200 protein-coding genes, 2 tRNA genes, 1 rRNA gene, 2 pseudogenes and 1 riboswitch (2 of these 206 only partly in view) are annotated in these 230,686 nt (G+C 64.1%); of the genes and pseudogenes, 109 read left to right on the top strand and 96 right to left on the bottom strand.

Annotated features, from left to right (window positions below; translation table 11 throughout):
* From POS17_RS03615 to POS17_RS03605, 3 genes are all read right to left on the bottom strand, one after another.
* A 16S ribosomal RNA gene (locus POS17_RS03615) occupies positions 1 to 985 on the bottom strand (it extends 555 nt beyond the left edge of the window).
* 626 nt (positions 986 to 1,611) lie between these two features.
* Positions 1,612 to 3,105 (bottom strand): CoA-acylating methylmalonate-semialdehyde dehydrogenase, encoded by a 1,494-nt coding sequence (locus tag POS17_RS03610; protein WP_060837399.1) that lies wholly within the window; start codon positions 3,103 to 3,105, stop codon positions 1,612 to 1,614.
* A 74-nt stretch (positions 3,106 to 3,179) separates the two neighbouring features.
* Positions 3,180 to 4,529 (bottom strand): aspartate aminotransferase family protein, encoded by a 1,350-nt coding sequence (locus POS17_RS03605; protein ID WP_060837398.1) that lies wholly within the window; start codon positions 4,527 to 4,529, stop codon positions 3,180 to 3,182.
* A gap of 124 nt (positions 4,530 to 4,653) precedes the next feature.
* Here POS17_RS03605 and POS17_RS03600 point away from each other — a divergent pair, with 124 nt between their 5' ends.
* The 7 genes from POS17_RS03600 to POS17_RS03570 all read left to right on the top strand — a co-directional run bounded on the left by POS17_RS03600 (position 4,654) and on the right by POS17_RS03570 (position 12,583).
* On the top strand, positions 4,654 to 5,574 hold the full coding sequence (locus POS17_RS03600) for a LysR family transcriptional regulator (RefSeq protein ID WP_060837397.1): 921 nt from the start codon (positions 4,654 to 4,656) through the stop codon (positions 5,572 to 5,574).
* Positions 5,575 to 5,704: 130 nt separating this feature from the next.
* Positions 5,705 to 7,099, top strand: coding sequence for a uracil-xanthine permease family protein (locus tag POS17_RS03595; RefSeq protein WP_060837396.1), 1,395 nt, complete (start codon positions 5,705 to 5,707; stop codon positions 7,097 to 7,099).
* Positions 7,100 to 7,186: 87 nt separating this feature from the next.
* Complete coding sequence (locus tag POS17_RS03590; RefSeq protein WP_016966688.1) at positions 7,187 to 7,855, top strand: TetR/AcrR family transcriptional regulator; 669 nt, start codon at positions 7,187 to 7,189, stop codon at positions 7,853 to 7,855.
* Positions 7,856 to 7,860: 5 nt separating this feature from the next.
* Positions 7,861 to 8,442, top strand: a complete 582-nt coding sequence (locus POS17_RS03585; RefSeq protein ID WP_060837395.1) for an IMPACT family protein — start codon at positions 7,861 to 7,863, stop codon at positions 8,440 to 8,442.
* Positions 8,443 to 8,973: 531 nt separating this feature from the next.
* Complete coding sequence (locus tag POS17_RS03580; RefSeq protein WP_060837394.1) at positions 8,974 to 10,539, top strand: ABC transporter ATP-binding protein; 1,566 nt, start codon at positions 8,974 to 8,976, stop codon at positions 10,537 to 10,539.
* A gap of 11 nt (positions 10,540 to 10,550) precedes the next feature.
* The gene (locus tag POS17_RS03575; RefSeq protein ID WP_060837393.1) at positions 10,551 to 11,657 is read left to right on the top strand and encodes an ABC transporter permease; all 1,107 of its coding nucleotides are present in this window, start codon (positions 10,551 to 10,553) and stop codon (positions 11,655 to 11,657) included.
* A complete protein-coding gene (locus POS17_RS03570; protein WP_060837392.1) occupies positions 11,657 to 12,583 on the top strand; it encodes an ABC transporter permease in 927 nt (308 codons plus the stop codon). The genes POS17_RS03575 and POS17_RS03570 overlap by 1 nt, the downstream gene beginning before the upstream one ends.
* Here the strand turns inward: POS17_RS03570 and POS17_RS03565 are convergent.
* Complete coding sequence (locus POS17_RS03565) at positions 12,580 to 13,017, bottom strand: hypothetical protein (RefSeq protein ID WP_060837391.1); 438 nt, start codon at positions 13,015 to 13,017, stop codon at positions 12,580 to 12,582. The genes POS17_RS03570 and POS17_RS03565 overlap by 4 nt on opposite strands.
* A 334-nt stretch (positions 13,018 to 13,351) precedes the next feature.
* Here POS17_RS03565 and POS17_RS03560 point away from each other — a divergent pair, with 334 nt between their 5' ends.
* The 3 genes from POS17_RS03560 (at position 13,352) to POS17_RS03550 (ending at position 16,717) form a co-directional block, all read left to right on the top strand.
* Positions 13,352 to 14,035: an SDR family oxidoreductase gene (locus POS17_RS03560; RefSeq protein WP_060837390.1), complete on the top strand. Its 684-nt coding sequence runs from the start codon at positions 13,352 to 13,354 to the stop codon at positions 14,033 to 14,035.
* A 204-nt stretch (positions 14,036 to 14,239) separates the two neighbouring features.
* The gene (locus POS17_RS03555) at positions 14,240 to 15,598 is read left to right on the top strand and encodes an 8-oxoguanine deaminase (protein ID WP_060837389.1); all 1,359 of its coding nucleotides are present in this window, start codon (positions 14,240 to 14,242) and stop codon (positions 15,596 to 15,598) included.
* Positions 15,599 to 15,709: 111 nt separating this feature from the next.
* A complete protein-coding gene (locus POS17_RS03550) occupies positions 15,710 to 16,717 on the top strand; it encodes a formylglycine-generating enzyme family protein (RefSeq protein ID WP_060837388.1) in 1,008 nt (335 codons plus the stop codon).
* On the opposite strand, the gene POS17_RS03545 is transcribed toward POS17_RS03550, so the two are convergent.
* A complete protein-coding gene (locus POS17_RS03545) occupies positions 16,714 to 17,802 on the bottom strand; it encodes a calcium:proton antiporter (RefSeq protein WP_060837387.1) in 1,089 nt (362 codons plus the stop codon). The two genes, POS17_RS03550 and POS17_RS03545, sit on opposite strands and share 4 nt — an antisense overlap.
* A gap of 322 nt (positions 17,803 to 18,124) precedes the next feature.
* Here POS17_RS03545 and POS17_RS03540 point away from each other — a divergent pair, with 322 nt between their 5' ends.
* From POS17_RS03540 to POS17_RS03530, 3 genes are all read left to right on the top strand, one after another.
* Positions 18,125 to 19,207, top strand: coding sequence for a BMP family ABC transporter substrate-binding protein (locus tag POS17_RS03540; RefSeq protein WP_060837386.1), 1,083 nt, complete (start codon positions 18,125 to 18,127; stop codon positions 19,205 to 19,207).
* A gap of 65 nt (positions 19,208 to 19,272) precedes the next feature.
* Complete coding sequence (locus POS17_RS03535; protein ID WP_060837385.1) at positions 19,273 to 20,238, top strand: 2-oxoglutarate and iron-dependent oxygenase domain-containing protein; 966 nt, start codon at positions 19,273 to 19,275, stop codon at positions 20,236 to 20,238.
* Between the two features lie 178 nt (positions 20,239 to 20,416).
* The gene (locus tag POS17_RS03530) at positions 20,417 to 21,370 is read left to right on the top strand and encodes an adenosine deaminase (RefSeq protein WP_016966700.1); all 954 of its coding nucleotides are present in this window, start codon (positions 20,417 to 20,419) and stop codon (positions 21,368 to 21,370) included.
* A 75-nt stretch (positions 21,371 to 21,445) separates the two neighbouring features.
* Here POS17_RS03530 and POS17_RS03525 read toward each other — a convergent pair whose 3' ends face one another.
* The gene (locus tag POS17_RS03525; RefSeq protein WP_060837384.1) at positions 21,446 to 22,822 is read right to left on the bottom strand and encodes an MFS transporter; all 1,377 of its coding nucleotides are present in this window, start codon (positions 22,820 to 22,822) and stop codon (positions 21,446 to 21,448) included.
* Between the two features lie 124 nt (positions 22,823 to 22,946).
* Positions 22,947 to 23,855, bottom strand: coding sequence for a LysR family transcriptional regulator (locus POS17_RS03520; RefSeq protein WP_060837383.1), 909 nt, complete (start codon positions 23,853 to 23,855; stop codon positions 22,947 to 22,949).
* A 118-nt stretch (positions 23,856 to 23,973) separates the two neighbouring features.
* Between POS17_RS03520 and POS17_RS03515 the strand changes: the two genes are divergently transcribed.
* The 3 genes and pseudogenes from POS17_RS03515 to POS17_RS32115 all read left to right on the top strand — a co-directional run bounded on the left by POS17_RS03515 (position 23,974) and on the right by POS17_RS32115 (position 25,632).
* The gene (locus POS17_RS03515; protein WP_060837382.1) at positions 23,974 to 24,267 is read left to right on the top strand and encodes a putative quinol monooxygenase; all 294 of its coding nucleotides are present in this window, start codon (positions 23,974 to 23,976) and stop codon (positions 24,265 to 24,267) included.
* A 31-nt stretch (positions 24,268 to 24,298) separates the two neighbouring features.
* A pseudogene (locus tag POS17_RS03510) lies at positions 24,299 to 25,311 on the top strand (zinc-binding alcohol dehydrogenase family protein).
* A gap of 144 nt (positions 25,312 to 25,455) precedes the next feature.
* Complete coding sequence (locus tag POS17_RS32115; RefSeq protein WP_164990742.1) at positions 25,456 to 25,632, top strand: hypothetical protein; 177 nt, start codon at positions 25,456 to 25,458, stop codon at positions 25,630 to 25,632.
* Between the two features lies 1 nt (position 25,633).
* Here the strand turns inward: POS17_RS32115 and POS17_RS03505 are convergent, their stop codons facing one another.
* Positions 25,634 to 26,830: a multidrug effflux MFS transporter gene (locus tag POS17_RS03505; protein WP_060837381.1), complete on the bottom strand. Its 1,197-nt coding sequence runs from the start codon at positions 26,828 to 26,830 to the stop codon at positions 25,634 to 25,636.
* Between the two features lie 93 nt (positions 26,831 to 26,923).
* A complete protein-coding gene (locus POS17_RS03500) occupies positions 26,924 to 27,121 on the bottom strand; it encodes a heavy-metal-associated domain-containing protein (protein WP_060837380.1) in 198 nt (65 codons plus the stop codon).
* Between the two features lie 145 nt (positions 27,122 to 27,266).
* Between POS17_RS03500 and POS17_RS03495 the strand changes: the two genes are divergently transcribed.
* From POS17_RS03495 to cueR, 3 genes are all read left to right on the top strand, one after another.
* Positions 27,267 to 27,650 (top strand): hypothetical protein, encoded by a 384-nt coding sequence (locus POS17_RS03495; protein ID WP_016966707.1) that lies wholly within the window; start codon positions 27,267 to 27,269, stop codon positions 27,648 to 27,650.
* A gap of 152 nt (positions 27,651 to 27,802) precedes the next feature.
* Positions 27,803 to 30,199 (top strand): heavy metal translocating P-type ATPase, encoded by a 2,397-nt coding sequence (locus POS17_RS03490; protein WP_060837379.1) that lies wholly within the window; start codon positions 27,803 to 27,805, stop codon positions 30,197 to 30,199.
* Positions 30,196 to 30,600 (top strand): Cu(I)-responsive transcriptional regulator, encoded by a 405-nt coding sequence (gene cueR / locus POS17_RS03485; protein ID WP_060837378.1) that lies wholly within the window; start codon positions 30,196 to 30,198, stop codon positions 30,598 to 30,600. Before POS17_RS03490 ends, cueR begins: the two co-directional genes overlap by 4 nt.
* 215 nt (positions 30,601 to 30,815) lie before the next feature.
* Here the strand turns inward: cueR and POS17_RS03480 are convergent, their stop codons facing one another.
* Positions 30,816 to 31,712 (bottom strand): PA4780 family RIO1-like protein kinase, encoded by an 897-nt coding sequence (locus POS17_RS03480; RefSeq protein ID WP_060837377.1) that lies wholly within the window; start codon positions 31,710 to 31,712, stop codon positions 30,816 to 30,818.
* Positions 31,713 to 32,145: 433 nt separating this feature from the next.
* Between POS17_RS03480 and POS17_RS32590 the strand changes: the two are divergent.
* Both POS17_RS32590 and POS17_RS32585 read left to right on the top strand, forming a co-directional pair.
* Positions 32,146 to 33,234 (top strand): annotated as a pseudogene (locus POS17_RS32590) (cache domain-containing protein); the annotation flags it as partial.
* 90 nt (positions 33,235 to 33,324) lie between these two features.
* On the top strand, positions 33,325 to 34,092 hold the full coding sequence (locus tag POS17_RS32585; RefSeq protein ID WP_370059466.1) for a methyl-accepting chemotaxis protein: 768 nt from the start codon (positions 33,325 to 33,327) through the stop codon (positions 34,090 to 34,092).
* 74 nt (positions 34,093 to 34,166) lie between these two features.
* On the opposite strand, the gene POS17_RS03470 is transcribed toward POS17_RS32585, so the two are convergent.
* Complete coding sequence (locus POS17_RS03470) at positions 34,167 to 35,444, bottom strand: acetyl-CoA C-acetyltransferase (RefSeq protein WP_060837375.1); 1,278 nt, start codon at positions 35,442 to 35,444, stop codon at positions 34,167 to 34,169.
* A gap of 133 nt (positions 35,445 to 35,577) precedes the next feature.
* Here POS17_RS03470 and POS17_RS03465 point away from each other — a divergent pair, with 133 nt between their 5' ends.
* Both POS17_RS03465 and POS17_RS03460 read left to right on the top strand, forming a co-directional pair.
* Entirely contained in the window at positions 35,578 to 36,930 is a 1,353-nt protein-coding gene (locus POS17_RS03465; protein ID WP_060837374.1) for a 3-oxoacyl-ACP reductase, read from the top strand.
* Between the two features lie 2 nt (positions 36,931 to 36,932).
* A complete protein-coding gene (locus POS17_RS03460) occupies positions 36,933 to 37,787 on the top strand; it encodes a MaoC family dehydratase (RefSeq protein WP_060837373.1) in 855 nt (284 codons plus the stop codon).
* A gap of 7 nt (positions 37,788 to 37,794) precedes the next feature.
* Here POS17_RS03460 and POS17_RS03455 read toward each other — a convergent pair whose 3' ends face one another.
* The gene (locus POS17_RS03455) at positions 37,795 to 38,244 is read right to left on the bottom strand and encodes a DMT family transporter (protein WP_060837372.1); all 450 of its coding nucleotides are present in this window, start codon (positions 38,242 to 38,244) and stop codon (positions 37,795 to 37,797) included.
* 414 nt (positions 38,245 to 38,658) lie between these two features.
* Here POS17_RS03455 and POS17_RS03450 point away from each other — a divergent pair, with 414 nt between their 5' ends.
* Both POS17_RS03450 and POS17_RS03445 read left to right on the top strand, forming a co-directional pair.
* Positions 38,659 to 40,179 carry a collagen-like triple helix repeat-containing protein gene (locus POS17_RS03450; RefSeq protein ID WP_060837371.1) on the top strand — a complete coding sequence of 507 codons (1,521 nt, stop codon included), beginning with the start codon at positions 38,659 to 38,661 and terminating at the stop codon, positions 40,177 to 40,179.
* Between the two features lie 189 nt (positions 40,180 to 40,368).
* The gene (locus POS17_RS03445) at positions 40,369 to 42,045 is read left to right on the top strand and encodes a ShlB/FhaC/HecB family hemolysin secretion/activation protein (RefSeq protein WP_060837370.1); all 1,677 of its coding nucleotides are present in this window, start codon (positions 40,369 to 40,371) and stop codon (positions 42,043 to 42,045) included.
* A gap of 154 nt (positions 42,046 to 42,199) precedes the next feature.
* Here the strand turns inward: POS17_RS03445 and POS17_RS03440 are convergent, their stop codons facing one another.
* From POS17_RS03440 to POS17_RS03430, 3 genes are read right to left on the bottom strand one after another with little or no spacing between them, the layout of a single operon-like run.
* Positions 42,200 to 42,613 carry a response regulator gene (locus POS17_RS03440; protein ID WP_060837369.1) on the bottom strand — a complete coding sequence of 138 codons (414 nt, stop codon included), beginning with the start codon at positions 42,611 to 42,613 and terminating at the stop codon, positions 42,200 to 42,202.
* Positions 42,614 to 42,667: 54 nt separating this feature from the next.
* Positions 42,668 to 42,874 carry a Flp family type IVb pilin gene (locus tag POS17_RS03435; protein ID WP_060837368.1) on the bottom strand — a complete coding sequence of 69 codons (207 nt, stop codon included), beginning with the start codon at positions 42,872 to 42,874 and terminating at the stop codon, positions 42,668 to 42,670.
* A gap of 57 nt (positions 42,875 to 42,931) precedes the next feature.
* Positions 42,932 to 43,138, bottom strand: coding sequence for a Flp family type IVb pilin (locus POS17_RS03430; RefSeq protein ID WP_060837367.1), 207 nt, complete (start codon positions 43,136 to 43,138; stop codon positions 42,932 to 42,934).
* A 330-nt stretch (positions 43,139 to 43,468) separates the two neighbouring features.
* Here POS17_RS03430 and cpaB point away from each other — a divergent pair, with 330 nt between their 5' ends.
* Genes cpaB through POS17_RS03405 form a run of 5 tightly spaced genes read left to right on the top strand, consistent with a single transcriptional unit; the run spans position 43,469 to position 48,689 of the window.
* Positions 43,469 to 44,407, top strand: a complete 939-nt coding sequence (gene cpaB, locus POS17_RS03425) for a Flp pilus assembly protein CpaB (protein ID WP_060837366.1) — start codon at positions 43,469 to 43,471, stop codon at positions 44,405 to 44,407.
* A 39-nt stretch (positions 44,408 to 44,446) separates the two neighbouring features.
* Positions 44,447 to 45,634 (top strand): AAA family ATPase, encoded by a 1,188-nt coding sequence (locus POS17_RS03420; protein WP_060837365.1) that lies wholly within the window; start codon positions 44,447 to 44,449, stop codon positions 45,632 to 45,634.
* Positions 45,631 to 46,905: a CpaF family protein gene (locus POS17_RS03415; protein WP_060837364.1), complete on the top strand. Its 1,275-nt coding sequence runs from the start codon at positions 45,631 to 45,633 to the stop codon at positions 46,903 to 46,905. The genes POS17_RS03420 and POS17_RS03415 overlap by 4 nt, the downstream gene beginning before the upstream one ends.
* Before the next feature lie 16 nt (positions 46,906 to 46,921).
* Positions 46,922 to 47,803: a type II secretion system F family protein gene (locus POS17_RS03410; protein ID WP_060837363.1), complete on the top strand. Its 882-nt coding sequence runs from the start codon at positions 46,922 to 46,924 to the stop codon at positions 47,801 to 47,803.
* A gap of 1 nt (position 47,804) precedes the next feature.
* Positions 47,805 to 48,689 carry a type II secretion system F family protein gene (locus POS17_RS03405; RefSeq protein WP_060837362.1) on the top strand — a complete coding sequence of 295 codons (885 nt, stop codon included), beginning with the start codon at positions 47,805 to 47,807 and terminating at the stop codon, positions 48,687 to 48,689.
* 72 nt (positions 48,690 to 48,761) lie between these two features.
* Here POS17_RS03405 and POS17_RS03400 read toward each other — a convergent pair whose 3' ends face one another.
* Together POS17_RS03400 and POS17_RS03395 are read right to left on the bottom strand one after the other, a co-directional pair.
* Positions 48,762 to 49,553 (bottom strand): response regulator transcription factor, encoded by a 792-nt coding sequence (locus POS17_RS03400; protein WP_060837361.1) that lies wholly within the window; start codon positions 49,551 to 49,553, stop codon positions 48,762 to 48,764.
* A gap of 125 nt (positions 49,554 to 49,678) precedes the next feature.
* A complete protein-coding gene (locus tag POS17_RS03395) occupies positions 49,679 to 50,149 on the bottom strand; it encodes a prepilin peptidase (protein WP_060837360.1) in 471 nt (156 codons plus the stop codon).
* Positions 50,150 to 50,222: 73 nt separating this feature from the next.
* Between POS17_RS03395 and POS17_RS03390 the strand changes: the two genes are divergently transcribed.
* Together POS17_RS03390 and POS17_RS03385 are read left to right on the top strand one after the other, a co-directional pair.
* Positions 50,223 to 50,660, top strand: coding sequence for a TadE/TadG family type IV pilus assembly protein (locus POS17_RS03390; protein ID WP_060837359.1), 438 nt, complete (start codon positions 50,223 to 50,225; stop codon positions 50,658 to 50,660).
* Complete coding sequence (locus POS17_RS03385; RefSeq protein ID WP_060837358.1) at positions 50,657 to 53,422, top strand: PAS domain-containing sensor histidine kinase; 2,766 nt, start codon at positions 50,657 to 50,659, stop codon at positions 53,420 to 53,422. Before POS17_RS03390 ends, POS17_RS03385 begins: the two co-directional genes overlap by 4 nt.
* Here POS17_RS03385 and POS17_RS03380 read toward each other — a convergent pair.
* From POS17_RS03380 to POS17_RS03360, 5 genes are all read right to left on the bottom strand, one after another.
* Positions 53,407 to 55,425: a pilus assembly protein TadG-related protein gene (locus POS17_RS03380; RefSeq protein WP_060837357.1), complete on the bottom strand. Its 2,019-nt coding sequence runs from the start codon at positions 55,423 to 55,425 to the stop codon at positions 53,407 to 53,409. The two genes, POS17_RS03385 and POS17_RS03380, sit on opposite strands and share 16 nt — an antisense overlap.
* Before the next feature lie 167 nt (positions 55,426 to 55,592).
* Positions 55,593 to 56,150, bottom strand: a complete 558-nt coding sequence (locus POS17_RS03375) for a DUF4136 domain-containing protein (protein ID WP_060837356.1) — start codon at positions 56,148 to 56,150, stop codon at positions 55,593 to 55,595.
* Positions 56,151 to 56,186: 36 nt separating this feature from the next.
* On the bottom strand, positions 56,187 to 56,795 hold the full coding sequence (locus POS17_RS03370) for a DUF4136 domain-containing protein (RefSeq protein ID WP_060837355.1): 609 nt from the start codon (positions 56,793 to 56,795) through the stop codon (positions 56,187 to 56,189).
* A gap of 11 nt (positions 56,796 to 56,806) precedes the next feature.
* Positions 56,807 to 57,556 (bottom strand): methyltransferase, encoded by a 750-nt coding sequence (locus POS17_RS03365; protein WP_060837354.1) that lies wholly within the window; start codon positions 57,554 to 57,556, stop codon positions 56,807 to 56,809.
* On the bottom strand, positions 57,553 to 57,858 hold the full coding sequence (locus tag POS17_RS03360) for a MazG-like family protein (protein WP_016967051.1): 306 nt from the start codon (positions 57,856 to 57,858) through the stop codon (positions 57,553 to 57,555). Before POS17_RS03360 ends, POS17_RS03365 begins: the two co-directional genes overlap by 4 nt.
* Before the next feature lie 187 nt (positions 57,859 to 58,045).
* On the opposite strand from POS17_RS03360, the gene POS17_RS03355 reads away from it, so the two are divergent.
* Together POS17_RS03355 and POS17_RS03350 are read left to right on the top strand one after the other, a co-directional pair.
* Entirely contained in the window at positions 58,046 to 58,339 is a 294-nt protein-coding gene (locus POS17_RS03355) for a hypothetical protein (RefSeq protein WP_060837353.1), read from the top strand.
* Positions 58,340 to 58,406: 67 nt separating this feature from the next.
* Positions 58,407 to 59,753: an MATE family efflux transporter gene (locus POS17_RS03350; RefSeq protein ID WP_060837352.1), complete on the top strand. Its 1,347-nt coding sequence runs from the start codon at positions 58,407 to 58,409 to the stop codon at positions 59,751 to 59,753.
* Here the strand turns inward: POS17_RS03350 and POS17_RS03345 are convergent.
* The 5 genes from POS17_RS03345 to POS17_RS03325 all read right to left on the bottom strand — a co-directional run bounded on the left by POS17_RS03345 (position 59,747) and on the right by POS17_RS03325 (position 65,052).
* On the bottom strand, positions 59,747 to 60,622 hold the full coding sequence (locus POS17_RS03345; RefSeq protein WP_060837351.1) for an alpha/beta hydrolase: 876 nt from the start codon (positions 60,620 to 60,622) through the stop codon (positions 59,747 to 59,749). The two genes, POS17_RS03350 and POS17_RS03345, sit on opposite strands and share 7 nt — an antisense overlap.
* Before the next feature lie 115 nt (positions 60,623 to 60,737).
* Positions 60,738 to 62,651, bottom strand: a complete 1,914-nt coding sequence (gene speA, locus POS17_RS03340) for an arginine decarboxylase (RefSeq protein WP_060837350.1) — start codon at positions 62,649 to 62,651, stop codon at positions 60,738 to 60,740.
* Between the two features lie 223 nt (positions 62,652 to 62,874).
* Positions 62,875 to 63,246 (bottom strand): translation initiation factor Sui1, encoded by a 372-nt coding sequence (locus POS17_RS03335; RefSeq protein ID WP_015634001.1) that lies wholly within the window; start codon positions 63,244 to 63,246, stop codon positions 62,875 to 62,877.
* Between the two features lie 198 nt (positions 63,247 to 63,444).
* Positions 63,445 to 63,981, bottom strand: a complete 537-nt coding sequence (locus POS17_RS03330; protein WP_060837349.1) for an NUDIX hydrolase — start codon at positions 63,979 to 63,981, stop codon at positions 63,445 to 63,447.
* A gap of 3 nt (positions 63,982 to 63,984) precedes the next feature.
* The gene (locus tag POS17_RS03325; protein WP_060837348.1) at positions 63,985 to 65,052 is read right to left on the bottom strand and encodes a DUF2333 family protein; all 1,068 of its coding nucleotides are present in this window, start codon (positions 65,050 to 65,052) and stop codon (positions 63,985 to 63,987) included.
* Positions 65,053 to 65,340: 288 nt separating this feature from the next.
* On the opposite strand from POS17_RS03325, the gene gcbA reads away from it, so the two are divergent.
* The 16 genes from gcbA (at position 65,341) to POS17_RS03245 (ending at position 83,855) form a co-directional block, all read left to right on the top strand.
* The gene (gene gcbA, locus POS17_RS03320) at positions 65,341 to 67,011 is read left to right on the top strand and encodes a diguanylate cyclase GcbA (RefSeq protein ID WP_060837347.1); all 1,671 of its coding nucleotides are present in this window, start codon (positions 65,341 to 65,343) and stop codon (positions 67,009 to 67,011) included.
* Positions 67,012 to 67,064: 53 nt separating this feature from the next.
* A complete protein-coding gene (locus tag POS17_RS03315) occupies positions 67,065 to 69,026 on the top strand; it encodes a methyl-accepting chemotaxis protein (protein WP_060837346.1) in 1,962 nt (653 codons plus the stop codon).
* A gap of 313 nt (positions 69,027 to 69,339) precedes the next feature.
* Entirely contained in the window at positions 69,340 to 69,792 is a 453-nt protein-coding gene (aroQ, locus tag POS17_RS03310) for a type II 3-dehydroquinate dehydratase (protein WP_060837345.1), read from the top strand.
* 48 nt (positions 69,793 to 69,840) lie between these two features.
* Positions 69,841 to 70,302: an acetyl-CoA carboxylase biotin carboxyl carrier protein gene (gene accB / locus POS17_RS03305; RefSeq protein ID WP_060837344.1), complete on the top strand. Its 462-nt coding sequence runs from the start codon at positions 69,841 to 69,843 to the stop codon at positions 70,300 to 70,302.
* A 17-nt stretch (positions 70,303 to 70,319) separates the two neighbouring features.
* Positions 70,320 to 71,681, top strand: coding sequence for an acetyl-CoA carboxylase biotin carboxylase subunit (gene accC, locus POS17_RS03300; protein ID WP_060837343.1), 1,362 nt, complete (start codon positions 70,320 to 70,322; stop codon positions 71,679 to 71,681).
* Between the two features lie 232 nt (positions 71,682 to 71,913).
* Entirely contained in the window at positions 71,914 to 72,792 is an 879-nt protein-coding gene (gene prmA, locus POS17_RS03295; protein ID WP_060837342.1) for a 50S ribosomal protein L11 methyltransferase, read from the top strand.
* Positions 72,793 to 72,822: 30 nt separating this feature from the next.
* Positions 72,823 to 74,133, top strand: a complete 1,311-nt coding sequence (locus tag POS17_RS03290; protein WP_060837341.1) for a DUF3426 domain-containing protein — start codon at positions 72,823 to 72,825, stop codon at positions 74,131 to 74,133.
* 196 nt (positions 74,134 to 74,329) lie between these two features.
* Positions 74,330 to 75,343 (top strand): tRNA dihydrouridine synthase DusB, encoded by a 1,014-nt coding sequence (gene dusB, locus POS17_RS03285; protein WP_016968220.1) that lies wholly within the window; start codon positions 74,330 to 74,332, stop codon positions 75,341 to 75,343.
* Positions 75,340 to 75,660: a DNA-binding transcriptional regulator Fis gene (gene fis / locus POS17_RS03280; RefSeq protein ID WP_003186237.1), complete on the top strand. Its 321-nt coding sequence runs from the start codon at positions 75,340 to 75,342 to the stop codon at positions 75,658 to 75,660. The genes dusB and fis overlap by 4 nt, the downstream gene beginning before the upstream one ends.
* An 82-nt stretch (positions 75,661 to 75,742) precedes the next feature.
* Positions 75,743 to 77,350: a bifunctional phosphoribosylaminoimidazolecarboxamide formyltransferase/IMP cyclohydrolase gene (purH, locus tag POS17_RS03275; protein WP_060837340.1), complete on the top strand. Its 1,608-nt coding sequence runs from the start codon at positions 75,743 to 75,745 to the stop codon at positions 77,348 to 77,350.
* 170 nt (positions 77,351 to 77,520) lie between these two features.
* On the top strand, positions 77,521 to 78,810 hold the full coding sequence (gene purD / locus POS17_RS03270) for a phosphoribosylamine--glycine ligase (RefSeq protein WP_060837339.1): 1,290 nt from the start codon (positions 77,521 to 77,523) through the stop codon (positions 78,808 to 78,810).
* A 99-nt stretch (positions 78,811 to 78,909) separates the two neighbouring features.
* A complete protein-coding gene (locus POS17_RS03265; protein ID WP_060837338.1) occupies positions 78,910 to 81,696 on the top strand; it encodes a hybrid sensor histidine kinase/response regulator in 2,787 nt (928 codons plus the stop codon).
* A 63-nt stretch (positions 81,697 to 81,759) separates the two neighbouring features.
* Entirely contained in the window at positions 81,760 to 82,356 is a 597-nt protein-coding gene (locus tag POS17_RS03260) for a MarC family protein (RefSeq protein ID WP_060837337.1), read from the top strand.
* Positions 82,357 to 82,389: 33 nt separating this feature from the next.
* Positions 82,390 to 82,842, top strand: coding sequence for a hypothetical protein (locus tag POS17_RS03255; protein WP_060837336.1), 453 nt, complete (start codon positions 82,390 to 82,392; stop codon positions 82,840 to 82,842).
* A gap of 144 nt (positions 82,843 to 82,986) precedes the next feature.
* Positions 82,987 to 83,412 carry a CPCC family cysteine-rich protein gene (locus tag POS17_RS03250; protein ID WP_231978999.1) on the top strand — a complete coding sequence of 142 codons (426 nt, stop codon included), beginning with the start codon at positions 82,987 to 82,989 and terminating at the stop codon, positions 83,410 to 83,412.
* Positions 83,409 to 83,855 carry an SMI1/KNR4 family protein gene (locus POS17_RS03245; protein WP_060837335.1) on the top strand — a complete coding sequence of 149 codons (447 nt, stop codon included), beginning with the start codon at positions 83,409 to 83,411 and terminating at the stop codon, positions 83,853 to 83,855. The genes POS17_RS03250 and POS17_RS03245 overlap by 4 nt, the downstream gene beginning before the upstream one ends.
* Positions 83,856 to 83,922: 67 nt before the next feature.
* Here POS17_RS03245 and cobJ read toward each other — a convergent pair whose 3' ends face one another.
* The 4 genes from cobJ to cobG are packed head-to-tail and all read right to left on the bottom strand — an operon-like array spanning position 83,923 to position 88,292.
* Entirely contained in the window at positions 83,923 to 85,629 is a 1,707-nt protein-coding gene (gene cobJ / locus POS17_RS03240; protein WP_060837334.1) for a precorrin-3B C(17)-methyltransferase, read from the bottom strand.
* Positions 85,629 to 86,360: a precorrin-2 C(20)-methyltransferase gene (locus POS17_RS03235; protein WP_060837333.1), complete on the bottom strand. Its 732-nt coding sequence runs from the start codon at positions 86,358 to 86,360 to the stop codon at positions 85,629 to 85,631. The genes cobJ and POS17_RS03235 overlap by 1 nt, the downstream gene beginning before the upstream one ends.
* Positions 86,360 to 86,986: a precorrin-8X methylmutase gene (locus POS17_RS03230; RefSeq protein ID WP_060837332.1), complete on the bottom strand. Its 627-nt coding sequence runs from the start codon at positions 86,984 to 86,986 to the stop codon at positions 86,360 to 86,362. Before POS17_RS03230 ends, POS17_RS03235 begins: the two co-directional genes overlap by 1 nt.
* Positions 86,979 to 88,292: a precorrin-3B synthase gene (gene cobG / locus POS17_RS03225; protein WP_060837331.1), complete on the bottom strand. Its 1,314-nt coding sequence runs from the start codon at positions 88,290 to 88,292 to the stop codon at positions 86,979 to 86,981. Before cobG ends, POS17_RS03230 begins: the two co-directional genes overlap by 8 nt.
* 131 nt (positions 88,293 to 88,423) lie before the next feature.
* Here cobG and POS17_RS03220 point away from each other — a divergent pair, with 131 nt between their 5' ends.
* From POS17_RS03220 to POS17_RS03090, 27 genes are all read left to right on the top strand, one after another.
* Entirely contained in the window at positions 88,424 to 89,638 is a 1,215-nt protein-coding gene (locus POS17_RS03220; protein WP_060837330.1) for a bifunctional cobalt-precorrin-7 (C(5))-methyltransferase/cobalt-precorrin-6B (C(15))-methyltransferase, read from the top strand.
* A gap of 93 nt (positions 89,639 to 89,731) precedes the next feature.
* Complete coding sequence (locus POS17_RS03215) at positions 89,732 to 90,829, top strand: cobalt-precorrin-5B (C(1))-methyltransferase (protein WP_060837329.1); 1,098 nt, start codon at positions 89,732 to 89,734, stop codon at positions 90,827 to 90,829.
* Entirely contained in the window at positions 90,826 to 91,554 is a 729-nt protein-coding gene (locus POS17_RS03210) for a cobalt-precorrin-6A reductase (protein ID WP_060837328.1), read from the top strand. Before POS17_RS03215 ends, POS17_RS03210 begins: the two co-directional genes overlap by 4 nt.
* 173 nt (positions 91,555 to 91,727) lie before the next feature.
* Positions 91,728 to 92,030 carry a type II toxin-antitoxin system RelE/ParE family toxin gene (locus tag POS17_RS03205; protein ID WP_060837327.1) on the top strand — a complete coding sequence of 101 codons (303 nt, stop codon included), beginning with the start codon at positions 91,728 to 91,730 and terminating at the stop codon, positions 92,028 to 92,030.
* A gap of 3 nt (positions 92,031 to 92,033) precedes the next feature.
* Entirely contained in the window at positions 92,034 to 92,324 is a 291-nt protein-coding gene (locus POS17_RS03200) for an addiction module antidote protein (RefSeq protein WP_060837326.1), read from the top strand.
* A gap of 99 nt (positions 92,325 to 92,423) precedes the next feature.
* Entirely contained in the window at positions 92,424 to 92,822 is a 399-nt protein-coding gene (locus tag POS17_RS03195; protein WP_060837325.1) for a DUF2946 domain-containing protein, read from the top strand.
* A gap of 49 nt (positions 92,823 to 92,871) precedes the next feature.
* Positions 92,872 to 93,366 carry a copper chaperone PCu(A)C gene (locus POS17_RS03190; RefSeq protein ID WP_016968237.1) on the top strand — a complete coding sequence of 165 codons (495 nt, stop codon included), beginning with the start codon at positions 92,872 to 92,874 and terminating at the stop codon, positions 93,364 to 93,366.
* Between the two features lie 57 nt (positions 93,367 to 93,423).
* Positions 93,424 to 93,834: a DUF2946 domain-containing protein gene (locus tag POS17_RS03185; RefSeq protein WP_060837324.1), complete on the top strand. Its 411-nt coding sequence runs from the start codon at positions 93,424 to 93,426 to the stop codon at positions 93,832 to 93,834.
* A gap of 88 nt (positions 93,835 to 93,922) precedes the next feature.
* Positions 93,923 to 96,055: a TonB-dependent copper receptor gene (locus tag POS17_RS03180; protein WP_060837323.1), complete on the top strand. Its 2,133-nt coding sequence runs from the start codon at positions 93,923 to 93,925 to the stop codon at positions 96,053 to 96,055.
* A 99-nt stretch (positions 96,056 to 96,154) separates the two neighbouring features.
* A complete protein-coding gene (locus POS17_RS03175; RefSeq protein WP_060837322.1) occupies positions 96,155 to 97,537 on the top strand; it encodes a PepSY-associated TM helix domain-containing protein in 1,383 nt (460 codons plus the stop codon).
* Positions 97,538 to 97,691: 154 nt separating this feature from the next.
* Positions 97,692 to 99,827: a TonB-dependent receptor gene (locus POS17_RS03170; RefSeq protein ID WP_060837321.1), complete on the top strand. Its 2,136-nt coding sequence runs from the start codon at positions 97,692 to 97,694 to the stop codon at positions 99,825 to 99,827.
* A gap of 29 nt (positions 99,828 to 99,856) precedes the next feature.
* Positions 99,857 to 100,645, top strand: a complete 789-nt coding sequence (locus POS17_RS03165) for an ABC transporter ATP-binding protein (protein ID WP_060837320.1) — start codon at positions 99,857 to 99,859, stop codon at positions 100,643 to 100,645.
* Positions 100,642 to 101,601 (top strand): ABC transporter substrate-binding protein, encoded by a 960-nt coding sequence (locus POS17_RS03160; RefSeq protein ID WP_060837319.1) that lies wholly within the window; start codon positions 100,642 to 100,644, stop codon positions 101,599 to 101,601. The genes POS17_RS03165 and POS17_RS03160 overlap by 4 nt, the downstream gene beginning before the upstream one ends.
* Positions 101,598 to 102,608 carry a FecCD family ABC transporter permease gene (locus POS17_RS03155; RefSeq protein WP_060837318.1) on the top strand — a complete coding sequence of 337 codons (1,011 nt, stop codon included), beginning with the start codon at positions 101,598 to 101,600 and terminating at the stop codon, positions 102,606 to 102,608. The genes POS17_RS03160 and POS17_RS03155 overlap by 4 nt, the downstream gene beginning before the upstream one ends.
* 143 nt (positions 102,609 to 102,751) lie before the next feature.
* Complete coding sequence (locus tag POS17_RS03150; protein WP_060837317.1) at positions 102,752 to 103,051, top strand: hypothetical protein; 300 nt, start codon at positions 102,752 to 102,754, stop codon at positions 103,049 to 103,051.
* A gap of 278 nt (positions 103,052 to 103,329) precedes the next feature.
* Positions 103,330 to 104,595 (top strand): urea ABC transporter substrate-binding protein, encoded by a 1,266-nt coding sequence (urtA, locus tag POS17_RS03145; protein WP_060837316.1) that lies wholly within the window; start codon positions 103,330 to 103,332, stop codon positions 104,593 to 104,595.
* Between the two features lie 153 nt (positions 104,596 to 104,748).
* A complete protein-coding gene (gene urtB / locus POS17_RS03140) occupies positions 104,749 to 106,251 on the top strand; it encodes an urea ABC transporter permease subunit UrtB (RefSeq protein WP_060841869.1) in 1,503 nt (500 codons plus the stop codon).
* A complete protein-coding gene (gene urtC / locus POS17_RS03135) occupies positions 106,251 to 107,330 on the top strand; it encodes an urea ABC transporter permease subunit UrtC (protein ID WP_060837315.1) in 1,080 nt (359 codons plus the stop codon). The genes urtB and urtC overlap by 1 nt, the downstream gene beginning before the upstream one ends.
* Positions 107,327 to 108,187 carry an urea ABC transporter ATP-binding protein UrtD gene (gene urtD / locus POS17_RS03130; protein ID WP_060837314.1) on the top strand — a complete coding sequence of 287 codons (861 nt, stop codon included), beginning with the start codon at positions 107,327 to 107,329 and terminating at the stop codon, positions 108,185 to 108,187. Before urtC ends, urtD begins: the two co-directional genes overlap by 4 nt.
* 116 nt (positions 108,188 to 108,303) lie before the next feature.
* Positions 108,304 to 109,002: an urea ABC transporter ATP-binding subunit UrtE gene (urtE, locus tag POS17_RS03125; protein ID WP_060837313.1), complete on the top strand. Its 699-nt coding sequence runs from the start codon at positions 108,304 to 108,306 to the stop codon at positions 109,000 to 109,002.
* Positions 109,003 to 109,032: 30 nt separating this feature from the next.
* The gene (locus tag POS17_RS03120) at positions 109,033 to 109,872 is read left to right on the top strand and encodes an urease accessory protein UreD (protein ID WP_060837312.1); all 840 of its coding nucleotides are present in this window, start codon (positions 109,033 to 109,035) and stop codon (positions 109,870 to 109,872) included.
* 43 nt (positions 109,873 to 109,915) lie between these two features.
* A complete protein-coding gene (locus POS17_RS03115; protein WP_060837311.1) occupies positions 109,916 to 110,218 on the top strand; it encodes an urease subunit gamma in 303 nt (100 codons plus the stop codon).
* A 9-nt stretch (positions 110,219 to 110,227) separates the two neighbouring features.
* Complete coding sequence (locus POS17_RS03110; RefSeq protein WP_060837310.1) at positions 110,228 to 110,761, top strand: GNAT family N-acetyltransferase; 534 nt, start codon at positions 110,228 to 110,230, stop codon at positions 110,759 to 110,761.
* 7 nt (positions 110,762 to 110,768) lie between these two features.
* On the top strand, positions 110,769 to 111,302 hold the full coding sequence (locus POS17_RS03105; protein WP_060837309.1) for a GNAT family N-acetyltransferase: 534 nt from the start codon (positions 110,769 to 110,771) through the stop codon (positions 111,300 to 111,302).
* A complete protein-coding gene (locus POS17_RS03100; protein ID WP_060837308.1) occupies positions 111,299 to 111,604 on the top strand; it encodes an urease subunit beta in 306 nt (101 codons plus the stop codon). Before POS17_RS03105 ends, POS17_RS03100 begins: the two co-directional genes overlap by 4 nt.
* 123 nt (positions 111,605 to 111,727) lie before the next feature.
* Entirely contained in the window at positions 111,728 to 113,428 is a 1,701-nt protein-coding gene (gene ureC, locus POS17_RS03095) for an urease subunit alpha (protein ID WP_060837307.1), read from the top strand.
* 98 nt (positions 113,429 to 113,526) lie between these two features.
* A complete protein-coding gene (locus POS17_RS03090; RefSeq protein ID WP_060837306.1) occupies positions 113,527 to 114,654 on the top strand; it encodes a sensor histidine kinase in 1,128 nt (375 codons plus the stop codon).
* 174 nt (positions 114,655 to 114,828) lie between these two features.
* Here the strand turns inward: POS17_RS03090 and POS17_RS03085 are convergent, their stop codons facing one another.
* Together POS17_RS03085 and POS17_RS03080 are read right to left on the bottom strand one after the other, a co-directional pair.
* Positions 114,829 to 115,134, bottom strand: a complete 306-nt coding sequence (locus tag POS17_RS03085) for a chaperone modulator CbpM (RefSeq protein ID WP_173655925.1) — start codon at positions 115,132 to 115,134, stop codon at positions 114,829 to 114,831.
* A gap of 20 nt (positions 115,135 to 115,154) precedes the next feature.
* The gene (locus POS17_RS03080; protein WP_060841868.1) at positions 115,155 to 116,093 is read right to left on the bottom strand and encodes a DnaJ C-terminal domain-containing protein; all 939 of its coding nucleotides are present in this window, start codon (positions 116,091 to 116,093) and stop codon (positions 115,155 to 115,157) included.
* Between the two features lie 298 nt (positions 116,094 to 116,391).
* Here POS17_RS03080 and POS17_RS03075 point away from each other — a divergent pair, with 298 nt between their 5' ends.
* Positions 116,392 to 117,657, top strand: coding sequence for an Hsp70 family protein (locus POS17_RS03075; protein ID WP_060837304.1), 1,266 nt, complete (start codon positions 116,392 to 116,394; stop codon positions 117,655 to 117,657).
* An 81-nt stretch (positions 117,658 to 117,738) separates the two neighbouring features.
* Here POS17_RS03075 and POS17_RS03070 read toward each other — a convergent pair whose 3' ends face one another.
* From POS17_RS03070 to POS17_RS03045, 6 genes are all read right to left on the bottom strand, one after another.
* Positions 117,739 to 118,749, bottom strand: a complete 1,011-nt coding sequence (locus POS17_RS03070) for an AI-2E family transporter (protein ID WP_060837303.1) — start codon at positions 118,747 to 118,749, stop codon at positions 117,739 to 117,741.
* Between the two features lie 124 nt (positions 118,750 to 118,873).
* Positions 118,874 to 119,725 (bottom strand): hypothetical protein, encoded by an 852-nt coding sequence (locus tag POS17_RS03065; protein WP_173655884.1) that lies wholly within the window; start codon positions 119,723 to 119,725, stop codon positions 118,874 to 118,876.
* The gene (locus POS17_RS03060; RefSeq protein ID WP_060837302.1) at positions 119,722 to 129,345 is read right to left on the bottom strand and encodes a hemagglutinin repeat-containing protein; all 9,624 of its coding nucleotides are present in this window, start codon (positions 129,343 to 129,345) and stop codon (positions 119,722 to 119,724) included. Before POS17_RS03060 ends, POS17_RS03065 begins: the two co-directional genes overlap by 4 nt.
* Before the next feature lie 35 nt (positions 129,346 to 129,380).
* Entirely contained in the window at positions 129,381 to 131,084 is a 1,704-nt protein-coding gene (locus POS17_RS03055; RefSeq protein ID WP_060837301.1) for a ShlB/FhaC/HecB family hemolysin secretion/activation protein, read from the bottom strand.
* 246 nt (positions 131,085 to 131,330) lie between these two features.
* Positions 131,331 to 131,630: a PsiF family protein gene (locus POS17_RS03050; RefSeq protein WP_047301399.1), complete on the bottom strand. Its 300-nt coding sequence runs from the start codon at positions 131,628 to 131,630 to the stop codon at positions 131,331 to 131,333.
* Positions 131,631 to 131,701: 71 nt separating this feature from the next.
* Positions 131,702 to 132,490 carry an AraC family transcriptional regulator gene (locus POS17_RS03045; protein WP_060837300.1) on the bottom strand — a complete coding sequence of 263 codons (789 nt, stop codon included), beginning with the start codon at positions 132,488 to 132,490 and terminating at the stop codon, positions 131,702 to 131,704.
* Positions 132,491 to 132,586: 96 nt separating this feature from the next.
* Between POS17_RS03045 and POS17_RS03040 the strand changes: the two genes are divergently transcribed.
* Positions 132,587 to 133,492 (top strand): DMT family transporter, encoded by a 906-nt coding sequence (locus POS17_RS03040; protein WP_060837299.1) that lies wholly within the window; start codon positions 132,587 to 132,589, stop codon positions 133,490 to 133,492.
* Positions 133,493 to 133,495: 3 nt separating this feature from the next.
* Here the strand turns inward: POS17_RS03040 and POS17_RS03035 are convergent, their stop codons facing one another.
* The 3 genes from POS17_RS03035 to POS17_RS03025 all read right to left on the bottom strand — a co-directional run bounded on the left by POS17_RS03035 (position 133,496) and on the right by POS17_RS03025 (position 135,450).
* Positions 133,496 to 134,386 (bottom strand): esterase/lipase family protein, encoded by an 891-nt coding sequence (locus POS17_RS03035; protein ID WP_060837298.1) that lies wholly within the window; start codon positions 134,384 to 134,386, stop codon positions 133,496 to 133,498.
* Positions 134,387 to 134,496: 110 nt separating this feature from the next.
* A complete protein-coding gene (locus POS17_RS03030) occupies positions 134,497 to 134,802 on the bottom strand; it encodes a DMT family transporter (protein ID WP_060837297.1) in 306 nt (101 codons plus the stop codon).
* 9 nt (positions 134,803 to 134,811) lie between these two features.
* Positions 134,812 to 135,450 (bottom strand): FMN-dependent NADH-azoreductase, encoded by a 639-nt coding sequence (locus POS17_RS03025; RefSeq protein ID WP_060837296.1) that lies wholly within the window; start codon positions 135,448 to 135,450, stop codon positions 134,812 to 134,814.
* Positions 135,451 to 135,575: 125 nt separating this feature from the next.
* Between POS17_RS03025 and POS17_RS03020 the strand changes: the two genes are divergently transcribed.
* Complete coding sequence (locus POS17_RS03020; RefSeq protein WP_162492847.1) at positions 135,576 to 136,529, top strand: LysR substrate-binding domain-containing protein; 954 nt, start codon at positions 135,576 to 135,578, stop codon at positions 136,527 to 136,529.
* Between the two features lie 111 nt (positions 136,530 to 136,640).
* Complete coding sequence (locus tag POS17_RS03015; protein WP_060837294.1) at positions 136,641 to 137,171, top strand: ferritin-like domain-containing protein; 531 nt, start codon at positions 136,641 to 136,643, stop codon at positions 137,169 to 137,171.
* A gap of 64 nt (positions 137,172 to 137,235) precedes the next feature.
* Here POS17_RS03015 and POS17_RS03010 read toward each other — a convergent pair whose 3' ends face one another.
* Positions 137,236 to 139,311 carry an AsmA family protein gene (locus POS17_RS03010; protein WP_060837293.1) on the bottom strand — a complete coding sequence of 692 codons (2,076 nt, stop codon included), beginning with the start codon at positions 139,309 to 139,311 and terminating at the stop codon, positions 137,236 to 137,238.
* A 385-nt stretch (positions 139,312 to 139,696) separates the two neighbouring features.
* Here POS17_RS03010 and POS17_RS03005 point away from each other — a divergent pair, with 385 nt between their 5' ends.
* The 7 genes from POS17_RS03005 (at position 139,697) to POS17_RS02975 (ending at position 145,010) form a co-directional block, all read left to right on the top strand.
* The gene (locus POS17_RS03005; RefSeq protein ID WP_060837292.1) at positions 139,697 to 140,164 is read left to right on the top strand and encodes a hypothetical protein; all 468 of its coding nucleotides are present in this window, start codon (positions 139,697 to 139,699) and stop codon (positions 140,162 to 140,164) included.
* Positions 140,165 to 140,333: 169 nt separating this feature from the next.
* Positions 140,334 to 140,966, top strand: a complete 633-nt coding sequence (locus tag POS17_RS03000) for a TetR family transcriptional regulator (RefSeq protein ID WP_016967858.1) — start codon at positions 140,334 to 140,336, stop codon at positions 140,964 to 140,966.
* Positions 140,967 to 141,247: 281 nt separating this feature from the next.
* On the top strand, positions 141,248 to 141,748 hold the full coding sequence (gene ureE, locus POS17_RS02995) for an urease accessory protein UreE (RefSeq protein ID WP_060837291.1): 501 nt from the start codon (positions 141,248 to 141,250) through the stop codon (positions 141,746 to 141,748).
* The gene (locus POS17_RS02990; RefSeq protein ID WP_060837290.1) at positions 141,745 to 142,419 is read left to right on the top strand and encodes an urease accessory protein UreF; all 675 of its coding nucleotides are present in this window, start codon (positions 141,745 to 141,747) and stop codon (positions 142,417 to 142,419) included. Before ureE ends, POS17_RS02990 begins: the two co-directional genes overlap by 4 nt.
* 9 nt (positions 142,420 to 142,428) lie before the next feature.
* Positions 142,429 to 143,043 (top strand): urease accessory protein UreG, encoded by a 615-nt coding sequence (ureG, locus tag POS17_RS02985; RefSeq protein WP_060837289.1) that lies wholly within the window; start codon positions 142,429 to 142,431, stop codon positions 143,041 to 143,043.
* Between the two features lie 36 nt (positions 143,044 to 143,079).
* Complete coding sequence (locus POS17_RS02980) at positions 143,080 to 143,652, top strand: HupE/UreJ family protein (RefSeq protein ID WP_060837288.1); 573 nt, start codon at positions 143,080 to 143,082, stop codon at positions 143,650 to 143,652.
* A gap of 218 nt (positions 143,653 to 143,870) precedes the next feature.
* Positions 143,871 to 145,010, top strand: a complete 1,140-nt coding sequence (locus POS17_RS02975; RefSeq protein ID WP_060837287.1) for an AGE family epimerase/isomerase — start codon at positions 143,871 to 143,873, stop codon at positions 145,008 to 145,010.
* A 73-nt stretch (positions 145,011 to 145,083) separates the two neighbouring features.
* Here the strand turns inward: POS17_RS02975 and POS17_RS02970 are convergent, their stop codons facing one another.
* From POS17_RS02970 to amaB, 9 genes are all read right to left on the bottom strand, one after another.
* On the bottom strand, positions 145,084 to 145,989 hold the full coding sequence (locus POS17_RS02970) for a cation diffusion facilitator family transporter (protein ID WP_060837286.1): 906 nt from the start codon (positions 145,987 to 145,989) through the stop codon (positions 145,084 to 145,086).
* Positions 145,990 to 146,211: 222 nt separating this feature from the next.
* Complete coding sequence (locus POS17_RS02965; protein ID WP_060837285.1) at positions 146,212 to 146,973, bottom strand: SDR family oxidoreductase; 762 nt, start codon at positions 146,971 to 146,973, stop codon at positions 146,212 to 146,214.
* Between the two features lie 896 nt (positions 146,974 to 147,869).
* Positions 147,870 to 148,586: an ABC transporter ATP-binding protein gene (locus POS17_RS02960; protein WP_016967871.1), complete on the bottom strand. Its 717-nt coding sequence runs from the start codon at positions 148,584 to 148,586 to the stop codon at positions 147,870 to 147,872.
* Entirely contained in the window at positions 148,583 to 149,455 is an 873-nt protein-coding gene (locus POS17_RS02955; protein ID WP_060837284.1) for an ATP-binding cassette domain-containing protein, read from the bottom strand. Before POS17_RS02955 ends, POS17_RS02960 begins: the two co-directional genes overlap by 4 nt.
* On the bottom strand, positions 149,452 to 150,747 hold the full coding sequence (gene livM, locus POS17_RS02950) for a high-affinity branched-chain amino acid ABC transporter permease LivM (RefSeq protein ID WP_060837283.1): 1,296 nt from the start codon (positions 150,745 to 150,747) through the stop codon (positions 149,452 to 149,454). Before livM ends, POS17_RS02955 begins: the two co-directional genes overlap by 4 nt.
* Before the next feature lie 2 nt (positions 150,748 to 150,749).
* The gene (locus POS17_RS02945; protein ID WP_011058967.1) at positions 150,750 to 151,664 is read right to left on the bottom strand and encodes an ABC transporter permease subunit; all 915 of its coding nucleotides are present in this window, start codon (positions 151,662 to 151,664) and stop codon (positions 150,750 to 150,752) included.
* Positions 151,665 to 151,825: 161 nt separating this feature from the next.
* A complete protein-coding gene (locus POS17_RS02940) occupies positions 151,826 to 152,962 on the bottom strand; it encodes a branched-chain amino acid ABC transporter substrate-binding protein (RefSeq protein WP_016967874.1) in 1,137 nt (378 codons plus the stop codon).
* A gap of 364 nt (positions 152,963 to 153,326) precedes the next feature.
* Complete coding sequence (gene amaA / locus POS17_RS02935) at positions 153,327 to 154,610, bottom strand: L-pipecolate oxidase (protein ID WP_060837282.1); 1,284 nt, start codon at positions 154,608 to 154,610, stop codon at positions 153,327 to 153,329.
* A gap of 113 nt (positions 154,611 to 154,723) precedes the next feature.
* Entirely contained in the window at positions 154,724 to 156,214 is a 1,491-nt protein-coding gene (gene amaB / locus POS17_RS02930) for an L-piperidine-6-carboxylate dehydrogenase (protein ID WP_060837281.1), read from the bottom strand.
* A 171-nt stretch (positions 156,215 to 156,385) separates the two neighbouring features.
* On the opposite strand from amaB, the gene POS17_RS02925 reads away from it, so the two are divergent.
* From POS17_RS02925 to nadE, 3 genes are all read left to right on the top strand, one after another.
* A complete protein-coding gene (locus POS17_RS02925; RefSeq protein ID WP_060837280.1) occupies positions 156,386 to 157,288 on the top strand; it encodes a LysR family transcriptional regulator in 903 nt (300 codons plus the stop codon).
* A gap of 201 nt (positions 157,289 to 157,489) precedes the next feature.
* Positions 157,490 to 158,704: a nicotinate phosphoribosyltransferase gene (gene pncB / locus POS17_RS02920; protein WP_060837279.1), complete on the top strand. Its 1,215-nt coding sequence runs from the start codon at positions 157,490 to 157,492 to the stop codon at positions 158,702 to 158,704.
* Positions 158,705 to 158,707: 3 nt separating this feature from the next.
* Positions 158,708 to 159,535 carry an ammonia-dependent NAD(+) synthetase gene (gene nadE / locus POS17_RS02915; protein WP_060837278.1) on the top strand — a complete coding sequence of 276 codons (828 nt, stop codon included), beginning with the start codon at positions 158,708 to 158,710 and terminating at the stop codon, positions 159,533 to 159,535.
* Between the two features lie 156 nt (positions 159,536 to 159,691).
* Here the strand turns inward: nadE and azu are convergent, their stop codons facing one another.
* Positions 159,692 to 160,138, bottom strand: a complete 447-nt coding sequence (azu, locus tag POS17_RS02910; protein ID WP_047301366.1) for an azurin — start codon at positions 160,136 to 160,138, stop codon at positions 159,692 to 159,694.
* Positions 160,139 to 160,489: 351 nt separating this feature from the next.
* Here azu and POS17_RS02905 point away from each other — a divergent pair, with 351 nt between their 5' ends.
* A complete protein-coding gene (locus POS17_RS02905) occupies positions 160,490 to 161,077 on the top strand; it encodes a TIGR00730 family Rossman fold protein (protein WP_060837277.1) in 588 nt (195 codons plus the stop codon).
* 68 nt (positions 161,078 to 161,145) lie between these two features.
* Positions 161,146 to 161,316, top strand: coding sequence for a hypothetical protein (locus POS17_RS32110; protein ID WP_164990740.1), 171 nt, complete (start codon positions 161,146 to 161,148; stop codon positions 161,314 to 161,316).
* A gap of 109 nt (positions 161,317 to 161,425) precedes the next feature.
* Here the strand turns inward: POS17_RS32110 and POS17_RS02900 are convergent, their stop codons facing one another.
* The 13 genes from POS17_RS02900 to rnr all read right to left on the bottom strand — a co-directional run bounded on the left by POS17_RS02900 (position 161,426) and on the right by rnr (position 179,725).
* Positions 161,426 to 162,316 carry a transglutaminase family protein gene (locus POS17_RS02900; RefSeq protein ID WP_060837276.1) on the bottom strand — a complete coding sequence of 297 codons (891 nt, stop codon included), beginning with the start codon at positions 162,314 to 162,316 and terminating at the stop codon, positions 161,426 to 161,428.
* Positions 162,316 to 164,802 (bottom strand): circularly permuted type 2 ATP-grasp protein, encoded by a 2,487-nt coding sequence (locus tag POS17_RS02895; protein WP_060837275.1) that lies wholly within the window; start codon positions 164,800 to 164,802, stop codon positions 162,316 to 162,318. Before POS17_RS02895 ends, POS17_RS02900 begins: the two co-directional genes overlap by 1 nt.
* A gap of 87 nt (positions 164,803 to 164,889) precedes the next feature.
* Complete coding sequence (locus POS17_RS02890; RefSeq protein ID WP_060837274.1) at positions 164,890 to 168,165, bottom strand: transglutaminase family protein; 3,276 nt, start codon at positions 168,163 to 168,165, stop codon at positions 164,890 to 164,892.
* 171 nt (positions 168,166 to 168,336) lie between these two features.
* A complete protein-coding gene (locus tag POS17_RS02885) occupies positions 168,337 to 168,798 on the bottom strand; it encodes a hypothetical protein (RefSeq protein WP_060837273.1) in 462 nt (153 codons plus the stop codon).
* Positions 168,795 to 169,736, bottom strand: coding sequence for an NAD synthetase (locus POS17_RS02880; protein ID WP_129406305.1), 942 nt, complete (start codon positions 169,734 to 169,736; stop codon positions 168,795 to 168,797). The genes POS17_RS02885 and POS17_RS02880 overlap by 4 nt, the downstream gene beginning before the upstream one ends.
* Positions 169,737 to 169,907: 171 nt before the next feature.
* Entirely contained in the window at positions 169,908 to 172,205 is a 2,298-nt protein-coding gene (locus tag POS17_RS02875) for a YgiQ family radical SAM protein (protein WP_060837271.1), read from the bottom strand.
* 277 nt (positions 172,206 to 172,482) lie between these two features.
* The gene (gene dnaB, locus POS17_RS02870; protein ID WP_007921486.1) at positions 172,483 to 173,880 is read right to left on the bottom strand and encodes a replicative DNA helicase; all 1,398 of its coding nucleotides are present in this window, start codon (positions 173,878 to 173,880) and stop codon (positions 172,483 to 172,485) included.
* A gap of 123 nt (positions 173,881 to 174,003) precedes the next feature.
* The gene (gene rplI, locus POS17_RS02865; RefSeq protein ID WP_007921484.1) at positions 174,004 to 174,450 is read right to left on the bottom strand and encodes a 50S ribosomal protein L9; all 447 of its coding nucleotides are present in this window, start codon (positions 174,448 to 174,450) and stop codon (positions 174,004 to 174,006) included.
* Between the two features lie 21 nt (positions 174,451 to 174,471).
* Positions 174,472 to 175,371, bottom strand: a complete 900-nt coding sequence (locus POS17_RS02860) for a hypothetical protein (protein ID WP_060837270.1) — start codon at positions 175,369 to 175,371, stop codon at positions 174,472 to 174,474.
* Between the two features lie 36 nt (positions 175,372 to 175,407).
* A complete protein-coding gene (rpsR, locus tag POS17_RS02855; RefSeq protein ID WP_002551829.1) occupies positions 175,408 to 175,638 on the bottom strand; it encodes a 30S ribosomal protein S18 in 231 nt (76 codons plus the stop codon).
* Positions 175,639 to 175,666: 28 nt separating this feature from the next.
* Positions 175,667 to 176,092 carry a 30S ribosomal protein S6 gene (gene rpsF, locus POS17_RS02850; RefSeq protein ID WP_011058949.1) on the bottom strand — a complete coding sequence of 142 codons (426 nt, stop codon included), beginning with the start codon at positions 176,090 to 176,092 and terminating at the stop codon, positions 175,667 to 175,669.
* Between the two features lie 247 nt (positions 176,093 to 176,339).
* A complete protein-coding gene (gene rlmB, locus POS17_RS02845; RefSeq protein ID WP_060837269.1) occupies positions 176,340 to 177,101 on the bottom strand; it encodes a 23S rRNA (guanosine(2251)-2'-O)-methyltransferase RlmB in 762 nt (253 codons plus the stop codon).
* Positions 177,098 to 179,725, bottom strand: a complete 2,628-nt coding sequence (gene rnr, locus POS17_RS02840) for a ribonuclease R (protein WP_060837268.1) — start codon at positions 179,723 to 179,725, stop codon at positions 177,098 to 177,100. The genes rlmB and rnr overlap by 4 nt, the downstream gene beginning before the upstream one ends.
* A 226-nt stretch (positions 179,726 to 179,951) precedes the next feature.
* On the opposite strand from rnr, the gene POS17_RS02835 reads away from it, so the two are divergent.
* The 4 genes from POS17_RS02835 (at position 179,952) to POS17_RS02820 (ending at position 183,064) form a co-directional block, all read left to right on the top strand.
* Positions 179,952 to 180,038: transfer RNA gene (locus POS17_RS02835), tRNA-Leu, on the top strand.
* 165 nt (positions 180,039 to 180,203) lie between these two features.
* A tRNA-Leu gene (locus tag POS17_RS02830) sits at positions 180,204 to 180,290 on the top strand.
* Between the two features lie 183 nt (positions 180,291 to 180,473).
* Positions 180,474 to 181,499 carry an extracellular solute-binding protein gene (locus tag POS17_RS02825; protein WP_060837267.1) on the top strand — a complete coding sequence of 342 codons (1,026 nt, stop codon included), beginning with the start codon at positions 180,474 to 180,476 and terminating at the stop codon, positions 181,497 to 181,499.
* Entirely contained in the window at positions 181,499 to 183,064 is a 1,566-nt protein-coding gene (locus POS17_RS02820) for an ABC transporter permease (protein ID WP_060837266.1), read from the top strand. Before POS17_RS02825 ends, POS17_RS02820 begins: the two co-directional genes overlap by 1 nt.
* Positions 183,065 to 183,128: 64 nt before the next feature.
* Here POS17_RS02820 and POS17_RS02815 read toward each other — a convergent pair whose 3' ends face one another.
* The 12 genes from POS17_RS02815 to POS17_RS02760 all read right to left on the bottom strand — a co-directional run bounded on the left by POS17_RS02815 (position 183,129) and on the right by POS17_RS02760 (position 197,468).
* Positions 183,129 to 185,063 (bottom strand): methyl-accepting chemotaxis protein, encoded by a 1,935-nt coding sequence (locus POS17_RS02815; protein WP_060837265.1) that lies wholly within the window; start codon positions 185,061 to 185,063, stop codon positions 183,129 to 183,131.
* Positions 185,064 to 185,202: 139 nt separating this feature from the next.
* Positions 185,203 to 186,495, bottom strand: a complete 1,293-nt coding sequence (locus POS17_RS02810; RefSeq protein ID WP_047283686.1) for an adenylosuccinate synthase — start codon at positions 186,493 to 186,495, stop codon at positions 185,203 to 185,205.
* 54 nt (positions 186,496 to 186,549) lie between these two features.
* Entirely contained in the window at positions 186,550 to 187,737 is a 1,188-nt protein-coding gene (locus POS17_RS02805; RefSeq protein ID WP_016965258.1) for an ATP phosphoribosyltransferase regulatory subunit, read from the bottom strand.
* A gap of 292 nt (positions 187,738 to 188,029) precedes the next feature.
* On the bottom strand, positions 188,030 to 188,899 hold the full coding sequence (gene hflC / locus POS17_RS02800) for a protease modulator HflC (protein ID WP_016965257.1): 870 nt from the start codon (positions 188,897 to 188,899) through the stop codon (positions 188,030 to 188,032).
* Positions 188,899 to 190,077, bottom strand: a complete 1,179-nt coding sequence (gene hflK / locus POS17_RS02795; RefSeq protein ID WP_047283685.1) for an FtsH protease activity modulator HflK — start codon at positions 190,075 to 190,077, stop codon at positions 188,899 to 188,901. The genes hflC and hflK overlap by 1 nt, the downstream gene beginning before the upstream one ends.
* A gap of 96 nt (positions 190,078 to 190,173) precedes the next feature.
* On the bottom strand, positions 190,174 to 191,475 hold the full coding sequence (gene hflX, locus POS17_RS02790; protein WP_060837264.1) for a ribosome rescue GTPase HflX: 1,302 nt from the start codon (positions 191,473 to 191,475) through the stop codon (positions 190,174 to 190,176).
* Positions 191,476 to 191,487: 12 nt separating this feature from the next.
* Complete coding sequence (gene hfq, locus POS17_RS02785; protein WP_007921378.1) at positions 191,488 to 191,748, bottom strand: RNA chaperone Hfq; 261 nt, start codon at positions 191,746 to 191,748, stop codon at positions 191,488 to 191,490.
* A gap of 92 nt (positions 191,749 to 191,840) precedes the next feature.
* On the bottom strand, positions 191,841 to 192,812 hold the full coding sequence (gene miaA / locus POS17_RS02780) for a tRNA (adenosine(37)-N6)-dimethylallyltransferase MiaA (protein WP_060837263.1): 972 nt from the start codon (positions 192,810 to 192,812) through the stop codon (positions 191,841 to 191,843).
* Positions 192,812 to 194,722 carry a DNA mismatch repair endonuclease MutL gene (gene mutL / locus POS17_RS02775; RefSeq protein WP_060837262.1) on the bottom strand — a complete coding sequence of 637 codons (1,911 nt, stop codon included), beginning with the start codon at positions 194,720 to 194,722 and terminating at the stop codon, positions 192,812 to 192,814. The genes miaA and mutL overlap by 1 nt, the downstream gene beginning before the upstream one ends.
* Positions 194,719 to 196,146 (bottom strand): N-acetylmuramoyl-L-alanine amidase, encoded by a 1,428-nt coding sequence (locus POS17_RS02770; protein ID WP_197662855.1) that lies wholly within the window; start codon positions 196,144 to 196,146, stop codon positions 194,719 to 194,721. Before POS17_RS02770 ends, mutL begins: the two co-directional genes overlap by 4 nt.
* 3 nt (positions 196,147 to 196,149) lie before the next feature.
* Positions 196,150 to 196,620 (bottom strand): tRNA (adenosine(37)-N6)-threonylcarbamoyltransferase complex ATPase subunit type 1 TsaE, encoded by a 471-nt coding sequence (tsaE, locus tag POS17_RS02765; RefSeq protein WP_060837261.1) that lies wholly within the window; start codon positions 196,618 to 196,620, stop codon positions 196,150 to 196,152.
* On the bottom strand, positions 196,608 to 197,468 hold the full coding sequence (locus tag POS17_RS02760; protein WP_060837260.1) for an NAD(P)H-hydrate dehydratase: 861 nt from the start codon (positions 197,466 to 197,468) through the stop codon (positions 196,608 to 196,610). The genes tsaE and POS17_RS02760 overlap by 13 nt, the downstream gene beginning before the upstream one ends.
* A gap of 63 nt (positions 197,469 to 197,531) precedes the next feature.
* Between POS17_RS02760 and queG the strand changes: the two genes are divergently transcribed.
* Entirely contained in the window at positions 197,532 to 198,611 is a 1,080-nt protein-coding gene (gene queG / locus POS17_RS02755) for a tRNA epoxyqueuosine(34) reductase QueG (RefSeq protein ID WP_060837259.1), read from the top strand.
* On the opposite strand, the gene POS17_RS02750 is transcribed toward queG, so the two are convergent.
* Both POS17_RS02750 and orn read right to left on the bottom strand, forming a co-directional pair.
* A complete protein-coding gene (locus POS17_RS02750) occupies positions 198,593 to 199,207 on the bottom strand; it encodes a trimeric intracellular cation channel family protein (RefSeq protein WP_173655924.1) in 615 nt (204 codons plus the stop codon). The genes queG and POS17_RS02750 overlap by 19 nt on opposite strands.
* 117 nt (positions 199,208 to 199,324) lie before the next feature.
* The gene (orn, locus tag POS17_RS02745) at positions 199,325 to 199,867 is read right to left on the bottom strand and encodes an oligoribonuclease (protein WP_011058931.1); all 543 of its coding nucleotides are present in this window, start codon (positions 199,865 to 199,867) and stop codon (positions 199,325 to 199,327) included.
* Between the two features lie 108 nt (positions 199,868 to 199,975).
* Here orn and rsgA point away from each other — a divergent pair, with 108 nt between their 5' ends.
* A complete protein-coding gene (gene rsgA, locus POS17_RS02740) occupies positions 199,976 to 201,007 on the top strand; it encodes a small ribosomal subunit biogenesis GTPase RsgA (RefSeq protein WP_016965247.1) in 1,032 nt (343 codons plus the stop codon).
* 52 nt (positions 201,008 to 201,059) lie between these two features.
* Here the strand turns inward: rsgA and motB are convergent, their stop codons facing one another.
* On the bottom strand, positions 201,060 to 202,157 hold the full coding sequence (motB, locus tag POS17_RS02735; RefSeq protein WP_060837258.1) for a flagellar motor protein MotB: 1,098 nt from the start codon (positions 202,155 to 202,157) through the stop codon (positions 201,060 to 201,062).
* 3 nt (positions 202,158 to 202,160) lie between these two features.
* Positions 202,161 to 203,012 (bottom strand): flagellar motor stator protein MotA, encoded by an 852-nt coding sequence (motA, locus tag POS17_RS02730; RefSeq protein ID WP_060837257.1) that lies wholly within the window; start codon positions 203,010 to 203,012, stop codon positions 202,161 to 202,163.
* A gap of 166 nt (positions 203,013 to 203,178) precedes the next feature.
* On the opposite strand from motA, the gene POS17_RS02725 reads away from it, so the two are divergent.
* The 3 genes from POS17_RS02725 to asd are packed head-to-tail and all read left to right on the top strand — an operon-like array spanning position 203,179 to position 206,455.
* On the top strand, positions 203,179 to 204,717 hold the full coding sequence (locus POS17_RS02725) for an HDOD domain-containing protein (RefSeq protein WP_060837256.1): 1,539 nt from the start codon (positions 203,179 to 203,181) through the stop codon (positions 204,715 to 204,717).
* A gap of 43 nt (positions 204,718 to 204,760) precedes the next feature.
* The gene (gene rhdA / locus POS17_RS02720; RefSeq protein WP_060837255.1) at positions 204,761 to 205,576 is read left to right on the top strand and encodes a thiosulfate sulfurtransferase; all 816 of its coding nucleotides are present in this window, start codon (positions 204,761 to 204,763) and stop codon (positions 205,574 to 205,576) included.
* A gap of 18 nt (positions 205,577 to 205,594) precedes the next feature.
* Complete coding sequence (gene asd / locus POS17_RS02715; protein WP_060837254.1) at positions 205,595 to 206,455, top strand: archaetidylserine decarboxylase; 861 nt, start codon at positions 205,595 to 205,597, stop codon at positions 206,453 to 206,455.
* A 72-nt stretch (positions 206,456 to 206,527) separates the two neighbouring features.
* On the opposite strand, the gene serB is transcribed toward asd, so the two are convergent.
* Complete coding sequence (serB, locus tag POS17_RS02710) at positions 206,528 to 207,742, bottom strand: phosphoserine phosphatase SerB (protein ID WP_016964907.1); 1,215 nt, start codon at positions 207,740 to 207,742, stop codon at positions 206,528 to 206,530.
* A 133-nt stretch (positions 207,743 to 207,875) separates the two neighbouring features.
* On the opposite strand from serB, the gene POS17_RS02705 reads away from it, so the two are divergent.
* Positions 207,876 to 209,402, top strand: a complete 1,527-nt coding sequence (locus tag POS17_RS02705) for an AhpA/YtjB family protein (protein ID WP_060837253.1) — start codon at positions 207,876 to 207,878, stop codon at positions 209,400 to 209,402.
* 219 nt (positions 209,403 to 209,621) lie between these two features.
* Here the strand turns inward: POS17_RS02705 and POS17_RS02700 are convergent, their stop codons facing one another.
* The 9 genes from POS17_RS02700 to POS17_RS02660 form a co-directional block, all read right to left on the bottom strand.
* Positions 209,622 to 210,332, bottom strand: a complete 711-nt coding sequence (locus POS17_RS02700; RefSeq protein ID WP_060837252.1) for a PqiC family protein — start codon at positions 210,330 to 210,332, stop codon at positions 209,622 to 209,624.
* A gap of 178 nt (positions 210,333 to 210,510) precedes the next feature.
* On the bottom strand, positions 210,511 to 212,769 hold the full coding sequence (gene parC / locus POS17_RS02695) for a DNA topoisomerase IV subunit A (RefSeq protein WP_060837251.1): 2,259 nt from the start codon (positions 212,767 to 212,769) through the stop codon (positions 210,511 to 210,513).
* A gap of 7 nt (positions 212,770 to 212,776) precedes the next feature.
* Positions 212,777 to 213,298: a retropepsin-like aspartic protease family protein gene (locus POS17_RS02690; RefSeq protein ID WP_060837250.1), complete on the bottom strand. Its 522-nt coding sequence runs from the start codon at positions 213,296 to 213,298 to the stop codon at positions 212,777 to 212,779.
* Positions 213,295 to 214,278, bottom strand: a complete 984-nt coding sequence (locus POS17_RS02685; RefSeq protein ID WP_060837249.1) for an esterase-like activity of phytase family protein — start codon at positions 214,276 to 214,278, stop codon at positions 213,295 to 213,297. Before POS17_RS02685 ends, POS17_RS02690 begins: the two co-directional genes overlap by 4 nt.
* Positions 214,278 to 216,182: a DNA topoisomerase IV subunit B gene (gene parE / locus POS17_RS02680; protein WP_060837248.1), complete on the bottom strand. Its 1,905-nt coding sequence runs from the start codon at positions 216,180 to 216,182 to the stop codon at positions 214,278 to 214,280. Before parE ends, POS17_RS02685 begins: the two co-directional genes overlap by 1 nt.
* Before the next feature lie 42 nt (positions 216,183 to 216,224).
* Positions 216,225 to 216,833 (bottom strand): YqiA/YcfP family alpha/beta fold hydrolase, encoded by a 609-nt coding sequence (locus POS17_RS02675; RefSeq protein ID WP_060837247.1) that lies wholly within the window; start codon positions 216,831 to 216,833, stop codon positions 216,225 to 216,227.
* 67 nt (positions 216,834 to 216,900) lie between these two features.
* The gene (cpdA, locus tag POS17_RS02670; protein WP_060837246.1) at positions 216,901 to 217,716 is read right to left on the bottom strand and encodes a 3',5'-cyclic-AMP phosphodiesterase; all 816 of its coding nucleotides are present in this window, start codon (positions 217,714 to 217,716) and stop codon (positions 216,901 to 216,903) included.
* Positions 217,717 to 217,815: 99 nt separating this feature from the next.
* Positions 217,816 to 218,268, bottom strand: coding sequence for a DUF1249 domain-containing protein (locus POS17_RS02665; protein ID WP_060837245.1), 453 nt, complete (start codon positions 218,266 to 218,268; stop codon positions 217,816 to 217,818).
* Positions 218,259 to 218,876 carry an NUDIX domain-containing protein gene (locus POS17_RS02660; protein WP_060837244.1) on the bottom strand — a complete coding sequence of 206 codons (618 nt, stop codon included), beginning with the start codon at positions 218,874 to 218,876 and terminating at the stop codon, positions 218,259 to 218,261. Before POS17_RS02660 ends, POS17_RS02665 begins: the two co-directional genes overlap by 10 nt.
* 224 nt (positions 218,877 to 219,100) lie before the next feature.
* Here POS17_RS02660 and POS17_RS02655 point away from each other — a divergent pair, with 224 nt between their 5' ends.
* Entirely contained in the window at positions 219,101 to 219,844 is a 744-nt protein-coding gene (locus POS17_RS02655; RefSeq protein WP_060837243.1) for an RsiV family protein, read from the top strand.
* Here POS17_RS02655 and cytX read toward each other — a convergent pair.
* Together cytX and thiC are read right to left on the bottom strand one after the other, a co-directional pair.
* Entirely contained in the window at positions 219,816 to 221,102 is a 1,287-nt protein-coding gene (gene cytX / locus POS17_RS02650) for a putative hydroxymethylpyrimidine transporter CytX (RefSeq protein ID WP_060837242.1), read from the bottom strand. The genes POS17_RS02655 and cytX overlap by 29 nt on opposite strands.
* Positions 221,103 to 221,202: 100 nt before the next feature.
* Positions 221,203 to 223,092, bottom strand: a complete 1,890-nt coding sequence (gene thiC, locus POS17_RS02645; protein WP_060837241.1) for a phosphomethylpyrimidine synthase ThiC — start codon at positions 223,090 to 223,092, stop codon at positions 221,203 to 221,205.
* 163 nt (positions 223,093 to 223,255) lie between these two features.
* Positions 223,256 to 223,360: riboswitch (TPP riboswitch) on the bottom strand.
* Between the two features lie 196 nt (positions 223,361 to 223,556).
* Between thiC and POS17_RS02640 the strand changes: the two genes are divergently transcribed.
* Positions 223,557 to 224,987 (top strand): TolC family outer membrane protein, encoded by a 1,431-nt coding sequence (locus tag POS17_RS02640; protein WP_060837240.1) that lies wholly within the window; start codon positions 223,557 to 223,559, stop codon positions 224,985 to 224,987.
* Positions 224,988 to 225,085: 98 nt separating this feature from the next.
* Here POS17_RS02640 and waaA read toward each other — a convergent pair whose 3' ends face one another.
* A complete protein-coding gene (gene waaA / locus POS17_RS02635; protein ID WP_060837239.1) occupies positions 225,086 to 226,366 on the bottom strand; it encodes a lipid IV(A) 3-deoxy-D-manno-octulosonic acid transferase in 1,281 nt (426 codons plus the stop codon).
* 22 nt (positions 226,367 to 226,388) lie between these two features.
* Positions 226,389 to 227,273 carry a LysR family transcriptional regulator gene (locus POS17_RS02630; protein ID WP_162492853.1) on the bottom strand — a complete coding sequence of 295 codons (885 nt, stop codon included), beginning with the start codon at positions 227,271 to 227,273 and terminating at the stop codon, positions 226,389 to 226,391.
* 110 nt (positions 227,274 to 227,383) lie between these two features.
* Here POS17_RS02630 and POS17_RS02625 point away from each other — a divergent pair, with 110 nt between their 5' ends.
* The 4 genes from POS17_RS02625 to POS17_RS02610 all read left to right on the top strand — a co-directional run.
* Positions 227,384 to 227,716, top strand: coding sequence for a DMT family transporter (locus POS17_RS02625; protein WP_011058907.1), 333 nt, complete (start codon positions 227,384 to 227,386; stop codon positions 227,714 to 227,716).
* Between the two features lie 110 nt (positions 227,717 to 227,826).
* A complete protein-coding gene (locus tag POS17_RS02620; protein ID WP_060837237.1) occupies positions 227,827 to 229,002 on the top strand; it encodes an NAD(P)/FAD-dependent oxidoreductase in 1,176 nt (391 codons plus the stop codon).
* Positions 228,999 to 229,820, top strand: a complete 822-nt coding sequence (locus POS17_RS02615) for an aldo/keto reductase (protein ID WP_060837236.1) — start codon at positions 228,999 to 229,001, stop codon at positions 229,818 to 229,820. Before POS17_RS02620 ends, POS17_RS02615 begins: the two co-directional genes overlap by 4 nt.
* Positions 229,821 to 229,882: 62 nt before the next feature.
* Positions 229,883 to 230,686 carry the 5' portion of a hypothetical protein gene (locus POS17_RS02610; protein ID WP_060837235.1) on the top strand. Its footprint extends 168 nt past the window's final position, so 804 of the gene's 972 nt are visible here — the first part of the coding sequence; its start codon is at positions 229,883 to 229,885; the stop codon falls past the right edge of the window.

Raw genomic sequence — 230,686 nt, 5'->3', positions numbered from 1 at the left:
GCCTGGTAAGGTTCTTCGCGTTGCTTCGAATTAAACCACATGCTCCACCGCTTGTGCGGGCCCCCGTCAATTCATTTGAGTTTTAACCTTGCGGCCGTACTCCCCAGGCGGTCAACTTAATGCGTTAGCTGCGCCACTAAGAGCTCAAGGCTCCCAACGGCTAGTTGACATCGTTTACGGCGTGGACTACCAGGGTATCTAATCCTGTTTGCTCCCCACGCTTTCGCACCTCAGTGTCAGTATCAGTCCAGGTGGTCGCCTTCGCCACTGGTGTTCCTTCCTATATCTACGCATTTCACCGCTACACAGGAAATTCCACCACCCTCTACCATACTCTAGCTTGCCAGTTTTGGATGCAGTTCCCAGGTTGAGCCCGGGGCTTTCACATCCAACTTAACAAACCACCTACGCGCGCTTTACGCCCAGTAATTCCGATTAACGCTTGCACCCTCTGTATTACCGCGGCTGCTGGCACAGAGTTAGCCGGTGCTTATTCTGTCGGTAACGTCAAAATACTCACGTATTAGGTAAGTACCCTTCCTCCCAACTTAAAGTGCTTTACAATCCGAAGACCTTCTTCACACACGCGGCATGGCTGGATCAGGCTTTCGCCCATTGTCCAATATTCCCCACTGCTGCCTCCCGTAGGAGTCTGGACCGTGTCTCAGTTCCAGTGTGACTGATCATCCTCTCAGACCAGTTACGGATCGTAGCCTTGGTGAGCCATTACCTCACCAACTAGCTAATCCGACCTAGGCTCATCTGATAGCGTGAGGTCCGAAGATCCCCCACTTTCTCCCGTAGGACGTATGCGGTATTAGCGCCCGTTTCCGGACGTTATCCCCCACTACCAGGCAGATTCCTAGGCATTACTCACCCGTCCGCCGCTCGCCACCAGGTACAAGTACCCGTGCTGCCGCTCGACTTGCATGTGTTAGGCCTGCCGCCAGCGTTCAATCTGAGCCATGATCAAACTCTTCAGTTCAAACATCTTTGGGTTTTGAGAAAACCCTAAACTTGGCTCAGCAATCGTTGGTTACATCTTTGATTTCTCGCGGAGTAACTTGTGATGCTGATAATCTTTTTGACTATCAGTCTGACTCCACAAGCACCCACACGAATTGCTTGATTCAGTTGTTAAAGAGCGGTTGGTTAAGATCTTTCGTCTCAACCGAGGCGCGCATTCTACAGCAGCCTCATTTACTGTCAAGCGATTTTTTAAGAAGTTTTTGAAGATTTCCTCAACAACTTCAACCACTTGCGCTTTCGATCTCTCGTTAGCGGGAGGCGAATTCTACAGCGTTACACGCTGCTGTCAACACCTCTTTTCAACCGCTTTCGACCGAGACGATCGAATCGTTAATAAGGCGAAAACACACTGCCTTACTAACTGCTTCTGGCTTCGATGAACTGAAGCGTAACCGCCGCCGAAAACTGCGTAACTCGTTGAATATCAAGGAGTTTTCCGTTTCGACTGCGCCGGAAGTGGGGCGAATTATAGACCTGTAGAATCTGCCGTCAACACATATTTTCATAAATCTGTCATATCGGTCAGAAAGCCCATAAAAGCAAAGGCCGGCCCATGAGGGCCGGCCTTTGTTGCTTCACAACTTACAGGCTAGGGAAGGCGAACTGCGAGGCTTCATGGCTGGCACGTTGCGGCCAACGCTGGGTGATGGCCTTGCGGCGCGTGTAGAAACGCACCCCATCAGGACCATAAGCATGCAGGTCACCAAACAACGAGCGCTTCCAACCACCGAAGCTGTGATAGGCCACCGGCACCGGCAGCGGTACGTTGACGCCCACCATGCCCACTTCGATTTCGTCGCAGAACAGGCGCGCCGCTTCACCGTCACGGGTAAAGATGCAGGTGCCGTTGCCGTACTCATGATCGTTGATCAGTTGCATGGCCTCTTCCAGGCTGTTGACCCGGACGACGCACAGCACCGGCCCAAAGATCTCTTCCTTATAGATGCGCATTTCTGGGGTGACACGGTCGAACAGGCAGCCACCGAGGAAGAAACCGTCTTCGTGACCGGCCACGCTCAGGCCACGACCATCCACCACCAGTTGCGCGCCCGCGGCAACACCGTCTTCTACATAGCCACTGACCTTGTCACGCGCTTGCGCGGTAACCAGCGGTCCCATGTCCAGACCGCAGGAAGTGCCGGCACCAATCTTCAGCGCCTTGATCTGAGGCACCAGCTTGGCAACCAGAGCATCGGCCACTTGATCCCCTACGCACACGGCTACCGAAATCGCCATGCAACGCTCACCACAGGAACCATAGGCTGCGCCCATCAAAGCACTGACGGCGTTATCCAGATCGGCATCGGGCATCAGGACCGCGTGGTTCTTCGCCCCACCCAGCGCCTGAACGCGTTTGCCGCGCTTGGTGCCTTCGGCGTAGATGTACTCGGCAATCGGCGTCGACCCTACAAAACTCAGCGCCTTGACTTCCGGCGCCTCGATCAGCGCATCCACTGCGGTCTTGTCACCGTGCACCACGTTCAGCACGCCCTTGGGCAGACCGGCTTCATGCAGCAGCTCGGCGATCAACAGGGTGGAACTTGGATCGCGCTCGGATGGCTTGAGGATGAAACAGTTGCCGCAAACGATGGCCAGCGGGTACATCCACAGCGGAACCATGGCCGGGAAGTTGAACGGAGTGATACCGGCCACCACGCCCAGTGGCTGGAAATCGGACCAGGCATCGATGTTCGGCCCCACGTTGCGGCTGTACTCGCCTTTGAGGACTTCCGGCGCGGCACAGGCATATTCGACGTTCTCGATACCGCGCTTCAGTTCACCAGCCGCGTCCTCCAGCGTCTTGCCATGCTCCTCGCTGATCAGCTGGGCAATGCGAGCCTCGTTCTGCTCCAGCAGTTGCTTGAAGCGGAACATCACCTGGGCGCGCTTGGCCGGTGGCGTATTGCGCCAGGCCGGGAACGCGGATTTGGCAGAATCGATGGCTTGCTGGATGGTTTCACGGCTGGCCAGCGGCACTTTATGAATCGCCTTGCCAGTGGACGGGTTGAACACGTCGCTGCTACGGCCGTTGTCGCTGACCAGCTCGCCGTGGATCAGGTGTTGAATCAGACTCATGCGGGGACTCCTGAAAGGGGGGAAGGCGCAGGCACGAAACGCTTCATGCCTGCTTCTATATAAGAGGGATCGAATCAGTCGAGCTTGTTCAGCACTTCGCCAACCGCGTCGAACAGACGATCGAGGTCTTGCGGCTTGCTATTGAAGGTTGGGCCGAACTGCAGGGTGTCGCCGCCGAAGCGCACGTAGAAACCGGCTTTCCACAGGGCCATGCCGGCCTCGAACGGACGCACGATCGCATCGCCGTCACGGGCCGCGATCTGGATCGCGCCGGCCAGGCCGAAGTTACGGATGTCGATCACGTTCTTCGCACCCTTGATGCCGTGCAGCGCATTCTCGAAATGCGGAGCGACTTCAGCCACGCTCTGCACCAGGTTTTCCTTCTGCAGCAGATCCAGTGCCGCCAGGCCCGCCGCACAAGCCACCGGGTGCGCCGAGTAGGTGTAGCCGTGAGGGAATTCCACGGCGTACTCGGGAGTCGCCTGGTTCATGAAGGTCTGATAGATCTCGGAGCTGGCAATCACCGCGCCCATGGGAATGGCGCCGTTGGTGACCTGCTTGGCCACGCACATCAGGTCCGGGGTCACGCCGAAGCTGTCGGCACCGAACATCGAACCGGTGCGGCCAAAGCCGGTGATCACTTCGTCGAACACCAGCAGGATATTGTGCTGGTCGCAGATTTCCCGCAGACGCTTGAGGTAGCCCTGTGGAGGCACCAGTACCCCAGCGGAACCGGCCATCGGCTCGACGAAGACCGCTGCAATGTTGGAAGCGTCGTGCAACTCGATCAGTTTCAGCAGCTCGTCGGCCAGGGCGATGCCGCCCTGCTCCGGCATGCCCCGGGAAAACGCGTTACTGGCCAACAGGGTGTGCGGCAGATGGTCGACATCCATCATCGCCTGGCCGAACAGCTTACGGTTGCCGTTGACGCCGCCCAGGCTGGTGCCGGCGATGTTCACCCCGTGGTAGCCACGGGCACGGCCGATCATCTTGGTCTTGGTCGACTGGCCTTTCAGGCGCCAGTAGGCACGCACCATCTTCACCGCGGTATCGGCGCACTCGGAGCCGGAATCGGTAAAGAACACATGGTTCAGGTTGCCCGGAGTCAGGTCAGTGATCTTCTCCGCCAGCTGGAACGACAGCGGATGGCCGAACTGGAAGCCTGGCGAGTAATCCAGGGTGCCCAGCTGCTTGGATACCGCTTCCTGAATCTCCTTGCGCGAGTGACCGGCGCCGCAGGTCCACAGACCGGACAGCGAGTCATAGACCTTGCGCCCCTTGTCATCCACCAGCCAGCTGCCTTCGGCGCCGACGATCAGCCGCGGGTCACGCTGGAAGTTGCGGTTGGCGGTGTAGGGCATCCAGTGAGCGTCAAGCTTGAGCTGACTGGCCAGGGACTGAGGAGCGGTTTCCGGCATGTTCATGAGCAAAACCTCGCGAGGCAATGAAGCGGCATAGGAACAAAAGCGTTGTTGCGACTAAGTTGCCACGGCTATAAAGTCGGTGAAATCCAACTTTAATAACCTTCAGTCTGGCCCCCACTAAACTATGAGCAGCCGTCGAGCCGACCCGCTGGCGCAAGTCAGCGACTTTGATATCCGCCTGCTGCGGATCTTTCGCAGCGTGGTGGAGTGCGGCGGCTTCTCGGCCGCAGAAACCGTACTCGGCATCGGCCGCTCGGCCATCAGCCAACAGATGAGCGACCTGGAACAGCGCGTCGGCCTGCGCCTGTGCCAACGCGGACGCGCCGGTTTTTCCCTCACCGAGGAAGGCCGCGAGGTCTATCAGTCGACCCTGCAACTGCTCAGTGCCCTGGAAAGCTTTCGCACCGAGGTCAACGGCCTGCACCACCATCTGCGGGGCGAATTGATCATCGGCCTCACCGACAACCTGGTGACCCTGCCCCACATGCGCATCACCCACGCCCTGGCGCAACTGAAGGAGCGCGGGCCGGATGTGCAGATCCAGATCCGCATGATCGCCCCCAGCGAGGTCGAGCAAGGGGTACTCGACGGCCGCCTGCACGTCGGCGTCGTGCCCCAGGCCAGCGCCCTGTCCGGGCTGGAGTATCAGCCGCTGTACGACGAACGCTCATTGCTGTACTGCGCGGTGGGCCACCCGCTGTTCTATGTCGACGACAGGCAACTGGACGACCAGCGCCTCAACGACCAGGACGCCATTGCCCCGACCTTCCGCCTGCCGGCGGAGATCCAGGCCCATTACCAGGCGCTGAACTGCACCGCCAGTGCATCCGACCGAGAAGGCATGGCGTTCCTGATCCTCACCGGACGCTACATCGGCTACCTGCCCGACCACTACGCCGCTCTCTGGGTCCAACAGGGCCGGTTGCGCGCCCTCAAGCCCAAGTCGCGCTTCTATGACCTGAGCCTGTCTTCGGTCACTCGCAAGGGACGGCGCCCCCACTTGGTGCTGGAGAGCTTTCTGGAGAGCCTGGCGGCGACTCGCTGAATCCCCGTCCGGCCCCGGCAAAGCCGCGCATTCAAAGGCCCGGAGCGATATTTTCGACAATAAACTGATCACTTGGACAGCTTTTTGCACAGACCCGGGCATCCAGAACCCTCAGCCCGAGTTCCATGCCATGTCGTCCGACCCTTCCCGCCCCACTGAACTGATCTACGGCCTCAACGACCGCCCGCGTCCCCCGGCCGCGCTGCTTGCCGCCCTGCAGCACGTGCTGGCCAGCTTTGTCGGCATCATTACCCCGCCGCTGGTCATAGGCTCGGCCCTGGGCCTGTCCACCCACCTGCCCTACCTGATCAGCATGGCGCTGATGGTGTCCGGGGTCGGCACCTTTATCCAGGCACGTCGCCCCTGGGGCATCGGCGCCGGAATGATCTGCCTGCAAGGCACCAGTTTCGCCTTCCTGGGGGCGGTGCTGGCGGCAGGGTTCCTGGTCAAGCACAGGGGCGGCAGCCCGGAAGACATCCTGGCGATGATCTTCGGCGTGTGCTTCTTCGGCGCCCTGGTACAGATCGTCCTCAGCCGCTTTATCGGGCAACTGCGAAGGGTCATCACCCCGCTGGTCACCGGCATCGTCATCACCCTGATCGGCATCAGCCTGATCAAGGTCGGCATCACCGATCTGGGAGGCGGCTTCAATGCCCCGGACTTCGGCGCCCCGGGCAATCTCGGCCTGGGCCTGCTGGTGCTGCTGACCATCATTGTGCTCAACCGCAGCGACACCCCGTGGATTCGCCTCAGCGCCATCATCATCGGCCTGGCCCTGGGCAGCCTGGTGGCCTGGTTCAGCGGCAAGCTGGTGCCCCAGCCCCTGCCCGACCTGCCGTTGATCAGCCTGCCGCAACCCTTCAAGTACGGTTTCAGTTTCGATTGGAGCGCCTTCGTCCCCGTCGCCCTGATCTACCTGATCAGCACCCTGGAAACCGTCGGCGACCTCACCGCCAACTGCATGCTGGCGCGCCAGCCCATCAGCGGTCCTTCCTATATAAGTCGGCTCAAGGGCGGGGTCCTGGGGGACGGCGTCAGTTGCCTGATCGCCGCCACCTTCAGCGCCTTTCCCAACACCACCTTCGCCCAGAACAACGGCGTGATTCAGCTGACCGGCGTGGCCAGCCGCTTCGTCGGCCTGTACATCGGCCTGATCCTGTTCTGCCTGGGGCTGTTCCCGCTGATCGGCGCCTTGCTGCAACAGATCCCCAAACCGGTACTCGGTGGCGCCACCCTGGTGATGTTCGGCAGTGTCGCCGCCGCCGGGGTACGCATTCTCGCGCAGGCGCCCCTGGACCGGCGCAGCATGCTGATCATCGCCACGTCCTTCGGCGTCGGCCTGGGCATCGCCGCACAACCGAACCTGCTGCACCTGCTGCCCCAGGTGGTGCAGACCCTGTTCGACTCGGCAATCACCAGCGGCGGCCTCACTGCACTGCTCATGTGCCTGCTGCTGCCGGAGGGCAAAAGCCTGCCGAACGACATAAATCCGGCGCCGGAAAAACCCGGCCTGAACGCCCGCTGAAGCTTTTGTCGCACCAAGGCTTGTCTGATCCACGTGGGTGCGCTATCAACGCACAGGTTGCACCCACAGACTTGCTCGGAAACCTCCATGACCTTTGAAGTCCCCGCCCACAGCACTCCTCACCCCGGCAAACCCGCCAGCCGCATTCGGCAGAAGAATGAAGAGGCCATCATCCAGGCCGCCGAGGACGAGTTCGCCCGTCACGGCTTCAAAGGCACCAGCATGAACACCATTGCGCAGAACGCCGGGCTGCCCAAGGCCAACCTGCACTACTACTTCACCAACAAGCTGGGGCTGTACATCGCGGTGCTGAGCAACATCCTCGAACTCTGGGACAGCACCTTCAACACCCTCACCGCCGAGGACGATCCGGCCGAGGCCCTGACCCGCTACATTCGCGCCAAGATGGAGTTTTCCCGGCGCCAGCCCCAGGCCTCGCGGATCTTCGCCATGGAAATCATCAGCGGCGGCGAATGCCTCAGCGAATACTTCAGCCAGGACTACCGCGCCTGGTTCCAGGGCCGCGCCGCGGTGTTCCAGGCCTGGATCGACGCCGGCAAGATGGACCCGGTCGATCCGGTGCACCTGATCTTCCTGCTCTGGGGCAGCACCCAGCACTACGCCGACTTCGCCACCCAGATCTGCCGCGTCACCGGCCGCAGCCGCCTGACCAAGCAGGACTTCGAAGCGGCCGGCAACAACCTGATCCGCATCATTCTCAAAGGCTGTGGCCTGACTCCCGCCCAGAAAGACTGACGCCCATGCCCTTTACCCTGGCCGGCCTTTGCGAATACCGCGAGGAGATTCGCAAAAGCCGCTTCATCACCTTCGCCGCGCCCATCAGCAGCGCGGCCGAGGCCCAAGCCTTCATCCAGCAGCACAGTGACCTCAACGCCTCCCATAACTGCTGGGCGTGGAAACTGGGCGACCAGTACCGCAGCAACGACGACGGCGAACCCGGCGGCACCGCCGGCAGACCGATCCTCGCGGCCATCGAAGCCCAGGACTGCGATCAGGTGGCGGTACTGGTGATCCGCTGGTACGGCGGCATTCAGTTGGGCACCGGCGGCCTGGCCCGAGCCTACGGCGGCGGCGCCAACAAATGCCTGCAGAGCGCCGAACGCATTGCCCTGGTCAACCGTGTGCCGCTGCGCTGCGCCTGCAGCTTCAGCGAGCTGGCCCTGGTCAAACTGCGCATCGCCGAACTGGGCGGATTACTGGTGGATGAAGCGTTCACCGCCAACGGCGTGGAGCTGCAACTGGCTCTGGGTGAAGCCCTGATCGATACCCTGCAACAGCAACTGGCCGACCTCAGCCGCGGACGCATCCTCTTGCAGCGCTGAACGCACCAAGCCGGCCCGGCCACCTTGTGCATAACCTGGGCACCCCGGGCGCAGTTGCCCACATCGGCTGTGCACCCGCCTGTGGATAACCTGAGCACATAGCGCTGCAACCCTTCTGCAACGTGGCTTTGCGGGCTTTGCTCAGTTTTTGTCCAAAAATCCCAGGGCCGAGCTTTTTGTACTGAAAAACAGCAGCTTAGGGCGCTTTATCGCGGTTCGGAAACAACCGCCCCCGGCTTATGCCCAAGCCGGCGGCTTGCACACAATTACTGTGGAGCAAGCTGTGGATAACCCGTGCAAGGCTGCTTCAGCCCCTGACGCCACAGGGCCTGCAGGCAACTGATCATTTTTCGCTCACCGGCTGGCGGACAAAAAAGGAGCCGTTTCAAGCACTTTGCCCCGAACTGGTGCTCGTCCGGGGTCGTGGCTCATCGCTCAAGGTGCATGCCTGAGGGACCTCCCGGTTTTTCTGACCCACTGGCCAGGAAATTGCTTTATCCACAGGCACACCGCCCAGCCGTCGAGCCAGCCATGCCCAATTCCGCCGTGCCCGTTGTCCCCACACCGCGCCTGCAACTGCGCCAGATCAGCAAACGCTACCCCGGCTGCCTGGCCAACGACGCCATCGACCTGAGCATCGCCCCCGGGGAAATCCATGCCTTGCTGGGGGAAAACGGCGCCGGCAAAAGCACCTTGATGAAGATCATCTACGGGGTGGTCCAGGCCGATTCCGGAGAGCTGCTCTGGCAAGGGCGCCGTCAGTCCATCGCCAACCCGGCCCAGGCCCGGAGCCTGGGCATCGGCATGGTGTTCCAGCATTTCTCGTTGTTCGAAACCCTCAGCGTGGCGCAGAACATCGCCCTGGCCATGGGCCGCGGCGCGGGCACGCCGAACCAGCTGGAAGCCGGGATCCGCGAGGTTTCCCAGCGCTATGGCATGCCCCTGGAACCCCAGCGCCTGGTGCACAGCCTGTCCATCGGCGAGCGCCAGCGGGTGGAGATCGTGCGCTGCCTGATGCAGGACATCCGTCTGCTGATCCTCGACGAACCGACCTCGGTCCTGACGCCCCGGGAGGCCGACGATCTGTTCATGACCCTGCGCCGGCTGGCCGACGAGGGCTGCAGCATCCTGTTCATCAGCCACAAGCTCGGCGAGGTGCGCGCCCTGTGCCACAGCGCCACCGTGCTGCGCGCAGGCCGGGTGGCCGGGCACTGCATTCCTGCGCAGTGCTCGGACCCGGAACTGGCGCGGCTGATGGTCGGCGACGCCGCGGCGATGATCACCGAGCACCCCAAAGCCCGGGGCAGCCATGACTTCCTGCGCATCGACCACCTCAGCTGGCACAGCCCCGATCCCTTTGGCTGCTCGCTCAAGGCCATCGACCTGACCCTGCGCAGCGGCGAGATCGTCGGCATCGCCGGGGTCGCCGGCAATGGCCAGGACGAGCTGCTGGCGCTGCTCAGCGGCGAGCAGCGCCTGGCAGCCGACGAGGCCCGACGCATCTGCTTTGCCGGCCAGGCGGTGGGCCACCTGTACCCCGATGCGCGGCGCCGGAAGGGCCTGGCCTTCGTCCCCGCCGAACGCCTGGGGCACGGCGCCGTGCCGGAGCTGAGCCTGGAAGACAACGCCCTGCTCAGCGCCTTCGAGCAGGGACTGGTGCGCCACGGCCTGATTCGACGATCCCGGGTCCGGGCCCTGGCCGAGCGCATCATCCAGCGCTTCGGGGTCAAGACCGGCGACGCCCAAAGCCCGGCCCGCAGCCTGTCCGGCGGCAACCTGCAGAAATTCATCCTCGGGCGCGAAATCCTCCAGCAGCCACGCCTGCTGATCGCCGCACACCCGACCTGGGGCGTGGACGTGGGCGCTGCCGCCACCATTCACCAGGCACTGATCGCCCTGCGCGACGCCGGGGCGGCGATCCTGGTGATCTCCGAAGACCTGGATGAACTGCTGCAGATCAGCGATCGCATCGGCGCCCTGTGCAGCGGTCGCCTGTCGGCGTTGAAGGACTGCGCCGACACCTCCCTGGTGGAAATCGGCGGCTGGATGGCCGGCGATTTCACCCCGTCCCCTTCAGCCCCCGCCTTAGCGGTGTAACGGAGTCGTCCATGCTGCTTTCACTCGAACCCCGCGGACGGCAATCACGCCTGATGCTCGGCTGCTCGCCCCTGCTGGCCGCGCTGCTGACCCTGGGCTGTGGCGCCCTGCTGTTCATGGCCCTGGGACAGGACCCGATACTGACCTTGCACACCTTGCTGATCGCGCCGCTCAGCGACCTGTATGGCGTCTCCGAACTGCTGGTCAAGGCGCTGCCGATCCTGCTTTGCGCCCTGGGCCTGGCGGTGGCCTACCGGGCCCGTATCTGGAACATCGGCGCCGAAGGCCAACTGCTGCTCGGGGCCCTGGCCGGCAGTGCCCTGGCAGTCAACCTCATCGAGTTGCAAAGTCGCTGGGCACTGGTGCTGATCCTGCTCACCGGCACCCTGGCCGGGGCCGCCTGGGCCGGGCTCACCGCCTGGTTGCGCACGCGCTTCAACGCCAATGAAATCCTCACCAGCATCATGCTCAACTACATCGCCCTGAACCTGTTGCTGTATTGCGTGCACGGCCCCTTGAAGGACCCCGCCGGGTTCAACTTTCCCGAGTCGGCGATGTTCGGCGACTTCAGCCGCCTGCCGCTGTTGATGGACGACGGCCGGGTTCACGCCGGGGTGTACTTTGCCCTGCTGGCCCTGGTGGCGGTCTGGGTGCTGTTGCAGAAAAGCTTTGTCGGCTTCCAGATCAAGGTGCTGGGCCTGGATGCCCGCGCCGCCGGTTTCGTCGGCTTCCGCCAAAAGCGCCTGATCTGGCTGGCGCTGTTGATCAGCGGCGCCCTGGCCGGGTTGGCCGGGGTCTGCGAAGTCAGCGGCCCCATCGGCCAGCTGGTGCCGCAAGTCTCCCCCGGCTATGGCTATGCCGCGATCACCGTGGCCTTTCTCGGGCGCCTGAACCCGATCGGCATCCTGTTCTCCAGCCTGCTCATGGCGCTGCTGTACATCGGTGGCGAAAGCGCGCAGATGACCCTCAACCTGCCCCAGGCCATCACCCAGCTGTTCCAGGGAATGATGCTGTTCTTCCTCCTGGCCTGCGACGTACTGATCCTCTACCGGCCGCGCCTGAACCTGCGCTGGGCACGCCGCGACACTCCCCTCAGCGCAACCGCCGGAGCCCTGTGATGGACATCGATCTGCTGAGCAACATCTTCTACGCCATGGTCCGCTGCGGCACGCCCTTGCTGCTGGTGGCCCTGGGGGAGCTGATCTGTGAAAAAAGCGGGGTTCTCAACCTCGGCCAGGAAGGCATGATGCTGTTCGGCGCGGTGGTGGGGTTTATCGTCGCCCTCAACAGCGGGCAGCTGTGGCTCGGGGTACTGCTGGCGATGGCGGCGGGCATGCTGCTGTCGGCGCTGTTCGCCCTGGTGGCCCTGGTGTTCAACGCCAATCAGGTGGCCACCGGACTGGCCCTGAGCATTTTCGGCGTCGGCCTGTCGAGCTTTGTCGGCGCGGCCTGGGTCGGCAAGCCCCTGACCGGATTCGAACCCCTGGCACTGCCGTTGCTCAGCGACATCCCGCTGATCGGCCGCATGCTGTTCGCCCAGGACCCGCTGGTGTACCTGTCCTTCGTCCTGTTCGCCCTGGTGGCCTGGGTCATCCTCAAGAGCCGGATCGGCCTGATCATCCAGGCCGTCGGCGAAAACCCCGACGCCGCCAGTGCCATGGGCCTGCCGGTGCTGCGGGTGCGGACGCTCGCAGTGCTGTTCGGCGGCGCCATGGCCGGGCTGGCCGGGGCCTACCTGTCCCTGGCCTACACGCCGATGTGGGCCGAGAACATGAGCGCCGGTCGCGGCTGGATCGCCCTGGCCCTGGTGGTGTTCGCCAGCTGGCGCGTGTGGCGCCTGTTGCTCGGCGCCTACCTGTTCGGCCTGGCCAGCATCCTGCACCTGGTGGCCCAGGGCCTGGGGCTGGCGATTCCGGCCAACCTGCTGGCGATGCTGCCCTATGCCGCGACCATCCTGGTGCTGGTGCTGCTGTCCAGGGACGCCTTGCGCACTCGCCTGTACGCACCGGTGTCCCTGGGCCAGCCATGGCAGGCGGGCCATTAGATGACCGGCACGCGCCCCGCTGCAGCCGGCTTGCCAACGACGCTTTTGACCGGCAGCAACTGCGCCACGCACCAGGCCAGCTCGAACAACAGGATCCCCCAGAGCAGCGCCGTGGCGCCGTGCATCAGGGCATAAAGCTGCCAGCTGGCGAAAAGGATGCGTCCCACCGCGTCATATCGGCCAAACGCCTGCTGCGGATCGCGAATCCGCAGCACCGCCCACACACAGACAATCGAGCCCATCAGGTTGGCCATCAACAGGTGGGTCGGTTCGAAAGGCGGCAGGCTGCCCGCCAGGTGCAAGGCCTGGGCCGTGTCCTGTAGCAACCCGTGCAGGGCCATGAAACTCCAGGGGGTGACAAAGGCCAGGGTCATCAGCAAGTCATACCAGCCGCTGGCCCGGACCAATGTCCGATACTGCTCGGTCGTCCACATAGATGTCGCTCCATCGATTCAAGGAGCGCGCAGGCTAAAGCCTGGAGTATGCTCCAGGGTCAAGCCCTTTCGAGCCCCACGCATGCGCATTGCACAACTGGCCGCCGCCTGCGCCGTCAGCCACCACACCCTGAGCTTCGACCCGCGACGCGGGCTGGCCGCGTCCCCGCGCAGCGCCAAAAGGTGTCGCGACTGTCCGCCCGAGAGGCGGTCATTGCGGCTCGGCATCAAGACCGCGCAAGCGAACCGGGGCACTTGCGCCAGGCGCTGCAACCGCGGCTCGGCCAAGCCTGTCCATTGAATCCGTGATCCTCATTTCTCAAGGAGCCTCCTCATGTCCACGGCAAAAACCGCTCTGATCATCGGCGCTTCCCGGGGCCTGGGCCTCGGCCTGGTCCAGCGCCTGCTCGAAGACGGCTGGCAGGTCACTGCCACCGTGCGCAACCCGCACAAGGCCGAGGCCCTGCAAGCGTTGGGCAAGGTGCAGATCGAGCAGCTGGACATGGACGATCAGCAAGCCGTGATCGCCCTCAGCCACAAGCTCAAGGATCAGGTGTTCGACCTGCTGTTCGTCAACGCCGGGGTCAAGGGCCCGGACAACCAGTTGCCGGGCCACGCGACCCTGGCCGAAGTCGGCCAACTGTTCTTCACCAACGCCGTGGCGCCAATCAACCTGGCCCAGCGCTTTGTCGGGCAGATCCGCAAGGACAGCGGCGTGCTGGCGTTCATGAGTTCGGTGCTGGGCAGCGTGACCATGCCGGATGCTCCGGAACTGGCGCTGTACAAGGCCAGCAAGGCGGCGCTGAACTCCATGACCAACAGCTTCGTCACCCAGCTGCAACAGAAGCTGACCGTGCTCTCGCTGCACCCGGGCTGGGTGAAGACCGACATGGGCGGCGAAGGTGCCGACATCGACGTGGAAACCAGCACCCGCGGGCTGATCGCCCAGGTCAATGCCTACACCGGCAAGGGCGGGCATCACTTCGTCAACTACAAGGGCGAAACCATCCCCTGGTAAGCCCGCAACCCCTGCAACCAGTGTCCCAGGCAGTGCTTGCACAGCGCTGCCAAGGCGCTGCAACGGGGGGCAAACGGCAAGTTTTGTCCCCCGGCAAATCTTTCGCTAGACTGCGCACCTCGCCCCTTGCGGCGACCCTGGATCAGCAGACAGGGCAACACTGAGCTGGCTAACCTGAACCCACTTTCAGAGGAGCCGGCCACCATGCCTGCGACCCGTACCTGGTTAAAAAATCCCCTGGCCATCTTCACCGGCAATGCCCTCGACGCCCGTGGCGGCCTGGTGCTGCAAGACGGTCTGATCGTTGAAGTGCTGGGCCAGGGCCAACAGCCTGCAAGCCCCTGCCAGCAGGTCTTCGATGCCCGCGAGCACGTGTTGCTGCCGGGCCTGATCAACACCCATCATCACTTCTACCAAACCCTGACCCGGGCCTGGGCGCCGGTGGTCAACCAGCCGCTGTTCCCCTGGCTCAAGACCCTGTACCCGGTCTGGGCCCGGCTGACCCCGGAAAAGCTCGCCCTGGCCACCAAAGTGGCGCTGGCCGAACTGCTACTCTCCGGTTGCACCACCGCCGCCGACCATCACTACCTGTTTCCCGACGGCCTGGAAAACGCCATCGACGTGCAAGTCGAAAGCGTGCGTGAACTGGGCATGCGCGCCATGCTCACCCGCGGTTCCATGAGCCTGGGCGAAAAGGACGGCGGCCTGCCACCGCAACAGACCGTGCAGGAAGGCCAGGTGATTCTCGACGACAGTCAGCGCCTGATTCGCCAGTACCACGAGCGTGGCGACGGCGCGCAAATCCAGATCGCCCTGGCGCCGTGCTCGCCGTTCTCGGTGACCCCGGAAATCATGTCGGCCAGCGCCGAACTGGCCAACGGACTCGATGTGCGCCTGCACACTCACCTCGCCGAAACCCTCGACGAAGAAGACTTCTGCCTGCAGCGCTTCGGCCTGCGCACCGTGGATTACCTGGACAGCGTCGGCTGGCTCGGTCCGCGTACCTGGCTGGCCCACGGCATCCACTTCAACCCGGATGAAATCGCCCGCCTGGGCGCTGCCGGCACCGGCATCTGCCATTGCCCGAGTTCGAACATGCGCCTGGCCTCCGGCATCTGCCCCAGCATCGAGCTGACCGACGCCGGCGCGCCCCTGGGCTTGGGCGTGGACGGTTCGGCGTCCAACGATGCGTCGAACATGATCCTCGAAGCGCGGCAGGCGCTGTACATCCAGCGCCTGCGCTACGGCGCCGAGAAGATCACCCCGGAGCGGGTACTGGGCTGGGCGACCCGGGGTTCGGCGAGCCTGCTGGGCCGCACCGACATCGGCGAGCTGGCGGTGGGCAAGCAGGCGGACCTGGCGTTGTTCAAGCTCGATGAACTGCGTTTCTCGGGCAGCCATGATCCGGTTTCGGCACTGCTGTTGTGCGGCGCGGATCGGGCGGATCGGGTCATGATCGGCGGCCAGTGGCGGGTGATTGATGGCCAGGTCGAAGGGCTGGACCTGAAAAACCTGATCGCCGATCACAGCCAGGCGGCCCGGCAGTTGATCGCCGGTAGCTGATCGTTGAGTCCAACGGCGAGGGACCCGATCCCTCGCCTGCGCCTTAAGCGGAATCGGATTGAGGAAACATGTTAGTTTCCGCCCTCGAACGAACCGCTATAGGGACATTACGTGAAACCAAAGTACGGACTGGCGCTCTGCGTCGCGCTGCTGATTTCAGGCTGCGAGAAACAGGAGGTTGCTGGCCCGCCCAGCAACGTGCTGTCAGCTGAAAAAGTGGCAGAAATTGCGTCGACCATCAGCCGTAAATACCCGAATCTGTCCCCACAAAACCGCGAGGCCGTACTCAACACAGTGGTCCGCTCGCTGGACAACATGGTGTTGATTGAAGGGGGCGAATTCCAGATGGGCGATTTCGGCTGGCCCCGTGGCTTCGACCCACAGGCCTTGTGCCAATGGCCCTGTGGCGTGGCCCCGGAAAAAATGGAGCGGATCAGCCTCGAGGTCGATGACGACTTCGTTCATCCGGTCAAATTGAGCAGCTATTACCTGTCCTCGTTGCAAACCACCCTGGGCGATTTCGATCTGTTCTTCCTCGCGCAAGGCAAGCCGCCGTTCGACGCAAAACTGCGCGAAATCGCCGAGATGAAGCACCTTTACCAGGCAAACCTGCCCGCCCCGGCGTCTAAAGAATGGCAAGAAGCCAAGGATTACTGCGGCTGGCTGGCAGAGCTCAGCGGCTATCCCGTCGATCTACCCACCGAGGCCCAATGGGAATATGCGGCGCGCAACCGCGGCCAACCGGTGATGTTCGCCACCGACAATGGCAATCTGGATTACGGCCGCAACTTCCCGGCCCCTGACGACAACGAAACCTTCGCCGTGCATAGGTTCGTGCCCAATCCGCTGGGCCTCTACAACCTCACCGGCAACGCCAGTGAATGGGTCAACGATTGGTACGATAAACACTACTATCGCGAGTCTCCCGTGGAGAACCCGCAAGGGCCTGAAACAGGCATTTATCGGGCGCAACGGGGCGCCAACAACGTAAATGCCAACGACCCGACCTTTTCGCCCTCGGCCAGCACCGTGCGTCGTTGGAGCTGGGGGGCACTCGCGGCCTGGAATGCCCCCGGAGTCAGCTTTCGCTGTGCCATCCAGTCAGCGCAGCCGCTTTAAAGACCCAGCAGCGACAGCATGATGAAGGTGGCAAACAGCACGAAGTGAGTCATGCCCTCGATGGCGTTGGTTTCACCGTCGTTGAGGTTGATCGCGCTGACGATCAGGGTGATGAACACCATCACCGTCTGCACCGGGGTCATGGCCATCTGGAACGGCTGGCCGGTGTACAGGGCCATGGCCTCCATCACCGGCACCGTGAGGATCACCGTCGACAGGGACGCGCCCAGGGCCACGTTGACCACCGACTGCATGCGGTTGGCCAGGGCCGCGCGCAGGGCGGTGAGAATTTCCGGCGCAGCGGAAATGGCCGCCACCAGGATCGCCGTGATCACCGGCGGTGCGCCCGTGCCTTCCAGCCCCAGGTCCAGGGTCTTGGACATCACCTCGGCCAAGGCGCCGATCACCACCACGCCGAACACCAGGATGCCGATGCTCCAGGCCAGGTTGATGGCCTGGGGTTGTTCCTGGGCCTCTTTACTGCGGCGCTTTTCCGGGTAGCTGTAGCTGAAGAAGTAACTGTGGGGCCCGACCTGCATGCGCAGGAACAGGGTGTAGAGCACCACCATCGCACCGATGGTGAAGGCCGAGTAGACCTTCCAGTCGGCCTCGGGGATGAACTCCGGCACCACCATCGACACGCCCATGGCGGTGAGGATCATCACGCTGTAGGTGCGCGCCGAATCGTCGTTGTAGGGCTGCTCGCCGTGCTTGATGCCGCCCATCAGCGCGGCCAGGCCGAGGATGCCGTTGATGTCCAGCATCACCGCCGAATAGATGGTGTCGCGCACCAGGGTCGGCGAGGCTTCGTTGCTCATCATGATGGCCAGGATCACCACCTCCACCAACACAGCGGCCAGGGTCAGGATCATGGTGCCGTAGGGGTCGCCGACCTTTTCCGCCAGCAGTTCGGCGTGATGGGCGACGCGCATCGAGGCGATGACGATAAAGCCGATCAGCACCAACCCGGCCATCAGGGCGATGCCTTGGCCGCTATTGAGCAACAGGTGTTCCAGGGGATAGGCGGCCACGGCCGCCAGCAGCGCAAGCAGCAAAAACTGTTCTTGCTTGAGGGAAGTGAACATTGCAGTCCTTTGACGGAAATAAAAACGAGTACAGGAGATGAGTAAAAGACTGCTTCGGGTCACTAACGTTTCGTTGCATGTTAGTGCACCAGCCTCAGGCACCGCGCACCGGGTTGGATCTTGAAAGCCCTTCGCCGGCAAGCCGGCTCCAACATTCCAGCCCCGTAGGAGCTGGCTTGCCAGCGAAAAGCGCGCCCCAAAGCCCCCGTAGAAACCGCCTCGCCGGCGCACCGCCATCTTTGTTGTCCTGTTGGTCAGCTATTTGCATTGGCCTGCAGCGTTTGCCGCCCGCCCCCCTCACAACAAGATGGAGCTTCCATTCATGCATACACGCCCGTTGCACAAGCTGCTCTGCGCCCTGGCCGCCGCCATCGGCCTGAGTGCCAGTCTCACCGCCAGCGCCGCCGACCCGCTGAAGGTCGGCTTCGTCTACATCGGCCCCATCGGCGACCACGGCTGGACCTATCAGCATGAGCAGGGACGCAAGGCCCTGGCGGAAAAGTTCGGCGAGCAGATCAAGACCAACTACGTCGAGAACGTGGCCGAAGGCGCCGATGCCGAGCGGGTGATCCGCAACATGGCCAAGGACAACTACGACCTGATCTTCACCACCTCCTTCGGCTACATGAACCCCACCCTGAAAGTCGCCAAGCAGTTCCCCAAGGTGACCTTCGAACACGCCACCGGCTACAAGCAGGACAAGAACCTTGGCACCTACCTGGCGCGCACCTACGAGGGGCGTTACGTCGGCGGCTTTCTCGCGGCGAAGATGACCAAGAGCAAGAAGATCGGCTACGTCGCCTCGTTCCCGATCCCGGAGGTGATCCGCGACATCAACGCCATCCAGCTGGCCCTGAACAAGTACAACCCGGGCACCGAGATCAAGGTGGTGTGGGTCAACTCCTGGTTCGACCCGGGCAAGGAAGCCGACGCCGCCAACGCCCTGATCGACCAGGGCGCCGACGTGATCTTCCAGCACACCGACAGCCCGGCGCCGATCCAGGCCGCAGAACGCCGTGGCGTGTATGCGGTGGGCTACGCCTCGGACATGGCCCACTTCGGCCCCAAGGCGGTGCTGACCTCCATCGTCAACAACTGGGCCCCGCACTACATCCAGGCCACCCAGGGGGTGCTCGATCACAGCTGGAAATCCCAGGACTACTGGGGCGGCCTGAAAGAGGGTACGGTTGAGCTGCCCCTCAGCGACCTGCTGCCGGCCCCGGTGAAAACCGAGGCCGAGCAGATCATCGCCAGCATCAAGAGCGGCGAGTTCCACCCGTTCACCGGCCCGATCAAGGACCAGGCCGGGGTCGAGAAAATCGCCGCGGGGGTCAGCGCCAGCAATGCCGAACTGGCCTCGATGAACTACTACGTCGAAGGCCTGAAGGCAGACCTCCCCAAATAAGCTGGTCGTCGCTGCCGGAACATCCGGCAGCGACGGCGGACCGTCAACCGGATGGGAGCCATTTCATGCATCAACTGCCGATCATCGATATCAGCCCGCTGTATCAGGAGGCCCAGCCAGGCTGGGACAGTGTCGCCAAACAGATCGACCGCGCCTGTCGTGAGTGGGGCTTCTTCTACATCAAGGGTCACCCGATCAGCGCACAACGCATCGAGCAATTGCTGGCCATGGCCAAGCATTTCTTCGCCCTGCCCAGCGCCGAAAAACTCAAGATCGACATCACCCAGAGCCGCCACCACCGCGGCTACGGCGCCATCGCCACCGAGCAACTGGACCCGGGCAAGCCCAGCGACCTCAAGGAAACCTTCGACATGGGCCTGCACCTGCCGTATGACCATCCCGAGGTAGTGGCGGACAAGCCCCTGCGCGGCCCCAACCGCCACCCGCACCTGCCCGGCTGGAAAGACCTGATGGAGCAGCACTACCAGGACATGCAGGCCCTGGCCCAGACCCTGCTGCGGGCCATGACCCTGGCCCTGGGCATCGAGCGCGACTTCTTCGACCGCCGCTTCCAGGACCCGGTCAGCGTGCTGCGGCTGATCCACTACCCGCCGCGCCACACCGCCAGCAGCGAAGAACAGCAAGGCGCCGGCGCCCACACCGACTATGGCTGCATCACCCTGCTCTACCAGGACACCGCCGGTGGCTTGCAGGTGCGCAACGTCCAGGGGCAGTGGATCGATGCGCCGCCCATCGAAGGCAGCTTCGTGGTCAACCTCGGCGACATGATGGCGCGCTGGAGCAACGACCGTTACCTGTCGACCCCGCACCGGGTCATCAGCCCGCTGGGGGTGGACCGCTACTCGATGCCGTTCTTTGCCGAACCGCACCCGGACACCCGCATCGAATGCCTGCCCGGCTGCCAGGACGCGGAGCACCCGGCCAAGTACCCGGTGACCACCTGCGCCGAATTCCTGCTGTCGCGCTTTGCCGACACCTACGCCTATCGCCGGGAGCTGGAGCAGGCCTGATCGCCCATTCGGTCAGGTTTTACCGAACAATGGCGCCGCCAGATGTAGAATGGCGGCTTTTTCGGGCCCGGTGAAAACCTGGCGATAGCCGCAACCGCCGCCAGTTCCCCAGAGAAGGGCACGGCCCCGGCAGCGCATCACTCTCGCAGCGCCCGCCTGCACCTGATGAGACAACACCATGTATGACTGGCTGAACGCCTTGCCCAAGGCCGAGTTGCACCTGCACCTGGAAGGTTCCCTGGAACCGGAACTGCTGTTCGCCCTGGCCGAACGCAACAAGATCGCCCTGCCCTGGAGCGACGTCGAAACCCTGCGCAAGGCCTACGCCTTCAACAACCTGCAGGAATTCCTCGACCTGTATTACCAGGGCGCCGATGTGCTGCGCACCTCCCAGGATTTCTACGACCTGACCTGGGCCTACCTGCTGCGCTGCAAAGAGCAGAACGTGATCCACACCGAGCCGTTCTTCGATCCGCAGACCCACACCGACCGCGGTATCCCGTTCGAAGTGGTGCTCAACGGCATCGCCGCCGCCCTCAAGGACGGCGAACAGCAACTGGGCATCACCAGCGGCCTGATCCTCAGCTTCCTGCGCCACTTGAGCGAAGAAGAAGCACAGAAAACCCTCGACCAGGCGCTGCCGTTCCGCGATGCCTTCGTTGCCGTGGGCCTGGACAGTTCGGAAATGGGTCACCCGCCGAGCAAGTTCCAGCGGGTCTTCGACCGCGCCCGCAGCGAAGGCTTCCTGACCGTCGCCCACGCCGGCGAGGAAGGCCCGCCGGAGTACATCTGGGAAGCCCTGGACCTTCTGAAGATCCAGCGCATCGACCACGGCGTACGCGCTTTCGAGGATGAGCGGCTGATGCAGCGCATCATCGACGAGCAGATCCCGCTGACCGTGTGCCCGCTGTCCAACACCAAGCTCTGCGTGTTCGACCACATGTCCCAGCACAACATCCTGCAAATGCTCGAGCGCGGGGTGAAGGTCACGGTCAACTCCGATGACCCGGCCTACTTCGGCGGCTACGTCACCGAGAACTTCCACGCCCTGTACACCGACCTGGGCATGACCCAGGACCAGGCCCGGCGCCTGGCGCAGAACAGCCTGGATGCGCGGCTGGTCAAGCCGTAACGGCCTTCGCCGGCCAGCCGGCTCCTACAGGTTCGTGTAGGAGCCGGCTGGCCGGCGAACAGCTCCCCCTCTCTATCAGCCCCCCGCCTCGCTCAACGCCTCCAGCGTCTTGCCCCGGGTCTCCATCCCGAACAGCCAGACCACTCCCGCCGCGATCACGAAGCACGCCGCCCCCAGGGCAAACACCCCGCCCTGCCCGGTGATGGGAAACACCAGCCCGGTCACCAAGGGCCCCAGCAACGAACCGATCCGGCCAACGGCCGAAGCAAAGCCCGAGCCCGTGGCCCGGGCCGACGTCGGGTACAGCTCGGGCGTGTAGGTGTAGAGCACCGCCCACATGCCGAACAGGAAGAACTGCATCAACAGCCCGGTGCCGATCAGCAGCCCGACGTTGCCGCCAAACACCGCGCTCTGTCCGTAGAAGAACGCCATGACCCCGCCACCGAGCAAGGTCACGATGCACACCGGCTTGCGTCCCCAGCGCTCCACCAGCCAGGCGGCCATGAGAAACCCGGGAATCCCGCCCAGGGAAATCAGCACCGTGTAGTACACCGACTGCGTCACGGCAAAACCGGATGTTTGCAGCAAGGCGCTGAGCCAGGACGTCAGCCCGTAGAAACCCAGCAGGGCGAAGAACCACAGGCTCCAGATCATCAACGTGCGTTGCCGGTACAGGGGCGACCAGATCTGTTTCAGCGCGGAGAAAAAGTGCCCCGGCGCACTGTCGAGGCGTGGCAGGCGCACCGGCTCCGGCAACTGCGCCGTGCCCAGGGAAGCCCGGACCTTGTTCTCGATGTCGCCCAGCACGCGGTCCGCATCGGCATGCCGCCCGGCCTGCTCCAGCCAGCGCGGCGACTCGGGAATAAAGAAACGGATCACCAGCACGAACACCGCCGGAATCGCCAGTACCAGGAAGATGTCGCGCCAGCCGATCAGCGGCAGGAGGAAATACGACAGCACCCCGGAGGCAACGAAACCCAGGGGCCAGAAGCCGTCCATCAAGGCGATGTAGCGCCCGCGTCGTTGCGCCGGAATCATCTCCGAGAGCATCGATTGGGCGATGGGAAACTCCATGCCCATGCCGATCCCCAGCAGCACCCGGAACAGGGTCAGGCTGTCCACGCTCTGGGCGGTGGAACACAGGTAGCTGGCCAGGCCCCAGAGCACGATGCTCCATTGGAACACCGGCTTGCGCCCGAAGCGGTCGGCGAGCATGCCCGACAGCGACGCGCCGAGCACCATGCCGAAGAAACTGGAGCTGGCCAGCAGGCCGGCCTGGGCCGAGCTCAGACCGAACTCGGTTTTGATCGAGCCGAGGAGGAACGTCATCATCGCCAGGTCCATGGAATCGAAGAAAAACGCCAGGGCGATGATGATGAAGATCACGCGGTGATAACCGCTGATGGGCAATCGTTCCAAGCGCTCGGCGGCGCTGTATCCCTGTATGGCCATGCCCGTTCCCCCGGTTGAATGCTGGACCGTCCGAGTGTGCGGGATCGAGGCCGGGACGGATGGCTGAGGGCGACCTGTTCGCGTCAGGCAGCGACGCCGGGCACGGGCCCGGGTTGGCCGGCTGCTACGGGCGGCGGGCGCTGATCTCGGCGCAACGCTCCTGAAGCAGGTCGCGCAGCAACTTCACCGGTTTGCTCAGGTGCGCCCGATGGGTGCACAGCAGGTTCAACGACGCGCCTTCGCAGCGCAGCTCCGGCAGCAGGATCTGCAGGCGACCGGCGAGCACATCGCCGGCCACGTCCAGCCAGGACTTGTAGGCAATCCCCTCGCCGGCCACGGCCCAGCGCCGCACCACATCGGCATCGTCGCTCAAGCGGTCGCCACTGACGGTCAGGCTCACCTCGCGCTTGCCGTCAAAAAAGCTCCAGAGGTCGTGCGCCCGGCTGTCGAGCATGTACAGCAGGCAGTTGTGCTGGGCCAGGTGCTCCAGCTGGCGCGGTTCGCCGTGCCGCGCCAGGTAGCTGGGAGCTGCGCACAGCACCCGGCGGTTGTCCGGGGCCACCGGCAAGGCCACCAGGCTGGAGTCCTCCGGCTCGCCGTAGCGCAGGGCGATATCCACCGGCTGGCGGAACAGGTCGGCAATCCGGTCCCCTAGCAGCAGGCGCACGCTGAGCTTGGGGTAGGCACGCTGAAACTCGTCGAGCCAGGGCAGCAGCAGGTTGCGGCCAAAGTCCGAAGGCGCGGACAGTTGCAACACGCCGCTGACCTGATCCTGGCCGCTGGCCAACAGGCGCCGTCCTTCATCCAGGTTGCTCAAGGCGGCGCGGGCGTATTCCAGAAAGCCCTCGCCCTCGGCGGTCAGGCGCAGGCTGCGGGTCGAGCGGGCCAGCAGGCGCGCGCCCAGGTGTTCTTCAATGCGCTTGAGGGCGGCGCTGGCCACTGCCGGCGACAGGTCCATGACCCGGGCCGCCGCCGACAGGCTGCCCAGATCGGCGGCACGCACGAACAACTGCAGGTCATCAAATCGCAGCATCGGTGAATTTCCGGATTATCAAAAAAATATTGAAAGAGACTGCTCTTTTAGCCGGTTTTATCTTCAGGAGAAATAGCCAATTATCTGCCCATCGCCTGACTCCCCTGAGGAAAACCCCATGTCCCAAGCCTTTACCGCGATTGCGACGCTGATCGCCAAGCCCCAGCAACAAGCCGTTCTCAAGCGCGAACTCAGCGCCCTGGTCCCGCCCAGCCGCGAGGAAGCCGGCTGCCAGTACTACGAGCTGCATGAGGACGCCGCGCAGCCGGGCACCTTCTACGTACTGGAACGCTGGGACGATGAAGCCGCCCTGGAATTTCACAACCACACGGCGCACTTCCAGCACTTCATCGCCCAGACCCGTGAAGCAATCGAGCACTTCGAGCTCAAGCGCCTGCAATTGCTCGTCTGAGCCCAACTCTCACACTCATCAGGAACTCATCATGAAAGCCATCGCCTACTACGCCTCCCTGCCGATCGACGACCCCAAGTCCCTGCAAGACATCGAACTGCCCGAGCCGGTGGCCGGCCCTCGCGACCTGCTGGTGGAAGTCAAGGCCATCTCGGTCAACCCGGTGGACACCAAGGTCCGCCAGAACGTCCAGCCCGAAGGCGGCGCCGCCAAGGTGCTGGGCTGGGACGTGGCCGGCGTGGTCAAGGCCGTGGGCAGCGAGGTCAGCCTGTTCAAGGTCGGCGACCGGGTGTTCTACGCCGGCTCCATCGCCCGGGCCGGCGGCAACAGCCAATTGCATACGGTGGATGAACGCATCGTCGGCCATATGCCCAAGAGCCTGGGCTTTGCCGAAGCCGCGGCCCTGCCGCTGACCGCGATCACCGCCTGGGAGCTGCTGTTCGAACGCCTGCAGATCAGCCAGGACCGCAGCGACCAGGGCCAGAGCCTGCTGATCGTTGGCGCCGCCGGCGGGGTCGGTTCGATCCTCACCCAACTGGCCCGGCAACTGACCGGCCTCAAGGTGATCGGCAGTGCCTCCCGGGAACAGACCCAGGCCTGGGTCCGCGAGCTGGCGCCCAGCATGTGGTGGATCACCGCCAGCCACTGAGCGCCGAGCTCAAGCGCATCGGCATCCATCAGGTGACCCACGTGGCCAGCCTGACCCAGACCGACGCTCACCTCGATGAATTGGTGGAGGCCCTGGCGCCCCAGGGCAAGCTGGCCCTGATCGACGACCCGAAAAGCCTCGATGTGACCAAGCTCAAGCGCAAGAGCCTGTCGCTGCACTGGGAGTTCATGTACACCCGTTCGCTGTTCGAAACCGCCGACATGCAAGAGCAGCATGTGCTGCTCAACAAGGTCGCCGAGCTGATCGACGCCGGCACCCTGAAGACCACGCTGGGCGAGCATTTCGGCCAGATCAACGCGGCCAACTTGCGGCGTGCCCATGCCGTGCTGGAGAGCGGCACGGCCAAGGGCAAGATCGTTCTGGAAGGTTTCTAAGGCCCTGGCGGACGGTGGCCATCGCGCAGAAAAGCCCGCTGGTCGCCGTCAGTCCGAGAGTTGATTTCGGTCATATTTGTGACCGTATTCGGGTCTACACTGGCAGCCCTTGCACCGCACTCTTTTAGCGTTAGGAGGTCAGCAATGAAGATCCTGATAAAAGAACTGGCACACCCTCAAGGCTCCCAATGGCAGGTACGCCTGGATCAGCATGCGGTGACTTTCCGCAGCGAGGCCGAAGCCCGGGCGTTCACCCAGACCCTGCAGGCCCGCTTGCAAGCTCCCCACCAGATTCCCCAGGTTCAGCGCGCCGTCGGCTGACTCAAGGCTCGGCGGCTCTCAAGGCCCGGGCATTCTGCAAACGCCGGGTCACGACCGCCATGCTCACCGCCAGAACCCCGCACAGGCAGATGACCATGGCCATCGGCATGGCGCTGCCATCGTGCAATACCCCCACCAGATAGGCGGCACCCGCCGCCACGCTGAACTGCAGGCAACCGAGCATCGCCGACGCGCTGCCGGCCCGCGCGCCCTGGCCGTTCATGGCACAGGCCGCAGCGTTGGGAATGATGCAGCCCAGGCTGGCGATGCACACGAACAACGGCAGTAGCAGCGGCCAGAGTGCGCTGGTGTGCAAGGCGCTGATTCCCAACAGGGTCAGGCCCGCCGCCAGGTAGATCCACACCGTGCGGGCCAGCAGAAAGGCCGGCCCGCGCTTGGCCAGCAGGCGCGCATTGATCTGCGCCACCAGGATGAAGCCCCCGGCGTTGATCCCGAAGAACCAGCCAAAGTGCTCCGCCGGCACGCCGTAGAGCTTGATAAAGACAAAGGGCGAACCGGCGATGTAGGAAAACATCCCGGCGATGGCGATGCCGCCGGTCAGGGCGTGACCGAGAAAGACCCGGTCCGCCAGCAGCAGGCCGTACTGGCGCAGCGCTCCGGACAAGGGCAGGCGCGGACGCGTGGCCGGCATGCTTTCCGGCAGGCCCAGGGCCACCGCCAATCCGGACAGGGCGCTGAACACCGTGAGCATGATGAAGATCGACTGCCAGCCATACAGGTTGACCAGCAGGCCGCCGAGCATCGGCGCCAGGATCGGCGCCAGGCCCATCACCAGCATCAGTTGGGAGAACACCTTGGCCGAACCCACCGCGTCGCACTTGTCGCTGACCACCGCGCGGGAAATCACCATGCCGGCACAGCCGCCCAGGGCCTGGACAAAACGTGCACCGATCAGCCACTCCAGATTGGGGGCATAGGCGCAGGCCACGGAGGCCAGGGTGAACAGCCCCACGCCAGCCAGCAGGGGCAGGCGCCGGCCAAAACGGTCGGCCACCGGGCCATAGGCCAGCTGGCCGATGGACAGGCCGAGGAAATAGGCTGCCAGGGTCAGTTGGACGTGTTTTTCATCGGTGCCGAAAGCCAGGGCCATCGATGGAAAGGCCGGCAGGTAGAAGTCGATGGCCAGAGGGCCGAAGGCACTCAAGGCACCGAGAATCAGGATTGTGCGCAGGTTCATGGCATCCAGGCGAAGCGTAGGTCAGCGGGCGCACAGTCTAGCCGCGCTTGGACGCCTTGAACATTCCGATAGGTCGCTAACGATTAAAAAGACTCAGGCAACCTTGACCGCATAGCCTTCCTCACTGATCAGGCTGATCACCTCTTCATTGGACAGGCGACTCTCGACGCCCACTTCCTTGGCCGCCAGATCGACCCGCACCGTGGCCGCCGGATCCTTGCTTTGCAAGGCTTGAGTGATGGCCCGCACGCAGTGGCCGCAGGACATGCCTTGAACATTGAAAACTTGCATCACGCTTCTCCTGTATTGGGATGCACGCAGTCTTGTCCTTGCCACCGTGGCAAGGTCAAGTTGCGGATTGATCTGCCGGGCTGGAAATCGGCGCCGCGCTCCGCCAAGCTGCACGTCTTACGACATCACAGCAGGAGATTCAGCCATGCGCTGGTCCACTTTCAGCCTCGTCGGCCTCCTTGGTCTGTTCGCGGCAGCGCCGCCGGCCCTGGCCGCAGGAGAAGACTACGGCGTCCTGATCATTTCCCGGGAGCGGCTGGAAGTCGCCACCTCCTGCGAGATCGGTCTGTACCTTCAGGACCAGCTCGCCGGCCGGCTGTTCCAGGAGCAGAGCGCCTCCTTCAACCTGCCACCGGGCAAGGTGTCCGTGCGCCTGAAACTGCTGCCGGGCCAGGCGCCGGGCTGCAACCCCGGCATGCTTGCCCCGGGTTCCCAGGACATCAGCCTGCGGGCCGGCGATGTACTGAAGTTCCGCATCGCCAGCAACGCCTCGGGCATGTACCTCAAGCCCGCCGCCCTGGAATACTGAAGCCCCGCCTCGCCACACGCCTTGCGCCAGCCCGCGCAAGGCGCGCTGCAACGCCCCCCTGGGACAAAATGAAGCACCCTGGCAATACCCGCTTGACCTTGCCTGCATGGCAAGGTTGATCCTGTGGGCATCATTTACAGGGAGTGTCAGCCATGCCTGAATCAACCACCTTCGACCTGCCGATTGCCGGCATGACCTGCGCCAGCTGCGCCGGTCGTGTCGAGCGAGCCCTGGGCAAGGTCGCCGGTATCCGTGCAGTGAGCGTCAACCTGGCCACGGAACAGGCCCGGGTCGAAGCCCCCGGGGACAGTCTGCCGGCGCTGCTGCAAGCCGTGGAAAATGCCGGTTACAGCGTGCCGGTGCAATCCGTCGAATTGACCATCGGCGGCATGACCTGCGCGACCTGCGCCGGTCGCGTCGAACGGGCCTTGAACAAGGTTGCCGGGGTGCGCAGCGCCAGCGTCAACCTGGCCACCGAACGCGCCCACGTCGAGCTGCTGGGGCAGGTCGACCCGGGGCTGCTGATCAACGCCGTGACCCAGGCCGGCTACTCCGCCAGCCGGTGGCAAGCCGAGCAGAAACAGGGCGACGAGCAACAGCAGCACCTGCGCCGCGAGCGCTGGAGCCTGGCGCTGGCGATCCTCCTGGCCCTGCCCCTGGTGCTGCCGATGCTGGTGCAACCCTTCGGCCTGCACTGGATGCTCCCGGCCTGGGCCCAGTTCGCCCTGGCCACCCCGGTGCAGTTCATTTTCGGCGCACGCTTCTATGTCGCCGCCTGGAAAGCCGTGCGCGCCGGCAGCGGCAACATGGACCTGCTGGTGGCCCTGGGCACCAGTGCCGGTTATGGCCTGAGCCTGTATGAATGGGCCACGGCCGCCGCCGGCAGCATGCCGCACCTGTACTTCGAAGCCTCGGCGGTGGTGATCGCCCTGGTGCTGCTGGGCAAGTACCTGGAAAGCCGCGCCAAGCGCCAGACCGCCAGCGCCATCCGCGCCCTGGAAGCCCTGCGCCCCGAGCGGGCGATCCAGGTCATCGACGGGCGCGAGCAGGAAGTCGCCATCAGCGCCCTGCGCCTGAACGACCTGGTGCTGGTCAAGCCCGGCGAGCGCTTCCCGGTGGACGGCGAAGTCATCGAAGGCCAGAGCCATGCCGACGAAGCGCTGATCAGCGGAGAAAGCCTGCCGGTGCCCAAGCAGCCCGGGGATAAAGTCACCGGCGGCGCCATCAACGGCGAAGGTCGCCTGCTGGTACGCACCCTGGCCCTCGGCGCGGAAACCGTGCTGGCGCGGATCATTCGCCTGGTGGAAGACGCCCAGGCCGGCAAGGCACCGATCCAGAAACTGGTGGACAAGGTCAGCCAGGTGTTCGTGCCCACCGTACTGGTGCTGGCGCTGATCACGCTGTTGGGCTGGTGGCTCTATGGCGCGCCCCTGGAAACCGCAGTGATCAATGCGGTGGCCGTGCTGGTGATCGCCTGCCCTTGCGCCCTGGGCCTGGCCACGCCCACCGCGATCATGGCCGGCACCGGCGTGGCCGCCCGCCACGGCATTCTGATCAAGGACGCCGAAGCCCTGGAGCGGGCCCACGAAGTGAGCTCGGTGGTCTTCGACAAGACCGGCACCCTGACGTCCGGCACGCCGCGCATCGCCCACATGCAGGCCCTGGAGGGCGACGACAACAGCGTGCTGCAACTGGCCGGCGCCCTGCAACGCGGCAGTGAACACCCCCTGGCCAAGGCGGTGCTGGACCTGTGCCAGGAACGCCAACTGCCAGTGGCCGATGTCAGCGCCAGCCAGTCCCTGACCGGACGCGGCATCGCCGGCACCCTGGACGGCCGGCAACTGGCCCTGGGCAATCGCCGCCTGCTGGAAGAGTGCGGCCTGAACCCGGGCAGCCTGGCCCAGGCGGCCAAGGACTGGGAGCACGAAGGCCGGACCCTGTCCTGGCTGATCGAACAGAGCCCGCAATCCCGGGTCCTGGGCCTGTTCGCCTTTGGCGATACGCTCAAGCCCGGCGCCTTGCAGGCGGTGCAGCAACTGCGCGCGCGGCAGATCAGCAGCCACCTGCTGACCGGCGACAACCGTGGCAGCGCCAAGGTGGTGGCCGATGCCCTGGGCATCGACGACGTGCACGCCGAAGTGCTGCCGGCGGACAAGGCCGCCACGGTAACGGCGCTGAAAAAGACCGGGGTGGTGGCCATGGTCGGCGACGGCATCAACGACGCCCCGGCCCTGGCGGCGGCCGACATCGGCATTGCCATGGGCGGCGGGACCGACGTGGCGATGCATGCGGCGGGCATCACCCTGATGCGTGGCGATCCACGCTTGATCCCGGCGGCCCTGGAAATCAGCCGCAAGACCTATGCGAAGATCCGCCAGAACCTGTTCTGGGCCTTCGTCTACAACCTGATCGGCATCCCGCTGGCGGCGTTCGGCCTGCTCAATCCGGTGCTGGCCGGCGCGGCCATGGCCCTGTCCAGCGTCAGCGTGGTGAGCAATGCGCTACTGTTGAAAACCTGGAAACCCAAAGACCTGGAGAACGCCGAATGAACATCGGCCAAGCAGCGCGCAAGAGCGGCCTGAGCGCCAAGATGATCCGTTACTACGAGTCCATCGGCCTGCTCAAGCCGGCCCATCGCAGTGACAGCGGCTATCGCCTGTACGGCGACGAAGACCTGCACAGCCTGGCCTTCATCAAGCGTTCCCGGGACCTGGGCTTTTCCCTGGAGGAAGTGGGCAAGCTGCTGACCCTGTGGCAGGACCGGCAGCGGGCCAGCGCCGATGTGAAGGCCCTGGCGCGCCAGCACATCGACGAGCTGAACCAGAAGATCCGTGAACTGGCCGGGCTGCGCGACACCCTGCAGGACCTGGTGGAGCACTGCCACGGCGACCACCGCCCGGACTGCCCGATCCTCAAGGAACTGGCTTCGGGCAGTTGTTGCGGGTCCTGAGTACTTGCAAGAAGCAATCTCTGTAGCCGCTGCCGAGCCCTGGCGAGGCTGCGAAAAGGCCCGCAAGGCCTTGCTTGGCGATCCCTTGCAAAACCTCGGCGCCCTCTAGATCCTCGCGTCCCTTCGGGCCGTGCGCAGCCTGCGGCAGCGGCTACAAGGCGCCAGGTAGTTTGCAGGAATAAAAAATCCGGCCAAGGCCGGATTTTTCTATTCCATCACTGCATCCAGGGCGGAGGCGGTGGTTCTTCGGATTTGCCTGGCGGCGCATCGTCCGCCGCCCGCACGGCCTGCCGGCGCTCCTCGTCGAGACGTGCCGCTTCGATCTCGCGGATCACGCTGCCGACATCCGCCAGTTCTTCGGGGTCGTCGAACTCGCCGGTCAGCACACTGCCCGGGTGCAAGGTGCCGGCCTCGTACAGGGCCCACATTTCCTTGGCATAACGGGTGCGCTTGAGCTCCGGAGCGAATCGCCCGAAGTAGGACGCCATGTTGCCCACGTCCCGCTCCAGCATGCTGAACGCGTGGTTGTTGCCCGCCGCGTCCACTGCCTGGGGCAGGTCGATGATCACCGGACCGTCCGGTGTCAGCAGCACGTTGAACTCGGACAGGTCACCGTGCACCAGCCCGGTACACAACATCAGCACGATCTGGGAAATCAGGAAGGCGTGATACTCACGGGCCTGGTCCGGTTCCAGCACCACATCGTTGAGCCGTGGCGCCGCATCGCCGTATTCGTCGGCCACCAGTTCCATCAGCAGCACGCCTTCGAGAAAGTCGAACGGCTTGGGCACCCGCACCCCGGCGTTGGCCAGGCGGAACAAGGCCGCCACTTCGGCGTTCTGCCAAGCGTCTTCGGTCTCCTTGCGCCCGAACTTCGAGCCCTTGGCCATGGCTCGTGCCTGACGGCTGTTGCGAACCTTGCGCCCTTCCTGATACTCCGCCGCCTGACGGAAACTGCGTTTGTTCGCCTCCTTGTAGACCTTGGCGCAACGTAGCTCGTTGCCGCAGCGCACCACATACACAGCTGCCTCTTTACCACTCATGAGTGGGCGCAGCACCTCGTCTACCAGACCGTCTTCGATCAGGGGTTCAATGCGTTTTGGAGTCTTCATCAGCTTTTATTGTGGGTCCCTTGTTACCAAACACGCGAAAGTCACTCGTTATACGGCAATCCTCCCACCACGGGAAAGGGCCGCCGAGCCGCGAGCGACAGCAATGCACTCAATGTGCCAGATCAATCCATCGACGCCGCCAGGGATCATAGCCAAGACTGCAGCGGCCAGTGCCTTTACACGCCCTCGCCGCCGGCGCGCCGCGACCAGTTTTTTTTGCTTCGCCGGCTCAATATTGCTCGGCGCCAGCCGAAGCCCTCAGAGAGACAGGGAGTTTGTCCGACAATCCAATAAAGACGTCAGCCGCCGGCCAAGGTTCGACCGCCCGCGGTTCGACTTCAGCCACAGGGACGACAATCAGCGCCACCTCACAATCTGCCAATAATCCGCGAGTCGCCTGCACTTCGTGGTCATACAAAAAACTGGAGCGCGGATGAATATCAAACAGAAACTGACTTGGGCCTTCGCCGTCATTGCCTGCCTGCCCGTGGTGCTGGTGGCCACGCTGGTGGTGATCAACCTGCGCAGCGAAGCGCAAAACACCTTTGTCGACGGCAGCGGCCGCGAGATCCGCCAAGTGGCCAACGCCATGCAGCTGTTCTTCGAAGGCATCAGCCAGAACATCGATTACCTGGCGGCGCAACCGTTGCTCACCCAGGCCGGCGGCGACCTCAAGACCTGGATGAGCGCCGATGCCGCCAAGGTGCCGGAAGGCGAGCAGGACAAGCGCATCTTCGACCTGTTCGCCGCCATGGCCGCCAGCCATCCCGCCTATGCCTATGTGTCCTACGGCGTGAGCAACGGCGGCTACGTCTCCTGGCCCGCCGACCTGAAGCTGGCCAACTACGACCCGCGCGTGCGCCCCTGGTACAAAGCCGCGCTGGCCAGCCCGGGCAAGACCCTGCGCACCGATGCGTACTACTGGGCCCCGGACGATGCGGTGCTGGTCAGCACCGTGCGCTCCCTGGCCAACCAGCTAGGGCCCCAGGGCGGCGTGGTCGCGGTCGACGTGTCGCTCAAGCAGCTCACCGAAATCGTCAAGCAGATCAAGCTGGGCGAATCCGGCTACCTGATGCTGATGGAAAACAACGGCACGGTACTGGTCGACCCCAAGCAGCCGGAGCACAACTTCAAGGCCCTGGACAGCCTCGGCGAGGGTTACGCGCAACTGGCCAAGACCGGCAAGGGCCTGGTGCAAGTGGAGCTGGGCGGCGAACACTACATGGCCAACGTCTGGCCTTCGCAACAGCTGGGCTGGACCTTCATCGGCCTGATCAAGCAGAGCGAAGTCATGGGTTCGGCCACCCAGCTGACCTGGATCATCGCCGTGATCGCCGGGGTCCTGGCGGTGCTGTTCGCGGTGTTCGGCGCCAGCTTCGCCAGCCTCATCGTGCGGCCGATCCGCGGCGTGGCCAGCGGCCTGGAAGGCATTGCCCAGGGCGAAGGCGACCTGACCCAGAACCTGAACATTCGCGGCAATGACGAAACCGCGCAGTTGGCCAACTGGTTCAACCAGTTCCTCTCGGCGATCCGCAGCCTGATCCAGCACATCGGCCAGGCGGCGCAGAAGATTCTCGCCACCTCCCACTCCTCGACCCAGGTGTCCAGCGACATGGCCGAAGCCGCCGGGCGCCAGCGCGAAGCCGTGGACATGGTGTCCACCGCGTTCCACGAAATGGTCGCCACTGCCAACGAAGTGGCCCGCTCCTGCAGCCAGGCCGCGGAGTCGGCGGACAGTGGCCAGCGCCAGGCCCGGGAAGGCCAGCAGCAGATCGACGACGCGGTGCACAGCGTCGACCGCCTGAGCCAGGAGATCGAACAGTCGGCGCAATCGATGCAACAGCTGGAACGCGACAGCACCGATATCCAGTCGATCCTCGGCACCATCCGCTCGATCGCCGAACAGACCAACCTGCTGGCCCTCAACGCCGCCATCGAGGCCGCCCGGGCCGGTGAGCAGGGCCGCGGCTTTGCCGTGGTGGCCGATGAAGTGCGGGCCCTGGCCAAGCGCACCGCCGACTCCACCGCCGAGATCGACGGGCTGCTGGGCAACCTGGCCAAGCGCACCAGCGCGGTGACCCAGCAGATGCACGCCAGTCTGGAAGTGTCCCAGCAGTCGGTGAACCGCATCGGCCTGGCGCGCAACAGCTTCGGGCAGATCCGCGAATCGGTGGACGTGATCCGCGACATGAACACCCAGATCGCCACCGCCGCCGAAGAGCAGCATCAGGTGGCGGAAGACATCAACCGGCACATCAGCCAGATCCATGGCGATGCGCAGTTGGTGGCGGAACTGGCGAACTCGGCGCGCCTGGACTCCCAGAGCCTGGCGGGGTTGTCCAATGAGCTGGACGCCCTGGTGCGGCGCTTCAAGACTTGAGGGTCTTTTCGCCGGCCAGCCGGCTCCTGCGGATGGGCGACTTGCCTCTGTAGGAGCCGGCTGGCCGGCGAACATCAGCGTTCGATGATCGCCGTCACGCCCTGCCCGCCCGCAGCACAAATCGAAATCAGCCCGCGCCCCTGCCCCGCCGCACTCAGCAACTTCGCCAGGTTGGCGACGATGCGCCCGCCGGTGGCGGCAAACGGATGCCCCGCCGCCAGCGAGCTGCCTTTGACGTTGAGCCGGGCGCGATCGATGCTGCCCAGGGGCGCCTCCAGGCCCAGGCGGGTCTTGCAGTACTGCGGATCTTCCCAGGCCTTGAGGGTGCACAGCACCTGGGCGGCGAAGGCTTCGTGGATTTCGTAGTAGTCGAAGTCCTGCAGGCTCAGGCCATTGCGCGCCAGCAGGCGCGGTACGGCGTACACCGGCGCCATCAACAGCCCTTCGGCCCCCTTGACGAAGTCCACCGCCGCCGCCTCGCCGTCACGCAGGTAGGCCAGGATCGGCAGGCCACGTTCCCTGGCCCATTGCTCACTGCCCAGCAGCACCAGGGAGGCGCCATCGGTCAGCGGCGTGGAGTTGCCGGCGGTGAGGGTGCCCTGGCCGCTGTGGTCGAAGGCCGGCTTGAGACTGGCGAGTTTTTCCAGGCTCAGGTCCGGGCGCAGGTTGTTGTCCCGGGTCAGGCCGAAAAAGGGAGTGAGCAGATCGTCATGCCAGCCTTCGGCATAGGCCGCGGCCATTTTCTGGTGGCTTTCCAGGGCCAGTTGGTCCTGTTCGCCGCGGCCGATGCTCCAGGTCTTGGCCATCTGCTCGCAATGCTCGCCCATGGACAAGCCGGTGCGCGGCTCGCCGTTGCGCGGCAGTTGCGGCTTGAGGTGATGGGGGCGCAGTTGCAGGAGGATCTTGAACTTGTCACCGATGCTCCGGGCCCGATTGGCCTGCAGCAGAATCTGGCGCAGCCCTTCGTTGACCCCGATCGGTGCGTCCGAGGTGGTGTCGACACCGCCGGCGATGCCGCAGTCGATCTGCCCCAGGGCAATCTTGTTGGCCACCAGCAACGCCGCCTCCAGGCCGGTGCCGCAGGCTTGCTGGATGTCGTAGGCCGCCGTGGTGGGCGCCAGCCGCGAGCCCAGCACGCATTCGCGGGTCAGGTTGAAATCCCGGGAGTGCTTGAGCACGGCCCCGGCCACCACCTCGCCGATACGCAGGCCATGCAGGTTGTAGCGCTCGATCAGGCCTTCGAGGGCGGCGGTGAGCATGGCCTGGTTACTGGCCGTGGCATAGGGCCCGTTGGAACGGGCAAAGGGGATGCGGTTACCGCCAATAATCGCCACGCGACGCAGTTGTGTCATGGAGAGCTCCCTGTTCTGTGAGTGCGACTGCGGTGAGTAGGTCCCCCTCTAGCGTAGGAGGCTTCTGGCTGATCGAACGACTCGGAGCCATTCATGGTCCACACTTTGAACCCCAGCCAATGGAGTGCGTTCCATGTCCGACCGTTATATCGACTTCGCCAATTCATCCATCGGCCAACGCCTGGTGGGCGCCCTTGGCCTGCCGTCGCCGGTGCGCCTGGAACGCTGGCAGGCCGGACGCCTGCGGCCCATCGAGGGCGCCTTGCTGGTGGGCGGCGGTCCCCTGGCCCAGCAGGTGAGCAGCCTGGCCCCGCGCCTGACCGACTCGATCTACAGCTACGGCTGCGATCCGGCCCTGGCCACACCGTGGATTCCCGGGCACGGTCCCAGGCTCAAGGCAGTGGTGTTCGATGCCAGCGAACTGCGCCACACTGATCAGCTCAAGCAACTGCGGGAATTCTTCCAGCCGCTGCTGAGAAGCCTCGAACCCTGCGCCCACCTGCTGATCCTCGGCCGGGCCCCGGAAACCCTCGATACGCCCTTCGCCGCCAGCGCCCAGCGTGCCCTGGAAGGTTTCAGCCGCTCCCTGGCCAAGGAACTGCGCAACGGCGCCACCCTGCAGTTGCTGTATGTCGGCCACGGAGCCGAGGACCAGCTGGAGGGGGCGCTGCGCTTCTTTCTGTCGCCCAAGAGCGCTTTCGTTTCCGGACAGGTTCTGCGCTTGCAGCCCTGCGCCGTCCAGGTCCAGGACTGGAGCCGCCCGCTGGCCGGGCGCAGGGCCCTGGTCACCGGCGCGGCGCGGGGCATTGGCGCGGCCATCGCCGAAACCCTGGCCCGTGATGGCGCCCAGGTGCTGTTGCTGGATGTGCCCCAAGCCAAGGTCGACCTGGAAACCCTGGCCGCGCGCCTCGGCGGACAGGCCATCACCCTGGATATCTGTGCCGCGGACGCCGCAACCCAGTTGCTCGAGCATCTTCCGGACGGACTCGACATCCTCGTACACAACGCCGGCATCACCCGGGACAAGACCCTGGCCAACATGACCGCGGAGTTCTGGGATGCGGTGCTGGCGGTGAATCTCAACGCTCCCCAGGTGCTGACCCAGGCCCTGCTCGACAGCGGGCGCCTGCATGACCACGGGCGGGTGATCCTGCTGGCCTCCATCAGCGGCATTGCCGGCAACCGCGGGCAGACCAACTACGCCGCCAGCAAGGCCGGACTGATCGGCCTGGCCCAGTCCTGGGCGCCAGCGCTGCAGCCCCGGGACATCAGCATCAATGCCGTGGCCCCGGGCTTCATCGAGACTCAGATGACCGCCAGGGTGCCCTTCGCCCTGCGCGAGTCCGGGCGACGCATGAGCGCCCTGGGCCAGGGCGGCCTGCCTCAGGATGTCGCCGAGGCGGTGGCCTGGCTCGCCCAGCCGGGCAGTGGCGCGATCAGCGGACAAGCCTTGCGGGTCTGCGGCCAAAGCGTCCTGGGAGCCTGACGATGAGCAACCACTGGCACGATCTGCACCTGCCCGCCTCCCTGCCCCCGCTGTTCCTCAAGGCCGCGCTGCGTCGCGGGATCAAGAACACGCCGTTGCCGGAGCAGGGCCTGCGCTGTTGGATCAGCGTCGAGCCGCGCCGGCTGGAGGCCTATCGCCAGGTGTGCGGTTACCTCGACAACGGCCTGCTGCCCGCCACCTATCCCCATGTGTTGGCCTTTGCGTTGCAGATGCAATTGCTCACCGACCCGGCGTTTCCTTTCCCCCTCTTGGGGCTGATTCATCTGGCCAACCGGATCCGCATTCTGCGCCCCATGGGCAATGTCGGCAGCGTGCGAGTCGCCGTTCGGGCGGGCAACCTGCAACCTCACGCCAAGGGCGCGGTGTTCGATCTGCTGACCACGGTCGACGATCTGCTGGGACCGCTCTGGGAAGCCGAAAGCCGCATGCTCTGTCGGGGTGTGCAAGTGCCGGGCGAGCCCGGCGCCCTGCCGTCGATGTCTGGGCTGGGTTTGAACGAAGTCAGTCGCTGGCAGGCCCAGAGCGATATCGGCCGGCGTTACGCCCGGGTTTCCGGCGACTACAACCCGATTCATCTCAGTGCCTGGAGCGCCCGCCTGTTCGGCTTCCCCCGAGCCATTGCCCATGGTCTGTGGAACAAGGCGCGAGCCCTGGCGGCCCTGAGCGACACCTTGCCGGCCGCCAACATCGAGGTGACGGTGCAATTCCTGAAACCGCTGCTGCTGCCCGGTGAAGTGCGCTTGCTGGCCAGCGCGGCGGGGTCCAGCGGTGAACTGCAATTACTTGGCAACGGCGATCTGCAGCACATGCAGGGAGGTTGGCGACCGATCGCCTGACGCGCGCTCAGCCTCGACGAATCAGCACCACGCCAATGACGATCAGCAGCAGTCCGGCGATCTTGCCGAGGCTGACCGGCGCCTCGCGAAACCCCACCCAGCCAAAGTGATCCAGGGCCAGAGCCATGCTCAACTGGCCGGCCAGCACCAGTGCCATGAACAGCAAGGCACCGATCCGTGGCCCGGCAAATGCGGCGGTGGTGATGAAAAACACCCCCAGCAAACCACCGCACCAGTGCCACCAGGTCAGGCCCCTGAGGGCGCTCAGCGCAGGCATCTCGCGCTGCGCCAGCACCAGGATCAACAAGGCCAGGGTGCCGACGAAAAATGAAATCAATGCAGCGGCCAGTACCCCGCCGACCTGCTTGGCCAACTGACCGTTGATTCCGGCTTGCAAGGCCAGAAAGGCCCCGGCAAAGAACGGCAGGCACAGCAGCCACCAGACTGGGCTCAGCATCACGGACTCCAAGGGAATTTCGGTCGCGCATTATAAGCCAGGCTCAAACGGAAAGTCTGCGAAGCCAACTAAGCCGCAAATAAACTGCCGTCTCCCGGCCTTTCGCTCAAATAAAACCCATTAATTGTATATATATAACTTTAGTTTCACGCCCTACCCACACACTCACGCGCAAACTACAAGCCATTGATTAATAACACCATTAAAACAAACAACCTCCCCACCCATACTTTCAGACTAGCTACTTATCAGGAGAAAAAAACAGCAAGATATAAGTCATTAATACCAAGTTCATAATTGTTCAAATTTCTTCTTGCGCCTCTTATGTACTCAACGGACGAAAGTATCTCCAGCACAAGAACTGGAGAACTGTCGAAGACAACGAACGTTGTAATAGGTGCAGGGATAACGATCATGAACACTCAAATTGGATGGAAAGCATGTACCGCATTGGCCTTGGCCCTGACTCTCGGCCTGACCGGCTGCAGCGGCGGTGGCGGTCACAAGAGCGGAGGTAGCAGTTCATCGACGACCAGCGCCGGCGGCAGCAGTGGCGGAACCGGTGGCACGGGCGGCGGCACAGGTGGTACGGGTGGTACCGGCGGCACCGGCGGCACCACAGGGACACTGACCACCAGCAGCCTGGTGTCCGACCTTGGCACCACCGTCAGTGGCGTCGGTACCGGGGTCAGCGATCTTGGGACCTCCCTGGCAGCGGTTCCAGTCGTCGGCGCTGTCGCACAAAGCGCAGTCAATACTGCGGGCAACGTGGTCGATACCGTGGGCCAAGGCTTGACCGGCGGCCTCGGCAAGCTGGGCACCGATCCCAAGGCGCTGAGTAAAACCACGGCCACCGTCGGCAACGTCGTCGGCGATGTGGGCACCGGGGTCACCGACCTCAGCGGCAAACTGGCCACCACGACCCAGAGTGTTCCACTGGTAGGAGGCGTGGTGACTCGCGTGGCACCGGTGGTCGGTGGCGTCGGCGCCCGAGTGACCATGCTCGGCAATACCTTGAGCACAGTCACCAGCAACGGCCCGGTGGGCACCCTGACCGATGGCGTGGGCGACAAGGTGCTGGTGCCCGTCGTCAGCCTGGCGGAGGGTGTGACTGGTAAAGCCGGCAGCGCGACAGGGCTCGGCGCACCGGTCAAAGGCCTGCTCAACGGCGTGGCCCAGGCGGTGGACAGCTCCGGCAATGCCGTCAGCGACTCCGGCGACGGCAACCCTGTGACCGACCTGCTGGGCAATGCCCTGAGCAATACCAGCAATGCGGTGGGCCGCGCCGGTGGCTATCTGGGCGGCTCGGGAAGCGGTTCCGGTACCGGCTCAACTGTCGGTAGCAACGGTCTGCTGGAAACCGTCGGCGGTGCCGTGGCCAACCTGAGCAACGGTGTGAATACAGGAAACAGCAACGGTACGGTCAGTGCGGGCGGTGTCACCGGCGGCGCGGTTGGCGGCCTGATCGCCTCGGTCGGCGGTGCTCTGGGCGGCAGCGGTACACCCAATCTGGTGGTCACCGCGCCCCTGGCCAGTGTCGGCGTGAGCCTGGGCTCGGCGCTGAACCCGGTCACCAGTTCGGTCACCGGCCTGACTCAGCAAGTAGGCGCCGCCAGCGGAATTGGCGCTCAGGCCGGCAGCCTGCTGGGTCAAGTGGGAGGCGCGGTCGGCAACGTGGGCAGCACCATTGCTGGCAACAGCACCGGCAACCAGGTTGGCACTGCCCTGGGCGGCACCCTCGGTGCACTGGGCTCAACCGTTGCCTCGGTCGGTGGCCTGGTCAACGGCGGTACAGCCCCCAGCGGCGGCCTGCTCGGTGGCCTGAATGTCGGCGCCAGCGCAAGCGGCAGTGCCTCGGCCGGAACCACCGTCAACGGCGGCCTGGGTGGAGTGCTGGGTGGCCTGACCGGCGCCCTGGGCGGCACCAGGAAATAAATTGCACCTGGCCGATTCGACGGCCTTACCTACAGCGCCTACGCTTGGTTGAGAGCGAGGGATTCAGATGAATCTCTCGCTTTTTTTATCCAGAGCATGGCATCCCGGCGTGCGATCAAGGCCAAGACCCTGAACAACGCCAGGTATGAGGAGTATTGGCGCCACCGCAGTTTGACCATGGAGTGTCCTATGCGCACATTGGCCAGTTTGTTGTTGATTGGATGCTGCACCTCCGCTTACGCCGACACCCTTCCCCGCTTTCTCAACAGCAACGACAGCATCAACAACCTGCCCCAGCCCAACTTGCCAGTGGACGCCTATCGTCCGGCCACTCCGCAGTTGCAGACGCCCGAGCAACCCGCAGCCCCCCAGGGGCAACAGCCCCTGATGATGGGGACCAAGGTCACGGTGCGCCAGGTGCAGATCGAAGGCGGCACCGTCTATCCCCTGGAACAACTGGCGGCCGTCTACCAGCCGCTGATCGGTCACGAAACCAGCTTCAGTCAATTGATCGAGGCCACCCGCGACATCACCCGGCGCTACCAGAACGACGGCTACCTGCTGTCCTACGCCTTCATGCCGCAACAAAGCTTCGATCAGGGCGTGCTGCGGGTGGTACTGGTCGAAGGCTATATCAAGGACTACCAGCTGCAGGGCGATATCGGCCCGGTGTCGGCCTACCTGGACAAACTGGTGAGCAAGCTCAAGGCCGAGCGCCCACTGACCCGCAAGACCTTCGAGCGCTACACCACCCTGATGAGCCGGGTACCCGGGGTGACGCTGCAAGCGGTGGTGCCGCCGCCCGGAACCACTGACGGTGCGACCCGGCTGGTGGCGGTGGCCAGTCGCAAATCCATCACCACCACCCTCAACAGCACCGATGACAACCGCAACGGCCTGCAGGCCCTGGTGGGCATCATCAGCAATTCGCAAACCGCCTGGGGCGAACAACTCAGCCTCAGCGGCCTGTTCCCGCCCGGCAAGGACAAGGAGCACTACTACCGCCTGGACTACAGCCAGTTGCTGGGCTCGGAAGGCACGCAACTGAATCTCTACGGCGCACGCTACCGCAGCGATCCGCGTAGCAACGTGCAATTGAGCAACGGCCTGGAGCTTGAACCCCATCGCGAGAACGACCGTTTTTCCATCGGCGTCAGCCACCCCTTCATCGCCTCGCCCAATGAGATGCTCAGCGTCGGAACACGCCTGTATGCGGTGAACGACAAGACCCGCTACCGGGTCAGCAACAGCCCTCTGACCCTGGAAGAAAAAACCGATATCCGCGCCCTGGCACTGGAAGGCGACTGGAGCAAATCCGATCCACGGCAATTGCGGATTCTCAGCGCCGGCCTGTACCGCGGCCTGGACAGCATGGGGGCCAACACCAACAACGAACTCTATGACCTGGACTTCTTCCGCCTGCGCCTGGCGGGGGTACAGAGCGACCGCTTCTTCGACAACTGGCAAGGAGTGCTTTCCGGCGCCCTGTACTGGAGCGCGGACAACCTGCCCGACAGTGAACGAGCCAGCTTCGGTGGCCAGAACTTCGCTCGCGGCTACCCCGATGACCAGGCCACCGGCGACAAGGGCTGGGGCGTCGCCTACGAGGTGAACTACAGCTTCAACCGCGAAGGCCCCTGGGTGCGGGTGCTGCAGCCCTATGTAGTGCTGGACCGCTCGAAGACCTGGTTCAACCAGTTGCCGGTCAAGGGCAGCAATCTGTCGTCGGCGGCGCTGGGGGTGCGCTTCGGCGATGCCAAGCACTACAACATCGCCCTGGAGGCGGCCAAGCCGATGTCCGACGAAGCCCTGGACACCTACAACCGCCGACCGCGCTACACCCTGAGCTTCAGCTACCAACTCTGAGCCCTGCACCACCGAGGCCTGCTATCGCAGGCCTTTTTCTGCCCGCAGGACGCCACAGCCAAAGGGTTCAAGGCACTGGTGTTTGAGGGGCGTTTGCAACAGGCGCCGCCGCCCCGGCAAGCCGAAGGGCTTGAACCGGGACCGCCGCTGGCGCTCAGGGGCCGACGATATGCAGCCGGGGTTGGGGAAACAGATTGTTCAGGGTTTCCAGCAGGCGCACGTGATAGATCGGCTTGCGGAACAGGTCGAGTACCTGCAGGCGCAGCAGATCGCTGACGTCGTCCATATCGGCATGGCCGGACATGACGATGACCGGCAGATGCTGTCGCGAGGTGTGTTCACGCAGGCGCTTGATCAACGACAACCCGCTTTCTTCCGGCATACGCAGGTCGGTGATGACCAGCGCGATGTCCGGATGGCGGGTGAGGTGCTCCAGCGCCAGCTTCACCGAAGTTGCGGTGAAGCAACAGAAGCCCTCACCTTCCAGCAGCTCGGTGAGTTCCAGCAGCGCGTCTTCTTCATCGTCGACCAGAAGCAGTTGCTGGCGTGGGGGGGAAGCACTATTCATCGACATTACCTTGAACTGACTGTCCGACGGCCTTCACAGGAGCAATCGCCGGTCTCAAGGCACGGGGCGGGTAACCGTGGCACCTCCCATGGCAACGAGGATGTTGTTGAAGATGGCCAGGACCCGGTCACCCATCGGCGTCACGAACACCACCACGACCACGGCAACCATGGCCACCACGATCGCGTACTCGATGGCCGATGCGCCGTGGGTTCTGGCCAGGAACAGACGCAAGCGAAGCAGCAGGTAGTCAAGCAGCATGAAGCACCTCCGATTTATCGATCGCAGCTACAGCCGGCGAAGCACTCATGCGTTGAATCATGGAACTGGACGAGTGACCGTGGCTCCTCCCAGGGCAACCAGAACGTTGTTGAAAATGGCCAGTACCCGATTGCCCAGAGGGGTCACGAACGCCACCACCACAACCGCAACCATGGCCACCACAATCGCGTACTCGATCGCCGAAGCGCCGTCGGTACGGTCAAAAAACAGGCGCGCCCTGAGCCACAAATATTGAAGGATCATCCTAGTTCTCCTGGGCGCCAGAGGGCGCCGATGCAAGCGCACCGGAACACGATTCCCCGGTGCAACTTGAGCATTGTCAACAAAGTGGCGACCAGCAACTGTAAGAACGGATTAATCACTAAGTATTAATTGGAAGGCTGACACCAAAAACTCTCCTCCAATTGAGAGCAGCCTGCTTTTGTGTGCAATTTTTCCGCGAGTTAATGGCATTTCGTCCTAGCTCTACTACCTTCACATAGCGAAATAGTTGCATGTTCATAGCTGCCTAGTTGCGAAGTTAACTCGTTTGGAAGCGCCGACTGGTAATGCAGCAGGATAGGGAGAGCCTTTATGAACAGTCGCGTCACCATAGGCCTGGCTGGGCTTCTACTGCTAGGTGCGGTGTTTTTCGGTTACTGGGGGCTGGTACTCAGCCGCCAGCCTGCGCCCACCACCGCGCCTGCCCCGGCAGCCCCGAGCATGGTTGAAAAAACCACTGCCAGCGCCGAAGACCAGACCCGCCAGCCCGTGGTGGTAGTGGTGCGCGACGTACCTCCTTTCGTTCCCCTTACCGCCGCCGATCTGGCGCTGGAAAAACTGCGCACCGCACCGGCCGGCAGCCTCAGCGCAATCGATCAGGCGGTGGGACGCACGCCCTGGCGGCAACTGAGCGCCGGGACCTGGCTCAACGCCCAGAGTTTCGACAGCGGTGGGGCCCTGGCCCGAATGATTCGCCGTGACGAGCGCGCGCTGGCCGTGGCGGTGGATGAAGTGATAGGCGCCGCCGGGCAACTGAGCCCAGGGGACTATGTCGACGTGCTGCTGTTCCTGCGCCAGGACACCACCAATCTGCAGCAGTCGGCGCAGATAGCGGTCCCGGCGATGCGCGTGCTGGCGGTCGGCGAACAGCTGGGGCTGACCAACGACGGACAGCCCGCCACCCCTGCGCTGAGCAACGAAGAAAAGCTCAAGCAGGACCAGCGCCGGGTCGCCGCTCGCACCGTGGTCCTGGCCGTTCCCGAACAACTTTTGAGCCGCCTGATGCTCGCCACCCAGGTCGGCGTGCTGCGCCTGGCGGTTCGCAGCAGCGAGGAACAGCGCCTGGCCCAGTACTGGGCTGGCGACAAGAACGCGGTCAGCCACCTCAATGTGGCCAACAGCAATTTGTTTCAGTTCACCCAGTTGGCGCTCGGCAATGCCCCCCGCAGTCAGGTTGCCCAGCAAAACGGCGCACCACGATCAGCGGTGGAGGTGATTCGCGGCAACCAGATCACTCAACAAACGCCCTGATCAGGCGAGGATTCTCGACATGCGCAGCGGGCTATCACCATGAGTCAAAGCCTGAACCAGACCTTTCTTGCCATCACCCGCAACAGCACCGACCTCGAATGGCTGCAAGGCGCCCTCGCGCCCCTGGGCCAGGTGGTGGGCGCCGACGGCAGTCTCGACGAACTGCTGGCGCTGGTGGACGTGACCTTCGCCAACCTGGTGTTCGTCGGCCTCGACCGCGAGCACGTGGTGGCCCAGGCCGCACTGATCGAAGGCGCCCTGGAGGCCAAGCCGATGCTGGCGATCGTCGCCCTCGGCGACGGCATGGACAATCAGCTGGTACTCAACGCGATGCGCGCCGGGGCGCGGGATTTCGTCGCCTACGGCTCACGCTCCAGCGAAGTCGCCGGGCTGGTGCGGCGCTTGAGCAAACGCCTGCCGGCGGTCACCCCCAATACCCAGCTGGGGGGCCTGACCGTGCTCTACGGGGTCCAGGCCGACGGTGACGGCGCCCTGCTGGCCGGGCACATGGCCCAGGTGGTGCAAAAGAGCGGCCAGCAGACCCTGCTGCTGGACCTCGGCCTGCCCCGGGGCGACAGCCTGGCCTTGCTGGGACTGGAGAGCTCCTTCCACTTCGGCGATGCCCTGCGTCACCTGCGGCGTCTGGACGCGACCCTGATCGACAGCGCCTTCACCAGTGCCGAGGCCGGCTTGCGGATCCTCGCCTACGCCCCCCACGACGAGCCTCTGGAACACACCAGCGCCGCAGAGCTGTACATGCTGCTCAGTGCCCTGCGCCAGCACTTCCAGCACATCGTGGTGAACCTGGTGGGACAGCCGGACAGCGAGGCACTGCGCACCTTTGTCAGCCATTGCGACAAGCTGATCTGGTGCACCGACCAGAACGTCCTCGCCTGCCGGCGCAACCTGGCGGTGCTCAACCACTGGCGCGAAAAGGGCCTGAAGCTCGATCACGCACGCTTGCTGGTGGACCGCTACCTGAAAGCCGTCGCGCCGGACTCCGAAACCCTGGGCAAGACCTTCGGCCTGGAAGTGATCGCGGTGCTGGCCTACAGCCCGGAGGTGCGCCTGAATGCCAAGAACCAGGGCGTGACCCTGTTTGAAATGGCCCCTCGCGAGGCCCTGACGCAAAGCCTGAAAACCCTCGGCGAGCGCCTGGCCAAGCGCTCCGAAGGACTGGCCCGACCCAAGGGTGGCTGGCTCAATCGAATCATGGGGGGCAAATGAGCGGAGAAAAACTCTTCGGCGCCTCGACCCGCACGGTGCCGGGCAACAGCGACCACGAAGGCCTGAAACTGGTGCTGCATCGCTACATCATCGATGCCATCGAAGAGTCGGGCAGAAACCTGCTGGAGAGCTCCCGGCAGAACCTCTCGCAGTTCGTCACCGACAAGGTGGCGGAGTACATCGCGCGCATGCACCTGGCGATTTCCCGCTATGAAATGGAGCGTCTGGCCGAGGAGATCGTCGACGAACTCACCGGTTTCGGCCCCCTGGAAGTCTTGCTGCGCGATCAGGCAGTCACCGAGATTCTGGTCAACGGCCCGCACCGGGTGTTCGTCGAACGCGATGGCGTGCTGCACCAGAGCGACTTGCGCTTCATCGACGCGCACCACGTGGAGCGGGTCATGCAACGGATTCTCGCGCCCCTGGGCCGGCGCCTCGACGAATCCTCGCCCATGGTCGACGCGCGCCTGCCCGACGGCAGCCGGGTCAACGCGATCATTCCCCCCATTGCCCTGGACGGCCCCTGCCTGTCGATCCGCAAGTTTCGCAAAGACATGCTCAAGAGCAGCGACCTGATCGCCATGCAGACCATCGATCTGGCGATCTTCGAGTTCCTCCAGGACGCCGTGGGCAAGCGCTGCAACATTCTCATCAGCGGCGGCACCGGCACCGGCAAGACCACCCTGCTGAATATTCTCAGCCAGTTGATCAACCCCCACGAGCGCCTGGTCACCATCGAAGACGTGGCCGAGCTGCAACTGGGGCATCCCCACGTGGTGCGCCTGGAAACCCGTCCGCCCAATGCCGAAGGGCACGGCGAGGTCAAGGCCAGCGACCTGATCCGCAACGCCCTGCGGATGCGCCCGGACCGGATCATCCTCGGCGAGATCCGCGGCGTCGAAGTGCTGGATGTCCTGACGGCCATGAACACCGGCCATGACGGCTCCATGAGTACGGTGCACGCCAACAACGCCCAGGACGCCCTGCTGCGCCTGGAAACCCTGGTGGGCCTGACCGGGCGCCAGGTGGCCGAGCGCACCCTGCGGCAGATGATCTGCGCGGCCCTGGACGTGGTGATCCAACTGACCCGCCTGCCCGACGGCCGCCGCTGCGTCAGTGAAGTGGTGGAGGTGGTGGGCATCCGCGAGGACATCTACGTCACCAATACCCTGTTTCGCCTGAACCGCCGCAACGGCCTGGGTTTTGAGCGCGAGGCGCTGAACCCGGCGGGCGACAAACTGCGCCGCGAGAGCGGACTGGGCATCAACTGAACCGCCGAGGTGGCCCATGATCGGCCTGCTGCTTACCTTGATCTGCCTGCTGCTACTGGGGCTTTCCGGTTGGCTGTTCTACCACGGCGTGCGCAAGACCGAGCGCGAGCGCGTGCTCAATCGCTTGGCTCAGGGGCAACCCGAACTCAACCCGCAACGCCGTTCATGGACCGGCCTGGACCAGGCCTTCGCCCGCGCTGGCCTGGGCCAGCCCACGGAGCGCCTGGGCCTGTGGCTGGCGGTCTGGGCGGTGCTGACCCTGCTGGGTTACCTGCTGGGAGACTGGCTTGGCCTACTGGCTTGCGTGCTGCTGCCGCCCCTGTTGCTGCGCCTGTCCATTGCCTGGCTGTATCAGCGCCGGCTCAAGCGCATGATCGAACAACTGCCCGCGCTGCTGGATCACAGCGTGCGCAGCCTGAAGTCCGGACGCACCCTGGCGGATGCCGTACTGGGCGCCATCGAGGCCAGCAACGACCCACTCAAGCAAGCCATGGGACGCATCCAGCGCAACGTGCAGTTGGGGGTCAACCTGCCGGACGCGGTCAGTGATTTCGCCGAGTTCTACGAACAGGACGAGCTGCGCATGTTCGCCCTGGGGCTGAAGGTCAACCACCGTTACGGCGGCAACGCCAGCGAGTTGCTGGAGAACCTGATCAAGCTGATCCGTGAGCGCGAGCAAGGGGCCCGGCAGTTGCGCGCAATGACCGGGGAAACCCGCATGACGGCCTGGGTCCTGGGCAGCCTGCCGCTGCTGCTGGTGAGCTACTTCATGCTCACCAATCCGGGCTACATGCTGGGCATGTGGCACGACCCTTCCGGCCAGGCGATGCTGATCACCGCGGTGTGCCTGCAGATCTTCGGTTGCCTGGCCCTGTGGCGCATGTTGAGGAGTATCTGAAATGCTTCTGCTGGCTGCTGCGCTGCTGTTTCTCGGGGCCTTGCTGCTGCTCAGCAACGGCCTGCTGACGCAACGCCGGCGCGAGCGCCAGATTGCCCAGCGGCTGCAGGGCCACATGACCCGCGACAATCGCCTGGGCAGTTGGCTGCGACGGCTGGGCAACAGTCGTTTCGGCCAACGCGCGGTGAACATGGACAGCGAAACCCAGACCCTGCTCAATCGCCTGGGCTGGCGCCGGTCCGCGCAGCGTTCACTGTTCGCGGCCTGCCAGATCGGCACCCCGGTGGTAGCCGTGTGCCTGGTGATCTTCATCCAGGAGGTGGCGTTTCCCGAAGCCCAGAGCCACTGGCTGACGCCGATGCTCGCCGCCGGCGCCGGCTACCTGCTGCCCAAGCGGGTCCTGGCCTACGCCGCCCAACGCCGGCAAAAACACATCGCCCTGGAGATCTCCACCTTCATTCCCTTGCTGCGCATCCTGTTCGAGTCGGGCATGGCGGTGGAGCAGGCACTGCGGGTCCTGAGCAACGAGGCCGGAAAACTGCTGCCGGAACTGACCCACGAACTGCGCCTGATCCTGGCACGGGTGGACTCAGGCCTGGAGCTGGGCCAGGAACTCAACAAGACCGCGACCCTGCTGGCGGTGGACGAGTTCACCGACACCTGCGTGATTCTCCAGCAACTGATCCTGCAAGGTGGCGGCGCGATGAAATCCCTGCAGGCCCTCAAGCAATTGCTCGACGACCGGCGCCTGACCCGCTTGCAGGAATACATCTCGAAAATGTCGGCCAAGATGTCGGTGGTGATGATGCTGTTTCTGTTTCCCGCCCTGCTGATCGTGCTGGCCGGGCCCGGCTTTACCGCCATTGCCCGGGCCTTTGCCTACTGAGCCTTGGCCGGCTGGACAGGGGCAAGAGTGTCGCAGCCGGCGGCGAATGGCCCGCCGCCGGCGGCGACAGCCTCAGTGGGCGGTGACTCGCTGGCGCAGTCCCGAATTGCTCGGCGACAAGGCCAGGGCCAATTGCGTGCGGTTGTGCATGTGGGTCAGCCGCAGGACCTGGGAAACATAGAGCTTGACGGTGTTTTCGGTGATCCCCAGTTCACAGGCGATCTGGTAGTTGGTCTGCCCCTTGCCCACCAGTCGCGCCACATCCAGCTGGCGTGGGGAGAGCTGGTTGAAGATCGCCGGCACTTCGAACGGGTCCGCATCGCCACTGCCTTCGTCCAGGGACTCCTCGGCGCGGCTGGCGGCTGGCGTGCGCCGGACCTTGTCCAGGTCCTGGTACAGGTCGTCGATGGATTCGGAGAGGAACTGCAGCTTCTGGTTCAGATGCCCCAGGTGCAGGTTCTTCTGCCGCTCCTGCAAGGCGACTTCCTGACGTTGCAGGCCTTCGAGGAGTTCATCCAGGTCGATGGGTTTCTGGTAGTAATCGGCGATGCCGGCACGCATGGCCTTGATCACGTCCTGCTTGTCGGACTGCCCGGTGAGCATGATGGCTTCAAACACCCGTTGCTTGCCGGCCAGGCGCTGCAGTTCCTGCACCAGTTGGATCCCGTCCATGTCGGGCATGTGCAGGTCGCAGAGCACCAGGGAAATGTCCGGGTCCCTGTTGAAGCACTCCACCGCCTGGCGGGCGGACTCGCAAGGGACACAGCGGTAACCGCTGTTTTCAAGAAACTCGCAAAGCTCTTCGACAATCAGCGGCTGATCGTCAACCACGAGCACTTTCATCTGGGAGGTGAGATTGTTCACGTGCGACTCCGTGCGGGCCAATCGCCGATTGACCACTCCTGTCCTGCCCGCAGGATCCGGGCAGCCACGACTTAAAACCTAGACCTACTTTCCGACTATGTACATAGCATTAATCGGCCCGGCGACTAGTGGATCACGCACACAGTTAAGACCATTCCAGCCAGGACAAAGGGGGCGAACGGGTATTTTTTTGACAGCCCCGTGGCGCAGGTCTCGGTTTGTGGCTCAAGCCCCTGTTTCGCTGCGAGTCGGAGCCTGGGGACGAGCAGCAGCCACAGCAGGCTGCAGACCCCGGCGCCGATAAACGTTCCCAGCAGATGTTCGGGATCGCTGGCCAGTCCCAGAGCGGCCATCAACTTGACGTCCCCCGCCCCCATCCGCCCCATGGCGTACCCCGGCAGAGTGAGCAGCAGGGCCAGCAACAATGCCCAGCCGCCCCGGGCAGCCGCAGCGCCCAGCCAGGTGCTGCCGGTCCACAGCAGGTAGCCGCTCGCCAGCAGCGCGGCGCCCAGCGTCAAGGTGTTGGCAATATGCCGTTGACGCAGGTCCTGCACCGCGCAGAGCCCCAGCCAGATCCACAGAACCCAGAAATGCATCAGCTAAAAAGCTCCTTTTACCGGATTGATTCTATGCTCAATGGACATAGTGACTGTCAGGGTAGACGCACTCATGAAACCGGGCCTCCCCAGCAAGCAGAAGGGCGCTGCAGCCATCGAGTTCGCGGCGGTGTTCGTGATCTTCTTCGCGGTGTTTTACGGTCTGGTCAGCTACAGCCTGCCGCTGTTGATGATGCAGTCCTTCAACCAGGCCACCGCCGAGGCCGTGCGCCGCGCCGTGGCGGTGGATCCCAACAGCGCCAACTACGCCACCACGGTGCAGAACCTGGCCAACAGCGTGGTGCAGGCCCAGACCCTGTGGATTCCAACCCTCTTCAACTTCGCCGCCACCGACTACAGCGCGGTGTATGCCAATGGCGTGCTCACCGTGCGCATCGACTACCCCACCGCGAAGCTCACCCAGGTGCTGCCGCGCCTGGTGTTGCCGGTGATAGGCCCGGTCCCCAACTTGCCCACCACCCTGTCCGCCCTCTCGAGCGTGCAATTTTGAACGCCAGCGACAAGCTGTTCGGGCGCCTGCTGGGCCGCCAGCCAGCGCCCGCCGACGAACCCCAGGCCCCGTTGCCGGCCCAGGCCGTCGGCCTGCAACTGGTGCTGGATTCGAAGGGGCGGATCCTCACCAGCAGCGGACCGCTGCGCCATGCGCTAGCGCAGTTGCCGCCCTCGCCCGAGCCCCACCACCTGATGGACTACGCCCTGCCCGGCTGCGCCCTGGCCCTGGAGGGGCACCCCACCGACTGGAGCGCACAGGTGCTGGATCTGGACCTGCGCGGACTGGGCGGCCAGACCCTGCACCTGCGCGGCTGGGTCCAGAGCTGTGGCAGCCAGTGGCTGCTGCAACTGCTGGACATCGGCGACCTGATCCAACAGCGCCAGCAGGCCCTGAGCCGGGAGCAATGCCAGATCTTCGCCACGCAGATCAACGAGCAGATCCGCCTGTGCACCCTGAGCCGGCTGCCGGACGTGCTGCTCGACCAACTCGCCGACCTGGCCCGCTACTGCCACATCCCTTGCGTGGGCCTGGCCTTGCTCGACGACGATCAACAAACCTGGGTGCTGCACAGCGGCTACAGCGCCCACGACGCCCCCCGGCTGTGGCAGGACGGCCAGGTTCTGGGCAGCGGCCTGGACAGCCTGAGCGGCAATGCCCCGCTGCACCTGAATCACCTCCAGGGCCTGAATGAACACCCGCGCCTGCAGGGGATCTTCGGTCACCGCGAAGGCTTCCTGGTGCCCTACCGGGACGCTCACGGTGTCGCCGCCTGGTTGCTGTGCGGCTGTTACGCCGTGCAGCAGCAGGCGCCGCACCTGCTGGAACGCGACTGGCTGATGCTCACTGCGGCCCTGGCCGAGCCCTTGCTCGAGCGCCTGCGCGAACAACGCAACCACCTGCATCTGGAACGCCTGGAGGCACTGCAGGGCCTGCTGGGCGCCGGCTGGTGGGAATTGTGCCCGGAGACCGCCGAGATCGAGCTGGCCAGTCAGCTGGTCGCCAGTCTGCAGCTGCCCGACTCGTGCAACAGGCTGCCGGTCCAGGACTGGCTGGAGCTGATTCACCCCGCCGACCGCGGCGAACTGGCCAGCCGCCTGCACGCCCTGACCCTGGGCAAGCCGCTGCTGCTCTGCGTGCGCCTGCCCGGGCCGGACCCGAGCCTGCCGCCACGCTGGTACCGCTTGCAGGGCCAGTCCCTGGGACGAGGGGAACAACAGCGGCTCCTGGGCTTCATGCTGGACATCAGCGATATCAAGAACCAGCAGCAACAGGCGGCGGCGGCCCATGCGCGCCTGGACAATCTGATTGCCAGCTCACCGGCGGTGATCTACGTCCAGCGCTACCTGGAAGGCGCCCTGCAACCGAGCTTTTTCAGCGCCAGCCTGCAACCGCTGCTGGGCTGGAGCCTGGAGGACTGCACCGCGACCGGCCTGGCGGACTGGGTGCACCCCGAAGACCACGACCTGTATTTCCAGCGCTGCCGCCAGTTGTTGCGCGAAGGCAGCGTCCACGCCCGCTATCGCCTGCGCGACCGCCATGGGAGTTTCCATTGGGTCATGGATGAAGCCAAGCTGTTGCGCGACGACCTGGGGCTGCCGGTGGAGGCCGTCGGCCTGTGGCTGGACGTGACCGAGGCGACCCTGGCCGCCGAGCAGATGCGCCAGAGCGAGGAGCGCTACCGGATCCTGGTGGAAGACTCGCCAGCGATGATCTGCCGCTACCGCCCGGACCTGACCCTGACCTTCGGCAACCGGCCGCTGGCGGCCTACCTGGAATGCCCCGCCGAGGAACTGCCGGGGAGCAATCTTGGGCAATGGCTGTCTGCCGAACAGCGCGAAGGTTTCGAGCGAAGGATCCAGCGGCTGAGCCCGGAGTTTCCCCTCAGCACCGCCGAGATCTGCCTGCAGCTGCCGGGGCGTGAACACGCCTGGTGGGTCTGGTCCGATCGCGGGGTCTTCGATGAGCAGGGACAGTTGCTGGAGATCCAGGCCGTGGGCCGCGACAACACCGAAGTCCGACGTGCCCAGCAGCAGCTCATGCAAAGCGCGAAAATGGCCACCCTGGGGGAAATGGCCACCGGCCTGGCCCACGAAATCAACCAGCCGCTGAACGTGATGCGCATGGCCATCGTCAATGTGCTCAAGCGCCTGAACAGCGGCGAGATCCAGATCGACTACCTCACCGACAAACTGCATCGCATCGACACCCAGGTGCAGCGGGCCGCCCGGGTGGTGGATCACATGCGGGTGTTCGGCCGACGTTCGGAGGTGGAACAACAACCCTTCAACCCGGCCCTGGCCATCGAGGGCACCCTGTCCCTGCTGGCCGAAGGCATGCGCGGCAAAGGGATCGAACTGCGCATCAGCGAGCTGGGGTTCGAGGTGCAGGTGCTGGGCTTCGTCGACCAGCTGGAGCAGGTGCTGATCAACCTCATGGTCAATGCCCGGGACGCGCTGCTGGGCCAACAGCAGCGGCAAGCCTTCAAGCCCTGGATTGCCGTGCACGGCCAGCGCGACGAACACTGGGTACGCCTGTGGGTCGAGGACAATGGCGGCGGCATCGACCCGCGCCTGCTGGAGCGGATCTTCGAACCCTTCTTCACCACCAAGCCGGCGGGTATCGGCACCGGGCTCGGGCTTTCGGTGAGCTACGGCATCGTGGAAAACATGGGCGGCCGCCTGAGCGTCAGCAACGGAGTGGACGGCGCGCGCTTTTGCATCGAGCTGCCGATTGCCCCGGCGGATCAGATCACCAGGTAGGCCCGGCCGGTCTGCCCGCAGGTGAGATTGGCCCCGACCTCAACGTCCATCAGCTTGATGCCCAGGGTCGCCAGCAGGCTGTTGAGCAGCGGATCGAGCAAGGGGCTCAAGAGGTTGCTGATCAGCGGCATGATCAGGCTGGTCACTCCATTGATCACGCCTCCCGCCCCCGCCACCACCGAGCCCAGCAGATTGCCACTGGTCGGCTGGTACACCTCCAGGCTGATCCCGGCAATAGCGCCCGACAGGCTGTTGACCAGATTGTTGGTCGGCGCCGCGTTCTGGTAGCTCGGCGCCTGATTGACGTTGGGCGGCGTGGGAAACGGCGGCGCGCTGCTGGCGTACACCAGGTCGCGCCCGACGTTGGGTCCGGTCTGGCTGAGCCCCAGCGCACTGTCGACCTTGAGCCCGATGCCGCCGGCGGCGAACGCCGTCCGCGCCGGTCCGCAACTGCCGATGCCGAGGATCTTGTGACAGGTCCAGATCCCCAGGTCGACGATCGGCACCGGCGTCACCACCGGTTCTGCTGCCGAGGAGAAGGCGGTATTGGGATCGATCTGCCCAACCTTGATATCGACCAGTGACGACTCGCTGTGCACCGTGAGGCTTTTACTGCCGGCGTTGTCCGTCGGACAGCTGTAGTTGGTGACGTAGGCCTTGGCGCCCCCCAGTTCCAGGTTGATGTCGATGCGCGCCGTGGGCAGCACCTCGGGATCGACCTGCTGGCAGCCGGCGCCCAGCAGGCAACCGACGGAGTTGATGGTGGCCGCCAGGTTCAGGCTCAGGACGCTGTTGAGGGTCGGCGTCAGTGAACTCACCAGGCCCAGCAGGGCGTTGGCCAGGCCGGTGATCCCGGACAATCCGGTCAGGTTGACCGACACCAGGGTGCGCACCTGGGCCGTGCGGACATAGATGCGGTTGGCGCCCAGGGGATCGAGGATGGCCAGCCGGGGATCGCCGACCGCCGAGAACTGCGGCGGTTCGATGACCTTGACCCTGATGGTGACGTTGGCCAGGCCCAGCAGGTTGGCCGGCACCACCGCCGCCACCGCGCTCTTGCTGTTGGCCAGCTGGATCATCGCCTGCAGCAACTGGAAGAGTTGCAGATTGGCGTCCAGGGCGGTGGTCGCCGCACCGGTCTGCAACTTGAGGATATCCCCCAGCTTGAGTTGCGGGATCTGGCTGCTCACCGCCACTTGCAGGGCGCCCAGGGCCGCCAGCACATCGGCCGTCGCGCCATTGGCCTGGACCACGGTGGCGGCGGTCTGGATCAGCCGGGTCAGGCTGGCCTGAGTGTTGAGCAACTGGCTGTAGTTGCCCGCGGCAACCCCCAGGTCGATGGCCAGTTGGTCGAGGTAGCGCAGCAGGTTGATGTCGCTGTTGAGCAGGCCATTCCAGCCCACGGCGCTGATGTTGAGGCTGCCGCCCAGCATGCTGCCCACCAAGGTGTTGAGCAGCGGTGAGTTGGTGCTATCGACGGTGGCCAGGGTGCTGCGAATGCTCAGTTGCGCCCGCGGCGGAGTGGGCGCGGCGGCAACCGCCGTGGCGCTGAGCTGGGTGTTGAGGTTGATCGGCCCCGGGGTGAACAGCGCCCCGATGCCCGACGCCACACTGATGGGCACCGTGTGGGTCGCCACTACCCGCACGGCCGCCGATTGCGCCGGGTCGGCATTGAAGGTGCGCAAGCTGTTGGCCCCGGTGGTCAGCGCACCGCACGCGGTCGTCAGGGTACTGCCGGCGTCGACGGTAAAACCATTGCGGGTCGCGCTCTGTCCGGCATAGGTCGCGGCGCTGAGGCCGGCCTGGCAGTTGCCGCCCCGGCTCACGGCCTCCAGGGCTGCGTTGTCGGCGATCCGCTGCAACTTGCGCTGCTCCATGTACAGCCGGCCGCTGTCCACCACCACGACCATCAGCAACAACGCCAGCCCCAGGGTCACGGCAGCCATCAGACCAATGGCTCCACGCTGGCGACGCGGACCGGTAAAACGCTTCAGGGGAGACATCGGGGCACTCCTTTTCCCGGCTCGTGGCCGAGCGCGCACTCCATCGATGCACAGCAGTGTAGTCAAAGGCCGGGCCGTCGCTGGCAAGGTGCCAGCTCGCCTGACTGGCGGCGCCGGGGTGCTCCGCCAGTCAGTGTCGAGGCGTGTGCCGCGCGGAACCCAAGGCCCTAGTGCGGCGGGTAGTTCTGCAGGATACGCATCACCGTATTACGCACCGCGGCGCTGCGATCCACCGGGCTCGGCGAGCTGCTGAGCAACTGTTCGTCGCTGCCGCGCCACACCAGCTTGCCGTCCTTGCCATCGAGCAGGTCGATCTGGATGGTCGCCACCTTGTAGGAGATGTTGCGGGTCTCGTTGTACATCGGCCCGCCCCAGTAGCCATTCCAGGGGCCGCCCCAACCGCCACCGTAGTTGGTGGTGACCTGCTGCTGACGGTCCTCGACGATCAGGTATGCCTGGACCTTGAGATCGGCCTGGGCAGGGCCCTGCACCGGGCGCAGGCCACGCTGGTCCAACTGCTCGGCGACGGCCTGGCGGATGCGCTGCTCGGTCAGGTCGCTCTTGATCCGCGGATCATCGGGGCGATATTGCAGGGCGGGTTCTTTCCAGCTCCAGCTGCGGTAGGCGCCAAAGTCCCGGCTGGCGTCGAAATCATGATTGATCTGGTTGGCGGCACAGGCACTGAGCAAGGCGGCACATACCAGTAACGCGATTCGATGGAACATGCTGATTCTCCGATTCAAGAACAACCACCGGTGGCCCTAACTGGGAGGATAGGCCGCCATTGCCTTTTGCACCGCCTCACGCAAGGCCTCGGCGCGCTCGCCGAGGCTGCCGCGGCTGCTGGTTTCGGCGCTGGCGCTCCATACCGGCTGGCCACTGGCGCCGTCGTACAGATTGACCCGAACCACCACCACTTCGACTTCGTAGGTGCGCACCACCGGCACGCTGCCGTACATGCCGTAGCCCGGGCCATAGCGGTTATAACCGCCGTAGCCGCCATAACCGTAGTCGTCCTGGACCTGGCGCAGGCGCTTCTCCAGGTGCAGATCGGCACTGACCCACAGGTCCGCCGGGCGCCGGTCTAGCACCGGACGCAGGCCCTGCTGGTCCAGAGCGTTGCTCACCGCCTCGGCGATCTGCGCCGAATCGGCCCAGGCCGAGCCGTTGGGCAGGCGCCCATTGAGCCAGGCCCAGTTGCGATAACGTCCATAATCGCGCGGCGGCGCCGGGTAGGCGCTGCGGTCGAAGGTGTTGGCCGCTTGCGGCGGCGCCGGCGGCAGGGGATTGCTACTGGCGACGTAGGGGTTGCTGCCCTGACAGGCGGCAAGCCCCGAACACAGGAAGATCAGACCCAGACGGCGTTTCATTGCGCACTCCGTTAGACCGGCCGGCACAGCCAATGCAGATAACGCCCAAGGCCGGCGAAACTTGGGTGTCGGCGGTGAGCCAGTTCCATTTGCAACAGGTCCGTCAGCTCGGCTCGCGCCTGGAACTCCACCGGCATGTAGTCGTGGAAAACCCGCACTCCGCTCTGGGTTTCGACTCGCCACAAGCCATCAAGTTGCGCCGCCAGCTCGCGAGGATCAAGCGGTTGTTGCGGAGTCAGGCTCTGCTTTTCACCGGCCATGTCGTTCTTGCGCATCTTGCGGAAGTGGCCCTTGAGCAGGTTGCGGTAGACCAGCGCATCGCGGTTGTAGAAGGCCAGGGACAACCAGCCATCGACGCGGGTCAACTGGTGCAGCACCGGCAGGATCGCGTGGGGCTCGGCCAGCCATTCCAGCACCGCATGGCAGAGCACCAGGTCGTAGGGCTCGGTCAGTTGGCCCAGCAGTTCCTGCCAGGGCGCCTGGATGAAGGTCGCCTGCTGCCCGGCCTCGGCGAAGCGCTGGCGGGCACCGTCGAGCATCGGCGCGGCGGGCTCGGCCAGCGTCACCTGGTGCCCCTGCTCGGCCAGCCACAAGGACATGTGCCCCAGGCCCGCGCCGATATCCAGCACCCGCAGCGGCCGCTGGGGCAGGCTTTCCTTGAGGTCGGCCTGGAGCACCGCGAGGCGGATCGCGCCCTTGGCACCGCCATAGATCTTCTCGGCGAAACGGGTCGCCAACTGGTCGAAATGCCGGTCGCTCATGAGCAGAACCGCCGTTCGCTGTCCGCCAGCTTGCTGCGCACCACCTGGTCCATGTCCAGCCCCAATTCGCTGCACAGCAACAGCAGGTAGAGGACGATGTCGCCCACTTCCTGGCCGGCATGGGCCAGCTTGTCCGCCGGCAGTTGCCGCGACTGGTCCTCGGTCAGCCACTGGAAGATTTCCACCAGTTCGGCCATTTCGACGCTGGCGGCCATGGCCAGGTTCTTCGGGCTGTGAAATTGCCGCCAGTCGTTGCGGTCACGGATGGCATGCAGGCGTTGGGTCAGTTGCTCTAGGTTCATCGGGGTCTCCTGAAGGCGTATAGCTTCCGGGGGATGGCCGTGGGACGCAAGAGCGCTTTCGCCGGCCGGCCGGCTCCTACAGAATGTGCGACCCCGGCAGCTTCTATGCTGAACCGGGAACTCGCTACGGGCAGTCATGGCCCAAGGTTGAGCGGGCACCCGGCCCCTCGTCGATCAGGACACACACATGCAGGTAGAAAGCTTCTTCGAATGGCTTGGCCAGGCCATAGGTTCGGTCATCCGCTTCATCGTCGACCTGCTCAGCGGGTTGTTCGGCAGCCTGACCCACGCCGGCGGCAACTTCGTCGATGGGCTGGCCCGGGCCCTGGGCATGGACACGTCGATCGTCAGCATCATCGGCCTGATCGTCGGCCTGATGTTTCTCTACTGGGCGATCCGCGCCTTCATGCGCGCCTCGATCATCCTCGGCATCATCTGGCTGGTGCTGGGCCTCTGGCTGCTGAGCTGGATCATCCACTGACGCGGCGGTAAAACCTCGGCGCATCACGGCGCCGGGGCTACAATGCCGGCTCTCGCAAGGAGCCCGCATGTCCCCCCTGATCACCGATTGGCGTCATCGCCCCACCCATCGTCGCGTCTGGGCCCTGGCCGCGCCGATGATCCTGTCGAACATTTCCGTGCCCCTGGTGGCCCTGGTGGACAGCACGGTCATCGGCCACCTGCCCCATGCCCATCAACTGGGTGCGGTGGCGGTGGGCGCCAGCCTCTATACCTTTCTCGCCTGGGCCATGGGTTTCCTGCGCATGGGCGCCACCGGTTTCGCCGCCCAGGCCGCCGGACGCGGCGACGGTGCGGCGCTGCGCCAGATCCTGCTCCAGGGCCTGCTGCTGGCCCTGGGCCTGGCGCTGCTGCTGGGAGCCATTGGCGTGCCGCTGAGCGGCGCGGCCTTGCACCTGATGCAGCCCTCGGCGGACCTGGACCAGATGACCCGGGCATTTTTCCACACCCGCCTGCTCGGCCTGCCCGCGGCCCTGGCCAGCTTCGCCCTGGTGGGCTGGTTCCTCGGCACCCAAAATGCCCGGGCGCCGCTGACCATCCTGCTGAGCACCAACCTGGTGAACATCGCCCTCAACCTGTGGTTCGTCCTCGGACTGGACTGGGGCGTGGTGGGTTCGGCCCGGGCCTCGGTGGTCGCCGAATGGACCGGCGCGCTGATCGGCCTGGCCATGACCCGGCCGGCCCTGCGCGCCTACCCGGGACAGATCGCCTGGGCCGCCCTGCGCCGCTGGCAGAGCTGGCGCCCGCTGCTGGCGGTGAACCGCGACATCTTCATCCGCAGCCTGGCCCTGCAATCGGTGTTTTTCCTGATCACTGTCCAGGGCGCGCGCCTCGGCGATGCCACGGTGGCGGCCAATGCCCTGCTGCTCAATGGCCTGCTGCTCACCGCCCATGCCCTGGACGGCCTGGCCCACGCGGTGGAAGCCCTGTGCGGCCACGCCATTGGCGCCCATGATCGCCCGGCCCTGCGTCGCTCACTGGTGGTGGCCGGGGGCTGGTCGCTGCTGGCCAGCCTGGGATTTGCCGCGCTGTTCCTGCTCGGTGGCCACCTGTTCATCGAGATGCAGACCGACATTGCCGAAGTCCGCCAGACCGCTTTCACCTACCTGCCCTACCTCGCCGTGCTGCCCTTGATCGCAGTCTGGAGCTACCTGCTCGATGGTCTGTTCATCGGCGCTACTCGGGCCCGGGAAATGCGCAACGGCATGCTCCTCACCGTGCTCCTGCTGCTGCCTTTTGCCTGGGCCCTGCAAGGCCTGGGCAACCATGGCCTGTGGCTGAGCTTCTTGCTGTTCATGCTCCTGCGCAGCCTGACCCTGGGTGCCTTCGCCTGGCAGCTGGAGCGACGTGACGGCTGGTTCGCCGGGGCTCACTGAGCCGGCGGCGTTTGGACAAAGCCGCTGACCCGTTCCAGCACCGGGGCCAGCCCGCGCAAGGGGCGGGACAGGGCGGCCACCAGGGTGGCGTGATTGGTGCGGGCGAAATAAAACTCCTGCACCGGCACGCCTGCCGCGCGCAGCTTGTTGGCCAGGCCACCGGTATTGCGCTGCGGGTTGACCAGGGAATCCTGGTTGGAGGCGATCAACAGCGCCGGCGGCGCGCCCTGGCTGACGTGGTTGATCGGCTGCGAGTCCGGCGGCGAGTCGGGGTAGAAAAACACCGGGCGCACCTCGGGGTTGCGAATGGGCAGGAAGTCATAGGGCCCGGCCAGACCGATCCAGCCCTTGATGATCTGCGGGCTCAGCCCGACCTCTTCCAGCAACCGTCGGTCCAGCGCCAGCATCGCGGCGTTGTACGCCCCGGAGCTGTGCCCCATCAGGAACAGGCGCTGGGGATCGGCGCCAAAGCCGCCGATGTGTTCATGAGTCCAGGCCACGGCGCGGGCCGCGTCCTCGAGAAAGGCCGGGTAACGCACCTGTGGATAAAGCCGGTAGTCGGCCAGCACCACCACCATGCCCCGGGAGGCCAGGGCCTCGCCGACAAAGTCGTAGTCGCTGCGCGAACCGCTGTTCCAACTGCCACCGTAGAAGAACACCACCACCGGCGCCCCGGGAGCCGCCCCGCGCGGCTGATAGACATCGAGCTTCTGCCGTGGATCGCTGCCGTAGGCGATGTCCGGGGTCTTGATGAAGGTGCTGCCGGGAGTCAGGGCGTTGAGCAGCTTGAGCGGCGAACAGGCCGCCAGCAGGCTGAGCACCAGGGTGCCGCACAGCAAGCGCCAGGTCCTGCGGGTCGTATCGCTCATCGCTTGCCCCCTATCGCCCACCATGGACGGCTGTGTTCAGGCTAGCTGCAATGGCTGCACCGGGGACAAAAAAAACCCACCGCATGCGGTGGGTTTTCAAGGCTTGCGCCGAGCGTCAGGACGAAAGGTAGGACGAACGGGTCAGGCCCAGGCGCAGTGCGTCGAGGAACTGGGTGCGCTCGGCGGTGCTGATCTTGGCGCTGGCCACTTTATCGCGGTAGTGAGTCATCAACTCCTCCGGCGACAAGTGCACGTAGCGCAGCATGTCTTCGATGGTGTCGTGGGTCTCGATCCCGGCGTGGTACACGCTGCCATTGGGCCGCTGGTAGATGTTCACCGAGTCGGTGTCGCCGAACAGGTTGTGCATGTCGCCGAGGATTTCCTGGTAGGCGCCCACCAGGAAGATCCCCAGCAGGTAGTCCTCGCCCTCGTTGAGGCCGTGCACCGGCAGGCTGGTCTCGATGCTCTGCTCGTCGACGTACTGCTTGATCTTGCCGTCGGAGTCGCAGGTCAGGTCTTGCAGCACCGCGCGACGCAGCGGCTCTTCGTCCAGACGGTGCAGCGGCAGGATCGGCAGCACCTGGCCGATGGCCCAGGTGTCCGGCAGGCTCTGGAACACCGAGAAGTTGCAGATGTACTTGTCCGCCAGCTTGTCGTTGAGTTCGTCCAGCACCTGGCGGTGGGAACGCTGACGGGCCTTCAGCGAGTTGTGCAGGCGCCGGCAGACAGCGAAGTAGCATTGCTCGGCCAGGGCTTTCTCGGCCAGGGTCAGCTTGCCATCGGCGTACTGGGCGGCGACGTCGCTCATGTAGTGCGTGGCGCGCCAGTAGGTTTCGGTGACCATCTCGATGTCGGTCGGACCCAGCAGGTCCACCAGCCATTGCACGGTTTCCGGCAGCTCTTCCTTGTTGTCGATCTTCGGCACGTCGTCGTTGTGCTTCTCGACGTCGGTCACCTGCACCACCAGCATGGCGTGGTGGGCGGTCAGGGAACGGCCGCTCTCGGAGAAGATGTGCGGGTGCGGCAGGCTCTGCGCGTCGCAGAACTCCTTGAGCATGCCCACCACGACGCCGGCGTAGTCGTCCATGTCGTAGTTGATCGAGCTGGCGTTGCGCGAGTGGGTGCCGTCGTAGTCCACGCCCAGGCCGCCGCCGACGTCGATGTGATCCACCGGCAAGCCGAGGTTGCGCAGCTCGCCGTAGTAGCGGATGGCTTCCTTGAAACCGTGCTGGTAGTCCGCCAGGTTGGCGATCTGCGAACCCATGTGGAAGTGCAGCAGGCGGATGCCCTGATCCAGGCCGGCGGCGCGGAAGCGCTCCACCACCGACAGCAGCTGCGCCGCCGACAGGCCGAACTTGGACTTTTCACCGCCGGTGTCGGCCCACTTGCTCGACGCCAGGGACGACAGGCGCACCCGCAGGCCGACCTGTGGCTTGACCTTGAGCGAGGCGGCTTCCTCGATCACCAGGCCCACTTCGGACTCTTTCTCGATGACGATGAACACGTTGTGGCCGAGCTTCTGGCCCATCAGCGCCAGGCGGATGAACTCGCGGTCCTTGTAGCCGTTGCAGACGATGGTGCCGCCTTTGGGCGCCAGGGCCAGAACCGCCAGCAGCTCGGGCTTGGAACCGGCTTCCAGACCGATGGAGACGTTCTGGGTGGCGATGATGTTCTCGATCACCGCTTCCTGCTGGTTGACCTTGATCGGGTACAGCGCGGTGTACTTGCTCTGGTATTCCAGGCGCGCGATGTTGGCGTCGAACGCGCCGGTCAGCTGACGCACGCGGTCCTGGAGAATGTCCGGAAAACGCACCAGCAACGGCAGGGACAGACCGCTCTTGCGCAGCTCCTCGACCTGCTCGAACAGATCGATGGGCAAACTGCTCGGGCCGTTCGGGCGAACTTCGACGCGACCGGCGTCATTGATCGCGAAATACCCGGCCCCCCAATGGCGAATCCCGTAAACACTGCGGCTGTCCGCAACTGTCCATTGGCTGCCATCGTCTTTACGTGTGCGTCGTACGGACATCGAAGTCCCCTATAAAGAAGTCATAGAGCGCCGCCCCAATCCGGGGTCGGCGCAGTCTAAAGAATGAAAATGACGATTAGCCTGCAAGCGCAATAGACCGCGCCTGCCGTGCTGAGTTTAGAAACCGTTCATGAACAGGCTCTGTGAAAACCATGGGAGACGACGCCAGCGTCCTGAGCGAATCAAGACAGGGTCCAGTCAGAGGTGGTTTTCACAGAGGCTGCTAGCCGCCGGACTTCTTCGCCTTGAAACCGTGCTTGACCAGTTCGGCCAAGAGTAGCTCGACATGGTCGCCCTGGATTTCAATGACGCCGTCTTTCAGCGCGCCACCGGTGCCACAGCGCTTCTTCAAGGTGGTCGCCAGTTCCTTGAGGGCGTCTTCGGCCAGGGGCACGCCGGTGATGGTGGTCACCGTCTTGCCGCCACGGCCCTTGCTTTCGCGACGCACGCGAGCAATGCCGTCGCCGGCCGGAATCACGGTTTGTTTGCAGATACAGGCGGCCACCGGCTGGCTACAGTCCGGGCAATGTCGACCTGCGTCGGTGGAAAACACCAGGCCACCAAGGGCGGCGAAGGATGCGGCTTTTTTGGCCACCGGCAATCCTCTTGGGAGGACAAAGACTGGTCGAAGCACATGGCGGTGCCATCGACCGCGAAGCCCCACTCAGGCAGGGGCAGCGCTACTGAGCCGGCGCGTTTGCAACAAGCGCCGCCGGTTCAGCTTGAAAAGTCGCGCAGTGTAACGGCAAAAAGCCCGGTTGCTAAGAGCCAATCAGCGTCAATTTATGCAACTTTAACGACGTCGCGCCAGATAGCGTTGCAAGGCGGCCAGGGAGTCCGGGCAATAGGGCTTTTCATGGATTTCCCGCAGCACCTGGTCCAGGGGAATGAAGCGCGCTTCGAGGACTTCTTCCGGCTGCAGGCGCAGCGGACCGTCCCAGACCGCGGAGAAGGCCGAACACCAGAGACGGTTGCCGGTGTCTTCGAAGAAAAAGTGATCGTGGGCGGTCAACTCGACCCCGCTGACTCCCAGCTCCTCTTCCAGCTCCCGAGCGGCGGACTCGGCATAGCTTTCCGTCGCCAGGACCATGCCGCCGGCGGCGACATCCCAGTAGCCCGGGTAGATGGCCTTGCTCAGGGTGCGCCGGTGCACGCACAGCTCACCGGCGGAATTGAACAGCATGATGTAGGTGCCACGACCGATCAGGCCACGCTCGCGCAGCTCGGAGCGGACCATGGCACCCAGCAGCTGGTCTTCGCCATCGACCCAGGCAATCTCTTCAGCATCGGAGGCGGCGCGATGGGCCGCCTCATTGGTGGTCGCAACCATGGATCAGCCTTGATTGAGCAATTGACGCAAGTCGATGACCGCCGCGTTGGCCCGGGAAATATAGTTGGCCATGACCAGGGAGTGGTTGGCCAGAACGCCAAAGCCGCTGCCATTGAGGATCATCGGGCTCCAGACCGGCTCCTGGGAGGCCTCCAGTTCACGGATGATCTGGCGCACGCTGACGGTGGCGTTCTTCTTCGCCAGCACGTCGGCAAAGTCCACTTCGATGGCGCGCAGCAGGTGGGACAGCGCCCAGGCCTGGCCACGAGCTTCGTAGAACACGTTGTCGATCTGCATCCATGGGGTTTCCTCAAGCTCTTCATCGACCTGAGGAACCTGGCCGGGCGCGACCACTTCGGTTTTCAGGGCGGTGTTGAGCTTGACTCGGCCAACACTGGCCGACAGCCGCTGGGACAGCGAGCCCAGGCGCGTGCCCACGTCACCCAGCCAGTTGTTGAGGTTGTCGGCACGGGCATAGAACTGCGCGGTCTTCTGGTTCGGATCGGACAGGCGCGCCTGATAGCGGCTCAGGGAGTTGATGCCGTCCTGATATTCCGACTCGCTGGACGGCAGCACCCAGCTCTTGTTGTCGAAGTTGAAGCGCGGCTCGGCCTTGGCCAGGTCGGCATCCTCGGCGGACTGGGACTGGGAGCGGGCGAAGTCCTTGCGCAGGGCACGGGTCAGGTCGCGAACCTGGACCAGCACGCCGTATTCCCAGCTCGGCATGTTGTCCATCCACAGGCCCGGTGGAAAACGGTCGTTGGAGATATAGCCACCCGGTTTGTCGAGCAAGGTGCCGGCGACGGTCTTGAGGGTTTCCACGGTGGTGTAACCCACCACCATCTGCCGGCCGGCCTTCTCGGCGGCAATCTGGGCATTCTGCTGGACCGGAAACAGCGCCGGCTCCTGGCTCCAGTACCAACCCAGGCCACCGGTCACCAACAGGTAAAGGCCCAGCAAGGTGGCCAGGGCGCGACTGAACAGCAGGGCACCAAAATAGCTGCGTGTCGCCGACTTGGGTTCGGCAGCACGATCCGGCGCGCTGCCTGCGCGATTCTTCCAATCCAGCATGGCTATGTCCTTTCAATCACTTGGGTTCATCGGTTCGACCACAACCCTACTCCATCGTGCCTTGCCTTGACGGGATAAATCTTCCGGCAAATGCGCGCCGCGCAATGATTGCGAATCAGGCGATCACTATAAATGAAGCACAGTCCCGAGCCTATGCGACCAGTCGGTCAGGAACTGAATAACGTCGCTTCACACATTATTGACGCACGACACTCATGGGACGCAAAAGTGGTGCTAGCATAGAGCCACCAGTCGATCTCAGCATGCACCCTAACTAGTAGTCAGGATATGACCGAGCCAGAAGACCCCAGCCGTGAGCGCCTCAAGCACCACTTTGCCCAGCGGGTAATTCATCAGGCACGTCAGATTCTTGAGATATGGCAGCGTCTGCAACGCAGCGAATGGTCCACCAACGACATGTCCGAACTGTGCGAGGCCAACCTGCGCCTGCTGCGCTTCGCCGAACGCTTTGAACAACCCGAACACACTCAGCTGGCCCGCAGCATCAGTCAGTCCCTTGAGGCGGTGGATGCCAATCGCGGCCGCCTGAGCAGCACGCTGATCACCGATCTCAACCGCCTGATGCAACGCCTGTCGCGCACCGGCCTGCGTCACGGCGACCAGCTGGAACAGACCTTTCTGCCGCCTTTGCGCAAGCCGATCTACGTGATGCTGCAGGACCACGACCGCGCCGAACGCCTGGCCAAGCAGCTGGAGTTCTTCGGCCTCAGCGCCCAGTCCCTGGACAGCATTGCGGCCTTTCGCTCATCCATGGTCGAACGCCTGCCGGCCGCCATCGTCATCGATGTCGACTTTTGCGGCCCCGGCATGGGCCTGACCCTGGCCGCCGAGGCCCAGGTCGGCCTGGAGCAGAAACTGCCGCTGCTGTTCTTCAGCCTGCATGAAACCGATACCCCGACCCGCCTCGCCGCCGTGCGCGCCGGAGGCCAGGAGTTCCTCACCGGCACCCTGGAAGCCTCCAGCCTGCTGGAAAAGATCGAGGTCCTGACCTGCGTCGCCCAGTACGAACCCTATAAAGTGCTGATCATCGATGACTCCCGGGCCCAGGCGCTGCACACCGAGCGCCTGCTCAACAGCGCCGGGATCGTCACCCGCACCCTGATCGAGCCGATCCAGGCCATGGCCGAGCTGGCGGATTTCCAGCCGGACCTGATCATCCTCGACATGTACATGCCGGCCTGCACCGGCACCGAGCTGGCCAAGGTGATCCGCCACAACGACCGCTACGTCAGCGTGCCGATCATCTACCTGTCCGCCGAGGACGACCTGGACAAGCAGCTGGACGCCATGAGCGAAGGCGGCGACGACTTCCTGACCAAGCCGATCAAGCCGCGGCACCTGATCACCACCGTGCGCAACCGCGCGGCCCGGGCGCGCAACCTCAAGGCGCGGATGGTCCGCGACAGCCTCACCGGCCTGTACAACCACACCCATATCCTGCAATTGCTGGAAGACTGCAGCTTCCGCGCCCGCCGCGAGAACAAGCCGCTGAGCTTTGCCATGCTCGATATCGACCACTTCAAGCGGGTCAACGACAGCCACGGCCACCCCATGGGCGACCGGGTGATCAAGAGCCTGGCGCTGTTTCTCAAGCAACGCCTGCGCAAGACCGACTTCATCGGCCGCTACGGCGGCGAGGAGTTCGCCATCGTCATGCCCGACACCGATCAGGAAGCCGCCTGCAAGGTGCTCGACGAAATCCGCCAGCGCTTCGCCGAGATCCACTACCCGGCCCAGCCCCAGGACCTGTGGTGCACCTTCAGCGCCGGGGTGGTGGAGATGCAGGAAGACTCCGACAGCCTGATGATGGCCAGCCAGGCCGACGAAGCGCTGTACCGCGCCAAGCACGGCGGCCGCAACCGGGTACAGGCCGCGCGGCAATCAAGTCAAAGTGCCACCTTTTCATCCGAATCCACTGATTCGGTCATAACCTTGTAATACAAACGCAATAAATTCAGGCGCTTACCATTTTCGCCGTTGGTAGAGCCCCGATGCGCCTGAAGCTGCTGACCAATCTCAATACCCTGTTGCTCGTTGCCGTTTGCCTCGCCCTGGGGGCAACGCTGTGGTGGTCGCAACGGGCCCTGGAACGCCCCTATCTATTGATGGAGCGTTACCTGGGTCTGTCCCAGCAGTTTCAGAATCAAGTGGCGCGCAATATCGAAGACTATCTGGCCAGCGGCGATGCCCTGCGCCTGAGCGGCGCGACCCAGGCCCTGGAAGCCCTGCAGGGCGAGCTGGGCGAACTGCCAGCGCCGCTGGCGCAGAGCCTGCGCCCAAGCCTGGCCAGCCTCGACACCTTCAGCAAGAGCGACCTGCTGGCCGCGGGCAAGCTGGCCGGCGATCCCCAGGCGCTGCTGTTGCAGGCCGAGCGCGAACTGGGGGCCAACCTGGAGCAGCTCAGCCAGTACGCCAGCGGGACCAAGAACCCGGACGCGGCCCAGTACCTGCCGTTGTTGCTCACCGCCTCACAGCACCTGGGCAAACTGTCCCTGGCCCGCGACAAGCTGGTGAGCAGCGGTCGCAGCGAACTGGCCGCCGATGTCGAACGCGAACTCAACAGCATTCGTGCCCAGGCCGATCGGCTTGAAGCCCTGCCTTTATTAGGCGTGGCGGCCAGCAGTGAGTCCGGCACCGATGATTTCGCCGCCATGATGGGCCTGGAAAACACCCAGAAAGCCGCCGCCGAAGACGCCGGGATCAGCCTCAAGCGCGAGCTCAACAGCCTGCTCAACCGCTACCCGGCGGAACTTGAGCGCACCCGCGAGCAGATCCAGAAACGCGCCGACCTGAGCGCCGCCACCCTGCTGAAAATCACCGCCGTGCGCCAGGCCATTGCCGAGCTGGAACCGGCGGTGCGGGCCCAGCACGGGCAGATCCAGGGCGAAGTACGGCTGATGCAGGGGCTGATGATCGGCCTGATCCTGCTGATCGCCCTGGTCATCGACACCTTGCAGCGCAAGCTGGCCCGGGTCCTGACCAACCTGGCCCCGGCCCTGTCGACCTGGGCCGAAGGCGACTTCAGCCGACCGATCCAGCTGGGCAAGACCAACCGCGAACTGCACGCCATCGAAGAGTCCCTGAACCGTCTGCGCGCCTACCTGGTGGACCTGGTGGGCACCATCCGCCAGAACGCCGAGCAAGTGGCCGGCAGCAGCCGCGCCCTGGCCAACCTCAGCAGCGGCCTGCACAGCGGGGCCGAGCGCCAGGCCGGTGATACCGCGCAGATCCGCGATGCCCTGGGCGAGCTGGAAGCCACCATCCAACAGGTCGCCGGCGATGCCAGCCAGGCCGCCGATGCCAGCCGCAGCGCCGGCCTCGCGGTGCAACAGGGACAGAAAGTCATTGGCCTGAGCCTCACCGGCCTGCATGCCCTTGTAGGGGAAGTCCAGGGCAACGCGCAGATGATCGAGCATCTGGCCCAGGAATCGGCGACCATCGGCGGCGTGCTGACGGTGATCCGCTCCATCGCCGAACAGACCAACCTGCTGGCCCTCAACGCCGCCATCGAAGCCGCCCGCGCCGGAGAAATGGGCCGCGGTTTCGCCGTTGTCGCCGAAGAGGTGCGCTCCCTGGCCCAGCGCACTGCCGGGGCCACGGCTGAGATCCAGACCCTGATCGCCGGCCTGCAAAGCGCCGCGCAGCAATCGGTGCAAGGCATGCGTGCCCAGGTGGAGCATGCCGAAGCCACCGCCAGTCAGGCCCAGGCCGCCGACGGCGCGCTGGATGAAATCGTCGGGGCGATCCAGACCATCGCCGACACGGCCGTGCGCATCGCCGATGTCACAGCCCAGCAAAGCGGCGCGGTCAGCGAGATCCGCGACCACAGCGAACGCATCCATCAACTGGGCGGCGACAACCTGCTGCGCATCGGCGAAGGCCGGGCCCAGGGCGAGAACCTGCTGGACCTGGGCGGTCAACTGCACACCGCGGTGCAGGCCTTCCGCGTCTGAGCCGGCTTCCCCGCTCGGCGTCGCTGCCAACCGGCCCGGTTCCTGCCGGCCGTCTGTGCTGGGGGGCACTGCGGTTCATGGCGCAAGCTCGCAGCGGCCAGCGCCCCTTATCAGCCCAACATCGGCGAAATCGACGCCAGGCACTGTAGTGCTCCCTTCTTGCGGGCAAATGACCGGATTTAATCACTCGGTCACATATTTTGCGCAAACATCGGTCATCGTGCTGGCTATTGCCGAGAACTGGACAGTCATAAAGTCTTTCCGGCATAGTCGCCGGGTTCTGACAACAGCCCCCGACAACAAGGAACGACCGATGGCCACCCTACTGGTGCTTCACGGCCCCAACCTGAACCTGCTCGGCACCCGTGAACCGGGGGTCTACGGAGCAACCACACTGGCCCAGATCAACCAGGATCTGGAGCAGCGGGCCCGTGATGCCGGGCACCATCTGCAGTATTTGCAGAGCAATGCCGAGTACGAATTGATCGAGCGCATCCATGCCGCCCGCGATGAAGGCGTGGACTTCATTTTGATCAATCCAGCAGCTTTTACGCATACAAGCGTCGCATTACGTGACGCGCTGCTGGCGGTGAGCATCCCATTCATCGAAGTGCATTTGTCCAACGTGCACAAACGCGAACCTTTCCGCCATCACTCCTACTTCTCCGATGTTGCGGTGGGAGTGATCTGCGGCCTTGGCGCCAGCGGTTACCGACTGGCCCTGGAGGCCGCCCTAGAACAGCTTGAACGACAGGCAAGTGCTTGAACGACAGGCAATAAACGCCCCTGACCGACCCTTGGGAGTTGATGATTCATGGATATCCGTAAAGTTAAGAAACTGATCGAGCTGCTGGAAGAGTCCGGCATCGACGAGTTGGAGATCAAGGAAGGCGAAGAGTCCGTACGCATCAGCCGTCACAGCAAGACTCCAGCCCAGCAGTACTACGCCCCCGCACCGGTGGCCGCTCCTGCTGCTGCACCTGCCGCTGCTGCCGCCCCGGCCGCCGCTGCTCCTGCTGCCCCGGCCGCACCTGCGCTGAACGGCACCGTGGCCCGTTCGCCAATGGTCGGTACTTTCTACCGCAAGTCTTCGCCTACCTCACCAGCCTTCGTTGAAGTCGGCCAGAGCGTGAAGAAAGGCGACACCCTGTGCATCGTCGAAGCGATGAAGATGATGAACCACATCGAAGCTGAAACCAGCGGTGTGATCGAATCCATTCTTGTCGAAGACGGCCAGCCGGTTGAGTACGACCAACCGCTGTTCACCATCGTTTGAACCGCGGAGAGTCTTTGATGTTGAAGCCTGCGAAGTTGGAAAAAGTCCTGATCGCCAACCGCGGCGAAATCGCCCTGCGGATCCTGCGTGCCTGCAAGGAAATGGGGATCAAGACCGTCGCCGTCTACTCCAAGGCCGACAAGGAGCTGATGCACCTGGGCCTGGCGGACGAATCCGTTTGCATCGGGCCTGCGCAAGCCGCGCAGTCCTACCTGCACATCCCGGCCATCATCGCGGCCGCTGAAGTCACTGGCGCTACGGCGATCCACCCTGGCTACGGCTTCCTGGCGGAAAACGCCGACTTCGCCGAACAGGTGGAAAACTCCGGCTTCGCCTTCATCGGCCCGAAAGCTGAAACCATCCGCCTGATGGGCGACAAGGTTTCCGCCAAGCACGCGATGATCGCTGCCGGAGTTCCTACGGTTCCAGGTTCCGACGGCCCGCTGCCGGAAGACGAGGAAACCGCATTGCGCATTGGCCGTGAAGTCGGCTACCCGGTGATCATCAAGGCCGCCGGCGGCGGTGGTGGTCGCGGCATGCGCGTGGTGCACAAGGAAGAAGACCTGATCGCCTCGGCGAAGCTGACCCGTTCCGAAGCCGGTGCGGCGTTTGGCAACCCGATGGTCTACCTGGAAAAGTTCCTGACCAACCCACGTCACGTGGAAGTTCAGGTGCTGTCCGATGGCCAGGGCAATGCTGTCCATCTGGGCGATCGCGACTGCTCGCTGCAGCGCCGTCACCAGAAGGTCCTCGAAGAAGCGCCGGCACCGGACATCGACGAGACTGCGCGCCAGGAAGTCTTTGCCCGCTGCGTCAAGGCCTGTATCGACATCGGCTATCGCGGTGCCGGTACGTTCGAGTTCCTGTACGAGAACGGCCGCTTCTACTTCATCGAGATGAACACTCGCGTGCAGGTAGAGCACCCGGTATCGGAAATGGTCACCGGCATCGACATCGTCAAGGAGATGCTCAGCATCGCCGCCGGCAACAAGCTGTCGTTCACCCAGGATGACGTGGTCATCCGCGGTCACGCGCTGGAATGCCGGATCAACGCCGAAGACCCGAAAACCTTCATGCCAAGCCCAGGCACGGTCAAGCATTTCCATGCCCCGGGCGGCAACGGCGTGCGCGTCGACTCGCACCTGTACAGCGGTTACGCGGTTCCACCGAACTACGATTCGTTGATCGGCAAGCTGATCACTTACGGCAGCAGCCGTGACGAAGCCATGGCGCGCATGCGCAATGCGCTGGACGAAATCGTCGTCGACGGGATCAAGACCAACATCCCGCTGCACCGCGATCTGACCCGTGACGAAGGCTTCTGCAAAGGGGGCGTGAACATTCACTACCTCGAGCACAAGCTGGCCGAGCAACACTGATCGGCACCCGCCACACCGACAAGGCCGCTTTCGAGCGGCCTTGTCGTATCCGCCCCTGCGCCCCGCAGGAGCGAGCTTGCTCGCGAACCACGCAGCGGCCATCCCCCGATCAACCGCCATCGCGACCAAGCACTCGGCTTCCCCCCTCGCTCCCACCGGGCGTCTCGCGTAAACTTGCGCGCTTCTCGCGGCCCGCTAGGCTGCACTTCACATATTTTCAAAGGTGCCCGCCATGCCTTGGCTGCAAGTCCGTCTCGCCATCAGCCCAGAACAAGCCGAAACCTATGAAGACGCTTTTCTTGAAGTCGGTGCCGTTTCGGTCACCTTCATGGACGCCGAGGATCAGCCGATCTTCGAACCCGAACTGAACACCACCCCGCTGTGGTCCCACACCCACCTGCTGGCCCTGTTCGAGGGCGGCACCGAGGCCGCCAGCGTGCTCGCCCACCTGGAACTGCTGACCGGCGCTCCGCTGCCCGAACACCACAGCGAAGTCATCGAAGACCAGGACTGGGAACGCAGCTGGATGGACAACTTCCAGCCGATGCGCTTCGGCCAGCGCCTGTGGATTGTTCCCAGCTGGCACGCCGCGCCGGAGCCGGATGCGGTCAACCTGCTGCTGGACCCGGGCCTGGCGTTCGGCACCGGCACCCACCCGACCACCGCCCTGTGCCTGCAATGGCTGGACAGCCAGGACCTCAAGGACTGCAACGTGCTGGACTTCGGCTGTGGTTCGGGAATCCTGGCCATCGCCGCCCTGCTGCTGGGCGCCCGCCACGCGGTCGGCACCGACATAGACATCCAGGCCCTGGAAGCCTCCCGCGACAACGCCGGACGCAACGGGATTGCCGACGAACTGTTCCCGCTCTACCTGCCCGAGCAACTGCCGCAGGTAGAGGCCGATGTGCTGGTGGCCAACATCCTGGCCGGCCCTCTGGTGGCCCTGGCTCCGCAGCTGTCGGGCCTGGTCAAGTCCGGCGGACGCCTGGCGCTCTCCGGCATCCTCGCCGAGCAAGGCGAAGAAGTCGCTGCGGCCTATGCCCAGGACTTCGATCTGGATCCGATTGCCACCCTCGATGGCTGGGTGCGCATCACCGGCCGTCGGCGCTAGAATGGCCGCCTGCATAATCCGGATGGCCGCATGACCGACAGTTTCGTCACCCAATGCCCACATTGCCAAACCAGGTTCCGTGTCAGCCACGCTCAACTGAGCGTGGCCCGTGGAGTGGTGCGCTGTGGCTCCTGCCTGCAGGTGTTCAACGCCGCGCGGCAGTTGCTGGAGCAGCGCGCCGCCAAGGAAAGCGCAGCGTCCAGGCCAGTGGCGAAACCGGCGCCCGCCCCCGCGCCTGCGGCAGCGCCTCCCGTCGAGCCGCCTGCCGAGCCTGCCGCCAGCCCCACGCCAGCGACGCCCCCCGTGCAACGCGCCATCAGCCAGAAACAATGGTCGGCTGCCGAAATGGACCTGGATCACCTGGACCTCGACGAGGAGCTGGCCAAGCTCGAACAGCGAGAGATCCAGCCGGCCAAGGCCTTTGGCCAGGAACGGGAACACAAGGAAGGCAGCCTCAGCGCACGCCGCGACCCGCAGGACGCCGATGACGCCCACTGGCCCGACGGCCTGTTTGGCAGCGCCGCTGAACACGACGAACCGCAACCTGTCGCTCTCAAGGCCCAGGCCCAGGCGGACGAACCTGCCCCCGAGCCGCCCCGGCAGAGCCGTACCGAGCCGTCGCTGTCCTTCAACCTGGCGGACCTGGAAGACGAACCCAAAGCCCCCAAGCTGCGCCTGGATGACGACCTGGAACCGTTCGACGCCCGGATCTCGGCAGACAGCGCCGAAGCGGACGATGAAGCGGACATCCCCCACGGCAAGAAACGCCGCGAACGCAGCGAACCCGCCGTGCCGGAAGACGTCTTGCTGGACCTGGTGGATGATCCGATCCACCTCGACTGGCAGAAACGCCGCTCGCCCTGGGGCCGGCGCCTGCTCTGGCTGCTGTTGATCCTGCTGGCCGCCGGCGGCCTGGCAGGTCAGTACATCGCCTACCATTTCGACGAACTGGCGCGCCAGGACCAGTACCGCCCCTGGTTCCAGCAACTGTGCCCGGAGTTCGGCTGCACGGTGCCATCCCGGGTGGATATCGCCCGGATCAAGAGCAGCAACCTGGTAGTGCGCAGCCACCCGGAATTCAGCGGGGCCCTGGTGGTGGACGCCATCATCTACAACCGTGCGCCCTTCTCCCAACCCTTCCCGCTGCTGGAACTGCGCTTCGCCGACCTCAACGGCCACCTGATCGCCAGCCGCAGCTTCAAACCCGGGGAGTACCTGGGCGGTGAGATGCAGGATGTGGCGGAAATGCCGCCGCAGACGCCGATTCACATCGCCCTGGACATTCTTGACCCCGGACCGAAAGCCGTGAACTACAGTCTCAGTTTCCACTCGCCCGAGTGAATCGGCTGAACGAGCTGGCGAACAACTCCGAATTGAAGACAGATTTATGACTGCGTCGCTCAGATTGATCCCAGAGCGATAACGGAATAACTGTTCAGATTTTATCCAATTCAGCCTTTATCCGGTCATCGAGAGCGGGTATCATGCCAACCCTTTTTCGAACTCTCATGATCCGGCCCCACAACAGGGAAGTCCTATGTCGGCGGTACGCATCGGCCCATATACATTGCACAACGGCTTGATTCTCGCCCCGATGGCGGGGGTCACCGACCAGCCCTTTCGTCAGCTTTGCAAGCAGTTGGGCGCGGGCCTTGTAGTCTCGGAAATGGTCACCAGCGACATGAGCTTGTGGAACAGCCGCAAATCGCGGTTGCGCATGATCCACGAAGGCGATCCCGAGCCACGCTCGGTGCAGATTGCCGGTGGCGATGCACAGATGCTGGCGGATGCCGCCCGCGCCAACGTCGAGTTGGGCGCACAGATTATTGATATCAACATGGGTTGTCCGGCGAAGAAGGTCTGCAACAAGGCCGCCGGCTCCGCGTTGCTGAAAGACGAAGCCCTGGTCAACGAGATTCTCCAGGCGGTGGTGGCCGCGGTGGATGTACCGGTCACCCTGAAGATCCGCACCGGCTGGGACCGGCAGAACAAGAACGGCCTGACGGTGGCGAAGATCGCCGAACAGGCAGGCATCACGGCGCTGGCGGTCCATGGCCGGACCCGGGCCGACCTGTACACCGGTGAAGCCGAGTACGACACCATTGCCGCGATCAAGCAGGCGGTGTCGATTCCGGTCTTTGCCAACGGCGATATCGACTCACCCGAAAAAGCCCGGCAGGTCTTGCATGCCACCGGCGCCGACGGGCTGTTGATTGGCCGGGCCGCCCAGGGGCGGCCATGGATTTTTCGTGAAATCGAGCACTTCCTGCGCACCGGTGAGACCCTTCCGGCACCGGAGCTGTTCGAAGTGGAACGTATTCTGCTAGAGCACCTGGCCGCGCTGCATGCCTTCTATGGAGAGGTCATGGGCGTACGCATCGCACGCAAGCATGTGGGCTGGTATCTCGCAACCCTGCCGGGCGCCAGGGAGTTCCGCGCCCACTTCAATCGTTTGGAAGATACGGAAGCACAATGCGCCAACGTTCGTGAGTTCTTTGCCGGACGTTACAAGAGCCTGGAAACAGGGGACGGAGAAGGGGTGGCCGCATGACGATGATGACCGAGACTTTAGTGAGTGGAACAACACCCGTGAGCGACAACGTGAATTTGAAACAGCACCTCAATACCCCCAGCGAAGAAGGCCAGACCCTTCGCGGGAGTGTCGAGAAGGCGCTGCACAATTATTTCGCCCACCTTGAGGGCGCTGCCGTCACGGACGTGTACAACCTGGTGCTCTCCGAAGTCGAGGCTCCGTTGCTCGAAAGCGTGATGAACTACGTCAAGGGCAATCAGACCAAGGCCAGCGAACTCCTGGGCCTGAACCGCGGCACCCTGCGCAAGAAACTCAAGCAGTACGATTTGTTGTAAGCATTCAATCAAACCAGAAAGGCGCCCGCGTAAAAAACGGTCGCCTTTTTTGCTGACTCCTTTGCTTTTGATGGAAATTGAGATGACCGACCAGACTACCCGCCTGCCGATCCGCCGCGCCTTGATCAGTGTTTCCGACAAGACCGGGATCCTTGAATTCGCCAAGGAACTGGAAGCCCTCGGCGTGGAGATCCTCTCCACCGGCGGGACCTTCAAGCTGCTGCAGGACAACGGCGTGTCCGCAGTGGAAGTGGCGGATTACACCGGTTTCGCGGAAATGATGGATGGCCGGGTCAAGACCCTGCACCCGAAAATCCACGGCGGTATCCTCGGTCGTCGCGGTATCGACGACGCCATCATGAACGAGCACGGGATCAAGCCCATCGATCTGGTGGCGGTCAACCTCTACCCTTTCGAAGCCACCATCTCCAAGCCCGGCTGCGACCTGCCGACCGCCATCGAGAACATCGATATCGGCGGCCCGACCATGGTCCGCTCGGCGGCCAAGAACCATAAGGACGTGGCCATCGTGGTCAACGCCAGCGACTACGCCGGTGTCCTGGAAAGCCTCAAGGCCGGTGGCCTGACCTACGCCCAGCGCTTCGACCTGATGCTCAAGGCCTTCGAACACACCGCCGCCTACGACGGCATGATCGCCAACTACATGGGCACCGTGAACCAGGCCGCCGACACCCTGAGCACAGAAGGCCGCAGCGAATTCCCGCGGACCTTCAACAGCCAGTTCATCAAGGCCCAGGAAATGCGCTACGGCGAGAACCCGCACCAGAGCGCGGCGTTCTACGTGGAAGCCAAGCCCGCCGAAGTCGGCATCGCCACCGCCACCCAGCTGCAAGGCAAGGAGCTGTCCTACAACAACGTAGCCGACACCGACGCCGCGCTGGAATGCGTGAAGAGCTTCGTCAAGCCGGCCTGCGTCATCGTCAAGCACGCCAACCCGTGCGGCGTGGCGGTCAGCCCGGACGCTGAAGGCGGCATCCGCCAGGCCTATGAACTGGCCTACGCCACCGACACCGAATCGGCCTTCGGCGGCATCATCGCCTTCAACCGCGAACTGGACGCCGACACCGCCAAGGCCATCGTCGAGCGTCAGTTCGTCGAAGTGATCATCGCCCCGAGCGTCAGCGAAGAAGCCCGCGCCATCGTCGCCGCCAAGGCCAACGTGCGCCTGCTGGCCTGCGGCCAGTGGTCGGCCGACCGGGTTCCGGCCTGGGACTACAAGCGCGTCAACGGTGGCCTGCTGGTGCAGAGCCGCGATATCGGCATGATCGGTGCCGATGACCTGAAAGTCGTCACCAAACGCGCCCCGACCGAGCAAGAGATCCACGACCTGATCTTCGCCTGGAAAGTGGCCAAGTTCGTCAAGTCCAACGCCATCGTCTACGCCAAGAACCGCCAGACCATCGGCGTCGGCGCCGGTCAGATGAGCCGCGTGAACTCGGCGCGAATCGCCGCGATCAAAGCCGAACACGCCGGTCTGCAGGTTCAGGGCGCCGTGATGGCTTCCGACGCCTTCTTCCCGTTCCGTGACGGTATCGACAACGCGGCCAAGGTCGGCATCACCGCGGTGATCCAGCCCGGCGGCTCGATGCGTGATGCAGAAGTGATTGCCGCGGCCGACGAGGCCGGCATTGCCATGGTCTTCACCGGCATGCGCCACTTCCGTCACTAACAGCAGCCACAAGCATCAAGCTGCAAGCGACAAGCCAGGGCCAAGCGCAGTTGCGCTTGCCTGATCCTTGCAGCCTTCCCTTTTCAGAGCCGCACGCAGCACGGCAGGGCGATAAGAATTGCTCTTCACTTGCAGCTTGCGGCTTGTAGCTTCCTCCGAAGGAGTCTGACTTGAACATTTTGATCATTGGTAGCGGCGGTCGCGAACACGCCCTGGCCTGGAAAGTCGCTCAGGACCCACGGGTCGAAAAAGTATTCGTCGCCCCCGGCAACGCCGGCACCGCCATCGAAGCCAAGTGCGAGAACGTCGCCATCGACGTCCTGGCCCTGGAGCAACTGGCCGATTTTGCCGAGAAGAATGTGTCCCTGACCATCGTCGGTCCGGAAGTGCCGCTGGTGGCTGGCGTGGTCGACCTGTTCCGCTCCCGCGGCCTGGACTGCTTCGGTCCGACTGCCGGTGCCGCGCAGCTGGAAGGCTCGAAAGCCTTCACCAAGGATTTCCTCGCGCGCCACAAGATCCCGACCGCCGACTACCAGAACTTCACCGAAATCGAGCCGGCCCTGGCCTACCTGAAGGAAAAGGGCGCCCCGATCGTGATCAAGGCCGACGGCCTGGCCGCCGGCAAGGGCGTGATCGTCGCCATGACCCTGGCCGAAGCCGAGGAAGCCGTGCGCGACATGCTGGCCGGCAATGCCTTCGGCGAAGCCGGTTCCCGCGTGGTCATCGAAGAGTTCCTCGACGGCGAGGAAGCCAGCTTCATCGTCATGGTCGACGGCAAGAACGTGCTGCCAATGGCCACCAGCCAGGACCACAAGCGCGTCGGCGACGGCGACACTGGCCCCAATACCGGTGGCATGGGCGCCTACTCGCCAGCACCGGTGGTCACCGCCGAAGTGCACCAGCGGGTCATGGATCAGGTGATCTGGCCCACCGTGCGCGGCATGGCCGAGGAAGGCAATGTCTACACTGGCTTCCTCTATGCAGGCCTGATGATCGACAAGGCCGGCAACCCGAAAGTCATCGAATTCAACTGCCGTTTCGGCGATCCGGAAACCCAGCCGGTGATGCTGCGCCTGCAGTCGAGCCTGGTGCTGTTGGTCGAAGCCGCCCTGGCCCAGGCCCTGGACAAGGTCGAAGCGCAGTGGGACCCACGCCCGAGCCTGGGCATCGTCCTGGCAGCCGGCGGCTATCCTGCTGACTACGCCAAGGGCGCGGTCATCACCGGCCTGGACGCGGCGGCAGCCCTGGAAGGCAAGGTGTTCCACGCCGGCACCGCGCTCAAGGACGGTCAGATCGTGACCTCCGGCGGCCGGGTACTCTGCGCCACCGCCATGGGCGACAGCGTCGACGCGGCCCAGCAGCAAGCCTACCGCCTGGCGGCCAAGATCGACTGGCAAGGCTGCTTCTACCGCAAGGACATCGGCTACCGAGCCATTGCCCGTGAGCGCGGTCAGGAGTAAAGCTGCCCCTGTCCCCGGCAAGGGCCCGGTGCCCTTGCCGTGCGGTCATTACGCCGCGCATAGTTATAATCAGGCATCAACCAATGAAGGGATTTCGCCGTGCGCTGGCTCAGGATTGCCCTAGGCTTCACCGTCACATTGCTGACCCTGCTCTGCTTGAATCCGGCTCTGGCCGCTCAAGGCAGTGGCTGGGCGGTTTTGCTCGACGAACAGGCCGATCTGCAGCTCAGTGACATCCGCTCCCCGCGCTACACCAACCAGTTCAGCCCCATCGAGCTGGACAAGCTGACCGCCGCCGAACCCGATGGCGCGCTGTGGCTGCGCTTCAAGCTGCAACCCGGGCCCCACGAACAGCTCCTGCGGATCTTCGCCCCCGACCTGTCCCACCTGAATCTCTACGTGCTCGACGGCGACAAGCTGATCGAGCAAGTGAACACCGGCTCCAGCCAGCCACAAACGGAAAAGCCCCTGCCCAGCAGCGACTTCATGCTGCCGCTGCCGCAAAGCGCCAAGCCGCTGGAGGTCTACCTGCGGCTGGTGTCCGAACACGAACTGCGCCCCTACATCACCTTGCAATCGGCGGTGATGAGCGCCGCCGACCAGAGCCAGACCCTGATCTACGGCCTGTTGTTCGGCTGCCTGGCGATGCTGATCCTGCATAACCTCACCCGCTTCGCCTACACCCGTTCACGCAGCAGCCTGTGGCTGGCGGCCTGCGAGGGGCTGTTGACCCTCAGCCTGCTGATGCTGCTGAACCTGTTCGGCCCGTGGCTGCCGGACTGGCAAGCCTTGCAGACCCCGGGCGCCTACCTGGCGCTGCTGCTGACCGCGCCCTGCGGGATGATGTTCGCCTACCGCTTCTTCGCCCCGCTGGGCCCGCACCCGCTGAACCGCTTGCTGCTGGGCAATATCCTGCTGATCAGCCTGTTCGGCCTGTTGCTGCTGTTCGTCAACACCCTGCCGCTGAACATCATCACCTACGGCCTGGTGGCCCTGGCCGGCCTGAGCATGCTGTTCGTCGGCGGCTATCACTGGCACAAGGGCTATCGCCCGGCCCGGCTGTTCGTCACCGCCATGGTGATCTTCAACCTCGGCACCCTGGTGATTCTCCCGGCCCTGCTGGGCCTGACCCTGGTGGCCCCGCAAGGGCTGATCGTCACCCTGCTCAGCGTGGTCTGCGTCGCCGGCCTGCTGATGAGCGTCGCCCTGGGCGAACGCCAGCGCGACATCACCGAGAACCGCTTCAGCGTCAGCCGCGATCTGGCCGCCAGCACCGCCGAGGTCAATGCCAAGGCCGAGTTCCTGGCCAAGATCAGCCACGAGATCCGCACCCCGATGAACGGCGTGCTGGGCATGACCGAGCTGCTGCTGGGCACCCCGCTGTCGGTCAAGCAGCGCGACTACGTGCAAACCATCCACAGCGCCGGCAACGAGCTGCTGACACTGATCAACGAGATCCTCGACATCTCCAAGCTGGAGTCCGGGCAGATCGAGCTGGACGACGTGCAGTTCGACCTCAACGCCCTGATCGAAGACTGCCTGAGCATCTTCCGGGCCAAGGCCGAACAGCAGAACGTCGAGCTGATCAGCTTTATCCAGCCCCAGGTGCCGCGGGTCATCAGCGGTGACCCGACCCGCCTGCGCCAGGCGCTGCTGAGCCTGCTGGAAAATGCCCTGAAGAAGACCGACGAGGGCGAAGTGCTGATCGTCGTCGCCATCGACGAGCGCAGCAGCAAGCCGCGCCTGCGCATCGCCGTGCAGGACAGCGGCCAGCCCATGGACGCCGAAGAGCGCGAGGCCCTGCTGCACACCGAACTGCACAGCAAGAACTTCCTCGCCACCACCCGCCTGGGGGGCAACCTGGGCCTGGTGATCGCCCGCCAGCTGATCCTGCTGATGCACGGCGAGTTCGGCATCAAGAGCGGTACCAACCAGGGCAGCACCCTGTGGCTGACCCTGCCCCTGGACGCCGAGCGCCTGGAGCACCCGACCGCCGATCTCGACGGCCCCCTGCAGGGCGCGCGGGTACTGGTGGTGGACGACAACGACACCTGCCGCAAGGTGCTGGTACAGCAATGCAGCGCCTGGGGCCTGAACGTCAGCGCCGTGCCTTCGGGCAAGGAAGCCCTGGCCCTGCTGCGGACCAAGGCGCACCTGCGGGACTACTTCGATGTGGTGCTGCTGGACCAGAACATGCCCGGCATGACCGGCATGCAACTGGCGGCCAAGATCAAGGAAGACCCGAGCCTGAACCACGACATCCTGCTGATCATGCTCACCGGCATCAGCAACGCACCGAGCAAGGTGATTGCACGCAATGCCGGGATCAAGCGCATCCTCGCCAAGCCGGTGGCCGGCTACACCCTCAAGACCACCCTGGCCGACGAACTCAATCAGCGCGACAAGGCCCCTGCCGCCCCCTACAACATGCCCCTGGCCCCGGCTCCAGGACCTGAGCCGGTCACGGTTCCCAGCGACTTCAGCATCCTGGTGGCCGAGGACAACAGCATCTCCACCAAGGTCATCCGCGGCATGCTGGGCAAACTCAACCTGCAGCCCGACACCGCCAGCAACGGCGAGGAAGCGCTGCAGGCGATGAAAGCCAAGCGCTACGACCTGGTGCTGATGGACTGCGAGATGCCGGTGCTCGATGGCTTCTCCGCCACTCAGCAACTGCGTGCCTGGGAAGTGGGCAACCAGCGGGTGCGCACCCCGGTGGTGGCGCTGACCGCGCACATCCTCGCCGAGCACAAGGAGCGCGCGCGCCAGGCCGGCATGGACGGGCACATGGCCAAGCCGGTAGAGCTCTCGCAACTGCGCGAGCTGGTGGAACACTGGGTCACCCAGCGCGATCTGCGCGAACGTAGCGCCGCCCACACCAGTTGAGCCGACAGCCCGGGCGGCGCCTGTTAAACTCTCGCTCGCCCTCCCTAGTCGTGAGCTTCCACCATGCTCCACGTGCTGTTCAGCGTTTACCTGAAGATGCTGGTGCTCTATAGCCCGTTCTTCGTTCTCTCGTGCTTCATCAGCCTGACCCGCGGCTACTCCTCCAAGGAGCGCCGGCGCCTGGCCTGGAAAGTCGCCCTCGCCACCCTGGTTTCCAGCGTCCTGCTGTACCTGTTCGGTCGAGTGATCTTCAGCGTGTTCGGCATTACCGTGGATGCCTTCCGCATCGGCGCCGGCAGCGTGCTGTTCATCTCCGCCCTGGGCATGGCCCAGGGCAAGTCGGCGGTGCAGACCGACAACGTGCAGCAGGACGTGACCATAGTGCCGCTGACCATTCCCCTGACCGTGGGGCCGGGCACCATCGGTGCCCTGCTGGTGATGGGGGTCAGCCAGCCGCACTGGGACGACAAGCTCACCGCCATCCTCAGCATCGCCCTGGCCAGCCTCACCGTGGGCGTGGTGCTGTACCTGTCCAACCGCATCGAACGCATCCTCGGCGACCAGGGCCTGCAGATCGTCAGCCGGCTGATGGGACTGTTCGTCTGCGCCCTGGCGGCGCAGATCATCTTCACCGGGGTCAAAGGCTATCTGGTGCCCTAGCAGCGGCGCGCCCCAGCGGACAAGGAATGTCACATGCCCGGCCATGAAGATCGCCAGCTCATCCAGCAACGATGGCAGGACGAACGCTACCCCAGGGACAACTCACTCGCCCTGGGCTCGGGCTTCTACTGCCTGTTCGAGCTGCCCCATGAGCATCCCCGACTGATCAACAAGGTGTGGCTGCCGGCCTCGGACTGCGACGCTCATCAGGACGGCGAAGGCCTCGCGACCCTGGCGCTGTGCGTCGCCGGCAACGGCGCCTTGCAGGCCCGGGCCGGCGAGTGTGCCGCGCATGGCGGGGATGGTTTCCTGGCATTGCAGGAGAAAGATTCTGAGGCCCTGATCTGGCTGCTGGTCCTGAGGGACACCAATCCCTTCAACCGGGTCGAGATCCAGGACCGACACCTCTATGCCGAGTCGACCTCCGGTGTCAGCGTGCAGATCCCTCTGGAGCGCCCCGATCAGTTGACCCTGGCCTGGCCATGACCCTTGCACTGCCACCGAGCCCGATGAAAAAACTGACCGCCACCGCCGCCATCGACCTCCTCAGCCGCCAGCGGTTGCCCGGCCTCGACGCCGCCGCACGCGCCTCCCACCTCCTGAACTGGTGGGGAATAGACAGCGACGACCTTGAGTTCGCCGCACTCCCACCCAGCCTGCAACAACAGCTCAGGGCGCAACCGGAGCCCCCCGGAAGACCCGCAGGCCCCGCGCTTCGACGCCCTGCTGCTGATCGCCCTGCGCGCCGAATACCGCGGCGTGACCCACCGCTACCTGATGCGCTGCCTGCGTGAAGCCGGGCTGGGCGACTACGCCGTCAGCGCGGACATCGAGTACCTGGAGGCCTGTCCCTGCTGCGGTTATCGAACCCTCTCGGCGCGGGGCGACTACCAGATCTGCGACCTCTGCCATTGGGAGGACGACGGCAGCGAAGCGCTGGATGTGCTGAGCGGACCCAACCACAAAACCCTGGGCCAGGCCCGGGAACACTTTGCCCGGCAGCAGGGCCGCCTGCCCTTGGACAAGTGGCCACACATCAGCAAGGACACTCCATGATTCCCCAGCAGTTGGTCAACCTGATCGAAGCCCAGCCCCGCTTCCGCCCGCGCCCCGACACCGCCGAGGTCACCCGAGCGTTGGCAGCATTGGGGATAGCCCTGGACAGCGAGTTCGCCCAGATCTACCTGGCCTGTCACCCCGCCGACTTCGAAAGCCGAGCGAGCTACGAAGTGCTGATGGATATCGACGGGCCCAGTGATGAAATCCAGATGTGCACCGAGTTCATTCATGAAGTCTGGGAGTTGCCAGAGAACTTCGTCGCCTTCACCTCGTTGCAAGGTGAAGGCGGCTACTTGCTGGACAAGGACAGCGGCGGCGTCTGGGATTTCGACCTGGGCGACCGGGAGGCGTTCGTCGCCGGCCGCCTCCCCGCCCGCTGGGCCGGCTTCTTCGAATTCATCACCTGGCTGCTGACCGCCAAGGACAAGGATGATGAGTGACCCTGCACACTAGAAGCCGCTGCCGGCGATGGCGATCTTGCGAGCGCCTTCGCCGGCAAGCCGGCTCCTACACGGGTTTATGGCCGTACCAGCGCGGGGTGTAGACCCACTCGCCGCCCTCGGCCCGGGGGAACACGCAGGTGGTGGAAGACCCCACCAGCACCATGGTGCGCATGTCCACCTGCTCCGGGGTCAGCTCGCCCAGGGTGATGACCCGCAGGGTCTGCCCCGGACGACCGATATCCCGTCCCAGCACCACCGGGGTGTGAGGCGTGCGGTGCTGGCGCACGATCTCCAGGGCCCGGCCCAGTTGCCAGGGCCGCGAGCGGGAGATCGGGTTGTAGAAGGCCAGCGCCAGATCGGCCTGGGAAGCGAGGTCCAGGCGCTTCTCGATGATGTCCCAAGGCTTGAGGTTGTCCGACAGCGACAGCACGCAGAAGTCATGCCCCAGCGGCGCGCCGGCCTGGGCGGCAGTGGCCAGGGACGCGGAAACCCCGGGAAGGATTTCCAGGTCCACGCGGTGCCACGCCGGGTCGCTGGATTCGTGCAGGGCTTCGAGCACCGCCGCGGCCATGGCGAACACCCCAGGATCACCGGACGACACCACCACCACCGAACGGCCCTGGGCCGCCAGTTCGAACGCATGGCGGGCGCGCTGCATTTCTTCACGGTTGTCGGTGCAGTGCATGACCTGATCGGCGCGGAACGGACCGGCCATGCGCACGTAGGTTTCATACCCCAGGATGTCGTTGGCCCGGGCCAGTTCGGCTTTTACCGCCGGCACCATGAGTTCGGCTGCGCCGGGGCCAAGGCCGATCACCGCCAGGCGCCCACGGGACCGGCCGATCTGTTCGGGGTCCAGGGGCTGGTTGGCCACGGCGATGGCGAGGTCGTCACCCACCTTCAGCGGCGGCAGCAATTGCGGCACGGCCTGTTGCGCCAGCTCGGCGACGCTGCCGGTGGCGGGCAGAAAGCGCAGCGGCACCCCCAGCTCGTCAGCCGCCTGGTGCAGGCCGCGGTCGGCCATGTCGCTGTCGGCGGCCAGCAGGCAGGCTAGGGACTGCACGGCGATGCGCGCCTGATGCAGGGCCTGGCGGATGGACGTGACAAGGCCCGCGTCGCTTGGCCCACGACAGGCCACCAGGACACTGCGGGGGTAGATCAGCAGTTCGTTGGCCGCCGGTTCGCGCTCGGCGGAACCGACGCGGATGGTCAGGCGGGCCTGATCGTTCTCGGGCAGCTTGGCCGCAGCCAGCCAGGGCGCGGCGCCTTCGATACGCACGCTCTCGCCACCCAGCAGATCGGAGACGAAGCGCTTGCCCAGTTCCAGATCCCCCAGGGCATAGCCGCTGGGCGGGTTCAGCAGGCAGGTGCCAAAGCGCAGTTCACCGCTGGTGGTAATGGCCGCGGCCACGCCAAGGCCGGCGGCTATTTCCCGGGCCATGACGTTGACCCCGCCCAGGCCACCCAGCAGCGGCACCACGGCGCTGCCGTCCTCGGCAACGGCCAGCACTGGCGGCTCGGCACCCTTTTCCAGCAGCAGCGGGGCCAGGGTGCGGATGACGATGCCGGCCGCGCATAGGGCGATGATCGGCGTGTCCTGTTGATACAGCTGGCGCAGCGTCGCGCCGAATTCGTGGTAGATCCGATCGGCGCCTTCGACCCGTTCCGCCAGACCGTGGATCAACGAATCGGGGTACAGCCGCTGGATCTGCCGCGCGGTGTCGAGGCTGCCTTGGCCCAGGATGACGATGGCCGGAATTGAACGGGCCATCAGCCTTGCCACCTTTCGCCGGGCACGATGATCAACGAGAAATACGGCGAGGACATCGGCTCCACTTCATCCAGCGGCACGATCTTCTGGTTGGCCATGGTGGCGCGCTCGACGTACAGCGCCCGCTGCGCCAGCCCCAGTTCTTCCAGGACCTGGCGCACCTTGGGGAAGTTGCGCCCCAGCTTCATCACCACCGCCGCATCGGCATCCGCCAGGCGCCGCTTGAGCTCCTCATGGGGCAGCACGCCCGAAAGCACCGATAGGCTCTGGTTGCGATACACCAGGGGCGCGCCCAGCACCGAGGCGCCGCCCAGCATCGAACACACCCCCGGCACCACTTCGGCCTGGTAACGCTCGGCCAGGCGGTCGTGCAGGTACATGTAGGAGCCGTAGAAGAACGGGTCGCCCTCGCAGATCACCGCCACGTCGCGGCCGGCATCCAGGTGCAGCGCCAGCTCCTGGCTGGCGCCGTCGTAGAAATCGCTGATCACTTGCTCGTAGGACAGCGGCGCCGGCAGCACTTCGGTGGTCACCGGGTACACCAGTGGCAGCAGGGTCTGGGCGTCCTGCAAATGCTCCTCGATGATGCCGAAGGCATTGCCTTTCTTGCCCTTGGCCACGAAATACGCCACCACCGGCGATTCGCGCAGCAGGCGCAAGGCCTTGAGGGTGATCAGTTCCGGATCACCGGGGCCCACGCCAAGGCCGATCAAACGTCCGGGTTGCTGCATCATTCGACCTCCGTGGCCAGGGCATTGACGGCGGCGGCGGCCATGGCACTGCCGCCCAGGCGCCCCTGCATGATCACGAACGGCACGCCACGGCTGTCGGCGGCGAGCATGGCCTTGGATTCGGCGGCGCCGACGAAGCCCACCGGGAAGCCGAGGATCAGCGCCGGTTTCGGCGCGCCGGCATCGAGCATTTCCAACAGGTAGAACAGCGCGGTGGGGGCATTGCCGATCACCACCACGCTGCCTTCCAGGTGCGGACGCCAGAGTTCCAGGGCCGCCGCCGAACGGGTGTTGCCCAGCTCTCGGGCCAGCTCCGGGACACTGTCATCGCGCAGGGTGCAGATCACTTTGTTGTTGGCCGGCAAGCGTGCCCGGGTAATGCCTTCAGAGACCATCCGTGCATCGCAGAGGATCGGTGCCCCGGCGGCCAGGGCATCACGCCCGGCCTTGCCGGCGCCCGCGGAGAATTGCAGGCCGTCGATGGCCTCCACCATGCCGCAGGCGTGGATCACCCGAACCGCGAGTTTTTCCAGGTCGGCCGGAATGCGATCCAGCTTGGCTTCTTCGCGAATGATCGCGAAGGAGTTGCGATAGATCTCCTGACCGTCGCGGATGTAATCAATCATCTAGGGAGCTCCGTAGGCGGGCATCAAGCAGGGCCTCTGCCGCTGCAATAGAAAGGTTGCGTGCGTGCAGCGTGCCGAACCCCGGCTGCGCTGCATCGCGTAAATACAAGTCGTAGCGCCCTGGGGCCAGCGCCAGCAGGGTGGCCGGCGCCACATGGGCGGCAGCGCAGGAACGGGAGCAGCCCGACAGGTGCACGGCCGCCTGCCGGCCGTGGCGCTGCAGCAGTTGCGCCAGCTCAAGCGCGTCGCCCTTGGTGTCGGCCAGGGCCTTGCCGCAGCCACTGGAGCCGGTGCAGGCAATCAGGTGGGCCAGGGACTGTCGAACACTGCACAACAGGCCCAATTGCTCCAGGCGGGCGGTGACGGTGGCGGCATCCGCCGGAGCAATGCCCGGCAGCAACAGGCTCTGCCAGGGCGTGAAACGCAGGCTGGCGTCGCCGTACTGCTCGGCCAGTTGCGCGGCGCCCTTGAGCATGACGGGATCGAGGCGCCCCAGGGGCGCGACCGCGCCGACATAGACCCGGTCGCCCTCGCGCTGTGGATAAGTTCCCAGGTGCAGCCCTGCAACCGCAGCTGGACGCTGCCAGCCATCGATGTTCAGCAAGGGACTGCTCAGGCGCAGGTTCAGTCGGGCGAGAAAATCCGCCACCGGCATCTGCGCCAACAGGTGGCGCATCCGCGTCTGCTCGGGGGTGGCCAGTTCGAGAAACAGCTCCAGCACCGCCACCAGCAGTTCATGGCCCTGGGCCTCGGGCACCGCCGCCAGGGGTTTATCCACAGGACTGCCGGCCAGGCCGAAGGCCAGCAGCAACTGCCCGTCATGCACAACCGCCGCCAGCCACAGATCGTGGTGATGTTCGAGCATGGCCAGGGCTTCGCCGCCATCGAGCTGCACGGCGAACTTGGCCGACAGTTCATGGAAGCGCGGGTGACTCTGCAAGGTCGCCAGGATCTGCCCGGCCAGGGGCCGGGTGTCCATCAGCATTTGCCGGTCGATGCCGGCGCCGGGGCTGAGCATCAGGTTGCGGACATCGTCGCCGGCGGCGGTGGTCGGCCCCAGGCCCGCCGCCAGGAGTGCATCGATCAGCGCCTGATGCTCGACACCGATCCCGCGAATCTGCAGGTTGGCGCGGTTGGTGGCCTCGATCACGCCGCCGGCATAGGCCTGCGCCGCCTCGGCCACCGCCCTGGCCTGGGCGGCGCTGATGACCCCGCCCGCCAGCTTGATCCGGCAGATGCCGCCGTCCAGCGCCGGGACGATGCGCAGCAATCCCGGGCAGGCCGAGGGGCGGATGGCGGTGGACATCGGGCGTTCGTTCAAAGGGGCAACCGGCAGTGTGGGAAAAGCGCTTCGTCAGCGAAGGCGCGGTATTATGCCTGCTTTGTCCGAAGGCATGAAAAGCCTGCCGGTCGGAACCTTAGGTTTGAGGAATATAGATGTCGCCCTGGCTGACAGTAGTGGGAATCGGTGAAGACGGCTTCAAGGGGCTGGGCAGGAATGCCCGCCACGCCCTGCTGGGCGCTTCACGGATCGTCGGCGGCCAGCGTCAGCTGGATCTGCTGCCGGCCTGCATCCGCGGCGAGCGCCAGTTGTGGCCCAGCCCGTTTTCCCTGGAACCGCTGTTGAGTCTGCGCGGAACGCCGGTCTGCGTGCTGGCCAGCGGCGATCCGATGCTGTTCGGCGTAGGGGCCAGCCTGGCCCGGCAACTGCCGGCCGACGAGTTGCAGGTGGTGTCCTTCCCCTCTTCCTATTCCCTGGCCGCGGCTCGCCTGGGCTGGGCGCTGCAGGACGTGGTCACGCTGTCGGTGGTGGCACGGCCGATTGCCGCGCTCAATGCCCAGCTGTCCAGCGGCGTGCGCCTGCTGGTGCTGAGCAATGACCGCTACAGCCCGGCGGCGATCGCCGGCCTACTGCGCGAACGCGGTTTCGGTCCGAGTCGCCTGACGGTGCTGGAGCACCTGGGCGGCCCCCTGGAACGGCGCCTGGACAGCACCGCCGATGACTGGAGCGATCCGGCGCTGGCCGACCTCAATCTGCTGGCCATCGAATGCCGGGCGGCAGCGGATACGCCGCAACTGTCCCGACTGGCCGGCCTGCCGGACTCGGCCTTCCGCCACGACGGCCAGTTGACCAAGCGTGACGTGCGCGCCATCACCCTGGCCCGCCTGGCCCCGGTGCCTGGCGAGCTGCTCTGGGATGTGGGCGCCGGCAGCGGCTCCATCGGCATCGAATGGATGCGCGCTCACCCCAGTTGTCGAGCCCTGGCCATCGAAGCCGACGATGGCCGCCAGCAGTTGATCGAATACAACCGCGACGTGCTCGGCGTGCCCGGGCTGCAGCTGATTCGCGGCAGCGCGCCCCAGGCCCTGGCCGGGCTGGAGCGCCCCGATGCGGTGTTCATCGGCGGCGGAGTGACCCGCGAAGGCGTGCTGCAAACCTGCTGGGAACGGCTCAAGCCCGGCGGACGCCTGGTGGCCAACGCCGTGACCCTGCAAAGTGAAATGACCCTGATGCACTGGCGCCAGACGCACGGCGGTGAGCTGACCCGCATCCATATCGCCCAGGCCCAGCCCCTGGGGGAATTCGATACCTGGCGCCAGGCCCTGCCGATCACCCTGCTGGACCTGCACAAACCCCTGGACCTGCCATGAACCTTGCGGGAGCGGGCTTGCCCGCAAAAGCGTCCAGCAAAGAGACCGCAGCGCGCCCTTCGCGAGCAAGCTCGCTCCTACGGGAGCAAGGGCATGCGTGAGGAAACAGCGGAACAGCCCGCGCCCCTGCGCAGCGGCCTGACCACCGGCAGTTGCGCCACCGCCACCAGCCTGGCCGCCGCGCGCCTGCTGCTGGGGGGCGTCAACGCCGATGCGGTGGAGATCGTCCTGCCCAAGGGCAAGCAGGTGCAGATGCGCCTGGAGTTCTGCCGCCGCACCGCCGAGGGCGCCGAAGCCGGGACCCTCAAGGATGCCGGCGACGACCCGGACGTGACCCACGGCGCCCTGCTCTACTCCCAGGTGCGCCTGACCCGCGAGCCGGGAATCCGCTTTGTCGCCGGCCAGGGCGTGGGCACTGTGACCCGCCCCGGCCTGGTGCTGGCGGTGGGCGAACCGGCGATCAACCCGGTGCCACGCCGGATGATCAGCGAGCACCTGCAACGGCTTGCCGAGGAACACGCCTACACCGGCGGTTTCGAAGTCACGGTGAATGTCGAGGGCGGCGCCGAACTGGCCCTGAAAACCATGAACCCACGCCTGGGGATTCTCGGCGGGCTGTCGATCCTGGGCACCAGCGGCATTGTCCGGCCCTTCTCCTGCGCGGCCTATATCGCCTCGATCCACCAGGGCATCGACGTGGCCAAGACCAACGGCTACCTGCACATTGCCGCCTGCACCGGCAACGCCAGCGAAGACACCATGCGCCGGGTCTACAACCTGCCGGAAATCGCCCTGATCGAAATGGGCGACTTTGTCGGCGCGGTGCTCAAGCACCTGCGCAAAGTGCCTGTGGATAAACTCAGCCTGTGCGGTGGCTTCGGCAAGATCAGCAAGCTGGCCGCCGGACACATGGACCTGCACAGCCGCCATTCCAGCATCGACCTGCCGCAACTGGCGCAATGGGCCGCCGCGGTGGGCGCCGGAGCCGAGCTGCAACAGGCCATCCGCGCAGCCAATACCAGCCAGCAGGCGCTGGCCATGGCCAGCGCCGCCGGGATCGCCCTGGGCGACGCGGTGTGCCGGCACGCCCTGGACTTCGCCCGCAGCGTGGTGCCGGCCCAGGTCCAGGTGGAAGTCTTCGCCATCGACCGCCAGGGCGGCATCGTTGGCCACGCCGGAGTCTTGTCATGAGCCGCATCCTGCTGCTGGGCGGGGTCACCGAGGCCCTGGCCATCGCCCGTACCCTGGGCCCTGAACATATCTACAGCCTGGCCGGGGTCGGTCGGGTGCCCAGCGACCTCAAGTGCCAGGTGCGGGTGGGCGGCTACGGCGGTGCCGAGGGCCTGGCGCGCTTTATCCGCGAACAACGCATTGGCCTCCTGCTGGATGCCACCCACCCCTACGCGGCGCAGATCAGCGCCAATGCCGTGGCTGCGGCACAGCACGCAGCCGTGCCTTGCTGGGCCTTGCGGCGCCCGGCCTGGCAGCCGCAACCGGGCGATGACTGGCGCGAGATCGCCGGCTGGGAGGCATTGGTCGAGGCCCTGCGGCCCTTCAAGCGGCCGCTGTTCACCCTGGGCCGCGAGCCGTTGCAGCATCTGAACGAGATTCCTGCGGGGCAGTTCTGGACCCTGCGCGCCCTGGAAAGCTGCCCCGGCAACGAGCGTTGCGAAGTCATCGGTGCCCGTGGGCCTTTCCTGATCGAAGACGAGCGCCAACTGTTCGCACGTCGGGACATCGATGTGCTGATCAGCAAGAACAGCGGCAGCAGCGCCACCGAGCCCAAGCTGGAGGTGGCACGTGAGCGGGGCATACCGGTGCTGGTGCTCAAGCGCCCAAAGCTGCCCGAGGCCGACCGCCACTTTGCCAGCGTGACCGAGTTGCTGCAGGCCCTGCACTCGCCGGACAAAACCTGACAGGCAAAACCTCCGTGCCCCACAGACACTTGGGAAGCCCCTGGCAGCGCGCTACCAACCCCATGCTTTAGCCTCCTTGGACAGTCTCAATGGCGCCGGCTCCGCTCGTCGCCTGATTGAGCTCTAGGCGGGCAAATGGGTTGCCACGCTGTATCCCAAGGAATACATTCGCCATGTACGTCTTCGAGCAGACCCTGGAGTTCAGCCGCTGGCTCCTGCACCTGAAGGATCCGCAAGGCAAAACCCGTGTACTGGCCAGGATCCGCGCCGCCCAACTGGGCCGATTCGGCGACTGCGAAGCACTGGGTGGAGGCGTCTACGAGATGCGCATCCATCGTGGTCCCGGCTACCGGGTGTACTTCTCGCGCCGGGGCACGGTGATCTACCTGTTGTTGATCGGCGGTGACAAGAACACCCAGAGACGCGATATCCAACGCGCCAGGCAACTGGCCCACGACCTCAAGAGCGAGGGTTGAAACATGCACACCCCAGTCACCCGCTTCGACGCGGCGGAGTACCTCAAGACCCCTGAAGACATGGTCGCCTACCTCGACGCCTGCTTCGAGGAAGACATCGGCGACGGCAAGCTGATCCGCGCCGCCCTCAACGATATCGCCCGCGCCCGCGGCATGACCCAGATCGCCCGCGATACCGGCCTGGGCCGCGAGAGCCTGTACAAGGCCCTGGGCAGCCAGGGCAATCCCGAGTTCGCAACTATCATCAAGGTCATGAAAGCGCTCGGGCTCAAGCTCCACGTCAGCCCGGCCTGAACTGGCACTGCGACACCACACCGCATACGCTGCTTTTTTACTTATCCACGGCGATCAGGCTAAATACCCGCCTGATCGCTCAACCGACGGATCGTCCCCATGTCCCGACAACGGCTCGCATTTGCCTGGATCGCCTGCTTCGCAGTGCTGTTCAACATGCTTGCCATGCCGCTTTCCGGGGCCATGCAGCGCAGCGATGCGGGACTGGACGAGCAACTGCTGTGGGGCAGTTTCTGTTCCGCCAGCGGCACCAAGCTGCAAGCCATTGCCTTGGGCAAGCTTGAACAGAAAGCTCCGCAGAACGACGACCACTCGAACATGCAGCACTGCTGGTGCTGCTCCGGCTCGGCGCCCCTGGTGGCCCTGCCCGGCCATGCTCATCCGCTGAACTTCATGCGTTTCGCCGCCCAGCCGGGCGCGCCGCAACCGAAGATCGAACTGCTCACCCTGCGCCAGCAATGGCCCAGCCTGAACCCCGGTGCACCGCCTCTGGCATGATTCCGTTTCGCAAGTGATCTGCGTCTTTGAATCGTTCTGGAGAACTGCCATGTCTCAACCATCCCTGGTCAAGCAATCCCTGCTCCTGGCCGCTCTGCTGCTGCCTGCCTGCTTCGCCAACGCCCATGACTACAAGGCCGGCGAATTGCAGATCGCCCATCCCTGGTCCCAGGAACTGCCGCCGAACGCGCCGACCGTGGCCGCGTACTTCGTGGTGCACAACCCGGGCAAGAACGCCGACACCCTGCTCAGTGTCGACTCGCCGATCGCCGGTCGGGCCGAGCTGCATGAGCACGTCAAGCAGGGCGACATGATGAAGATGCAGCAGGTGCCCAAGGTCGCGGTTCCCGCCGGTGGCGAGGTGACCTTCGCGCCCATGGGCTACCACGTGATGTTGATGGAGCTCAAGGATCGCAGCCTGCTCAGCGACGGCAAGCGCTTCCCCCTGACCCTGCACTTCGAGAAGTCCGGCAATGTCACGGTTGAGGTCGCCGTGCAGAAGCAGGCCCCCGACGCCATGCAAGGGCATATGCACGACCAGTAAGCCCTGACCGGCCCTTCGACCGTGAACGCCCCGCACGCGCCTGGCCGCGGGCGGTCCGTGCCGCGTCGCAACTCCCGGAGAGTTCGACGCGGCAGCTGGATCAGCCTGTTCGCCATGTTGATGATCTTTATCGGCCCGCTGATTTCCCAGTCGATGCCGATGGATCACACCACGCCGATGAACATGTCCTCCGCCATGGACATGGGCGACGGCGCGCCCGGCTGTCACGGTGAAAGCCCGCATCACGCCCAACAGGGCAAGTCCCAGGGCGAGCAGCATGTGCTCTGGGAAAAGTGCGGCTATTGCAGCCTGCTGTTCAACTGCCCGGCACTGCCTTCGGGCCTGTCGTTCGCCGCACTGGCGACCACACCCACCAGCGGTTTCCTGATCCCCGCCACGCGCCTGGGCCACGCCCGGCAGACCGTGTTCCCCGGCGCCCTGACTCGCGCCCCACCGATCCTCGTCTGAGTCCCCTGCTCATCTCACACGGCCGGCTGTCAGCGCGACAGGCGCGTACCCGCGGCCGTGTCATTCAAGACTGATCGATGGAACATCTATGTTTTCTGCTGACTCTCGCCTGGGCGTTGCCCAGCCATTCAAGCCCTTCGCCTTGAACCCTGCCCGCCTGCATTTCAACCGTGCTCTGGCGGTACTCTGCGGCGCCCTGCTGAGCCCCCTGGCACTGGCCGACGATGCGCCAATGGAGCACGCCCAACACAGCACCGAGCTGAGCCCGACGGTGATCACCGCCGTCGCCCCGAGCTCGCCGCTGACCGTGGTCACCAATCCCAAGGACCCGCGCCAGCCGGTCCCGGCCAGTGACGGCGGCGACTACCTGAAGACCATTCCCGGCTTTGCCCTGGTGCGCAACGGCGGCACCAATGGCGACCCGGTGTTGCGGGGCATGTTCGGCTCGCGGCTGAACATCCTCACCAACGGCGGCATGATGCTCGGCGCCTGCCCCGGACGCATGGACGCACCGACGTCCTACATTTCCCCGGAAACCTACGACCGCCTGACCGTGATCAAGGGCCCGCAAACCGTGCTCTGGGGCCCGGGCGCCTCGGCCGGCACCGTGCTGTTCGAGCGCGAACCGGAACACTTCGGCGAGCTCGGCACCCGGGTCAACGCCAGCCTGCTGGCCGGTTCCAACGGCCGTTTCGACAAGACCCTGGACGCGGCCGCCGGTGGTCCCCTCGGCTATGTGCGGGTGATCGGCAACACCGCCCATTCCGACGATTACAAAGACGGCAACAACGACACCGTGGCCTCGCGCTACGACAAGTGGAACGGTGACGTGGCCCTGGGCTGGACCCCGGACGCCGACACCCTGCTGGAGCTCACCGCCGGCAAGGGTGACGGTGAAGCCCGCTACGCCGGGCGCGGCATGGACGGCTCGCAGTTCAAGCGTGAAAGCCTGGGCCTGCGTTTCGAAAAATCCAACCTCGGCGAGGTGCTGGACAAGGTCGAGGCCCAGGTCTACTACAACTACGCCGACCACGTGATGGACAACTACAGCCTGCGCACCCCGTCCGGCACCGGAATGATGGCCGGCCCCATGGCCTCCAACGTCGACCGCCGCACCCTCGGCGCGCGGATCAAGGCCACCTGGCGCTGGGCCGACCTGCAACTGATCGGCGGCCTGGATGCCCAGACCAACGAGCATCGCGCCCGGGCCAGCAGCGGCATCGACACCTACAAGCAACTGCCCCGCACCAAGGACGCCGACTTCCATAACTACGGCGCCTTCGGCGAGCTGACCTGGTACGCCGCCGAGCGTGATCGCCTGATCACCGGCGCGCGCCTGGACCGCGCCTCGGCCAAGGACTATCGCGAGCGCATCGGCTCGGGAATGATGAGCCGCGCCAACCCCACCGCCGGCGACACCCGCGCCGATACCCTGCCCAGCGGCTTCGTGCGCTACGAGCACGACCTGGCCGACAGCCCGACCACGCTCTACGTCGGCCTTGGCCACACCCAGCGCTTCCCCGACTACTGGGAGCTGTTCTCGCCGAAAATGGGCCCGGCCGGCTCGCTGAATGCCTTCGATTCGATCAAGCCGGAAAAAACCACTCAGCTGGACTTCGGCCTGCAATACCAGAGCGAAGACCTTGAAGCCTGGGCCTCGGGCTATATCGGCCAGGTGCGTGACTACATCCTCTTCGACTACAACACCCAGATGATGAACATGAGCACCTCCCGGGCCGACAACATCGACGCCCGAATCATGGGCGGCGAACTGGGCGCGGCCTACAAGCTGACCTCCAACTGGAAAGCCGATGCGACCCTGGCCTACGCCTGGGGCAAGAACAGCAGCGATGGCAAGGCCCTGCCGCAGATGCCGCCGCTGGATGCGCGCTTCGGCCTGACCTACAGCCAGGACGACTGGAGCGCCGGGGCCTTGTGGCGGGTGGTGGCGGCGCAAAACCGCGTCGACCTGAACAAGGGCAACGTGGTCGGCAAGGACTTCGGCAAGAGCGGTGGCTTCGGCGTGTTCTCCCTCAACGGCGCCTACCGGGTGACCAAGAACCTCAAGCTCAGCACCGGGGTCGACAACCTGTTCGGCAAGGCCTACGCCGAACACCTGAACCTGGCGGGCAACGCCGGCTTCGGCTACCCGGCCAATGATCCCCAGGCGATCAAGGAGCCCGGGCGCACCCTGTGGACCAAGGTCGACCTGAGCTTCTGATCCTCGTTCGCCGGCACGCCGACTCCTCGCCACAGGAGCTGGCTGGCCGGCGAACAGTCCCCATAAGAAAAGATCCACTGCCCTGCGGAGCGTTCCCCGATGAGTCGACCCAACGTGTCTTTCTATAACCTGGCCTGGCGCTGGCATTTCTACGCCGGGCTGTTCGTGGCTCCATTCATGGTGATGCTGGCCCTGACCGGCATCATCTACCTGTTCAAGCCGCAACTGGACCCGCTGATGTACCCCAGCCTGCTCAAGGTGCCCGCCGGTCATCACCAGCTGAGCGCCGACGATTTGCTGCAACGGGTGCAAGCGGCCTACCCCCGGGGCCATATCACGCAGTACCTGCCGCCCATCGATGCCGAGCGCAGTGCGCAGTTCGTGGTGCAGGACCAGGGGCAGGAGCTGAATGTCTTCATCGACCCCTACCACGGCGACGTGCTCGGCGAGCAGGATGCCAAGCGCAACCTGCAGGCCGTGGCCCGGGCCATTCACGGCGAACTGATGATCGGCACCGTCGGCGACCGCCTGGTGGAACTGGCCGCGGGCTGGGGCATCGTCCTGGTGGTGTCCGGCCTGTACCTGTGGTGGCCCCGGGGCAAGTCGTCGGCCGGCGTGCTATGGCCGCGCTTCAATGCCCGCGGCCGCCTGTTCTGGCGTGACCTGCACAGCGTGCTGGGCTTCTGGGGCGCGGCATTCCTGCTGCTGATGCTGCTCAGCGGCATGACCTGGACCGGCTTCTGGGGCAAGCAGTACGCCGACCTGTGGAACCGCTTCCCGGCGGCCATGTGGAACGATGTACCGACCTCCGACCAGCAGGCCCGCACACTCAACAGCGCCACGCGCCAGACCGTACCCTGGGCGCTGGAAAACACGCCGATGCCGATGTCCGGCGACCACGCCGAACACATGGCCCATAGCGGGGCCGACAGTGCTCCCGCGGCCCCGAGCGTCAGCCTGCAAGCGGTGCAGGACATCGCTCGACAGCGCCAGGTGGCGCCGGGCTACAGCATTACCCTGCCCAAGAGCGCCACCGGGGTGTTCACCATTTCGGTGTTCGCCGATGACCCGCGCCACGACGCCACCCTGCATGTCGACCAATACAGCGGCCAGGTCCTGGCCGACGTACGCTGGCAGCATTACAGCAACGTGGCCCGGGCCACCGAGCTTGGGGTGATGCTGCATGAGGGCAAGATGTTCGGCCGCATCAACCAGATCCTGGTGCTGGTGGTGTGCCTGATGATCCTGCTCAGCGCCGTGAGCGGCATCGTCATCTGGTGGAAGCGGCGTCCCCAGGGTCGACTCGGCGTCCCACCGCTGCGCCATGACCTGCCGAAATGGAAAACCGCGATCCTGATCATGGCGTTGCTGGCCCTGGCCTTTCCGTTGGTCGGGGCCTCGCTGGTTGCCGTGTGGCTGCTCGATCGCCTGCTGCTGTCACGCTTCAACCACGGCCCTGAATCGGCTTCATCTTCAACATGAATCAGCCGAGATGCGCGTTCCAGAGGGCTCTGTAGAATCCCGGCAGCTCAGCCATGCACAGTTATAATGTTACTTTATAACGCTAACGTGTAAGATCCCGGCCCGCAGTCCCCCCACTGCGGGCACCCCCTCGAAGAAGTGATTCAGCGTCCCGATGAACAACTCCCTGCTGACCGGCCTCTGCCTGATCGCCCTGCCCTGCCTGGCCCAAGCGGCCCCATCTGCCTCGTCCCTGACCCTGCCTACCGGCACCATTTCGGCTGCGACCCGCGAGGCCGACGACAGCGTCAGCCTGAACACCCCCACCCGCGCCGGTTCGCGCCTGAACCTCAGCGCCCTGGAAACCCCGGCCAGCACCGACAGCCTGAGCGGCGAACGGATCCGCGCCCGGGGCGATCGCAGCATTCAGGATGCGGTATCACGCAGCACCGGCATCAGCCGCACCGGCACCCCGGGGGACGGCGGCACCTCGCTGTCGGCACGGGGCTTTACCGGGCAGAGCTCGGTGATGCAGCTGTATGACGGCAACCGCCTGTACACCGGCATGGGCACCGTGACCTTCCCGGTGGACACCTGGGCGGTGGAGCGGGTCGACGTGCTGCGTGGCCCGGCCTCGGTGCTGTATGGCGAAGGCGCCACCGGTGCGGTGATCAACAGCATTCCGAAAAAGCCGTTCAGCGGCGCGATCGAAAACCACCTGCGCCTGGGCTACGGCTCCTTCGATCGCCAGCAACAAGCCCTGGACAGCGGCGGCTCCCTGAACGACAGCCTGAGCTACCGGCTCAACCTCAACCGCGAGCGCAGCAACGGCTGGATCGACCGCGGCGACTCCAGCGCCGACTTCGTCAGTGCCGCCCTGCGCTGGCAAGCCCGCGACGACCTGGCCTTCACCCTGGCCCACGACTACGGCGACCAGAACCCGATGAACAACTTCGGCACGCCGCTGATCGACGGGCGTTTGCACAAGAGCCTGCGGGACAAGAACTACAACATCCGCAATGACCAGCAGCACTACAACGACCAGTGGACCCGCCTGACCAGCGAATGGCAGATTTCCGACACCCTCAGTGCCAGCAACGAGCTGTACTACCTCAAGGCACAGCGCCGCTGGCAGAACGCCGAGAACTACAACTTCAACCCGACCACCGGCCAACTGAGCCGCAGCGGTTACTACGGTATCGGCCACCAGCAGGAACAGGTCGGCGACCGCCAGACCTTCACCCTCCGGCACTCGCTGTTCGGCCTCGACAGCCAGACCCTGACCGGGGTGGACTACAACCGCATTCGCTTTCACCTGAAAAGCAATTCGCCCTTCACCGACAGCGTTACCAACGGTCAACCGCTGGACCTGTATCACCCGGCACCGGGCGACTTCGCCAGCAACAGCCCCTACCGCGATCAATTCAAGACCACCACCAAACAGATGTCGGTGTTCGCCGAAAACCGCCTGCAACTCAGCGAGCGCTGGTCCCTGGTGAGCGGTGTGCGCCGCGACTACGCGCATATCGATCGCGATGACTTGGTGAAGAACGAGCGCGATGACAAGACCCTCACCGGCAACAACTGGAAGGCCGGGCTGGTGTTCGCCGTCACTGCGGACACCTCGGTATACGGCCAGTACTCCACCAGCACCGACGGTGTCGGCGGGCTGATTTCCCTGAGCAAGAGCCAGCAGCAGTTCGACCTGTCCAGCGCCCGGCAGACCGAGATCGGCCTCAAGCAGGCGTTCTGGGACCAGCGCGGCGAATGGACCCTGGCGGCCTACCACATCGTCAAGAAGAAGCTGCTGACCGATGTGCCCGGCGAGCCGAACCGCAAACAGCAAGTGGGCCAACAATCCTCCAACGGCCTGGAAGCCAGCCTGGAGCTGCAACTGCCCCACGCCTGGCAACTGCAGGCCAACGCCGCCATCGTTCGTGCCCAGTACGATGACTTCCAGCAGGACGTCAACGGCGTGCAAGTCTCCCGCGATGGCAATCGCCCGGTGGACGTGCCGCGCCGCACCGCCAACCTGTGGCTGAGCAAGGCCCTCAACGATGACCTGCGGGCCGGCGCCGGAGTGCGCTACGTGGATGCGCGCTACGCCGATATGGCCAACCGCAACGAACTGCCCAGCTACACCGTGGTCGACGCCAACCTGTCGTGGAAAGCCCTGCCCAATACCACCCTGGGCCTGCAATTGAACAACCTGTTTGACCGCCAGTACGCACAAAGCCAATACAATGACGGCCAGCAATGGATACTCGGCGAGCCGCGCTCGTTGTTCGTCACCGCTGACTACACCTTTTAACCGCACCGGCCGGACCCTACGGACACCGCATGACCTCGCTGAACCTCACCAACCTGGCCTGGACACCCCTGGGCCAGGGCCACTGCCATCACCAGTTCCAACTGCGTGAGGCCAGCCTGCAGGTGGCGGCCGGCGAATTCGTCGGCCTGATCGGCCCCAACGGCAGCGGCAAGACCAGCCTGCTGCGCTGCGCCTACCGCTTCAGCAAGCCGCAGCAGGGCGAGGTGCAACTGGCCCACCACAACGTCTGGAAGCAGTCGCCGCGCTGGTGCGCGCAGCGCATTGCCGTGGTGCTCCAGGAGTTCCCCGACGCCTTCGGCCTGACCGTGGAAGAAGTGGTCGCCATGGGCCGCACGCCGCACAAGGGCCTGTTCGACGGCGACACCGAACAAGACCGGCGCATCGCCCGCGAGGCCCTGGAATCGGTGGGCCTGCTGGGCTTCGAGGACCATGCGTTCGCCACCTTGTCGGGGGGCGAGAAACAGCGGGTGATCCTGGCCCGGGCCCTGGCTCAGCGACCGCAGTTGCTGATCCTCGATGAACCGACCAATCACCTCGACCCGCGCTACCAGCTGGAGCTGCTGCAACGGGTCAAGCGCCTGGGCATCGGCACCCTGGCGAGCATCCATGACCTGAACCTGGCCGCGGCGTTCTGCGACCGGCTGTACGTCCTCGATCACGGGCGCATCGTCGCCAGCGGATCCCCCGCCGAGGTACTGACGGTCGAGCTGTTGCGTAATGTCTTCGGGGTCGAGGCCCTGATCGACGCCCATCCCCTGTCCGGCTACCCACGAATCACCTGGATCACTCAACCATGACCTTGCGCTCCCTGCTCCACCGCAGCCTGTTTCTGGCCCTGTCACTGGGCACCGCCCAGGCCTTCGCCGCAGCCACCCACTACCCGCTGACGATCAACAGCTGCGACCGCCAAGTGACCTTCAAGCAGGCGCCGCGACACGCCCTCAGCCACGACATCAACATGACCCAGATGATGCTCGCCCTCGGGCTCAAGCCGCGCATGGTGGGCTACAGCGGCGTCAGTGGCTGGAAGGCCGTGACCCCGCAAATGAGCACCCTGCTCGACGGTCTGCCGGAGCTGGCGGCCAAGTACCCGTCGGTGGAAACCCTGCTCAACGCCAACGTCGACTTTTTCTTCGCCGGCTGGGACTACGGCATGCGCATCGGCGGCGACCTCACGCCGCAGACCCTGGCACCGCTGGGGATCAACGTCTATGAACTGACCGAGTCCTGCGCCTTCGTGATGAAGCGCCCGGCGGCCAGCCTCGACGACACCTACAACGACCTGCGCAACCTGGGCCGGATCTTCGACGTGCAGGACCGGGCCAACGCGCTGATCGCGCAGATGCAGGAGCAGGTCGCCGAGGTACAGAAGGACCTGCCCAAGGACAAGCCCCGGGTGTTCCTCTACGACAGCGGCGAAGACCGGGCCATGACCTCGGGCCGCCTGGGCATGCCCCAGGCCCTGATCGATGCGGCCGGCGGGCGCAACATTCTCGACGACGTCGAGGCCAGCTGGACCCGGGTCAACTGGGAAACCGTGGTCGAACGCAACCCGCAGGTGATCGTCATCGTCGACTACAGCGAAGTCACCGCCGAGCAGAAGCAGCAGTTCCTGCTGAACAACCAGGCCCTGCAAGGGGTCGACGCGATCAAGAACCAGCGTTTCATCGTCATCCCCTATGTGCAGGCCACCCCGGGGATCGACAACGTGCTGGCGGTTGAAACCCTGGCCAAGGGTTTCCACGGCCAATGATCAAGGGTCGCTATGCCTGGCTGTTGCTGAGCCTGGGCGCCCTGCTGCTGGCGTCCTGTGTGCTGTCCCTGGGGTTTGGCCCGGCGCGGGTGCCGGCGGAGGTGGTCGGGCGGATTCTCCTGCACAAGGCCCTGGGCCTGGGCACGGTGGACTGGAGCCCGGGCCAGGAGCATATCGTCTGGCTGATCCGCGTGCCGCGCATGCTGCTCGGCGCTCTGGTCGGCGCCGGGCTGGCCCTGATCGGCGCGGTGCTGCAGGCCGTGACCCGCAACCCCCTGGCCGACCCGCACCTGCTGGGGGTGACCTCCGGCGCCACCCTGGGCGCGGTGATCGTGGTGCTGCACCTGGGGCAGGTCATCGGCCTCCTGACCTTGCCCCTGGCGGCCTTTGTCGGCGCCCTGCTGAGCATGGCCCTGGTCCTGGGGATCGCCGCCCGCAACGGCCGCCTGGACAGCGACCGCCTGCTGCTGTGCGGGGTGGCGGTGTCCTTCGTGATGATGGCGGTGGCCAACCTGCTGCTGTTCATGGGCGATCACCGGGCCAGCTCGGCGGTGATGTTCTGGATGCTCGGCGGCCTGGGTCTGGCGCGCTGGGAACTGCTGGCGGTTCCCGCGGCCAGTGTGCTGCTGGGGCTGGGTTTGCTGCTGGGCATGGCGCGGCCGCTGAATGCCCTGATGGCCGGCGAGCAGACCGCCGTGACCCTGGGCCTGAATGCGCGCAACGTGCGCCTGAAGGTGTTCCTGATCGCCTCGCTGATGACCGGAGTGCTGGTGTCCATCAGCGGCTCCATCGGTTTTGTCGGGCTGATGGTGCCGCACATCGCCCGGCGCCTGGTGGGCGCCGAACATCGCCGCTTGCTGCCGGTGTGCGTGCTGCTGGGCAGCCTGTTCCTGGTCTGGGTCGACGTCGCCGCCCGCACCCTGATCGCCCCCGAGGACCTGCCGATCGGCGTGGCCACGGCGGCCATTGGCGGGCTGTTCTTCATCGGCCTGATGCGCCGCCGCTGATCCACTCAGCGGGAGCCGGCTGGCCGGCGAAGACGCCCCTGAGCCTTGTGCCAGGTTCGAGGGCCTCTTCGCTGGCCAGCCAGCTCCTACAATCGTCGCCCTTGCTTTAAGATCGCGCGCTTGGATCTCTCAGGATGAGTCTCATGTTCAGAACCGCACTCTTGGCCGTGCTGCTCGGCACCGCCCTTGGCGCCCAGGCCGGCACCTCGGTCGACGTCTCGAAAATCTACGGCAACATCCAGATCGTCAACAGCTTCCCCGACTACAAGGTCAAGGTGGTGAACTCCTTTCCCGACCTGAAGGTCAAGCAGGTCAACTCCTTTGCCGACTCGCCGGGCAAGTGGAAGATCGTCAACAGCTATCCCGATTACAAGATCCAGATCGTCGACTCCTTTCCCGACTTCACCATCAAATACGTCGACTCCTTCCCTGGGGTGAACTGAAGCCCTCGCTGACCAAGGCTGCCGCTCTGCGGCAGCACCACAATGACGCATCCCTGCGCACCATCCTCTGATCCAGGCCTCCTCTTGGGGCATCGACCGCCCTGCCCCAGCGCCTGAAGCGACGTTTTCATGCCCTGCGGCGACTCGGCACATCCCTTGCAAAACACCCCTTCAGCACCGACTCGGTGAACACCTCGGCGAGTACCGAGGTGTTCACCGAGCCTGTGAAGTCCGCATCTGCCGCCTGAAAAAAATCAAAAGTTCATGGAGATCGCACAATGAAGCGTCGTAGTTTGCTCAAGGCTTTCACTCTCTCGGCAAGCATTGCCGCGATGGGCATGACCTGGACCGTCCAGGCCGCCGAGACCATCAAGGTCGGTATCCTGCACTCCCTGTCGGGGACCATGGCGATCTCTGAAACCTCGCTCAAAGACATGGCGCTGATGACCATCGACGAGATCAACGCCAAGGGCGGGGTCAACGGCAAGCTGCTGGAACCGGTGGTGGTGGACCCGGCGTCCAACTGGCCGCTGTTCGCCGAGAAGGGCCGCCAGCTGCTGACCCAGGACAAGGTGGCGGTGGTGTTCGGCTGCTGGACTTCGGTGTCGCGCAAATCGGTGCTGCCGGTGTTCGAGGAACTCAACGGCCTGCTGTTCTACCCGGTGCAGTACGAAGGCGAAGAAATGTCGCCCAACGTCTTCTACACCGGCGCCGCGCCGAACCAGCAGGCGATCCCGGCCGTGGAATACCTGATGAGCGAAGACGGCGGCAGCGCCAAGCGCTTCTTCCTGCTGGGCACCGACTACGTCTACCCGCGCACCACCAACAAGATTTTGCGTTCGTTCCTGCACTCCAAGGGCGTGGCCGACAAGGACATCGAAGAGGTCTACACCCCGTTCGGTCACAGCGACTATCAAACCATCGTCGCCAACATCAAGAAGTTCTCCGCTGGCGGCAAGACCGCGGTGATCTCCACGGTCAACGGCGACTCCAACGTGCCCTTCTACAAGGAGCTGGCCAACCAGGGCCTGAAGGCCACCGACGTGCCGGTGGTGGCGTTCTCGGTGGGCGAGGAAGAACTGCGCGGCATCGACACCAAGCCGCTGGTGGGCAACCTCGCAGCGTGGAACTACTTCGAGTCGGTGGATAACCCGGTGAACCAGAAGTTCGTCGCTGCCTGGAAGGCCTACGCCAAGGCCAAGAACCTGCCGGGAGCGGACAAGGCGGTGACCAACGACCCGATGGAAGCCACCTACGTCGGCATCCACATGTGGGCCCAGGCGGTGGAGAAAGCCAAGTCCACCGATGTCGACAAGGTTCGTGAGGCGCTGGCCGGGCAGACCTTCGCCGCCCCCTCGGGCTACACCCTGACCATGGACAAGACCAACCACCACCTGCACAAGCCGGTGATGATCGGCGAGATCCAGCCGGACGGTCAGTTCAATGTGGTGTGGCAGACCGAAGGGCCGATCCGTGCCCAGCCCTGGAGCCCGTTCATTCCGGGCAACGACAAGAAGCCGGACTACGCGGTCAAGAGCAACTGATCCAGCCCCAGGCCTGACGCCTTCCCTGTAGGAGCGAGCTTGCTCGCGATGAGGTCCGCAGGACCTGCAACGAAAACCGCTCGGCTGGCCGCTGCGCGGATCGCGAGCAAGCTCGCTCCTATGGGTTACCCGGGTGTTTTCAAGGACATCGCCATGCCCACTGCCCTCTACCGTTTGCTCCTCGCCTGCCTGTTGCTGCTGCCCATCGCAGCCCATGCCGGTGAAGCCGAAGATTTTGTCGCGGCCAATTCCAACCAACAGGCGCAACTGCTGGAAACCTGGGCCGCGCAGCCCGATCCGGCGCGCCTGGAACTGCTCAAGGCCCTGCAGCAGGGTCAACTGAGCATCGCCGGTGAAAGCAAAACCCTGCGCCTGAACAACCGCCTGCGGGGCCTGATCGACAGCGCCCTGGCCAGCCACCAGTTGCTTGCCACCGAGGCCAGCACCCGGCTCGACGCCGCCCGGCAGCTGCAGAAAAGCGCCAAGCCGGCGCAATCGAAATTCCTCGATGCCCGGCTCGCCGCCGAGCAGGACCCCGGCGTGCACGCCGCCCTGAGCCTGGCCCTGGCCAACCTGCAACTGGTGGACGGCGATCCGGCAGTGCGCCTGGCCGCCGTGCGCCTGCTGGGGGAAACCGGCGACCCGCTGGCCCGCACCCGTCTCGAAGGCCTGCTGCAACCCGGGGTCGAGGCCGATGCCAACGTGCGCACCGCCGCCGAAACCAGCCTGGCCCAGGTCAAGCGCAAGCTGCTGCTGGGTGAGGTCCTCGGCCAGGCCTTCAGCGGCTTGTCCCTGGGTTCGATCCTGCTGCTGGCGGCCCTGGGGCTGGCCATTACCTTCGGCCTGCTGGGGGTGATCAACATGGCCCACGGCGAGATGCTGATGCTCGGCGCCTACTCCACCTACGTGGTGCAGTGGCTGTTCCAGCGTTTTGCTCCGCAGGCCATCGAGTTCTACCCGTTGCTGGCCTTGCCGGTGGCATTTTTTGTCACCGCCGCCATCGGCATGGCCCTGGAGCGCACGGTGATCCGCCACCTCTACGGCCGCCCGCTGGAAACCCTGCTGGCCACCTGGGGCATCAGCCTGATGCTGATCCAACTGGTGCGCCTGCTGTTCGGCGCGCAGAACGTCGAGGTGGCCAACCCGGCCTGGCTGTCGGGCGGCATCCAGGTCCTGCCCAACCTGGTACTGCCCTACAACCGCATCGTGATCATCGCCTTCGCCCTGTTTGTCGTCGTGCTCACCTGGCTGCTGTTGAACAAGACCCGCCTGGGCCTGAACGTGCGCGCGGTGACCCAGAACCGCAACATGGCCGCCTGCTGCGGCGTGCCCACCGGACGGGTGGACATGCTCGCCTTCGGCCTCGGCTCGGGGATCGCCGGCCTGGGCGGCGTGGCCCTGAGCCAGATCGGCAACGTCGGCCCGGACCTGGGCCAGAGCTACATCATCGACTCGTTCCTGGTGGTGGTGCTCGGCGGCGTCGGCCAGTTGGCCGGCAGCGTGCTGGCGGCCTTCGGCCTGGGGATCGCCAACAAGATCCTCGAACCGCAGATCGGCGCCGTGCTGGGCAAGATCCTGATCCTCGCGCTGATCATTCTGTTCATCCAGAAACGTCCCCAGGGACTCTTTGCACTGAAAGGACGGGTGATCGACTGATGAACCAACCAATGCTCATTACCGCCAGCCAGAAAGCCGGGCCCAAGCTCACCCTCAGCGTCGGCGCCCTGCTGCTCCTGGTGTTGCTGGCGTTGCCGCTGTTGTCGCTGCTGGCGGCGGACCACCCGCTGCACGTCTCGGCCTACACCCTGACCCTGGTGGGCAAGATCCTCTGCTACGCCATCGTCGCCCTGGCCCTGGACCTGGTCTGGGGCTATGCCGGGCTGCTGTCCCTGGGCCACGGTCTGTTCTTCGCCCTGGGCGGCTACGCCATGGGCATGTACCTGATGCGCCAGGCCGCCGGAGACGGCCTGCCAGCGTTCATGACCTTCCTTTCGTGGAGCGAACTGCCCTGGTACTGGACCGGCACCAGCCACTTCCTCTGGGCCCTGTGCCTGGTGGTGCTGGCGCCGGGTCTATTGGCCCTGGTGTTCGGTTTCTTCGCCTTCCGCTCGCGGATCAAGGGCGTGTACTTCTCGATCATGACCCAGGCCCTGACCTTCGCCGGGATGCTGCTGTTCTTTCGCAACGAGACCGGCTTTGGCGGCAACAACGGCTTCACCAACTTCCGCAGCATCCTGGGCTTCGGCATCACCGAGCCGGGCACCCGGGCGGTGCTGTTCCTGGCCACGGTGCTGCTGCTGGTGGCCAGCCTGTACCTGGGCTGGCGCCTGGCCCGGAGCAAGTTCGGCCGGGTGCTGACCGCCCTGCGCGATGCCGAGAACCGCCTGATGTTCTGCGGCTACGACCCGCGCGGCTTCAAGCTGTTCGTCTGGGTCCTGAGCGCGGTGCTCTGCGGCCTGGCCGGCGCCTTGTACGTGCCCCAGGTGGGCATCATCAACCCCAGCGAGATGTCCCCCACCAACTCCATCGAGGCTGCCGTGTGGGTAGCCCTGGGCGGACGCGGCACCCTGGTCGGCCCGCTGCTGGGCGCCGGGCTGGTCAACGGCATGAAGAGCTGGTTCACCGTGGCCTTCCCCGAGTACTGGCTGTTCTTCCTCGGCGCCCTGTTCATCGTGGTGACCCTGTACCTGCCCAAGGGCGTGATCGGCCTGCTGAAGAAACGAGGTGAACAATGAGAGTCACGGCCACGGCGGACTTCATGCTCGAACCCATACTCGAACCCAACAAGGACTCGGGCAGCAGCCGCGACGCCATCGGCCTCGGCCAGGCCGCCGGCAGGGGCCTGAACACCCGTCACGGCACCATCCTGACCCTGGAGGACATCAGCGTCAGCTTCGATGGCTTCAAGGCCCTCAACGACCTCAACCTGTACATCGGCGTCGGCGAACTGCGCTGCATCATCGGCCCCAACGGCGCGGGCAAGACCACCCTGATGGACGTGATCACCGGCAAGACCCGGCCGACCCGGGGCAAGGCCTGGTTCGGCGAAACCCTGGACCTGACCCGGATGAGCGAAGTGCAGATCGCCCAGGCCGGGATCGGCCGCAAGTTCCAGAAACCCACGGTGTTCGAGGCCCTGAGCGTGTTCGAGAACCTGGAGCTGGCGCAGAAGACCGACAAGTCGGTGTGGGCCAGCCTCGGCGCGCGCCTGAGCGGCGAACAGCAGGACCGCATCGCCCAGGTGCTGGAGACCATTCGCCTGAGCCCTTCGGCCCAGCGCCAGGCTGGCCTGTTGTCCCACGGCCAGAAGCAGTTCCTGGAGATCGGCATGCTGCTGATGCAGGACCCGCAACTGCTGTTGCTGGACGAACCGGTGGCGGGCATGACCGATGCCGAGACCGAGTTCACCGCCGAGCTGTTCAAGACCCTGGCCGGCAAGCACTCGCTGATGGTGGTGGAGCACGACATGGGCTTTGTCGGCTCGATTGCCGACCACGTCACCGTGCTGCACCAGGGCAGCGTGCTGGCCGAAGGATCGCTGGAACAGGTGCAGGCCGATGAGCGCGTGATTGAGGTTTACCTGGGCCGATGAATCGGCCAGCGACAAGCCGCAAGCTTCAAGCGGCAAGTAAAGAGCAAAGCCGTACAACCATCCTGCCCTGACTTGCAGCTTGAGTCTTGCAGCTTGAATCTACTGACGGAGTTCCGATGCTAGAGGTCCAACAGCTTCACCAGTACTACGGCGGTAGCCACATCCTCCGGGGCCTGAGCTTCGAGGCCCGGATCGGCGAAGTGACCTGCTTGCTCGGGCGCAACGGCGTGGGCAAGACCACCCTGCTCAAATGCCTGATGGGCCTGCTGCCGGCCAGGGAAGGCGCGGTCAACTGGGAGGGCCGGGCCATCACGGGCTACAAGCCCCACCAACGGGTCCAGGCCGGCATCGGCTACGTGCCCCAGGGGCGGGAGATCTTTGCTCGCCTGACCGTGGAAGAAAACCTGCTGATGGGCCTGTCCCGCTTCCCCGGCTCCCAGGCCAAGGAAGTCCCGGCCTTCATCTACGAACTGTTCCCGGTGCTGTTGCAGATGAAGCAGCGCCGCGGCGGCGACCTCTCCGGCGGCCAGCAGCAACAGCTGGCCATCGGCCGGGCCCTGGCCAGTCGGCCCCGGCTGCTGATCCTCGACGAGCCCACCGAAGGCATCCAGCCCTCGGTGATCAAGGAAATCGGCGCGGTGATCAAGCAACTCGCGGCCCGGGGCGACATGGCGATTGTGCTGGTGGAGCAGTTCTACGACTTTGCCGCCGAACTGGCCGACCAGTACCTGGTGATGTCCCGGGGGGAAATCATCCAGCAGGGCCGCGGTGAAAATATGCAGGCCGACGGTGTACGCGGCCTGGTTACGATCTAATCTGTAGCCTCCTAACGATAACGACCCAGCATGAACTCACCTGCCGCCACCGCCCTGTTCACCCCCAGCTGGCACGCCGAACTGGAGCTGGCCTACGCCCGTTTCGGCGCCAGCACGCGCCCGGTCCTGCGCCGCCACCTGGGCCCGCTGCGGGTGCAGAAGCACCTGTACGCCGAAGGCCCCGAGGTGTGCCAGCACATCATCGTGCACCCGCCCGGCGGCATCGCCGGCGGCGACCGGCTGGCCATCAGTGCCCGGGTCGAGCGCGACGCCTGGGCCCAGTTGACCAGCCCCGGCGCCGCCAAGTGGTATCGCGCCAACAGCCCGGCCGGTCAGACCCTGGACCTGCAGGTGGCGCCGGGGGCGACCCTGGAGTGGCTGCCCCAGGAAACTATTGTCTTCAGCGCCGCCCAGGCCGAACTGACGACCCGGATCGACCTGCAAGGCGATGCCCGGCTGTTCTACTGGGACATCGTCGCCCTCGGCCGCCCGGCCAGTGCCGAGCGCTTCGAGCACGGACACTTCCAGGCCCACCTGGATATCCGTCGCGACGGCCGGCCGCTGTGGCATGAGCGCCAGCGCCTCAGCGGCGGCGACGGCCTGCTGGATTCGCCCATCGGCCTGGACGGCCAGCCGGTGTTCGCCACCCTGCTGGTGACCGGCGACATCGACAGCCAACTGCTGGAGCGCTGCCGTGCTCTGCAGCACCCGGTACGCGGCGACCTGAGCCAGCTGCCGGGGCTGCTGGTGGCCCGCTGCCTGGCCAGCGAGGCCCTGCTGGCCCGTGCCTGGCTGATCGACCTGTGGCGCCTGCTGCGCCCGGTCCTGCTGGGCCGCGAGGCGGTGCCGCCGAGGATCTGGAACACATGAAACACCTGCCCTTTTCAAACTGCCCAACGACGGATCGATCACGATGGACCTGACCCCACGCGAAAAAGACAAGCTGCTGATCTTCACCGCCGGCCTAGTGGCCGAACGGCGACTGGCCCGCGGCCTCAAGCTCAACTACCCGGAAGCCATGGCCTATATTTCCGCCGCGCTGCTCGAAGGTGCCCGGGACGGCCAGAGCGTGGCCGATCTGATGCACTACGGCACCACCCTGCTCAGCCGCGAACAGGTGATGGAAGGCATACCGGAGATGATCCCGGAGATTCAGGTGGAGGCCACCTTCCCCGACGGCACCAAGCTGGTCACCGTCCACCAACCCATCGCCTGAGGCCGCGTCATGACCTATCGCATCCGTGATGCGCTGCACGCCGACCTGCCGGCGATCCGCGACATCTACAACGACGCCGTGCTCAATACCACGGCGATCTGGAACGACGCCCCGGTCGACCTGGGCAACCGTCAGGCCTGGTTCAGCGCGCGCCAGAGCCAGGGCTATCCGATCCTGGTGGTGGTCAACGCCGAGGAGCAGGTGCTCGGCTACGCTTCCTTCGGCGACTGGCGGCCCTTCGACGGCTTTCGCCACACCGTGGAACACTCGGTCTACGTGCGCCGCGACCAGCGCGGCAACGGCCTGGGTCCACAACTGATGGCGGTGCTGCTGGAACGCGCCCGTGGCTGTGACAAGCACGTGATGGTGGCCGCCATCGAGAGCGGCAACACCGCCTCGATCCGTCTGCATGAGCGCCTCGGTTTCATCAGTACCGGGCAGATGCCCCAGGTGGGCACCAAGTTCGGGCGCTGGCTGGACCTGACCTTCATGCAACTGACTCTCAACCCCGGGGCACAACCGCCCGCCCCTCACCAGGAGTGACCTCTCGATGAACGCCGCCCAACTGCGCCGAGTCCATGGAGAAAGCTTTGCCCATTACCGCCAGGGATTGATCGACCTGCTGCTGGACTCGGTGCAGCACGGCGCGTCCGTCGGTTTCATGGCCGACCTGGACGACAGTCAGGCCCGGGCCTACCTCAGCAGCGTGCAGGCCGGGGTCGAGGACGGCAGCCTGCTGCTGTGGGTGGTGGTGCATGACGAGAGGGTCCTGGCCAGCGTGCAGTTGGCGCTGTGCATGAAGGCCAACGGGCGCAACCGCGCCGAAGTGCAAAAGCTCATGGTGCTGCACAACGCCCGGCGTCGCGGCCTGGGCCAGCAGTTGATCAATGCCCTGGAGCAGGCTGCCCGCCAGCACCGGCGCGGGCTGCTGTACCTGGACACCGAGGCCGGCTCGGCGGCGGAAGCGTTCTACCGCGCCCTGGGTTACACCCGGGTCGGCGAACTGCCCAACTACTGCCAGAGCCCGGACGGCACCTACACCCCTACCGCCATCTACTTCAAGACCCTGGGACAACCGCTATGATTCCTGGCCAATACCAGATCCAGCCCGGCGAGATCGAACTCAACGTCGGGCGCCGCACCTTGAGCCTGAAGGTGTCCAACAGCGGCGACCGGCCGATCCAGGTCGGCTCGCACTATCACTTTTTCGAAACCAACGACGCCCTGACCTTCGACCGCGCCGCCAGCCGCGGCATGCGCTTGAACATCGCCGCCGGCACCGCGGTGCGCTTCGAACCGGGGCAGACCCGCGAAGTGGAACTGGTGGAGCTGGCCGGCAAGCGCCGGGTGTTCGGCTTTGCCGGACGCATCATGGGCGACCTCTGAACACAGCTCCCAGTGACAAGCTTCAAGCGCCAAGCAACAGCGGCCTGAAGCGCTATGGATGTCTTTTGAATTTTCTTGCAGCTGGCAGCTTGAAGCTTGCCGCTCATTTCCGAGGAACGAGGAATGCGCATTTCCCGTGAGGCCTACGCCGACATGTTCGGCCCCACCGTGGGCGACAAGGTACGGCTGGCCGACACCGAGCTGTGGATCGAAGTGGAGAAGGACTTCACCACCTACGGTGAAGAAGTGAAGTTCGGTGGCGGCAAGGTGATCCGCGATGGCATGGGCCAGAGCCAGCTGCTGGCGTGCGATGTGGTGGACACCCTGATCACCAACGCCCTGATCATCGATCACTGGGGCATCGTCAAGGCCGACGTCGGCCTCAAGGACGGGCGCATCGCCGCCATCGGCAAGGCCGGCAACCCGGATATCCAGCCCGACGTGACCATCGCCATCGGCGCCAGCACCGAAGTGATCGCCGGGGAAGGCATGATCCTCACCGCCGGCGGCATCGACACCCACATCCACTTCATCTGCCCGCAGCAGATCGAAGAAGCGCTGATGAGCGGCGTCACCACCATGATCGGCGGCGGCACCGGGCCGGCCACCGGGACCAACGCCACCACCTGCACCTCCGGGCCTTGGCACATGGCGCGCATGCTCCAGGCCGCGGACGCCTTCCCGATGAACATCGGCTTTACCGGCAAGGGCAACGCCAGCCTGCCGGAGCCCTTGATCGAACAGGTCAAGGCCGGGGCCATCGGCCTCAAGCTGCACGAGGACTGGGGCAGCACCCCGGCCAGCATCGACAACTGCCTGAGCGTGGCCGACCAGTACGACGTGCAGGTGGCGATCCACACCGACACCCTCAACGAGTCCGGCTTCGTCGAAACCACCCTGGGCGCCTTCAAGGGGCGGACCATCCACACCTACCACACCGAAGGCGCCGGCGGCGGCCACGCTCCGGACATCATCAAGGCCTGCGGTTTTTCCAATGTGCTGCCCAGCTCCACCAACCCGACCCGGCCCTTCACCCGCAACACCATCGACGAGCACCTGGACATGCTCATGGTCTGCCATCACCTGGACCCGAGCATCGCCGAGGACGTGGCCTTCGCCGAAAGCCGCATCCGCCGCGAGACCATCGCCGCCGAGGACATCCTCCACGACCTGGGGGCGTTCTCGATGATCAGCTCCGACAGCCAGGCCATGGGCCGGGTCGGCGAAGTGGTGACCCGCACCTGGCAGACCGCCGACAAGATGCACCGCCAGCGCGGCCCGCTGCCGGGCGACGGCCCCGGCAACAGCAACTTCCGGGTCAAGCGCTACATCGCCAAGTACACCATCAACCCGGCGATCACCCATGGCATCAGCCATGAAGTGGGCTCCATCGAAGTCGGCAAGTGGGCCGACCTGGTGCTCTGGCGCCCGGCCTTTTTCGGGGTCAAGCCGACCCTGATCCTCAAGGGCGGAGCGATTGCCGCGAGCCTGATGGGCGATGCCAACGCCTCGATCCCGACCCCGCAGCCGGTGCATTACCGGCCGATGTTCGCCAGTTACGGCGGCAGCCGCCACGCCACCAGCCTGACCTTCATCAGCCAGGCGGCGCTGGACGCCGGAGTGCCGGAACAATTGGGCCTGAAAAAACGCATCGCCGTGGTCAAGGGCTGCCGCACGGTGCAAAAGAGCGACCTGATCCATAACGACTACCTGCCGAACATCGAAGTCGACCCGCAGACCTATCAGGTCAAGGCCGACGGTGTGCTGCTGTGGTGTGAACCGGCGGATGTGCTGCCCATGGCCCAGCGCTATTTCCTGTTCTGAAACCCATCCAGCCGCTGGGCAGGGACGGTGTTGAACCGGCGGATATGGCGCTAAGATGCGTCTCGTTTTCCACTCTCTGCCCACTAAGGTGCCCGGCTATGCGCCTGTCCGATTTCATCGTCCAGCACGTTGAGCAAATCGTTGATGAATGGGAACAATTTGCCAGGACCCTGGCCGCGGACACTCTGACCCGCAGCGACCTGCGGGATCACTCGCGGTCGATTCTGCTGGCCGCCGCCCGGGACATGCGCACCAGCCAGAGCCCGGGGGAGCAATTGGCCAAGGCCAAGGGCGAAGGCCCGGACAAGTCACCGAGCCTGGATGCGGCCGCCGCCAGCCATGGCGAACTGCGCCATCACGTGGGCTTCGATCTGGTGCAGATGACCTCGGAGTTCCGCCACCTGCGGGCCTGCGTGATCCGCCTGTGGGTCGCCAGCCTGACAACCCCGGACCTGGAGCACCTGCAGGACATGATCCGCTTCAACGAGGCGATCGACGAAGCCCTGGCCGAGTCCACCACCGCCTATGCCGAGCAGGTCAGCCGCTCGCGGGATATCTTCCTGGCGATTCTTGGCCACGATCTGCGGGCGCCGCTGCAAGCGGTGAGCATGTCCACCGAGATGCTGGCGCGCAAAGTGCCGCTGGATGAGGACGCCCTGGCCTTTGTGTCGCGGATCAAGACCGGCACCCGGCACATGGGCGCCATGGTCAGCGATTTGCTGGAGTTCGTCCGTAGTCGCCTGGGCAACGGCTTGCCCATCGACCCCGCGCCCATGGACCTGGCCAGCGCGGCCAAGGCGGCCATGGACGAAGCCTGCGCGGGCCAGCCCGACTGCCTGCCGCTATTGAGCTTCGAAGGAGACAGCCACGGCATCTGGGACCGCGCCCGCATCGAGCAGATGCTGCAGAACCTGATCGGCAATGCCTTGCAGCACGGCAGCAACCGCCGCACCGTCACCGTGACCCTCACTGGCGGCGTCGAGCAAGTGCTGCTGACCGTTCACAACTACGGCGTCCCCATCCCCCAGGAAGCCCTGGCCACCCTGTTTGACCCGCTGGTGCGCAGTGCCGACGAGGAACTGGGCAGTACCAGCACCAGCCTTGGCCTGGGGTTGTTCATCGTCAAGGAAGTGGTGACCGCGCACCAGGGCAGCATCGAGGTCAGCTCCAACGAAAGCGACGGCACCACCTTCACCGTCACCCTGCCGCGGGTGTCCCGCGCCTGAGGCACGTTACAAACGCTAGCGCTCTTGGTAGCCGCTGCCGAGCGCCAGCGAAGCTGCGAGCGAGGACGCAGTCCTCGCAACCCGATGTTGCCTGACACACCGCAGTCGCCTGGTTCTGCGGTCGCTGCGCGCCCGGTCGCAGCCTCGCTGGCGCTCGGCAGCGGCTACAGGTCATCAGTCCAGCAGCAGGCGGCCCAGGCGCTGCCTGAGCATCTGGTTCTCGGCGCGCAGTTGCCGCACTTCATCCAGCAGGTCCAGGGCCAGGGCGACCCCTTCCCACTCCAGGTCCAGATCGCGGCGCAGCTTCGCCGCGCGCTTGGCCAGGGACAGTTCGACATCACTGAAACGCCAGTTCTGGGGCGCCGTCCCCTGAGGTTCGAGGATGCCGTGCTCGACGATTTCGATCACGTAGGCCGCCGACAGGTCGGCCACTTCACAGAATTCTTCCATGTCCAGCTGAACGATCAGGGTGCTCATGATCGGCGCCTCCTAGTGTCGAATCAGAAATTTTCCCGGGGGTCGAACGCCGCCTTCTTCGCCAGCTCCTGCCACAAGGCCTTGACGTCATCGCCGGTGTGCTTGGGCATCACCGCCTTGAGCTGGACGAACAGGTAGCCGCGCTGGCCGGCCTTGTTCAGCAGACCGTGGCCCTTGGCGCGCATGCGCTGGCCGTTCTGGCTGCCGGCCGGAACCTTGAGGTTGATCTTGCCGGTCAGGGTCGGGACCGCGACCTCGGTGCCCAGCGCCAGCTCCCAAGGGGCCAGCGGCAGGGTGATGATCAGGTTTTCGCCTTCGACATCGAATTTCGGGTGCGGCGCAAAACGAATGGTCAGGTACAGGTCGCCATTGGCCCCGCCGCCCACGCCCGGCGCGCCCTGGCCCTTGAGACGGATGCGCTCGCCGTCGGTGACCCCGGCAGGAATCTTCACGTTCAGGCTCTTGCTGGTGTTGCTGACGTGCTGGCCGGCGGCGTTGTACTGCGGCACCTGGAAGCTGATCTTCTTCGACTCGGTCGACAGGGTTTCCTCAAGAAAGATCGGCAGTTCCATTTCCACATCCTGTCCACGACGACCGCTGCTGCGGCGCTGTTCCGGGCCGCCGAATCCTGGCCCCCGGTTACCAAAGATCGAACTGAAGAAGTCCGAGAAATCACCACCGTCGCCGCCGCCAAAGCCGCCACGGCTCTGCCAGCCCGGCGGCCCCTGGAAGGGCTGGCCATGCTGACCGTACTTGCGCAGGTCGTCGTATTCGGCGCGCTTGTCGGCGCTTTTCAGCGCCTCATAGGCTTCCGAGGCATCCTTGAACTTGGCCTCGGCATCCTTTTCCTTACTGACGTCGGGGTGGTATTTGCGCGCCAGCTTGCGATAGGCGGCCTTGATCGCCTTGTCGTCCGCTGTCGGCTCCACGCCGAGAATCTTGTAATAGTCTTTGAAGTCCATCGAGGGAATCACCATCCGTTATCAAAGTCGCGCGGCGTGCAGCACAGCATGCTCGGTCTGGCAGCATGAGAATTGATCAATCTCAATCCTCTGACTGAACGGCGCATCAGAAGTTTATCGGCAGCCGCGGGCGGATCTTGTGATCCCTGGACGACTGCTCGGCCCATGCCTGCAAGTTTGGGGGTCAAGGATAGTCTTTCAAGGCACAACGGGTTGCGATTTAGCACATGGTCGGCCTTTGCAACGCGCGAGGACTGGCGTACGCTGCGCGGCCGTTTTTTTCACCGGATCCAAAGACATGAACAACGCCACCCCGGCCCGGGCCTGCGGCATTGACTTCGGTACCTCCAACTCCACCGTCGGCTGGCTGCGCCCCGGCGAGGAGACGCTGATCGCCCTGGAGGACGACAAGATCACCCTGCCTTCGGTGGTGTTCTTCAATATCGAGGAACGCCGTCCGGTGTACGGCCGCCTGGCGCTGCACGAGTACCTGGAAGGCTACGAAGGCCGGCTGATGCGCTCGCTGAAAAGCCTGCTGGGCTCCAAGCTGATCAAGCACGACACCAGCGTGCTGGGCACCGCCATGCCGTTCAAGGACCTCTTGGGGCTGTTCATCGGCCAGTTGAAAAGCCGCGCCGAAGCCACCGCCGGTCGGGAATTCGAGCAAGTGGTACTGGGCCGCCCGGTGTTCTTCGTCGATGACGATGCCGCCGCCGACCAGGAAGCCGAAGACACCCTGGTGGAAGTGGCGCGCAAGATCGGCTTCAAGGACGTGTCCTTCCAGTACGAACCGATCGCCGCGGCCTTCGACTACGAGTCCACCATCGAACGCGAAGAGCTGGTACTGATCGTCGACATCGGCGGCGGTACTTCGGACTTCTCCCTGGTGCGCCTGTCCCCCGAGCGCCGTGGAGTCGATAACCGTCACGACGACATCCTCGCCACCGGCGGCGTGCACGTCGGCGGCACCGACTTCGACAAGCAGTTGAGCCTGCAGGGCGTGATGCCGCTGTTCGGCTACGGCAGCCGGATGAAGAGCGGCGCCTACATGCCCACCAGCCACCACATGAACCTGGCGACCTGGCACACCATCAACTCGGTGTACTCGCAAAAGTCCCAGCTGGCCCTGGGCAGCATGCGCTACGACATCGAAGACACCGGCGGCATCGACCGCCTGTTCAAACTGATCGAACAGCGCGCCGGGCACTGGCTGGCCATGGAAGTGGAAGAAACCAAGATCCAGCTGACCCACGCCGAGAACCGCCTGGTGGCCCTGGACCGCATCGAGCGCGACCTCAGCGTCGACCTGAGCCGGGCCCTGTTCGAATCCTCCATCGACGGTTTGCTGGAGCGCATCCGCACCAGCGTCACCCAACTGTTGAGCGACGCCAATGTTGGTGTGGCCCAGGTCGACACGGTGTTCTTCACCGGCGGCTCCAGCGGCATTCCGGCGCTGCGCCAGAGCGTGGCGGCCATGCTGCCCAACGCCCGGCATGTGGAAGGCAACATCTTCGGCAGCATCGGCAGCGGCCTGGCCATCGAAGCCAAGAAGCGCTACGGATAAGGGCAGCGGCAAGCCGCAAGTAAAGGCAAGAGCGGGATCGGCTGTAGCTTGCGGCTTGAAGCTGCAAGCTGGCGGCTGCTGTTAAACCAGGCCCGCTAGCTTCAATTCGCTCTTCAGGTAGGCGTAATAGATCGGTCCCGCCACCACCCCGGGCAGGCCGAAGGCGGCCTCGAACACCAGCATCGCCAGGAGCAGTTCCCAGGACTTGGCACTGATCTGCCCGCCGACAATCCGCGCGTTGAGGAAGTATTCCAGTTTGTGGATAAAGATCAGGTAGCCCAGCGCCGCCACGGCCACCCAGATCGACAGCGACAGCCCGACGATGGTGATCAGGGTGTTGGAGATCAGGTTGCCGATCACCGGCAACAGGCCCAGCAGGAAGGTCAGCACGATCAGGGTCTTGGTCAGCGGCAGCTTGACCCCGAACAGCGGCAGGATCAGCGCCAGGAAGATCCCGGTGAAGAAGGTGTTGAGCAGGGAGATCTTGATCTGCGCGAAGACGATGTTGCGAAACGCCTGGACCAGCAGGTGCAGGCGATCGAACAACGCCGCTGCCAGGGGCTTGCGCTTGGTCAGGTCGGGGATGCGCTGCAGGGCGATGATCGCCCCCAGGACCATGCCGATCAGCAGGGTCACGAACATGTGCGCCGCGTCCTTGCCCACCAACTGCAACTCGCTCAAGTGCTTGCTGGCCCAGGCGCCGATGGCGGCCTGGAACTCCGCGGCGCTGGCCGGCAGGTAGGCGTCGAGGAACGGCGGCAACTGGCCCCGGGCCTTGTCCACCACCACCATGAACTTGCCCAGCGAGGCGCCAGGGTTCTCCGCTTCATGCAACAGGAAACTGATGGCCCCGGCGAACAGCAGGGTCAACAGACTGACCACCAGCGTGCCCAGCAGCGCCACCGCCAGCCAGCGCGCCCGCCGGCCCTCGATCAGCCGCTGCAATTGCGGGGTGAGCATGTTGACCAGCTCGAACACCAACAGCCCCGCCAGCAGGCTGGGTAACAGACGCAAGGGCAAGGCCAGCAACAGGCCACCGAAGATGATGATCCAACTGATGAACAACAGATGACGCTGTGAAAACGCTGGCATATAGCCTCAAGACAAACAGCGGGAAAAGACCGGCAGTCTGCCAGCCTTCACCCCCGAGGAATAGTGGCAGGCGCCTTAAGGACGCGGGCTTACAGGGTACTGGAGTGTCGTGACGGACGAAGGTTCAGTCGGTTTTAGCCCCAGGCACCGGGGCTGAAAGGTCGGGCAGCGGCACGTCATAGCCGCAGTAGTGCAGGCGGGTCAGGGTCAGGCGCTTGTCCGGATAGTCGCTGCCCCAGGCACTTCCCCGGTCATAACGAGCCTTGCCGCGGACACAAACAGCCTGGAGCCGGCTTTGTACCTGAGCCAGAGCCGAAGGTGCCAGACGCTTGATCTGCAAGCTGTCAAAGAACGGCAGGATAAAGGTCCGATCCAGATCGTAACCCTTGGCGCCCAAAGCCAGACGTTGCCCGGCATGTACATAGAACGGTTGAGTAAGGCCGCTTTCCCCTTCCCAGCACCAATACCTGACCTCATCCTCCCAGAGCCCCACAGCAGGCCCCTGCCAGTGCTCATAGAAACGCAGGCACTGGTAGCTGCCCCGGGTGACCCAATCCACTTCACGGGGTTTGGCACCACTGCCGGGCAAAGCCAATGCAGCCAGCTTGCCCTGGAGAAAGGCGTCGTGGGGATACATCAGCCCATAACCCTCACCGTCGAGAAAACTGCTGACCTTCATGTACAGCGAAGACGCCGATACCTGAACATCGCCATAGGCGAAGGTCCCCTCAGTAGCGACAGACAGGCTGTCGCTGATTCTGTCGTAGTAGAAACCGCCCATGAGCGTACCGCATTCTGTGTGCCGGAACGGTTCAGGCAGGTCGAAAGAGAAACGCTGGGGCAAGGTCACTCGCTTGGCCCCTTCGCTACACAACATGCGCTGTTCGGTGCGTCGCTCCTGCGGCTTGGCGGGGAGGTTCAGGCATCCCCCGAGCAGCAATGCCAGCCCCACCACCACACTTGGACTACCCCTCATCTGCGGATAGTGTCCTTGCCATTGGCATCGATGAACGTAGGTTCAATGTACCGGGGATTCTTCTTGAACTGGTCCTGCAGCGCATTGGGCGCATCACCGCACATGCCCTTGGCAACACACAGGTAGTTCGAGTGCGGGCTATCCACTCCCATCAACGAGGTGCTGGTCGCCAGCGAACCGAAGAAACGAGCCACCGGGTCGGACGAGTGCGTGAAGTTCTGCCCCAGCAGATCCGACACGGTATCGGTGACCGGCAACATGCCGAAAAAGGTCTTCGACCCCGGACGGTTGACCTGGAAGAAGGCGCCGTTGCCGATATCGAATCCGGCGGCATCGGCGGCTTCAAAGAAGCTCTTGGAACCCACTGGGGCGCCGGACAACTGGATGCTCCCGACCTGGCCATTGAGGTTGAAATCCAGGCCGGAAATAGCCCGGTAGGTCAACAGACCGCCCTGGCTGTGGCCGGCAACGTCCAGCTTGTACTCATCCTTGATCCCGGCCTGGAAGAAATCGTGCAACTGCTGGGCGTTACCAGAGCGCACCGTCCCGCCCAGCGCCACATCCCACAGCGACTCGACCAAGTCGCCGAGAATCCCGTGCTCGGGGTTGTAGGCCTGCATGAAGGAATCGGAGCCGGTCTGCATCGCACCGTTGACCAATGCCGCCATCAGCGAGTTCTGGATGCCGTTGGTGAACACTGCACCATCACCATCGGGACGCTCGATCTCCATCAGCTTCTGCACGTTCTCGATCATCGGTTTGCCGGACACCGGGTCCACCTTGATGGTCTTGCCGTCGGACTCGTACTGGTACTTGGTCTCAACCCGGTAGAAGCGCATGTCACCCGTGATCAAGGCCGGCACCTGGGTGATCAGGCCACCATGGTTCTCGACGCCGGGCATGACGCCACCGGTGTACTTGCCAGCCTTGTCGAGCACGGTTTCCAGGAGCCCGGGAATCCAGGCCAGCGGCAGCAACGACGGGTTGTCGGCCACCACCTGGTCCGCCGCCTTACTCAGGTCACCAAACTGGGTGAAGATACCCGAGGCATTCTTGCCATAGTTCTTCATCCCCTCCTTCCACTGGTTCAGGGTCTGAATCGGGTGGCTCACCGACTCCAGGGACGACTGCGAGACATACAGGTCGGTACGCTTTTCCTTGTCCTTGGTGATTTCATAGGCCTGGGACACATCGCGGTTCAGGCCCGCCGTGGAGTCGGCGCCGGTCTTGGCGTCGTTGCGCACGGTGATGGTGCCCGCGCCCACTGTGGCCCGGACCTCTTGCTCACGCTCCTTGCGGTAGTCATAGCCGCTGACACTCCAGCCCGAAGCCCCGGTCTTGCCCTTGCCTTCCTGGCTCTTGTCATTGGTGAAAGCCACCTCCTTGCCGCCGGTGGACTTGGCGCCGTCGCCGCCGCCCCAGCCAAAGGTGCCGCCCGCGTTGACGTAGTAGCTGTGCTCCTTGTCCTGGCCGGAGATATCGCGGAAGCCCAGGGTGCCGGTGTCCAGCTTGAGGTTGCCGTTGTCGGCGGCGACCAGCGCGCCATCGAGCTGGGTGTGCTTCTCGGTGCGGATGTCGACACCGTTCTTGCCGGTGATGCTGGTCTGCTCCTGGACCCAGTTGGTCGTGCCGGTGGTCTTGCCCACGCCCAGGGAACCGCTGACGCTGCCACCGCCGCCCAGGCCGATGCTCACGGTGACGCTGGCATCCAGTTCCTTGCCGCTGACCTTGCCGGTGTCCGGCACCGAGGACACGGTCAGGTCACCGCCAACCCGGCCGATGACCTCTCCGCCGCGCAGGGTGGCGCCGGCAATGGTGGTGTCCTTGCCGCTGCTGAAACGCAGCTGGTCGCCGGCCACCAGGTTGGCGTTCTGTTGCCGCTGGTTGTCCCGGTCCAGCTGGCCCTTGCCCATGTCGACGCTGGCATAGACCGAGATGAAGTCCTTGCCACCCACCGCCAGGCCCACTTCGCCTCCACCGCTGTGACGGCTGGACTCGCTGCTGGAATCGTTCTGCGCAGCGCGGATGGTCAGGTCGTTGCCGGCCCCCAGGTCGATATCGCGCCCGGCCTGGACCTGGGTTCCGATCAGGGTCAGGTTGTTGCGCGCCTCAAGGCTGACGTCGCGCCCGGCGAGGAACACCGACGGGGTGTTGGTGCCCTGGCTCATCTGCTCGCTGGCCACACCGTTGCTGCCACCGATACCGGCACGGGCACTGCCGCCGCCGCTCTGGCCGTTGATCCCGCCCTGGCTGCGGGCGCTCTTGCTCTCTTCGGAAATCGAGCCGCGGGCCACATCCACATTGATGTCGCGCCCCACCAGGGTGATGTCGCGCCCGGCGTCGAACTGACCGCCACGAATGTTGATGTCATTGCCGGCCACGGCGCTGATGTCCCGTCCGGCACCGAGGCTGGCAGGGCTGTTGCTGTGCACTTCCTGGCGCGAGCTGCTGGACTGGCTGGCCGTGCCGAAGTGGGTCGCGGTGGTCGGCCCCGAGGTGAACTGGTTGATCGCATCCACGGTGCTCAGCACGCTGGAGGCCTTGCTGGTGTTGTCCTCGCCTTTGCCGGTGCCCTTGATCGCATCCATGGTGTTGCCGTAGTTGTGGCTGACGTTGACCGTCAGGCCATTGCGATCACGGCTCTTGCTGCGTTCCTCGATCGAGGTTTGCTTGCCGGCATCGATGCTGATATCGCGCCCGGCCTGCAGGTTGATATCGCGCCCGGCATCCACCCGCGAGCCTTCCAGGGTCAGGTCACGCCCGGCCTTGATGGTTGCATCCTGCCCGGCCAGCAACTGGCTCGGCGCCACTGTCTGCTCGGCATTGCGCGACTTCTGCTTGAGGGCTTCGCTGCCCAGGAACGCAGTAACGCCGTTGCGATCGCTCTCCAGGGACAGCCCCACATGCTTCTCGGATTTCCAGTTGCTCTGGTCCGAACTGTTGCTGCCGGCCAGCACGTTGACGTCGCGGCCCGCCCCCACGTTGAGGTTGCGCTCGGCCGCCGCCGTGCTGCCGATCATGTTGACGTCGCGGGCCGCCTGCAGGGTGGTGTCACGCCCGCCGCTGACCACGCTGCCAACGCTCTGGGACTGGGTGTTTTCCTGCCCCGACTTCTTCGCCGAGGCAATCGAAGTGAAGCTGCCGGAACTGGAAAGCCCCACCTTGCTCTTGTACTTGTCACTCTGGCTGCTAGAAGTGTTGGCCGCGTCCATCAGGTTGATGTCGCCATTCTTGTCGATCAGCCCGGCGCGCACTTCGGCATCGCGCTTGGCCTCGATGGAGCTGGCCGAAAGATTGACGTTGGTGCCGGCGATCACCACCGCGTCGTTACCGGCGCTGAGCTCGCTGCCCACCTGGGTGGTGCTGCTGGAAGTGCGGCTGTTGCCGCTCTTGTTCAGGCCGAAGCTGCCTTTCTTCTTCTGGCTGTAGGAGCTGTCCTGCTGCTCCTGGGCCGAGACCAGGCTCACGTCACGGGTGGCCCCCACCAGCAGGTCGTTGCCGGCCTTGAGCTGGCTACCGACTACAGTCACGTCGCGCCCGCCATTGAGGCTGATGCGCCCGTCCTTGTCCTGGCTGACGTTGACCATCAGGTCGTGCCCGGCGCTGATTTCGGACGCCACGTTGGTGGTCGAGGAGTCGGCGCTCTGAGTGGTCTTGCTCTTGCCCCAGGAACCTTTCTTCTTCTGGTAGGAGGTCGAGGACTGCTCGTCCTGGGCCGAGGCGATGACGATGTCGCGCTTGGCGTTGAGGGACAGGTCATGGCCGGCATCAACCTTGCTCGCCACCACCGCCAGGTCGCGCCCGGCATTGAGTTGCAGGTTGCCGCCGGTGGTCACGCTGGAGCCCAGGGTCTGCACTGTGTCGTGGGTCACCAGGCCGCGACGGATCGCGCTCTGGGTGAAGGTATGGTCCTGCACCGCCAGTAAATCGATGTCACGACCAGCGCTGAGCTTGGCATCCCCGGCGCTGGCGAGCTGACCAAGGTTGCTCAGGTCGCGGCCGGCGCTGAGGTCGAGCTGCTGGCGCGCGGTGATCTGGCTGCCCTGGTCAAGGATGGTGCGACTGCCCGAGCCGTAGCCGACGGCCACCGCGGTGCGGTCGTTGATGATGTCGCCCTTGATCGAGGTGACGCTGACCTGGTTGCCGCGAATCTCACCGGCCAGGGCGTTGCGCACGCTGTCCTGGGCCATCAGGCTGACCCGCTCGTTGGCTTCGATCAGGCCACCCTGGTACAGGCTGCCGCCGGCATTCACGCTCAGGTCGTTGCTGGCCCGCAGGGTGCCGACGTTGCTCAGGTCGCCACCGGCGATCAGGGTCATGTCGCGCCCCTGCACCAGGCTGCCGCCGCGCAGGTTGCGGGTTTCCGCCTGAGCCAGGTACAGCACCGGCACCAGCACCTTCTCGCCCTGCACTTCGCGGGTTTCCATCCACACGATGTCGTGGGTCAGCGAGGCCACCTGGGCCGGGGTCAGGGACACGCCGACGCTGAGCTGCAACTGGTCCTTGGAAGCGATGGCGTTGTCCATCAAATAGCGATACTGGTCGTAATCACTGGTCAGCCCTGCCGCGAGGAAGCGCTGCCCGGTCTGGGCCAGCACCGCATCGCGGATCAAGCGGGTTTCATACAGGCCGTCGCCCAGGCGGCGCCAGGTCTGGTCGGTGTTGTAGTTGAGGTGGCCGAGCATGTAGTCCGAACTCATGAAGCGCGACAGGTCGGTGAAGGTCGGGTTGGTCTCGATCAGGTAGCGGCCCTGGGGGTTTTGGCTCTTGACGAACAGGCCGTACTCGCCCTGGGGTACGCGGAAACTCGACAGAGAGGTCGGGTCCACGGCAGCGAACGGTACGCCGGAGAAGTCCACCGGCACGAAGCTGACTTGGGTGGTGCCGTCAGCGGCGACCTTTTCGATGCGCTGCACATCCTTGGCCACCTGATTGGCAGCGGCGGAGCTTTGCGCGTTGACTGTAATGACCTGGCCGCCCACCTGGGTCAGGTTGTTCTGTAACGTCTGCCCGGTGAGCTGGGCGCGGCTCTGTTCGGTCTGCACGCCGTTCTCGATAGTGCCGCTGACCTGCAGGTGCAAGCGCTGGCCGGCCTGCAAGGTGGAAGCGTAGGCAGTCTGGGTGCCCGGAGTGATCACCGTGTGGCTGGCGGGTTCGTAGATCGGGTACTGGGTCACCTCTGTCGGCAACGGGTCCTGCTGGCCCGGCGCGCGATTGGCGTTGGCAGCGTTCCAGGCGAGGGTCGCCCGCTCCGCGGCGCGGAACGCGCCCTGGGAAACCCCATGCAGGAAATAGCTGATGCTGTCGACCCGCTTGTCCAGGGTCAGGCCGCGGTTGTAGAGATAGTTGGCCGTAATGGAAACATCGCGGTTGGCGGCGATCAGGCTCTGGTCGTTCTCCACTGTGTCGGCACTGATGGTCAGGTCACGGTTGGACACCAGGCGGGCACCGGCGGAGTGCTCGCCCATGGTGCCTTCATAGGTGGTGTTAACGATGTAAGTGGCAGTGTGGTGATCCCCGGAACAGTCGGTGCAATTGATCACGATGTTGCGCTGGGTGATGGTTTCGCCGACCTGGTACTTGTCCATGGCGTTTTGCAGCAACGCCATGTTGAGGTTCATGTCGCCTTCGCTCTCGATGGTTCCGGAGCGGTTGCTCAGCAGGCTGGCCCGGCCACCGTCGAGGGCGGCAAAGCTGAGGTTGCCGGCACTGTAGATGTCGCCATAACTGTTGCTCAGAGTATTGCCCCGCAGGAGCATGTCGCCGCCGCTGTAGATCAGGGTGTCGGCCGAGGTGGTGATGCCGTTGCCGGAGCGCAGTTGCATCTGCCCCAGGGCCCCGAGGGTCCCACGGTTGTTGATCTGCGCCGCGGACACATAGAGATTCTGGCTGGCGATCAAGCGCCCCAGGTTGTCCAGGGTGCCGCGCAGGTTCAGTTCGCTGTCGCCGCCACTGGCGATGCGACCGCCGTACTGGTTCAGGTCGCCGGCCCCCACCGTGAGCTTGCCCCGGGACGACAGCAGGCCGCTGTTGTTCAGGTTGCCCCTCAGGTCCAGGGTCAGGTAACCGTCACTGGCCAGCTCCCCTGAGTTGTTCAGGGTCGCCGCGCCCACTCGCAGGCCGCTGGCGCTGGCGATGCGGTCGCCGGCACTCAGGTTGAGGTCGCCCCCGGTACTCAGGTCCAGCGTACCGTTGAGTTGCATCAGACCGCTGCGATCCACCGCAGCCACATCCCAGTCGCCATGGCCCAGGCCGGTGATCCGACCCTGGAAGCCGGACAGCGCCCCCAGGTCCAGTTTGAACAAGCCGCTGCCGGCGTGTTCGATGCTGCCGCCGATGTTGTTGAGCTGTCCGGCATTCAGGGCAAAGGCGCTGGAGCCCAGGGCCAGGGTGCCGCCCTGGTTGTTCAGCACGCCACCCAGGGTAATCCGGCTTTGCTCGCCAGCCAGCGCCCGTACCCGGCCCCCGGAGCTGTTGTCCAGGTTGCCGCCCACCAGCAGCAGTGAGTTGCCCGACTCCACCAGCCCGCCCTGGTTGTAGAGACTGGCCGCCACGTTCAAGTCCAACTGCCGAGCGCTGACTTCGCCGCCAAAGCGATTGTCCAGGGTCTGCCCGGTGCTGCTGAGCAGGCCATTGGCGTAGAGTTTGCCCGCCTGGTTGGTGAGGCGATCGACCACCAGCTTGAGCGCTCCGGCCTGGCTGCTGATCAGTCCAGCCTTACCGTTCAGGGCACTGTTATCCACAGCCCCAGCAGTGACTCCAAGGGTCGCGCCCTGCAGGGTGCCTCCACGGTTGTCCAGAGTGCCTTGGCCCAGTGCCACTTCGCCGTGGCCGTCCTTGACCAGGATCATCCCTTGGGCGTTGTTCAGGCCGCCGGCCACCAGGTTCAAACCATCGCTACCGGCCAGCAGTTGTCCCTGACGGTTATCCAAGGCTGCGCCCTCGACCTCCAGGCGCTTGCCCTTGAGGGTGCCGCCCTGGTTGTCCAGTTGCCCGCCCTGGGTCACCCGCAGCGCCTGTTCACCAGCGTCGATGACTCCGGCATTGTTGTTCAGGGCGCCCTGGTTGAGGTTCAGCTCCAGCGCCCCCTGATTGGCCACCACCGCGCCCTTGGCGCTGTTGTCGAGGCCAGCGGCATCGATGCCAAGGCTGGTGCCCAGCAACACCCCGCCACTGTTGTTCAACTGACCACCGTCGATCTGCAGGTGCCCGTCGCTTTGCAGGCGTCCCTGGCTGTTAAGCAGTTGCCCCGGCGTCGCTCCGTCGGCGGTCAGCGTCAAGTGCAGGCCATCGCGACCCGCCGCCAGCAGGCCACCGGCCTGATTGTCCAGGCGCTGGGTAGTGACGGTCAGCCGATCACCGGCCAATTGCCCACCACGGTTATCCAGCAGGCCGGTGTTGGTCAGCAGCAAGTGATTGCCCACCACCACACCGCCCTGGTTGTTCAGGCTGCCCGAGACGATCTGCACGTCACCGGTCTTGGCCTGCAGGTGGCCCAGGGCATTGTTCAGGTGCTGTTTGACCGTCAGCGTGAGCTTGCCGGTCTCGGCGCTCAACACCCCGGCCTGGTTCTGGCTGAGGCTGTCGAGGTTGGCGCTCAGCACGTCGCCGATGACCTGGCCCTGCTGGTTCGCCAGGTCCCGAGCGTCCAGCAGCAGGCTGTCCTTGCCCTGCAGCAGGCCGCCCTGGTTGTCGATGTCCGCGGTGTGCAGCTCCAGCGCGTCGGCGGTGAGGGTGCCGCCCTGGTTGCCGAGCTTGCCGCCGCTGTTGAGGGTCAGTTGCGGGGCGATCAGGGTACCGCCGCGGTTGTCCACGCTGCCGGCCTTGAGGTTCAGCAGCGAAGTGGCCTGCAACTTGCCATCGGCATTGACCAGGTCCTGATCGAGGCTCACTTGCAGTGCGCCCTTCTCGGCGCTGATCAGGCCCTTCTGGCTGTTGTCCAGGCGCTTGCCGGTCACCTTGATCTGGTCGGCCAGCAGCTTGCCGCCCTGGTTGAGCAGCTCCCCGCCCTGGGTTTCCAGCAGGGTCTGGGCCTGAAGCCGGCCGCCATTGTTGTTCAACTGCTCGCTGACCTTGAACGTGGCACTGCCCTGGCTGGCACCGATCAGGCCTTGCTGGTTGTCCAGCCGCTCGGCGCTGATATCGATCTGATCAGCGATCATCGAGCCCTGCCGGTTGCTCACCTCACGAGCATTGAGGGTCAGCTCGGCGCCCGCCACTTCCAGGCGCCCGCCATTGTTGTTCAGGCTGTCCAGCGTCAGGCTGGCGGCCTGGCGCTCGCCAAAACGGATCAGGCCGCCCAAGTTGGCGATGGCCGGGGTAGTCAGCACCAGTTCGTTGTGTGCCAGCACCCGGGCCTGCTCGCCCTGGTTGACCAGGCGCGCTGCCTTGACTTCGACCTTGGGTCCCTGGATCACTCCGTTCTGGTTGTTCAGGGTCTGCCGCGCCGTCAGTTGCAGATTGCCGCTGGCCAGCACATTGCCGCGGTTTTCCAAGTTGTCGGCGTTCAGCTTGACCACGCCTTGATCGTTGCGGCTGTTGTCGCTGTTGACCCCGGCCTCGATGATGCCGTGGTTGACCAGTTGCCCGGCGTCCACCACCCGCACCTGATCCCGGGCCGCCAGACTGGTGCCCACCTCGATCTGCTCCTTGGCCTGCAGGGTCGCTTCGGTCCCGGCATAGGCCTTGCCCTTGAGGTCGATGCTTTGAGCCTTGATCGCGATCGCCTGGTTGGCGCCCATGCCGGCGACCGTGACCTTGCCGTTGGCATCGATCTGGATGTCGCCGGTGCTGGCCGCCATTTCCCCGGACATGTTCACGCCCACGCCCTTTTCCGTGCCCACCAGGCGGATCGCCCCCGCGTACATGCCGCCCAGGGCCGAGCTGTCGATGGCCAGTTCCGGCTTGGCGCTGGCGTCGGCGTCCCGGGCCGTGACGCTCAGGTCGTCGGCCTTGACGTCGTTGCGCCCAGTAATGACGTTGAGCTTCTTGGCGTACAGGTCGGCATTGAGTTTGGTGCTGCGGGTGATCAGGTCGAACTGATCGATGTTGCTGGCGTTGAGGCCGGCGCCTTCAATGCTGATGTCACCGCCATCGACCTGGAAACGATCGAGCTTCTGCCCTTCGATCACCGGTTTGCCGGTGGTCAAGGTGGCCCGCGGAGTGTTGATAAAGCCGCAACCGTTACAGGTGATGCCATGGGGGTTGGCGACGATCACCCGGGCCGACTGACCGGCGACCTCGGTGTAGCCCGCCAGCTTGCTGCGATTGCTGCCGGTGACTTCGTTGAGAATCACCTGAGCCGCCTGCCCCTTGAGATTGGGGTTGCCGATGATGTAGCCGCCCAGCTGGGTGTTCTGGGTCGAACCGGTGGCGTTGTTGAGGATCAGGCCGTTGCTGCCAACGTTGTATTCGCTGAATTTGTTGTGGGACAGCCCGGCGCCATTGGCGGCGTTGATATTGACGATGGGTACGCCATTGCCCGCCGCGCCGATGGTGGCGTTACCGCCTGCGGCCGGGTCCAGGGTCAGGCCGGCGGCCACACTGACGATCGGGTTGAGAAAGAGAATCCCCGACAGCGACAGGGCAATGCATTGGGCAAAAGGCTTGCGTACGTCCATGTGCGAATCATCCATTCAATAACGTGGCGGGCGAGTCAGAAGAACAGGTCGACCCGGAAATACACCGGGTGCTCTCGCCTCTCGATAATTGCCGGCCGCTCCAGGGAGCGCGCGAAGCTGACGGATGCGGCCAGATACTGGCCGCGGGCATTGAGTTCCAGGGCATTGCCGCTCATGCGGCCCTTGGCGTCGTGGTTGTAGCGATCGCCCTTGATCACCCCAACGTCGTAGGCAAAGGCCATACCGTATTCCTGAACAAAGGGTTGCAGCGCCGGCCAGGTCACCGCGCGGCGCCAGCGCAGCTGGTTACGCCAGTAACCGCCGCTATTGCCGGACAGGGTCTGGTCCTGGAAACCACGCACCGAGTTGAGCCCGCCGAGGCTGATGCGCTGAGGGCTGAAGAGCACGTCCTCGCTGCGCTGACCGGTGGCCAGGCTGTCGAAGCTGAAATTCTCGTCCCACAGGCGAAAGGGCTGCAGGTAGCTCAGGGTCAGGCTGTATTTGTTGTAACGGGCCACGGGTTCACTGCCATGGGGATTGCCGCTGCCTTGGGCGTCCAGGGCACCGATGCCCTGCTGCCAGCCGATATCGGCGTTGACCAGGGCATTGCCGATGCGCCGCCCGTGGTTGAAACCCAGTTGGCTTTCGGTGATGCGGTTACTGGAGACATCGATCAGGTTGTCGTCGATGTAGTTGCGCGTGCGCAACTGACTCAGGCCCAGGCTCATGCCGGTCTTGCTCAGGTTGTCGCGGTGCAGTACCCGTTCGGCGCGCAACTGCTGGTTGGTGCTGTCGCCGTCCATGCTGAAGGCGAAGCCGGTGCTGTCATTGCGGGTGCGGTAGTAGCTCTGGCTGTAGGAGTAACTGACGGTCCACCAGCCCCAGGGCAGGCTGTAGTAGAGGCTCTGGTTGTCGGAATGGCGCCAGTGGTCGCTGACCGTGTCCTGGTTGGCCCGCAGACTGAGCTGGTCCGCCAGGCCCAGAGGGCTGTCCCAGTCCAGGCCGAGGCCGGCCTGCTGTTCACCGGTGCTCTTGTCGCCGCTGTTATTGCGGGTTGCCGTAACCCGCCAGGGTTTCAGACGCTGGCCCTTGAGGCCGACACGGCTGTCGCCCAGTTTTTCCCCCGGTGACAACTCCAACTCGACCTGGCGCGAAGGCAGGCGGCTGAGCTGATCCACCAACTGTTCCAGCTCCCGCAGATTGAGCACCTCACCGGTGGTGCCGGGAAAGCTCATGGCCAGTTCCCGGGAGCTGGCCAGGGCCGAACTATCCAGGCTTTCCAGGCGGCCTTCGACCACCACGATGGTCAGATCCCCCGAGGCCAGTTCCTGAGCCGGCAGGTAGGCACGCGTGGTGACATAGCCCTGCTGCAGGTAGTGGTGGGTGATGGCCTTTAGCAGGGTGTTGATCTGCGCCACCGACAGGCACTGGTTGCGATAGGGCGCCACCAGGCGTTCGCGGTCGGCGCTGCTCAGGTGGTCGGCACCTTTGAGAATCACGGTCTTGATCGTGAAGCAGCGCTGCTCTCCCGGTTGCGGGGCAGGCTCGGCGGGCAAGGTTTGGCCGGGGAGTTGCTGGAGTTCGTCGAGACGCTTCTGCTGCTCTTGCAGCAACTGCTGCTGGCGATCACGGATCAAGTCGCGATCACCCGGAGTCTGCAACGGTGCGGCGCTGAGGGCCAATGGCCCGGACAAAGCACAAAACGCTACTACCGGCCTGAATAAGCCAAAACGCGACATGCCTTTCATTCCCTGGAATCACGCACACTGGCTAGCAGAGCATGCGCGCGGTGCATCCCGGCACCTGATTTCGAAGGGGATAAAGTTTAAATGTAAAAAAATTTACACAATAAAAAAGCGACGAGCGGTAAAAATAGGATTTATCTCATTGAAAAATAACGAGTTACGTGATCCATAAATCCATAAGAGCCGATGCAGGCCAAGGTTCGGTCACCGATTCGACACCTTGGCCCCACCGATTCGGGCCTATTTCTTCTTCAGGCAATCACTCATGAACGCCTTGCGCGCATCGCCCTTGAGGGCCTTGGCGGTGGCGTCGGCGTTGCAGGTCTTCATTCTTTCCTGAGGCGTGGAAGGGGTGGCGGCAGCGGCCGGGGCGGCCTTGAGGCAGGTGCTCATGAAGGCCTTGCGCTCGTCGCCCTTGAGGCTCTTGGCGGTGGCTTCGGCGTTACAGCTGGTCATCTTGTTCTGCTGGGCGGTGGCGGCAAACCCCTGGGAGCACAACAGCAGGCCCACCATCAACAACGGAATACGCAACATCTTCATGGAGTTTTCTCCTTGTCACCGCGCCGACGGGCACGGCCTCCTGCGCAGTGTAGACAAAGCCTGTTACACCTTCATCTGTTCTGCAGGCCGGCCCGGCGGTATTGCTCGGGGGTGCAGCCGGCCTGGCGTTGGAACATCGCGATAAACGCCGAGGCGGTGCTATAGCCCATGTCGAAGGCGATTTCCTGGATGCTGCGCGGGCTGTCCAGGGCCTCGATGGAGGCCAGGAAACGCTGGCGCTGGCGCCATTCGCCAAAGCTCATGCCCAGCTCACGAACGAACTGCCGGGCCAGGGTGCGTTCGCTGACATGGGCCTGCTGCGCCCAATGGGCCAGCGGCTGGTGGTTGCCCGGCTCGGCCTGCAGGGCCTGGAGCACTCGCAGCAGCTCCGGGTGGCTGGCGTAGGGCAGGTAGCAGTTATGCACCGGGGCCTGGCGCAGTTGGTCCAGCGCCACCTGGGCCAGGCGCTGGTCGGCCTCGCCCTCGGGGATCTGCACGTCCCGGGCGGCGAAGTCCTTGAGGATCGCCTTGAGAATCTCGCTGATGGCCAGGGTGCTGCCCTGCCGCGGCAGGTCCGCGCACAGTTCCGGCGCCAGCAGCACCGCCCGGTAGTTGATCGGCTGGGAAGTGTAGAAACTGTGGGGCGTCTGCGGCGGCACCCAGACCGCGTATTGCGGTGGCGACATGAAGCGCTGGCCGGCGATCTCCATGTGCATCACCCCATGGGCCGAATACTCCAGGCAGCCCCAGGGATGACGGTGCTCCAGGGCATGGCTGTGGGCGGCGAAGTCGGCATAGCGGAAATACACCGGCGCGGGGAGCCCGTGGAAATCCAGGAGGTCGATGTGTTTTTTGCTCATGCTGTCCGGATGTCGGGGCGGGTTGTCCGGTTCGCAGTATAGGCGTTGATCCGGACAAGGGGATAATCGCTCCTCATCAACTCTGTGGCTGTCTCCATGCAATACGCTTATCCACTGCTGGCCATCTTTATCTGGGCCGGCAATACCGTGATCAACAAACTCGCCGTGGGCGCGATCTTCCCCGCGGAGATCGGCTTCTATCGCTGGTTGCTGGCCGGCCTGCTGTTCACCCCCTTCATGCTCAAGCCGGTGATCGGCCACTGGCCGGTGATCCGCCCCAACCTGTGGCGCATCGCCATTCTCGGCATCCTGGGCATGGCGGTGTATCAGAGCCTGGCCTACTTCGCCGCCAGCCTGACCTCGGCCACCAACATGGGCATCATTCTGTCGCTGATGCCGCTGATGTCCCTGGCCATGGCCATCGCCGCCCTGGGCCAGCGCCTGACCGCCGGGGCCCTGGTGGGCGCGGTGCTGTCGTTTGCCGGGGTGCTGCTGGTGGTGTCCTCCGGCAGCCTGGCGGCGCTGCTGCAGCACGGGGTCAACCTGGGGGACGCGATGATGCTGGTGGCCACCCTGGCCTATGCGGTTTACAGCACCCTGCTGAAAAAATGGCAGCTGCGCCTGCCACCGCTGGTGCTGCTGTACCTGCAGGTGCTGGTGGCGGTGGTGGTTCTGCTGCCGCTGTTCCTGGCCTCGCCAAAAGTCGGGCCGACCCTGCAGAACATTCCCCTGGTGCTCTATGCCTGCCTGCTGGCCTCGATGCTCGCGCCCCTGGCCTGGATGCAGGCGGTGGTGCGCCTGGGGCCAAGCCGGACCACGCTGTTCTTCAACCTCTTGCCGTTGATCACGGCGCTGATTGCCGCGGTGGTGCTGCATGAGCGACTGGCCTGGTTTCATCTGGTGGGTGGCGTGCTGACGTTGGCCGGGGTGGTTCTCTCGGAGCGCTGGACCACGGTAATGCGGCCGTTGGCCGGCAAGCCGGCGCCTACGGGGCAAGGCTGAAGGTCAGAGGCCGGCGGCCTTGAGGCGCTGGGCATGTTCGACGAACAGGCGGATCGGTTCCGCGCCCTTGCCCACCAGGCCCAGGGACTGGTTGACGATATCGAAGTGATCCAGGGGGTAATCGTCGCCGATGACCTGCCCCAGATGGGAGCTGTAGCGCCCCACCATGCCGTCGCACTGGCCGGCTTCGCGGACGAAAGTCCGGGCGAACAGGCGGCAGCTGCGACTGGTGCCGTCGAACAGATTGCGTCCGCGATTGGTCTTGCCCGGCTGCAAGGTGCCGGACCAGGAGTAGTAGCGCACACCGTCGACCTGCTCCGGCCCCTGGCCGCCCCAGGTCGTCGGCAACCCCTGGGGGTATTGGCGGTTGAACAGGGCCACGCCCTCGGTGGTCAGCGACTGGTGCGAGGCGTGAATATCCACTGGCAGTTTCGGCCCGCGATAGCCGGTTTCCAGCAGCGTCATCAAGGCCGCGATACCCCGCAATAGCGCACTCAGGATGCGCCCCTTGAAGCTGTGGGCCGGGGAATGCCGGGCCAGGTAATCCGCCAGTTCGGAACCGTGGTTGGGACCGGCCACCGAAGTCACCGAAGCCACCCAGTCCGGGCGCTTGGCGGCAGCGTAGCGCGCGGTGAGCGCGCCCTGGCTGTGGCCGATCAGGTTGACCCGCGAGGCACCGGTCTCGGCCAGGATCCGCTGGACCTGGGCCAGCAGTTGTTCGCCGCGCACCTCGCTGGAGTTGAGCGGCGACACTTGCACCGCATACACCCGGGCCCCGCCCCGGTGCAGGGCCGGGATGATCCCGTACCAGTAGGGGTACAGCAGCAGGCGGACAAAACCGAGCATGCCGGGAACCAGCACCAGGGGGTATCGCGTGGCAAGCGCTTGGGACATGCAGGGAGTCCTTGAAATGGGCCGGGCTGGCCCAGGCTGAAAGCTAGACCATAACCAAGGGCATCGTCAGTCCCCGTGACGGTTTGACGACAGCAACATGACAGCCCCGCCTACTTCAACCCCGCCACCCCGGCCACGATCAGCCCTACCGACAGCAGCTTGAGCGGCGTCAGGCTTTCCCCCAGCAGCACGAAGCCCAGCAGCACCGTGCCCAGGGAGCCGATCGCGGTCCAGATCGGATAGGCCACGCTGACCGGCAACTCGCGCATGGCCAGGGTCAGGAAGTAGATGCCGGCCACGGCCGCCATCACCGTCACCAGCGAAGGCCAGGGACGGGTGAAGCCCTCGGCGTACTTCATGCCCATGGCGAACGTGACCTCAAAGGCCGCCGCCAGCAGCAGGTATATCCAGGCCATGGCGCCACCTCAGAACGTGCGTGCCAGGGCCAGCAGACGCTGCTGCGCCTCGTCACAGGACTGTTGGAAACGCTCGGGCACCGACTCCTCGCCTTCTGCCGCGACCACGGTCACGTCCTCGATACCGATGAATCCCAGGGCCGTGCGCAACCAGCGATCGGCGTGGTTCAGCGCTTCGTGCTCGCCCCCGGGACCGAAGCCGCCACCACCACGACTGGTGACAATCAATACCTTCTTGCCCTGCACCAGTGGCTGGTACTGGGCCACGCCGTTATCCAGCAGGGTGTTGAAGGTCAGCCCCAGGCGCACGATGTGATCGACCCAGGCCTTGATCCCACTGGGCACGCTGAAGTTGTACATGGGCGCCGAGATCACCAGGCGCCGATGCTCCAGCAACTCGCCCACCAGCTCGTCGCTCAAGGCCAGGTCGGCCTGCATCGACAGCGACCGGGCCTCGGGCTGTGGATAAAACGCCGCGGCGATAAAGGCCTCGCTGACGTGGGGCAGGGAACCCCGCCCGACTTCCCGGCGCGTGAGCCTGCCCTGGGGATGGGCCCCTTGCCAGGCCTGGAGAAACGCTTCGGCCAACCGCCGGCTATGGGAACGCTCGCCCCGTGGACTGCCGTGAATGACAAGAACTGAACTCATCTTGATGCTCTCCTGCGGATTGATTTCAACGACCTTGCATGGCCGTAGATTCCGCGATAAATCTAGAGGCACCGGGTTTTCGCAACAAATGAGCAAAAGTTCACTCAGATGAACTTAGCTCACCCATGGAGCCAAACATGTTCGCCCACCTGCCCCTCACCGCCCTGCGCACCTTCGAATCCGCCGCGCGCCTGCTGAGCTTCAAGGCCGCCGCCGAGGACCTGTCGGTGACGCCCACCGCGGTGTCCCACCAGATCCGCAGCCTGGAGCACTGGCTGGGCGTGCCCCTGTTCCAGCGCCTGCCACGCCAGGTACGCCTGACCGACTCCGGCGAACGGCTGTTCCACAGCCTGCACGGCGCCCTGCTGGATGTGACCCAGAGTGTCGATAGCCTGCGCCCCAGCCCCAGCCCGACCCAGTTGACGGTATCCACCACGGCCGCCTTCGCCGCCCTGTGGCTGGTGCCGCGGCTGGGACGGTTCTACACCCGGCACCCGCGCATCAGCCTGCGCCTGGACACCCGTTGTGAAGTGGTGGACTTGCAGCAGGACGCCAGCATCGATGTGGCGATCCGCTATAGCCAGGATGACTACCCGGACCTCCACGGCCTGTGTCTGTTCGATGAGCGTTTCGCGGTCTACGGCGCCCCCCGGCAAGTGGCCCTCGCACAGCAGCAGCGACCGTCCCTGATCAGCGTGCATTGGCGCAACTCAAGGCTTTACGCCGACGGCTGGCAGGCCTGGTGCACCCTGGCCGGTGAACAGTGGCTCGCCGACCCGGCGCTGGTCCGCTCCTACGACGAAGAGCAATACGCCCTGCAGGCCGCCATTGCCGGCCAGGGCCTGGTGCTGGCGAGCAATATCCTGGTGTCCCAGAGCGTGGCTAGCGGCCTGCTGCAACCCTATCGCCCGCAGGTCCAGGTGGACGGTGCCGGCTACAGCGCCCTGTGCGTGCCGGGCCGTGAACGCCATCCGCCGGTGAAGGCCTTCCTCCAGTGGCTGCAAGAGGAATCGCTGCTGGACGGGCATCCGCCCCTGGCGCGCGGCGGCGCTCCTGGCCGCTCACACAGCGCGAACTGAAGGAGCAGGCCTATCCGATAAAACTTTTTGCCGCGCCCGGGACTCACAACCCATGTAGCGATCAGGTCGACAGAGCCTGACGCCAAACGGATTAGCCCCCAGGAGATCGACATGAGCGACAAGCATTTATCTGATGTGCAAAGCCTGCGGCAGCGGGCCCGTCAACACGTGGAGAACGGCGCCGTGACCGAAGGCTACAGCGCCGACCGCGAGGAGGTGCTGCGCCTGCTCAACGAGTCGCTGGCCACCGAGCTGGTGTGCGTCCTGCGCTACAAGCGCCACTACTTCATGGCCACCGGCCTCAAGGCCAGCGTGGCGGCCGACGAGTTTCTCGAGCATGCGACCCAGGAAGCCGAACACGCCGACAAGCTGGCCGAGCGCATCGTCCAGCTCGGTGGCGAACCGGAATTCAATCCGGACCTGCTGTCCAAGCACTCCCACGCCCAGTACGTGGCCGGCAACAACCTGAAGGAAATGGTCTACGAGGACCTGATGGCCGAGCGGATCGCCATCGACAGCTACCGCGAGATCATCCAGTACATCGGCGACAAGGATCCCACCACCCGCCGCCTGTTCGAAGAGATCCTGGCCCAGGAAGAAGAACACGCCGACGACATGGCCGACATCCTCAAGGATCTGTAACCCCCTCCCCAGGCCCGCCCCTGCCTTGCGCTGGAGCGGGCTTGCGCGCCAGGCGCCCTTTTTCCTACTTGCTCGGTTTCACCGTCACCGGTGCCTTGCCCGAGCGCATCTGCTGCAGCAACGGCGCGCACTGATTGGGCTCGTCACCGCTGGGCGCCACCAGCGCCAGCAGCCCCGCCGCCGGCCCGGCGATCACCCCCAGCGCCACCATCCCGGCCCCGCGCAGCACCAGCGGCACCGCCTTGACGCCAGCGCTGGGCTTGATGAACTTGCCCTGCACATACAACGGTGAACGCAGGGAGAACAGGCGCAGCCCCTTGGATTCCGGGGTGATGGTCAGATCCAGTTGCTCGGTGGCCATGTTGGCGGTGCCGTCGATGTAGATGATGGCGTTCTCGGTGTCGAAGACGAACAGCCGGGAACTGGCCAGCCCGCTCTTGATGCCGAAGTCGGCGGCGGCGCAGTTGATCTTCACTTCCTTGTCGCCAAACATCTTGCCGACCACATAGTTGCCGACGTTGAGTCCGGCGATTTCCATCAGGCTGCGGCTGATGGCGCCGTCGTTGATCAGCATCTTCAGGTCACCGTTGGCGCTGCCCAGTAAGGCCGCCACCGAGTTGCCGCGGCCGGCGATGTCGGCATCGCCGTTGAGCTCGCCGAAACTGGTCTTCATCGGTTCGAACCCTGGGAACAGCTGCTTGAGCTTGAAGTTGCGCGCGGTCAGCCTGGCCCGGCCTTCCAGCGGCGTGGCCTGCCCATTGAGGCGCACCTGAGCATCCAGCCTGCCGCCGGCCACGCCGAAGCGCAGCGGCTCCAGGCTGAGCTGGCCGTCATTGAGCACCAGGTGGGTGTAGAGATCGGTGAACGGCAGATCGGCGCTGTGGACGATGCGCTTGCCGGTGAACTCCACATCGGCGTCCATGTCGCGCCAGCGCTCGGTGCGAAACTCCTCCACCGGCAGCACCTTGTCCGCCGGCTGCTTGCTCTCGCCGCCCCGGGCCTTCTGCGCGGAGTTGGAGTCGGCACCGATCAGCGGCGCCAGGTCGCTCATCAGCAACTGGTTGGAAACCAGCGCACCGCTGAGCTTGGGCCGCGGCTGACTGGCCACGTAGGTCAGGTTGCCGTGGATATCGCTGTCGCCGATCTTGCCGTTGAAATCCTGGTAACTGAAGGTCGCGCCCGCCGGGTCGCGCAGCTTGGCGGTCAGATGGCCGTCGGTGGCATAGGGCGGCGAGTCCGGCAGGGTCACCCCGGTCAGCGGATAGAGGTTGCCCAGGCTGGTGCCTGCCAGTTTCAGGCGCAGGTCCAGGGCGCCCAGATTCAGCGGGTCGGTGAGGCTGCCCCGCAGCTCCACCTGGGTGGCGCCGATCTGCGCCTGGGCCTGCAACGGAAACGGCCGGCGACCGTCCTGCAGGGCCAGCAGCCCGCCGATCTTGCCGGTGCCGGCAAGCTTCTGCCCGTGGTACTGGCCCTTGACCTTGAGGGCGAACGCGTAGGCCTGCGGCTCGGCGCCTTTTGCCGTGACCTTCTGCGCCTCGCTTTCACCGACGATGTCGCTGAACGGAATGGGCTTGCCGAGCAACTCCACTTGCAGGTCGAGCTGGGTGTTCAGGGTCTGGTCATCCAGGGTCACGTGGCCCTTGTCGAAACCGATGGCGCCGATATCCAGCGTCCAGCTCGAAGGCTCGGCCTCAGGGTCTTTCGGGTCGAACTTGAAGGTCCAGTTGGCGCGACCGTCGGCCAGCCGCTGCAGCGCGGCGTCGGGCTCGGTGAGGTCGATTCGCGGGATGCTGACCCGCCGCACCAGCAGGGCCAGGGGCGAGATCCGCAGCTCGACCCGTTTGAGGCCGACCATCTGCGGCGCCTTGGACCAGTCCGGATTGCCCAGGGTCAGGTCCTGGGCCACCACGTGGGGCCAGGGCACCCAGGCGCGCCAGCCGCCCTCTTCAGGCTCGCGGTGCCAGGCCACCGACAAGTCGCCATTGATCGCGAACGGCCGGTGCAACTCCTCGGACACCTTGGCGTTGAGGGTCGGCTTGATCCGGTTCCAGTCGAAGAAGGCAATCACCAGCACCAGCACGGCCAGTAGCAGGATCAGACCACAGACGGTCCAGGCGAGAATTTTACGAGTGCGCGTCATTGCACGAGGCTCCTGAAGACAACTGAGCGCCAAATCACGACGCATCGGTGAAATGCCGGTGGAGAATCCCCGGCCATGAAAACTACGACTGATAAAGCCCACACAGGTTTAATCCGGGCGCCGGCCCAGGCGAAAAAAAACCGATTTCCTGATCGATCGGACAGCCGGGTGTTACCTCGCCCTGCCCTGTTGCGAAGCCTGAGTGAGTCGAAAATACCCACTGCGGTGCAAACGCCGTCGGCGCAAAGGCCCGGGCTAGAGCCTTGCGGGCAAACAATCAATTTCGTTGATTATTACCATTGTGGTTATGAACTTTTATATCGAATTTGCGGCGGTAACATTAGCTCCGTACCCAATTTATCGCCCTGCCAAGGAGCACCCCATCATGAAACGCCACATCTTACTGAGCCTGACCCTGTCCATCCTGGCCGCCAACGCCTTCGCCCTGCCGGCCGCCGAACAAGCCACTCCGCAGGTCAAGGCCAGCCACAGCGTGTTCAGCCAAACCCTGGCTGAAGGCGGTTCGGATCGCCTGATCGAACGCAACAAAGTCGCTGCCGACGGTTATGACCGCACGCCACAAGGCCAGAGCGTTGCCGAAGACGGCTATGATCGCACCCCTCAGGGCCAGAACGTTGCCGAAGATGGTTACGACCGTACTCCACAAGGTCAGAACGTCGCTGAAGATGGCTACGATCGCACCCCACAAGGTCAAACCGTAGCCGAAGGCGGCCGTGATCGCCTGGAAGAGAAAGGCCTGGTGGAAGATGGCTTCAGCCGCACCCCTCAAGGCCAGACTGTTGCCGAAGGCGGTGCCGATCGCCTGGCCGAACGTCATCAAGCAGCGAGCTGAGGCCATGCTGGCCCTTAAAAAAAGCCCGATCCCTGGATCGGGCTTTGGCTTTCATGGAGCCCCGTTGTCGCCCCCCGCCCTCCCTGCCCTCGCCTGACGCAGGTTCGACTCCGGCAAAGTTGATTTGCTAGAGTGCGCCGCTCCTCTTGAGCAAAGAAATAACCCGCCGATGCTGCCCCGCGCCGAACAGAAGCAACAGACCCGTAATGCCTTGATGGATGCCGCCCGGCATCTGATGGAGTGTGGTCGTGGTTTCGGCAGCCTGAGCCTGCGGGAAGTGGCGAAAGCCGCTGGCATCGTGCCCACCGGTTTCTACCGGCACTTCAGCGACATGGACCAACTGGGCCTGGAACTGGTCAGCGAGGTCGGCCAGACCTTTCGCGAAACCATCCGCCTGGTGCGCCACAACGAATTCGTCATGGGCGGCATCATCGACGCCTCGGTGCGCATCTTCCTCGACGTGGTGGAAGCCAAGCGCGCGCAGTTCCTGTTTCTCGCCCGCGAGCAATACGGCGGCTCGCTGCCGGTACGCCAGGCCATCGCCAGCCTGCGGGAGAACATCAGTTCCGACCTGGCGGCCGACCTGACCCTGATGCCCAAGCTGCAGCACCTCAATGCCGCCGATCTCGGGGTGATGGCCGACCTGATCGTCAAGAGCGTGTTCGCCACCCTGCCGGACATCATCGATCCGCCAGCTCAGGCCCTGCCCGAGCACCTCACGCCCCAGGCCAAGATCACCCAGCAACTGCGCTTCATCTTCATCGGCCTGAAACACTGGCAAGGCCTGGGCAGCACCGAGTAACCCGCCGCTCCCCCCCCTTCAATTCATCTGCGCGCCCCGCTCAAGGGCGCGGGTTCGCGCCTGGACGCCGGCCCGGCACCGGATTGCGGCAAAAATATTTCCCGCGCACCAACTCGGTGCTATAAATCAGCGCAGCGCGCCATTTTGTAACAAGATAAAACAAGGTTTTGCCCCTTTTTCAGGCGCAGTTCCGGTGTCGACAAAGGGGTTTCCCTCTCCTCCGAGCGATTGGCAAGCCCCTTGCTCTGGCTTGTGCATCGCTCATAGCTGGAAGCTCCCCGATGCTGGTGATCCACCGCAGAACCGCCCCCCAAAACGCCTGGTCCGCCGAGCTGCACCTGACTTACGAGGCCCGCAGCAAAAGCCGCCTGCGCTGTTTCAGTGCCGAGGGTGAAGACGTCGGCCTGTTTCTCGAGCGTGGCCAGCCGCCGCTGCACGACGGCGAGTTCCTTGAAGCCGAGGACGGCCGCATCGTCAAGGTCTGCGCCCGCCCGGAAACCCTGCTGCACGTCACCTGCCGCAATGCCTTCGAACTGACCCGCGCCGCCTATCACCTGGGCAACCGCCACGTGGCCCTGCAAGTGGGCGACGGCTGGCTGCGCCTGCTCGATGACTACGTGCTCAAGGCCATGCTCGAACAACTGGGGGCCAGCACCGACACCATCGAGGCGCCCTTCCAGCCCGAGCACGGCGCCTATGGCGGCGGCCACCATCATTCGCGTCACGGCGATGAAGACTTCAACTATCCACCGCGCCTGCATCAGTTCGGCGTCCGTCCATGAACCCGGCCTGGGCCCTGTTGCGCCTGGCCAGTCCGCAGTTGCCGATTGGCGGCTACAGCTATTCCCAGGGCCTGGAGATGGCCGTGGAACAGCAGCGCGTGCATGACCCGGACAGCGCCCGCCGCTGGATCGGCGACCAACTGCTGCTGAACCTGGCGCGCTTCGAAGCACCGCTGTTGCTGGCCCACTGCCAAGCCGCCGCCGATCAGGACTGGGTCCGCCTGCAGCAGCTGTGCGAAGCCCACCGGGCCAGCCGCGAAACCCGCGAGCTGTACCAGGAAAGCCGGCAGATGGGCTATTCCCTCAAGCAACTGCTGGAAGGCCTGCCGGAACTCGACGCTGGTGCCCGGGACCTGCTGGCGCGCCAGGACGAACCGCACCTGGCCCTGGGCTGGGCCCTGGCCGCCCGCGCCTGGCACATCAGCCCCGCCGATGCCCTGGCCGCCTGGCTCTGGAGCTGGCTGGAAAACCAGCTGGCGGTGCTGATGAAGACCCTGCCCCTGGGCCAGCAGGCCGCCCAGCGCCTGACCAGCGAGCTGCTGCCTTTGTTGCAGCAGGCCCAGCACCACGCCACGAACCTTGATCCCAACCATCATGGCAGCGCCGCTTTCGGCCTGTCCCTGGCGAGCATGGCCCACGAGCGCCAATACAGCCGCCTGTTCCGTTCCTAGGAGAAACTCATGAACGCACAACCTCTGCGCGTCGGCATCGGCGGCCCAGTGGGCTCCGGCAAAACCGCCCTGACCCTGGCCCTGTGCCTGGCCCTGCGCGAACGCTACAACCTGGCGGTGGTGACCAACGATATCTACACCCGCGAGGATGCCGACTTCCTGGTACGCAACCAGGCCCTGGCCCCGGAGCGGATCATCGGCGTGGAAACCGGCGGCTGCCCGCACACCGCCATTCGCGAAGACGCCTCGATCAACCTGGAGGCGGTGGACCAGCTGAACCGGCGCTTCCCCGGGCTCGACCTGATCCTGGTGGAATCCGGCGGCGACAACCTCTCGGCCACCTTCAGCCCGGAACTGTCGGACCTGACCATCTACGTGATCGACGTTTCCGCCGGCGACAAGCTGCCGCGCAAGGGCGGCCCGGGAATCTGCAAGTCCGACCTGCTGGTGATCAACAAGATCGACCTGGCGCCGCTGGTGGGCGCCTCACTGGAAATGATGAACAGCGACACCCAGCGCATGCGCGGCGGCAAGCCGTTTGTCTTCAGCAATCAGAAAACCGGCCAGGGACTGCAAGAGATCATCGCCTTCATCGAACGCCAAGGGCTGCTGACCGCGGCCTGAAACCGAACCTGAAAAAGCTCAACAAGGAAGCCACTCATGACCCTGAAATCACTCTTCGGCGCCCTGGCGCTGCTGCTGACCCCGGCCCTGGCCTTCGCTCACCCGGGCCACGGCGACAACGGCCTGCTGGCCGGCATCAGCCACCCCATCGGCGGCCTCGACCACCTGCTGGCCATGCTTGCGGTCGGCCTGTGGGCGGCCCAGCAGCAAGGCGCGGCGCGCTGGGCACTGCCCTGCACCTTCGTCGGCACCATGCTCATCGGCGGCCTGCTGGGCTTTGAAGGGCTGAACCTGCCGGCCCTGGAAAGCGGCATTGCCGCGTCGGTACTGGCCCTGGGCCTGGCCGTGGCCCTGGCGGTGCGTCCGCCGCTGAGCCTGGCGCTCGCCGCCACTGCGCTGTTTGCCCTGTTCCACGGCGTGGCTCACGGCCTGGAACTGCCGGACATGTCCAGTCCCTGGACCTACGCCGCCGGTTTTGTCGCAGCCACCGCGGCCCTGCATGCCGCCGGCTATGCCGTGGTGCGGGTACTGCCTCAGGCGGCGGCGCCGCTGGTGCGCGTGGCCGGTGCCGCCTCGGCCGCAACGGGCGTGTGGTTGCTGGCAGGCTGATCCCTGCCCTCTTCTGTAGGAGCCGGCTGGCCGGCGAAGGCGGTCTTGCGGGCCTCGTTCGCGGGCAAGCCAGCTCCTGCAAGGCTGAGGTAATCTTCGGGACGCCTTCGCTGGCAAGCCGGCTCCTACCCGTATGGCGTGCTTGGCGGGCAAGCCGCCTGGCGGGGCTTCTCTGGTAACATGTCGCGCACTCAAACCTGCCGTGACGACGCCAGCCAATGCCCGATGTATCCCGCTCCGCCACCTCGCCTGAATCGAGCGCTCTGTTCAACGCCATGCAGCAGCATTTCCATAAGGTGATCGTGCCGCTGTGGCAAGGCCCGGGCTGGAATCCGCAGTTGGCACTGCCCTATGAGGCGCTGGACGCTGAACAGCGGCCATTGCCGCCGCAGCGCTATCGAGCCATGGCCTGTGCCCGGCAGCTGTACCTGTTCTCCCAATTGATCGGTGATGCCGCCGCCCCCTTTGCCCAAGAGCGGGCCGCCGCGCTGTTCCGCTCGCTGCAGCGGCACTTCCACGATGCCGAGCACGGTGGCTGGTTCTACAGCATCGATGCCGACGGCGCACCGCTGGATCGGCGCAAGGACCTCTACACCCACGCCTTTATCCTCTTCGCCTGCGCTCATTACTGGGCCAAGGTCCGCGAGCCGCTGGTGGAGTCGGTGCTCAATGCCGCCCTGGAAGTGGTAGCCCTGCGCTTTGCCCGGGGCGATGGACTCTACGAAGCCAGCCTCGCCGAGGACTGGTCCGTACTGGGTTCCGGGCCCCTGCAGAATCCGCTGATGCACCTGGCCGAAGCCTTTCTCGCAATCCTGGCAGTACGCGAAGACGCCGCGGTACAAACCGCACTGCTGGAGCTGTGCCAGGCCATGCAGCAGCAGTTCATCGACCCGCAGCACGGAGTGATGCTGGAGAAGCCACTGGGGGCTGTGGATAACTGGTTCGAGCCAGGGCATCAGTTCGAGTGGTTCTTCCTCCTCGACTCTTCGCCCTTGCTGCGCAGCAACCCGCTGCACGCCTCATTGAGTCGTGCCTTCGCGTTTGCCGAGCAGCTTGGTGTCGACCCGAAGAGCGGCGCGGTGTGCGCCATGCTCGACCTGCAACCGGGTGCCCCCATCAAGGACGCGACCCAGCGCATCTGGGCCCAGGCCGAGTACGTGCGTGCCCTGACCTTGCGTGCGGACAGCCAGGCGCCCCTGCTGCGTCAGCTCAAGGCGCTGCACGCGCATTTTCTGCATGCAGGGGGCTGGAATGAATGCCTGGATGCCAGTGGCGCGGTCAGCCGGCGGGATATGCCCTCGACCACGCCTTATCACCTGGCGACCTGTTATCGCGGGCTGGCGGAATATTTTGCCTGAAGCCTCTGCCGGCCAGCCGGCTCCTGCAAGCCCCCTGTAGGAGACGGCTGGTCGGCGAAAAGCGCACCGCCGATCAAACGATCCACTTGCGATCCCCGGTAAAGCTGATGGTCAGCCAGCGCGCGGCGTCGGCCTCTCCCAACTCACTGGAAATCTCCTCGCGCAAGCGGTCCAGAGTCGCCACATCCTGCAGCGGATAGTCCGCCGGCAGCACGATATGGATCTCGATGAAACGCGCCCGGCCGTGCTTCTGCACGTAGGAAATGTATTCCTGGAAGCCATAGGCAACCATGGCCTCTTCCATCACGCTGCGCACCTTCTCATCCAGCTGGTCCGGAGCGATGCCCAGCACATCACGCAACGCCGGCCGCAGGATCTTCAAGGCCGGCGGCAGCATGCTGATGGCCAGCAGGATCAGGATCGCCGGGTCGACATACACCGCCCAGCGGTCATGCCCGTACTGCTTGAGCAGCAGCGCCGTGACAAAGCTCACCAGCAGCCCCACCGAGAGCATCGCGTCCACCAGCCAGCTGATGTTGTCGAACTGGATCAGTGACGATTTGAGCTTGCGGTTACGCCGGCGCACATAGAAGAAGTAGGCGAACTCCGCCACGGCGAAGAAGGCGGCATAAAAGATCACCAGCCCCAACTCGACCTCTCGGCCACCGTTGATGATGCCGAACACACCGTTGAGGAAGGCATAGATGGCAATCAGCAGCAGGAAGCTGCCCTCGATCAACAGCACCATGGGCTCCAGATGCCAGAAGCCGAACTGGAAACGGTGGTTGCTTTCCTTGGCGATCAACCGGGCGGTGATCAGCATCAGGACCTTGATGACGGTCGCGATCAGGGAAAAAAATCCATCGAACAAAATGGATTGGGCGCCAGAAACAAAACCCGTGACGATACCGGCGATCGCCACGATGAACATCAATACAGTCGATTGTTTGAGCAGAGACTGCTCACCTCGGTTACTCACGATTCCTCCTATCGAACTTCGAAAACACCGCCTCGTGTGAGACGGCCGCGAAATTTCGGGTCGGAATTCTACCTTGCCAGGGCCGGCTTCAAGCTGAAACGAATCAGCTTATGTGTTTCCGAGTACAACTGTAGTCGCTGCCGAGCCATGGCGAGGCTGCGAGCGCCGAGGTCTTGCGAACGCAAGAGGGCCTGGCGGCCCTGTCGCAGCCTGCGGCAGCGGCTACACCTTGCGCTCGATGGCGAAGCCGGCCCAGGTCTGGCTCACCGGCATCAGCTCCAGACTGTTGATGTTGACGTGGGCAGGCGTGTTGAGCACCCAGAAGATGGTGTCGGCGATGTCCTCGGGCTGGATCGGTTCGGCGCCGGCATAAGTGGCGTCATAGCGCGCCTGATCGCCAGCGAAACGCACCAGGGAGAACTCGCTTTCGCACAGGCCCGGCTCGATGTTGGTCACTCGTACCCCGGTGCCCTGAAGGTCGCAGCGCAGGTTCAGGGAGAACTGTTTGACGAAGGCCTTGCTCGCGCCATAGACGTGGCTGCCCGGGTACGGATAGTTGCCGGCGATGGAGCCCAGGTTGACGATCCCGGCGCCCCGGCCATGGGCGATCAGCCGTGGCAGCAGCAGGCGGGTGCTGTACATCAGGCCCTTGATGTTGGTGTCGACCATGGTGTCCCAGTCATCCAGGTCGCATTTGGGCGCCGGGTCGACGCCCAGGGCCAGGCCGGCATTGTTGATCAGGCCGCGCAGCTTGCCGAAGGACGCCGGCAGATTGGCGATGGCGGTTTCCATGGCCTTGCGGTCGCGCACGTCGAGCACCAGGCCGTGCACTTCGGTCTGCTTGGAAAGCTCTGCGCACAGCGCGTTGAGACGCTCTTCGCGCCGGCCGGTGAGCACCAGCGACCAACCGGCCGCGGCAAAACGCCGGGCGCAGGCTTCGCCAAAACCGGACGTCGCGCCCGTAATGAACAGTGTGGAAGTCATGGTGTTCTCCTTGCTGGGTGGCGAGCCGCCGTTTCATGAAAAAAGCGTTTCGCAGCATGCCCGGCCCGGCTCTGGGCGGCAACAGAAGCCCCGGACACCCCGGGCAGCTGTACAAAAAACGCTCACTGGCCCGGAAGGCACGGCAGCCGTGGCCTGCAGCCAGCTGCGCGCACCTTATCCACAGGCCGGTCCACAGTCTTTGGGGGCAAGTGCAGATCCCGCAAAGCCACTGTGCACAAGGCTTGCAGCCGATCACGAGAAGTTTTTTGCTTGACCCGCAGCGGCTGTCCATGCACCCGCGACCGGCAAAGATGACCGCGCGGTCAAAGTGCATAAGGCCAGAGGCCAGCAACCACGCTGCTCAGCGCAGTCTTTCCAGAGTTTAGTCACAGACTTATCCACAGGCTTATCCCCGCCTTTGGCAAGGTCCGGCTGCGACAATAAAAAGGTTGACAATTGCCTCCACGAGCCCCCGCAAAAGCCCTGGTCAAAAAACACACAATCGCCTGCAGGCCACGTAAATAAAGGCCTTCAGCCAGCTACTCCCACGTTACCCACAGCCCGCTCCACAGCAAACGGGGACAAGTCAAAACGGTGGAAAAACAACTGTTTGCAGCGTCTTTATGCCGCGCTTTAGCAGCTTGCGAATAATGTTGTCCACAATTGTCCGACGTGAGCGGCCCTGCTGCGAAGGCTGCCTTGTCCATGCACGCGCCAGACACCCAGGAGCCGACTGGCCAGCGCGGCTGTAACCCACGAGCCCATCTCAACGAGCGGCCATCGGGGAGAGTGGTTTCGCCGACAGGCCAGCACCGACACGGCGGGCAGGCTGCTGTGGATAAAAAATGCCCCGGCGGCGGGAACCGACGGGGCATTTTTATCCACAGAGCGGGCGGTCAGTGACCGCCCAGGTAAGCGTTGCGCACCTCCTCGTTGACCAGCAGCTCCTTGCCGGTGCCACTGAGGCGGATCTCGCCGTTGACCATCACGTAGGCGCGGTCCGACAGCTTCAGGGCGTGGTTGGCGTTCTGCTCCACGAGGAAGATGGTCATGCCCGTGGCCGCCAGCTCCCGCAGGGTGGCGAAGATCTGTTTCACCACGATCGGCGCCAGTCCCAGGCTCGGCTCGTCCAGCAGCAGCAACTTGGGCCGGCTCATCAGCGCCCGGGCAATGGCCAGCATCTGCTGCTCACCGCCGGACATGGTCATGGCCCGCTGGGTACGCCGTTCCTTGAGCCGTGGAAACAGCTCGAACATGCGTTGCATGTCCTCATTGGCGTACTTGTCGCCAATCGGGATGGTGCCCATCAGCAGGTTCTCCTCCACGGTCATGTCGGGAAACACCCGGCGCCCTTCCGGGGACTGGGCGATGCCGTTGGAGGCGATGTAGTGGGACGACTTGTGGGTGATGTCCACGCCGCGATAGAGGATCTGCCCGGACTCCGCCCGGGGCTGGCCGAAGATCGACATCAGCAGCGTCGATTTGCCGGCGCCGTTGGAGCCGATCAGGCTCACGGTTTCCCCTTCGTTGATGTGCAGCGAGACTTTCTTCAGGGCCTGGATCGGGCCGTAGTACACGTCCAGGTCCTTGAGTTCGAGGATAGGTTGACTCATACCAGCTCCTCTTCGTCGGCACCCAGGTAGGCGGCGATCACCTTCGGATCGTTGCGGATCGCCTCCGGTCCGCCTTCGGCGATCACGTTGCCGTGGTCCAGCACCACGATGTGGTCGGAAATACTCATCACCATGCCCATGTCGTGTTCGATCAGCACCACGGTCAGATCGTGCTCGTCGCGCAGCAGCCGGATCATCGCGCTCAGCGCTTCGGTTTCCTGAGGGTTGAGGCCGGCGGCCGGTTCGTCGAGGCAGATGATCTGCGGTCGGGTGCACATGGCCCGGGCGATCTCCAGGCGCCGTTGCTGGCCGTAGGACAGCTCGCCGGCCAGGCGGTTGGCGCAGTCCACCAGGTCCACCACTTCCAGCCAGTAGAAGGCGTGATCCAGGGCGGCGCTTTCCGCCTTGCGGTAGCCCTTGGTGTTGAGGATGCCGGACAGCAGGTTGCGATTGACCCACATGTGCTGGGCCACCAGCAGGTTCTCCACCACGGACATTTCCTTGAACAGGCGAATGTTCTGGAAGGTCCGCGCCAGGCCGGCCCGGTTCACCAGGTGGGTGCCGCCGAACATCTTGTAGTACAGGCGGCTGGCGAAGCTTTTCGGCGACACGAAGTCGGTGGCGCGAAACGGTTCGCCCAAGAGCTTGATGACGTTGGTCTGCTGGCCCCGGGTATTGAGCTCGATGCGCCCGCCGGAGGCCTTGTAGAAGCCGGTCAGGCAGTTGAACACCGTGGTCTTGCCGGCGCCATTGGGGCCGATCAGGGCGAAGATCGAGTTGCGCTTGACCTTGAGGCTGACGTCGCTGAGGGCCTTGATGCCGCCGAAGTGCATCATCAGGTTCTCGACCGAAAGAATGTATTCGCTCATGGCGCGTTCCCCTCAGTCAGAGCACCTTTGCGTGGAGTGACCCCGGTACGGCTGATGCGGATCAGCCCTCGCGGTCGCCAGATCATCATCAACACCATGAGAATGCCGAACAGCAGCACCCGGTATTCGGAGAAGCTGCGCAGCAGCTCCGGGGCCACGGTCAGGACGAAGGCCGCGATCACCACGCCCACCGTGGAGCCCATGCCCCCCAGCACCACGATGGCGAGGATCAGCGCCGACTCGAAGAAGGTGAACGAGGACGGGTTGACGAAGCCCTGGTAGCTGGCGAAGAACACCCCGGCCAGGCCGGCGGTGGAAGCGCCGATGGTGAAGGCCGAGAGTTTCACCAGCACATGGTTCAGGCCCATGGCGCGGCAGGCGATCTCGTCCTCACGCAAGGCTTCCCAGGCGCGCCCCACCGGCATGCGGGTCAGCCGGTGCTTGATGTAGAGCACCAGCAGCACCACGATGAACAGCACGATGTAGATGAACAGGAACTTCAGGTTGGGGTTGTATTCCAGGCCGAAGAACTCGTGGAACGGCACCCCGCCGTCCTTGGCCTTGCGCCCGAACTCCAGGCCGAAGATGGTCGGCGAGGGCACCGGCATGCCGTTGGGACCGCCGGTGAAGGACAGCCAGTTGTTGAGTACCAGGCGGATGATCTCGCCAAAACCCAGGGTCACGATGGCCAGGTAGTCACCGTGCATCCGGAGCACCGGGAAGCCCAATATGCACCCTGCCAGCGCCGCGGCAATCGCCGCCAGGGGCAGCACGGTCCAGAAGCCCAGGCCCAGGTACTGGTAGCCCAGGGCCAGGCCGTAGGCACCGATGGCGTAGAACGCCACGTAACCCAGGTCCAGCAGCCCCGCCAGGCCCACCACGATGTTCAGCCCCAGGCCCAGCAGCACGTAGATCAGCCCGAGGATGACCACGGTCAGCAGGTACTTGTTGGCGAAGAACGGGAACACGATGGCGATCACGATCAGCGCCGGGATGATCCAGCGCAGCCGCGACTTGTAGTCCGGCGCCAGTACATGCACCCCGGAGCCGGTGGTCTCGAAGCCCTGGAGAATCCTCAGGCCCTTGGGGGTTTGCAGGAACAGGCTCAGGGCCAGGCGGCCAGCCATGACGATCGCCACCAGCCAGGCCACGCGGGTTGGCTGCAGGTTGAAGCTGTAGCCGTCGAGCACCACGCCCACGATGGGACCGAACACGATCAGCGAGATCAGCCCGGCCAGTACGGCGTCGATGACGCTCTTCTTGATATCAATCGGTTTATTGGCAGCAGACATACTTATACCTTCGCCACGAGTGGGCGACCCAGCAGGCCTTGGGGACGGAAGATCAGGATCAGCACCAGCAGCGAGAAACTGAACACGTCTTTGTAGTCGGAGTTGATCAAGCCGGAGAACAGCGACTCGGAGATCCCGAGGATGATCCCGCCAAGCATCGCTCCGGGCAGCGAACCGATGCCGCCGAGCACCGCCGCGGTGAACGCCTTGATGCCGATCACGAAGCCGGCATAGAAGTCGAAGGTGCCGTAGTTCATGGTGATCAGCACCCCGGCCAGGGCCGCCATGGCCGCGCCGATGACGAACACATAGGAGATCACCCGGTCGGTGTTGATGCCGAGGATCGAGGCCATCTTGCGGTCTTGCTGGGTGGCCCGGCACATGCGCCCCAGCTTGGTGTACTTGATGATGTAGGTCAGCAGCGCCATACCGGCGAACGCCGCCACCAGGATGAAGATCTTGGTGTAGGTGAGTTGCACGAAGCCGGTGCCGATGTCGACTTTCCAGGCCCCGGCCAGCAGGGTCGGAACCCCTTGCTGCTTGGCGCCCTGACTGATCTGCGCGTAGTTCTGCAGGATCAGCGAGATGCCGATGGCGCTGATCAGCGGTGCCAGGCGGGTGGAGTTGCGCAGGGGTTTGTAGGCCACACGCTCGATGACCCAGCCGTAGATCCCTGTCACCACCACGGTGAAGATCAGGGTGCCGAGAATGAGTAGCGGGAAGGATTCGATGCCGAAGTAGGCCAGCAGAGCCAGACTGATTGCCGCGAGGTAAGCGGAAATCATGTAAACCTCGCCGTGGGCGAAGTTGATCATGCCGATGATGCCATAGACCATTGTGTAGCCGATGGCGATCAGACCATAGACAGACCCGAGGGTCAGTCCATTGATCAGTTGCTGCAGGAAAATACCATCCATAACGCAATCTCACGGACTTGAGAGACGGCACAGGGCGTCAGCGACGGGCAGGGATCACCGGCCCGCGCAACACGTCCGTTGTGCAGCTCTACGAGAAAAGGCAAGTACTGCACGAATACGAACCGGCACCAGGGGGTAGTACCGGTTCGCTCGGACTCAGGTCACTTCTGTTTTTCCAGCTGGTGGTACTTGCCGTCCTTGTCCCACTGATAGACCACGTAGTCGGAGATCTTCAGGTCGCCCTTGGCGTCCCAGGACTTCTCGCCCATCACGGTTTTCACCGGATTGGCCTTGAGCCATTTGGCGGCGTCTTCGCCCTTGTTGGATTTGGCGCCGTTGAAGCCGGCGGCCAGTGCCTGGACCGAGGCATAGGCGTACAGGGTGTAGCCTTCAGGCTCGGTGCCGGCCTTGCGGAAAGCATCCACCACCGCCTTGCTGTCGGGCAGCAGGCGTGGGTCGGCGCCGAAGGTCATGTACACGCCGTCAACGTATTGCGGGCCACCGGCGGTGGTCACCAGCTCGTCGGTCACGATACCGTCGTCGGACATGAACTTGACGTCCTTCAGGCCCTGCTCGCGCAGCTGACGGACCAGCGGACCGGCTTCCGGGTGCAGGCCGCCGAAGTACACCACGTCGGCGCCAGCAGCGCGGATCTTGGTCACCACGGCGCTGAAGTCCTTCTCGCCACGGGTCAGGCCCTCGTACAGCACCGGGGTCACGCCGCGCTTGGTCAGCTGCGCCTTGGTGGCATCCGCCAGGCCCTGGCCGTAGGTGTCCTTGTCGTGCAGCACCACGACTTTCTTGCCCTTGAGCACGTCGACGATGTAGTCGCCGGCGACGATGCCCTGCTGGTCGTCACGCCCGCACATGCGGAACATCGCGGACAGGCCGCGCTCGGTGACCTGCGGGTTGGTGGAGCCCGGGGTGATGGCAATCACGCCCGCGTCGCTGTACACCTCGGAAGCCGGAATGGTCGACGAAGAGCAGAAGTGCCCGACCACGCCGGCCACCTTGTCCTGGTCCACCAGACGGTTGGCCACGGCCACGGCCTGCTTCGGTTCGCAGGCATCGTCGCCCTTGACCAGGACGATCTTCTCGCCGTTGACCCCGCCCTTGGCGTTGATCTCGTCAGCCGCTGCCTGTGCACCCTTCATGTACTGCTCGCCAAATGCCGCATTGGCGCCTGTCATGGGACCCGCTACGCCGATCTTCAGGTCGGCTTGAGCAAACGCAGAAACACCCAGCGCAGTTGCCACTGCGAGGGCCAGAAAGCCTTTCTTGTAAAACGTCTGGGACATGAGGTGGTGCTCCAAGGTTTTTTTAGTTGGCACTGCGACTTCACTAGGATTGCTCAGAGCAAGCGCCGTGCCAGTGGTTTTTTATTCTGAAAAAAGTCGCTGTCTTATTGTTATTTCGACTGTTTCGAGCCCTTTTTTATTGGGCGTGCAACCGTCTAAACCGCGGAAGGTGAAACCCTGCTTTTTAATGGGCGCAACCCATGCGTGCCATCATTGCAACCGCGACACAATTCAACGTGCAACCTTGCTGTAACAGCCCGCGTCACCGAACTGCACACTGCTGGTGCGGGACTGCTACGAGCCGCACCATTACAGGCTAGTCGTTGCATCGAAAAGCGTCGTCTCCGGCCGTTTAATTCCTTGTTCAGATCACGATCCGCAGGCACTGGCCCGCGTGATAGAGAGAAAATCCCGCCTCGTACAGGCAACTGCGCAACCCCACGCCGGCCAGGGGCTGCATGGGCGCGAAGGGAATCGGCAATGCCTGGGGATCGCCGTGACACAAGTAGTCGGCGAAGGCCTTGCCGACCACGGTTCCGGTGGTCACCCCACGGCCGTTGTAACCGGTGACGGCCACCAGGCCGGGGGCCGGTTCGAACAGGCGCATCAGGTGATCGGGGGTGAAGGCGATGCAGCCGGTCCAGGTGCTTTCCCACTGCACCGGTTTGAGGTAGGGGAAGTAGTGCTGCTGCACCCGATCGGCCCAGGCCTTGAGGAACCAAAGCGGTTTCTGGTTGCCGTTGCCCAGACTGCCGAGCAACAGGCGCCCGTCGGCATCGCGCCGGATACTGCTCAGCACCTGCCGGGTATCCCAGGAACCCTGGCCACCGGGCAGGATCTGCCGCGCCGCCTCTTCGGTAAGCGGCGCGGAAGCCACCTGGTAGTAGTAGCCGGGGAAGAAGTTGCGCCGCAGCTCGGTCCAGTCGCCTTCGGTGTAGGCGTTGGAGGCAATCACCACCTGTTCGGCCAGCACCGAACCCTGGGCGGTCTGCACCGACCAGCGCTGGCCCTGGCGTTCAAGGCGGGTGACCGGGGAATGGTCGAACAGCTGGCCGCCGAGCTTGATCGCGGCCTTGGCCAGCCCGGTGGTGTAGGCCATCGGGTTGAGGGTGCCGGCACGCCGGTCGAGCAGCGCGGCAGCGATCTTGCGGGTGCCGGTGGCCTGTTCGCAGGCGGCGCCGGTCAACAGTTCCACCGGTGCACCACGGCGCTTCCATTGCTCCTCGCGACTGCGCAGGTCAGCCTCGCCCCGAGCGTTGTGGGCCATGTGCAAGGTGCCTTCGCGACGCAGCTGGCAATCGATCTGGTACTTGTCCACCAGACTGAACACCAGGGACGGCGCGGCGCCGAGCATGCGGTTGAGCTGGCTGCCCACCTGCTCGCCGAAACCGGCCTCGATCTCGTCCGGGGGAATCCACAGGCCGGCGTTGACCAGCCCGACGTTGCGCCCCGAACCGCCCTGCCCCGCGCGATGGGCCTCGACCACACAGACCCGCTTGCCCTGTTCCAGCAGATGCACCGCCGCCGACAGGCCGGTGAAACCGGCGCCGATGACGCACACATCCGCCGTCAGCTCGCCCTTGAGCGGGGCGTTGTCAGGCCGCTGCGGGGTCAGTTTTTCCCATAGACATTGTTCTTGTAGCGCCATTGCCAGACTCCGAAATCAACGAACCACAGACGCTGAAACGCATTGACCGCTGTTCGCCAGCAAGCTGGCTCCTACAACCCTCCCCGTAGGAGCGAGCTTGCTCGCGAAAAGACTCAATCGAAGGTAATGCCCTGGGCCAGCGGCAGTTCCCGGGAGTAGTTGACGGTGTTGGTCTGGCGCCGCATGTAGCCACGCCAGGCGTCGGAGCCGGATTCGCGACCGCCGCCGGTTTCCTTCTCGCCACCAAAGGCTCCACCGATTTCCGCGCCACTGGGGCCGATGTTGACGTTGGCGATGCCGCAGTCGCTGCCCACCGCCGACATGAACTGCTCGGCCTCACGCACGTCGGTGGTGAAGATGCAGGACGACAGGCCCTGGGGCACGGCGTTGTTCAGGCGCAGGGCTTCCTCGAAGTCGTTGTAGCCGATCACGTACAGGATCGGGGCGAAGGTTTCGCTGCACACCACGTCGCTCTGCTCGGGCATTTCGACGATGGCCGGCGACACGTAGTAGGCGTTGGGGAAGGTGTCCTGCAACTGGCGCTGACCACCGAAAACCCGGCCGCCTTCGCTCAGGGCCTGCTCCAGCGCGTCCTGCATGGCATCGAAGCTGTGCTTGTCGATCAGCGGGCCGATCAGGTTGCCTTGCAGCGGGTGGCCGATGCGCACCTTGGAATAGGCGGTCTTGAGGCGGCTGACGATTTCTTCCTTCACCGACTCATGGGCGATCAGCCGGCGCAAGGTGGTGCAGCGCTGGCCGGCGGTGCCGACGGCGCTGAACAGGATGGCGCGCACCGCCATGTCCAGGTCGGCGCTCGGGCCCAGGATCATGGCGTTGTTGCCACCCAGTTCGAGAATGCTGCGGGCAAAGCGCGCGGCGACCTTGGGCGCCACTTCGCGGCCCATGCGGGTGCTGCCGGTGGCGCTGATCAGGGCCACGCGCGGATCGTCCACCAGGGCGGCGCCGGCGTCACGACCGCCGATGATCACCTGGCTCAGGTAGTCGGGGGCGTCCTGGAAATTCTTCAGCACGCGCTCCAGCAGGGCCTGGCACGCCAGGGCGGTCAGCGGGGTCTTCTCCGACGGCTTCCAGATCACCGAGTTGCCACAGACCAGCGCCAGGGCGGTGTTCCAGGCCCAGACCGCCACCGGGAAGTTGAAGGCGCTGATCACCCCCACCACGCCCAGCGGATGCCAGGTTTCACGCATGTGGTGGCCCGGACGCTCGGACGCGATGGTCAGGCCGTAGAGCTGGCGCGACAGACCGACGGCGAAGTCGCAGATATCGATCATCTCCTGCACTTCCCCCAGGCCTTCCTGGGTGATCTTGCCGGCTTCCCAGGACACCAGCTCCCCCAGGTCGGCCTTGTGCTCACGCAGCACTTCGCCAAATTGCCGTACCAGTTCGCCGCGACGGGGGGCCGGCACTTTGCGCCACAGAGCGAAAGCATGCTCTGCACGACTGACCTGCTGCTCCACTTCCGCGGCGCCCTGCCAGTTCACCGCGGCGATCCGGCTGCCGTCGATGGGCGAATGCACAGGCTGGGAGCCCGACTGGTACAGGGCCGGGTTCACACCCAGACGATCAAGCAATGCGGCAACCATGGGGTCACTCCTTACAGGTGAAAAGCGAAAAATCCCGACCGCTGCGACGGCCATCAAGGCCTGTAGTTGTAGCTGGCCCGAGACTTGCCAACAAACGACCTTTAAGCGAGATATCATTCCGTTTATTCATGCTGAGCCGGTATCCAGCACCGATAAGAACAAGGACCACCCATGCTGAACAAACGCTACCTGCCGTCGATCACCGCCCTGCAGTGCTTCGAGGCCGTGACCCGGCACCTGAGCTTCACCCGCGCCGCCGAGGAACTCAATCTGACCCAGAGCGCGGTAAGCAAGCAGGTGGCGCAACTCGAAGAGCTGCTGCAGCACCTGCTGTTCCGCCGGGTGCGGCGCCGCCTGCAGCTGACCCCGGCCGGCGACCTGTACCTGGTGGAGGTCCGCAAGATCCTCACCCAGGTGGAGATGTCCACCCATTACCTGCGCTCCTACGGCGGCGAGACCGAAGTGCTGCGGGTGTCCACGCCCTACACCTTCGGTGCCCGCTGGCTGGTGCCGCGCCTCAAGGGCTGGCGCCTGCGCCACCCGCATATCCACCTGGACCTGTGCAACGAGCAGGAGCCGGACGAACTGCTCCAGGGCCACGCCGACCTGGCGTTCTACTTCGGCCAGGGCGCGCGCCCCGGCACCGAAAGCCTGAAGCTGTTCAGCGAGGAACTGGTGGCGGTCTGCGCCCCGGACAGCCTGCCCGCCGAACCCTTGAGCGACCCTCGGCAACTGACCGAGCTGGTACTGCTGCAGAACACCTCGCGGCCCCAGGGCTGGCACGAATGGTTCGAACAGCAGGGCTACCAGACCGAACACAGCTATCACGGCCCACGTTTCGAAACCTTCTATATGTGCATCCGCGCCGCCCAGGTCGGTTGCGGTGTGGCCCTGCTGCCGCGCTTCCTGGTGGAAGAGGAACTGGCCGAGGGCAAACTGGTGATCGCCTGGAAATACGCCATGCCCAGCCAGGACGCCTACTACCTGGCCTACCCCGAACACTCGGCGGAAGTGCCCAAGGTCCGCGACTTCGTGCGCTGGATGCTCGAACACAACGACGCCCCCCTCCCGTAGGAGCCGGCTTGCCGGCGATGGGGCCCTTAAGCCCGGCACAAGGCTGAAGATCCGTTCGCTGGCAAGCCAGCTCCTACGGCAGGAGAATGGCCCGCCGCAAAAATCGCTGGTCAAGCGCAGGACGTCTATGCGCCACTAGCGCCTTCATTGAAAGAGCTGAAGCCGCCGCTGTCCGTCGCGGCCAGCATGGAGATTCCCGTTATGAGCGAGAGTGTGTTTGCCGATCGCATCGTGCAGAACCTGCTCGACACCGACTTCTACAAACTGACCATGATGCAGGCGGTGCTGCACAACTACCCCAACGTGGAAGTGGAATGGGAGTTTCGTTGCCGTAACAGCGAGGACCTGCGGCCGTACCTGGCAGAGATCCGCTACCAGTTCGAGCGCCTGGCGGAACTGAGCCTGAGCGCCGACCAGTTGGGTTTTCTCGAACGCATCAGCTTTCTCAAGCCGGACTTTTTGCGCTTTCTCGGGCTGTTTCGCTTCAACCTGCGCTACGTGCACACCGGCATCGAGAACGGCGAGCTGTTCATCCGCCTGCGCGGTCCCTGGCTGCACGTGATCCTGTTCGAAGTGCCGATGCTGGCCATCATCAGCGAAGTGCGCAACCGCTACCGTTACCGCGAGATCCAGTTGGTCCAGGCCCGGGAGCAGCTGTACCGCAAGTTCGATTGGCTGACCGCCAACGCCAGCAGCGAGGAACTGTCCGAGCTGCAAATGGCGGATTTCGGCACTCGCCGGCGCTTTTCCTATCGGGTCCAGGAAGAAGTGGTGAACGTGCTCAAGCACGATTTCCCCGGGCGTTTTGTCGGCACCAGCAACGTGCACCTGTCCCGCGAACTGAACATGAAGCCCCTGGGCACCATGGCCCACGAATGGATCATGGCCCACCAGCAACTGGGGCCCCGGCTGATCGACAGCCAGATCGCCGCCCTCGACTGCTGGGTCCGGGAATACCGCGGCCTGCTGGGCATCGCCCTGACCGACTGCATCACCACCGATGCCTTCCTGGGGGATTTCGACCTGTTCTTCGCCAAGCTGTTCGACGGCCTGCGCCACGATTCCGGGGACCCGATCCTCTGGGCGGAAAAAGCCATCGCCCACTACCACAAGCTGGGCATCGAGCCGATGAGCAAGACCCTGGTGTTCTCCGACAGCCTGACCCTGCCCCGGGCCCTGGAAATATTCCGCGCGCTGCGGGGACGGATCAACGTCAGCTTTGGCATCGGCACCAACCTGACCTGTGATATTCCCGGTGTCGAGCCGATGAGCATCGTGCTTAAAATGGCCGCCTGCAATGGCCAGCCCGTCGCCAAGATCTCCGATGAAGCGGGCAAGACCCATTGCAAGGATCCCAACTTCGTCGCTTACTTGCGCCACGTTTTCCAAGTACCTGCCCAACCTGGCAAGGAGTGAATCATGCAAGCCGTACAGCGTGAGATTGCGCAGCAGCTCAAGGTCCAAGCCCCTTTTTCCGACCACGCCGCCCTGGAGGCGGAAGTCGCCCGACGCATCGGTTTTATCCAGGATTGCCTGGTCAATTCCGGGCTCAAGACCCTGGTGCTGGGCATCAGCGGCGGCGTCGACTCGCTGACCGCGGGCCTGCTGGCCCAACGGGCGATGCGTGAACTGCGCGAGCGCAGCGGTGACGACAGCTACCGCTTCATCGCGGTGCGCCTGCCCTATGAAACCCAGTTCGACGAACACGACGCCCAGGCCTCGGTGGACTTCATCAACCCCGACGAACGCCACACGGTGAACATCGGCCCGGCGGTCAAGGCCCTGGCCAGCGAAGTGGCGGCCTTCGAAGGGCAGCACGCGGTGTCCCGGGACTTCGTCCTCGGCAACACCAAGGCACGGATGCGCATGGTCGCCCAGTACACCATCGCTGGTGCCGCCCACGGCCTGGTGATCGGCACCGACCACGCCGCCGAAGCGGTGATGGGCTTCTTCACCAAGTTCGGTGACGGCGCCTGCGACCTCGCGCCCCTGAGCGGCCTGGTGAAGAACCAGGTGCGCTCCATTGCCCGCTATTTCGGCGCGCCCGAATCCCTGGTGGAAAAAGTCCCTACCGCCGACCTTGAAGACCTGTCGCCGGGCAAGCCGGATGAAGCGTCCCACGGCGTCACCTACGCCGAGATCGACGCCTTCCTGCACGGCCAGCCGGTGCGCGAGGAAGCCTTCAAGATCATCTGCGACACCTACCGCAAGACCCACCACAAGCGTGTCATGCCGTTCGCCCCGTGACCCACCACGTTCTGTAGGAGCCGGCTTGCCGGCGAAAGGGCCGCTTGATGCTGCACAAGGCTCAAGGGCCTGTTCGCGGGCAAGCCCGCTCCTACAGATGCCCCCACAAAAAAAGCGCCCCTAGGGGCGCTTTCTTGTTGCAGCCGTGCCTGATGCTTACTTCAGGATCACAGCGCCTTTCATCATCGAGTTGTGGCCTGGGAACGAGCAGAAGAACTGGTAGCTTTCGCCCGCGGTCAGCTTCGACACGTCGAAGGTGACCGAGTCTTTCTCGCCGGCACCGATGATCTTGGTGTGGGCGATGACGCGAGTGTCGCCTTCCTTCAGGTAGCTCTTGTCGATGCCAGCGGCCATGCCGTCGGTGGCGATGCCGGCCATGTCTGCGGTTTTGCTCAGGACCCAGTTATGGCCCATGACGTTCTTCGGCAGGCTGCCGGAGTGAGTCAGGTTCACGGTGAAGGTCTTGCAGCTCTTGTCGATGGTGATTTCCTTGGTGTTGAAGGACATCTGGTCGGTAGAGTCGACATCGACCTTGCATTCGGCAGCCATCAGTTGGCTGCTGGCCAGTGTCAACAGGGATACCGCAACGAGTTTGGCAAACATGGTGAATCTCCAAGGCAGGGTTAACAAAATCCATCTGAATCCATGGGAGCGAAGACTGCCTGAATTTCTCCCAAGTTCCTATGATGTGCATCAAAAAACTGTATACAACTCTCTGCTATCAGGCCGATCGAGACAATCAAACAGCCCGCTTCGCTACGGCAGCCTAGACTTCGCCCACCTGCACTTTCCGGAGCCTTGGTCATGCCCTTCAACAGCCTGTTTCGCAGTTTGCTCGCCGCCTACGCCTGTGGCGCCACCGGCACCCATGAAACCCCGCAACACGAGGTTTAATGCTTGGAGCCACGCCTGCCTGCCTTTACTCTGAGGCCCTCAATGACCTCGGAGTAAGGCATGTCGTTAACATCCGTCTGTGTATTCTGTGGCGCCAGCACCGGCACCAACCCTCTGTATCGTGAAGCCGCCCAGGCCCTGGGCCGCGCCCTGGCCGAGCGCAAGCTGACCCTGGTCTACGGCGGCGGCGCGGTGGGCCTGATGGGCATCGTCGCCGATGCGGCCCTGGCGGCCGGCGGCGAGGTCATCGGGATCATTCCGCAAAGCCTGAAAGACAAGGAAATCGGCCACAACGGCCTGACCCGCCTGGAAGTGGTGGATGGCATGCACGCGCGCAAGGCGCGCATGGCCGAACTCAGCGATGCCTTCATCGCCCTGCCCGGCGGCCTGGGCACCCTGGAGGAGTTGTTCGAAGTCTGGACCTGGGGCCAGCTCGGCTATCACCACAAGCCCCTGGGCCTGCTGGAAGTGAGCGGCTTCTACGAAAAACTCAGCGGATTTCTCGACCATATCGTCGGCGAAGGCTTCGTCCGCGCCCCGCACCGTGACATGCTGCAAATCAGCGACTCGCCCGCCAGCCTGCTGGATGCCCTGGACGCCTGGAAACCGTCGGTGGCGGACAAGTGGGCCGACAGCAAACCCAGTTAACGGTCAACGCCCGATTACAGGCAGAATACGCGCCGCTCAACCTCACCTTCGACCCCAGAGGATCGCCCATGGCCAAACCCAATTACTCCTTCGCCAAACGTCAACGTGACTTGGCCAAGGAACAGAAGAAAGAGGAAAAGCTGCAACGCAAGAAAGCCGCCGCCGAAGAAAGCAGCGCACCGGATGCGGATCCTGAAGTGAGCATCGACGACGCCGAACCCGAGGCCCCCCAGGCCTGACCTGCCCCGTAGGAGCTGGCGTGCCAGCGAAAGCGCTCTCCAGCCCTACGCAGTATCCGCTGGCTCCTTCGCCGGCAAGCCGGCTTCTACAAGGTCGGAATCAGCCGTGTCATGCCAGAGGCATGACGGTGACCCGGACATCAGGGTCATGGCTGCCCCCTCCCAGAATCACCCCACGCAACGGCGACACATCGGAAAAATCCCGGCCCCAGGCCAGGGTGATGTGTTCCAACGCCGGCTGCACATTGTTGGTCGGGTCGAAATCCACCCAGCCCAGCACCGGGCAAAACACTGAAACCCACGCGTGGGAAGCATCGGCGCCTATCAGCCGCGGCTGCCCCGGCGGTGGCTGGGTCAGTAGGTAGCCGCTGATGTAGCGCGCCGCCAGCCCCCGCGAACGCAGGCAGGCGAGCATCAGGTGCGCGAAGTCCTGGCACACCCCACGGCGGCGCTCCAGCACCTCCACCAGGGGCGTTGCCACCTGGGTCGCCTCGGCATCGAAGGTGAACTCGCTGAAGATCTTCTCCATCAACGCCTGGACGCCCAGCAGCAAGGGCCGGCCGGGAGGGAAACAGCTGGCGGAAAACTCGACGAAGCTTTGCTTGAGGTGCACATAAGGCGACTCGAAGCGATAACGGCAGGCATCCAGCAGTTGGGGCGCCAGGGGCCTGCCGCTGTAGCTCAGGCTGCTGCGGGCAGCGTCCCAGGCCTCGGAGAGCGCGAAGTCCAGCGGCGGCCGGTCCAGCACCTCGACGCTGAGCTGGGCGTTGACCTGCAATTCATCATGGGGCCGCTCAAAAGCCAGCCGGGTCAGGGGATTGCCGAACACATCCTGTTCGTCGCGGCGGCTGGTGGGCTCGGGACTGATCAGCAACTGCCGCTCGCTGCACCGTTGCCAGGCACAGGCCCGGGGCCACAGGTGCGCCAGTTGCTGGGCCAGGGACACCGGGCTGTCATAGCGATAATGGGTGTCGTGGAATATCTGGTAACGAGCGCTCATCAGACCGACACCGTTTGCTGGCTGACATCATCCACATGGGCGAAATGCCGCAGGGCCAGGCGATCGGAAACCTGGCCGCTGACCTCGGTGATCTCCTGCAAAAGGTCCGCCAGCCCTTCCACCGCCGCCCGGACACTGGCCTGGCCGAACAGCGAGTTCTCCAGGCAACCCAGGTCGAAACGCGCCAGGCGCTCCACCAGCTTGGGCAGCGTCAGATCGCGGGGCACGGCGAAGTCGTCGTTCAGACGCTTGAGGGTGCGGGTCACCAGCTTGAGCTGGAACAGCACCGCATGGGGGTTCTGCTCGTCGAGCAGCAACAGGTCGAGCACCGGGATCAACTGCGCCACCGCCAGGTAACGCGAGCGATAGGTGATGCTGCTGTTGCCCAACTCCAGCAGCCACTCCAGGCCCGCCTGATCGAAGGCCGCGGTGCCCCGCAGGAAGGCCGCCAGGCTGCTGCTGAGAAATTGCAGGCGCTCGATACGGCGGCCGATCATCAGGAAACGCCAGCCTTCATCCCGGGTCATGTCGTCCAGGGCAAAGCCCGAGAGTGCCGCCAGGGACATCACCAGCCGATTGAGAAAGTCCAGCAGCTCACCGAAATCCGGCTCCTGGGTGTCCAGCTCCTGGGCCTCGCGCTGCAACTCCACCAGGGCCTGCCAGTTTTCCCGGGACAGCTTGCCGCGTACCTGGGACGCCGCCCATTGCAGGCGCTGCAGGTTGGAACGCAGGCTGAACGACCAGTCCTCGCCCAGCAGGGCCGCCAGCAGGCGCTCGGGCAGTTCGCCCTCCTCCGGCAGCAGCATCAGGCTTTCACCCAGGTCCACCGCGGCCCGCAAGGCTTGCGGGTCATCACCATCGACGTAGCGCGCCAGCATGATCCGCAACAACCGCGCACTGTCGTCGCAGCGCTCGCAGTAACGACCGAACCAGTACAGGTTCTCCACCACCCGCGATGGCAGGTAGGGGTCGCGACGCACCAGATCGTAGACGCCAATGGTGCGCTGGGCCTTCCACTGCTCGCCGCTAGGGGCTCGCTCCCCCAGCACCCAGGTGTCCTTGCTGGCGCCGCCGCGCTGCATCGACACCGCGTCGGCGTCAGCGTCGGCGGCGACCCGGGTCAGGCCGCCGGGCAAGACCCGGTAACCCTCATCACTGGCCACCGCGTAGACCCGCATGCCGATCGCCCGGGATTGCAGCCGGCCGTCCTCGGCCTGCCAGACCGGCGCCTGGGACAGTTGCGGCAACTCCTGGGCGACATAGGCATAAGGCCGCGCGCGCATGCGCTCGGCAAGGCGCTGGCGCTGCTCGGGACTCAGGTCGCGGCCCAGCACCGGGGTAAAGCTCTGGGACGGAAAACCCGGCTTGATCAACAGTTCCGGGAGTTTTTCCAGGGCCTGTTGCAGCACAGGAGCCTCACCGCACCACCAGGTGGCGATGGACGGCAGGAGCAGGTCCTCGCCCAGCAGGAACTGACTGATCTTCGGCAGGAAGCCCAGCAGCCCGGGAGACTCCAGAACCCCGCTGCCCAGGGCATTGGCCACCAGCACCCGGCCCTGGCGCACCGCGTCGAGCAGGCCGGGCACCCCCAGGGCCGAATCGGTACGCAGCTCCAGGGGATCGCAAAAGTCATCGTCCAGGCGCCGCATGATGGCGTGCACCCGACGCAGACCACTGAGGGTCTTGAGGTAGACCGTGGCGTCGCGCACCGTCAGATCGCCGCCTTCCACCAGCGGGTAGCCCAGCTGGCGCGCCAGGTACAGGTGCTCGAAGTAACTCTCGTTGAAACGCCCCGGAGTCAGCAGCACGATCAGCGGCGCCTCGGCATCCCGTGGGGCCTGGCGGGCCAGGGTTTCCTGCAGGGTCCGGAAGAACCCGGCCAGATGCTGGACCTGCAAGTCGCGGTACAGATCGGGAAAGGCCCGGGACACGATCATGCGGTTTTCCAGGGCATAACCGGCACCCGACGGCGCCTGGGTGCGATCGGCAGTGACCCACCAGCGACCATCGGGGGTGCGCGCCAGATCCACCGCGTACAGGTGCAGGAACGTCGCCTCGGGCGGCTGGATGCCCTGGCACGGCCAGAGGAAATTGTTGTGCCCGAACACCAGCTCGGCGGGCAACAGCCCTTCACTGATCAGGCGTTGCGGGCCGTACAGATCCGCCAGCACGGCATTGAGCAGCCGCGCCCGCTGGGCAATCCCGGCCGACAACTGCTGCCACTCCGCCGCGGGGATCACATGGGGCAACAGGTCCAGCTCCCAGGGGCGGTCGGCGCCCTTGGGGTCGGCATAGACGTTGTAGGTGACACCGTTCTCGTGGATCTGCCGGGTCAGCAGCGCCTGGCGCTGAGCCAGCTGCGCGGGGCTGCTGCGCTGCAGCTGTTCGAGCAGGCGCCGCCAGTGCGCCCGCACCGCACCCTGGTCATCCAGCAGCTCGTGGTAAGTACCCGCGGTCAGCGGGTAGCGGTCTAGCAAGTCAGGCATGGAACACTCGGCAGACGGCAGGGAAAGGCAGATTAACCCACAGCCATGACGCCCGGATATGGCTATATCGAGGGCGTCGCAGCGGGACTAAAAGCGTCGTAAATCCAGGGTCATGGGCATTTCCTGGTTGCTGCTCGGCGGCGCAACCGGGAGGCTGCCGGGGCTGTGGCCGTGGCGGAAAAAGCGCGCCATGCGCCGGCTTTCCGCCTCATTGGCATTGACCGGCAGGCTGTCGTAGTTGCGTCCTCCGGGGTGGGCCACATGGTATTGGCAACCACCCAGCGAGCGCTGCATCCAGGTATCCAGCAGGTCGAACACCAGTGGCGCATGTACCGGAATCATCGGCTGCAGGCAGTTGGCCGGCTGCCAGGCGCGAAAGCGCACCCCGGCGACGAACTCGCCCACCCGTCCGGTGGGCTGCAATGGCACCGGCACGCCGTTGCAGGTCAGCACATGGCGCTCGGGCGTCAGCCCGCTGACCTTGACCTGCAAGCGCTCCAGCGAGGAGTCGACGTAACGCACCGTGCCCCCGGCCGCGCCCTCTTCTCCCAGCACATGCCAGGGCTCCAGGGCCTGGCGCAACTCCAGTTCGATACCGCCGACGGCATAGTCGCCCACCTTGGGAAAGCGAAACTCCCGGTGCGCGGCAAACCACTCGGCCTGCAACGGATAGCCCGCGGCATTGAGCTCCAGAAGCACATCGGCGAAATCCTGCTCGATGAAATGCGGCAGCAGAAAGCGATCGTGCAGCTCCGTGCCCCAGCGCGCCAGCCTGGCCGGAGCGTAGGGCTCGCGCCAGAACCGCGCCACCAGCGCCCGCAACAGCAACTGCTGGACCAGGCTCATGCGCGCATGGGGCGGCATCTCGAACGCGCGCAACTCCAGCAGCCCGAGACGCCCGGTGGCGCCATCCGGCGAATACAGCTTGTCGATGCAGAACTCGGCGCGGTGGGTGTTGCCGGTGACATCGATCAGCAGGTTGCGCAACAGGCGGTCCACCTGCCAGGGCGCGCACTCCTCGCCCGGCGCGGGCATCTGCGCGAAGGCAATTTCCAGTTCGTAGAGTGCATCGTTACGGGCCTCGTCGACCCTGGGCGCCTGGGACGTGGGGCCGATGAACAAACCGGAAAACAGGTAGGACAGCGACGGGTGGTTGTGCCAGTAGCTGATCAGGCTGCGCAGCAGATCGGGGCGGCGCAGAAACGGCGAGTCTCCCGGGGTGGCGCCGCCAAGGACGAAATGGTTGCCGCCGCCGGTGCCGGTGTGGCGCCCGTCGATCATGAACTTCTCGCTGGTCAGGCGCGTCTGCCGCGCCTGCTCGTAGAGGAACTCGGTGCGCTCCACCAGTTCGTCCCAACTCACCGAAGGCTGCACGTTGACCTCGATCACTCCCGGGTCCGGGGTCACCCGCAAATTGCACAGGCGCGGGTCCGCCGGCGGCTCGTAGCCCTCCAGCAGCACCGGACACTGCAGCTCGGCGGCGGTGGCCTCGATCACGCTGACCAGTTGCAGGTAATCCTCCAGTCGCTCCAGCGGCGGCATGAACAGGTACAGACGTCCTTCCCGCGCCTCGGCGCACAACGCGGTGCGGGTCAGCCAGTCGGCGGACTGATCGATCGCGGGCACGCGCTCCTGGGCGGCCGCCGCCTCGGCGACATCCGCCAGCTGCGACGGATCCGGCAGGTCCGGGAAGTCCTGGTTCGGATCCTGGGGGTGAATGAAGGGGTACTCCGCCGCCGTCACCCAGGGCTGGGACGCCAGGGGTAGGCGGTAGCCCAGGGGCGAATCCCCGGGCACCAGGCGGCAGTGACTGTCGCGCAGGTACCAGCGCCCGCTCTGCCACTGGTCGCCCTTGGCCGTGCGCGCCAGGGGCAGCACCTGGCCAATGACCTTGTCCAGGCCCTGGCTGAACACCTTGCGCAGCCGCTGACGCTCCAGGGCGTCCTCCAACCGCGAGTCTTCGGCGCTGACATTCAGCGGCAGGCGGCCTTCGCGCCACAGGTAGTAGAAATTGTCCTCGTAGGCGGGGAACACGAAGCGTGCCGGCAGTTTCAGGCGCTCGGCGACAGAGGCCAGGAAGCGCCCGGCCAGTTGCGCGTCGGCGGCGTAATCCTGGTGCTCGTCGGCAATCAGGGCATGGTCGTGCCAGATCGGCACGCCGTCGCGCCGCCAGTAGCCGTTCAGCGACCAGCGCGGCAATTGCTCCCCCGGGTACCACTTGCCCTGACCGAAGTGCACCAGCCCCTGGGGGGCGTAGCGCTGGCGCAGGCGTTGGAACAGCTCGCCGGCCAGGCGGCGCTTGTTCGGCCCCAGGGCCGCGGTGTTCCATTCGGCGCCGTCGGGATCGTCGATGGCCACGAAGGTCGGTTCACCGCCCATGGTCAGGCGCACATCGCCTTCCAGCAGCTCATGGTCGATCTGCCGCCCCAGGGCCTGGATCGCCTCCCACTGTCCATCGGTGTAGGGCTTGGTCACCCGGGGCGCTTCCCAGATCCGCTCGACACTCATGGCATGACTGAACTGGCACTCGCAGGGCTCCACCAGGCCGCTGATGGGCGCCGCTGAAGAAGGATCGGGGCTGCAGGCCAGGGGAATATGCCCTTCCCCGGCAAACAGCCCGGAGGTGGCGTCCAGGCCGATCCAGCCGGCGCCGGGCAGGTAGACCTCGCACCAGGCATGCAGGTCGGTGAAATCCACTTCGGTGCCCGAAGGGCCGTCCAGGGCCTTGACGTCCGCGGTCAGCTGGATGAGGTAGCCGGAGACGAACCGCGCCGCCAGCCCCAGGTGGCGCAACAGCTGCACCAGCAGCCAGGCCGAGTCGCGACAGGAGCCCGACGCGTTGACCAGGGTCTGCTCCGGGGTCTGCACACCGGGCTCCATGCGGATCAGATAGGCAATATCGTCGCTGAGCCGCTGATTCAGACCCACCAGAAAATCCACGGTCGGCAGCGGCGTGCGGGGGATGGCGTCCAGGTAGGCCTGGAATGTCGGGGTCAGGGGCAGGGTTTCCAGGTAGGGCGCCAACTCCCGCCGCTCATCGGCGGCGTAGCTGAACGGGATCTGCTGCGCGTAAGGCTCGAGGAAAAAGTCGAAGGGATTGAACACCGCCATTTCCGCCAGCAGATCCACTTCGATGCGCAGCTCGGTGGTTTTCTCCGGGAACACCAGGCGCGCCAGGTAATTGCCCTGGGGGTCCTGTTGCCAGTTGATGAAATGCTGCTCGGGCTCGACCTTCAAGGCATAGGCAAGAATTCGCGTGCGGCTGTGGGGCGCCGGACGCAAGCGGACGATCTGCGGGCCAAGTTCGACGGCGCGGTCGTAGCGATAGTGCGTGACATGGTGCAATGCGACATGGATCGACACGGCGTGCCTCCTGCGAGCCTGAGCGGTGGATGGACCCGCGCAAGACTTATGCCAGCGCACAGATTCCGGGGTTTGCTCAACGACTCGGGGCAGTACAGCACCAAAATCGCGCAACCGGTGCATCCCTGTGCAACGGATTGCACGAAAATGCACCGGCCGGCCGGGCCAACGTCAATGGTGCTTGCGCGATTGCTTGGCGGCAGCCAGCAGGCGCCGACGCTGGTGACGGATCTCCAGCAGGCGCTCACGCATCTCCCGGTACCGTCGGCTGTTGAGCAACAGCAGGCCGAGCAGCGGCACGAGCATGGCGAACAGGTACACGCCCTGGTGCGGGCGGTACTGGATCATCGGCACCACCAGCAGCAGGCAGGCCAGAAAGTAGCCGGCCAGCAGCCACACCGCCCAGGCCACTCCGCGCACGATCAGCAGGTTGCTCAGCACCAGCAGCGGAATCAGCAGCAACAGGCCCAGCAGCAGGTAGTCGTCGCGCTGCGCCGGAGCCATGCCACGCCAATAGGTGGTTCCGCACAGGGACAGCAGCAGCGAAGCGCTGAAGCAGCCGAGCAGGACCGTGAGCATGAAAATCGGAAAATAACGCGCAAGGAACTCGCCCATCCGGCCGCCCCCTATCACTGGTCGAACTCCTCGTAGAGGCCCACCGCCAGGGTCTTCACCGTGCCGAGGTTGCCGGAGCTGTAGCTGCCGGCGGTGCTCAGGGCGGCGCCCAGGGCATCCTTCATCTGAGTCAGGGTGGCGTGCTTGATCTGCGCCGACGAGTAGCGCTTGGGCAGCCCCCCTGCCCGTTGCTGCAACTTGAGCAATTTGGGCGTCAGGCTGGGGTCGCGCAGGCTGAGCAACTCCTTGGTCAGTTTGGCCCGCTCCTGGCGATTGAGGCCCTTGAGCAACTGCACCCAGCTTTTGCCGGTGCCAGCGGCCTTGCTGGCCTTGAGCAGCTTGACCGTGGTCAACGCCGAACCGCCGACACCCACCAGTGAGATGCCGTCGAGGATCGGCGACACGGTGTTGTACCACTCGGCGTCGTCCATGCGGTCGTTGGCCGCCGGATCCTGGATCTCGTTGATCACCCGGGCGCCACCGATGGCGCACTGGGCGGTGCCCGCCGCGGCGACGGTGACTCCCAGCCCGACCATCCAGGCGCTGGCACCGGCGGTGAACGGCACGGCGATACTGCCACTGAACACCACCAGCCAGCCGATGACCGCGGCGGTGCAGGACAGCGTGGCGTTGAACGATTCCGTGGCCAGGCGGGATTCCCTTGGGTTGTTCTTCACTTGATCGACGAACTGCTGGGGCGCGATGTACTTCTTCGCCTCCCGCAGGATGATGCGCTTGGGCGTGATACTGCAGATCGGCTTGAATTCGCGCAGGGTCACCACGTTGAAGTCGGCATCGATGTACACCACCCCGGCGCCGACAATCGCTGGATCGGCGTCGATGGCGGCGAACAGGCGCGGCAGGTTGATCTGGCTTTCGATACGTTGGCGGGCAAGAAACTGCGAAGGGCTGGAGTCCATGCCAATGGCGGCTAACGAGCTGGTCACGGGATTCATCCTTGGTCTGGCGATTGAACGCTGCCTGATGGCCTCAAGCCATCCCGGCATTACGGCGATAAAAACCCGGCAACCTTAACAAAGCCCTGGCGATTTGTTGCGGACCCACGGGCAAAAAAAACCATCGCCCTGAAAGCAAAACGCCAGCTCGGCGGCTGGCGTTTTGTCGGTTTAGCGCGGTACCACCGGCTTGCGGGTCGGCTTCTTGCCTTTGCCCTTGGCCGCATCGGCACGCTCCTTGGCGGCCTGCTTGTTGCGGGCGAACGCCGCGGCCTTGGCCTGCTCGCGCTTGTCCCAGGCATTGCCGCCGTCGCTGCCACGCGGTGGCAGGCCGGTGTGCTGGGTGAGGATCCTGGTTTCCTTGGCCACCTTGTGGCTGCCGGCAGGCGTCGAGTTCTTGCGGCGCGCGCTCTGGTAGCTGTCGGTGGCCGGCTGGTGAGCCGGAATCAGCTGGTGCTTGCCCGGGCCGATCAGGTCGCCACGGCCCATGCGCAGCAGGGCCTCGCGCAGCATCGGCCAGCCCTTGGGATCGTGGTAGCGCAGGAACGCCTTGTGCAGGCGGCGCTGCTCCTCGCTCTTGACGATGGTCACGCCGTCGCTCTTGTAGGTGACCTTGCGCAGCGGGTTCTTGCCCGAGTGGTACATGGCGGTGGCGGTGGCCATCGGCGACGGGTAGAACGCCTGCACCTGGTCGGCGCGGAAGCCGTTGCCCTTGAGCCACAGGGCCAGGTTCATCATGTCTTCATCGGTGGTGCCCGGGTGGGCGGCGATGAAGTACGGAATCAGGTACTGCTCCTTGCCCGCTTCCTTGGAGTACTTCTCGAACATGCGCTTGAAGCGGTCATAGGTGCCGATGCCCGGCTTCATCATCTGGTTGAGCGGACCTTCCTCGGTGTGTTCCGGGGCGATCTTAAGGTAGCCACCGACGTGGTGGGTCACCAGTTCCTTGACGTACTCCGGCGATTCCACCGCCAGGTCGTAACGCAGGCCGGAGGCGATGAGGATCTTCTTCACCCCGGGCAGGGCGCGGGCACTGCGGTACAGCTGGATCAGCGACGAGTGGTCGGTGTTCAGGTTCGGGCAGATGCCGGGGAACACGCAGGACGGCTTGCGGCACGCGGATTCGATCTCCGGGCTCTTGCAGGCGATGCGGTACATGTTCGCGGTCGGGCCGCCGAGGTCGGAGATCACCCCGGTAAAGCCGGGAACCTTGTCGCGAATTTCTTCGATCTCGCGAATGATCGACTCTTCGGAACGGTTCTGGATGATCCGCCCTTCGTGCTCGGTGATGGAGCAGAAGGTACAGCCGCCGAAGCAGCCACGCATGATGTTCACCGAGAAGCGGATCATCTCGTAGGCCGGGATCTTTTCCTTGCCATAGGCCGGGTGCGGAATGCGCTGATACGGCATGCCGAACACGTAGTCCATTTCCTCGGTGGTCATGGGAATGGGCGGCGGGTTGAACCACACGTCCACTTCGCCATGTTTCTGCACCAGGGCACGGGCGTTGCCCGGGTTGGTTTCCAGGTGCAGCACGCGGTTGGCGTGGGCGTACAGGACCGGGTCGTTGCGTACCTTCTCCATGGACGGCAGGCGGATCACGGTCTTGTCCCGGGTCATGCGCGGGCTGGCGAGGATCTGCACGACCTTGGCTTCGTTGGGGTCTTCGGCCGGGCCTTTTTCCTGCTCGATGGCGCAGGCGGCGGTGTCCTGGGTGTTGACGTAGGGGTTGATGATCTTGTCGATCTTGCCCGGACGGTCGATACGGGTGGAGTCCACTTCGTACCAGTCCTTGGGCGTGTCGCGGCGGATGAAAGCGGTGCCGCGCACGTCGGTGATGTCTTCGATCTTGTGGCCATAGGACAGGCGCTGGGCCACTTCGACGATGGCCCGCTCGGCGTTGCCGTACAGCAGGATGTCGGCGCTGGCGTCGATCAGGATCGAGTTGCGCACCCGGTCCTGCCAGTAGTCGTAGTGGGCGATGCGGCGCAGGGAGGCTTCGATGCCGCCGAGGACGATCGGCACGTGCTTGTAGGCTTCCTTGCAACGCTGGCTGTACACCAGGCTGGCGCGGTCCGGGCGCTTGCCCGCCAGGCCGCCGGGGGTATAGGCGTCGTCGGAGCGGACTTTCTTGTCGGCGGTGTAGCGGTTGATCATCGAGTCCATGTTGCCGGCGGCAACACCGAAGAACAGGTTCGGCTCGCCGAGCTTCATGAAGTCGTCTTTGGACTGCCAGTTGGGCTGGGCAATGATCCCCACGCGAAAGCCCTGGGACTCCAGCAGGCGGCCGATGATCGCCATGCCGAACGAAGGGTGATCGACGTAGGCATCACCGGTGACGATGATGATGTCGCAGGAATCCCAGCCGAGCTGATCCATCTCCTCCCTGCTCATGGGCAGGAATGGCGCTGGCCCGAAACATTCGGCCCAGTACTTGGGATAGTCAAATAACGGCTTGGCTGCTTGCATGTCGATGACCGGTGTTGGCTTGAATAGGGACGCGATGGCTATCAGGAAAATTCGCGGGCGCGGAATATAGCACAAAAAATAACCAATTCCGACCAAAAGGGTCGGAATTCATTTTCATGTCACGCAACCGGCTTGCTTCCGCTCGCCTGCGCGGCAGACGCAGAGTCGGTGCTGACAATTTATCTGAAGCTGGGTGACGACCGGACATGGGGCCGCTGCGCGCCCCAGCGGGAGCAAGCTCCCTCGCCACAGACGGCCACCGCCATGGCGTGCGCCGTTATTCGTCGTCGTCGAAGTTGTAACTGCCCGGCGCGAGGTTCTCGAAGCGGGTGTACTTGCCAATGAACGCCAGGCGGATAAAGCCGATCGGGCCGTTCCGCTGCTTGCCGATGATGATCTCGGCAATGCCCTTGTGCTCGGTCTCGGGGTGGTACACCTCGTCCCGGTACACGAACATGATCACGTCGGCGTCCTGCTCGATCGCTCCGGATTCCCGCAAGTCGGAGTTCACCGGGCGCTTGTTGGGGCGTTGTTCCAGGGAGCGGTTGAGCTGGGACAGGGCCACCACCGGGCAGTTGAATTCCTTGGCCAGGGCCTTGAGGGACCGGGAGATCTCGGAAATTTCGTTGGTGCGGTTGTCACCGCTGGACCCCGGGATCTGCATCAGTTGCAGGTAGTCGATCATGATCAGGGCGATATCGCCGTGCTCGCGCACCAGGCGCCGGGTCCGCGCGCGCATTTCCGAGGGGCTGATGCCCGCGGTGTCGTCGATGAACAGCTTGCGGTCGTTGAGCAGGTTGACCGCCGAGGTCAGGCGCGGCCAGTCATCGTCTTCCAGCTGGCCGGAACGGACCTTGGTCTGGTCGATGCGACCCAGGGAGGACAGCATACGCATGATCAGCGATTCACCTGGCATCTCCAGGGAGTACACCAGCACCGCCTTGTCGCTGCGCAGTACCGCGTTTTCCACCAGGTTCATGGCGAAGGTGGTCTTACCCATGGACGGACGGCCGGCGACGATGATCAAGTCGGCCGGCTGCAGGCCGCTGGTCTTCTCGTCGAGGTCGGTGTAGCCGGTGGACAGGCCAGTGATGGCGTTGTCGGTGTTGAACAGGGTATCGATGCGATCGATGGCCTTGGTCAGCAGTTCGTTGACCCCCACCGGGCCACCGGTCTTGGGCCGCGCTTCGGCGATCTGGAAGATCTGCCGCTCGGCCTCGTCGAGGATCTCCTCGGCAGTGCGGCCTTCGGGGTTGAAGGCGCTGTCGGCGATCTCGGTGCTGATGCCGATCAGCTGGCGCAGGGTTGCCCGCTGGCGAACGATCTGCGCGTAGGCCTTGATGTTGGCCACCGACGGGGTGTTCTTCGCCAGCTCGCCCAGATAGCCCAGGCCGCCAACCTGCGACGTCTGGCCTTCCTTGTCCAACTGCTCGGACAGAGTGACCACGTCGATCGGCATGTTCTGGTCGGCCAGCTTGGCGATGGCGCGGAAGATCAAACGGTGGTCATGCCGGTAGAAATCGCCGTCGGACACTTGATCCAACACGCGTTCCCAGGCGTTGTTGTCCAGCATCAGACCACCGAGCACGGCCTGTTCGGCCTCGATGGAATGCGGCGGCACCTTCAGGGCGGCGGTTTGCAGATCGTATTGCTCGGGAGCGGAGATATCGTTCATGGCCACTTGGAATTCGGGGGTGAAAATCAGGATCAGCAGAAAGACAAAGGGCACGACCTGTAAACAGGATCGTGCCCGATGTTAACCGTCAGCCACACAAGGTGCCAGACGATTTGGTACTGCTTAAGCAGCCACCACGACAACGCGTACGGTTGCTTCAACTTCAGCGTGCAGGTGCACGGCTACGTCGAATTCACCTACGTTGCGGATGGTGCCGTTCGGCAGACGAACTTCGCTTTTTGCCACTTCAACGCCCGAGGCGGTCAGTGCATCAGCGATGTCGTGGGTGCCGATCGAACCGAACAGCTTGCCTTCGTCACCGGCGGTGGCAGTGATGGTCACTTCCAGCTCAGCCAGTTGCGCAGCGCGAGTTTCGGCAGAAGCCTTCTTCTCTGCAGCCAGTTTTTCCAGCTCGGCACGACGCGCTTCGAACGCAGCCAGGTTGGCAGCGGTAGCAGCGGTGGCTTTGCCGAAAGGCAGCAGGTAGTTACGGCCGTAACCAGCCTTAACGTTTACCTTATCGCCCAGGTTGCCCAGGTTGGCGATTTTTTCCAGCAGGATCAGTTCCATTTGGTAATAACCTCTTAACTTTTAACCTTCACCGTTCGCAGAGCCGTTATCAGCGTCTTTCGGCGCCAAACGACCGCGAAAATCAACCAGACTGTCGACAATGGCCACAACCACGAGCAACGGATAGATCAGTTGCATGAACGGCAACAGCGTGACGTACAACCCCACCAGCCAGAACCTGGCCAGCTGCCCTTGTGCCACCAGCCCGTGAATCAGGGCCAGCCCGGCAAAAACCAGCGGGATACTGCACATCGGCGTCAGCATGGCCAGTTGTGGTCCGAAATTCGGCCCTACCAGCATGCACGCCAGCAGCAACATCGCTGGCCCAAGAGGGATTCTGATGGCACGAAACTCGCGCCCAAAACCGCCCGGGTTATACAACACAGCCTGCCAGTAACGCCCGAGAATCAGGCTCAGCACACTGACGGCTTGCAACAAGGCCGCTATCAGGCCGGTCAGGACCGGTGCAACCAGCGTGGCAAGACGAGCTTGGTCTTCCACCGGTAACTGCTGGTAGACCTCACCAAAGGCCATCGGCAGGACTTTTATCAATTCCTGCGCCAGCGCTTCGATCTGCGAGCGGTAAGCCGCCCCCAGGACTCCAGCAAACACCAACCCTATCGCTATGCTGACCAGCAGCACGCGGTTCCAGGACTCGCTTGCGCGCAAAACCAACGCAAGACTCGAAGACCCCAGCAGCACCAGAAGCGCCCGTGGATCATCGAACATCAGCCACCAGAACAAACCTGGCAGCACTCCCAGAGCAAGGACGCCAAGGGCATCCTTCAATCCGCGCCGCAGAAGCACTAGGCTCCCGGCGGCAGCACTCAACCAATACAACAACGGCAATGCCGAACAGCCAGCCACTACCAGAGTGGCCTGCACACGACCGCGCATGATGAACTCAGCTAAGGCGCGCATGCATTCAATCCCTTACTACTTGTCGACTGCCCGATCTCAGCGGCCGTGGCTGTCGGTGTAGGCCAGCAGGGCCAGGAAGCGGGCGCGCTTGATAGCGGTGGCCAGCTGACGCTGATAACGAGCTTTGGTACCGGTGATGCGGCTTGGAACGATTTTGCCGGTCTCGGATACGTAGGCTTTCAGAGTGTTGAGATCTTTGTAATCGATCTCTTTCACGTCTTCAGCGGTGAAGCGGCAGAATTTACGACGACGGAAGAAACGTGCCATGTAATTGGCTCCTCAAAAGGTCCGTGGATTACTCGTCAGCGTTATCGCTGGCGTCGCTGTTGTCGCTGTCATCGCCATCGGCGCTGTCAGCATGCTCAGGACGGTCACGACGCTCACGGCGCTCACTGCGGTTTTCTTCAGCCTTGAGCATCTCGGATTGGCCAGTGATGGCTTCTTCGCGACGGATGACCAGGTTACGGATCACAGCATCGTTGTAACGGAAGTTGTCTTCCAGCTCGGCCAGGGCTTTACCGGTGCACTCAACGTTCAGCATCACGTAGTGAGCCTTGTGAACATTGTTGATTGCGTAGGCCAGTTGACGACGGCCCCAGTCTTCCAGACGGTGGATTTTGCCGCCGTCTTCTTCGATCAGCTTGGTGTAACGCTCAACCATGCCGCCGACTTGCTCGCTTTGATCCGGGTGGACCAAAAAGATGATTTCGTAATGACGCATGAATGCTCCTTACGGGTTGTAGCCTGCCGCCTATAAGCGGTCAGACAAGGAGTGAATGACACTGGTGTGTCTTGCCACAGATAGGCACATATGCGCCTGCCGTCACGGCAAGGGGCGCAATTGTAGAGAAGGGGGAACAGCGGCGCAAGGCAATTGGTGATTATTTGAACAACAGCTGCAAGCCACGAGCTTCAAGCGACAAGTCAAAGCGCTTGGCGCTGGTAACTTGCCGCTTGCAGCTTATTTGTTACTTGCGCGAAGTCGAAGCCTTGACGCTACGTTGACGCATGGCTTCGAACAGGCAGACGCCCGTGGCCACGGAGACGTTGAGGCTGCTGACGCTGCCCGCCATTGGCAGGCGCACCAGGTAGTCACAGTGTTCGCGGGTCAGGCGCCGCATGCCTTTGCCTTCGGCGCCCATGATGATGATGGTGGGGCCGGTCAGGTCCTGATCGTATAGTTCCTGTTCGGCCTCGCCGGCGGTGCCGACGATCCACAGGCCGCGCTGCTGGAGCTTTTCCAGGGTCCGCGCCAGGTTGGTCACCGCCACCAGCGGAATCACTTCCGCAGCGCCGCACGCCACTTTGCGCACGGTTGGTGTCAGGGTCGCCGACTTGTCCTTGGGCACCAGCACCGCCAGGGCACCGGCCGCGTCGGCGGTGCGCAGGCAGGCACCAAGGTTGTGCGGGTCGGTCACGCCATCGAGCACCAGCAACAGCGGCGCGCCCTCGGTACGGTCCAGCAGCTCGTCGAGCATGGCCTCGCCCCACACCTGGCTCGGGCTGACTTCCGCCACCACGCCCTGATGCACGCCTTCAACCCAGGCATCCATTTCGCGACGCTCGGCTTGACCGACCGACACACGGTTCTGTGCCGCCAGATCCAGCAGTACCTGAACCCGTGGGTCACTGCGCCCTTCAGCCAACCAGATCTGCTTGACCCGCTTGGGATGGTGACGCAGCAACGCTTCTACAGCATGTACGCCGTAGATCTTTTCCAACTGACTCATGACTTGGCCTTAGGTTTGCGCGCCCCGCCGCTTTTCGCGCCGGAAGCAGAGCCCGCCTTGGGCGGACCTTTACGATGTTTGCTCGGCTTGGCTGGACGGTCGCTGTCTCTGGCCGGAGCCGATTTGCCGGACTTTCCCCCAGACGCCGCTTTACCACCGCTTTTGGCTTCAGCCAGCAGCGCCCGTTTCATTTCACGACTCTTGCGTACTTCGGCGTTTTTCGCCGCCGCGTCGCTCGGACGATAAGCCTCGACCGCCTTCTCCTTGGTGGAGCTGCGACGCCCCGCCTTGGCCGGCGCCGGTTCTTCTACCGCCTTGCTTGCAGGCACGTCCACGACACCGCGCTTCTTGCGGCCGATCGGGGCATTGATGGTTTTTTCGGCCATCTCGAAGTCGATCTTGCGCTCATCCAGATCGACGCGCATGACCCGCACTTCCACGGTGTCGCCCAGGCGGAAACTGCGCCCGGTGCGCTCGCCCGCCAGGCGGTGATGCACAGGATCGAAATGGTAGTAGTCACCCGGCAAGGCGGTGACATGCACCAGGCCTTCGACATAGATATCGGTGAGCTCGACGAACAGACCGAAACCGGTCACCGCAGTGATCACCCCCGGGAAGGACTCGCCGACGCGATCCTTCATGAACTCGCACTTGAGCCAGTTCACTACGTCGCGAGTGGCCTCGTCGGCACGGCGCTCGCTCATCGAGCACTGTTCGCCGAGCTGTTCCAGGGTGGCTTCGTCGTACGGGTAGATACGCGCCTTGGGAATGGTCATCGCTCCAGCTCGACGCACGTGCGGCGTGTCTTGCTTGGAGTGAATCACACTGCGGATGGCCCGATGGGTCAGCAGGTCCGGGTAGCGACGGATCGGCGAAGTGAAGTGGGTATAGGCTTCGTAATTCAGGCCGAAGTGGCCCTGGTTATCGGCGCTGTATACCGCCTGGCTCAGGGAACGCAGCATCACGGTCTGGATCAGGTGGTAATCCGGACGATCCTTGATGGTTTCCAGCAGTGCCTGGTAGTCCTTCGGCGTCGGGCCGTCCTTGCCTTTATGCAGGGACAGGCCCAGCTCGCCAAGGAAGGCGCGCAGCTTTTCCAGGCGCTCCGGCGGCGGACCATCGTGCACCCGGTACAACGCCGGAATCTCATGCTTCTTGAGGAACTCGGCAGTGGCCACGTTGGCGGCCAGCATGCACTCCTCAATCAGCTTGTGGGCATCGTTGCGGGTGGTCGGGCGAATTTCGGCGATCTTGCGCTCGGAGCCGAAAATGATCCGGGTTTCCTGGGTTTCGAAGTCGATGGCGCCACGGGTATGGCGGGCACCGAGCAATACCTTGTACAGCGCATACAGCTGCTTGAGGTGGGGCAGCACATCACCATACTCGCCGCGCAGCTGCTTGGCTTCGCTGGTTTTCGGCTGCTCGAGCATGGTGCTGACCTTGTTGTAGGTCAGACGCGCCTTGGAGTGGATCACCGCTTCGTAGAACTGGTAGTCGGTCATCTCGCCGGACTTGGAGATGGTCATCTCGCATACCATGGCCAGGCGATCGACTTTCGGGTTCAGCGAGCACAGGCCATTGGACAACTGCTCCGGCAACATCGGGATCACCCGCTCGGGGAAATACACCGAGTTGCCGCGCACTTGGGCTTCGGCGTCCAGGGCCGAACCAATCTTCACGTAGCTGGACACATCGGCGATCGCCACATACAGCTTCCAACCGCCACCGAACAGGCGCAGTTTGCCGGGCTTGGCTTCGCAGAACACCGCATCGTCGAAGTCGCGAGCGTCTTCGCCGTCGATGGTGACGAAAGGCAGGTCACGCAGGTCGATGCGCTTCTCTTTGTCCTTCTCTTCCACTTCCGGCTTGAGCTTGCCGGCTTCCTTGAGCACGGCTTCGGGCCAGACATGAGGGATGTCGTAGGTACGCAGGGCGACATCGATCTCCATGCCTGGAGCCATGTAGTTGCCCACCACTTCAATCACGTCGCCTTGCGGCTGGAAGCGCGGCGTTGGCCAGTGCGTGATTTTCACCTCAACGAACTGACCGATCTTGGCGTTGGCATTGCGACCGGGAGTAACCAGCACTTCCTGCTGGATCTTCGGGTTATCCGCCACCACGAAGCCGATGCCGCCTTCTTCGAAGTAACGACCCACGATGCTTTCATGGGCACGGGACACCACTTCGACGATCACGCCTTCGCGACGACCACGACGATCCAGGCCGGAAACCCGGGCCAGAGCGCGGTCGCCATCGAAGACCAGACGCATTTGCGCCGGGCTCATGAACAGGTCATCACTGCCATCATCCGGCACCAGGAAGCCGAAACCGTCGCGATGACCGCTGATACGGCCCAGGATCAGGTCGAGCTTATCCACCGGTGCATAAGTACCCCGGCGGGTGTAGATCAGTTGAGCATCGCGCTCCATGGCGCGCAGGCGGCGACGCAGGGCTTCCAGTTGGTCCTCTGTGGTCAGACCGAACTCTTCTACCAGCTGCTCGCGACTAGCAGGCGAACCCCGGTCAGCAAGGTGCTGGAGGATGAGTTCGCGGCTAGGAATAGGGTTTTCGTATTTTTCCGCTTCACGAGCGGCCTCGGGATCGAGGGACTGCCAATCGGCCATTAGATAAATTTCACCTTGTCTATATGCGGGTTAGTTTGGCATACGCGTATTGAAACGGGAAATTTCAGGCTCAGACAACGCTGGAAAAATCCGCCCCTTCGCTTCAGAAACATCCTTATGCATGCCGCCGATGACTTTTTTCAAACTTTTTTGAAATCGGGGGTTTACAGCTCAAAGGAGCCTCCGTATAGTGCGCGCCATCGACGACGGAGACGTCAGCGATACTGCCCAGATGGTGAAATTGGTAGACACGCCAGCTTCAGGTGCTGGTGGCCGCAAGGCCGTGGAAGTTCGAGTCTTCTTCTGGGCACCAATTCAAGAGCTTGAGATTAGATCAGTTTCAAGGCTCAAACAAAAACCCGCGAAAGCGGGTTTTTGCATTCTAAGTGTTTGATTTAATAAATCCAAAACAGGGGTTTACAGATCAAAACACGATCCGTATAGTGCGCTCCATCGACACGGCGACGACGTCGATACTGCCCAGATGGTGAAATTGGTAGACACGCCAGCTTCAGGTGCTGGTGACCGCAAGGTCGTGGAAGTTCGAGTCTTCTTCTGGGCACCAATTCAAAACTTGAGAGCAACGCTTTCAAGTCTCACAAAAACCCGCGAAAGCGGGTTTTTGCGTTTCTGCCCCCAGCCATCCCCCCCTCCTCACCTGCAGCACAAGCCGCAAAGCGCACATGAGAAACAATATCGTTTATGATTGTTACAAGTTTTTGCGACACAACAGTGAGGAAACCTGCGAATGATGTTCAGAAACACCCTCCTTTCAACATCCCTTCTGCGTGGCTTGACCATCACTTTGCTAGGACTGACCCTGGCATCTCCACTCACCCAGGCAGCCGATAAGATTTCCCTGACCCTGTACAACGGCCAGCACAAGGAAGTCGGCGACGCCGTCGCCAAGGCCTTCGAGGCCAAGACCGGAATTCACGTCAACGTGCGCAAAGGCAGCAGCAACCAGCTGGCCAGCCAAGTCGTCGAGGAAGGCGAGCGCTCGCCCGCCGACGTCATCTATACCGAAGAATCCCCGCCCCTGAACAAACTCGGCGAACAGGGCCTGCTGGCACAGACCGACGCGGCAACCCTGGCCGTGCTGCCCAAGGAATACGTAGCTGGCAACGGCACCTGGATCGGTGTCACGGCACGGGTACGGGTGGTGGCCTTCAACCCGAAACTGATCGACGAGAAAGACCTGCCCAAATCCGTGCTGGAATTCTCCCAACCACAATGGCAAGGCAAGGTCGGCTTCGTACCAACCAGCGGCGCCTTCCAGGAACAGGCCGTAGCCATCATCAAGCTGCATGGCATGGACGCTGCCGAGGAGTGGCTGACCGGGCTGCGCGCCTTCGGCAAGGTCTACAGCAACAACATGGTGGCGCTGAAAGCCGTGGAGAACGGCGAAGTCGCCACGGTCCTGGTGAACAACTATTACTGGTTCGCCCTACAGCGGGAAAAAGGCCAGCTGGACTCCAAACTGCACTACTTCACCGACGGCGACGTCGGCGGCCTGATCACCGTCTCCAGCGCCGCAGTGCTCAAGTCCAGCAAGCACCCCAAAGAAGCCCAGCAACTACTAGCCTACATGGCCAGCGAAGAAGGTCAGCGAGTGATCACCCAGACCACCGCCGAATACCCGCTGCATAAAGGCATGGAATCGAATCGCGGGCTCAAGCCCTTCAGCGAATTGCAGGCACCCAAGGTGACCCCAGCCGACTTGGGCAACGCCGAGCAAGCCCTGGACCTGGAACGCGACGTCGGCCTGAATTGATGAACCCACCGCTATCGCCACTCGCCTCACGCACGCCCTACGTGCCGAGGCGCAAGCGGCCTTCGATCTGGTTGCTGCTGCCGGTCCTGCTGCTGGTCTGCCTGAGCCTGCTACCGCTGCTCTATGTCGGGCTCAAGGCCTGGCAGGCCGGCTGGGCGGAAGCCTTGCACCTGCTATGGCGCCCCTACGTATTGCGCCTGCTAAGCAACACCCTGCTGCTGATGTGCGGGGTGACCATCGCCTGCGCCATCATCGGCCTGTCCCTGGCGTGGCTGCTGGAACGCAGCGATTTGCCGGGGCGGCGAATCTGGGGCGTGGTGCTGTGCCTGCCCTTCGCCGTGCCGGCTTTTGTCAGCAGCTTTACCTGGGTGTCCCTGAGTTCCGGATTCGAAGGGCTGGGCGGTGCGATCCTGGTGATGACCCTGTCCAAGTACCCGCTGGTGTTCCTGCCGGTGGCAGCCACCCTGCGCAATCTCGACCCGGCCCTCGAGGAATCGGCGCGAACCCTGGGACAAAATCGCTGGGGCGTGTTCTTTAAGATCACCCTGCCCCTGCTCTGGCCTTCTCTGCTGGCCGGATCGCTGCTGATCGCCCTGCACATGCTGGTGGAATTCGGCGCCCTGTCGATCATTGGCCTGCAAACCTTTACCACGGCGATCTACCAGCAATTCGAGCTGGAATTCAGCAACGCCAACGCCGCCATGCTCTCAGCCGTGCTGCTGGCGCTGTGCCTGATTCTGCTGGGCCTGGAACTGCAGGTTCGGGGCAAGGGTCGCCATGTGCGCACCGGCCAGGGCGCGGCACGACACGCCGAACAAGTGCGATTGGGGCGCTGGTCCGCAGGGGGACAACTTTACTGCCTGCTGCTGACCGTGATCGGCAGCGGCATCCCCCTGGGCATGCTCGCCTACTGGCTGGCGGTAGGCTCATCAGCCGCCTTTCCAGTGGCCGCCATCAGCCAGGCGCTGCTTTCCTCCCTGGCGCTGTCGCTGGGCGGTGCCGGCCTGTGCCTGATGCTGGCGGTGCCAGTAGGCCTGTTGGTGGTGCGCTACAAGGGGCCGTTGGCGCTCTGGGCCGAACGCCTGCCCTACCTGCTGCACGCCCTGCCAGGCCTGGTGATCGCCCTGACCCTGGTGTATTTCGCCCTGCACTATGTGCCAGCGCTGTATCAAACCTCGGCGCTGCTCCTGATCGCCTATGCCTTGCTGTTCCTGCCGCTGGCCCAGGCGCCGATCCGCACAGCACTGAACAAGGCGGCGCCACAGCTGGAAGAGGCGGCCAGAACCCTCGGCGCATCGTCGTTCAGCGCTTTCTGCCGAGTGACCCTGCCGATCATCTTCCCCGCACTGGGCGCAGCGTTTGCCCTGGTGTTTCTGGACGCCATGAAAGAGCTGACCGCGACACTGCTGCTCAGCCCGACAGGGCTGAACACCCTGGCCACGGAGGTCTGGGCGCATACGGCGAATGTGGAGTTTGCGGCGGCGGCACCTTATGCGGCGCTGCTGATTCTGGTATCGGGGCTGCCGGTCTATCTGCTGACGACGCGGATGTATTTGAGTCGCTGAGAAGGGTTGCGCCAACAAGCCGACTCCTGCGCAACGGTGCAGGAGCCGGCTTATCAGCGAAGCATCAGGCGCGGAACTGGCCGAGACTGGCCTTGAGCTGCGCCGCCAGACTGTCCAGCACCTTGCCACTGGCGGTGGTTTCCACCACCGCCTGGGCCGCCCGCTCGGCCTGGGCATGGATGGTTTCCACCCGCCCACGCACCGCTTGCGCGCCCTGAGCCTGATGGGCCGCGGCCTGGGTGGCCAGGCCAATGGCGGCATGTACCTGTTCGACCGAAGACTGCACCGTCTGCTGCAGGCGAGCACTGTCACGCAGCACCAGCAAACCCTCGCTGGCCTGACGCCCAGCCTGACCAATGGCCGCCACCGCCTCCCGCGCGCCCTGCTGCAGCGCGCCGATATGGGCCTGGATGTCGCCAGTGGAGCTCTGGGTCTTGCTGGCCAGGGCTCGCACCTCATCCGCCACGACGGCAAACCCGCGCCCGGTTTCACCGGCGCGCGCCGCTTCGATCGCCGCATTCAGCGCCAGCAGGTTGGTCTGTTCGGCAATGCCATGAATCACCGTCAGCACCACCTCGATCTGCTCGCTCTGCTGCGCCAGGCGCTCGATCACCTTGGCCCCGGTATCCACCTGCCCGGCCAAGGCCTCGATGAGGTTGCCGACCTGCTCGGAGGTACGGGTGTTCTCGTCAGTGGCCTGACGGATCTCCACCACCTGCTGCAGCGCCGCCTGCATCGCCTGGCTTTCCGCCTGGGCTTCATCAGCCATCTGCGACAGCGCCCGCAGGCTTTCCGCCACCTCGTCGCGCTGCGCTTCGGCCGCCGCATCCGCCCCGGCATTACGCAGGCTCATGGCGCCGATCTCGACACCGGTACGCTGCGCCACATCCCCCGCCTCACGCACGATGGGCTGCAACTTATCCACAAAGCGATTCACCGCCGAGGCCATGTCGCCGATCTCATCATTGCTGTTGAGCGGCACACGCTTGGTCAGATCCCCCTCGCCTGCTGCCAAGTCATTGAGGGCGGAAATCAACAGGTGCAACTTGTTCACCACGCGCCGCCCCAGCACCACCGCCAGCAACAGCAGCAAAGCCAGCCCCACCAGCGCCAGGCCCACACCGATCTGCCAGCGCAGCGTCGCTGCCGCCTCTTGCACCGTGCTGGTGGTATTGGCCTGCATCTGCGCGGCAGTGGCCTGGGCCGACTGCAAGCGTGAACGCATGGCCGCCGAACTGTCGGCAGAGGCTCCCTTGAGACTGTCGCCGACCAACTGGTCACTGCTGGCGATCAATGCCCCAAAACGCTGATCCAGGGCGGCAATATCCGCTTCCACAGAAGCCGTGGACACCCCCATCAGCACCTTGCCGATCTCGACCCCATTAGGGTTGATCGATGCCTCCAGGTAGTAGACCGAAGGATCGTTCTTGGCCGCATCCAGCACCTTGTCCAAGGCCCGATCGCCCTTGCCCTTCTCCAGCAGGGCCTTGTTGATCGGATTCTCGCGGTTCAGGTAACGCGTCAGGTGTTCACCCGCAGCATCGTCATAAACCACGAACAACACGTTGGGATTACGCTGAGCACGTCGTGCGAACTCGGACAAAGTCGGCACATCACTGTCCCACATGGCACGAGGCGCCACGGAGGCCAGCAACTGAGCCATGTCATTGGCAGAGTCCTTCAGGTCCTTTTCCAGGGCCGCACGCAGTTGCACCTGCTCTTCCTTGAGACGGGAAGACAGGCCCGCGGTCAGACGCTGACGGGTGCTGCTGGACAGGCTTTCCAGGCTGGAAGTGACTTCCTTGCCTGCCTGCTCGAGTTCGCCAGACAACTTCTGGCTATCAACCCCCAAACGCGAAGCCAGATCGGCCTCCAGGGCAGTCACCGTGCTCCGAGTCAGGGCAACCGCGAGCACTACCTGCACCAAAAGGGCGATACCGAGGGTAACGAACACAGGCCGCAGTAAACGGCTTTGTAACAGTGAGAGAACGGCCGACACAGGAAATCCCTCTACTTTTGACGCCATTATTCTGATGGCACTCTAGAAGTGGATTTCACAGCAAGGGTCGTGCCGCGCGGCGAGCAGAAACGACAAAGGGCCCCATCAAGGGCCCTTTGGTTTTTACATCAACGACTTATCAAGCGAACGGATGGCGCAGAACGATGGTTTCGTTGCGGTCCGGACCTGTCGAAATAATGTCGATCGGCGCGCCGACCAACTCTTCGATGCGCTTAATGTAGGCCTGGGCGGCAGCAGGCAGCTCTTCCAGGGTCTTGGCGCCCAGGGTCGATTCGCTCCAGCCCGGCATCTGCTCGTACACCGGCTCCAGGCCGATGTAGCTGTCGGCGTCGGTCGGCGCGTCGATGACTGCACCATCCTGGTTCTTGTAGCCGACACAGATGTTGATGGTTTCCAGGCCGTCCAGCACGTCCAGCTTGGTCAGGCACAGGCCCGAGATGCTGTTGACGTCGATGGCGCGACGCAGGATCACGGCGTCGAACCAGCCGCAACGACGGGCACGACCGGTAGTAGCACCGAACTCGTGACCACGCTTGGCCAGGAACGCACCGACGTCATCGAACAGTTCAGTCGGGAATGGACCCGAACCCACGCGAGTGGTGTAGGCCTTGGTGATGCCCAGGATGTAGTCCAGGTACATCGGGCCCACGCCCGAACCGGTGGCGATGCCGCCGGCGGTGGTGTTGGAACTGGTGACGTACGGGTAGGTACCGTGGTCAATGTCCAGCAGCGAGCCCTGGGCACCTTCGAACATGATGTCCTTGCCGGCGCGGCGCAGTTGGTGCAGCTCGGCGGTGACGTCGAGCATCATCGGCTTGAGCAGCTCGGCGTACTCCATGCATTCGTCCAGAGTCTTCTGGAAGTCGATGGCCGGCTCTTTGTAGTAATTGACCAGGACAAAGTTGTGGTAGTCCAGCAACTCGCCCAGCTTGGCGGCGAAACGCTCGCGGTGGAACAGATCACCGATGCGCAGGCCACGACGGGCAACCTTGTCTTCGTAAGCCGGGCCGATGCCGCGACCGGTGGTACCGATCTTCTGCTCGCCACGGGCCTTCTCGCGAGCCTGGTCCAGGGCTACGTGGTAGGACAGGATCAGCGGGCAGGAAGGGCTGATGCGCAGACGCTCGCGCACCGGCACGCCTTTCTCTTCCAGCTTGACGATTTCACGCATCAAGGCGTCCGGTGCTACCACCACGCCGTTACCGATCAGGCACTGCACGCCTTCGCGCAGCACGCCGGACGGAATCAGGTGCAGCACGGTCTTCTCACCGTCGATCACCAGGGTGTGGCCAGCGTTGTGGCCACCTTGGTAGCGCACTACGGCGGCGGCATGTTCGGTCAGCAGATCAACGATCTTGCCTTTGCCCTCATCACCCCACTGGGTGCCCAGGACTACGACATTCTTACCCATAACACTTGTCCTCATTCGCGCAAACTTGGTGCCGGCAGCCGCCGGCAGGAAAACTCAAGAAGCCAGCGGCAATACTTGCCAAAGCCCATTCTGCTGAATCAATTGCCGGTCGCAGTCCGCTTCACGGGCGGCGGCCAAAGGTTGTCCAGGCAACGCCTGAACGACACGCTGACCCTCACTGCGCAACTGGCAGACGGTCTGCCAGAGTGCCGCGTCAGTGCTGTCAGGCATCCAGATACCGCCGGACGGTAGCTCGACTTCAGCACGCCCCAGGGTCACCAGGGTTTTCAAATCGGTGGAGAAACCGGTCGCCGGACGGGCACGTCCGAAGTCCGCGCCGATGTCATCGTAACGACCGCCCTGGGCAATGGATTGACCCACGCCCGGCACGAACACCGCGAACACCACACCGGTGTGGTAGTGATAACCACGCAGCTCGCCCAGATCGAAGTACAGCGGCAAATCAGGGAAACGCACCGACAAGCGCTCGGCAATGGTCAGCAACTCATCCAGCGCCAGCAGCACCGAAGTCGGTGCGCCAGCCAGGCGGCGACGGGCATCACTCAATACTTCGCGACTGCCGCACAACTCCACCAGGGAGCGCAGCATGTCGGCCAGATCGGCGGGCAGGCCCTGGGTCAGGCTGATGACTTCATCGATCGCCTTGCGCTGCAGGGCATCGAACAATTGTTGCTCTACGGCACCGGACAGACCGGCCGCCTGAGCCAGGCCACGGTAGATACCCACATGCCCCAGATCCATGTGCACATCCGGCACATCGGCCAGTTGCAGCATGGCCAGCATCAGGCTGATGACCTCGACGTCGCTGCTTGGACTGGCATCGCCATACAACTCGGCGCCCAGCTGGATCGGGCTGCGAGAGGACGACAAGGCTCGGGGCTGCGCATGCAGCACGCTGCCGGCGTAGCACAGGCGGCTCGGCCCTTCGCGACGCAGAGTGTGAGCGTCGATACGCGCCACCTGTGGCGTGATGTCGGCACGGAAACCCATTTGCCGGCCCGATTGCGGGTCGATGACCTTGAAGGTGCGCAGATCCAGGTCCTGGCCGGCGCCCGTCAACAGGGATTCCAGGTATTCGATATGGGGAGTAACGACGAACTCGTAACCCCAGCTCTGAAACAGATCCAACACCTGACGACGCGCTACTTCAATGCGCGCCGCTTCCGGCGGCAATACTTCTTCGATGCCATCTGGCAGCAGCCAGCGGTCTACCGTTGCCATTACGCCATTCCCCTATGGTCCGGGCGGCAAGCCTTCGGCCAGCCTTAGAGTGAAGCAGAAAACAGTCGCATCCGACGCGAGCTCAGCCGGACAGGCAGCCAGAAATCAGCTGTACAGACCATTTTCCTCGAAAAATCTTACCGGGCTCTTGAACGAACCACGGCCAATCAAAGATGCAGACGCAAAAAAGCCGGGAATTTCCCGGCTGCCGCATCATACACCCGTTTTACCAAAGGATCACCCCGCGAGGCATTTTAGCCGCCCGGCGGGGTGTTCCCGGATCAGGGCCTGATCAAGGCTTGGACTTTTCCAGATAGTGGAAAAAGTCGCTGCTTGGGTCCAGGACCATGACGTCGGATTTGTTCGCGAAGCTTTCACGGTAGGCACGCAGGCTACGATAGAACGCGTAGAACTCCTGATCCTGACCGTAGGCCTTGGCATAGATCGCCGCCGCCTGGGCATCGCCATCACCGCGCACTTCTTCAGACTCGCGATAGGCTTCAGCCAGCAACACACGCCGCTGACGATCAGCGTCGGCACGAATGCCTTCTGCCAGCTCGTTACCCTTGGCCCGGTGCTCGCGAGCCTCACGCTCACGCTCGGTGCTCATGCGCTCGAACACGCTGCGGTTCACTTCCTTCGGCAGATCGATCGCCTTGACCCGGACATCGACCACTTCGATACCCAGTTCCTTCTCGGCCATCTTGTTCAGCGAAGCGGTGATATCCGCCATCAGAGCGTCACGCTCGCCGGAAACCACTTCATGCAGGGTGCGCTTACCAAACTGGTCACGCAGGCCCGATTCCAGGCGACGAGAAAGACGCTCGTCGGCGATCTGCTTGAGACCGGATGTGGCGGTGTAGAAGCGCTCGGCATCCTTGACCCGCCACTTGGCGTAGGCATCCACCATCACGGCTTTCTTTTCCAGAGTCAGGAAGCGCTGCGTCGGTGCATCCAGGGTCATCAGGCGCGCGTCGAACTTACGCACCTGGTTCACGTAGGGCACTTTCACATGCAGGCCAGGCTGGACATCGGCCTGGACCACACGACCGAACTGCAGCAACACCGCACGCTCGGTCTGAGCGACGATGTAGAAGCTGTTCCAGGCAACCACCGCCACGACAACACCCACGATCAGGGCGATCAGCGATTTATTGCTCATCAGCGACTCTCCCTAGAACGCGTCTGCTGCTGTTGCTGCATATGATCAGCCGCAGCGCGCGCGTTCGCTTCATTGCTGGCCGCAGAAGCCGAGCCCGTTACCGGAGCAGCGCCGCTACGACCACTGTCGATCATCTTGTCCAGCGGAAGGTAGAGCAGGTTGTTCTGCCCACCCTTGCTGCCGGTCACCAACACCTTGCTGGTGTTGCTGAAGACTTCCTGCATGGTGTCCAGGTACAGGCGCTGACGGGTGACTTCAGGAGCCTTGCGGTATTCGGCAACCAGCTTGGTGAAACGATCTGCCTCACCCTTGGCCCGAGAAACCACTTCGTCGCGATAACCGTTGGCGTCCTCGAGGATGCGCTGAGCCTGACCACGAGCCTCCGGCACTACGCCGTTGGCATAGGTTTCAGCCTGGTTGCGCGAGCGCTGTTCATCTTCACGGGCACGGATCACATCGTCGAAGGCTTCCTGTACTTCACGCGGTGCAGCTGCGCTCTGTACGTTCACCTGAGTCACGGTGATACCGGTGCGGTAGTTGTCGAGGAAACGCTGCAGACGCTCCTTGATCTCGCTGGCCATCAATTCACGGCCTTCAGTCAGCACCTGGTCCATGGCGGTTGAACCCACCACATGGCGCAGGGCGCTGTCAGTCGCATGCTGCAGGCTGATTTCCGGCTGATCCACGTTCAGCACGAAGTCCTGCAGGTTGCTGATCTTGTACTGCACGGTCAGCGGCACTTCGACGATGTTCTCGTCCTCGGTGAGCATCTGCCCCTGCTTGGTATAGGCACGCTCGCGCGTGACGTTTTCCATGTACTTGCGATCGATCGGCGGGAAGTAGATGTTCAGACCCGGGCCGACGGTTTCGTAGTATTTGCCGAAGCGCAGCACCACGGCCTGCTCCTGCTCATCGACTACATAAACCGCGCTGTACAGCCACACGGCCGCCAGCACGACAAGACCAATACCCAGCAAGCCGAAACCACCGCCCTTGCCGGAGCTACCGCCGTCATCACCACGTTTCTTACCACCACCGAACAACCCATTCAGGCTTTCCTGCAGCTTACGGAAGGCCTCGTCGAGATCTGGTGGCCCCTTGCGATCGCCATTATTGCGGCGCTTACCACCCCAAGGGTCCTGATTATTCGAGTTGCCACCCGGCTCATTCCAAGCCATAGCGCTCTCCATCTGATAAAGCAAAGACGCACCCACGGCGCGCCGACCAATGCTACAGAATGCCTGCTACAGCGGCACAACCGCTTGCCCAGGCTTTTATTGCAAAGTGTGTTGCTCGATGAATTCCGACGGCTGCAAACCTTCGCGACTGACCAGCCGATTCAACTCGGTCCGCGGCAGGCGAACGGCCAGCAAACTGACACCCTCGTCGTCATGATCTTCTTTCTGCACAGCGTTCAACTGGAAAAACTGTGCTCGCAGTCGAGCAAAACGTTGAGGCAAGCGCAAGGTGCCCACGAACAAATCTTCACCCAGCAGTTCCGCGATGGCCTGCTTGAGCAGATCCAGCCCCTGGCCGTCACGGGCCGACAGCCAGACTCGCTGCGGCTTGCCGTCCGGATCGCGCTGGATCTGCGGCTCCACACCCTCGAGCAAATCGAGTTTGTTATAGACCTCCAGGATCGGCAAGTCTTGAGCCCCGATCTCGCCCAGCACCACCATCACCTGCTCGATCTGGGCAGTACGCTCGGGTTCATGCGCATCGATCACGTGCAGCAGCAGGTCGGAGTTACTGGACTCTTCGAGGGTAGCTCGAAATGCCTCCACCAGCTTATGCGGCAGGTGACGAATGAATCCCACGGTATCGGCCAATACAATCGGCCCCAGGTCATCCAGCTCCAAGCGGCGCAAAGTCGGATCGAGGGTAGCGAACAGCTGGTCGGCGGCGAACACATCGGAAGCGGTGACAGCATTGAACAACGTGGACTTGCCAGCGTTGGTATAGCCCACCAGCGACACCGAGGGAATGTCGGCACGTTTGCGGCCACGGCGGGCCTGCTCACGTTGACTGCGAACCTTTTCCAGGCGCGCCTTGATTTGCCGCAGACGCACTCGCAGCAGGCGCCGGTCGGTTTCCAATTGGGTTTCACCCGGACCACGCAGACCGATACCGCCTTTCTGCCGTTCAAGGTGAGTCCAGCCGCGGACCAGCCGCGTGCTCATGTGCTCAAGCTGGGCCAGTTCAACCTGGAGCTTGCCTTCATGGGTGCGCGCACGCTGAGCGAAGATATCGAGAATCAGGCCCGTGCGATCAATCACGCGACACTCGAATACACGTTCGAGGTTACGTTCCTGACTGGGCGTGAGGATGTGATTGAAAATCACCAGGTCTACCTGTTCGGCTTTGACCAGGTCGCGCAATTCCTCGACCTTGCCGCTGCCAACCAGGTATTTGGCGGTTGGCCGATGACGCGGCACGCTAACAAACGCGACGGTCTCGGCGCCGGCCGATAATGCCAGCTCCTGAAACTCCTGCGGATCTTCGCGCGCCTCAGGGTCCTGACCATCCAAGTGAACGAGAATGGCCCGTTCACCACCACCGTGGCGCTCAAAGAACAAAGGAGACTCCTATCAGGCGTTACCTGGCTCAGCGTCACCCTGTTCGGATTCGGATGCACTAGGCAGACGAATTGGGCGAACCGGAACCACTGTAGAGATAGCGTGCTTGTAAACCATTTGGCTGACGGTGTTTTTCAGCAGGATGACGAACTGGTCAAAGGACTCGATCGTGCCTTGCAGTTTGATTCCGTTAACCAGATAGATGGATACCCCAACTTTCTCTTTACGCAATGTATTCAAGTAAGGGTCTTGTAGCGAATGCCCTTTTGACATGTGCCGCACTCCTTTAAGGATCAATAATAAAAATCGGAAAACAGATAGCTAAAACCGTCACACCCCCAAGGATAGACGGCAATTGCAAGGACTCAGCTCAATATGGAGATCGTCCCTAAGTATTTCAAGGCGCGTGGCAGATTGTCGCAATCCAGGCTGTCCAACCATTGCAGGTCAGCCCAACTGCGTAACCAGGTGAACTGCCGCTTCGCCAATTGGCGCGTGGCGATGATGCCCCGCTCCTGCATTTCGGCTGACGTCAGTTTGCCATCCAGGTAATCCCAGACTTGGCGGTAGCCCACAGCACGTATAGACGGCAACCCGGCGTGCAGGTCACTTCTGGAGCGCAGAGCTACGACCTCATCAATGAATCCCTGTTCCAACATTTGTGTGAATCTTTGTGCAATACGCTGGTGCAGTACCTGACGATTCGCCGGAGCGATGGCCAGATTGGCGACAGTATAGGGCAATTGACCGCGTCCCGATGCGCCTGCTTCAGTACTTTGCGCCAATTGACGCTGACGATGAGCGGTCATCGTCAGCCCACTGACCCGATAGACTTCCAGTGCCCGAGTCAGACGCTGGGGATCATTGGGATGGATCCTGGCGGCCGACTCCGGATCCACCGCCGCCAACTGATCATGCAGCGCCTGCCATCCCAGACGCTGGGCCTCTTCTTCAAGCTCGGCCCGCACCTGAGGGTCCGCCGGCGGCATGTCCGCCAGACCTTCGAGCAACGCCTTGTAGTACAGCATGGTGCCGCCCACCAGCAGCGGAATCTTGCCCCGCGCGGTGATATCGGCCATCGCCGCCAGGGCATCGGTCCGAAAGTCCGCCGCTGAATAGCTTTCTGCGGGATCGAGAATGTCGATCAGGCGATGGGGATATTGCGCCAGCAATTCCCTGGAAGGCTTGGCGGTGCCGATGTCCATGCCGCGATAGACCAGCGCCGAGTCGACACTGATCAACTCGCAAGGCAGCACCTTGCTCAGCTCGATGGCCAGGTCGGTCTTGCCCGCAGCGGTCGGGCCCATGAGGAAAATCGCTGGAGGAAGCTGAGTCATCAACGGCCGCGCAGAAAGAGTTTGTCCAAATCGTCCAGACCCAATTGGGTCCAGGTCGGTCGACCATGATTGCACTGGCCACTGCGCTCGGTATTTTCCATATCCCGCAGCAAGCCGTTCATTTCCGCCACGGCCAGACGCCGATTGGCGCGAATGGCACCGTGACAGGCCATGGTCCCCAGCAGCTCGTTGAGATGAGCCTGGATCCGGTCGCTGGTGCCGTACTCCATCAGATCCGCAAGCACATCGTGCACCAGGCGATTGGCTTCGGCCTGCTTCAGCAGCGCCGGAATCTGCCGGATCGCCAGGGACTCGGGCCCCAGGCGTTGCAACTCAAAGCCCAGCCGCTGAAACCAGGCGGCATGCTCTTCCGCGCAATCGGCTTCACGCTGGCTGACGGCAATCGACTCCGGCACCAACAGCGGCTGGCCACTCAGGCCTTCGCTGGCCATCGCCACCTTCAAGCGCTCGTACATGATCCGCTCATGGGCGGCGTGCATATCCACCAACACCAGGCCCAACGCATTCTCCGCAAGGATATAGATGCCCTTGAGCTGGGCCAGGGCATAGCCCAGAGGCGGAATATCCTCCTGCCCTTCCGGCAGGGTGGTGGCCGCCGCACCGGGCAGCGGGGCAAAGAATTCGCGATAGACGCCCTGGGATTCCGCCGCCGGCAATACCGGCTGGGGACGCGGCGTGTACTGGTACTGATAGCCGCTGCCGGCCGCGGAACCCGGAGCGCTGAAACCCGGCTGGGACTGCGGCTGCTCCAGGGCCAGGTTCGCGGCAAGGCGCATTTCGCCTTGCGGTCCGAACTCACCGGCTTCGATACCGGTCGGGCGCACGATACCGGCCACCGCTGCCGGCGCCGCCAATTGATCTTCGGGGCGCACATCCCCCAGGGCCCGGTGCAAGGTGCCATACAGGAAGTCGTGGACCATGCGCCCATCGCGGAAGCGCACTTCGTGCTTGGTCGGGTGCACGTTGACGTCGACCGCCGAAGGATCGACCTCGAAAAACAGCACAAAAGTCGGATGCCGCCCGTTGAACAGCACATCGCGATAAGCCTGGCGAACCGCGTGGGCTACCAGTTTGTCCCGCACCGCACGACCGTTGACGTAGAAATACTGCAAGTCCGCCTGACTGCGGGAGAAGGTTGGCAACCCCACCCAGCCCCATAGATGCAGGCCATTGCGCTCGACCTCGATGGGCAGCGCCTGCTCCAGGAAGCCCGAACCGCAAACCGCCGCCACACGCCGGGCGCGAGCCGCGTCGTCCTTGGCTTCGTGCAGGCTGAGGATACTTTTGCCGTTGTGGCGCAAGTGAAAAGCCACATCGAAGCGCGCCAGGGCCAGGCGCTTGATCACTTCCTGCAGATGGTCGAACTCGGTTTTCTCGGCCTTGAGGAACTTGCGCCGCGCCGGTGTATTGAAGAACAGGTCGCGCACTTCCACCGAAGTACCCACCGGATGGGCCGCCGGTTGAACCCGCGGCGCCATGTCCCGACCTTCGGTTTCCACTTGCCAGGCCTGCTCGGCATCCCGGGTCCGCGACGTCAGGGTCAGGCGCGCCACGGAACTGATGGAGGCCAGGGCCTCGCCCCGGAACCCCAAGCTCATTACCCGCTCCAGGTCTTCCAGGTCACGGATCTTGCTGGTGGCGTGCCGTGCCAGAGCCAACGGCAGGTCGTCGGAGGAGATACCGCCACCGTCATCGCGGACCCGCAACAGCTTGACCCCAGCCTGTTCGACATCCACATCGATGCGCTTGGCGCCGGAGTCCAGGCTGTTTTCCAACAGCTCCTTGATCACCGAGGCAGGGCGCTCGACAACCTCGCCTGCTGCAATCTGGTTGGCCAGCCGCGGACTGAGCAGCTCGATGCGCGCGCCGCTGATTACCGAATCACTCATTCCTTGGCCGCCAATTCTGTACCGGGGATGGTCAGGACCTGGCCCACTTTCAACTCATCGCTTTTCAGATTGTTGGCACTGCGCAGGGTGGCCGCCGACACCTGATAGCGCACGGCGATCATGGCCAGGGTTTCTCCGGGGTTGACCCGGTGATCGCGAGGTCCCTGGGCAATCTTGCCGGAGTCCCGCAGCCAGGCAATGTAAGTGCCGGGTGGCGGATTCTGCTGGAAGAACTGCCGCACGCCGCTGCTGATGGAGCGCGCCAGGGCCTGCTGATGACTGGCGGTGGCCAGCTTCGAGGCTTCATTGGAATTGGAGATGAAGCCGGTTTCCACCAGGATCGATGGAATATCCGGCGACTTGAGCACCATGAACCCGGCCTGCTCCACCCGCTGCTTGTGCAAGGGCGTGACCCGGCCAATGTTGTTCAGGACTTTCTGCCCCACATTCAGGCTCGAAGTCAGCGACGCAGTCATCGACAGGTCCAGCAGCACCCCGGCCAGCATCCGGTCCTTGTCATCGAGGCTGACGTTACCGGCCCCGCCGATCAGGTCGGAGCGGTTTTCACTGTCCGCCAGCCAGCGGGCGGTTTCCGAGGTGGCGCCGCGTTCGGACAGGGCGAACACTGAAGCACCAAAGGCGGCAGCCGAAGGCGCGGCGTCGGCGTGAATCGAGACGAACAGGTCTGCACCCTTCTTCCGCGCAATCTCGGTACGTCCACGCAACGGGATGAAGTAGTCGCCAGTCCGGGTCAGCTCGGCGCGGAAGCCCTTGAGGCCATTGACCTGGCGCTGCAACTCGCGGGCGATGGCCAGCACCACATCCTTCTCGTGCTGACCACGAGAGCCGGATGCGCCCGGATCTTCACCGCCGTGACCGGCATCGATCACCACGATGATGTCGCGCTTGCCGGCCGGCGCCGGAGGCAGCTTGATCGCCGGTTCAGCAGGCGTAACCGGCACGGCGGGCACGGTGGTCACTGTCGGTGGCGGGGCAGCAGGCGGCGCCGCGTCGGATGGATTGTCGAACAGGTCGACCACCAGGCGATTGCCGTACTGCGCGTTGGGCGCCAGGGTGAAGCTTTTCGGTGTGACGGCCTTTTTCAGGTCGATGACCACCCGCAAATCGCTGGGAGTACGCTGCGCCGAGCGCATGGCCGTAATGGGGGTGTTGGCCGTGGCGACATTCAGCGGGCCACCGAGGGTCGCACCATTGATATCGATGACCAGACGATCCGGGGCCGTCAGGGTGAAGACGCTGTGCTGAACCGGGCCGGACAGGTCGAAGACCAGTCGCGTGTTATCCGGTGCCCGCCACAGGCGGACGCTGCGAACCTGTGTAGCGGCCACAGCATCGACGGCCAATGCCGTAAGCAACAGTCCTACGACAGCAACCAACGCGCGAATGCGCATACCTAACCCCATCAATTATTTGAATTCCAACGCCAAAGCGGCACACCAGGACTCGCCTCGCGAGCCTTGAGACAACAGATGCACAGAACGCCCATTGTTATGCGGGGTAATGGTAATGGTCAGGTCAGGCTTTGGCAAAAAGCCTGCACCCTTCTGGGGCCACTCCAAAAGGCACAGCGCATCGCCTTCGAAGTAGTCGCGGATGCCCAGAAATTCCAGCTCCTCCGGGTCCACCAAACGATACAGATCGAAGTGAAAGGCCCTCACCGCGCCTATCTCGTAGGGCTCCACCAGGGTGAAGGTCGGGCTCTTCACCGCCCCTGCATGCCCCAGCCCGCGGATGATCCCTCGGGACAAGGTGGTTTTACCCGCCCCCAGGTCGCCCTCGAGAAAAATCACCCCCACCCCCTGGGTGACCTGAGCAATGCGTGCACCAAATTCCACCATGGCCTGCTCGTCGGCCAGAAAAAGGGTTAACTCAGACACGGTGATTGCTCCTCCAACAACTGACGAATGGCTGGAATCAGATCACTGGCCGCCAGCCCACGGCCCAATTTGCCTTGTCGCTCGCCGGCGCTGGCATGCAGCCAGACACCCAGGCAAGCCGCATCGAACGCCGACAGCCCCTGCGCCAGCAACGCACCGATCAGCCCCGCGAGTACATCCCCCAGCCCCGCGGTCGCCATCGCCGGGTGCCCGGCATCACAGCGCGCCAACTGCCCATCGGGACCGGCGATCAAGCTGCCGGCGCCCTTGAGCACCGCAACCGCCGCATATTTTGCGCTCAAGGCCCGGGCCGCCGCCGGCCGATCGGCCTGAACCTCCGCGCTGGTCAGGCCCAGCAGACGAGCCGCCTCACCAGGATGGGGCGTGATCACACTGCCAACTGGCAGTTGCAGCTCGCCTTGCGCCAGCAGGTTCAAGGCATCGGCATCCCAGACTTGAGGCAAGGGTGCATTGGCCGCCGCGGACAACAGACTGCGTCCCCACGCCCCCTGCCCCAGACCCGGGCCGACCACCAACACCGACGCCTTGGCCAGCAGCCCCATCAACTGGTTGGCCGAATGAGTGCCCTGGGTCATGACTTCCGGCAGGCGCGCCAGCGCAGCCGCCACGTGCTCGCTGCGGGTCGCCAGGGAAACCATCCCCGCGCCACTGCGCAAGGCACTTTCCGCGCTCAACAACGCGGCGCCGGCCAAACCGCGGTCGCCGCCGATCAGCAACAGATGGCCGAACTGGCCCTTATGGGCATCCACAGGCCGGCCGTTCAAGCGCGGCAAATGACCGCCAGTCAGCAACTGAACGTCAGGTAATGGGTGTTTTGTCTGCGGCATGCGTCTCAGGGCTCCGATGTCTGGCAGAATTATACGCACCTCAGCCCCGGTTTCTCTCGCCTCATGCCCGCTATTACCCAGGATCTTCCCGCTCTCGCCCAATCGATCAAGGACTGGGGCCGCGAACTGGGCTTTCAGCAAGTCGGCATCAGCGGCCTGGACCTGGCCGAGCACGAACAGCACCTGGAGCGCTGGCTCGCCGCCGGCTACCACGGCGAGATGGATTACATGGGCGCCCACGGCAGCAAGCGCTCCCATCCCGAACAACTGGTGCCCGGCACCCTGCGCGTGGTTTCGCTGCGCATGGACTACCTGCCTGGCGACACCCAGATGGCCCAGCGCCTGGCCCAGCCTTCCAAGGCCTATGTCTCGCGCTACGCCCTGGGCCGTGACTACCACAAGCTGATTCGCAAGCGCGTACAGCAGTTGGCCGAGCGCATCCAGCAAGCCATAGGTCCGTTCGGCTATCGCGCCTTCGTCGACAGCGCGCCGGTCCTGGAAAAAGCCATCGCCGAACAGGCCGGGCTCGGCTGGATCGGCAAGAACACCCTGGTACTCAATCGCAAGGCCGGCAGCTACTTCTTCCTCAGCGAACTGTTCGTCGACCTGCCGCTACCGGTGGACGAGCCTCACGCCAGTGAGCATTGCGGGCGCTGCACCGCCTGCCTGGACATCTGTCCGACCAACGCCTTCGTCGGCCCCTACGTGCTGGACGCGCGACGCTGCATTTCCTACCTGACCATCGAACTGAAAAACGCCATTCCCGAAGAGCTGCGCCCGCTCATCGGCAATCGGGTATTCGGCTGTGACGACTGCCAGATCGTCTGTCCCTGGAACCGCTTCGCCCGGACCTCGGCAGAAGGCGACTTCAAGCCCCGGCATAACCTGGACAACGCCGAACTGGCAGAGCTGTTCATGTGGGACGAGGACAAGTTCCTCAGCAGCACCGAGGGCTCGCCCCTGCGCCGCGCCGGTTACGAGCGCTGGCTACGCAACCTGGCCGTGGGCCTGGGCAACGCACCGTCGAGCATTCCCGTGCTGGAAGCGCTCAAGGCCCGGCAGGACCACCCCTCGGAACTGGTACGCGAACACGTGGAATGGGCCCTGGCGCAGCACGCCAACCGTCAGTGTTCGTCGTTGTAGACGAACTTGGGCATTTCCCAGTGGAAACGGATCGCCAGCAGCCGCAATAGGAAGCCGCCGAACAGGGTGATCAGGATCGACTGCTCGCTCGGCAACTGCAGATAAATGCACAGCATGTAGCACCAGGCCGCGGCGAACGACACGCTGGCATACAGCTCACGGCGGAAAATCAGCGGAATGTCGTTGCAGAAGATATCCCGGAGGATGCCGCCAAAGACCCCGGTGATCACCCCACTGACCGACGCCACCAGCATGCCGTGGCCCATTTCCAGGGCGGTCATGCAGCCGATCAGGGTAAAGGCCACCAGGCCCACGGCGTCGAGCACCAGAAACAGCGAACGCAGATGACGCATCAAGGGCGCGATAAAGATCGTCACCAAGGCCGCCACCGAGGTCAGAACCAGGTACTCCGGGTGCTTGACCCAGGTCAGCGGGTAATGGCCGAGCAACACGTCGCGCACCGAACCCCCCCCCAGCGCGGTGACACAAGCGATCAGCACCACGCCGAACCAGTCCATGCCGCGACGGCCGGCAGACAGGGCGCCGGTCATGGCTTCGGCGGTAATGGCGATCAGATAAAGCATCAACAGCATGATGGCGGTCCTTACAAGAAGGCGCGCAGTCTACTCAGTTGAGGCGAGCACCAAAAGAGGGCGGGTACGGGCGCCGAATGGCATCGCGCGCCCGTTCGCCGGCAAGCCGGCTCCTGAAGGTCAGAACTTGATGAAGTGCTTGCGGTAGTGCTGAAGCTCGGCAATGGACTCGCGGATGTCGTCCAGGGCCAGGTGAGTGCTGCCTTTCTTGAAGCTGTCGCGCACGTCCGGAGCCCAGCGCGCGGCCAGCTCCTTGAGGGTCGAGACATCCAGGTTGCGGTAGTGGAAGTAGCTTTCCAGGGCCTTCATGTGGCGATAAAGGAAGCGCCGGTCCTGGCAGATGCTGTTGCCACAGATCGGCGACTTGCCCTTGGGCACCCATTGTTCGAGGAAGGCAATGGTCTGGGCTTCGGCTTCGGCCATGCTGATACGGCTTTCGCGCACGCGCTGGGTCAGGCCGGAACCACCGTGCTGGCGGGTGTTCCATTCATCCATGCCGGCGAGAATCTCGTCGCTCTGGTGAATGGCGATGACTGGTCCTTCAGCCAAGGTGTTGAGGTTGCTGTCGGTGACAATGGTCGCCATCTCGATGATGACGTCGGTGTCGGGGTTCAGACCGGTCATTTCCAGATCGATCCAAATCAGGTTCTGCGGGTTTTGCATGGGAGGGCTCCTCGGCGTAGTTGCGCAGTTTAGCCTAGAGGACCCGCCCGGCGTGCTAAACTCGCCGCCGCTTTACCCAACCGCCGTAATTATCGACACGGAACACCAATGGCCAAACGCCAGCTCAATCGTCGCCAAAACTGGCGCATCGAAAAGATTCAGGGTGAGCGCGCTGCCCGCGCCGCCAAACGCGAGTCCTCTGCCGTTGAGGCGCTCGAAGGTGGCGACCTGGGCCCGGAACAGACCGGCCTGGTCATCGCCCACTTCGGCGTGCAGGTCGAGGTCGAGGCGCGCGAAGGCGAGCTGGCCGGCCAGGTGTTCCGCTGCTATCTGCGGGCCAACCTGCCGGCACTGGTGACCGGCGATCAGGTGGTCTGGCGTGCCGGCAATCAAGGGATCGGCGTGATCGTCGCGCAACTGCCGCGCAGCACCGAGCTGTGCCGCCCGGACAGCCGCGGCCAGCTCAAGCCGGTCGCCGCCAACGTCGACATGATCGTGATCGTGTTCGCGCCCATGCCCGAGCCCCACGCCAACCTCATCGACCGCTACCTGGTGGCTGCCGAACACGCCGGCATCCGCCCCTTGCTGCTACTGAACAAGGCCGACTTGATCGACGAGCAGAACGCCCCGGCGCTCAACGCCTTGCTCGCGGTCTATCGCCAGCTGGGCTATCCGCTGCTGGAGGTCTCGGCGCACCACGGCGACGGCATGGAGCAACTGCAGGCCTTGCTGGACGGCCGCATCAGCGTGTTCGTGGGCCAGTCGGGGGTGGGCAAGTCCTCCCTGGTCAACAGCCTGCTGCCGGAAGTCGAAACCCGGGTCGGGCCGTTGTCGGAGTTTTCCGGGCAGGGCACCCATACCACCACCACCGCGCGCCTGTTCCACTTCCCCGGCGGCGGCGAACTGATCGACTCGCCCGGTATCCGCGAATTTGGCCTGGGGCATGTCAGCCGCGCCGACGTCGAGGCCGGCTTCATCGAGTTCAATGACCTGCTGGGCACCTGCCGCTTCCGCGACTGCAAGCACGATCGCGAGCCGGGCTGCGCTTTGCTCAAGGCCCTGGAAGACGGGCGCATCCAGCAACAACGGATGAACAGCTACCGCTCGATTCTCGCCAGCCTGCCCGACAGCAGCTACTGATCCCTGCGCTCCAGACACGAAAAGGCCGCGAAGATCGCGGCCTTTTCGTTGCTTACCTGGCGCTTCCCGGCGTCGCCGGGGGTGCCGCTGGCTGAGGTGCCGGCGCCGCCGGTTTGCCAGCGGGGGCCTGACCCGCAGCCCCCTGTTCATCCATCTTCAGCACACCGTCCTCAAAGATGTTCAGACGCTGGCGCACCTCGTGAGCCGGCAGCGGTTCGCTGCCCGGCGGCAAGGCATGGGGATCGGCCGGTACTTCTCCGGGAGCCCCGCTGCCCTGAGTCGGTGCCGGCGCCTGAGGATCCACCTGTTCGCCCTCGATGGCACGCTGGGCCTTCTTGGTCAGCACCACAATGTCGATCCGCCGGTTGACCGGGTTGAGCGGGTTCTTGCGATCGAACAGCGCCGAGGAGGCAAAACCCACCACCCGAGCCACTTGCGGATCAGGGTAACCACCGGCCACCAATGCCCGACGCGCAGCGTTGGCACGATTGGCGGACAGCTCCCAGTTGCCGAACTCGCCACTGCCGGCATAAGGCGTGGCATCGGTGTGACCGCTGATGCTGATCTTATTCGGCACCGCCTTGATGGTGTCGGCCATGGCCAGCAGGATGTCCTCGAAATACGGCTTCAGGCGGGCGCTGCCGGAGTCGAACATCGGCCGGTTCTCGGCGTCCATGATCTGGATCCGCAAGCCGTCCGGCGTGATCTCGAAGAGAATCTGGTCCTTGAACTTCTGCAACTGGGGATTCTCTTCGACCTTGTTCTGCAGCTCTTGCAGCAACAGTTCGAGACGCTCGCGCTCCACCTGCTCGGCCATGCCTTCCACTTGCTCGGCATCCACCGTGACCTTGTCCGGCTGCGGCTGGGACTTGACCTCGGGGTTGAGGGTGTTTTCCGGAGCCAGCTGCGGAGAGCCGCCCAGGTCGATGATGTAGGGCGTGCCGCTTTCCGAGAAGCCGATCGGGTCCTTGAAGTAACCGGCGATGGCGATCTTCTGTTCCGGGGTCGCGGTGGACAGCAGCCACAACACCAGGAAGAACGCCATCATCGCCGTGGCGAAGTCGGCGAAGGCGATTTTCCAGGCGCCTCCATGATGCCCGCCAGCAAAGCGCTTGACGCGCTTGATGATAATCGGCTGATTATTTTCCATGACTTAGCGACCGCGAACCGCTTGTTCCAGCTCGGCGAAGCTAGGACGGTGGGCCGGATACAGGACCTTGCGCCCGAATTCCACCGCCAGCGAAGGCGGAACGCCGGAAGCGGAAGCTACCAGGGACGCCTTGATGGCTTCGTAGACATTGAGTTCTTCCTTGGCGTCGTGGGACAGCGAAGTCGCCAGGGGACCGAAGAAACCATAGGCCGCCAGAATACCGAAGAAGGTACCGACCAGCGCCGCACCTACGTGCAGACCAATGGACTTCTGGTCGCCCTCGCCCAGGGACGCCATGGTCACCACGATCCCCAGTACCGCCGCCACGATACCGAAGCCGGGCATGGCATCGGCGATCCCGGTGACCGCGTGGGATGGATGCTCGAGGTCTTCCTTGAGACTGAACAGCTCCATGTCGAACAAGCCTTCGAGCTCGTGGGGCGCCATGTTGCCGGAGGACATGATCCGCAGGTAGTCACAGATGAACGCCGTCATGCGTTCATCTTTCAGCACTGCCGGATACTTGGCGAAGATCGGACTGGCCGCGGCGTCTTCGATATCACCCTCGATCGCCATCATGCCTTCGCGGCGGCTCTTGTTGAGGATCTCGTAGATCAGGCCCAGCACTTCCAGATAGAAAGTGTGGGTGAAACGCGAACTGAACATGCCCAGGGATTTTTTCACGACGTGCATCGTCATGTAGCCCGGGTTGGCCTGCAGGAACGCGCCAAAGGCCGCGCCACCGATGATCATGACCTCGAAGGGCTGGATCAGGGCAGCGATTTTGCCGTGAGAGAGCACGTATCCGCCGAGCACGCTCGCGAATACGACGATGATGCCGATAATTTTAGCCATAGGTAGGAGAGTACTTATTGAGTCGGGTTCAAGGTCATATTCGGAAGTTCTTAAAACTCTTCTTCTACTTATCGGCAAAACTGCGCCAGACTATAGCCAGTTAAGGCGAAAAGCCAGTTTGGCCCGCTCTGGGCGTGTTCAAAGCAGACGATGATTGCGCCCAACCATGTCTAATGAAACCAACGTCCCACATTCCCCGCCTACCTCTCTCGACGCCTGGCTAAAGCTGCTCAGTGGCGTGCGCCTGCCCGTGCCGCAAGCCAGCCATGATCGGGTGTGCAAAGCCATCGCCAACAACCGCAGTTCACTGCGGGATATCGCCGACCTGATGCAGAACAGCCCGGCGCTGGCACTGAGCGTGATCCGCGAAGCCAATCGGCATTCTCACGGCAGCATGAGCGAACCGGCAGAAAACCTGGAAGTCGCGGTCAACCGCCTGGGCCTCAAGCGCACCGAAGAACTGCTGGAGCAGTTGCCGACCCTGCCCGAGGAAAAGATCCCCAAGGAGCTGCGGCAACTGCAACTGATCAGCCAGCACGCCACCCAGCAAGCCAACGGCTTTTTTGCCGGGCGCCTGGCGCGGCTGTGGCAGGACATTCACTGGGGTAGCCTGCTGTTCCTCTCGCCACTGTGGGCCATGGCGCTGGTCTATCCCAAGCTCATGGAAGAGTGGGAGCTGCGGGTCATCTATAAGCATGAGTCGGCACGCAAGGTGGAGATGCAGCTGTTCGGCGTGCCACTGATGGAGCTGTGCCAGGCGCTGGTGCAGGTCTGGCACTTGCCGATCTGGGTGCAGCAGGGTTACCGCCTGCTGACCCGTGAGCGACGTCAACTGGCCAAGGCCATGCTGATCGCCCGGGACAACGAGCATCCCCTGCGCCAGCAGCAGCGCCTGGACGCCGATCCGGAACTGCAGCGCTGGCTGAACCAGCCGGCCAACTGCGTCTTGCTGGCCAACGGCCTGGCCCTGGCGGCACAACACTCCTGGAACAACCCCCACGGCCGACGCTGGCAGAACCTCACCGGCCTCTACCTGCAGATGCCGATCGCCCAGGTCCAGCAACAGCTGCACCAGCAGGCCGCAACCAGCGCCCGCAATGACAGCCAGCCCGACCTCTGGCATCCGGCCCAGGCCCTGCTCTGGCCATGGGACGCGCGCCGCCTGCACAGCGGCGAACAGCCCGCGCCGGCACCCACGGCCGAAGAACTGGCCAAGTGGCGCAAGGCCTGCAGCGAACTGCTGCTCGAACAAAGCCCCTTTACCAATGCCGTGCACCTCACCAGCTTTGCCAGGGACGCACTGGTGGCATGCGGCATGCGTCGGGTGCTGCTGCTCATGGTCGACCGCAGCCTCAGTCATCTGCGGGTACAACAGTTGTACGGCCTGCCCAAGGAGGCTGCGGGCCTGACGCTGCACACCCAACAGAGTTCGCTGCTACAGCGCTTGCTGGAAAAATCCGCCCAGGTGCGCCTGACACCGGCCAACAATGCACAGTACTCCTCCCACCTGCCGGGACAATTGCGCCAGCTGTTCCGCGGCGACCACCTGCTGCTGCGCTCGCTGTCCTGCAACGGTCGGGTACTGATGCTGGTGATCGCCGACCAAGGCGGCGTGCCGTTCTCGGAAATCAGTGTCCAGGCATTCGGCAAGACCGCTCAGTGCATCGAAAAAGCCTTGCACAGCTTTACCAACCGCAGCCAATGACGCTTGCGCTACAATCCCATCCTTTGTGCCCTGGGGACCTCACATGTCTGACTTCTCTGGCTTGCCGCTGGTCATCGAGCCGAGCGACTTGCTCGCCCGCCTCGACGCCCGCCAACTGATCCTGGTCGACCTGACCAGCGCCGCCCGCTATGCCACCGGGCATATCCCCGGGGCACGCTTCGTCGACCCCAAGCGCACCCAGCTCGGCCAGCCCCCCGCTCCCGGACTGCTACCGCCACAACACGCCCTGGAAGCGCTGTTCGGCGAGCTCGGGCACAACCCGGACGCGGTCTACGTGGTCTATGACGACGAAGGCGGCGGCTGGGCCGGGCGCTTCATCTGGCTTCTGGATGTGATCGGCCACGGCCGCTACCACTACCTGGATGGCGGCCTGCCGGCCTGGCTGGCGGAAACCCTGCCCGCGAGCACCGAAGTGCCACCTGTGGCAGGCGGTCCGGTGCCGCTGACCCTGCACGACGAACCCACCGCCACCCGCGAATACCTGCAAAGCCGTCTTGGCGCCGCTGACCTGGCAATCTGGGACGCTCGTGGCCCGCTGGAATACTCCGGCGAGAAGGTCCTGGCCGCCAAGGGCGGACACATCCCCGGCGCGGTGAACTTCGAGTGGACCGCCGGCATGGATCAGGCACGCCACCTGCGCATCCGCCGCGACATGCCGCAGATCCTCATGGACCTGGGCATCAGCAAAGACAAAGAAATCATCACCCACTGCCAGACCCACCACCGCTCCGGCTTCACCTACCTGGTGGCCAAGGCGCTGGGCTACCCACGGGTCAAGGGCTACGCCGGCTCCTGGGGCGAATGGGGCAATCATCCCGATACGCCCGTAGAGATTTAAGGTTTTTAAGGACACCCAATGAAAAAGCGCTTGTTCATCCTCAGCCAGTACCTGCTGCCTCACCACCTGCTGTCGCGCCTGGCCGGCTGCATTGCCGAGTGCCGCGTGCGCTGGTTCAAGAATGCCTTCACCCGCTGGTTCGCCAAGCAGTATCAAGTGAACATGTCCGAAGCCCAGGTCGAGGACGTGACCGCCTACGAACACTTCAACGCCTTCTTCACCCGCGCCCTGAAAGACGGTGCACGACCGCTGGATCCGACACCAGGCGCAGTGCTCAGCCCTGCCGACGGCGCTGTCAGCCAATTGGGCCCGATCGAACATGGCCGGGTATTCCAGGCCAAGGGCCACAGCTACAGCGTGCTGGAATTGCTGGGGGGCGATCCGGCCCTGGCCGCTCCCTTCATGGGCGGCGACTTTGCCACCATCTACCTGTCGCCCAAGGACTATCACCGGGTGCACATGCCGCTGGCCGGCACCCTGCGGGAAATGGTCTATGTTCCCGGCCGCATCTTCTCGGTGAACCAGACCACCGCCGAGAACGTGCCTGAACTGTTCGCCCGCAACGAGCGCGTGGTGTGCATTTTCGACACCGAACGCGGGCCGATGGCGCTGGTACTGGTGGGCGCCATGATCGTGGCTTCGATCGAAACCGTCTGGGCCGGCCTGGTAACCCCACCCAAGCGTGAACTCAAGACCGTGCGCTACGACGAAGCGGCCCGGGCACCGATCCATCTGGAAAAAGGTGCCGAAATGGGGCGCTTCAAGCTGGGTTCCACGGCCATCGTGCTGTTTGGCCCGGACCAGGTGCAGTGGGCGCAAGAGCTGGCCGCCGGCTCGCCAGTGCGCATGGGCCAGGGCTTGGGCCTGCCCAAGGCTTGAGACCCGGATACCGGACAAAAAAAACGCCGCTGATCAGCGGCGTTTTTTATGCACGGGGCTTTTCCCCACTGCTCAGAGCTGACCGTCGCGATCCCGGAAGCCCAGCAGATACAACACCCCATCCAGGCCCAGGGTGGAGATCGCCTGCTTGGCCGACTGCTTGACCAGCGGCTTGGCTCGGAATGCCACGCCCAGGCCGGCAATGCCCAGCATCGGCAGGTCGTTGGCGCCATCACCGACAGCGATGGTCTGCTCCAGACGCAGGCCTTCCTTGTGCGCCAGCTCGCGCAGCAGATCAGCCTTGCGCTGGGCGTCGACAATCGGCTCCACCGCCACGCCGGTCACTTTGCCGTCCACCACTTCCAGCTCGTTGGCGAACACGTAGTCGATGCCCAACTTGGCCTGCAACTGCTTGGCGAAGTAGGTGAAGCCGCCTGAGAGAATTGCAGTCTTGTAGCCCAGACGCTTGAGTTCGGCGAACAGGGTTTCGGCACCCTCGGTCAGGCGCAACGAGGCACCGATGGAGTCCAGCACGCTGACGTCCAGCCCCTTGAGCAAGGCCAGGCGCTCCTTGAAGCTGGCACGGAAATCCAGCTCGCCCGCCATGGCCCGCTCCGTGATTTCTGCCACCCGGTCACCCACGCCTGCCGCCTTGGCCAGTTCGTCGATCACCTCGGCTTCAATCAACGTCGAGTCCATGTCGAACACCGCCAGGCGGCGGTTGCGGCGGAACAGCGAATCTTCCTGGAAGGCGATGTCGACGTTCAGCTCCTGGGCCACGCTAAGGAACTCGGCCCGCAGCGCTTGCGGGTCAGCGGCCTCGCCACGCACCGAGAACTCGATGCAGCCCTTGCCCTGATCGGCCGGCATGTCCAGGGGCATGCGCCCGGACAGGCGATCGATGTGATCGATGTTCAGACCGTACTTGGCGGTGATCGAACTCACCCGCTGCAACTGCTCGGCGGTGACCTTGCGGGTCAGCAGGGTGACGATGTGGCGTTGCTTGCCCTGCCCGTCGACCCACTGCTGGTAATCGTCTTCGGACACCGGCGTGAAACGCACCTGCTGGTCGAGCTTGTAGGCGGTGAACAGAATGTCCTTGAGCACCGAAGAGCTCTGTTCGTTGCTCGGAATTTCAACCAGGATGCCGAACGACAAGGTGTCGTGGATCACCGCCTGACCGATGTCGAGAATGTTCACACCGCCCTGGGCCAGAACGCCGGTAATGGCCGCAGTCAGACCGGGACGATCTTCGCCGGTGATGTTGATCAGGACAATTTCGCGCAAGGCGCACCCCCGAGGTGGAAAAAAAGCGCATTCTACCCACTTTCGGTGACCATCGGGCACAGCCAGCGCTTTGCCGGTCTAGGGCCTGTCGCTATACTGCGCGTCAAATTCACGGACAAAAGAGCCGAGCTCAGTGAACCGGCCCACGCCAGTCAAAACCGACAACTTCTTCCTGCTGATCTTCCGTGCACTGCGCCATCGTCGTGTGCCGATTGCATTGCGCATTGCCAGCCATAACGTGATCCTGGTCGCCCTGGCCCTGGTGATCTATGCCGGCGTGATGGGCCTGCAGTTCAAGCAAGCCATGCACGAACAGGCCGACGCCCTGGGTCAGAGCCTGACCACCCAGACCGCCACCTCGGCCACCGAGCTGCTGGTGTCCAACGACATCCTCAGCCTCAACGTCCTGCTCAACAACCTGACCAAGAACCCGCTGGTGGCACACGCGGCGATCTACAGCGTCGACAACCGCATCCTCGCCGAGGCCGGACAGCGCCCCAAGAGCAGCCTGCTGGGCGAAACCGAGGGCGTGTACCAGACCAAGATCACCTTTCAGGACGTGACCGCCGGCAATCTGCGGATCAGCCTGGACATGGCACAGTTCCAGCAGCCAATGACCATCAGCCTGCAGAGCATGGGCATCCTCAGCGCCATCCTGCTGGCCCTGGCGCTGGCGTTGAGCCTGCGCCTGGGTCGCCACATCTCCACCCCGTTGCTGCAACTGCGGGTCTGGCTGCGGGACCTGGATGAACACACACCGGCCACTCAGCGCCAGGACGAGATCGGCGATCTGGCGCGCCAGCTGCACGCCCGCCTGGTGCCGGAAAAACCCGAGCCAGAGCCTCAACCCGAACTGGAAACAGAGGCCGACGAGGAACCCGAGCCCGGGTTCGAAGTGCGCAACCTGCGCGATCCGAGCTTTGATCAAAGCGCGCCCGTGGCAGGCCTGAAGCCTGCGCCACGGCACCTGGTCAGCGCCGAGGAGGACGAACTGGACGAGGAAGATCCGTTCGCCGACCTGCGTGATCACTCGTCGACACCCGCGCCCAAACCGGCGCTGCAACCGCAAACGCCCGCCCAGCCTCAGCACAGCGCGGTACTCGCAGTACAACTGGGAGCCCAGGAGCAGCTGCGCCGCCTGCCACGGGCCCGCCTGATGGAACTGCTGGAACGCTATCGGGACTGCCTGGATCAGGCCGCCTCGCTCTACCAGAGCGAGCTGCACACCCTGAACGACGGCAGCACGCTGATGCTGTTCCACAGCGAAGACAGCGGCGACGATTACCTGACCAACGCCATCTGCTGCGGCGAACTGCTGCGCGCCCTGGGCCATGCCCTGCAGATCGAAGTGGCGGACAGCGGCATCACCCTGCAATTGCAACTGGGCCTGACCCTGGGCGAAGGGCTGTTCGGCCTGAGCCAGATCGACCTGCTGCTGACCGAGAGCGCCCAGGATGCCCTGGCACTGTCCCAGCACAGCCGCAACCTGCTGCTGGTGGAACGCCAGGTCAATGACGACGCCTTGATCCGTCAGCGCGCACGCATCCGCCCTATCGCCAGCCCGGAAGGGGCTTGCTGTGTCGAACGGCTGATGGAGCCCTACCCCTCGATGCTGGAGCGGCAACTGGCGCGCATGCATGAGACACGGGCCAAGCTGTAAGGCTGCCCTGCGTCCAAGAAAAAGCCCGCCAAGTGCGGGCTTTTTTATGCTTGGCGGGTGGGCAACGTGGAGCCCTTCGCCGGCAAACCAGCGCCTACAACAGTCCCGCAGACTCGGTAGAAACTGGCTTGCCAGGACAAAAAGCGACCCGACCTCCCCCACCCCACTGCAGAAACGACAAGGCCCGCCAATGGGCGGGCCTCGTCTTAGCCACTACGTTCAGAACCTGAACACTTCCATATCCGTGCGGATCGGCGTGGCCATCGGAATCTTTGGCTGCTTCTCCTGCTCTACCGGCTTGGCCACCGGTGCCGGCGGCGCCTTGCGCGGCACCTCGGCCACGGCCGGCTGGTTGGCCAGGGGCTTGAGGGCGACCGACAATTGCTCGGCCAGGCGCTGCAACAGCACGCCCTGAGCCTGGACCTGGGAAGCGGTGGTGCCCGCATGCTGCTCCTGCAGGTGCACGATGCGGTTATCCCGCACCTGACCACGCCGATCGATCAGACGCCACTGCGCATCCAGCACCGCCGGTTGCGACTTGCCGGAATCCAGGCGAGTGATCGACAGCAGAACCTGTACATCCGGGGTGAAACCGCTGGTCGCCGGCGCCAGCACTACGCGCTGACTGTCCAGATGACCGGCCACCTGGCGCAACAGCAGCTGGTCGATGTCCGAAGACAGGCTGCCCGCCCAACGACCGTCGGTGGAGGCTTGCAGGCTGCCATCGTCCTGGCGTTGCAGGAGGGTTTCGCGTTGCAGGTAATCGGCGATCAGCACCGGTCCCAACAATACCGACATGCCGGCACTGGCCGGCTGAGCTGGACTTCCGCTGTCCAGCTGATACAGCGACACCGGCTGGTGCACGCTGCAACCCGCCAGGCCAAGAACGCCCGCGAGCAGAAAAACAAGAGGAAGGCGCAGAGCAGTCATCATCCCATCCAGGTGGCGGCCACAAGGCTGGCCACAGTGTAAATACTCAAAAAAATTGAATAACGCCGGCAAGGCCGGCGTTTGAAACGCGCATATCATCCGTGAATATGCGCCTTGACTCCAGTGTTCCAGCATCGATCCGCCGCTTAAATCCAGGATCAAGCGCTCTGGCCGGCACTCAACTGAGAGGCTCTACCAACAACGCATCGACCCGCTGGAATCCGCGCGGCAGTTTGTTGCCCCGGCGTCCGCGCTCGCCCTTGTAGTGCTCTAGGTCGTCGGCCTTCAGCGACAAGGTCCGCTTGCCCGCCTGCAATACCAGGGTCGCGCCATCCTGCAACACCGCGATGTCGGTGACGTACTCTTCGCGGCTGGCCACCCGCTCACCGGGAATGCCGATGATCTTGTTGCCCTTGCCTTTGCCCAACTGCGGCAGATCGCTGATCTTGAACACCAACAGACGCCCTTCGGTGGTTACCGAAGCCAGCCAGTTCTGCTCGCGATCGGCCACCGGCCGCGGCGCCAGAACCTTGGCGTTGTTCGGCAGGCTCAGCAGCGCCTTGCCCGCCTTGTTCTTGGCCTGCAAGTCCTCGCCCTTGACCACGAAACCGTAGCCCGCGTCGGATGCGATCACATACAGAGCCTCGTCATCCGGCAGCAGCACGCATTCGAAGGTCGCACCCGGCGGCGGCGTCAGGCGACCGGTCAGCGGCTCGCCCTGGCCACGGGCCGATGGCAGCGTGTGGGCCGCCACCGAGTAACTGCGGCCGGTGGAATCGATGAACACCGCAAACTGGTTGGACCGCCCGGCAGCGGCGGTCTTGTAGCCGTCACCGGCCTTGTAGGACAGACCCGTGGCGTCAATATCATGCCCCTTGGCGCAACGGACCCAGCCTTTTTCCGACAGAACGATGGTCACCGGCTCGGTGGGCATCAGCTCGTTTTCCGACAGGGCCTTGGCTTCCGCGCGGGCGACGATCGGCGAACGACGATCGTCGCCGTAGGTTTCTGCGTCTTGCAGCAATTCGGTGCGCACCAGCTTCTTGAGCTTGGTTTCGCTGTTGAGCAGGGCTTGCAGCTTGGCCTGCTCCTTGAGCAACTCGTCCTGCTCGGCCCGCAGCTTCATCTCTTCCAGACGCGCCAGTTGCCGCAGACGGGTGTCGAGGATGTAGTCGGCCTGGATTTCGCTGAGGGCAAAACGCTCGATCAGCTTGGCCCGTGGATGCTCCTCGGTGCGGATGATGTGGATCACTTCATCCAGGTTGAGGTAGGCGATCAGCAAGCCGTCCAACAGGTGCAGGCGACGCTCGACCTTGTCCAGGCGGAACTGCAGGCGCCGGCGCACGGTGGCCACCCGGAACTCCAGCCATTCCACCAGCAACGCCCGCAGGTTCTTCAACTGCGGCTTGCCGTCCAGACCGATAATGTTGATGTTGACCCGGTAGGTCGACTCCAGCTCGGTGGTGGCGAACAGATGCTGCATCAGCTCATCGGGATCGACCCGGTTGGAGCGCGGGATGATCACGATGCGGCAGGGGTTCTCGTGGTCCGACTCGTCCCGCAGGTCGGCCACCATCGGCAGCTTCTTGGCCTGCATCTGCGCGGCGATCTGCTCCAGTACCTTGGCCCCGGAGACCTGGTGCGGCAGTGCGGTAACAATAATGTCGCCATCCTCGATCCGATACACGGCGCGCATGCGCACCGAGCCACGGCCGGTTTCATAGATCTTCAGCAGGTCGGCGCGCGGGGTGATGATTTCCGCTTCGGTGGGGTAATCCGGCCCCTGGATATGCTCGCAGAGCTGCTCCACCGTGGCCTTGGGTTCGTCCAGTAGACGCACGCAGGCCGAAGCCACTTCCCGCAGGTTGTGCGGCGGCACGTCGGTGGCCATGCCCACGGCGATACCGGTGGTGCCGTTGAGCAGGATATTCGGCAGACGCGCCGGCAATACCAGAGGTTCCTGCAAGGTGCCGTCGAAGTTCGGCCCCCAGTCTGCCGTGCCCTGGCCCAGCTCGCTGAGCAGCACTTCGGAATAGCGCGACAGACGCGCCTCGGTGTAACGCATGGCCGCGAAGGACTTGGGATCGTCCGGCGCACCCCAGTTGCCCTGGCCATCCACCAGTGTGTAGCGGTAGCTGAAGGGCTGGGCCATCAGCACCATGGCTTCGTAGCAGGCGGAATCCCCGTGAGGGTGGAACTTACCGAGCACATCACCCACGGTACGCGCGGATTTCTTGTGCTTGGAATCGGCATCCAGCCCCAGCTCACTCATGGCGTAGACGATACGCCGCTGTACCGGTTTCAGGCCGTCGCCGATATGCGGCAAAGCACGGTCCATGATCACGTACATGGAGTAGTTGAGGTAGGCACTTTCGGTGAAGTCAGCCAGTGACCGGCGTTCTACGCCATCCAGGCTGAGATCAAGGGAGTCGCTCATGCGGGCCTCATTGGTTCGTGGTCTGGCGCAGCAGCATGGTGCCGCCGCGCTGAGTAAATTCAAGTTTCTTCAAAGCGCTCATGCCCAGCAAAATCTGGTCGCCGTCGAGCCCCGGGGCCACCAGGGCCCTGACGTCCTGGAGAACGATATCCCCCAGTTGCAGACGCTCGATGCGGGTCCGATAACCCTCGCTGCGCCCGTTGGCGGTACTCAGGGTCACCGGCACCCCGCGATCCAGGCCCAGGCGCTCGGCGAGCCCGGAAGGAATCGAGACTTCGGTAGCCCCGGTATCGAGCATGAATTGCACCGGCTGCCCGTTGATATGGCCGCTGGCAACGAAATGCCCCTGGCCGTTACCGACCAGCTTCACTTCGATGTAACCCTCATGTTGTTGCGAACTGACGACAGTGTTGGGGTTCTCCTGGCGAGCCTCCCAGTCGGCGAAGAACCGCGTGGCCAGGAACAGCGCCGCGGCCCAGGCCAGGATCAGCATCACCCGCCCGGCGCTCTTGCCCGGTTGCTGGCTCATGGCTTGGCACTCCAGCCGCCTTCAGGGGCGGCAAAGCGCCAGACGATGGGGCGGGCCTCGCCATCGGCGCGGGCGCCGTTGTTGTTGTCCAGCCCGATCCAGGCACCCTTGGCATCCACCACCAGAGCCTCCGCCAAGCCGTAAGGCTGTGGATAACGCCGGTGTTCCAGCAGCGCCTCGGCCGCAAAGGACCAGCACAGCTCAACCTTGGCGCTCTGCGCATCCCGGCGGCAGATCTGGTAGGCATTGCGCTCCAGGGTGAACAGCTTGCCATCGAACAGCGAAAGGTCGGCAAAGTCCCGGGACACCGCCTTGGCGTTGGGCACCTGCGGTGGCTGCATTTCCGAGCCGGCCTCACTGAGCAGCACGCAACCGCCATCACAGTCCCAGGTGGTCTGCCCCCGCTTGATCAACAACAGCCCGCGCCGCTCTCGCTCTGCCGCCAGCCAGATCCGGTCACCGGCGGGGTTCACCGCCAGGCCTTCGAACAAGGCGTTGAAATGCAGGAGCATGCCGCTGGCCCGCGCTTCACGGACCATGATCGGCGAAATCTTCAACCAGGCCGGAGCGCCTTGCGCCGGGACTTTGAGCACCGTGGCGTGAGCCTCGCTGACCACATATTTGTTGCCCGCGGCGTCGCAGGAGATGCCTTCGAAATCCAGGTCGCCGCCACGCACGAAGGACGCGGCCCAGGTCCGCGACTTCAAGCCCCAGGGCAAGCCCGTGTCCGGCACCGCCGGCACTTCCAGCTTGAGGGCCTCGGCCTGCCAGACGCTGTCGCGGGTATCGAGCTTGTAGATCTGATCGTCGTCGCGGTCGGAAACCGTCCACAGCTCCTGGCCGCACAGCGCCAGCCCAGACAGATTGCCACCGCGCATGCCTTCCACAGGATGCTCGGACAGCAAGGTCAGTTCGGGCGCAGGCGCGGCCACCACCGAGGTTGCCAATAGCGCTAGGGCCAGGGCAAAACCTCTGTGCATCAGGCCAGCACCTCGGCCAGGTTGCCCTTGGACTCCAGCCAGGATTTGCGATCACCGGCGCGTTTCTTCGCCAGCAGCATGTCCATGATTTCCGCGGTAGCCTCGACGTCGTCCAGGGTCAACTGCACCAGGCGCCGAGTGTTCGGGTCCATGGTGGTCTCGCGCAACTGCGGCGGGTTCATTTCACCCAGCCCCTTGAATCGGGTGACCTGGGGCTTGCCGCGTTTCTTCTCGGCCACCAGGCGGTCGAGAATGCCGTCGCGCTCGGCCTCGTCCAGGGCGTAGTAGATTTCCTTGCCCAGGTCGATGCGGTACAGCGGCGGCATGGCCACATAGACGTGGCCGGCATCCACCAGCGGACGGAAATGCTGGACAAACAGGGCACAGAGCAAGGTGGCGATGTGCAGACCGTCGGAGTCGGCGTCGGCGAGGATGCAGATCTTGCCGTAGCGCAGCTGGCTCATGTCCTCGGCGCCCGGATCGACACCGATGGCCACCGCAATGTTGTGCACTTCCTGGCTGGCCAGAACTTCGCTGCCGTCCACTTCCCAGGTGTTGAGGATCTTGCCGCGCAGCGGCAGGATCGCCTGGAATTCCTTGTCCCGTGCCTGCTTGGCCGAACCACCCGCGGAATCACCCTCCACCAGGAACAGCTCGGAACGCATCGGGTCCTGGCCGGCGCAGTCCGCCAGCTTGCCGGGCAGTGCCGGGCCCTGGGTAATGCGCTTGCGCTCGACCTTCTTGCTGGCCTTCAGGCGGCGGCCGGCGTTGCTGATGGCCAGCTCCGCCAGTTGCATGCCCAACTCGGGGTTGGCATTGAGCCACAGGCTGAAGGCGTCCTTGACCACTCCGGACACGAACGCCGCCGCCTCACGGGACGACAGCCGCTCCTTGGTCTGGCCGGAGAATTGCGCGTCCTGCATCTTCATCGACAGGACGAAGGCGATGCGCTCCCAGACGTCTTCCGGGGCCAGCTTCAGGCCGCGGGGCAGCAGGTTGCGGAATTCGCAGAACTCGCGCATGGCATCCAGCAGGCCCTGGCGCAGGCCGTTGACGTGGGTACCGCCCTGGGCCGTGGGGATCAGGTTGACGTAGCTTTCCTGAACGCTGTCGCCGCCTTCGGGCAGCCACAGCAGGGCCCAGTCCACCGCTTCCTTGTTGCCTGCCAGGCTGCCGCAGAACGGCTCGTTGGGCAGGCGCTCGAATTCACTGACCGCGTCCACCAGGTAGGAACGCAGGCCATCTTCGTAATGCCACTCGACCTTCTCGCCGCTGGACTTGTCCTCGAAGCTCACCAGCAGCCCCGGGCACAGCACGGCCTTGGCCTTGAGCACGTGCTTGAGGCGGCTGACGGAGAATTTCGGCGAATCGAAGTATTTCGGGTCCGGGGCAAAGTACACGCTGGTGCCGGTGTTGCGCTTGCCGACGGTGCCGACCACTTCCAGCTCGCTGGCCTTGTAGCCATCGGCGAAGGTCATCTGGTATTCGTTGCCGTCGCGCTTGACCCGTACCCGCACCTGATTCGACAGGGCGTTGACTACGGAAATACCCACCCCGTGCAGACCGCCGGAGAACTGGTAGTTCTTGTTGGAGAACTTGCCGCCGGCGTGGAGCTTGGTGAGGATCAGCTCGATCCCGGAGACGCCCTCTTCCGGGTGGATGTCCACGGGCATGCCGCGGCCGTCGTCGGAGACTTCCAGGGAGTGATCGGCGTGCAGGATGACCTGTATCGACTTCGCATGGCCGGCCAGGGCTTCGTCGACACTGTTGTCGATGACTTCCTGGGCCAGGTGGTTGGGCCGCGTGGTGTCGGTGTACATGCCCGGGCGTTTGCGCACCGGGTCGAGTCCCGAGAGGACTTCGATGGCGTCTGCGTTATAAGAGCTAGCGCTGGGAGTGGCCATGGGTTCTCGTCGTTAGTCGTTCAATGAATATGGGGCGAGGCTTCACAGTGCCGTGAAGTCGATCGCCTGGTACTGATCGGCAGTGATGCCGGCAAAATTCAACATTGCCGGCAATTGTCCGGTAAATCCTTGGAAACTATGATCGCCGCCGGCCTGGATGCGCAAGGCACAGGCGCGGTAGTAGCGCTCGGCGCTGCGATAGTCCAGCGTCTCGTCCCCGGTCTGCAACCACACCTGATAACGCTGCGGGTCCTGGAGTGGCGCGACTTCCAGCGCCGCCAGCGCCGCCACGTGGTCGTGGGTCAGTTCCCAGGTTTCGTCGGTGTACAGGTTCTTCTGCGTGCCCAGATAACCGTCGAACATCCGGTGCGGGCTGACAGCAGGGTTGATCAGCAGGGCTTTCAGACCATAGCGCTCGGCAAGGTGAGTCGCATAGTAGCCGCCGAGCGAGCTGCCGACCAGCAATGGACGACCGAGTTCGGCAATCGCCTGTTCCAGCTGGCCAATGGCCTGGCGCGGATGGTGATGCAGGGCCGGTACGCGCAATTGCTCGCCCAGCCCCAACTGCTCCATGACGCGCCGCAACTGGGAGGCCTTGGTTGACGCGGGCGCACTGTTGAAGCCGTGGATATAAAGGATCGAACCGGACATGCGAACTCCCTGTGCACCTGGGCAAAAGCCGCAGTTTACAGGGATGACGGCAGCTAACGAAGCCGCTTCAGTAGCCGTTGCTGCCGTAATCGATGCTGAATGCGTAGCCGTGGACCCGTTGTACACCGGTTTCCAACCGTCCATCGGGCAGCAGGCGCAGCCAGCGATAGCCGGGCACCTGTTCTTCGACCTTGAAATCGTCGCTGCCGGGCTCGAACTGGATGCAGGTAGAGGGTGAGGCCAACAGCCGCACGTCGCCACGCAAGCGGTCGATCTCCTGATGCACATGCCCCCAGAGCAAGGCGCGAACCTGGGGGAAGCGGTCGAGCACGGCAAACAGCGCCTCGGCATTGCGCAGGCCGATGGGCTCCATCCAGGCGCAGTCGATGGACACCGGATGGTGGTGCAGGCAAATCAGGTGATGACGCTCGGGCGCCTCGCCCAGGGAGCGGGCCAGCAATTGCAACTGGTCGTCCTGCAGATAGCCCGGCACTGAACCGGGCACCGACGAATCCAGCAGGGTTATGCGCCAGTTGCCGATGTCGATGACCGGTTCCAGCAGATCGCTGTCCCGCGTCGCCAGCTGCATGACCTGTGGCTCGTCGTGATTACCGGGCAACCAGCGGCCTGGCGCCGGAATCTGCCGGGTCAACTGACGAAAGCGCTGATAGGACTCCAGAGTGCCGTCCTGGGACAGATCGCCGGTGGCCAGCATCAGGTCGATACGCGGCTGCTGCGCCAGCACCAGGTCGATGACCCGTTGCAGGCTGTCGGCGGTGTTCATGCCCAGCAGCGCACCGTCGGTCTCGGCAAACAGATGGCTATCGGACAGTTGCACCAGCAGCACCGAGTCGTCGGCAGTCAGTGCGGATACGCTTGGCACGGCGTTCTCCCGGTGCAAGGGCACAAAGCATGATGAAGGCGGTAATTATGCTGGGGGAAGCAAAAAAGAGGAAACCCGGGAAGCGGACCCAGTTCACATCTAGCGCACGGCTTCGAACTCGTGCCCACAGGCCAGGCAATGGCTCAGCCACTCCCCCAGGAAAACATTCAGCTGGGCCTTCTCGTCCGGCTGGTGCATGAAGGCATTCGGATAGGGATAGATGCTGCGAAACCGCCGGGCATGCTCGGCGCTGATGACTTCCGCCATGCGCGCATCGTGATAGACCTGTACCTCCAGTTGCGGCACCGGCAGCCAGGGCAGACTGTGCTCCTGGCGCACCTGCAAGGTGGTGGTGTAAGGGCAGGTCAGCACCACTTCCAGGGCCAGGACGCCGAGCATCTGCTCGCCCTGGGTCACGGCGATGCGCCGAGCCACAGGCTGGTTGCGCATGTCAGGCAGCAGGCGCATCAGTCGGGCATAGTTGGCCTCGCAGGAAGCTTGCAGCCCCGCCAGATCCACCCGATAGCGGTCGCGTACCTTGTTTACGACCATAACCCCCTCACTTCAGCGCGATTGAGCGCCAGCCACTGCAAGGCAATGATGCTGGCGGCATTGCAGATCCGCCCATCGCGCATGGCCTGCTGCGCATCTTCATAGGCCATCACCGAAACCCGGATGTCTTCCGCCTCTTCCTCCAGCCCGTGCAACCCGCCGGCGGCACTGCTGTCGCATCGTCCCAGGAACAGATGAACGAATTCGGTGCTGCCCCCTGGCGACGGGAAATACTCGATCATCGGCCACAGCGCCGAGATTTCCAGGCCAGCTTCCTCCTGCGCCTCACGACGCGCCACCTCTTCCGGCTGCTCGTCCTTGTCGATCAACCCGGCCACCAGTTCCACCAGCCAGGGCGTGGCGGCCTTGCCCATGGCACCGATGCGAAACTGTTCGATCAGCACCACCTCATCGCGCTGCGGATCGTACGGCAGTACGCACACCGCATCGTGACGCAGCAGAACCTCACGATTGATTTCCCGCCCCATGCCACCGGCGAACAATTCATGACGCAGTTGCAGGCGGTCGAGCCGATAGAAACCCTGGAAGCAGTTCTCGCGCCGGATGATCTCGACGGCACTCGGCGTGGAGTTGGCAAAGTCAGTCATAGCAATCCTCGTGTACAGCCTGTTCGTCCCGAGGATCCCCCTCGACTTCGCGCCATCCTAACGCGCCCGCCGCTGCCGATGCAGCCCCTTTAGCCTCAGCGGGATAGACGGCGAGGGGCTAAACCTAATCTAATTGCCTCTATTGAGCTTAGTGGCGAACCGACTGCCTCGCAGGCAGTCGAAGCCGGTAACCCATGCCTCCCCCTGGTTTATGAAGGACGCCCATGTCGCTTGTAAAAATCGCCTCCGTGGCCTGTATCGCCCTGACCCTGGGCGCCTGCCAAAGCCTGTTTCAGCCAAGCTACAACACGCCGCTGGAAACCAAGCGCGAGAAGTCCGAGCAGCTCAAGCCCGGCTGCAGCGGCGCCGACTGTCCGCTGGTCAACCTCGACACCGTGCACTTTCCCGCCGAGCCGCAACTGGATGCCATCGTCGAAAAACGCCTGCTGCAAATGACCCGCACCAGCCCCGACGCAGCGCTGCCGGCCAGCCTGGAAGCCTACCGCGAGCAGTTCCTGCGCAGCGCAGCGGACCGCCACGGCATGTACCTGCAATCCAAGGTACGCGAGCAGCATGACGGCCTGGTGATCATCGAGCTGGCCAGCTACCTGGACACCGGTGCCGCCAACGGCACCCCGGGCCGGGGCTTCGTCAACTATTCGCGCCAGCAGCATCGGGCGCTGAGCCTGGCGGACATGCTGCTGCCCGGCCAGGAGGAGATGTTCTGGAAGGCCGCGCGGGTCGCCCACAACAACTGGTTGATCAGCACCCACCTGGATCGCGAAGCCGAATTCATCAAGACCTGGCCGTTCCAGAAAACCGCCAACGTGGCGCTGACCCAGAAAGCCGTGACCCTCAAGTACGACGTCAGCACCATCGCGCCCTCGGTGCTGGGCCATATCGAATTGCAGATTCCCTACGACCGCCTCAAGGGCGTGCTCAAGCCCGAGCTGTTTCCCGGGAACTGAGCGCCCGGCCCAGCAGCCACTGCAACAGCCCTGCCAGCAGCAGCGACGGCAGGGTAGCCCCGACATCCGGATACAGGTTGGCCAGCAGGTGATAGGTGCTCACCCCACCCAGCCAGGCCAACAGCGCGGTCCAGCGCCAGGCTGACAGCGAATCATCCCCGCAGCGTCGGCGCAGGATGAAGTGATCCACCAGCACCACGCCAAACAGCGGCGCGAACACCGAGCCGATCAACAGCAGGAAGTTCTGATACTGGGCCAGCGGTGCCAGGCAGGCGATCAGGGTGCAGAGCACACCGATGGCCAGGGCCAGGTGCTCGACCTTCAGGCGCAGCAGAATGCCACTGGAAACCGCCGCCGAATGAATGTCGGCAAAGGCGTTCTCCGACTCGTCCAGCAGGATCAGCAGCAGCGGAATCCCCAACCCGGCACCGGCCAGCGCCAACAGCAAGGCATTCACCTCACCGCTCGGGGCGAAGGCCAGGGTGTAGGCAACGCCCAGGCTCATCAGCCAGAAATTGCCGATGAAAAAACCCAGGGCCGTGCCGCCGAACACGCTCTTGGCGCGCTTGCCGAAGCGCGAGTAGTCGGCGATCAGCGGCAACCACGACAAGGGCATGGCAATGGCGATGTCGAAGCCTGCGGCAAACGGCATCGAGCCATCCCCGGCCTGAGCCCGGAGCGCCGCCAGGTCGGCCCGGGCGAACAGGTTCCAGGTCAGCCACAGGCACGCCGCGAGCAATAGCCAGATGCCCCACTTGCGCAGGATCCGGCGGACAAAGGTCAAGGGGCCACTGACCGCCAGCAAGGTCGCCAGGGCACCGAAAAACAGGGTCCAGAGCAGCGGATTGGCCAGCAGGCTGCCTTCACTGAAGGCCCGGGTGCCCAGGAGGCTGGCGGCATCGCGCATGACGATGATTTCAAACGCGCCCCAGCCCACCAACTGCAGCAGGTTGAGCAACGCCGGCAGACTGGCGCCGCGGCGGCCCAGGCTGAGCTTGAGCGCAGCCATGGACGACAGACCGGTGTCGCTACCGATCACCCCCACCGCCGCCAGCAGCAGAACGCCCACAGCGGTGCCAAGAAAGATCGCCAGCAACGCATGAGACAGCCCCAGGCCTGGCGCCAACAGCGCACCGGTCTGCAGCACCATCAAACCGATGCCGAGGGAGAACCACAGGGAAAACAGATCCCGGGCGCCAAACACACGCTTGTCGGCGGGCACCGCAAGATTGGGGGAATAGGTACTTGGACTGTTCAAGGGATATATCTCAAAAGGGACAGGAGCAAGCTGCAAGCCTCAAGCGTCAAGAAAAAGCACGTCGCCCTTTGCTTTCCACTTGAAGCTTGCAGCTCGTGGCTTAGACCTTCTTGTACAGCTGGCTGCCTTCCTGCTTGAAGCGCTCGGCCTGCTCCGCCAGGCCCTTGGCGACGTCCACGTCCACCGCGTCGATGCGCTGGTTGGCCGCGTACTCGCGAACTTCCTGAGTGATTTTCATCGAGCAGAACTTCGGCCCGCACATGGAGCAGAAATGCGCCACCTTGGCCGAGTCCTTGGGCAGGGTTTCGTCGTGGTACGAACGGGCGGTATCCGGGTCCAGGCCCAGGTTGAACTGGTCCTCCCAGCGGAACTCGAAACGCGCCTTGGACAAGGCGTTGTCGCGGATCTGCGCGCCGGGGTGACCTTTGGCCAGGTCGGCGGCGTGGGCGGCGATCTTGTAGGTGATGATCCCGGTCTTCACGTCATCCTTGTTCGGCAGGCCCAGGTGCTCCTTGGGCGTGACGTAGCAGAGCATGGCGCAACCGAACCAGCCGATCATTGCCGCACCGATGCCGCTGGTGATGTGGTCGTAACCGGGAGCGATGTCGGTGGTCAGCGGGCCGAGGGTGTAGAACGGCGCCTCGTCGCAGCACTCCAGCTGCTTGTCCATGTTTTCCTTGATCAACTGCATCGGGACGTGGCCCGGGCCTTCGATCATGCACTGCACGTCATGCTTCCAGGCGATCTTGGTCAGCTCGCCGAGGGTTTCCAGCTCGCCGAACTGGGCTTCGTCGTTGGCGTCGGCAATCGAACCCGGACGCAGGCCATCTCCCAGGGAGAAGCTGACGTCGTAGGCCTTCATGATTTCGCAGATTTCGTCGAAGTGGGTGTAGAGGAAGTTCTCCTTGTGGTGCGCCAGGCACCACTTGGCCATGATCGAACCGCCACGGGACACGATGCCGGTGACCCGCTTGGCGGTCAGCGGCACATAGCGCAGCAGCACCCCGGCGTGGATGGTGAAGTAGTCCACGCCCTGTTCGGCCTGTTCGATCAGGGTGTCGCGGAACAGCTCCCAGGTCAGGTCCTCGGCCACGCCGTTGACCTTTTCCAGGGCCTGGTAGATCGGCACGGTGCCGATCGGCACCGGCGAGTTGCGGATGATCCACTCGCGGGTTTCATGGATGTGCTTACCGGTGGACAGGTCCATCACCGTGTCCGAACCCCAGCGGATGCCCCAGGTCAGTTTCGCCACTTCTTCCTCGATGGAGGAACCCAGGGCGCTGTTGCCGATGTTGCCGTTGATCTTCACCAGGAAGTTGCGGCCGATGATCATCGGTTCCAGTTCAACGTGGTTGATGTTGGCCGGAATGATCGCGCGACCACGGGCGATTTCCTCGCGCACGAACTCGGGGGTGATTTCCTTGGGGATGCTGGCGCCGAAGCTGTGGCCGGCGTGTTGCTGGTTCAGCAGGCCGGCGGCGCGGGCCTCCTGCAGCTTCATGTTTTCGCGGATGGCGACGTATTCCATCTCGGCGGTGATGATGCCTTTGCGCGCGTAGTGCATCTGGCTGACGTTGGCCCCGGCCTTGGCCCGGCGCGGGTTGTTGACGTGGGCAAAACGCAGCTGGGTCAGTTCCGGGTCCGCCAGGCGCTGCTGGCCGAAGTTGGAGCTCAGGCCGGGCAGGCGCTCGGTGTCGCCACGGTCTTCGATCCACGCCGAACGCACATCGCCCAGGCCCTTGCGCACATCGATCACCACGTTCGGGTCGGTGTAGGGGCCGGAGGTGTCGTACACGGTCACCGGGGCGTTGATCTCGCCACCGAAATCGGTGGGGGTCACGTCCAGGGTGATTTCGCGCATGGGCACGCGGATGTCCGGGCGCGAACCCTGGACATAGATTTTTTGCGAGCGGGTAAAGGGCTGAACCGATTGTTGGTCGACTTGGGCCGACTCACTGAGGTTGCTAGCGTTTTTTAGTTTTGTCGTCATCACGGGCTCTCCAGACAGCATCCAGGCAGTGGATTGTTGTCGGAGCGAACCTGTAACGGACGGACGCACCCTGTCTAAGCAACTAGTGAGTGCAGTGCTTGGTACTCGAGGGGTGTTCGATTGTCGAACAACATCCCGGACGAAGCACAAGAGGACTCGCCGGGTGACGAGAAATCTTGTTCCCTACGCAGGCGCTAACCTGATCAGGTTCAACGGGATCCGGATTATCCGATCTCAGCCTCATAGCAAGGCACCCCGACAAGAACCGCGCCAGTCTAGACAAAGCCGGGACAGAACGCCAACACCGGTGCAATAAGCAGGATGAATGGCGTAATTGCAGGATTGTTGCCCTAGGTCAGCAGCTCTACACTCCCTGCCCTATGTCGAACCTTGACGCTCCATGGACCGCGCCTTAGCCTTGGCGCCTGGATTATCTCCGTAATATCAACTCTAGGGATCGCCGAATGCTGCGCAAACTCTCACTGGCTGTTGCCGTGTCTTGTGCGTCCAATGGAATGGCATGGGCAGCAGAAGCGCCTTTGACCACCAAGACCGATCTGGTCAGCGTCTACCAGGAAGCGGTGGACAACAACGCCGATCTGGCCGCTGCCCGCGCTCAGTACGGCGCCCAGAAGGAAGTGGTGCCCCAGGCCCGCGCCGGGCTGCTGCCCAACCTCTCGGCGGGGGCGGACATCAACAACACCCGCACCAAGTTCGATGAGCCATCCATGGCCTCGACCCGCAGCGGCAACGTCTACCAGGCGACCCTGGCCCAGCCGCTGTTCCGCGCCGACCGCTGGTTCCAGCTGCAGGCCGCCAAGGACATCAACGAGCAGGCCTCGCTGCAGCTCTCGGCCACCGAACAGAACCTGATCCTGCAAAGCGCGGAAAACTACTTCGCGGTGTTGCGCGCCCAGGACAACCTGGCCTCGACCAAGGCCGAGGAAGCCGCCTTCAAGCGTCAACTGGACCAGTCCAACGAACGCTTCGACGTGGGTCTGTCGGACAAGACCGACGTCCTGCAGGCCCAGGCCAGCTACGACACCGCCCGGGCCAACCGGATCCTCGCCCAGCGTCAGGTGGATGACGCTTTCGAAGCGCTGATCACCCTGACCAACCGCGAGTACAACTCGATCCAGGGCATTGTCCACACCCTGCCGGTGCTGGCACCGACGCCCAACGACGCCAAGGCCTGGGTCGACACCGCCGCCCGGCAGAACCTCAACCTGCTGGCCAGCAACTACGCGGTCAGCGCCGCCGAGGAAACCCTCAAGCAGCGCAAGGCCGGGCACGCCCCGACCCTGGACGCCGTGGCGCAGTACAAGAAAGGCGATAACGACGCCCTGGGCTTCAGCAACCCCAACCCGTTGACGCGCTACGGCAGCGATGTCGAGCAGCGCTCCATCGGCCTGCAACTGAACATCCCGATCTACAGCGGCGGCCTGACCAGCTCCCAGGTCCGCGAGTCCTACTCGCGCCTGAGCCAGACCGAGCAGCAGCGCGAATCCCTGCGTCGCCAGGTGGTGGAGAACACCCGCAACCTGCATCGCGCGGTGAACACCGATGTCGAACAGGTCCAGGCCCGACGCCAGTCGATCATCTCCAACCAGAGCGCCGTGGAAGCCACGGAAATCGGCTATCAGGTGGGGACGCGCAATATCGTCGACGTGCTGGATGCCCAACGTCAGCTGTACACCTCGGTGCGCAACTACAACAACAGCCGCTACGACTACATCCTCGACAACCTGCGCCTGAAACAGGCCGCCGGCACCCTCAACCCCGGCGACCTGCAGGACCTGTCGCGCTACCTCAAGGCCGACTACAACCCGGACCGCGACTTCCTGCCGCCGGACCTGGCCAAGGCCGCACAGGAGCAGCTCAAGGCTCGTCCCTGAAGCCTGGAGCCATGAAAAAGGCCACCTTTGCGGGTGGCCTTTTTTTGTGGCCGCTACGCCGCCGAACGCAGCCTGCGGCAGCGGCTACAGACGGACGATCAGTGCCTGTTCAAGAGACGATCAAGGCCATCCAACAACCGCTGCAAGGCCCCCTGGTTGGCCTTGAGCACCTTGAGCCCGGCCTCGGCCATCTTCTGCGCATCCCGGGGCAACTCGAACAGACGCTGCACCGCCACCGCCAGCCCCTCGGCGTCATCCACCTCCTGCAAGGCTCCGGCCTCGCGCAGCATCGCGGCGATTTCCAGGAAGTTGAACAGGTGCGGCCCGCTGATCACCGGCTTGGCCAGCGCCGCCGGCTCCAGCAGATTGTGCCCGCCGTTGGCCACCAGGCTGCCACCGACAAAGGCGCTGTCGGCCAGGGCATAGAGGAACAGCAACTCGCCCATGGTGTCCCCCAGCAACACCGAGGTGGTGGCGTCCACTGGCTCGCCGGCGGAGCGGCGAATGGTCGTGAAACCCTGTTGCCGACACAGCTCGTACACCGAGTTGAAGCGTTCCGGGTGCCGTGGCACCAGAATCAGCAAGGCATTCGGGTAACTGGCCAGCAGTTGTCGATGGGCGTCGAGCACCACGGCGTCTTCACCTTCGTGGGTACTGGCGGCGATCCATACCGGGCGGTCCATGGCCTGCCACTGCTGGCGCAGCTCACGGGCACGCACCAGCAGTTGCGGATCGATGCTCAGGTCGAACTTGATCGAGCCTGTCACTTCCACCGTCTCGGGACGCGCGCCCAGCTCCCGGAAACGCTGGGCCTCGGTCTCGGTCTGCACCGCGAACAGGCTCATCTGCGCCAGCATCGGCGCCGTCAGACCGGCAAAGCGCCCATAACCCTTGGCCGAACGCGCGGACAATCGGGCATTGGCCAGGGCCACCGGAATCCCGCGCCGAGCGCACTGGTCGATGTGGTTGGGCCACAGTTCGGTTTCCATGATCACCGCCAGCTTGGGCTGCACCCGATCGAGAAAGCGCGCAGCAGCGCAAGGCAGATCGTAAGGCAGGTAGCAATGCTGGATGCGCGGCTCATGGGCGAACAGCGCCTGAATGCGCTCGGAGCCGGTGGGGGTCATGCAGGTCACGGTAATCGGCAGTTGCGGATGACGGGCCAACAGGGCCCGGATCATTGGCGCCGCGGCAATGCTCTCGCCCACGGACACCGCATGCACCCAGATACCGCCGGTCTGCATCACCGGCAAGCCCAGAGAGAAGCGCTCGCCAATGCGCTTGGCATAAGCCGGGGCCTTGCGCGAACGCAGCCACAGGCGAATCGCTACCAATGGCAGCCCCAGGTAAAACAGTGCGGTATAGAGAGTTCTATTCATGGCGGCGGAGTTTATCGGTTTTTTAGCCGATCGCCTTCAGGTGCACGGCAAAACGTTCCGCCAGCCAGCGCGCGGCCGGCCCCAGGGGCTCGTCGCGGCGCCAGGCCAGCTCAACCACCAGCGCCGGCGGCGTCCATTCGCTGACCAGCTCCACCATCTGATGCTGATAGGTCGGGTACTGCACCACATGCCGCGGCAACCAGGCCCAACCAAGGCCACGCATCAGCCATTCGGCCATCACGTAGAAGCTGTCCGCCCGCCAGACCTGGGGGCTGACTTGCTCACCACCGGGATAACCACTGAGTTGCGGGGCGATCAGCAACTGCCGGTGCCGGGCCAGGAGCTGGCGATTGACTCGTTTTTCATGGGCCAGGGGATGCCCCACGGCACACACCGTGACCATTTCAACGCTGCCCAGGGCCTGACGCTCCAGGGTTTCGGGCATCTGCTCATGGTGGAACAGCAAGCCCAGGTCGGCCCGGCGCTCCACCAGCTTGCGCGCCACATCGCCCTGGGCGCCGCTGGCCAGTTGCACCTCCAGGCTGGGAAAGCGCTCGGCCAGGGCTTCCAGGCTGTCGAGCACCGGCTGGTAAGGCATCGCCTCATCCTGGGCCAGGCGCAACCGCGCCTCCTGGCCCCGCATCAAGGCCAGGGCCCGGCCATTGAGGCGATCGCACTGGCGCAGAATCTCCCGCGCCTCCTGCAACAAGGCACTGCCGGCTTCGCTGAGCTTGGGCTGGCGCCCGCTGCTGCGCTCGAACAGGCTGACCCCCAGGTCCTCCTCCAGCAGAGCGATGGCGCTGCTGATGGCCGATTGCGCCTTGCGTTGCTGGCGGGCCACCGCGGAAAACGAACGCAGCTCGGCGACACTGACGAACAGCCGCAACTGCTCCAGGTTCCATTGCATGTTCATAGCGCAACCTATCTCCATAACAGATAGGTAATGACTTTACCCCATCTGGGCAGTCTCTAGAATGCCGACCTCAGAAAGCAGTCCCAAACACGAGGAACCCTCCCATGAACGCTTACTACTACCTGGCCATCGCCATCTGCGCGGAAGTGATTGCCACTGTTTCAATGAAAGCGGTCAAGGGCCTGAGCACACCGTTGCCCCTGGCGCTGATCATCGTCGGCTACGGCGTGGCCTTCTGGATGCTGACCCTGGTAGTGCGCACCGTCCCGGTGGGCGTGGCCTATGCGGTATGGGCCGGCATGGGCATCGTCATGGTCAGCATTGCCGCGCTGTTCCTGTACGGCCAGAAGCTGGATATCCCGGCGATGCTGGGCATGGCGCTGATCGTCCTCGGCGTGGTGGTGATCCAGTTGTTCTCGAAAACCGCCGGGCATTAAAAAGCAGCCTCAAGCGACAAGCTTCAAGCGGCAAGAGTGAGTGCCATGCTTGCAGCTTGAGGCTTGAGGCTTGAAACTTGCGCCTTCGTTTTGTTTACCGAGGTCGCTGCATGCCATCCGCTATTTCCACCGATGTGCTGATTGTCGGCGCAGGCGTCGCCGGTCTCTGGCTCAACGCCCGCCTGCGGCGCCAGGGCTTTTCCACTGTACTGGTGGAAAGCGCCAGCCTCGGTGGCGGACAGAGCGTGAAGTCCCAGGGGATCATTCACGGCGGCGCCAAGTACGCCCTGCACGGTGCCCTCACCGGCGCCTCGGAAGCCATCGCCGACATGCCCCGGCGCTGGCGCGAGGCCCTGGCCGGTACCGGCGAGCTGGACCTGTCCGGTGTGCGCCTGCTCTCCGAGTCCCACTATCTCTGGTCCCCCGGCACCCTGGCCGGCAACCTCACCAGCTTCTTTGCCAGCAAGGCCGTGCGCGGCCGGGTCGACCAGGTCAAGGGCGAGCAACTGCCTCCAGCGCTGCAGGACAAGCGCTTCAAGGGCAAGGTCTATCGGCTGGCCGAGCTGGTGGTGGACGTGCCCAGCGTCATCCAGCGTCTGGCGGACCTGGGCGGCGACAGCCTGCTGGCCGGCCAGAAGATCGAGCCACTGCGCGAGAGCGGCCAGCTGGTGGGCCTGCGGATCGATGATCGGGAAATTCGCGCGCAGCGCATCGTCCTCAGCGCCGGTGCCGGCAATGCCGAGCTGCTCCAGGCGCTCGGCCTGAGCCAGCCGGCCATGCAGCGACGCCCGCTGCACATGGTGCTGGTCAAGGGACCCAGCCTGAAACCGCTGTACGCCCATTGCCTGGGCGGCGGCCCCAAGCCGCGGATCACCGTCACCACCCATCCGGCCGCCGACGGCCAGTGGGTCTGGTACCTGGGGGGCGATCTCGCCGAAGCCGACGGCGTGGCCCGGGAGCCGGCGGCGCAGATCGCTGCAGCCCAAAAGGAACTGGGACAGCTGCTGCCCTGGGTCGACCTGAGCCAGGCGCAATGGGCCACCTTGCGAGTGGAACGGGCGGAACCGGCACAATCAGGCCTGACCCGCCCGGACAACGCCTTCCTCGCCGGACAAGACCGCCTGCTGGTGGGCTGGCCGACCAAACTGGCCCTGGCGCCGGACTTTGCTGACCGAGTCCTGGCGGCCCTGGAGCGCGATGGCATTCGCCCTGGCCCCAGCCAGGCCCTCCCCGACCTGCCCAAGCCGCCCCTGGCGCAAACGGCCTGGGAGCAACTGCTGCCATGAGCCAGCCAACCCTGCACGACCTGCATCGCCCCTTCGGCAGCACCGGGCTGATGGTTTCCCCCCTGGGCCTGGGCACGGTCAAGCTGGGCCGTGACCAGGGCGTGAAATACCCCAACGGCTTCCAGATCCCGGACGACCAGGAAGCGCGCATGCTGCTCAAACTGACCCGCGACCTGGGCATCAACCTGATCGACACCGCTCCGGCCTACGGCCGCAGCGAGGAACGCCTGGGCCCGCTGCTGCGGGGCCAGCGCCAGGAATGGGTGATCGTCAGCAAGGTCGGCGAAGAGTTTGCCGACGGCGTGTCCCGCCACGACTTCAGCGCCGCCCACACTCGACTATCCGTGGAACGCAGCCTGCAACGCCTGGAAACCGACTTCATCGACCTGGTGCTGGTGCATTCCGACGGCAACGACCTGGCGATCCTCGAGCAGTGCGAGGTCTACCAGACCCTGGCGCAGCTCAAGCAGGAGGGCAAGATCCGCGGCTTCGGCTTCTCCGGCAAGACCGTGGACGGCGGTTTGAAGGCCTTGGAACGAGGCGATTGCGCCATGGTTACCTACAATCTGAACGAACAGGCCGAGCGGGCGGTCATTGATTATGCCGCCGCCCAGCACAAGGGCATCCTGGTGAAAAAGGCCCTGGCCAGCGGCCACGTGTGCCTGAGCCCGGGCACCGACCCGGTGCGGGCCAGCTTCGAATTGCTGTTTGACCGGCCCGGTGTGGCCAGTGCTATTGTCGGGACAATCAATCCGCTGCACCTGGCCCATAACGTGACGACTGTGGCACAGGTTCTAGGGGCTGTTCCCGCTGGGTGACAGGCCCTGGGCCAAAACTGATGCCGCCGACGCGGCCGACCCCGACGCAAGAAGGAGCCGAGATGTCGCGACCGCTGATTAGAAAGAACCCCAGCAACTTCAAGACCCTGCCCCTGTTCGTCGAAGCGACTCCCGAAGGCCTGTGCTACCAGAGCGTGGGCATGCCGCTGAACTTCGCCCAGACCCTGCAGCGCCGACGCCCGGTGACCGTGGCCGATAACCAGCGTTTCGCTCTGGAGCTGGCCAACCTCGGGGTCTCGGTGCGCCTGACCCTGAATTGGCAGAACCGCGATTACTGGGTACTGGTGCGCCAGCGCCGCCAGGATCGCGGCGACGTGGTGCTCAAGCTGATCTCCGGCTACGTGCCGGCCCATGAGCTGAACCTGCCGCTGCTCACCGCCATCCAGGAAATTGCCGAGGAATGCCTGCTGGAAACCCCGGAAGGCTGGCTCGGCGGACGCTTCAACGACACCTGGCTCCCCGCCCCCTATGCCGGGGCCCTGCACTACCGCGAAGCCCTGCCCTTTCGCCTGACGCCGCTGTCCGGCGCGGCGCGGCCGGTGCGTTGCGCCAACCTGCAATTGCTCGAGCGTCCCCAGGCCTATGTCCACCTGCCCACGGCATCGCTGCAGCTGATCTACGACCTGCGCCTGGAGGTGCCCCGGGAAGCCAAGTCCCTGAGCCTGTTCCACGTCGATGAACGCCTGGAAGGTGATCAACTGGTGGCCCGCCTGGACCGCAAGCGCCCGGACCTGTACCTGATGCCCCTGGAGAACGGCGAACCTTGCGCCGAGCTCTACACCCTGAGGAAGGACCAGTTGCACCCGGCGAGCACCCGTGGCCTGTACCTGGCAGAAAGCTTCGCC

The organism is Pseudomonas sp. Os17, from assembly GCF_001547895.1.
Lineage (GTDB): Bacteria > Pseudomonadota > Gammaproteobacteria > Pseudomonadales > Pseudomonadaceae > Aquipseudomonas.
Note: the sequence above shows the minus strand (reverse complement) of the source record. Positions and strands in the feature narration are given on the sequence as shown.

Bases quoted from the DNA above. Each gene is read 5' to 3' on its own strand.
- POS17_RS03210 (WP_060837328.1), top strand. From the start codon at position 90,826: ATGAGCCGCATCCTGCTGCTGGGCGGGGTCACCGAGGCCCTGGCCATC.
- fis (WP_003186237.1), top strand. From the start codon at position 75,340: ATGACGATGATGACCGAGACTTTAGTGAGTGGAACAACACCCGTGAGC.
- orn (WP_011058931.1), bottom strand. From the start codon at position 199,867: ATGCAAAACCCGCAGAACCTGATTTGGATCGATCTGGAAATGACCGGT.
- POS17_RS03430 (WP_060837367.1), bottom strand. From the start codon at position 43,138: ATGATCCTTCAATATTTGTGGCTCAGGGCGCGCCTGTTTTTTGACCGT.
- dnaB (WP_007921486.1), bottom strand. From the start codon at position 173,880: ATGAACGATATCTCCGCTCCCGAGCAATACGATCTGCAAACCGCCGCC.
- urtD (WP_060837314.1), top strand. From the start codon at position 107,327: ATGAGAGTCACGGCCACGGCGGACTTCATGCTCGAACCCATACTCGAA.
- POS17_RS03045 (WP_060837300.1), bottom strand. From the start codon at position 132,490: ATGAGCAAAAAACACATCGACCTCCTGGATTTCCACGGGCTCCCCGCG.
- POS17_RS03235 (WP_060837333.1), bottom strand. From the start codon at position 86,360: ATGCAGCAACCCGGACGTTTGATCGGCCTTGGCGTGGGCCCCGGTGAT.
- POS17_RS03100 (WP_060837308.1), top strand. From the start codon at position 111,299: ATGATTCCTGGCCAATACCAGATCCAGCCCGGCGAGATCGAACTCAAC.
- POS17_RS03505 (WP_060837381.1), bottom strand. From the start codon at position 26,830: ATGAACCTGCGCACAATCCTGATTCTCGGTGCCTTGAGTGCCTTCGGC.
- rsgA (WP_016965247.1), top strand. From the start codon at position 199,976: ATGGCCAAACGCCAGCTCAATCGTCGCCAAAACTGGCGCATCGAAAAG.
- POS17_RS02980 (WP_060837288.1), top strand. From the start codon at position 143,080: ATGACCCTGAAATCACTCTTCGGCGCCCTGGCGCTGCTGCTGACCCCG.
- cobJ (WP_060837334.1), bottom strand. From the start codon at position 85,629: ATGGCCCGTTCAATTCCGGCCATCGTCATCCTGGGCCAAGGCAGCCTC.
- POS17_RS03375 (WP_060837356.1), bottom strand. From the start codon at position 56,150: ATGTTCCATCGAATCGCGTTACTGGTATGTGCCGCCTTGCTCAGTGCC.
- POS17_RS03165 (WP_060837320.1), top strand. From the start codon at position 99,857: ATGACCTCGCTGAACCTCACCAACCTGGCCTGGACACCCCTGGGCCAG.
- POS17_RS03570 (WP_060837392.1), top strand. From the start codon at position 11,657: ATGGACATCGATCTGCTGAGCAACATCTTCTACGCCATGGTCCGCTGC.
- asd (WP_060837254.1), top strand. From the start codon at position 205,595: ATGAAAAAGCGCTTGTTCATCCTCAGCCAGTACCTGCTGCCTCACCAC.
- POS17_RS03465 (WP_060837374.1), top strand. From the start codon at position 35,578: ATGTCCGACCGTTATATCGACTTCGCCAATTCATCCATCGGCCAACGC.
- thiC (WP_060837241.1), bottom strand. From the start codon at position 223,092: ATGACGACAAAACTAAAAAACGCTAGCAACCTCAGTGAGTCGGCCCAA.
- POS17_RS03480 (WP_060837377.1), bottom strand. From the start codon at position 31,712: ATGAAGACTCCAAAACGCATTGAACCCCTGATCGAAGACGGTCTGGTA.
- POS17_RS32115 (WP_164990742.1), top strand. From the start codon at position 25,456: ATGAAGATCCTGATAAAAGAACTGGCACACCCTCAAGGCTCCCAATGG.
- POS17_RS03420 (WP_060837365.1), top strand. From the start codon at position 44,447: ATGAGTCAAAGCCTGAACCAGACCTTTCTTGCCATCACCCGCAACAGC.
- POS17_RS02860 (WP_060837270.1), bottom strand. From the start codon at position 175,371: ATGCGCGCCTTAGCTGAGTTCATCATGCGCGGTCGTGTGCAGGCCACT.
- POS17_RS03365 (WP_060837354.1), bottom strand. From the start codon at position 57,556: ATGAGCGACCGGCATTTCGACCAGTTGGCGACCCGTTTCGCCGAGAAG.
- POS17_RS03155 (WP_060837318.1), top strand. From the start codon at position 101,598: ATGATCAAGGGTCGCTATGCCTGGCTGTTGCTGAGCCTGGGCGCCCTG.
- POS17_RS03200 (WP_060837326.1), top strand. From the start codon at position 92,034: ATGCACACCCCAGTCACCCGCTTCGACGCGGCGGAGTACCTCAAGACC.
- motA (WP_060837257.1), bottom strand. From the start codon at position 203,012: ATGGCTAAAATTATCGGCATCATCGTCGTATTCGCGAGCGTGCTCGGC.
- POS17_RS02675 (WP_060837247.1), bottom strand. From the start codon at position 216,833: ATGTCCGGTTCGATCCTTTATATCCACGGCTTCAACAGTGCGCCCGCG.
- POS17_RS03315 (WP_060837346.1), top strand. From the start codon at position 67,065: ATGCGCCTGAAGCTGCTGACCAATCTCAATACCCTGTTGCTCGTTGCC.
- POS17_RS02975 (WP_060837287.1), top strand. From the start codon at position 143,871: ATGCCCGATGTATCCCGCTCCGCCACCTCGCCTGAATCGAGCGCTCTG.
- POS17_RS03390 (WP_060837359.1), top strand. From the start codon at position 50,223: ATGAAACCGGGCCTCCCCAGCAAGCAGAAGGGCGCTGCAGCCATCGAG.
- rpsF (WP_011058949.1), bottom strand. From the start codon at position 176,092: ATGCGTCATTACGAAATCATCTTTTTGGTCCACCCGGATCAAAGCGAG.
- POS17_RS03215 (WP_060837329.1), top strand. From the start codon at position 89,732: ATGCGTGAGGAAACAGCGGAACAGCCCGCGCCCCTGCGCAGCGGCCTG.
- POS17_RS03050 (WP_047301399.1), bottom strand. From the start codon at position 131,630: ATGAAGATGTTGCGTATTCCGTTGTTGATGGTGGGCCTGCTGTTGTGC.
- POS17_RS03290 (WP_060837341.1), top strand. From the start codon at position 72,823: ATGACCGACAGTTTCGTCACCCAATGCCCACATTGCCAAACCAGGTTC.
- POS17_RS03450 (WP_060837371.1), top strand. From the start codon at position 38,659: ATGAACACTCAAATTGGATGGAAAGCATGTACCGCATTGGCCTTGGCC.
- POS17_RS03070 (WP_060837303.1), bottom strand. From the start codon at position 118,749: ATGCCAGCGTTTTCACAGCGTCATCTGTTGTTCATCAGTTGGATCATC.
- POS17_RS03350 (WP_060837352.1), top strand. From the start codon at position 58,407: ATGTCCCCCCTGATCACCGATTGGCGTCATCGCCCCACCCATCGTCGC.
- POS17_RS02945 (WP_011058967.1), bottom strand. From the start codon at position 151,664: ATGGATGGTATTTTCCTGCAGCAACTGATCAATGGACTGACCCTCGGG.
- accC (WP_060837343.1), top strand. From the start codon at position 70,320: ATGTTGAAGCCTGCGAAGTTGGAAAAAGTCCTGATCGCCAACCGCGGC.
- POS17_RS02630 (WP_162492853.1), bottom strand. From the start codon at position 227,273: ATGCAATGGAACCTGGAGCAGTTGCGGCTGTTCGTCAGTGTCGCCGAG.
- POS17_RS03345 (WP_060837351.1), bottom strand. From the start codon at position 60,622: ATGAGCGATACGACCCGCAGGACCTGGCGCTTGCTGTGCGGCACCCTG.
- POS17_RS03495 (WP_016966707.1), top strand. From the start codon at position 27,267: ATGCGCTGGTCCACTTTCAGCCTCGTCGGCCTCCTTGGTCTGTTCGCG.
- POS17_RS02660 (WP_060837244.1), bottom strand. From the start codon at position 218,876: ATGACTGACTTTGCCAACTCCACGCCGAGTGCCGTCGAGATCATCCGG.
- POS17_RS03580 (WP_060837394.1), top strand. From the start codon at position 8,974: ATGCCCAATTCCGCCGTGCCCGTTGTCCCCACACCGCGCCTGCAACTG.
- rpsR (WP_002551829.1), bottom strand. From the start codon at position 175,638: ATGGCACGTTTCTTCCGTCGTCGTAAATTCTGCCGCTTCACCGCTGAA.
- POS17_RS03380 (WP_060837357.1), bottom strand. From the start codon at position 55,425: ATGTCTCCCCTGAAGCGTTTTACCGGTCCGCGTCGCCAGCGTGGAGCC.
- POS17_RS02895 (WP_060837275.1), bottom strand. From the start codon at position 164,802: ATGCCTGACTTGCTAGACCGCTACCCGCTGACCGCGGGTACTTACCAC.
- POS17_RS03030 (WP_060837297.1), bottom strand. From the start codon at position 134,802: ATGGCCTGGATATACCTGCTGCTGGCGGCGGCCTTTGAGGTCACGTTC.
- POS17_RS32110 (WP_164990740.1), top strand. From the start codon at position 161,146: ATGGCCAAACCCAATTACTCCTTCGCCAAACGTCAACGTGACTTGGCC.
- POS17_RS02805 (WP_016965258.1), bottom strand. From the start codon at position 187,737: ATGGCAACGGTAGACCGCTGGCTGCTGCCAGATGGCATCGAAGAAGTA.
- hflK (WP_047283685.1), bottom strand. From the start codon at position 190,077: ATGGCTTGGAATGAGCCGGGTGGCAACTCGAATAATCAGGACCCTTGG.
- POS17_RS02690 (WP_060837250.1), bottom strand. From the start codon at position 213,298: ATGAGCCAGCAACCGGGCAAGAGCGCCGGGCGGGTGATGCTGATCCTG.
- POS17_RS03435 (WP_060837368.1), bottom strand. From the start codon at position 42,874: ATGCTGCTTGACTACCTGCTGCTTCGCTTGCGTCTGTTCCTGGCCAGA.
- POS17_RS02990 (WP_060837290.1), top strand. From the start codon at position 141,745: ATGAACCCGGCCTGGGCCCTGTTGCGCCTGGCCAGTCCGCAGTTGCCG.
- POS17_RS03245 (WP_060837335.1), top strand. From the start codon at position 83,409: ATGATTCCCCAGCAGTTGGTCAACCTGATCGAAGCCCAGCCCCGCTTC.
- POS17_RS02760 (WP_060837260.1), bottom strand. From the start codon at position 197,468: ATGCCGCAGACAAAACACCCATTACCTGACGTTCAGTTGCTGACTGGC.
- POS17_RS03490 (WP_060837379.1), top strand. From the start codon at position 27,803: ATGCCTGAATCAACCACCTTCGACCTGCCGATTGCCGGCATGACCTGC.
- POS17_RS03175 (WP_060837322.1), top strand. From the start codon at position 96,155: ATGAGTCGACCCAACGTGTCTTTCTATAACCTGGCCTGGCGCTGGCAT.
- POS17_RS32585 (WP_370059466.1), top strand. From the start codon at position 33,325: ATGGCCGAAGCCGCCGGGCGCCAGCGCGAAGCCGTGGACATGGTGTCC.
- POS17_RS03260 (WP_060837337.1), top strand. From the start codon at position 81,760: ATGCTCCACGTGCTGTTCAGCGTTTACCTGAAGATGCTGGTGCTCTAT.
- ureG (WP_060837289.1), top strand. From the start codon at position 142,429: ATGAACGCACAACCTCTGCGCGTCGGCATCGGCGGCCCAGTGGGCTCC.
- urtB (WP_060841869.1), top strand. From the start codon at position 104,749: ATGCCCACTGCCCTCTACCGTTTGCTCCTCGCCTGCCTGTTGCTGCTG.
- POS17_RS03105 (WP_060837309.1), top strand. From the start codon at position 110,769: ATGAACGCCGCCCAACTGCGCCGAGTCCATGGAGAAAGCTTTGCCCAT.
- POS17_RS02940 (WP_016967874.1), bottom strand. From the start codon at position 152,962: ATGTCCCAGACGTTTTACAAGAAAGGCTTTCTGGCCCTCGCAGTGGCA.
- POS17_RS02685 (WP_060837249.1), bottom strand. From the start codon at position 214,278: ATGCACAGAGGTTTTGCCCTGGCCCTAGCGCTATTGGCAACCTCGGTG.
- parC (WP_060837251.1), bottom strand. From the start codon at position 212,769: ATGAGCGACTCCCTTGATCTCAGCCTGGATGGCGTAGAACGCCGGTCA.
- POS17_RS03190 (WP_016968237.1), top strand. From the start codon at position 92,872: ATGTCTCAACCATCCCTGGTCAAGCAATCCCTGCTCCTGGCCGCTCTG.
- POS17_RS03330 (WP_060837349.1), bottom strand. From the start codon at position 63,981: ATGGTTGCGACCACCAATGAGGCGGCCCATCGCGCCGCCTCCGATGCT.
- POS17_RS03555 (WP_060837389.1), top strand. From the start codon at position 14,240: ATGCCTGCGACCCGTACCTGGTTAAAAAATCCCCTGGCCATCTTCACC.
- POS17_RS03600 (WP_060837397.1), top strand. From the start codon at position 4,654: ATGAGCAGCCGTCGAGCCGACCCGCTGGCGCAAGTCAGCGACTTTGAT.
- POS17_RS02665 (WP_060837245.1), bottom strand. From the start codon at position 218,268: ATGGTCGTAAACAAGGTACGCGACCGCTATCGGGTGGATCTGGCGGGG.
- POS17_RS03560 (WP_060837390.1), top strand. From the start codon at position 13,352: ATGTCCACGGCAAAAACCGCTCTGATCATCGGCGCTTCCCGGGGCCTG.
- accB (WP_060837344.1), top strand. From the start codon at position 69,841: ATGGATATCCGTAAAGTTAAGAAACTGATCGAGCTGCTGGAAGAGTCC.
- POS17_RS03355 (WP_060837353.1), top strand. From the start codon at position 58,046: ATGCAGGTAGAAAGCTTCTTCGAATGGCTTGGCCAGGCCATAGGTTCG.
- POS17_RS03460 (WP_060837373.1), top strand. From the start codon at position 36,933: ATGAGCAACCACTGGCACGATCTGCACCTGCCCGCCTCCCTGCCCCCG.
- POS17_RS03230 (WP_060837332.1), bottom strand. From the start codon at position 86,986: ATGATTGATTACATCCGCGACGGTCAGGAGATCTATCGCAACTCCTTC.
- POS17_RS03470 (WP_060837375.1), bottom strand. From the start codon at position 35,444: ATGACACAACTGCGTCGCGTGGCGATTATTGGCGGTAACCGCATCCCC.
- POS17_RS03520 (WP_060837383.1), bottom strand. From the start codon at position 23,855: ATGCTGCGATTTGATGACCTGCAGTTGTTCGTGCGTGCCGCCGATCTG.
- POS17_RS03170 (WP_060837321.1), top strand. From the start codon at position 97,692: ATGAACAACTCCCTGCTGACCGGCCTCTGCCTGATCGCCCTGCCCTGC.
- POS17_RS02620 (WP_060837237.1), top strand. From the start codon at position 227,827: ATGCCATCCGCTATTTCCACCGATGTGCTGATTGTCGGCGCAGGCGTC.
- cueR (WP_060837378.1), top strand. From the start codon at position 30,196: ATGAACATCGGCCAAGCAGCGCGCAAGAGCGGCCTGAGCGCCAAGATG.
- amaA (WP_060837282.1), bottom strand. From the start codon at position 154,610: ATGGCGCTACAAGAACAATGTCTATGGGAAAAACTGACCCCGCAGCGG.
- POS17_RS03150 (WP_060837317.1), top strand. From the start codon at position 102,752: ATGTTCAGAACCGCACTCTTGGCCGTGCTGCTCGGCACCGCCCTTGGC.
- POS17_RS03370 (WP_060837355.1), bottom strand. From the start codon at position 56,795: ATGAAACGCCGTCTGGGTCTGATCTTCCTGTGTTCGGGGCTTGCCGCC.
- POS17_RS03195 (WP_060837325.1), top strand. From the start codon at position 92,424: ATGTCCCGACAACGGCTCGCATTTGCCTGGATCGCCTGCTTCGCAGTG.
- POS17_RS02640 (WP_060837240.1), top strand. From the start codon at position 223,557: ATGCTGCGCAAACTCTCACTGGCTGTTGCCGTGTCTTGTGCGTCCAAT.
- POS17_RS03530 (WP_016966700.1), top strand. From the start codon at position 20,417: ATGTATGACTGGCTGAACGCCTTGCCCAAGGCCGAGTTGCACCTGCAC.
- POS17_RS02905 (WP_060837277.1), top strand. From the start codon at position 160,490: ATGTCGTTAACATCCGTCTGTGTATTCTGTGGCGCCAGCACCGGCACC.
- POS17_RS02820 (WP_060837266.1), top strand. From the start codon at position 181,499: ATGAACCCACCGCTATCGCCACTCGCCTCACGCACGCCCTACGTGCCG.
- purH (WP_060837340.1), top strand. From the start codon at position 75,743: ATGACCGACCAGACTACCCGCCTGCCGATCCGCCGCGCCTTGATCAGT.
- POS17_RS03515 (WP_060837382.1), top strand. From the start codon at position 23,974: ATGTCCCAAGCCTTTACCGCGATTGCGACGCTGATCGCCAAGCCCCAG.
- POS17_RS03090 (WP_060837306.1), top strand. From the start codon at position 113,527: ATGCGCCTGTCCGATTTCATCGTCCAGCACGTTGAGCAAATCGTTGAT.
- ureC (WP_060837307.1), top strand. From the start codon at position 111,728: ATGCGCATTTCCCGTGAGGCCTACGCCGACATGTTCGGCCCCACCGTG.
- POS17_RS03220 (WP_060837330.1), top strand. From the start codon at position 88,424: ATGTCGCCCTGGCTGACAGTAGTGGGAATCGGTGAAGACGGCTTCAAG.
- speA (WP_060837350.1), bottom strand. From the start codon at position 62,651: ATGTCCGTACGACGCACACGTAAAGACGATGGCAGCCAATGGACAGTT.
- POS17_RS03415 (WP_060837364.1), top strand. From the start codon at position 45,631: ATGAGCGGAGAAAAACTCTTCGGCGCCTCGACCCGCACGGTGCCGGGC.
- POS17_RS03160 (WP_060837319.1), top strand. From the start codon at position 100,642: ATGACCTTGCGCTCCCTGCTCCACCGCAGCCTGTTTCTGGCCCTGTCA.
- POS17_RS03075 (WP_060837304.1), top strand. From the start codon at position 116,392: ATGAACAACGCCACCCCGGCCCGGGCCTGCGGCATTGACTTCGGTACC.
- POS17_RS03535 (WP_060837385.1), top strand. From the start codon at position 19,273: ATGCATCAACTGCCGATCATCGATATCAGCCCGCTGTATCAGGAGGCC.
- POS17_RS03610 (WP_060837399.1), bottom strand. From the start codon at position 3,105: ATGAGTCTGATTCAACACCTGATCCACGGCGAGCTGGTCAGCGACAAC.
- motB (WP_060837258.1), bottom strand. From the start codon at position 202,157: ATGGAAAATAATCAGCCGATTATCATCAAGCGCGTCAAGCGCTTTGCT.
- POS17_RS03525 (WP_060837384.1), bottom strand. From the start codon at position 22,822: ATGGCCATACAGGGATACAGCGCCGCCGAGCGCTTGGAACGATTGCCC.
- POS17_RS03255 (WP_060837336.1), top strand. From the start codon at position 82,390: ATGCCCGGCCATGAAGATCGCCAGCTCATCCAGCAACGATGGCAGGAC.
- POS17_RS03360 (WP_016967051.1), bottom strand. From the start codon at position 57,858: ATGAACCTAGAGCAACTGACCCAACGCCTGCATGCCATCCGTGACCGC.
- POS17_RS02900 (WP_060837276.1), bottom strand. From the start codon at position 162,316: ATGAGCGCTCGTTACCAGATATTCCACGACACCCATTATCGCTATGAC.
- nadE (WP_060837278.1), top strand. From the start codon at position 158,708: ATGCAAGCCGTACAGCGTGAGATTGCGCAGCAGCTCAAGGTCCAAGCC.
- livM (WP_060837283.1), bottom strand. From the start codon at position 150,747: ATGTCTGCTGCCAATAAACCGATTGATATCAAGAAGAGCGTCATCGAC.
- POS17_RS03395 (WP_060837360.1), bottom strand. From the start codon at position 50,149: ATGCATTTCTGGGTTCTGTGGATCTGGCTGGGGCTCTGCGCGGTGCAG.
- rplI (WP_007921484.1), bottom strand. From the start codon at position 174,450: ATGGAACTGATCCTGCTGGAAAAAATCGCCAACCTGGGCAACCTGGGC.
- hfq (WP_007921378.1), bottom strand. From the start codon at position 191,748: ATGTCAAAAGGGCATTCGCTACAAGACCCTTACTTGAATACATTGCGT.
- POS17_RS03605 (WP_060837398.1), bottom strand. From the start codon at position 4,529: ATGAACATGCCGGAAACCGCTCCTCAGTCCCTGGCCAGTCAGCTCAAG.
- POS17_RS02925 (WP_060837280.1), top strand. From the start codon at position 156,386: ATGCTGAACAAACGCTACCTGCCGTCGATCACCGCCCTGCAGTGCTTC.
- aroQ (WP_060837345.1), top strand. From the start codon at position 69,340: ATGGCCACCCTACTGGTGCTTCACGGCCCCAACCTGAACCTGCTCGGC.
- POS17_RS02825 (WP_060837267.1), top strand. From the start codon at position 180,474: ATGATGTTCAGAAACACCCTCCTTTCAACATCCCTTCTGCGTGGCTTG.
- rhdA (WP_060837255.1), top strand. From the start codon at position 204,761: ATGTCTGACTTCTCTGGCTTGCCGCTGGTCATCGAGCCGAGCGACTTG.
- gcbA (WP_060837347.1), top strand. From the start codon at position 65,341: ATGACCGAGCCAGAAGACCCCAGCCGTGAGCGCCTCAAGCACCACTTT.
- POS17_RS03020 (WP_162492847.1), top strand. From the start codon at position 135,576: ATGGAGCCAAACATGTTCGCCCACCTGCCCCTCACCGCCCTGCGCACC.
- POS17_RS02615 (WP_060837236.1), top strand. From the start codon at position 228,999: ATGAGCCAGCCAACCCTGCACGACCTGCATCGCCCCTTCGGCAGCACC.
- POS17_RS03110 (WP_060837310.1), top strand. From the start codon at position 110,228: ATGACCTATCGCATCCGTGATGCGCTGCACGCCGACCTGCCGGCGATC.
- POS17_RS02965 (WP_060837285.1), bottom strand. From the start codon at position 146,973: ATGACTTCCACACTGTTCATTACGGGCGCGACGTCCGGTTTTGGCGAA.
- prmA (WP_060837342.1), top strand. From the start codon at position 71,914: ATGCCTTGGCTGCAAGTCCGTCTCGCCATCAGCCCAGAACAAGCCGAA.
- POS17_RS03410 (WP_060837363.1), top strand. From the start codon at position 46,922: ATGATCGGCCTGCTGCTTACCTTGATCTGCCTGCTGCTACTGGGGCTT.
- mutL (WP_060837262.1), bottom strand. From the start codon at position 194,722: ATGAGTGATTCGGTAATCAGCGGCGCGCGCATCGAGCTGCTCAGTCCG.
- POS17_RS03590 (WP_016966688.1), top strand. From the start codon at position 7,187: ATGACCTTTGAAGTCCCCGCCCACAGCACTCCTCACCCCGGCAAACCC.
- hflC (WP_016965257.1), bottom strand. From the start codon at position 188,899: ATGAGCAATAAATCGCTGATCGCCCTGATCGTGGGTGTTGTCGTGGCG.
- POS17_RS02880 (WP_129406305.1), bottom strand. From the start codon at position 169,736: ATGAATCCCGTGACCAGCTCGTTAGCCGCCATTGGCATGGACTCCAGC.
- POS17_RS03565 (WP_060837391.1), bottom strand. From the start codon at position 13,017: ATGTGGACGACCGAGCAGTATCGGACATTGGTCCGGGCCAGCGGCTGG.
- dusB (WP_016968220.1), top strand. From the start codon at position 74,330: ATGTCGGCGGTACGCATCGGCCCATATACATTGCACAACGGCTTGATT.
- rnr (WP_060837268.1), bottom strand. From the start codon at position 179,725: ATGGCCGATTGGCAGTCCCTCGATCCCGAGGCCGCTCGTGAAGCGGAA.
- POS17_RS03055 (WP_060837301.1), bottom strand. From the start codon at position 131,084: ATGTCGCGTTTTGGCTTATTCAGGCCGGTAGTAGCGTTTTGTGCTTTG.
- queG (WP_060837259.1), top strand. From the start codon at position 197,532: ATGCCCGCTATTACCCAGGATCTTCCCGCTCTCGCCCAATCGATCAAG.
- urtC (WP_060837315.1), top strand. From the start codon at position 106,251: ATGAACCAACCAATGCTCATTACCGCCAGCCAGAAAGCCGGGCCCAAG.
- POS17_RS03015 (WP_060837294.1), top strand. From the start codon at position 136,641: ATGAGCGACAAGCATTTATCTGATGTGCAAAGCCTGCGGCAGCGGGCC.
- POS17_RS03545 (WP_060837387.1), bottom strand. From the start codon at position 17,802: ATGTTCACTTCCCTCAAGCAAGAACAGTTTTTGCTGCTTGCGCTGCTG.
- POS17_RS03540 (WP_060837386.1), top strand. From the start codon at position 18,125: ATGCATACACGCCCGTTGCACAAGCTGCTCTGCGCCCTGGCCGCCGCC.
- POS17_RS03500 (WP_060837380.1), bottom strand. From the start codon at position 27,121: ATGCAAGTTTTCAATGTTCAAGGCATGTCCTGCGGCCACTGCGTGCGG.
- ureE (WP_060837291.1), top strand. From the start codon at position 141,248: ATGCTGGTGATCCACCGCAGAACCGCCCCCCAAAACGCCTGGTCCGCC.
- amaB (WP_060837281.1), bottom strand. From the start codon at position 156,214: ATGGTTGCCGCATTGCTTGATCGTCTGGGTGTGAACCCGGCCCTGTAC.
- POS17_RS02875 (WP_060837271.1), bottom strand. From the start codon at position 172,205: ATGCAAGCAGCCAAGCCGTTATTTGACTATCCCAAGTACTGGGCCGAA.
- POS17_RS03455 (WP_060837372.1), bottom strand. From the start codon at position 38,244: ATGCTGAGCCCAGTCTGGTGGCTGCTGTGCCTGCCGTTCTTTGCCGGG.
- POS17_RS03445 (WP_060837370.1), top strand. From the start codon at position 40,369: ATGCGCACATTGGCCAGTTTGTTGTTGATTGGATGCTGCACCTCCGCT.
- parE (WP_060837248.1), bottom strand. From the start codon at position 216,182: ATGGCCACTCCCAGCGCTAGCTCTTATAACGCAGACGCCATCGAAGTC.
- cobG (WP_060837331.1), bottom strand. From the start codon at position 88,292: ATGTCCACCGCCATCCGCCCCTCGGCCTGCCCGGGATTGCTGCGCATC.
- POS17_RS02700 (WP_060837252.1), bottom strand. From the start codon at position 210,332: ATGACTGCTCTGCGCCTTCCTCTTGTTTTTCTGCTCGCGGGCGTTCTT.
- POS17_RS02655 (WP_060837243.1), top strand. From the start codon at position 219,101: ATGTCGCTTGTAAAAATCGCCTCCGTGGCCTGTATCGCCCTGACCCTG.
- cpaB (WP_060837366.1), top strand. From the start codon at position 43,469: ATGAACAGTCGCGTCACCATAGGCCTGGCTGGGCTTCTACTGCTAGGT.
- POS17_RS03595 (WP_060837396.1), top strand. From the start codon at position 5,705: ATGTCGTCCGACCCTTCCCGCCCCACTGAACTGATCTACGGCCTCAAC.
- POS17_RS03005 (WP_060837292.1), top strand. From the start codon at position 139,697: ATGAAACGCCACATCTTACTGAGCCTGACCCTGTCCATCCTGGCCGCC.
- POS17_RS03120 (WP_060837312.1), top strand. From the start codon at position 109,033: ATGAACTCACCTGCCGCCACCGCCCTGTTCACCCCCAGCTGGCACGCC.
- waaA (WP_060837239.1), bottom strand. From the start codon at position 226,366: ATGAATAGAACTCTCTATACCGCACTGTTTTACCTGGGGCTGCCATTG.
- POS17_RS03010 (WP_060837293.1), bottom strand. From the start codon at position 139,311: ATGACGCGCACTCGTAAAATTCTCGCCTGGACCGTCTGTGGTCTGATC.
- POS17_RS02625 (WP_011058907.1), top strand. From the start codon at position 227,384: ATGAACGCTTACTACTACCTGGCCATCGCCATCTGCGCGGAAGTGATT.
- POS17_RS03080 (WP_060841868.1), bottom strand. From the start codon at position 116,093: ATGGACTTCAAAGACTATTACAAGATTCTCGGCGTGGAGCCGACAGCG.
- pncB (WP_060837279.1), top strand. From the start codon at position 157,490: ATGAGCGAGAGTGTGTTTGCCGATCGCATCGTGCAGAACCTGCTCGAC.
- POS17_RS03035 (WP_060837298.1), bottom strand. From the start codon at position 134,386: ATGTCCCAAGCGCTTGCCACGCGATACCCCCTGGTGCTGGTTCCCGGC.
- POS17_RS03440 (WP_060837369.1), bottom strand. From the start codon at position 42,613: ATGAATAGTGCTTCCCCCCCACGCCAGCAACTGCTTCTGGTCGACGAT.
- POS17_RS03060 (WP_060837302.1), bottom strand. From the start codon at position 129,345: ATGGACGTACGCAAGCCTTTTGCCCAATGCATTGCCCTGTCGCTGTCG.
- POS17_RS02725 (WP_060837256.1), top strand. From the start codon at position 203,179: ATGTCTAATGAAACCAACGTCCCACATTCCCCGCCTACCTCTCTCGAC.
- POS17_RS03115 (WP_060837311.1), top strand. From the start codon at position 109,916: ATGGACCTGACCCCACGCGAAAAAGACAAGCTGCTGATCTTCACCGCC.
- POS17_RS03405 (WP_060837362.1), top strand. From the start codon at position 47,805: ATGCTTCTGCTGGCTGCTGCGCTGCTGTTTCTCGGGGCCTTGCTGCTG.
- POS17_RS02770 (WP_197662855.1), bottom strand. From the start codon at position 196,146: ATGGGGTTAGGTATGCGCATTCGCGCGTTGGTTGCTGTCGTAGGACTG.
- POS17_RS02955 (WP_060837284.1), bottom strand. From the start codon at position 149,455: ATGAGCGAATACATTCTTTCGGTCGAGAACCTGATGATGCACTTCGGC.
- POS17_RS03180 (WP_060837323.1), top strand. From the start codon at position 93,923: ATGTTTTCTGCTGACTCTCGCCTGGGCGTTGCCCAGCCATTCAAGCCC.
- POS17_RS03325 (WP_060837348.1), bottom strand. From the start codon at position 65,052: ATGCTGGATTGGAAGAATCGCGCAGGCAGCGCGCCGGATCGTGCTGCC.
- POS17_RS03585 (WP_060837395.1), top strand. From the start codon at position 7,861: ATGCCCTTTACCCTGGCCGGCCTTTGCGAATACCGCGAGGAGATTCGC.
- POS17_RS03000 (WP_016967858.1), top strand. From the start codon at position 140,334: ATGCTGCCCCGCGCCGAACAGAAGCAACAGACCCGTAATGCCTTGATG.
- azu (WP_047301366.1), bottom strand. From the start codon at position 160,138: ATGTTTGCCAAACTCGTTGCGGTATCCCTGTTGACACTGGCCAGCAGC.
- miaA (WP_060837263.1), bottom strand. From the start codon at position 192,812: ATGACTCAGCTTCCTCCAGCGATTTTCCTCATGGGCCCGACCGCTGCG.
- POS17_RS03065 (WP_173655884.1), bottom strand. From the start codon at position 119,725: ATGAGGGGTAGTCCAAGTGTGGTGGTGGGGCTGGCATTGCTGCTCGGG.
- urtA (WP_060837316.1), top strand. From the start codon at position 103,330: ATGAAGCGTCGTAGTTTGCTCAAGGCTTTCACTCTCTCGGCAAGCATT.
- POS17_RS03025 (WP_060837296.1), bottom strand. From the start codon at position 135,450: ATGAGTTCAGTTCTTGTCATTCACGGCAGTCCACGGGGCGAGCGTTCC.
- POS17_RS03575 (WP_060837393.1), top strand. From the start codon at position 10,551: ATGCTGCTTTCACTCGAACCCCGCGGACGGCAATCACGCCTGATGCTC.
- POS17_RS03205 (WP_060837327.1), top strand. From the start codon at position 91,728: ATGTACGTCTTCGAGCAGACCCTGGAGTTCAGCCGCTGGCTCCTGCAC.
- POS17_RS02960 (WP_016967871.1), bottom strand. From the start codon at position 148,586: ATGAGTCAACCTATCCTCGAACTCAAGGACCTGGACGTGTACTACGGC.
- rlmB (WP_060837269.1), bottom strand. From the start codon at position 177,101: ATGAGTCAGTTGGAAAAGATCTACGGCGTACATGCTGTAGAAGCGTTG.
- urtE (WP_060837313.1), top strand. From the start codon at position 108,304: ATGCTAGAGGTCCAACAGCTTCACCAGTACTACGGCGGTAGCCACATC.
- POS17_RS03040 (WP_060837299.1), top strand. From the start codon at position 132,587: ATGCAATACGCTTATCCACTGCTGGCCATCTTTATCTGGGCCGGCAAT.
- POS17_RS02810 (WP_047283686.1), bottom strand. From the start codon at position 186,495: ATGGGTAAGAATGTCGTAGTCCTGGGCACCCAGTGGGGTGATGAGGGC.